This is a genomic window from Mycobacterium paraffinicum, from assembly GCF_025822865.1.
Lineage (GTDB): Bacteria > Actinomycetota > Actinomycetes > Mycobacteriales > Mycobacteriaceae > Mycobacterium > Mycobacterium paraffinicum.
Genome location: NZ_JACKUR010000014.1, coordinates 57,672 through 288,357 on the forward strand (window position 1 = coordinate 57,672; position 230,686 = coordinate 288,357).

The following is a 230,686-nucleotide window of genomic DNA, read 5'->3' on the forward strand; positions in this document are numbered from 1 at the left end:
TGAAAGAGCTCATTCCGCGCCAGCAGTTCGAGGTGCCGGTGCAGGCGGCCATAGGATCGAAAATCATTGCGCGCGAGAATATCCGGGCGATCCGCAAAGACGTGCTATCGAAGTGCTACGGCGGAGACATCACCCGCAAACGCAAGCTGCTGGAAAAGCAGAAGGAGGGCAAGAAGCGGATGAAGACCATCGGGCGGGTGGACGTGCCGCAGGAGGCTTTCGTCGCGGCGTTGTCGACCGACGCCGCGGGGGACAAGGGCAAGAAATAGTCGTGATGCTGATGCGAGCCGTTGGTGTTGTCGGACTAAGCCTGCTCGGCACGGGATGCGTCACGACAGTGGCCGGAACCCCCACGCGCACTGGCCCCCTCGGCGGAGCCGCTTTGCCCCTCGAACAGGTCTTACCGGACGCCGCCGAGGTCAGCGCCGCCGTCGGAAACGAGCTCCCGCCACACAGTCCGCCGCTGGTGGGTGGTAACGATGTGCTGCCCAACGGGATTCGTGACGCTGGTGGCGCCGCGCCCATCGAATGCCTCGGGACCGTCGACCCCGCGATGCGCCTCGTCTACGAAAAGGGCCCGGTGCGCCGCGCCGCGACGCAGGACTACTGGAACTACGACTCCGGCATACAGGTGTCCAGCGCAACAGCGGCGGCGATCGAGCTGGCGACCACGTCCGACGCGCAACGACTCTTCGCGTCGTTCGTTCAGCAATGGCAACGCTGCACGGACACCACGGTCACCATGTACACACACGACCGGAGCAACACGGAGTTGTACTCGAAGGTGACCGACGTCCGCGTCGACGGACCGATACTTTCCGCTACCGTCATCGCGTGGGACAACCATCACACGCCGCCATCCCCGAACGAGCGGGCACTCGGCACCGCGGGCGACGTCATCGCTGACGTCAAAGTCGCCGTCGAGCCGCACGCGCAGGCCGGGACCCGGTCCATCCAAGTCGTTCAGGCGATGTTGCGAAAAGTCTCGAGCACCAACTGATGTCGACGCGCCGGACCATCCTCACGGGCCTGTTGGCCGTCGTGCTCGCCACCGGCTGCACCGTCGACGGCACCGCGCGGCCCGCGCCGAATCTGAAGCCGCACCCGGTAACCGGGCAACCCGTCAAGAAAGTGCTCCTCGACGACGCTGAGCTGTCGAAGCTGCTGGGCCAGTCCTTCGGAAGCAAGAACGAACTCCCGGCGCGGTTCGGCGGTCCCGAGGTGCTGCCGCCGGCCTTCGGCGCGGTTTCGCCCGCCAACTGCGTCGGTGTCGCCTCGATGATGGTGAAGGATGCCTACCGATCCGCCGACGTCAAGAATGCGGCGCGGGAGACGTGGTGGAACCAGCACGGGCCGGCGAAGGTGATCAGTGTCGCCGAGGGCGTGGTCGCCCTGTCCAGCGCCGCCGGGGCCGCCGCGCTGTTCCAACAGTTTGCCCAGCAGTGGCGCGACTGCGAGGGCACGACCGTGACCATCGGGCGCCCCAGCATCATCACCGACCGCCCCGCGATCGTCTTCTTGGACACCATCTCCGAGGTGCGGGCCTCCGAATCCGTTCTGGCCGCCACCGTTTCGATCGACACCCAATTGCCCGGCATACCGTCGAGCGGGCCCAGGCCCGAGGCGCGTGCCATTGGCGTGCGGGGCAACTGCCTCGTCGAAGTCGAAGTGGCGTTCTTCAATTCGACGCGCTCATCGGACGAGGGGTCCGGCGATGTGCACCGCAGCGCCATCGACATCGCGCACGCGATGATGGACAAGGTCAGCGGCCTGAGCTGACCGGCACCTGCCACAAACCTGGGACTTCTCTGGTGTTGAGCTGTGCTCACGCGTGGGCGACGGCTTCGCCGTGCCGCCGAGCCTAAACTCGGTGAAGTGGGAGGTAGCCGAGAAGCGCATGGGAAATATTTGCGGTAGCGAGCTGCCCCCTGCTCCGGTCGTCGCCGCACCATCCGGTAACCGCTGCGGTCGACGACGAGGTTGGTGCGCAGCACTTTTGGTCGTGCTGCTCTCGGCCACGGGCTGTTCCAACACGGTCGGTGGCGCGGCGCGGCCACCGGCCAACCTCGCGCCGCGATTCCTCGACGGGCAGACCCTAAAGCGGGTGCTCCTCGGCAAGAGCGCGCTTTCCCGCGTCGTCAGGCAGCCCTTGGAGCTGGACCCGGGTTCCCCACCGCTTGTCGGGGGCCCCGAGACGTTCGGCGCCGCGCCGGCGGAGGGGCCCGAAAGCTGCCTCGGGGTGGCCGTGATGATGCAGGCCGGCGCCTACCGGTCCGCGAACGTCAACGCCGTTGCGTTCACCACCTGGCGGCCTACTGTCGCATCCGGCGCGGCGGTGACCCGGGTGCAAGAGGCCGCCATCAGCTTGCCCACGGCCGCCGACGCCAACGCACTGTTCGCGACGTTCTCCAGGCAGTGGCACGAATGCGACGGCAAGACGGTGCCCATCGTCGGCGGAACGTTACCGCTGGAAGTGAAAGTCAGCGACGTCCAAAGCGCCACTTCCGTTGTCGCGGCGACTATTTCGACGGAGTGGAGCGCGCCCGGCTTCGTCTCGCCATCCGTTCCCGCCGCGCGGGCTATCGGCGTGCGAGACAATTGCCTCGTCGAAGTCGAGGTCGACTTTGTCGACTCACCGGGCGTATCGCTAGAGGGATCCAGCGCGCTGGACATCGCGCAAGTCATGCGAGACAAGGTCAGCGCGCTGAGCTGAATGGCGGGCTACATCCCATGGTGGCGACCCGCTGCGCCCGGCCTGACGGCCGCGCTTGCGATCGCCACTACATCCCATGGTGGCGACCCGCTGCGCCCGGCCTGACGGCCGCGCTTGCGATCGCCACTACATTCCATGGTGGCGACCCGCTGCGCCCGGCCTGACGGCCGCGCTTGCGATCGCCACTACATCGGTGCGTTGGCGGGCTGGAACATCCCCGAGCCGTCGGCCTCCTCCTCGGCGCGGATCACGTGCACCACCGCGTTGATCAGCGCCAGGTGGGTGAACGCCTGCGGGAAGTTGCCCAGGTGCCGGCCCGTTCGGGGCTCGATCTCCTCGGCATAGAGGTGCAACGGGCTCGCGTAGGACAGCAGCCGCTCGCACAATCGCTTGGCGCGCGCCACCTCGCCGATCTCCACCAGCGCCGACACCAACCAGAACGAGCAGATCGTGAACGTGCCTTCCTCGCCGGATAGCCCGTCGTCGGTCTCCTCGACGCGGTAGCGCAGCACCAGGCCTTCCTGGGTGAGTTCGTCGGCGATGGCCAGCACCGTATTGCGCACCCGGGGGTCGTCCGGGGGCAGGAAGCGCGTGAGCACCACCAGCAGCAGCGAGGCGTCCAGCGCGTCGGTGCCGTAGCGCTGGGTGAACACCCCGCGGGAGTCCACCCCGTGTTGCAGGATGTCGTCCTTGATCTCCTCGGCGATGGCCCGCCACTGTTGGGCATAGCTCTTCTCGCCCTGCCGCTCGGCGAGCTTCGCCCCTCGGTCGAGCGCCACCCAGCACATCACCTTCGACGAGGTGAAGTGCTGCGGTTCGCCGCGGACCTCCCAGATGCCCCGGTCGGGCTCCCGCCAGTGCTTGATGGCCTCTTCCACCTGCTTCTTGAGCACCGGCCACAAGCTCTCCGGGATCTGCTCACGGGACTTGCAGTGCAGGTAGAACGAATCGAGGATGGAGCCCCAGATGTCGTGCTGGACCTGGTCGTAGGCGCCGTTGCCGATGCGCACCGGCCGGGCGTGGTCATAACCGGACAAATGGTGCAGGTCTTCTTCCACCAGGCTGCGTTCGCCGCCCACGCCGTACATCACCTGCAGCGGGTGGCGTTCGTTGCTGTTGGCTCCGGAGACGTCGGCAATGAACGCGAAGAAGTCGTCCGCCTCCCGGTCCAGCCCGAGCGTGTACAGACCCCACAACGCGAACGTGGAGTCGCGCACCCAGGCGTAGCGGTAGTCCCAGTTGCGTTCGCCCTGCGGCGTTTCCGGCAGCGAGGTGGTGGCCGCCGCCAGCAGGGCCCCGGTGGGCGAGTACGTCAGCCCCTTGAGCGTGAGGGCGCTGCGCTGCAGGTAGGCACGCCATGGGTGGTCGGGGAAGTTGCCGATGTTGATCCATTGCCGCCAGCACTCGGTGGTCTGCCACATCTTGTCGGCGGCCTCTTCGTATGTTTGCGGCGCCGGGTGCTTGGTCCAGCTCAGGGCGACGAACACATCGTCGCCCTCCTTCATGCGGGTACGGGCGCGCGCTTCGCGGCCCTCCAGCCCGATCCGCAGGTTGGTGGTGAGCCGCAGGGTCGGGTGGGCGTCGGGCTGCTTGGTGGCCCGCGCGATCGCCTCGCCGTACGCGTTGGCCGAGTATTCCCAGGTGGAGCCCACGCGGTGATAGTCGAACGCGGGTTCGCAGCTCATCATCAGCTCGACGGTGCCGCTCACGCAGCGCACCGTGCGCAGCAGGATGTGCTCGGCGTCCCAGTCCATCGGCGTGCGGCGGTGGGTCCTGGACCGGCGCTCGATGTCGTGCCACGGCCCCATCACCAGCGCGTCGCGCACGATCAGCCACCCGGTGTGGGTCTGCCACGTCGTCTCCATGATCAGGCTGCCGGGCAGGTAGCGGCGGGCCGAGGGCACGGAAACGCCGTAGGGGCCGAGCCGGAAATGGCCGGCGCTGCGGTCCAGGATGGCGCCGAAGACGCTGGGGGAGTCGGGGCGCGGCACGCACATCCATTCGACCGAGCCGGCCGGCGAGATCAGGCAGGTCGTCTCCCAGTCGGACAGGAAGGCGTAGTCCGCGATCGGCGGGAACGGGTTTCGCAGTGCCCCGCTCGAAGCCAGCGGCGCCGGCGCGCTGAAGTCGATGGGCGATGGCAAGGCCGCCGCGTCCGCTTGAAATGCCTCCTCGGGCATGGCGTCGGCGGGCTGGTCGTCGGGCTGGGCGTGCAGGACCATCCCGACATCATCATCTGTTCAGCGGCCCGGCGTCCATTCTTTCGCCGACGTGGCGCCGCTTGGGGTCATCCGCGGCGCCGGGCAAACCTCGGGGCGTGCTCCGGAAACGGGCCGATCGCGACGAGGTAGCCGAGTACTCGCCGCAGCACCGCGGAGTGGCCCACCAGCCGCACGCCCAGCGGCGCACGCTGCACGTTTCCGCCCACCGCCGCGGCGATCACGTTGGCATGGATCAACCGTTGGGCGGTCTGCAGCAGCGCGGTGGGAAACCAGCGGCGCGCCTGCACGCGGGCGAGTCGCCGGGTGGGCACCCGTCCGGCGCGCAGCGCGTCCGCCAGGATGCGGGCGGCCGCCACCGCGTCGGCCACCGCCAGGTTGATGCCGATCCCGCCGACGGGCGACATCGCGTGCGCGGAGTCACCGATGAACAGGACACCGTCGGCATACCAGCGACGAAGCCGATTCAGTTGTACGTCTAGCAGTTTCACGTCATCGAAAGACGTCAGCGTCTGCACGCGGTCACCGAGCCAGGGCACCATGCCGACCAGCGCCCGGTGCAGCGCTTCGATGCCCTCCGACCGCAGCCGGGTGTCGGTTCCCTTCGGGATGATGTAGGCGATCTGGAAGTAATCGCCGCGGTCGATCACGATGACGGCGTGTCCGGCCCGCAACACGCCGGCCAGACCCCGCGGATCGCCGGGGTAGCGGGGCAAGCGGAACCACCACACGTCCATGGGCGCGCCGAAGCTGTGCGGTAGGAGGCCGACCGAAGAACGCACCGTCGAAGAGCGGCCGTCGCAGGCCACGGTCAATTCGGCGCGCATCTCCTTGAGCTCGCCTGCCGGGTCCCGGTAGGTGACGCCGACGACGCGGTGGGCGTCCCGGATGACGCCGGTCACCTCGGTGCTGCGCAACAGCCGGAAGGTCGGTTCTGCCTCGGCGGCGGTGGCCACCAGCTCCAGGAAGTCCCATTGCGGCACCAGCGCGATGTGCTTGTGCGCCCCCGGCAAGCGGGTCAGGTCGAGGCCGAGCGGTGCGTTCTGTATCTCCATGTGGACGGTGTCGATGAGGCGGTGTGGAATTTCGGCGAATCGTGGGCCAAACCCAGTTCGTCGAGCAGTCGCAAGGTGCTCGCGTGCACGGTGTCTCCGCGAAAGTCACGCAGGAAGTCGGCGTGCTTTTCCATCACCGTGACGTCTATGCCGGCGCGTGCCAGTAGCAGGCCCAGCACCATGCCCGCCGGGCCGCCGCCGGCGATCAGGCAGGCCGTTGCCGCGGGTGGGGACGACGGGGCGGACATGGGCCGATCTTGGCACATTGGTTTTCGGCTGCAGGGCCGAATAGGGTGAGCCCCGTGACCGCTTTCCTGAATTGGTGGGACGGCAACGAGCTGTGGCTTTCCGGGCTCGCTTTCGTGCTCCAGGCCATGGTGGTGATGCCGGTCGTGCTGGTCGTGGCCGCGGTCACGGCGGGACTGCTCGATGGCCTGCTCGGCAAAAGCATCGCCCTGATGCGCCGGGCCCGCCACGCCGGTGAGGCGCCCGGGTAACGCCTATGCCTCGGTCACACGTGACGTTGATTCTGGTCTCGCTCGTGGTGCTGGTGATCGTCGCGTGGTGGCTAACGCACTGAGTGCGCGACTTCGCGCAGCGTGCCCGCACGGCGACGCGAGCGGTGGCGGGCCCGGCGATTCCTGTTAGGCTTCCCGCCATGCACGTGACATCCGGTGTCGTAGAACGCCATGTCTTCGTGCACTGTTGTCGCTGACCGCCGATCCCGTGTGCGGTCTGGTATGGGGTTCGTCAGGCCTCCCAGTCGTTTAGGCGCCTTTCCGCAGCAACGGGACCACTATCACCTAAGTCCCCGTACTGGAAGGCCCGAATGCTCCACGACATCGCTTCGCGCTGGCGGCCGGTGAGTGCGCTCGCCCTCATCGTCGCGGTCATCTCGGGGTGCAGTGGCGGCGCCAGTGACGTCGTGGGCGGGGGCGGACCGAGCAACGCGCGCACCAGTATCACGCTGGTGGCCTATTCGGTCCCAGAACCCGGCTGGAGCAAGGTCATCCCCGCCTTCAACGCCGCCGAGGAGGGCAAGGGCATCCAGGTGATCACCTCCTACGGCGCCTCCGGCGACCAGTCGCGCGGAGTCGTCGACGGCAAGCCGGCCGACATCGTGAACTTCTCGGTCGAACCCGACATCACGCGACTGGTGAAGGCCGGCAAGGTATCCAAAGATTGGAATACCGACGCCACCAAGGGAATTCCGTTCGGGTCGGTGGTAACCCTGGTGGTGCGTAAGGGCAATCCCAAAAACATCAAGGACTGGGATGACCTGCTGCGGCCGGGAGTTGAGGTCATCACGCCCAGTCCGCTGAGCTCGGGGTCGGCCAAGTGGAATTTGCTCGCACCGTACGCCGTCAAGAGCGAAGGCGGCGGCAACACCCAGGCCGGCGTCGACTTCATCAGCAAGCTGGTGCATGAACACATCAAGTTGCGGCCCGGTTCGGGGAGGGAGGCCACCGATGTTTTCGTTCAGGGCAGCGGGGATGTGTTGATCAGTTACGAGAACGAGGCGATCGCCACCGAGCGCGCTGGCAAACCGGTTGAGCACATCAACCCGCCGCAGACCTTCAAAATCGACAATCCGGTTGCGGTGGTGACCACCAGCCCGCACCTGGACGCCGCGGTCGCCTTCAAGAACTTCCAGTACACGGCCACGGCGCAGAAGGCATGGGGGCAGGCCGGCTTTCGGCCGGTCGATCCGGCCGTCGCCGCCGAATTCCGCGACCAGTTTCCGGCGCCGGCGAAACTGTGGACGATTGCCGACCTCGGCGGCTGGAGCGCGGTGGATCCGCAGCTGTTCGACAAGACCACCGGCAGCATCACCAAGATCTACACGCAGGCCACCGGATGACGGCCGCGATCACGCCCGACCCCCAGGCAATCAGGCCCGAGCTCGGTCACCCGGCAGGTGATGACGCCGGGCACCGCCAATCGAATTCGGGGCGTCGCAGGTCGGGTACCACGTCACTGCGGGTGGGAGTGGCAACGCTGTGGCTTTCGGTGATCGTGCTGCTGCCGCTGGCCGCCATCGCATGGCAGGCCGCGGGCGGTGGCCGGCACGCCTTCTGGTTGGCGGTGACGTCAAACGCCGCGTTGGAGTCGTTCCGGGTCACCCTGACCATAGCCGCCGGGGTCACCTTGGTGAACCTGGTTTTCGGCCTGGTCATCGCCTGGATGCTGGTGCGGGACGACTTCGTCGGCAAGCGGCTCGTCGATGCGATCATCGACCTGCCCTTCGCGCTGCCCACCATCGTCGCGAGCCTGGTGATGCTGGCCCTCTACGGCAACAACAGCCCGGTAGGGCTGCATCTGCAGCACACGGCGTGGGGCGTGGCCGTGGCGCTGGCCTTCGTCACGCTGCCGTTCGTGGTGCGTGCCGTGCAGCCGGTGCTGCTGGAAATCGATCGGGAAACCGAAGAGGCGGCGACGTCGTTGGGTGCCAGCGGCGCAAAGGTTTTCACTTCTGTCGTGCTGCCGTCGTTGACGCCGTCCTTGCTGTCCGGCGCGGGCCTGGCTTTCTCACGGGCGATCGGCGAGTTCGGGTCGGTGGTCCTGATCGGTGGCGCGGTACCGGGCAAAACCGAAGTGTCATCGCAGTGGATACGCACCCTGATCGAGAACGACGACCGCACCGGCGCCGCCGCGATATCCATCGTCTTGCTGTCGATTTCGTTTGTGGTGCTGTTCATTCTGCGAGTCGTCGGCGGACGCGCGGCCAAGCGTCAGGAGTTGGCGGCGTGACCTCGTCGCCCAGGGTTCGATACCTGATCCGATTCATCGGGCTCGCATACCTTTTCGTATTGCTGGCCGTACCGGTTGCCCTGATCCTGTGGCGGACGTTTCGGCCCGGCTTCGGCCAGTTCTTCGACTGGGTGAGCACGCCCGCGGCGATCTCGGCGCTGAACCTGACCTTGCTGGTGGTCGCCATCGTGGTGCCGCTGAACGTGGTTTTCGGCATTCCCACCGCTCTGGTGCTCGCCCGCAACCGGTTTCGTGGCAAGGGCGTGCTGCAGGCGGTCATCGATCTGCCGTTCGCGGTGTCGCCGGTCATCGTCGGCGTCGCCCTGATCCTGTTGTGGGGATCCGCCGGCGCATTCGGCTTCGTGGAAAGGGACCTCGGGTTAAAGATCATCTTCGGGCTGCCCGGCATCGTCCTTGCCAGCATCTTCGTCACCCTGCCCTTCGTTGTGCGCGAGGTGGAACCGGTCCTGCACGAATTGGGGACCGACCAGGAGGAGGCGGCCGCCACCCTGGGATCGGGCTGGTGGCAGACTTTTTGGCGGATCACCCTGCCCTCGATCCGGTGGGGTCTGACCTACGGCATCGTGCTGACCATCGCCCGCACCCTCGGCGAATACGGTGCGGTCATCATCGTGTCGTCGAACCTCCCGGGAAGGTCCCAAACCCTGACGTTGCTGGTCTCGGATCGGTATAACCGCGGTGCCGAGTACGGCGCCTACGCGCTGTCGACCTTGTTGATGGGCGTCGCGGTGTTGGTCCTGATCTTCCAAGTGATTCTGGACATCCGCCGGGCGAGAGCGGCCAGGTAGCCTGACATGGAGACTCGGATATGACAGACAAAGACAGCCGGTCCGTCGACCAAGCCATCGTCGTGCGCAACGCCTACAAGCGCTACGGCGACTTCGTGGCCCTGGACCACGTGGACTTCGTCGTGCCCTCCGGCTCGCTGACGGCACTGTTGGGCCCCAGTGGTTCCGGCAAGTCGACCCTGTTGCGGGCCATCGCCGGACTCGATCAACCCGACAGCGGGACGATCACCATCAACGGTCACGACGTCACGCGGGTGCCGCCGCAGCGGCGAGGCATCGGGTTCGTATTCCAGCACTACGCCGCGTTCAAGCACCTGACCGTCCGCGACAACGTCGCCTATGGCCTGAAGATCCGCAAGCGGCCCAAGGCGGAGGTCAAGGCCAAGGTCGACAACCTGTTGGAAGTGGTGGGGCTGAGCGGATTTCAGAACCGTTATCCCAATCAGCTCTCCGGCGGTCAACGACAGCGGATGGCGCTCGCGCGGGCGCTGGCGGTCGACCCGCAGGTGCTGTTGCTCGACGAGCCGTTCGGCGCGCTGGACGCCAAGGTGCGCGAGGACCTGCGCGCGTGGTTGCGTCGCCTTCATGACGAGGTGCACGTCACCACTGTTCTGGTCACCCACGACCAGGCGGAGGCATTGGACGTCGCCGACCGCATCGCCGTGCTGAACCACGGTCGTATCGAACAGGTGGGATCGCCGACCGAGGTCTACGACGCACCGGCGAGCGCCTTCGTGATGTCGTTCCTCGGCGCGGTATCCGCCCTGAACGGCAATCTGGTTCGCCCGCACGATATCCGGGTGGGCCGCAACCCCGAGATGGCCATCGCCGGCGGTGACGGCACCGCAGAGTCCATCGGGGTAGTGCGCGCCACCGTCGACCGGGTGGTAGTGCTCGGCTTCGAGGTGCGGGTGGAGTTGACCAGCGCCGCCACCGGTGGGGCGTTCACCGCCCAGATCACCCGCGGCGACGCCGAGGCCCTGGCCCTACGCGAGGGGGACACCGTCTACGTGCGCGCGACCCGAATCCCGTCCCTTGCCGCTAACTCGGCGGACAGCGGCAACGACCGTCCCACCGGCACCGGCGAGGATCAAGCCACGCTGACGTCGGCGTAACGCCCGCTCTCCGTTACGAGGCGTGCAGTCCGCACTCGGTTTTCGACAGCCCCTGCCAGCGCCCGCTGCGCGGGTCGGCACCGGCGAGCGGCTTGGCCGTGCACGGTTCGCAGCCGATCGACGGATATCCGTCGTAGACAAGCGGATTGACCAGCACACCGTGCTCGTCGATGTAGTTCTGCATGTCCTCGTCGGTCCACGTCGCCAAGGGGTTGATCTTCACCAGCTTGAAGCCCTCGTCGAAGCCGATCATCGGGGTGTTGGCACGGGTCTTCGCTTCGCTCCGGCGTAACCCGGTCACCCAGGCGGAGTATCCGCTCAGGGCCCTGCGCAGCGGCACGACCTTGCGCAACCGGCAGCACTCGCCCGGGTCACGCCCGAAGAGGTTCTTCCCCAGCAACTGGTCCTGCTCGGCCACCGTCTGCTCGGGGGTGATGTTGAGGACGTGAATGTCGTAGACCGATTCGACCGCGTCCCGGGTCCCGATGGTCTCGGCGAAGTGGTAGCCGGTGTCCAGGAACACCACCGGCACACCCGGCCGAACCTTGGAAGCCAGATCGATCAACACGGCCTCCTGCATGCTGGAGGTCAACACATAGTTGCAGGTGGCCCAGCCGCGGGGTCCGTTGATGCCGCCGAAATGCTCATCGGTCCACCGCAACACCTCCGTCGCGCTGGCGCCCTCGAGCTCCGCGGCGCCGCGCGCCGCCAGCTCCCGCAGTTCGGCTTCGGTCCGTTTCGTTGCCTGTTCACTCATCTCAAATCGTCCTCATCCGCCCGAATCGCCCACTGCGCGAACCGTTCTCCCGCACTGCGGTTTTTGATGAAGTTGCGTACCACCCGGTCGATATAGTCGCCCAACTCGTCACTGGTGACCTTGTGCTGGCGCAGCTTTCGCCCGAATCCGCTATCCAGCCCGAGGCTGCCGCCCAGGTGTACCTGAAAGCCCTCGACGGAGCCCCCGTGGCCGTCGTCGACCATTTGGCCCTTGAAACCGATGTCGGCCACCTGGATTCGCGCACACGAGTTCGGACAGCCGTTGATGTTGACCGTGACCGGTACGTCGAGCGCAGCGTTGATGTCCTCGAGCCGGCGTTCCAACTCGGGCACCAAGACCTGGGCCTTGCCCCGGGTTTCGGCGAACGACAACTTGCAGTACTCGATCCCGGTGCAGGCCATCAGGTTTCGGCGCCACTGGGACGGCTTCGTCTGCAACCCGAGCGCCTCCAGGCCCGCGAGCACATCATCGAGTTTGTCGTCGGCTATGTCGAGGATGACCAGCTTCTGGTACGGAGTGAACCGGATCCGGTCCGAGCCGGCCCGGTCCATCAGGTCGGCCACGGCCGACAGGATGGTGCCCGAGACCCGTCCGGCGATCGGAGCCGCCCCGACGGCGTTGAGCCCGTTCTTGAGCCGCTGCACCCCGATGTGGTCGATTGGATGCTTGAGCGGTTCGGGGGCGGGGCCGTCGATCAGCGGCCTCTTGAGGTACTCGGTCTCGAGAATTTCACGGAACTTGGCTATGCCCCAGTCCTTGATCAAGAACTTCAGCCGGGCCTTGGACCGCAGTCGCCGGTAGCCGTAGTCGCGGAAGATCGATGTCACGGCCTCCCACACCTCGGGCACCTCGTCCAGCGGCACCCAGGCGCCGACCCGCTGGGCCAGCATCGGGTTGGTGGACAGGCCGCCGCCGACCCACAGGTCCAGGCCGGGCCCATGGTCGGGATGGTTGACTCCGATGAAAGCGATGTCGTTGATCTCGTGCGCGACGTCCTGCAGACCCGAGATCGCGGTCTTGTACTTGCGCGGCAGGTCGGCGAAGTCCGGCTGGCCGATGTAGCGACGCACGATCTCGTCGATCGCCCAGGTCGGGTCGATCACCTCATCGAGTGACTCGCCGGCCAGCGGCGAACCCAGGATGACGCGCGGGCAGTCGCCGCACGCCTCGGCGGTCTGCAGGCCGACGTCGGCGAGCCGCCGCCAGATTTCGGGGACGTTTTCGACCTCGATCCAGTGCATCTGCACGTTCTGGCGATCGGAGATGTCGGCGGTGTCGCGGCCGAACTCGGTCGAGATCTGGCCGACCGTGCGCAGCGCGGCGGCCGAGAGCGCGCCGCCGTCGCAGCGCACCCGCATCATGAAGTACTTGGCTTCGAGCAGGTCGGCGTTCTCGTCGCCGGTGAAGGTGCCGTCGTAACCCTGTTCGCGCTGGGTGTAGAGCCCCCACCAGCGGAAGCGTCCGCGCAGGTCACTCTTGTCGATGCTGTCGAACCCGGCCTGGGCGTAGACGTTCTCGATGCGTTCGCGCACCTCGAGGGGGGCGCCGGCGTGCTTCATCTCTTCGTTGGGATTGAGTGGTTCGCGGTCTCCCAGCGCCCACTGGCCCTCGTTACGGGCCTTGGCGGGACGGGCTGTGGTCATTGGAGAGGACTCCTTCTCGACATCGCAGGCACAGAGGCGCAGCTCACCGGTGGTATCGGCGGCGCAGATCCGATGCCAGCTGGACGTACAGGTGGGCGGGTCTACGACATCAAGGGAGACAGCAACAGCTGCAAACACGCTTGAGATCAATGTGCCGCCGCGCCACGAGCGCAATGCGAAGGCTGGGCTGAGCGACGGTCACGCGTCCATTGTGCCATGCCCGCCGGGGGGGCCATACAACCAGGCCAAATATCGGCTCACGATGAGCGGAATTCGGATCAAGCTGGCCGCGCCGGTGAGAAAAGCCAGGAAAACGCTGCCGGCCGTCGTGCGCGGTCGCGGGATCGACACCGCGGCCGGGTACCGCCCACCGTGGCATCATTTGGCATGGCACTTCGCGAGGAAACGGTCGAGCTGCCCGAACTGCAGCCCATCCCCGGGCGGCCGTTCGGGGTGTACATCCACGTTCCGTTCTGCATAACGCGTTGCGGCTACTGCGATTTCAACACCTACACGCCCGCCGAGTTGGGCGGTGTGAACCCCGACGCCTGGCTGGCGGCGCTGCGGACCGAGCTGAAGCTGGCCGCCGAGCGGCTTGCCGGGCCGACCGTGAACACGGTCTTCGTCGGGGGAGGTACGCCGTCACTGCTGGGCGGCGCGCGTGTGGCGGCGCTGCTGGACATGGTGCGTGAGCATTTCGCGCTGGCGCCCGACGCCGAGATCACCACGGAGGCCAACCCCGAGTCGGCCTGGCCGGACTTCTTCGACGCCATCCGCGCGGCCGGCTACACGCGGGTGTCGCTCGGCATGCAGTCGGTGTCACCCAGGGTGCTGGGAGTCCTCGACCGCATTCACACCCCCAATCGATCGGCCGCCGCCGCACGCGAAGCCTTGGATGCGGGCTTCGAGCACGTCAGCCTCGACCTGATCTATGGGACGCCGGGGGAGTCCGACGACGACCTGGTGCGCTCGGTCGACACGGCGATCGAGACCGGCGTCGATCACGTCTCGGCATACGCGCTGGTCGTCGAGGAGGGCACCGCGCTGGCCCGACGCGTTCGGCGTGGCGAGCTGGCGGCTCCGGACGACGACGTGCTCGCGCACCGCTACGAGCTGGTCGATGCCCGGTTGTCGGAGGCCGGAATGACCTGGTACGAAGTGTCCAACTGGTCGCGGCCCGGCGGCGAATGCCGACACAACCTCGGCTATTGGGACGGTGGCCAGTGGTGGGGTGCGGGACCCGGAGCCCATGGCTACGCCGGCGCCACGCGGTGGTGGAATGTCAAGCACCCCAACGCCTATGCGGAGAGGCTGGCCGCTCCCAGGCTGCCGGTGGGAGGATTCGAGCGGCTGGACGCCGACGCGCTGCACACCGAAGACGTGTTGTTGAAAACTCGGCTGCGGCAAGGTCTTCCGCGTGACGTGCTGAGCGCCGCCGAACTCGAACGCGCCGAAGGCGCGGTCGCCGACGGGTTGCTGGTATCAGACGGCGACCGGTTCGTCCTCACGCCGCGCGGTCGGCTGCTGGCCGACGGTGTGGTGCGAACCGTCCTGGGGTAGTGCTCAGCTGCTTGGGAACCAGTGCGCGACTGCGTGATTGATTTCGATGTACAGCGGGATCCCGATGGTGACGGTGTAGGAGAATGTCAGGCCCAGCGCGGCCGCCAGCGGCAAGGTCGGGCTCGCCTCGGGGATTCCCAGCCGCTGCACGGCGGGCAGCGTGATGTAGGACGCCGAGCCGCAGAGCACGGCGAAGAGTACGTAGGTACCTGGCTGAAAGTGTGTATCGGTGAGGTTCGCGTAGCAGTAGGCGCCCAGGATGCCCAGCGTCGCAAAGGCATTGGGCGCCAACAAGCCGAAGACGATGAATCCGCTGCCGGCCAGCTTGAGATCCCGCAGCTTGCGGGACGCCGTCATGCCCATTTCGAGCAGGAACAGGCAGAGCACACCCTGAAACGCCGCGACGAACAGCTCGTTCTGGTCGTGCACAACCTTCTGGCCCTGCAGCGCACCGATGAAACCGATGGCGATGCCGCCGACGAGCAGGATCAGCCCGGGGTTGAGGAACACCTCCTGCAAAATCGCGCGCGAGAACAGCGGTGCCTTCTTGCGCTGCAGGGTGTCCCCGTCCCACTCGGGATGTTCTCGCTTTTCCAGCGAGAACTCCAGCTCCTCTTCGATCCCACGCTCGATTCGCTCGTCCACACCTTCGGCGCGCTCGCGCTGGGCGGCCGTGCCCGGCCCGACTTTGACGGGAGCCGTGTAGCCGTGTTCGTCCGGCAGGTAGCCGGAGTCGTCCATTCCCCGGTGCCGCAGTCGGGCCACCAGGTATAGCGCCACCAGGCAGCCGGGAATCTCCATGAACGCCAGCAGGACCGGCATGTAGGCGTCGAAGGCGATCCCGACGCTGGTCAGTACGGCCACGCAGGTGGCGAACGTGCCGGCGGAGTCCGATCCGTAGTAGCCCGCAACCGTCGCCCTGTCGACCCGCCGCAGCCGGGTCAGATAGCGCAGCAGAAGGTAGGTGAGTGCACCTATCACGAAATTCAGCGCGAAGCCCAGCGCCACGAACCCGGCGATGTTGTCGATCTCGGCCGGTTTGACCTTGGCGAGCTCCTCGCCACCTTGCCAGCCGATGGCCACCAGCAGGTACATGGTCAGGCCCTGGTAGATCACGTAGGGAAACTCGAACCGCACCTTCAGAATCGGGATGAGGAACCCGAAGTAGAAGAACAGCAACAGCGGCTTGAAGAGATTGTGGATGAAGTTCTGCCACAACTCGTAGAGCATGGGCGCCTCCTGGCGACGCAGACCGGCGCAGCGGGCGGCAGCAAGCGACTCGCGGCGCGCACGAACTTAACGGACACCCGGGGCTTCGGTGAGCCGACTCAACCCGTCTTTACGAACAATTAACAACCAGCTGGGTCGGGCGTCGGCTCAGGTCCGGCCCAGCCGGTCAAAGGAATTGTCGCCCAACACGATTCGCCGGCGCCGGCCTGGATCGAGCGCAACTAGAACCAGTGGCCGATCAGCCGATTGACCTCGATGTATAGCGGGATCCCGATCGTCACGTTGTAAGAGAACGTCAAACCGAGTGACGCGGCCAACGGCAGGGTGGGACTGGCCTCGGGTATCGCCAGCCGCTGGACCGCCGGGACGGCAATGTAGGACGCCGCGCCGCAGAGCACGGCAAAGAGCACATAGGTTCCCGGCTTGAAATCGACGTGGGTGAGCGAGGCGTAGATGTGGGCGACCAGGATGCCAAGTGGCGCAAAGAGGTTCGGCGCCAGCAGACCGAAGAGGATGAAACCGGGGCCCGCGGTTCGCAGATCCTTCAACTTCCGAGAAGCCGTCATGCCCATCTCGAGCAGGAACAAACAGAGCACGCCCTGGAACGCCATGACGAAGAACTTGTCGTCGTCGGCGACAACCTTCTGCCCCTGTAGCCCGCTGACCAGGCCGATGATGATGCCTCCCATCAGCAGGACGAGGCCGGGGTTGAGGAAAACCTCTTGAAAGAGCTCCCGCGAGAAGATCGGCACCCGCTTGCCCGTCGTGCGGGACAGGCTCTGGTCGGCCTCCCAGTCCGGATGGTCGAGCTTTTCCAGGGAGAATTCGAGCTCCTCCTCGATCCCGCGCTCGTGCTCGGCCTCGAGGCTCTGGCCGTGCGGGGGCTGGGCCGCGGTGCCGGGCCCGACTGAAGCCCTGACCGGCGCGATGTAGCCCGGCTCGTCGATCATGTTTCCCGCCGTGTCCATGCCGCGGTGGCGAAGCCGCGCCACGAAGTACAGCGCCACCAGGCAGCCCGGAATCTCCATGACGGCCAACATGACCGGCATGTAGGCGTTGAACGCCATGCCGATGGCCGTCAGGACGGCCACGCAGGTGGCGAACGTGCCGGCCGAGTCGGATCCGTAATACCCCGCGACCGTAGCTCGGTCGATTCTTCGTAGCGTTGTCAACCAATTCAGCAGCAGGTAGGCGAGGCCGCCGATCACGAAATTGAGCACGAACCCCAACACCATGAAGCCCACGATGACCCCGATGCTGCCGGCGCTGATCTTGGCGAGTTCTTCGCCGCCGTGCCAGCCGATGGCCAGCAGCAGGTACATGGTCAGGCCCTGGTAGATCACGTAGGGAAATTCGAAGCGCACCTTCAGGATCGGGATGAGGAATCCGAAGTAGAAGAACAGCAGGAGCGGCTTGAACAGGTTATGGGTGAAGTTCTGCCAGAACTCTTGCAGCATTCGATGCCTCCCTCGATGAGTGCGGTGATCAGGGAAAGCACCGTCCGCAAGCGGAGCCACCACGAACATCCCGACGACCGAGCAAAACCTATCCCCGCCGGTGTCAAACCGCCACTCGAATGCAAAGCGTGTAGTACGAGCGTGTCGAAGCGCTGCCGGCGGACCGGAGCGCAGAAAAACCCCTGTTCAAAGGCCTCTAGCCGGCGATCTCTCGAATGCGCGCCGGCGGTTTGGTAGGCGTGGATTTGGTGGGAAAGTGCTGTGTATTTGCTGTGGGGTCAGCGCAGAATCAACGCGCCGACGAAATGACCGACGGCCGGACCCCGACGCCCTTCTGGCGGTGTGTCACCGACAGCCACGCCATTGGTGAGTAATGGGTGGTGATTTTCTCGAAACCGTCAACGCGCGAAACCGTAAGCACGCCGGTTTCCTGGTTGATTTCGAGTTCGTCACTCTCGCCGCCCTGGACCTCTTCGCCGTTCGCAAGCCGGATCACGAACATGGTGTTGCTCTCGAATAGTCGTCCAGATAGGAGTTCAAGCGCCACTCCTTTACCTACTGCGATGGACTCACCGAGCCTCCGCGCCCAACTGAGCCCCGGTCGGCGGGTTTGCACGGATCGACTCGATCTTAGGAGAAGTCACGTCACCGTGGCCGGTCGATGTTCCGTCACGACGTAAACAGTGGGGAAACGTTCGGGGTGTCTTTGGGGTGTCGAGGTGCACGCTGGGGGTGCGGGTCCCGGCGACACCAGCTTTGCCACCTCGTTTACCTGCGGAAACTGTGAATAGCCGGGCCGCCGGGGTGTCGAGCCCAACTCCGCCTCTCAGGATCGCTGGTGCATTGACTCGAAGGGAGTTTTAGCGGGCCGGCCGGATTTGCCGGGGCTTGCGGGGAGTAGTTGCGCGCTCCTACATAGGTTAGGCTACATTTACTAACCGTGACCGAGGTCAGCGTTCAGACGAGTTCCGCCGGCTCCACGTCATCGCCGATTCCCCTTCCCGCGCACGTCGACCCGGCCGACCTGGCCGCCGAGCTTGCCGCGTTGCTTCCCGAACGAGTCGGCGAGGAATACCTGCTCTACGAGCGCGGCGGTCAATGGGTGCTGGCCAGCGGTGTGCGCGCGATGGTCGAGCTGGACAGCGACGAGGTGCGGGTCATCCGGGACGGGGTGGTTCAGCGGCAGCAGTGGTCGGGGCGGCCCGGGCCCGTGCTGGGCGAGGCCGTCGACAGGCTGTTGCTGGAAACCGACCAACTCTTCGGGTGGATCGCCTTCGAGTTCGGCGTCTACCGCTACGGGCTGCAGCAGCGGCTGGCGTCACGAACCCCGCTGGCTCGCGTGTTCTGGCCCCGCACGCGCATCGTGGTGGACCGGGAGGCGGTCCAGCTGTGGGACGCGACCGCGGCGCACCGCGACGCGGTACTCGGACTGCTGGGTGACGGTGTGCCCGAGGCGCGGCAGGCTCGCGCCGTCGACGTCATCGCCGACCCGTCTGGCTACCGCGACCGGGTGGCGTCGGCCGTCGCCGAGATTGCGGCGGGCCGCTACCACAAGGTGATCCTGTCCCGCTGTCTCGAGGTGCCTTTCCCGCTGGACTTCCCGTCCACCTACCGGCTGGGTCGTCGACACAACACCCCGGTGCGGTCGTTCTTGTTGCGGCTGGGCGGAATTCGCGCCGTCGGCTACAGCCCCGAACTTGTCGCGGCCGTCCATGACGACGGCATTGTGGTGACCGAGCCGCTGGCGGGTACGCGGGCGCTGGGTCGCGGCGTGGCCCGCGACCGGCAGGCCCGCGACGACCTGGAATCGAACTCCAAAGAGATTGTCGAGCACGCGATCTCGGTGCGAAGCTCGTTACAGGAGATGGCCGAGATCGCCGAACCCGGCAGTGCGGTGGTCGCCGACTTCATGACGGTCCGAGAACGCGGGAGCGTGCAGCACCTCGGCTCCACGGTCAGCGGGCGGCTGAGTCCGTCGCGCGACCGGATGGACGCACTGGAGGCGCTTTTCCCCGCCGTCACCGCGTCTGGCATCCCGAAGGCGGGCGGCGTGGAGGCGATCCTGCGCCTCGACGACGCACCGCGCGGACTGTATTCCGGTGCGGTCGTGATGTTCTCGGCCGACGGCGGCCTGGACGCAGCGCTGACGTTGCGGGCGGCTTACGAACGCGACGGCATGACATGGTTGCGGGCCGGGGCGGGTATCATCGAAGAGTCCACGCCGGAGCGGGAATTCGAAGAGACCTGCGAAAAGCTGTCCACCCTCGCGCCCTACCTGGTTCCGCGCCAGTAGCGCTTGCGCGACCGACTCGTGCCCCGCCGGAGCCCTCCCGGCGGGCTTGCCCCCTCCCCTGCGTAGGGACCTTTGGCCCTAGTTCGCCGGTTTCCGGCGTGTCATCTTTATGTAACCGCATGACACAGATACATTGTGCGTTACTTGACGGCACACATAACTGGAGGGCTTTGTGTCTAACGATCTGACCAACCTGCAGCTACTGCACGAACTCGAACCGGTGGTCGAGGATCTGCTGAACCGCCACCTGTCGATGTTCAAGGAATGGAATCCACACGACTATGTGCCGTGGTCGGACGGCAAGAACTTCTATGCGCTGGACGGTCAGGATTGGGAGCCCGGACACAGCAGGCTCCCCGACGTCGCGCTGGTGGCGATGGTGCAGAACCTGCTGACAGAGGACAATTTGCCGTCCTATCACCGCGAGATCGCGATGAACTTCAGCATGGACGGCCCCTGGGGGCAGTGGGTCAACAGGTGGACGGCCGAGGAGGCTCGGCACAGCACGGCGTTGCGCGACTACCTGGTGGTCACCCGAGCCGTCGACCCCGTGGAGCTGGAGAAGCTGCGGCTCGAGCAAATGACCCGCGGCTTCAGCCCGGGGCAGAATCAGCAGGGTGACCTGTTTGCCGAGAGCTTGTTCGACTCGGTCATGTACGTCTCTTTTCAGGAGCTGGCCACCCGGGTCTCCCACCGCAACACGGGTAAGGCGTCTCAAGAACCCATCGCGGAGCAGTTGATGGCGCGGGTGTCGCACGACGAGAACCTGCACATGATCTTCTACCGGGACGTCAGCGGGGCGGGTCTGGACATCGCGCCGAACCAGGCGATGAAGTCGGTGCACCGCATCCTGCGCAATTTCAAGATGCCCGGATTCACGGTGCCCGAATTCCGGCGCAAGGCGGTAATCATCGCCGTCGGCGGTGTTTACGACCCGCGCATCCATCTGGACGAGGTGGTAATGCCGGTGCTCAGGAAGTGGCGCATCTTCGAACGCGAAGACTTCACCGGGGAGGCCGCGCGGATGCGCGACGATCTCGCCGTGTTGGTCAAGGAGCTCGAGCAGGCTTCCGACAAGTTCGACGAATCCAAGCAGCGCTATCTCGAGCGCGAGGCTCGCAAGACCGAGAGGATCACCGCCAGCAAGGTGCTGAAAACCGAAGGGACACTGACCCTGAGCGGGCACTGACCGTGATTTTCCGCTGACGAGGGTCTCGCAGGCCAACATGGCTTAACAGCCATGCGGGCCCATGGGACCGAACGCCTTCGGGGTCGACGGGTCGGCTGACTTCTGAACGACCATTGGGAAGTTTGAAACGGGGCTGAGCGGGAACCCAGGCGCATCCCCCTCGGATGTTCACGTCAGGAAAGCTCATGGTTAGAGCACGTATCGACCGGCTCAAAGAAGACTGGTTTCTGGTTCTGGGCACGCTAGCCGCCTTGTCCACCCCGCAATTGGGCATTATCTACGGGTTTGCCGATCGTCCACGAGCGCAGGAACCCGTGGGGCAGGTGGCCCCCGCCTCGCCTCCAGTGGTCCGCCCCCGAAAATTCATCGCCTAGCCCGACGCCGTTTCCGCCGAAGAGCTCGACTCGAGGTAGTCGGCGAGTATGTGGCCCACCAGTGATTCGATGTTGGACTCGATCGACGATGCGAGCGTGGCGGTGACCGTCGCCACGGCTTGAGTGCGGAAGCGCACCAGCATCGTGATCAGCTCGGCGATCTCGGCATCCGGCGGCAACGGCTCGCCCGGCTTGATGCGGTCCAGCACGTGCTCGGCTCCGGCGCGCACCAGCAGGTCGCTGATCTTGTCGATTTCGGGCACGATCTGTTCGTGTAAGTCGACAAGCTTCTCCAATTTGACGCCGTAGCCACGGATTTCGTTGAACGCCTCGATCAGTTTCGGGCGGGTGACGGTGGCTTGGACTCCGTCGACCCGGATGACGTGCAGCGCAACCAGGCGTTCGAACGCGTCCGGGTCGTCGACGAGTCGCTGCGCCTCGGCCAGTGGCATGGTCTCCGGCTTCTCGGTGGTCCAGGGGCCCGCGATGGCGGTCTCCAGGCCCAGCACGTCGCCCAGGTTCTTGCCCTGCTCCCAGGCGCTGAGCATTTCGCGAACGTGCGCGATGTTGTATCCGCGATCGAGCATCGAGGTGATGAGCCGCAGCCGGGTCAGGTGGGTGTCGTTGAACAGCGCGATGCGGCCGACCCGCAACGGCGGGGGGAGCAATCCGCGGTCGCGGTAGACGCGGATGTTGCGGGTGGTGGTGCCGGCCAGCCGGGCCAGGTCATCGATCCGGTACTCACCGGACGCCGGGACGCCCTGGGGGTGGCGGACCGCCGCGTCGAAAAGCTGCGAGACCGCCGTCTCGATCAATTGCCGGTACTCCCGCGATTGGCGCCGAACGCGCTTGGGCGCGCGCCGCACGTTGTGCAGCACGCTGGCGATGGTGCCGGGTTCGGGGCTTGAAGAACGATGGAGCGGGCGGTCCGGTGCCATGCGTCAGCCCGACGCGGAGGCGAGCGCCCGGGTGCGGCGCGCCACCGCTTGGTAATCCTCGTAGCGGAAATCCCTCATCTGCCGAAGATACTGCGTCGCGAAACCCGGGTACATCGACCCGTTGTATCCGTCCTTGGTGAGGTACCAACTGCGGCAGCCGGACATCCACGTCGTTTTGGTGAGGCGGCGCTGGAGGCTGTCGTTGTGGCGGCGCTGGACCTCTTCCCGCACATCGAGATAGCGCAGGTCGTTGTCGAGGATGGCAGTGATGCCGCGCACCGCGTACTCCAGCTGGCCCTCGATGTAGACCAGCAGGGAGTTGTGGCCCGGCCCGGAGTTGGGTCCGGTCATAACGAACAGATTCGGGTACCCGTGCACGTTGATGCTCTTGTAAGCCTGTGCGCCATCGGCCCATTCGTCGGCCAGCGACCGGCCGCCGAGCCCGGTGACCGCAAAAGGCGGCCCGGTCAGATGGACGTCGTAGCCGGTGGCGAAGACGATGCAGTCGAGGTGGTGCTCGATGCCGTCGCTGGTGCGGATGCCGGCCGCGCTCATCGTGGCGATCGGCCAGTCGATGAGCTTGCAGTTGTCGCGCTGCAGGGCGGGGTAGTAGTCGCTGGAGACCAGCATGCGCTTGCACCCCGGCCGGAAGTCCGGCGTCAGTTGGCGTCGCAGCCACGGGTCCTTCACCTGGGTGCGCAGGTGCGCCCGCCCCAGGCGCGCGGCCAGCGAGGTCAGCGGTGTGTCCCACACCAGGGCCGTAGCGCTCGCCTCGTGACCCCAGAACAAGGCTTGCCGCGCAAGCTGTTGGGCGGCAGGCACTTTGGTGAACAGGGCCTGTACCGCCGTCGGGGTAGCGGCGTCCAGGCGCGGCAGCACCCAGCAGGGGGTGCGTTGGAACACCTTGACGAAGCCGGCCCGCTTCACCAGTTCGGGGATGATCTGGATCGCGCTGGCGCCGGTGCCGATGACGGCGACCCGCTTGCCCGTGAAATCGTAGTCGTGGTCCCAGCGTGCGCTGTGAATCTTGTGCCCGCGATAGCTGTCCAGACCGCGAATGTCGGGGAACCTGACGTCCGACAGTGGTCCGGATGCCAGCACGACGGTGCGCGCGCGGAATCGCTTGCGGCGTTTGGTGGTTGCGGTCCAGATCCCGCGATCCTCGTCGAATGTCAGGCCGCTGACCTCATGGCCGAATCGGATGTGGCGGCGGATGTCGAATCTGGTAGCCATGTCTTCGAGGTGGCGGCAGATTTCCGGGGCGGGGGAGTACGTACGCGACCAGGCCGGGTTCTTGACGAACGAGTACGAATACAGCAGGGATGGGACGTCGCAGCTGGCACCCGGATACGTTGTGTCGCGCCAGGTTCCGCCAACCCGGTCGCCGCGTTCCAGGATGACGATGTCGTCTACTCCGGCGTCGGCCAACCGGATCGCGGCCCCCAGCCCGGTGAAGCCGGCCCCGATGATGAGCACCGCGTGGGTGCGGTCGTCTGTCATGGTCACGCCGCCGGCTCGTGGGTGAGTTCTCCAACCCAAGTCGGTACCGACGGAAGCAGGGGCCGCGGATATCGGTCGGAAAGCCATACCATCGAATTCGCCAGCAGGTGGTACGGGTGGCGTGGATTTGTGACCACTCCCGCGTAGCGCCTCAGGAACCGATAAGTCGGTACCCGCCTGGTGCGTTCGCCGCGATCACCAAGCTCTTTAAATCTTTTCACAGCTCTGTAAAGCCGCTCCGGCTCCATACCCATGGCGGTGATCTCGTTGCGGATCCTGTTGATCAGCGGTGCGCCCATGATCGCGCCGATGATGAGACCCGGAGTGGCATTGTGACCGACGAAGTCGATCAGTAACCGTCGGATCTTCGCGTGCCCGATCATGTCGAGGACTTCGAAATCGACGACCAGGTGCCGTGATTCGTCATTGTTGATCTTCTCGAAGACCCGGTGGCAGATGGGGTCGTGCACCTCGTCGAGGAGGAATTTCAACAGGGCGCCGTCCAGTGCGACTTCGAGCATCGGAATGACCGTGCCCAGCAGAGACAGCGGCATGTCGTCGGCCCAGCGGTCCAGCCAGTCGATCGCCAGTCGGATGTTCACGTTCGGCTCGGGAATCTCACCGTCCTCGAGCATGCCCCAGCGCTTCATCAGCGCCAGTTCAGCGTTGGCGTGCCGCTGCTCCTCGGCGTGGAAGTAGCGGTAGATCTCGGCAATGGTCGGTGTGGGTGCCTTCTTCGCCAGCGCCGCGAAGCCCCTGGCGCCGATGTTCTCGATCCAGCATAGGTCGGCCATGAACGCCTTGAGCTGTGGCCGCTGTTCGTCACTGATCATTTCGGCACCGGGCGCGTCCCAATCGATGTCAGCCAGCGCCCATTGGCGATCCTTGATCTTGGCGAGCATTGCTTCCATGTCGATGGCCACCGGGAGCTCCTTTGCTTGATCAGGGCAGGTTGATTCGGGACACCAGTCCGGCCGCACGCGTATAGGCCTGCGGGGCCATGCGTTTGATGCTCCAGCCGATCTTGGCGTCGAGTTGCGGCATGCAGTACAGCTCGCCGCGGTCATGTGCGTCCAGGCAGATCCGCGCGACCTTGTCCGCGGAGAATCCGGTCCAGCGCATCAATTTGTTCGCCAGCTGGCTGGATTCCTCGCTGATGCGGCCCGACTCGACGATGTTGGTCTTGACGAAGGTCGGGCACAGCACCGTGACTTTCACCCCGGTGCCGGCCAATTCGGCGGCCAAAGTCTCCGAGAGTGACAGCACTCCGGCCTTGCTGACGTTGTAGGCGGCCATGCCCGGGGCCGCGCCGAAGGCGGCCGCCGAGGCGACGTTGATGATGCCGCGGGCAGCGTGCGACGGACCCCGCAGGACCGGGGTGAACACATGGCAGCCGTGAATGGGCCCCCACAGGTTGATGCCCAGCGTCCACACCCAATCGTCCAGCGGCGCATCGCCGATGGCCGCACCGCCGGCACCGACACCGGCGTTGTTGATGACCAGGGTTGGCGGCCCGGAAAACCAGGCCTGCGACTGGTCCGCCAGCGCCTGGACATGCTCGAAGTTCGAAACGTCACAACGGATGGCGGTGGCCCTGGCACCCAGTTCGGTGATCGTGTCGGCCGTGCTTTGGGCGGCGGCTTCGTCGATGTCGCTGCAGACGACCGCGCCGCCGCGGCGGGCGAGTTCTACCGCGAACGCCGCGCCGATGCCGCTTCCCGCGCCGGTCACCACCGCCGACGCGCCGCGGCTGGGTTTCGACCTTCCCAGCAATCTGTCCAACATCCCTCAGAGCACCTCCTGAGCCACGGCGCGCGCATCCTGCAACGCGTGGGCGATGAACCTCGCGACGTAGGCCACGGCCTTGGCGGCTTCGGGCGTCATGCGTGGCAGTGCCTGAAAGACGTGCACCTGATGCGGCCAGATCTGCAGTTCGCATCGGCCGCCCGCGGTTTGGATGTCGGCCGCAAGCTGACGGGCGTCGTCTTGCAGCATCTCGGCCCCGCCGGCCTGGATGAGGGTCGGCGGAAGCGGCGGGCCGCCGGCCACATTCAGCGTCAGCCGCTGGTGGGCGGGGTCGACTCCGGCGTGATACATGCCGACCAGGCGAGCCGCGTCGGCCGCCCGGATGGCGGGATCGCGACGCGTCCGTTCACGGGCGACGCACAGCGCGAAGGTGACGTCGTACAGCGGGGAGAACAGCGCCAGCGCGGCGGGATGATCGGCGGCGACCTCGGGTTGCAGCAACATGTCGACGGCCAGGTGTCCGCCCGCCGAATCCCCGGCGACCACAATTTGTTTCGGGGACACACCGCACGATTGCACCAGCCAGTCCCAGCCCGCCCGTGCGTCGTCGGCCGCGGTGGGAAAGCGGTGGCGGGGTGCGAGTCGGTAGTCGATGCTGAACACCGGCAAGCCGGTCATGGACGAGAGCCAGGACGTCAATCGCCGGTGGGTTTTCGGCGAACACACGGCGTAACCGCTGCCGTGCACGTAGTAGATGGCTCCCCCGGTCGTGGACGACCGCGGCGCCTCGCTCGTCGGCGTGCGCGGTCCGTACACCCATTCGCCCTTGACGCGGCGCCCGTCGGGCAGTTTCGTGTCGACGTGTTCGACGCGGGTGCCCGCCAGCGAGGGGCCAAACGTTCCCATGATCCGGGCGACGATCTGGCGCGACAGCCATAACCCCCATGTCCGCTCGGGGGGTATCAGGCCCGTGACGGGCCGCAGGGTGTACGCACTTACCGCTGCCGCGCCGCGGGACCGCAATGACCCGCGGGCCGGAACACCGTCCGCCATGCCACGAAGTCAATAACAAATGGTGACATTAGTCAATGGCAGTTTTGGGGCCGCGTTTTGCGGTGGCTCGGTTGCGGTTGGCCGTGGAGCGGTCAGAACATCCGCGGCCCGCCGAAGCCGGGGACCGTGCCCACCGGGATCAGCGCGAGCGCGATCGCAAGAAAAATGAACAGCCGCAACGTTTTCGGAGTCGGCTCCTGCCCGATCTCCGGCCTGCGCGACGCGAAGAGGGCGAACACCACTCCGATGTCGAACGCCACGATCGTCAGCCAGCGGGTCCAGTCGTAGCCGGTAAGGAAGACCGGGGAGATCAACACCGACCCGGCGACGATCCAGACCACCCGGCCCCGCAGCGCGTCGAGGAACGCACCCAGCGGCACGCCCGACACATTGCTGAGTCCCCACATCGTCGCCACCACGGCGGCGGCACCGAACACCAGGGACACGGCGAGGCCGACTATGCCGATGTGGCCGACGGTCCGGATGGCATCCGTGATTGTGTTGTCGTAATTCGGCGTCACGTTTCGGCACACCCAGTCATGGTAGTCGGTTTGCCGCGATTGCCCGTCAATGACGTAGCGCAGCAACGTGGTTGGTGACGTGACCGTCGCAAACGGGTTGGGCATCAAGCGGCGGGGGACCGACGCGCACAGTTGAGCGGCGACGTCGTGACGACCGAATGCCGCGACCACGGCCGTCGTGCAGGCGCCTGGCGTCACGGCGAGGAGCGCGCCGAGGCCCCGGGCGTCTGTCAGCGCACCGCCCAGGACGACGATCGCCAGCAGGGCGCCCAATGCGAACTGCAGCCCGACCGCCTCGTGCATGAGCGTCAACGCCGCAATCGCAAGGCCGTAGGCCGTGCACAATGCCACCGCGATCGCGCGGGAACGTGCGAGCATCAACGCGCAGGAGAACAGCGCCAGCGCCGCTGCTCCGAACAGATCCGGCCGGGCCGAGTATGCCGCAAACGGAACTCCGAAGGGCAGCAACGGAATCAGCATCGCAACCAACATGCTGCGCTCAGACCGCGGGCGACCGAAGAGCACCACACCCGCGACCGTTGCCAGGCCGCCTAGGTAGCTTGCCGTCGACAGCCACCGCAGAATCAGCGCGGCGGAGAAGTAGTGTCCCGGGGCGAGCCGCACCAATTCGCCTGCGAGACCGCGCCGCACGAAGCCATGCGTGTAGTCGGCCGCGTAGTACGACATCCAGTACACGTCGAGCGGAACGATCTTGATCGCGAACCACAGCACGGCTACCGCCCAGGCCGCAATCGCGGCGGCGACACCCGCGTACATGAGGTGGCGCCGGCTTTGAGTCGCTCTGAGGTCGACGCCCACCATCAGATCTGGCCCTCGTAGACGGTGGTGGCCCCCAGCCGCAGGTCAGCCAGCGCGCTGCACGCGAGCTCACGGGCTTGCGCTGCGGTGTTGCCTGCGCCGTCCTGGCACGCTATGACGTTGAGAAACCGGCTGCCGTTGATCGTTCCAGTGCTGCAGAACAATTGGCCATGGGTCTGCTCGATGCGGCGGCGGGTGATGCCCTGCTCGGCCAGCCGGATGGAGACCTCGGCTGCATCGGCACCATCGATGCGGCCAACGGCGGGATCGAGGCTTCCGAGGTTGGAGCAGCCGACCGGAAGTTGGCCGGTCGACATGGCGACGCCTTCGGCGTGGCGGACGAGCCAGCGTGGTGTGAACGGAACAAGCGGTAATCCCGCGAGCATTTCGTTGGGCTCTTGGGGCAGCGACGTCAGTCGCCTCTTGACATCGGCCCGCACGCGACTCAAGTCGCTGGCCACCGTCGTTCCGTCGACGGAAAGCGTGATCGAAGTCAGGGCGTTGGCCCGGTCGTCGTTGCCGGTGCGATCGCTGACGGGGAGCACGACCGTTACCGAGTTCCCGTCTGGAAGCACCCTGCCGATCCGGTGCGCCAGCCGAGCCGCGAATGCGACGAACAGTGTGTTGCTGCTTCCGTTGAGACTGCGCGCACGGGCGTCCCATGCGGCGGCGTCGGTCTGGATCGTCACCGATGGGAGTGCGGTCTGCTCGTCAGCAATCCCAGAAAGCGGGCCGGGCCGCCGCGCCCCAGCCGCAGACCGGGGGCCGGACGAGGCCGTGAGCACAATCATCAGAGTCGCGATGAGGGCGCGGATGACCATAGGCAGCGAACGCACGGCATCGGTCAGGTCCTCGGAGACGGCGCGCACCCGGCTACGTGAATTCGGCTGTGGGTAGCCGCGATTGCGTCTCTGATTATTGACCGCCTCGGTTACCGCCGTTATCGCCGCGAGCCCATCGACGACGCAGTGTGATGACACCAAGGTGACCGCCGCGCCTCCGTCGTCCAGCGGCAGGACGCCCAGGTGAAACGTCGGGCCGAACTCGGGGTCGACGGGTACCTGTGCCCGTCTTTCGATCCACGTGCCGATCGCCGACCGCGGTTGCCGCGGCTCTAGCGCGATGTCGGGAGAATGGTTGTCGAGTACCCAACGATGACGCCCGAACGGCAGCGGTGAGCGTTCGATGCGCCGTCCGAGGAGACCGGCAGCGAGATTGTCTTTGAAGGTGCGCAACTCGTCGATGTTCACGTCGCGGTCGTACACCCACGTGCATTGCACCGTGCTGCCTTGACCGGTGGCCCGCAGCCGCAGGAAAGCGGCCTGGTCCAGAAGTGCCAGCTTCGTCACTGGCGAGTTAGGAGGTGCATGGGTGGCCCGGCCGCTCACGCCGAGACCTATCGCAGGAGAACACAAATGCATCAGGCATTGTCGTGCAACCCGGCGTCGGACACCCGGGTGAACTCGGCGCGCATGGTCTCGACATAGCGCCGGACCGACGCGCGAGCGATGTCGGTGCCCGGGTAAGCGACCACCAGCTGTGTTCCGTCGTGCATGCGGTTGACCCACATGCACACGGTCTCCGACAGCCGGTTGTCACCCCAGATGCCGGCGCGCAAACCATCGAAGTAGTCGCCGAACGGCAGCTTGCGAATGTCGATGTAGGACAGCATCGGCACCGGTCGGTCCGGAACCTCGAAGTCGCCCGCCGAGCCGGCCGGTGTCTCGAGCAGGTGGTAGTAGGGCACGGCGCCGAGGGCCGCGTTCGCATCGAACGACGCCTGGGCGGCCCTCACCACTTCGTCGAATGACGCACCGGCGGTCGGAATCGCCAGCGGGACGAAACTGGCCAACCAGCCGACCGCGGTGGCATGGGCGGGATCGCGCCGGTTGTCAAAGGGGGTCAGACCGAAATATGTGGCCGCACCGGTCAACCGATGCTCGGCCAGGGCGGCGCAGGCGAACACGCCACCGCTGAAGCGTGCTCCCGCGGCACGGCACGCGGCCTCGAATCGCCGGCCCTGATCGTTGTCGATCAGGTCGAACACGTCGATGGCTCCCGGCGTATCCGCGGCGGCCTCGCCCAGTTCCAGTGGAAACCTCGGCAGCGCACCATTGTTCGCCGAGAGAAAGGCGCGCCAGCGCTGGATTTCGGGCGATTCGTCATCAAGGCTCGCTGTGTAGGCGCGCTGCTTCGCGCTGAATTCACGATGACTGGCCGCGGGCGCCAGCGCGGCCTGCCCGTTCTGCAGCGCGCTGAAGTACGCCGTCTGGATGTCCAGGAAGATCACACCGGCCGACATACCGTCGGCGCGCAGGTGATCGACCGCGATGTAGATGGTGAACCGGTCTTCGCCCTGGACAATTCCGAAGCTGAAGCAGTCCCATTGCAGCGGATCGGGGGTATCGAGGATGAGCTTGCGGATCTGAAGCGGAGCCATTTCTCCGAGATCCGTTGGCACGAGTGTGATGTTCTCCGGGTCGGCAATGACGTATCGGACGAGTTCGTCATTGTCACAGAAGGCAAACCGGTCGTGGTAGGCATCGTGTCGGCGCACGTGGCTATTCAGCGCTTCGGTCATCGCATCGATATCGCAGACGCCCCTGATCTCCCAGGCTCCGATGCACAACCGGGGGATATCGCGGCCGAGGCTGACCTGGCGCCGGTAATAGCGAAGATGCTGTGACTGCTGGTAACTGACCGGAGCTGGGTGATATTGCGCTTCTGCGGCGCGCGCATAAGTGTTCGCGGTGGGATACCACGATACGACGGTGCCCTCGGCTGTCCAGTCGTCAACCGTGCCCAGGAACATGCGCTACCTTTCCTCGTCAGTTGGCGACGCCAGTCGGATGACCATAACGCGCCTGCGCTTGAGTTGCCGTATGACGCTGAGCTTGCCGAGGGAGTTTTATTTCGCGAGGCCGGAAAGTGCCTTTCGCTAGCTGCGTGAAATGTGGCTCAGTGATTTGGCTCACTCTGGCTTGAAATGGCCCCGCGCGTGTCGTCAACCAGGGCGGATAGGCGACTCGCCGACCGTCGCGCGGCGCAAGCATAAACGTCCCCCTCGGGCCTGACAAACGCACGGGGTTGGCAGGACCCGCACGATTGCCATCGTCTTGCCGTGCAAGAGTCAACCGGCACCCGGATTCGTTGGATGCGTCGCGCGATTAACTCCGGACTACTGCTCAAACAAGCCTTTATCTCGACGCCACGGACCCAACGTGTCGAATACTCGCCGGTAGCGAGCGCTATCTCAGCAATGCCATTCGTGCAACTCCCAGGCCCACGAAACGACGCCTCGATCACCATATCCCAGGCCGGGTTACGGCGGAATAGTACCAGCCGAAGAATTTTTCTGCGCGTGATCATCCGGCGTGCGATCGCCTGTCCAGAATGCGAAAGGGGCGCGCGGGGGTCCGCCAGTATTGGCTGACGCCAACGGCTTTCGCCGCAGACGCGGCCGAGTTGCGCGAAATGACCTACTGGTCAGGGAGATTGGCCGAACTCCGGTGGCCGAGAGAGCCTCGCCTCGCCGGATGCGGAAGCCAGGGGACTGAAGCAGCGCCTTCCCAAACGTTGTAATCCGAGCGCCGAGCGTCACGCTGGCGTGACGCTCGGCGTGAAGTCGCGCTGTCGGCCGATAAACGCCGGAGGGCCGCTTGACGTCATACATACAGAGTGTATGTTCATACATACGGTATGTATGAAAGGGGATGGGTCCATGTCTGCCACGCTCGACGCGATAGCGGAGGAACGCGCAACCGTTCTGAAGGTTTGTGCGCGAATGCCTGATTCGATGTGGGCGGAGGACAGCGGGTGTCCGGGCTGGTCGGTCCAGGATCTGGTGTCGCACATGGCGTGTAGCTACTGGTTGGCAGTTGATCCGTCGACGCTGCCCGATCCCGGCGGTCTGCCAGCCGAACGCGCGGCGGACCTGTACGTCGAGTCCCGTCGTTCGATGACCCCGGCGGAGGTCGTGGCCGACTATGAGTCGGTCAGTTCGCGAGGGCTGGAGGTGCTCGCCGCTGTTGAGGGACAAGATATCGAGATACCGATCGGTGACGTCGGAACTTATCCGGCCTCCGTCGTGCCCACGACGTTTGTCTTCGAATCCTTCATCCATCTTCGGTACGACTTGTTTGCCCCGGGTGGGCCGTTGCGGTCAGATCCGCCACCCGTCGACGAGCTACGGCTCGCCCCCACGCTGGACTGGATCGAGGCTGCGCTGCCGCAGCAGAACACCCACCTGCTCAACGATTTACGCGTGGGTGCCGAGATCCGCCTCGACGGGCTGTGCGCCAGGACCCTGCGCCTCGGCGCGCCGGGCGATGTGGCCGCGCGCATCACGTCCGATTCGGAAGCGTTCGTGCGATGGATAACCCAACGCGGTCCCTGGGAAAGCCTCGGCGTTCAGGCCGAGGGCGACCCGTCCGCTATGGAGAGCATCCGTCAGCTCAGAGTGTTCTGAACGACGCTGCCTCCCGCGGTATCGCACCCCGCGACCTTCATGCGGTATGTATGACATGCATACATGGGTGTGAAAGGTGAGGCTCGCATGGCGCAGGATGGTCGCCGCACACAGGCGGAGCGCGCCGCGGATACGCGTGGCGCGTTGATCAGCGCCGCCCGGCCCCTGTTCGCATCGTCGGGATTCGCCGAGGTATCCCTGGAGACGATTGTGCGCGACGCCGGCGTGACGCGCGGCGCGTTGTACCACCACTTCGCCGACAAGACAGAGCTATTCGCGGCGGTGTTCGAGCAAGTGGAGGGCGAGATGGCGGCCCGGATGGGGGAGGCCGTCGCGGCCGCGGGGGAATCCGATCCAGTCGAGATCATGCGGCTGTGCGCGGGCCTGTGGCTGGACGCGTGTGCCGAGCCGGAGGTCCAGCGCATCGTCTTGCTCGAGGCGCTGGCGGTGCTTGGCTGGGAACGCTGGAGCGACATCGGGCACCGATACAACATCGGATTCGTGACGGCGCTGCTTACCGACGCCATCGAGTCCGGCAGTATCCCGCCCCAACCCGTCGAGGCCACGGCCCTGACCGTCATGGGGGCGTTGCGCGAGGCAACGCTCTACATTGCCCGTGCAGACGATCATCGCCAGGCGAGGGCGGATGCCGGCGCGGTGATGGACAGGCTCCTTGAAGCATTACGGGCCAAGCACATCGGCTGACGTCACCCTCGCTGGTCCGAGATCTGGGCGACGATCGCCTTTTTGTCGATCTTGCCGATCGGTGTGGTGGGCATAGTGGTCATCGGCATCAGCGCGTCGGGCCGGGCGTGGGCGGCCACCCCACGCCGGTCGAGGTAGTCGTTCAGGTCCGCTAGCGTCACCGCCGGCCCCGTGAAAACTACCGCCGCGCAAATCTTTTCGCCAAGGTACGGGTCCGGCAATGGCACCGCCGCCGCAGCGAAGATTGACGGGTGGCTGAGCATCTGCTCCTCGAGGTCCGCGGCGGAGATGGTTTCACCGCCTCGACAGATCACGTCCTTGACCCGCCCGGTGACCGTCAGATAGCCATCGTGCCGGAGCCGGACCAGGTCGCCGCTTCGGAAAAAGCCGTCGCGGTCGAAGCAGCGTTGGTTGTCGCGCTCGGCGCGGTAGTAGCCGTTGAGCGTGTACGGGCCTCGCACCAGCAGCTCGCCTTCCTCGCCGGGCGCTACCGGTTCGCCGTCGGCGTCGACGACGCGCAATTCGTCGGCCGCGCACAGCGGGCGGCCCTGGGTATGGTCGGTGAGTTCGGGCGGATCGCCCGGACGCGTGTAGTTCAGCAGCCCCTCCGCCATCCCGAATACCTGCTGCAGTCCCGGGGTCAACGCGGCGCGGATCAGGCGGGCGTCGTCGGCCTCCAGCTTGGCGCCGCCAACTTGCAAGAGCCGCAGTGACTTCGGTGTCACCGGCTCCCACTCGCAGGCTTGAGCCCACAGTTTGGCCAGGGCCGGCACCAGGGCGGTGACCGTGACGCCGTAGCGCTCGATGGTGGCGAATGCGGCCTCCGGGCTGGGGTCGGTGCCGAACACGGTGGTGGCGCCCACGGTCATCGCGCCGAGCAGCCCGGGACAGGCCAGCGGGAAGTTGTGGCCGGCCGAGAGCAACACCAGATAGACGTCGTCGGCCGTGAGCCGGCACACCTGGGCGCTGGCAATCGCGTTGAACACGTAATCGTCGTGGGTGCGGGGGATGAGTTTGGGAGTCCCGGTGGTGCCGCCCGAAATCAGCAGCAGCGCAGGCGATCCCGGATCCCGCGTCGGCGGCGGTGCGGTGGCGGCCCGATCGCAGAGCTGTGCCCACGACGTGAACGGGCCGGGTTCGCCGTCGACGATGACGTGCTCGAGCGTCGGGTGGTCGTGGATGAGTTCGCGCGCCATGGCGCGGTAGTCGAAACCGTTTGCCGCATCGGTGATCACCAATCCGGTGGCTTGGCTGACGCCGGCGAAGTGCCCCAATTCGGCGGCCCGGTGGCCGGGCAGGCACATCACCGGGATAGCGCCCGCGCGCAACAGCCCGAACAGCGCCACCGCGAACTGGCAACCGTTCGGCAGTTGCAGCAGCACCCGGTCGCCCGGCGCGATGCCCAGCCCGTGCAATCCTGTCGCGGCGCGGCCGGCGCGCGCCTCGAGCTGGGCATAGCTCAGGCCCGCACCGTCCGCAGCGTCGAGCACGGCCGTTCGGTCGGGCCAGCGCTGCGCCGCGTCGCTCAGGACGGTGTCGAGCGTGCGTCCCGCCCAGTAGCCGGCCGCCCGATAGGCGGCGACCCGATCGGCGGGGAACGGCACGAACCCTTCGAGAGCCCCGGCCAGGGACGGTGGTGTCTGCGCGGTCATGGGTCCTTAAACCGGGGGGCGTAGTAGCGGCGATCTGTGAGTAAGGATAGGGTAACCAAAAATACTTAGGGCAGCCTGTGCTAATCCAGGGAGGGTTCGTGGTGCGTGCCTCGGCGCGCTCGGAAGACGTCCGGGCGCAGGTGGCCGAACTGCTCGGCGTCGGTGTCGACGACGTTCACCCCAGCACCAACCTCATCGGCCAGGGCCTGGACTCCATCCGGATCATGACGCTGGCGGGCCGCTGGCGCCGTGCGGGCATCGCCGTGGACTTCGCCACGTTGGCCGAAACTCCGACGGTCGAGGCGTGGACCGAGCTGGTCAGCGCCGACTCGCCGGCCGATCCGGCCGAGCAGCACAACCCCGCGCAACCGGCGGGTGACGCGGGTGAGCCGTTCCCACTGGCCCCGATGCAGCACGCGATGTGGATCGGCCGCCAGGACCACCAGCAGCTCGGCGGGGTGGCCGGCCACCTCTATGTCGAGTTCGACGGCGGCGCCATCGATCCGGAACGCCTGCGCGACGCGGCCACGGCGCTGGCCCGGCGCCACCCGATGCTGCGGGTGCGGTTCCTGCCCGACGGCACGCAGCGGATCGCGGCAGCCGGTGACGACTTCCCGGTCGCCGTCGAGGATCTGCGCCGCCTGGACGGCGACACAGCGGATCGGCGACTCGCGGCCATTCGCGACGCCAAATCACACCAGCAGCTCGACGGAGCGGTGTTCGAGCTGGCATTGACGCGGCTGCCCGGCGAACGTTCGCGCCTACACGTCGATCTGGACATGCAGGCCGCCGATGCGATGAGCTACCGGACCCTGATGGCCGACCTGGCCGCCCTGTACCTCGGGCACGACCTGCCCGCGTTGACCTACACCTACCGGCAGTACCGCCACGCGATCCAGGCGGAAGAGGCGCGGCCGCAGCCGGCCCGCGACGCAGCCCGCGATTGGTGGGCGCAGCGCATCCCGCAGCTGCCGGACCCGCCTGCCCTACCCGCCACCGGCGACCGCAGTTCGCGGACGAGCACCCGGCTCTGGCACTGGTTGAACCCGCGCACCCGCGACGCCCTCTTCTCCCGCGCCCAAGCCCGCGGTGTCACCCCGGCGATGACCCTGGCCGCCTCTTTCGCCAACGCCTTGGCTCGCTGGTCAACCACCTCGCGCTTCCTGCTGAACGTGCCGCTGTTCGGGCGACAGCCGCTGCACCCCGACGTCGACTCCCTGGTCGGCGACTTCACCTCCTCGCTGCTGCTCGACGTCGACCTCACGGGCGCCCGCACCGCGGCGGCGCGGGCGCAGGCAGTGCAGGAGGCCATGCGGACCGCCGCCGCCCACTCCGCCTATCCCGGGCTGTCGGTGCTGCGGGACCTCAGCCGCCATCGCGGCACCCAGGTGCTCGCGCCGGTGGTCTTCACCAGCGCGCTGGGACTCGGCGCACTGTTCAGCCCCGAGGTCACCGATCAATTCGGGACGCCCGCGTGGATCATCTCCCAGGGTCCCCAAGTGCTGCTCGATGCTCAGGTCACCGAGTTCGACGGTGGCGTGTTGGTGAATTGGGATGTGCGCGAAAGCATCTTCGCCCCGGGTGTCGTCGACGCCATGTTCGCCTATCACATCGACGAACTGCTCAGGCTGGCTTCCGCCGAGGACAGCTGGGACGCACCGGGACCGTCGCCGCTGCCGGACGCGCAGCGCGCGGTGCGTGACGCGGTCAATGGCCGCACCGCCGAACCCAGCGGAGAAGCGTTGCACGACGGGTTCTTTCGGCAAGCCGAGCGGCGACCCGACGCGCCCGCGCTCTTCGCCAGCTCGGGTGACCTCAGCTACGGGCAGCTGCGCGACCAGGCACTGGCGGTGGCCGCCGCGTTGCGCGCGGCCGGCGTCGGTGCCGGTGACACGGTCGCGGTGATGGGCCCGAAGACCGCCGAGCAGGTGCCGGCGCTGTTGGGCATCCTGAGCGTCGGCGCGGCTTACCTGCCGATCGGCGCCGACCAGCCGCGCGACCGCGCGGAACGCATCCTGGGAACCGGCGCGGTGTGCTTGGCCCTGGTATGCGGTGGGCAACGGCTGGCACTGCCGGTGCCCGAGCTGAGCCTCGCCGACGTCCTGCGAGAGCCACCCGTTGTCACCGAAAACATCTCGGCAGGAGTCGATCCCGACGGCCTCGCCTACGTGTTGTTCACCTCCGGATCGACCGGCGAGCCCAAGGGCGTCGAGGTGACGCACGACGCCGCGATGAACACCGTGGAGTTCATCGCGAGCCACTTCGAGATCGGTCCCGCGGATCGATGCCTGGCGCTATCCACGCTCGAAGGCGACATCTCGGTGATGGACATCTTCGTCACCTTGCGCACCGGCGGGTCGATCGTGGTGGTCGACGAAGCGCAGCGCCGTGACCCCGACGCCTGGGCGCGGCTCATCGACACCCACCAAGTCACCGTGTTGCACTTCATGCCGGGCTGGCTCGAGATGCTGATCGAAGTCGGGCACGGCAGGCTGTCCTCGGTGCGGGTCATCCCCACCGGCGGGGACTGGGTGCGGCCGGAGGTGGCGCGCCGGCTGAAGGCCGAGGCGCCCGGCCTTCGGTTCGCCGGTCTGGGGGGAGCGACCGAAACCCCCGTGCACAACACCATTTTCGAGGTTGACGATCCCGACACGCTGCCGTCGGACTGGACGGCCCTGCCCTACGGGGTGCCGCTGACGAACAACGCCTGCCGCGTCGTCAACGACCTGGGTGACGACTGCCCCGACTGGGTCGCCGGCGAGCTGTGGGTCTCCGGTCGTGGCCTCGCCCGAGGCTATCGGGGGCGTCCGGACCTCACCGTGGAGCGCTTCGTCGAGCACGGGGGACACAGGTGGTACCGGACCGGCGACCTGGCCAGGTATTGGCCCGACGGCACGCTCGAGTTCGTCGGCCGCGCCGATCACCGGATCAAGATCAGCGGATATCGCGTCGAACTCGGCGAGATCGAGGCCGCGTTGCGAAGGCTGCCGGGGGTGGCGATCGCGGTCGCCGCCCTGCTCCCCGCATCGGGTGGCTCCGAGATGTTGGCCGCCGCGGTCTGTCCGGAAAGTTCCAGCGGCGCCGGGCTGACGGCCGAGCGAATTCGGGAACTGATGGGCGAACTCGTTCCGGCGCATATGGTTCCGCGTCACGTCGCGCTGGTCGGGCGCATCCCGTTCACCGACGCCGGCAAGATCGACCGTCGTGCCGTCGCCCGCGACTTGGGCGCCAAGGTTTCGCTGTCCGAGCAGCCCGGCTACCGCGCCCCGTCGACCCCGATGGAATCCGCCCTGGCCGCGCTCCTCGGTGATCTACTCGGCGCGGACCGGGTCGGTCGTGACGATGACTTCTTCGCCCTGGGCGGTGATTCCGTGCTGGCCACCCAGGCCGTGGGCCGTATCCGGACCTGGCTGGACACCCCCAACATCATGGTTGCCGACTTCTTCGCCACCAGAACCGTTGCCGCACTTGCCGACCTGCTTACCGAGCGCGAGCAGGACGGCCGGCGGCTGGATCAGGTTGCCGAACTGTACCTGGAAGTCATTTACATGGACACCGACACGGTGCTATCGGCTTCTCGCCGCACCGGCGACACTGGGACGGCGCCATGACGTCTGACCGTGTGCTGAGTGTGCCAACCGAGTTCGCATCCTGGATCAAGCGGGCGCCCAGCAGGAACCAGAGCCGGCGCACCGGCGCGACCGTCGTGTTTCCGCACGCGGGGGCCGCCGCGGCAAGCTATCGCGTGTTGGCTACCGCGCTGGCCGCGGGTGCCGACACCTACATCGTGCAGTACCCGCAGCGCGCGGACCGGCTGAGTCACCCGGCCCCCGACACGGTGCACGACCTGGCCCGGGGTTTGTTCGACGCCGGGCCGTGGAGCCGAGTGGCGCCGCTGCGGCTGTTCGGCCACAGCATGGGTGCGGTCGTGGCTTTCGAGTTCGCCAGGATCGCCGAATCCCACGATGTTGCCGTGCAGCGCCTGTGGGTCTCGGCCGGCCCGGCGCCGTCGGCCGTTGCCGCCATGCCGGAACTCCCCACCACCGACGACGGATTGCTGGCCGACATCACCGATCTCGGCGGCACCGACCCCGAACTGCTCGCCGATGAAGAGTTCGCCGAACTGCTGACGACGGCGGTGCGCGCCGACTACGAAGCGGTCAACCGGTACGAGTGCGCTCCCGGCGTAAAAATCCGCACCGACATCCGTGTCCTGGGGGCGCGCGACGACCACCGCGTCGATCCGTCCGCATTAAGGCTCTGGGAGAACCATACCAGCGGCGCCTTCGAGTTGTTCTTGTACGACGGCGGGCATTTTTATCTCGACGAGCACATCGATGCCGTGGCGCGACGGGTGAATGCCGATGTCTGACAACGGGTTCGCCGGCGCCTCCGATCCGGTCGCGATCGTCGGCATGGCCGTCGAAGCGCCCGGCGGCATCGACACCGCCGACAAGTACTGGGAAATGTTGTCCCACGGCCGTGAGGCGCTGGGGCCGTTCCCCACCGATCGGGGTTGGCAGGTCCGCGAACTGCTCGCGGGATCGCGGCGCAGCGGTTTCAAAGAGATCCACGATCGTGGTGGATTTCTCGCCAGCGCAACCACATTCGACCCGGAGTTTTTCGGCATCTCGCGGCGCGAGGCGGTCGCCATGGACCCCCAGCAGCGCGTCGTGCTCCGGGTGTCCTGGCGCGCGCTGGAAAACAGCGGCATCAACCCCGACGATTTGACCGGGCACGACGTGGGGTGCTTCGTCGGCGCCTCGGCCACCGGATACGGGCCGCAGATGGCCAACTTCTCCCAGCACAGCGGTCACCTGCTGGCCGGGACCGCGCTCAGCGTGATCTCCGGGCGGGTCGCCTACACACTCGGATTGGCCGGTCCGGCGCTGACGGTGGACTCGTCGTGCGCGTCCGCGCTGGCGGCGTTCCACCTCGCCGTGCGCTCGATCCAAAACGGCGACTGCGACCTCGCGCTGGCCGGCGGCGTGAATGTGCTGGGCTCGCCGGGGTTCTTCGTCGAATTCTCCAAGCAGCACGCCCTTTCCGACGATGGTCACTGCCGCCCCTACAGTGCGCAGGCCAGCGGGACGGTGTGGGCCGAGGGGGCGGCGATGTTTGTGCTGCAACGCAAATCGGCCGCGCTGCGCGCGGGCCGCCAGGTCGTCGCCGAAGTCCGCGCCACCGCCGTCAACCAGGATGGCCGCAGCGCCGGGCTGAGCGCCCCCAGCGGCGACGCGCAGGTCCGCCTGTTCCGGCGCGCCATGACGCAGGCCGGGATCCGGCCCGACGAGGTCGGGATGGTCGAGGGGCACGGCACGGGCACCCGCCTCGGGGACCGCACCGAATTGCGTTCGCTGGCACAAACGTACGGAGACGCGGCGCCCGGCGCCGGCGCGTTGCTCGGCTCGGTGAAATCCAATGTGGGCCACGCGCTGGCCGCCAGCGGAGCACTGGGGCTGGCGAAGGTCATCGTCGCCGCCCAGCACGGGGCCGTGCCACCCACCCTGCACGCCGCGGAGGCTAGCCCGGAAATAGATTGGGAAAGCCAGGGTTTGCGCTTGGCGAGGACACTTACCCCGTGGCCCGCGGCCGACGGGCAACGAATCGCGGCGACATCGGCGTTCGGCATCGCCGGGACCAACGCGCACGTGATCGTCGCCCTTCCCGAGGTCGCGTGATGCTGACCTCCCCACTGCCCGACGGCCGCGTGCCCATGCTGCTCTCGTCGCACGACGAAGAGTTGATCGGCGTGGACGCCCGGGCGATCCTGGACTACCTAAGCGGGACCGGCGCGGACACCGACACCGCGGCCGTGGCGTCCACGCTGCTGCGGCTTCGGCGGGTGCGGCGGCACCGCGCGGTGGTTCGGGCGGCCGGCCGCGCCGAGCTGGTCTCCGGCCTGACCGCGCTCGCTGACGGCGAGGAGCACCCGCTGGTCACCCGATCCTGCAGCAACGTTGCGCCGTGCATCGCCTTCGTGTTTCCCGGCCAGGGCAGCCAATGGCAATCGATGGGCGCCGAGGCATACCAACGACTTCCGGCTTACCGGGCCGAGGCCGACCGGTGCGCCAAGGCGTTCCGCGCCGCCGGGCTGCCTTCACCGTTGCCCTACCTGACCGGGGAACTCGACAAGAACTGGTCGCGCACCGAAATCCAGGGAGCACAGTTCACGCACGCGGTCAGCCTGGCCCACGAATGGCGATTCCACGGCGTGTTCCCCGCGATCACCGTCGGCCACAGCCTTGGCGAGGTCGCGGCGGCGTACGTGGCCGGAACGATAACGCTGCCGGACGCGGTCGCGTTGGTCGGAGCCCGCGCCACGATCGTCGGCCAATTGGCCGGTCACTACGCCATGGCGGTGCTTGGCGCCGGCGCGGACGAGGCCGAGTCCCTGATCGGCGAAACGGCGGGCTGGCTGGAAGTTTCGGCGGTCAACGGCCCCTCGTCGACCGTGGTGTCCGGAGACCACGACGCCGTGGCGGCCGCCGTGTCCCTCGCCCGCAAACGGGGCGTCTTCACCCACCGGTTGGCGGTGGACTATCCCGGCCACACCAGCGTGCTGAGGCCGCTGCGCACCCAGCTGGCCGAGCTGGTTCCCCGCTCGGCGTTCCGGGACAGTCCGGTGCGATTCGTCGGCTCGACCTTCGGCGCGGAGGTCGGCGGCGACGTGGACCTCTCCGGGTACTGGTACGACAACCTTTGCAACACCGTGCGTTTCGACCGGGCGGTGGCGGCGGCCCTAAGGCTCGGGGCCACGACGTTCGTCGAGTTGTCCGCACATCCCGCGCTGCTGTACCCGCTCGCGGACCTGGTCGACGAGCGGACGACCGTGGCCGTCGGATCGGGGCATCGCGAAGGGGCCATCACCGACACGCTGGCGGCGAACATTGCCGGCGTGGCGGCGGCCGACCCCGGCTGCCAATGGGCCAACGCCATTCCCGGTGGCGTCCGGCCGCCGCTGCGCGGATTCCCGAACGCACCGATGCGGGCGGTGCACCTGTGGGCGGCGCCCGAACCGCTGATCGAGACGAGGGAGGTCCCGGCGCTCACCGTCGCGGTTGAGGATTGGCCCCACGAGACACGACCCCGCGCGGCGGGGGCGGACATCGGCATTGTCGCCGTCGACTCCACGAACGGCGCTTTGGTCCAGCAACTGATGGATGCCGTTGCCGCGCATGGCGATTGCCGGGTGGTGCCGCCGAACGACGCGGAAATCCTCGCGATCATCGCGCCGGAGCTCGACGAGCTCGACGCCGCCGCGGCGACCGAGCGAATCGCCGAGCGGCCGGACGCAGGTCTACCCGACTACGCCGCCCTGACCGGCCCGCGATGCCGGGCCGTCTGGTTGCTGACCGCGCGCGCCGAAGCCATCGATGCGGATGATGCCGAGGCGTTCCCCGCACAGGCGGCGCTGGCCGCGATGCACCGCAGCGTCGGCTTCGAATTCACCGACCAAGCCTTCGGGCATCTCGACCTGCCCGGCCGAGACGTCGATGCCGGCACGGCCCGCGCCGCCGTCGACGTGCTGCTCGGGGAGCCGGCGGAAGTGGCGCTGCGGGGCAACGAATCGCCGCGCCGCCACGAGCGGACCTTCCGGGAATGCCGCGATTCGGCCATCAAGCGGCCGCTGGGCGCCGACGCGCTGGACAACGTGGTGATCACCGGCGGCAGCGGAGCCATCGGCCTGCAGTATGCGCGGTACTGCATCGAGCGCGGCGCGCGGACGGTCACCCTGTTGAGCCGCAACGGTATCGATGACGAGGCGCTGCGCTGGCTTACCGCGAACCACGACACCGAGGTGCGCGCCCCGCGGTGCGATATCACCGACCCGGCCGCTCTGGCGGCCGTCGCCGCCCGGCACGCGGGGAACGGCGCGTCGTTGCTGATCCATACCGCGGGCATCGCCGAGGCCCGGCGGCGTTCCGCGTTGACCGGAGCCGACGTGGCGGCGGTGTGCGCCGCAAAGGTGCGCGGCCTGGCACTGCTGGCCGACGTGTGGCCGCTGCGGCCCGATTGCCGGATCCTGGCCTGCTCGTCGGTGTTCGGCGTATGGGGCGGTTACGGCCACGCGGCTTACGCCGCCTCCAACCGGATGCTCGACGTGCTGGTCGCCCAGCTGCGCGGCCGGGGCCGCGACAGCGTGGCGATCCGGTGGGGGCTGTGGCAGGCCGCCGGCGTGGTCACGGGCGAAGAGATCACCCGCACGGAACGCTCCGGCCTGCTCGCGATGGCTCCGGAATCGGCGATCGAGGCGGGCCTGTGTCGCTACGGCGCAGATCCACTGATCTTCGACGCCGACCTCGACCGGCTCGCGGTGTTCTTCGAAAGCCAGGGCATGCCAATGCCGTTCAGTGCGCAGCGCGACGGCGACGGGAGAGCGGACGCCCTTGCCGCCAAGCCGCTCGCCGAGGTGGTGCGCACCGAACTCGCCGCGACGTTGCACCTGGACGATCCGGTGTCGATCGACCCGAGCGCACCGCTCATCGACCTGGGAGTGGACTCGTTGCTCGCACTCGATCTGCGTAAGCGGCTGCGCCGGACGGTCGGAAGTTCGGTCCCGGTCGCTCGCATGCTCGGCGGGATCACCCTCAACGAATTGATCGACGCGTTGCGCGCCGGGCCGCGGGACGGCGCAACACTCGACGATCGCGAAGCCAGAAAGGTTGGACTCCCAGCGTGACGGACACCACCGGGGCCAGCACCCGTCTCGATGACGAACGCCTGGAATTGTTGCGCCGCAAGATCGCCGAACGTGGGCTGGCCAGGCCCGCCGTCTCCGCACCCGTGGCCACCTACGACGAGCCGCGCATGTCCGTCGGCCAGCACCGGATGTGGTTCGTGCAGTCGGTGGACCCCGACAGCGCGCTGCTCAACGTCTGTGTCTCCTATCGCGTAACCGGCACGGTCGACATCGACCGATTGCGGAGCGCGGTCGAGGCCGTGGCCGCGCGGCACTCCGTACTGCACACGACGTACGACACCGGGCCGGACGGTGACCCGTATCCGGTCATCCACGACGAGTTGCGGCCCGAGTGGGCAGAACACGACTTGTCGGACCTGACCGATCAGGCCCGGCGGTTGCGGCTGGATGTGCTGGCGCAGCGCGATTTCCGCCGGCCCTTCGACCTGGCCAAGGAATCTCCCCTGCGTGTCACCGCGGCCCGCTTGTCCGCCGACGAGCTGATGCTGTTGGTCACCGCCCATCACATCGCCTGGGACGACGCGTCGTGGACACCGTTTTTCGCCGACCTGACTCGCGCCTACACCGATCCGGTCGGATTCGGCGGAGAACCCGCGATAACGGCGCCTCCGCCGGGCGAAGCCGCGGATCACGCCGCGGACTTCGAATACTGGCGGCCCCTGATGGCGAACCTGCCCGAGCCGCTTGAGCTTCCGGGTCCCAACGGTTCGGTGGTGCCAAGCACCTGGCGTGCACAACGCGCCACGAAGCGGTTGCCGGCGGCCACCGTCGGTCGGGCCGCCGCGCTGGCGCGCGAGACCGGTGCCACCCCGTACATGGTGCTGATGGCGGCCTTCGCCGCGCTGGTGCATCGCTACACTCAGTCAACGGACTTCCTGATCGCCGCGCCCGTGCTCAACCGCGGCGTCGGAACGGAATCGGCCATCGGTTACTACGGCAACACCGTGGTGATCCGGATGCGACCGGAACCGCACCAGACGTTCCGGCAGCTACTGGCCCAAACCCGGGATAACGCGGTTGGCGCCTTCGCCCATTCGCGCACCGACCTGGACTGGCTGGTGCGCGAGTCCAATCCCGATCGCCGGCATGGCGCCGACCGGATGACCCGGGTGAGCTTCGGGCAGCGAGAGCCCGATGGCGCCGGCTTCTGCCCGCCCGGGGTGCGTTGCGAGCGAGCGGAACTGCGCGGTCATTTCAACCAGCTGCCGCTCAGTTTCATGATCGAGCTGGATCGCGCGAACAGCGGGCTGGTCGAAGCCGAGTACCTGGTCGAGGTGCTGGATCACCGGCTGGTGGACCAGCTGCTGCGGCACTACGCGGTGCTGCTCGACAACGCACTGGCGGACCCCGACGCGGCGCTGTCGGCGTGCGCGCTGATGGACAGCGACGATGCCGAGTGGTTGCGCTGGGCCTCGACCGGTGCCGAGTTCGACACCCCGGCCGCCACCTTGCCCGCGCTGGTCACCCGCCGGGCGGCGCTGTCGCCCGATGCCATCGCCGTGGTCTATGAGGGTCGCGAGTACACCTACCGGGAGATCGACGAAGAGTCGAACCGCTTGGCGCACTGGCTGATCGAGCAAGGCCTCGGCACCGAGGACCGCGTCGCGGTGTTGCTGGACAAATCACCCGAACTGGTCATCACCGCGCTGGGAGTGCTGAAGGCCGGAGCGGTCTACCTGCCGGTGGATCCCACCTACCCCGAGGATCGGCTGAACTTCATTCTGGGTGATGCGGACGCCAAACTGGTACTGCGCGAGGCGGTTCCGGGACTGTCGCGATACCCGGCCACCGCGCCCGCCGAGCTGGTGCGGCCGCTGGGCCCACAAAACACCGCCTACTTGATCTACACCTCCGGTTCGACCGGCCTGCCCAAGGGCGTGCCGGTGCCCCACGCCCCGATCGCCGAATACTTCGTCTGGTTCGGTGACGAGTACCGCGTCGACGAGACCGACCGGCTGCTGCAGGTCGCGTCGCCCAGCTTCGACGTGTCCATGGGCGAGATTTTCGGCACGTTGATCATGGGCGCGCGCCTGGTGATCCCGCGGCCCGACGGGCTGCGCGACATCGGCTACCTGACGGATCTGCTGAGCGGCGAGGGCATCACCTCAATGCATTTCGTGCCGTCACTGCTCGGGCTGTTCCTGTCTCTTCCCGGGGTCAGCCAATGGCGCACCCTGCGGCGCGTGCCGATCGGCGGTGAGGCCCTGCCGGGCGAGATCGCCGACAAGTTCCACGCCACCTTCGACGCGCTGCTGTACAACTTCTACGGACCGACCGAGACCGTCGTCAACTGCACCAGCTACCCCGTCGAAGGGGCCCAGGGGACCCGGGTGGTACCCATCGGGCGTCCCAAGATCAACACCCAAGTACACCTCCTCGACAACGCGTTGCGGCCGGTTCCCGTCGGCGTGATCGGCGAGATCTACATCGGCGGAACGCATGTCGCCCACGGATACCACCGCAGGCCCGGACTGACGGCCGAACGGTTCGTCGCCGACCCGTTCACCCCGGGCGGCCGGCTGTACCGCTCCGGCGACCTGGCACGCCGCAAAGCCGACGGGGACATCGAGTTCGTCGGCCGTGCCGACGAGCAGGTGAAGATCCGCGGCTTCCGCATCGAGCTGGGCGAGATCGCCGCCGCCATCTCGGTCGACCCCAGCGTCGGGCAGGCAGTGGTGCTCGCCATGGACCTGCCCCGGTTGGGCAAAAGCCTGGTCGGATACGTCACGCCGGCCCCGGGCGGCGGCCCGGAAACCGTTGAGGTCGAACGCATCCGGGCCCGGGTGGCCGCCGCGCTGCCGGACTACATGACACCGGCCGCCTACGTGGCGCTCGACGAAATCCCGATCACGGCGCACGGTAAGATCGACCGGGCCGCGCTGCCCCAACCACAGATCGCGGCGGCCGCCGCATACCGCGACCCGACGACCCCCACCGAACGTCGCATCGCCGCAATGTTTTCCGCGCTGCTCGGCCACGACCGGGTGGGGGCCGACGACTCATTCTTCGACCTGGGCGGCCACTCGCTGGTGGCCACCAGACTGGTCACCGCGATCCGCTCGGAGTGCGGGGTGGAGCTCGGCATCCGCGACGTCTTCGAGCTCGCGACGGTGGGCTTGCTGGCGGAACGGGTCGACCGCCTGAGTTTCGGCGAACTGAGGCAGTCGCGGCCCAGGCTGATCGCGACCGCCCACGACGAGCCGATGCCATTATCGGCCTCACAGCTGCGCAGCTGGTTCGCCTACCGGGTCGACGGGCCCAGCTGGGTCAACAACATTCCCTTCGCCGCGAAGCTGACCGGGCCCTGGGACATCGACGCCCTGATCGCCGCTGTCGGCGACGTCGTCGCTCGGCACGAGATCCTGCGCACCTCCTACGTGGAGTTGGACGGGGTGCCCTACCAGGTGGTCGGGCCGGCAGGGGAGGTCGCCGTGCGCCGGTCGACCGGGCCGGACGACGCGTGGCTGCGGCGGGAACTGGATGCCGAGCGCCGGCACTGCTTCGATCTGGACCGCGAGCTGCCGGTTCGGGTTGCGGTGCTGCACACCGCCGATGACCCCGCCGAACATGTGCTGTCGCTGGTGATCCACCACATCGCCTCCGACCACTGGTCGGCGGGGGTGCTGTTCGCCGACGTGATGACCGCGTACCGGGCCCGGCGGGCCGGGGAAAGCCCGGCCTGGGCGCCGCTGCGGGTGCAGTACGCCGACTACGCGGCGTGGCAGGGGGCATTCCTGGGTGATGCGGGCGGCCAGGAATCCGCCGTCGCCGCCGAGCAACGCGAGTACTGGAGCCGGCAGTTGGCCGGGCTGCCGGAGGATACCGGGCTGCGTCCCGACTTCGCGCGCCAGCCGGTGCCCAGCGGTGCGGGCGAATCCGTCGACTTCCGCATCGACGCGGCCACCCGCGGCAAGCTCGCCGAGTTGTCGCGCGAGCTGGGGATCACGGAGTTCATGCTGCTGCAAACGGCGGTGGCGGTGGTGCTGCACAAGGCGGGTGGTGGCCGGGACATCCCGCTGGGCACCCCGGTCGCCGGGCGCACCGAGGCCGAATTGGACCAGCTGATTGGGTTTTTCGTCAACATCCTGGTGTCGCGGAACGACCTGACCGGCAACCCGACGCTGCGTGAGCTGCTGATCCGCGCCCGGGAGACGGCGCTGGCCGCCTACGCTCACCAGGATCTGCCGTTCGACCGGGTGGTCGACAGCGTCAGCCCGGTGCGTTCGCTGTCGCGCAACCCGTTGTTCCAGGTCGTGGTGCACGTCCGCGACCAGCTGCCGGCCGCACGGGTGATCGAGCAGGATCCCGGAAATGGCGGACAGGACACGGTGTGCACCTCGCTGGACCCGGTCTTCGACATGGCGCACGCCGATCTCAGTGTCAACTTCTTCGGCACCGACGGCTCGGGGGGAGTCGGGTACAACTGCAGCCTGATCTTCCGCACCGAGCTGTACAGCCGAGCCACCGTCGAGCGGTTGGCCGGCTGGCTGACCCGGGTGGTCACCGAGTTTGCCGGCAATGCTGATCAGACTTTGCGCGACCTCCAGCTGACCGACGCCGACGAGCGGCTCCGGATGCTCGAGCACTGGAGCCGGGGCGAAAGGCCGCCGCACGACCGGCCGCGCACCATTCCAGAACTCCTGCAGCCGAGCCGAAGCTGGGGCCCCGACCGGATCGCGGTTCGCTGCGCTGACGAGCAGATCGATTACGTTGCACTGCATCGTCGTTCGGACAATCTTGCGGCGCTGCTCGTCGCGCGGGGGGTGGGGCCGGGGTCGATGGTGGGGTTGTCGACGCGGCGGAGCATCGACCTGGTGGTGGCACTGGTCGCGATCATGAAGGCAGGCGGCGGCTATTTCCCCATCGATCCCGCCTACCCGCCGGCACGCAAGCAGTTCATGCTCGACGACGTGCAACCACCGGTGGTGCTCGCCACGGCCGACGCGGCCCGCGGTGTGCCCGAAGTTGCCGGCGTCACCGTCATTTCGCTGGACGACCCGCAGGTGCGCGCCGCGGTGGACAACGGGGAAGTCGATCCGCGAGAACTGCCCCTCCCGCACCCCGACGACCCGATGTTTCTGGTCTTCACGTCCGGATCCACGGGCAAGCCGAAAGGCGCGCTGGGCACGCATCGGTCCATGGCGGCCCGGCTGGACTGGCAGCTGCGGCACTACCCGCCGAGAACCGACGACATTCGACTGGCACAGGCCTCGATCACGTTTCTCGAGGGCGGCATGGAAATGCTGGCCGGCCTCGCGGCGGGGGCGACCATGATCCTCGCCGACGATGCCGAGCACCGCGACCCGGAAGCGCTCGGGGAGTTGATGGTCCGGCACGCGGTGGCCCAGGTGACCGCGGTGCCCAGCCTGGTCTCCGCCCTGGTGGACAGCAGGCCCGAGGCGGTGCGCGCGCTGTCCCGGCTGGTGTGCGGTGGAGAACCGGTGAGCGCCGCGCTGCTGCAGCGGCTGGTGTCGGCGTGCGCCGGCGCAGGCACCGAGCTGCTGAACAACATTGGTTCCACGGAGACCTCCGGTGCGGTGTCCCGCGGTCGACTGGAGCCGCCGAATCCTTTGGTGGGCAAACCGGTCCCGGGATCGGACGCCTACCTGCTCGACGAGGGCCTGCGGCCGGTGCCGGTCGGGGTGGTGGGCGAGCTGTACTACGCCGGCGACCAACTGGCCCGGGGCTACTGGAAGCGGCCCGGACTGACCGCCACCCGCTTCGTGGCCAATCCCTATGCCCTCGAACCGGGCTCGCGCCTGTACCGCAGCGGCGACCTTGCCCGCTGGACCGAGGACGGGCGACTGGAATTCGTCGGACGCTCCGACCACCAGGTACAGGTGCGCGGCTTTCGGGTGGAGTTGGCCGAGGTCGAGGCGGCGCTGGCGGAAGCCGACGGCGTCGCCGCCGCGGCGGCCCGCACCTGGGAGGTGCACGGCGGCACCTCGCTGGCCGGATACGTTGTGCCACAACAGCAGATCGACGATGACACCGACAAGGCCGCGTTCGTATCGCAGGTGCGCGCCGCGATCGGAACGACACTGCCCGGCTACATGATGCCCTCGTCGTTGACCGTTCTCGACGCGCTGCCCGAAACCGAATCGGGCAAGCTGAACCGGCCCGGGCTGCCGCCGCCGGCGGTCAGCACCCGCGGACACGTTGAACCGTCGCGCACCGACACCGAGCGGGCGCTGGCCAAGGTGTTCTCCGAACTGCTCTCGACGCCCGAGGTGGGCCGCTTCGACGACTTCTTCGCCCTGGGCGGCGACAGCATCCTGTCAGTGCAGCTGGCCTCGCGGGCGCGGGCCGCCGGCCTGGCGGTAAACCCGCGGATGATCTTCGAGAACCCGACGGTGCAACAGCTGGCCGCCGCCCTGGATGCTTTGGGGGGCAACGGCACCGAGCCCGCCGGGCCCGCCGACGCCCGGTTCGAGCCTATGAGCGCGTCCGGGCTTTCGGCCGAGGATCTCGCCGCCGTGACGCAGCTGTGGTCGTCCTCACGGGACGGTACGCCATGACGGCCACCAAAGATGTCACGCCCGACATCGAGGACGTGATGGCCCTGAGCCCTCTGCAAGAGGGCTTGTATTCGCTGACCACGCTGGCCGAGTTCACCGACGGCGAGGCCGATGACCCGTACGTGATCGGCATGGCCGCCGACATCTCCGGCGCGCTTGATGTCGCGCTGTTACGTGATTGCGCGACAAAGATGTTGGTGCGCCACCCCAACCTGCGGGCCAGCTTCTTCAGCCGGGGTATCGCGCGACCGGTGCAGATCGTCCCGTCCCGGGTAGATCTGCCGTGGCGCACCGTCGCCGCCGCTTCCGAGGATGTGCGGGCGCTGGAGGCAGGCGAGCGCTGCCGGCCGTTCGATCTGGAACACGGTCCGGCCATCCGCTTCCTGCTCGTCGAATTACCCGGCGCGCGATGGCGTTTGGTGCTCACCGCCCATCACATCGTGATTGACGGCTGGTCGTTGCCGGTGTTCGTCAACGAGATGATGATCCTGTACCGGGCCGGTGGCGATCTCTCGGCGTTGCCCGCCGGCCCGCGGCCCTACCGCGACTACATCGGCTGGCTGGCCGGCCGCGATCCCGAAGCCAGCCAGCAGGTCTGGCGCCGGCACCTGGCGGGCCTTCCCGGGCCCACCCTGCTGTCGGCCGCGCTGGGCTCGGCGGAGGGCCGGCGGACTGGGCTGCCCCGCACCACCGAACTGCGGATGCCGACCGACGCCACCACGCATTTGGTCGAGGAGACCCGGGCCCATGGCATCACGGTCAACACCCTGATGCAGATGGCGTGGGCGCTGGTGTTGTCCCGGCTGACCGACACCCACGATGTGGTTTTCGGCGTCACGGTGTCCGGGCGGCCGCCCGAACTCGCCGGCGTCGAAACCATGATCGGTCTGTTCATCAACACCGTTCCCATGCGGGTGCGGCTCGACCCCGCCGCGACGGTGGGCGAGCAATGCCGCGCGGCACAGCGCAACGCCGCACTGCTGCGTGAGCACAGCCACATCGGGCATGCCCAACTGCGGGCGCTCGGCGGCGTCGGCGAAATGTTCGACACCCTAATGGTCTACGAGAACTTCCCCTTGGACGGGCTGACCGCCGGCACCGAATTGACCGCCGCCGGTGCGACATTCCGGCCGTCCGCCCTGCAAACCTTGTCGCATTTCCCGATCACCGTCGCGGCACACATGGCGGGCGGCGAACTGGTGGTGCTGGTCGAAGTGATCGACGGGGCGCTCGGCGCCATCCCCGCCGCTACCGTCGGTCGGCGGGTGATCGCCACCGCCGAGCGGCTGCTGCGGGACTGGGAGCGCCCGCTGCGCCAGGTCAGCGTCCTCTTCGACGACGAGACGGTTCCCGCCCGCCCCGCGGGCGTGCCCGCCCCGCCGGCGGGCGGCATCCACACTCGATTCGCCGAGGTCGCCGGTCGGACCCCCGACAACCTCGCCGTCAGCTGGGCGGGCGGCCAACTCAGCTATCGCGAACTGGACGCGCTGGCCGACGGCCTGGCCGCCCGGCTCGCGGGGCGCGGGGTCCGGTCCGAAACCCCGGTAGCCATCCGGCTTTCCCGGGGGCCGCAGTACATCGTCGCGATGCTCGCGGTGCTCAAGGCCGGCGGCATCTGCGTGCCGATGGAGCCGCGGACGCCCCCGGAACGGGTGGGATCGATCCTGCGTCAATCCAATGCCTCGATCGTGCTCGACGAGGTGTCGCTGGTCGTGGGCGAACATCCCGCCACGGACTTTCGCCCGGCCGAGGTGGCGCCCGGCCAGGCCGCGTATGTCGTCTTCACGTCGGGCACCACCGGAGAACCCAAGGGCGTCATCGGAACTCACGCGGCGGTGGCTGCCTACGCCGACGATCACCTGGATAACGTGTTGCGGCCGGCGGCCGCCCGGTTGGGCCGGCCGCTGCGCATCGCGCACGCGTGGTCGTTCGCGTTCGACGCCGCCTGGCAGCCGTTGATCGCGCTGCTCGACGGCCATGGTGTGCACGTCGTGGACGAGCCCACCCAGGCCGACGCCGAGGCGTTGGTCGCGGCCATCGCCGAGCATGGCGTCGACATGATCGATACCACTCCGTCGATGTTTGCCCAACTCACGGCCTGCGGTTTGCTGACGGCGGTTCCGCTGGCCGTACTGGCGCTGGGCGGAGAAGCGCTCGGTAAGCCCGCCTGGACCCTCATCCGCGAAGAGTGCGCACGCACCCGGATGGCGGCCTATAACTGCTACGGCCCCACCGAGGCCACGGTCGAGGCGGTGGTGGCCGCCATCGCGGAGTACGACGAGCCGTCGATCGGGCGGCCGACCCTGCACACCAGCGGCTACGTGCTGGACTCGGCGCTGCGTCCGGTGCCGTTCGGGGCCACCGGCGAGCTCTATCTGGCCGGCGCCCAGCTGGCCCGCGGCTATCTCGGCCGCGCGGCGGAAACCAGCCAGCGGTTCGTCGCCGACCCATTCGCGGTCGGCGAACGCATGTACCGCACCGGCGATTTGGTGCGGCGCGGTCCCGACGGCGCGCTGCAGTATGTCGGTCGCGCCGACGCGCAGGTGAAGATCCGCGGCTACCGCGTCGAGCCCGGCGAGATCGCCGCCGCGCTCGAATCGCATCCCGCCGTCCAGCACGCGGGAGTGCTGGTGCGCCGCTCGATGGCGCGAGCGCGGCTGACCGCTTACGTCGTGATTTCCGGTGCGGCACACCGGCCGCCGTCGACGGGCGAACTGCGCGGCATGCTGGACTCCCGGCTGCCGCGCTACATGATCCCGCAGCGCATCGTCACGGTCGACGAAATTCCGCTGACGGCCAACGGCAAGCTGGACGAGGCCGCGCTGAGCGCCTTCGACACCGCCGAGGCGACGTCCGGAGCCGAACCCGAAACGGCCACGGAAGCCGCACTGGCGGAACTGCTTTCCGAACTGTTGCATCAGCCTCGAATCGACGTCACCGCGGATTTCCTGCAGCTGGGCCTGGACAGCATCATGGCCCTGTCCGTGGTACAGGCGGCGCGCGCGCGGGGGATCGCCCTGCGCGCCAGGCTCATCCTCGAGTGCGCGAACATCCGCGAGCTGGCCGACGCCATCGATTCCGAAACCGTCTCCGACACAAGCGATGGCGAGAACGACGCCGAGCCCATGCCGGTGCTGCCCAACGGCCGCTGGCTCTACGAACACGGGGAGCCGCGCCGGCTGGCGCAGACCGAAGCGATCCGGCTGCCCGACGACGTCACCCGAGAGCAATTGGACGCGGCGCTCGCCGGCATCCTGGCCGGACACGAGGTGCTGCGCGCCCGCCTGGACCGCGCGACCATGACCCTGGTCCCGGCCCAGGCCGCCGACATCCACCTCCTCGAAGTAGAGGTGGCCGCCGATCTGCGCGCCGTGATCCCCGATCACGTCGCACGCGCCGTCGACCGCCTCGACCCGGAGCGGGGGGCGCTGCTGGCCGCGGTGTGGCTTCGCCCCCCGACCGGGCGGAGTGTCCTGCTGCTGGCCGCCCACGTCTTGGCGATGGATCCCGCGTCGTGGCGAGTGGTTCTCGGCGAATTGGACGCCGCCCTACAGGCTTTGGCCACCGGTCACTCGCCGGCTCCGGTCCGGGAGCACACCAGCTACCGGCGCTGGGCCGGCGCGCTCGTCGAGCGCGCCCACCGGCTGGACACCGTGCGATTCTGGGCCGCCCAGTCCGACCGCGACGATCCCGAACTCGGCGCCCGACGGGTCGATCCGCGTCGCGACCGGGCCCGCGATCTGGACGTCCGCATGATCGCGGCCGACGCGGACACGACGCGCCGACTGCTGGACTCGGGCGTGCCGTTGCCGCACTTGCTGGTCGCCGCCACCGCGGCGACGGTGACGCGGTGGCGGCGGTCGCGCAATCAGGCCACCCCGCCGCCCCTGCTGGCGCTCGAAACACACGGCCGCGCCGATGGTCTCATCGACGGGCCGGGCGCGCACACCGTCGACACCGGCGACACCGTCGGACTGCTGAGCTCCATCTATCCGGTGCGGGTGGCTTCGGCCGATCCACGAGAAGTGGGGAAGCAGCTGGCGGCCATCCCGGGCGATGGGCTGGACTACGGGCTACTGCGCTATCTGCGTGCCGACACCGCCGAACGCCTCGCCCCGTTGCCCGACCCGCAACTGTTGCTGAACTACCTGGGTGCCGCCCACGCCGCCGGCGGGACCCGGCTGCTGACGCTGGAGCGTGAGCTCCTCGCCGGGGTCTCGCCGCAGCCGGAGCCGGAGCTGGCGGTTCGCCACGAGCTCACCATTGTGGCCGCCATGCTCACGTTCGATGGGGAGCGCGTGCTGGCCGCGCAGTGGCGCACGCTGCCGGACATTCTCGGTGACACCGAAGTGAGGCAGCTGCAACGTCTTTGGATCGAATCGCTGCGGGAGGCGGTCACATGAGCACGCTTGCGATAGTGGGCGCGGGAGCCAAGGCGGTTGCCGTCGGGGCCAAGGCGTCCGTGCTGCGCGACATGGGTGTCGACGCCCCCCAGGTGATCGCGGTCGAACGCATCGGCGTGGCGGCCAACTGGCAGGCCAGCGGAGGCTGGACCGACGGGACGCACCGGTTGGGCACCAGCCCGGAGAAGGACGTGGGGTTCCCGTACCGCTCCGCGCTGGTGCCCCGGCGCAACGCCGAACTCGACGAGCGGATGACCCGCTACAGCTGGCAGTCCTATCTGATCGCCACGGCGTCGTTCGCCGAATGGATCGACCGCGGCCGGCCCGCGCCGACCCATCGCAGGTGGAGCCAATACCTGGGTTGGGTGGCCGAGCAAACCGGTCTCGACGTGGTGCACGGTGAGGTGGAACGGCTGGCCGTCAACGGTGACCAGTGGACGCTGCACACCCACGACGACACCGTGCACGCCGACGCCTTGATGATCACCGGGCCGGGGCAGGCCGAGAAATCACTGCTGCCCGGCAATCCGCGCATGCTGTCGATCGCACAGTTCTGGAATCGCGCCGCGGGCCACGACCGGATCAGCGCCGAGCGGGTGGCGGTGATCGGGGGTGGCGAGACCGCCGCCTCGATGCTCAATGAGCTGTTCCGGCACCGGGTTTCGACCATCACCGTCATCTCCCCGCAAGTGACGCTGTTCACCCGCGGGGAGAGCTTCTTCGAGAACTCGCTGTTCTCCGACCCGACCGACTGGACCGCTCTGACACTGGCCGAACGCCGCGACGCGTTGGCCCGCACCGACCGCGGGGTGTTCTCTGCGAACGTGCAGGAGGCCCTGCTGGCCGACGACCGGATCCGCCACTTGCGGGGACGGGTGGCCCATGCGGTGGGCCGGGACGGTCAGATCCGGTTGACCCTGTCCACCAACCGGGGCAGCGAGAACCTCGAGACGGTGCACGGTTTCGACCTGGTCATCGACGGCTCCGGCGCCGACGCGCTGTGGTTCACGTCGTTGTTCGGCCCGGACGTGCTGGACCTGCTGGAGCTTGGCCTGGGCGGACCGCTGACCGCCGACAGCCTGCAGGAAGCGATCGGCTACGACCTGGCGGTCGCGGACGTCACGCCGAAGCTGTTCCTGCCCAATCTGTCCGGGTTGACGCAGGGCCCCGGATTTCCGAACCTCAGCTGCCTGGGATTGTTGTCAGACCGGGTATTGGGAACTAGTGGGGGCTTAGTGGGCCCGCCCAAGCACACGACGAGGAGACGCGATGAGCATCAACCCCTTCGATGACGACAACGGCACATTCTTCGTGCTCGTCAACGGCGAGGACCAGCACAGCCTGTGGCCGAGCTTCGCCGACACCCCGGCGGGCTGGCGCGTGGTGTTCGGCGAAGCAAGCCGCGCCGAGTGCCTCGAGTATGTCGAACAAAACTGGTCCGACATCCGGCCCAAGAGTCTTCAGGAATCGATCGAGCGTCGCTCATAACATGCGGTGGCACCGCCGCCGTAGCGTCGCCGTAACGTGACCGGCCCGAGACACAATCGCCGGTCACACAAGGCACACTTACACCAACCAAACCGTGGTGACGCGGAACCTTCTGCTGGGGGACAAGATCGCTGAGATCCCGCGACGGTTCGCGCGTATCGAAGGGGGAACCGTGAAGACCGTGAAAACCATGACAACTCTTGCCACCGGCGTGGCGGCGTTCGCCGTCGTAGGGGGAGCCGCCGGTGGCGCTTTCGTCGCAGCACCGATGGATCAGGTGCAGCTGGCCGCGGTCGGCGCGCCGCTTCCGCAGGATCCGCCCCCGCCGCCGCCGGCGCCGGGAGCCCTGCCGACCGCCGAGCAGTTGTCGAACCTGTGCAACCAGGCGACCGACCCGGGCGTTTCGTACACGACCAAGAACAACCTGGTCGAAAACGGCATCGCCCCCGACGAGGGCCACGTCGCCGATCACGATCTGCGCAAGGCCTACCGCAACGGGAACTTCCCGGAGACGTTCGCCGTGACCAACATTGCGCCGGCCGGCCCGAACATGGCCCAGGCCGACGTGGCCATCTCGGGTCCGAAGTTCGCCGGGCCGGTGCAAAAGCACCTGGTTTTCGTCAATCAGGGTGGGAACTGGGTCCTGCAACACGACGCCGCCATCGCGCTGATCCAGGCGGCGACGGCGACGAACTAGGCGGCTAGAATTCTGGGCGGCCACACAGCCTGCGCACAGGTTGTGCATGTTGTCTTCATATGGCCTGGTCGTAACGTAGCCGTGCCGAGTCGCGAAACAACAGGAGTAGCAGGCGCGCCGACACCACGCCAGATGTGTGGATCCGTCGAAATTCGTGCCCGTCGAAGGGGGAACCATGAAAACCGTTAAGTTGCTCGCCACCAGCGTGGCAGCCTTCGCCGCGATCGGGGGTGCGGCCGCCGGGGTGGCCTCCGTCGCGGCGCCAGTGGATCAGGTGCGGCTGGCCGCGGTGGGCGCGCCTCTACCGCAGGATCCGGCTCCGGCTGCGGCCGCCGACGTCCCGACCGCCGACCAGTTGACCGGTGTGCTGAACAGCCTGGCGGACCCGAGCGTCTCCTTCTCCAGCAAGAGCAACCTGGTGCAAGGCGGCATCAGCGGAATCGAGGCACACGTAGCCGACAAGAAGCTGCAGAAGGCGGCCAAGAACGGCGACCTGCCCCTGTCGTTCGACGTCACGAACATCCAGCCGGCCGCGGCCGGTTCGGCCACCGCTGATGTCGCGGTCTCCGGTCCGAAGCTGACTTCGCCGGTCACCCAGAACATCACGTTCATCAACCAGGGTGGCTGGGTGCTGTCGCGGTCGTCGGCGATGGAGTTGCTGCAGGCCGCCGGTCAGTGATCGGCGCCCAGCGCGCGCAGATCTGACTTTGCGAGGCGTGCCGGGTCGGCGAGCACATCGATCGAGGCCACCAGGCCACCGCGCACCACGAATCCCATGATGGCCGTCGCCCGCCCGGCGACGAAGATGACCGCGCCGGCGGCGCCGTTGACGGTCGCCGGGCGCACCTCGCGGTCCGGGCCCGCGTAGCCGCGGGCCAGCCTTGCCACGGCGGCGGCACCCTCGGCGCGGAAACCGGGGGTGCCGTGGCCGAAGTCGCCGCGCAGCACGACATCCGGGTGCAGCACGGCCACCAGCCGGTCGAAATCGCCGCTGCGGCCCGCCGCGAAGAACGCATCGACCGCCTCCCGCTGGGCGGCCGCATCGCCGTCGGGGGCCGGATCGGCCTCTTCGATGCGGCGGCGCGCCCGGCTGGCCAGCTTGCGGGTGGCCTCCGGCGTCCGGCCGACGATGGGTGCGATCTGGTCGAACGGCACGGCGAAGACGTCGTGCAGCACGAATGCCAGGCGCTGCTCCGGCGGCAGGGTGTCCAGCACCACGAACAACGCCAGCCCGACCGCGTCGGCCAGCATCGCGCGGTGTTCGGGGTCGAATTCGCCTTCGGCTTCCACGATCGGATCCGGCACGGCCACCGTGAGGCCGCGCGTCCGGCGGTCGCGGAGCATGTTCAAACAGATGCGGGCCACCACCGTGGTGAGCCAGGCGTCCAGGTTGGCGATGCCGTCACAGGCGGTGCCGCTCAGCCGAAGCCACGCCTCCTGCACGGCGTCCTGGGCGTCGTCTATCGAGCCCAGCATGCGGTAGGCAACGGCGCCCAGCTGTGGCTTCGCCGCCTCGAAACGCGCCGTCACCGACGCATCCACGGTCACGCACGGACCTCGGGCAGGGCGCAGACCCGGTTGCCGGAGAAGCCGGACGAGCCGATCCCGAGTGCCAGGTTGAAGCGGGCGCGCAGGTTGCCCAGCGTGATCACGTGGGTGAGCCCGACGAGTTGGGCGGTGTCGAAATGTCCACGCAGCGCATCGAAAAGCTCATCGCTCACCTCCACGGGCGTACGACTGATCACGGTCGCGTACTCGAGGATCAGCTTGTCGACCCCGGAGAAGCACGAGGCGTTGCGATAGTCCGCCAGGGCGAGCAGTTCCTCGTCGGTGATGCCCCACTGGCGGGCGATCTGTGAACCGAGGTCGATGCAGTACTCGCAGCGCACCGTCGTCGCCGACTTGAGCTCCGCGAGCGCGCGGTGGCGGGGGCTGAGGATGTCCAGCTTCGACTCGGCCTGCTCGAGCTTGCCGTACGCGTTGAGCAACCGGGGGATGTGCGCGTACATCCGCAGCGGTTCCAGCATCCCGGCCGTTTCCAGGCCGGTCATCTGTGCCAGCTTGCGCTTGGTGAAGAAGAAGGCGATCTTGGCGCCCAGGCCGGCATCGCGGTCTGAGACCCCTGGCAACCGGGACATGGCGATCCTCCTAGCGAGTTGTGAACCAACGTCCTCACTAAGTCGACACCCGGCGCGGCGCAAATGTGACTGGCCTAGCCGGGCGGCCCCGGCGCCCGGTCCATGTCGAACACCCGCGCGTGCAACACAGTGCGGTTCCGCAGCGCCGCGCGGACCGCGCGGTGCAGGCCGTCCTCGAGATAGGTGACGCCCTTCCACCGCACCGCGTGCGGGAAGAGGTCGCCGTAGAAGGTGGAGTCCTCCGACAGCAGGCGGTCCAGCGCGAGCACCGTGGTCGTGGTGACCAGTTCGTCGAGGCGGATCTGCTGCGGCGGAATCTCGGCCCAGTCGCGGTAGGACAGCCCGTGCTCGGGATACGGCTTGCCCTCGCGCACGCCCTTGAAGATCATCGCCGGATCTCTCCCGACGCCCTATGCCGCGACCGGTTCATGCTGGACAGGCTAACCGGAAGAGGTGTCGTCAGCCCGGAAGCCACCGCAATTCCGGCGGCCGCCGCGCGAGGCCCGCCGCCAGGGCCTCGGCAACCGGCCGCTGCAACGGTTAGCACGGCTTGCGACCCGTAAAATAGACCCGGGCCAGCGCGGCGCAGGGAGGTGACAACGAGTGGGAAGTGCCGACGATCGTCGCTTCGAGGTGCTGCGTGCCATCGTCGCCGATTTCGTTGCCACCAAGGAGCCCATCGGTTCCAAGAGCCTGGTGGAGCGTCATAACTTGGGCGTCTCGTCCGCGACCGTACGCAACGACATGGCGGTGCTCGAGGCCGAGGGCTACATCACGCAGCCGCACACCAGCTCCGGACGCGTGCCCACGGAGAAGGGCTACCGGGAGTTCGTCGACCGGCTCCACGACGTCAAGCCGCTGTCCTCGGCCGAGCGCAGCGCGATCCTGAGCTTTCTGGAGTCCGGTGTCGACCTCGACGACGTGTTGCGCCGGGCGGTGCGCCTGCTGGCCCAGCTCACCCGCCAGGTGGCCGTGGTCCAGTACCCGACGCTGACGTCGTCCACCGTGCGTCATCTGGAAGTGATCGCCCTGACCCCGGCCCGCCTGCTGATGGTGGTCATCACTGACACCGGTCGCGTGGATCAGCGCATCGTCGAACTCGGCGACGTCATCGACGATCACCAGCTGTCCCAGCTCCGCGAGATGCTCGGCCAGGCGTTGGTGGGCAAGAAGCTCTCGGCGGCCTCGATCGCGGTCGCGGACCTGGCCGGACAGCTCCGCGCCCCGGACGGCCTGGGCGACGCCGTCGGCCGCTCGGCGACGGTGTTGCTGGAGTCCTTGGTGGAACACACCGAAGAACGCTTGCTGATGGGCGGGACCGCCAACCTGACGCGCAACGCCGCCGATTTCGGCGGCTCGCTGCGCTCCATCCTGGAAGCGCTCGAGGAGCAGGTGGTGGTGCTGCGGTTGCTGGCCGCCCAGCAGGAAGCCGGTAAGGTGACGGTGCGCATCGGCCATGAGACGGCCGCCGAGCAAATGGCGGGCACCTCGATGGTGACCACCGCCTACGGCACCTCCGACACCGTCTTCGGCGGAATGGGTGTGCTGGGGCCCACCCGGATGGACTATCCGGGAACTATCGCCAGCGTCGCCGCGGTTGCCCTATATATCGGCGAAGTCCTGGGTGCTCGATGAACGCGCACCCGCGGTATACGCAGGCGCGGGATAAGGACCAGGTTTAGGAGAGTCAGGCGTGGCACGCGACTATTACGGGCTGCTCGGGGTGGGCAGAAACGCCAGCGATGCGGAGATCAAGCGCGCGTACCGCAAGTTGGCCCGCGAGCTGCATCCCGACGTCAACCCGGACGAGGCCGCACAGGCGAAGTTCAAGGAGATCAGCGTCGCCTACGAGGTGCTGAGCGACCCCGAGAAACGCCGCGTCGTCGACCTGGGTGGCGATCCGATGGAAGGCGCGGCCGCGGCGGGTGGCGGTTTCGGCGGCGGTTTCGGCGGCCTCGGCGACGTGTTCGAGGCCTTCTTCGGCGGCGGCTTCAGCGGTGGCGCGACCTCCCGCGGTCCCATCGGCCGGGTGCGGCCGGGCTCGGACTCGCTGCTGCGGATGCGGCTCGACCTCGAAGAGTGCGCGACCGGCGTGACCAAGCAGGTCACCGTCGACACCGCGGTGTTGTGCGACCGCTGCCAGGGTAAGGGCACCAACGGCGACTCGGTGCCCGTCCCGTGTGACACGTGCGGCGGCCGCGGCGAGGTCCAGACGGTGCAGCGGTCGCTGTTGGGCCAGGTGATGACCTCTCGGCCGTGCCCCACCTGCCGCGGCGTCGGCGTCGTCATCCCCGATCCCTGCCACCAGTGCATGGGCGACGGCCGGGTGCGGGCCCGCCGCGAGATCAGCGTCAAGATCCCCGCCGGGGTCGGCGACGGCATGCGGGTGCGGCTGGCCGCTCAGGGCGAGGTCGGGCCCGGGGGAGGCCCGGCCGGCGACCTGTACGTCGAGGTGCACGAGCAGGCCCACGACGTGTTCGTGCGCGAGGGTGACGACCTGCACTGCACGGTGTCGGTGCCCATGGTCGACGCGGCGCTGGGCGCCTCGGTCACCATCGACGCCATTCTGGACGGCATCAGCGAGGTCGCCATTCCGCCTGGTACGCAACCGAATTCGGTCATCACACTGCGTGGCCACGGGATGCCTCACCTCCGATCGGGCACCCGGGGCGATCTGCACGTCCACGTCGAGGTGGTCGTGCCCACCCGGCTGGACCACCACGACACCGAACTGCTGCGCGAGCTGAAGAACCGCCGCAGCCGTGACGTGCCCGAGGTCCGCTCCACGCACGCCGGCGGCGGCCTGTTCAGCCGGCTGCGCGAAACCTTCACCGGGCGCTAGCGCTTCGTCAGGCGCGCACATGGTCGCGACCCTGTTCTACGTCGACGCGCTTCCCGATGTCGGCTCGTTGGCGGTCCTCGAGGGTGACGAGGGGTTCCACGCCGCCACCGTGCGCCGGATCCGGCCCGGCGAGCAACTGGCCCTCGGCGACGGCGCCGGCGGCCTGGCGCACTGCGAGGTCGAGCACGCCGGCCGCGACGGGTTGCGCGCCCGGGTACTGAGGCGCTGGAGCGTCGCGGCCGCGCAGCCGCCGGTCACGGTGGTGCAGGCGCTGCCGAAGTCGGACCGTTCGGAGTTGGCCATCGAATTGGCCACCGAAGCCGGTGCTGACGCTTTCCTGGCCTGGCAGGCGGCCCGGTGTGTGGCCAGTTGGCAGGGTGCCCGCGTGGACAAGGGCCTGCGCCGGTGGCGCGCCGTCGTCCGTTCGGCGGCCCGGCAATCCCGACGGGCGTACATCCCGCCCGTGGGGGGCGTGTTGTCCACCGCGGGACTGGTCCAGCGGATCCGCGACGACGTGGCCGCCGGAGCCGTGGCGCTGGCGTTGCACGAGTCGGCCACCGACGCGCTGACCGAACTCGATATCGCCCGCGCGACTGCGTTGCTGCTCGTGGTGGGGCCCGAAGGCGGCATCGCGCCCGACGAGATCGCGGCGTTGACCGAGGCGGGGGCGGTGCCGGTGCGGCTGGGACCCCAGGTGCTGCGCACGTCGACCGCCGCGGCGGTGGCGCTGGGGGCGCTCGGCGTGCTCACCCCGCGGTGGGACCACGCATCCACCCTGTAGGGCGCCGGCGACCGCGCCGCGTCGTCGCTGGTCGCGGGCGGCCCGAGGCAGATCGGCAGCTCGCGCGGCAACCACCCGACCCCCGCCAATACGCGGCTGAAGGCTGACCAATCTGGGGCCCCGGCGTAGACTTAGGCAGCCGAGCAAACCACCGACAAGCCGAGAAAGCAGGCATCGAGAGCCACGTGACGCCCCGCGAGACCAGCGCTGTTGACGCAGCCGGAGGCCTCCAGGCCAACGCCCAAGTACGCAGCAGCATCGATGTTCCGCCCGATGTCGTCGTCGGCTTGTTGGGCTCGGCGGACGAAAACCTTCGCGCGCTGGAGCGCACCCTGAACGCCGACCTGCACGTGCGTGGCAATGCCGTGACCGTCTCGGGCGAGCCGGCCGACGTCGCGCTGGCCGAGCGTGCGATTTCCGAACTGGTCGCGATCGTCGCCAACGGTCAACCGTTGACGCCGGAGGTGGTCCGCCACAGCGTCGCCATGCTGGCCGGCACCGACAACGAGTCGCCGGCCGAAGTGCTCACCCTCGACATCCTGTCGCGGCGCGGCAAAACGATCCGGCCCAAGACGCTTAACCAGAAGCGCTACGTCGACGCGATCGACGCCAACACCATCGTCTTCGGGGTCGGCCCGGCCGGCACCGGCAAGACGTACCTGGCGATGGCCAAGGCGGTCAGCGCGTTGCAGACCAAACAGGTGAACCGCATCATCCTGACCCGGCCGGCGGTGGAAGCCGGTGAGCGCCTTGGCTTTTTGCCTGGCACACTGAGCGAGAAGATCGACCCGTATCTGCGGCCGCTGTATGACGCCCTGTACGACATGATGGATCCCGAGCTGATCCCGAAGCTGATGTCCGCCGGGGTCATCGAGGTCGCGCCACTGGCGTATATGCGTGGCCGCACACTGAATTCGGCCTTCATCGTCCTCGACGAGGCGCAGAACACCACCGCCGAGCAGATGAAGATGTTCCTCACCCGGCTCGGCTTCGGATCGAAGATGGTCGTAACCGGCGACATCACTCAGGTGGATCTTCCCGGTGGCGCCAGGTCGGGCCTGCGGTCGGCGATCGAGATCCTGGACAGCGTCGAGGACATCCACATCGCGGAGCTGACCAGTGTGGACGTGGTGCGTCACCGGCTGGTCTCCGAAATCGTCGACGCCTACGCCAAGTTCGAAGAGCCGGGCTTGGGGATGAACCGCGCGGCTCGGCGCGCGTCAGTCTCCCGCGGGCGCCGGTGATGAGGGCTGTGATTGTTTGATGGGCGTCTCATGAGCATTGAAGTGTCCAACGAGTCGGGCATTGACGTCTCCGAAACCGAGTTGATCAGCGTCGCACGGTTTGTCATCGCCAAGATGGACGTCAACCCGGCGGCGGAGCTGTCGATGGTGCTGTTGGACACCGCGGCCATGGCCGACCTCCACATGCGGTGGATGGACCTGCCCGGGCCGACGGACGTCATGAGTTTCCCGATGGACGAGCTCGAGCCGGGTGGCCGGCCCGACGCCCCGGAGCCGGGGCCGTCGATGCTGGGTGACATCGTGCTGTGCCCGGAATTCGCGGCCGGGCAGGCCGACGCGGCGGGGCACAGCCTCGGCCACGAGTTGGCGCTGTTGACCATCCACGGCGTGCTTCATCTGCTGGGCTACGACCACGGCGAGCCGGACGAGGAAAAAGAGATGTTCACCCTTCAGGACCGGTTGCTCGAAGAGTGGGTCGCCGAGCAGGTTGAGGCCTACCGCCAGGACCGCCAGCAGGAGCGGGACCGTCAATTGCTGGACAAGTCAAGGTATTTCGAGAATTGAGCCCACGCAAAGCACTCGGGATCGCGGCCGCGACCGCCATCGCCTTCGCGCCGATCTCGTTGGTGGCCACCACGATCGGTGTGGCAGAGGCTGCTCCGTGCGCCGGCGGCGGGTCGAACCCGACCAGCTGCCAGTGGTGTCAGTATCTGGTGGCGCGGTATCACACCTCCGACGTGTGCTCCCAGGACGCACCGCCCCGGCGGGCTCAGCCGTCGCCGACCCCGGTGCAGATTCCGGAGATTCCCCCGTACGTCCCGCCCGCCCCGGTGCCGGTGCAGGCCACACCGCTCACTCCGCCGAACCTGCCGCCCGCGAACACGGCCCCGACGATCAACGCGGCGGGCCCCGATGCGCCGAGAAACGTTCCGGTGGTGGCACCGCCGAGGGGGCTGGACGTTCCGCCGCAAGCGGTCGCGGCGGCCAAGGCCGCACCGGTGACGCGGGTCAACCCCGCCGACCCGCCGAAGCCGCCCACGCAGCTCGACTTCAACCAACGGGTGCAGAACGTCGTCAGCACGCACCGGGAAAACGTTGACGTCCTCAAGATCGACAATCAGCGGCTGGTGCGCCCCCGGCACTGGGACTACGTCGACTACGACGACGCCTATCGCCGCCCGGCCCTGTTCAACCCGCTCAATCAGGCGATGACGTTCCGCTACTTCTACAGCGGCGCTTATCGGGAGGCGTACGTGCCGGCCGGCGCCCGAATCGTGCTCGACGCGGCGACCGTCGGCGTGTACCCGTTCGCCGCGGTCGGCGACGGCTGGGTCGTTTCGGGCAGCTTCTATGGCGGGGGCTCGGTACCGCCGGACGGCTTCAACGGCCCGCCGCCGCCGGACTACAAGCCGCCGGAGCCCGCGAAGGTGTACAAGAACGTCTTGGTCAACGTCCCCGCCGCCAGCCAGACCGTGGAGGTCGCCCAGGTGGCGGTGGTGGGCCTCGACGACAGCCAACCGGCGGGCAGCCGCGACACCATCTTCCTGCTCGACGACTCCACCCTGGGCTGGGGTCAGGTCAACGACTCCAGCAGCGCGAGCGCCCAGATCAGGGTGACCAAGACTCAGTCGCTGCCGGGCGCGGGGCCGACCGACGACGGCAACTTCCTGGTGGTGCTTTCGGTTCGCCCGCACGAGGAGCCGGCCCAGCCCGCCCAGCCCTGGTGGCCTTCGGCGCTTGGCTACGGGGTGTTGGGCATTGTGGTGTGCCTTACCGCCTGGGCCCTCAGCCGGAAGCGGAACGACGACGACGACGTAGGGGAGCCTGTCAGCACGTCGAGGTCTTCCGGCAATTGACCGGTCTTTCTTGGCTGCTCGGCGCGATGGCGCTCATCGCTATCGGCGGGCTTTTCGCGGCGATCGACGCCGCCATCAGCACCGTGTCGCTGGCCCGGGTCCAGGAGCTGGTGCGCGAGGAGCGGCCCGGCGCGGTGTCGCTGGCCGAGGTGATGACCGAGCGCCCGCGCTACATCAACCTGGTTGTGCTGCTGCGCATCACGTGCGAAATCACGGCGACCGTGCTGTTGGTGCTTTTCCTGTACGACAACTTCGGCCTGAACTGGGCGTTGTTCGGGGCCGCCGCCACCATGGTGGTCATGAGTTTCGTCGTCATCGGGGTCGGCCCGCGCACCCTCGGTCGCCAGCATGCGTATTCCATCTCGTTGACGACGGCCGTTCCGCTGCGGCTCATCTCATGGTTGTTGATGCCGCTCAGCCGGTTGCTGGTGGTCCTGGGTAATGCGCTGACCCCCGGCCGCGGCCTGCGCAACGGGCCGTTCGCATCCGAGATCGAGCTTCGCGAAGTCGTGGACCTGGCCCAGCAGCGCGGCGTGGTCGCCGCCGACGAACGCCGGATGATCGAGTCGGTCTTCGAGCTCGGTGACACCCCGGCCCGCGAGGTGATGGTGCCGCGCACGGAGATGATCTGGATCGAAAGCGACAAGCTTGCCAGTCAAGCGTTGAACCTCGCGGTGCGCAGTGGGCATTCGCGGATTCCGGTGATCGGCGAGAATGTCGACGACATCGTCGGTGTCGTATACCTCAAAGACCTTGTGCAGCAGAGCTTTCTGTCGGGGGATGGGGGTCGGGGCATTACCGTGGCGCAGGTGATGCGTCCGGCGGTGTTCGTGCCGGACTCCAAGCCGCTGGATACCCTGCTGCGTGAAATGCAGCGCGACCGCAACCACATGGCCCTTCTCGTCGACGAGTACGGCGCCATAGCCGGCCTGGTGAGCATCGAAGACGTGCTGGAGGAGATCGTGGGCGAGATCGCCGACGAGTACGACCAGGCGGAGACGGCACCGATAGAAGACTTGGGCGACAGACGTTTCCGTGTGTCGGCGCGGTTGCCGATCGAAGACCTGGGCGAGCTCTACGACGTGGATTTCGACGATGACCTCGACGTCGATACCGTCGGCGGCCTGCTCGCCCTGGAACTGGGCCGGGTTCCGCTGCCCGGGGCCGAGGTGGTCTCGCATGGCCTGCGGCTGCAAGCCGAAGGCGGCACCGACCACCGGGGGCGGGTACGGATCGGCACGGTCCTGCTGAGCCCCGAGTCCAACGGTTCCGACGGAGAGCACCCGCAATGACGCCGAATCTGCGCCCACTTCGGAATCTCCCGCCGCGATGACCGAATTCCATTCCGGGTTCGTATGTTTGGTCGGCCGGCCGAACACCGGTAAGTCGACGCTGACCAACGCGCTCGTCGGCACCAAGGTGGCGATCACCTCGACGCGGCCGCAGACCACCCGGCACACCATCCGCGGCATCGTGCACCGGGAGAACTTCCAGATCATCCTGGTCGACACGCCGGGCCTGCATCGGCCGCGCACCCTGCTGGGCAAGCGGCTCAACGACCTGGTGCGCGACACCTACGCCGAGGTCGACGTGATCGGGTTGTGCATCCCGGCCGACGAGGGGATCGGCTCGGGCGACCGCTGGATCGTCGACCAAATCCGTTTGACCGCACCGAAGACGGCGCTGGTGGCCATCGTCACCAAGATCGACAAGGTGCCCAGGGACCGGGTGGCCGCGCAGCTGGTCGCGGTCAGCGAGCTGGTCGGCGACTCGGCGGAGATCGTCCCCGTGTCCGCGACCACCGGGGCACAGGTGGACGTGCTGATCGACGTGCTCGCCGCGGCGCTGCCCCCCGGGCCGGCGTACTACCCCGACGGCGAGCTGACCGACGAACCCGAGGAAGTGCTGATGGCGGAGCTCATCCGCGAGGCCGCCCTGGAGGGCATCCGCGACGAGCTGCCGCATTCGTTGGCCGTGGTCATCGACGAGGTCAACCCCCGGGAGGACCGCGACGACCTCATCGACGTGCACGCGCTGCTCTTCGTCGAGCGCGACAGCCAGAAGGGCATCATCATCGGCAAGGGTGGCGCACGACTGCGACAGGTGGGCACCGCGGCGCGCGGCCAGATCGAGAAGTTGCTCGGCACCAAGGTCTACCTCGACCTACGCGTCAAGGTCGCCAAGAACTGGCAGAGCGACCCCAAACAGCTTGGTCGCCTTGGCTTCTGAGGTTCGGCGGCATCGACGTTGGGCAAGGGCCCCAAGGACGATCCCGCCAAGGTCGCGCGGCAAGGGTTCGAGGCGTCGATGCGCGGTGATCAGCAGGCGGTCGCCGGGTCGGTCCTCGTCAAGGCCATGGGTGCGGTCAACCGCGTGCTGCCCGACAGCGTGAAAGCCGTTGGCAATCGGGTGATGTCGCGCCCGGGCTAGGCAAGCACGCGGATCGTTTGCAGCGACGGATCCGCCGCGTCGGGGACGTTCATCCCCGCGCGTACCCCGGAACACAGGTAGTCCAGCACCGCCTCGTTGAGGCGCTCGCCGGGTACGACGGCGGGAATTCCCGGCGGATACGGCGTGCACTGCTCGGCCGCGACGCGGCCCGCGGCCTGGTCGGTGCGTACCGTTTCGACGCGCCCGAAGAACGCGTCGCGCGGCAGGCAGACGGTTTCCAACTGCAGCTGCTCGGGCGACGGCAGGTCGATGCGTGGTGGCGGGTCGAAGTCGTCGGCGGCTTTGCGCCACGCCCAGAGTGCCTCCGTCAGGCGGCCGGCGGTGTCCTTGTCGTCGGCCATGGACAGGGTCGCCAGGATGCGGCGGTGATCGCTCATTCCCGTGTCGATGTGGGCGTGCTCGCGCAGCCAATCATGGGCCTGATAACCGGAGGTGCCCGTCGCGGACACGTCCATCAGAACTTGCATTCGGTCCAGATCGTGGGAGGCCTGCACGCCGAGCAATTCGTCGTCGAGCACCTCCACATCCGGGATGGCTTCGATGTCCTGGCGCAGCTGGCATGCGAGATCCAATGCGCCACCGAGCAATTCGTGGCCGTGCTGCACCATCTGGCGCCGCCACCCGTCCATGGCGGCATACACCAGGACGTTGGGGCTGGTGGTCATCAGCAGGTCGGCGCAGGCCGACAAGCGGGCCTGATCGATCCGGTCGCCCTGCACGTGGAACACGGAGCCCTGTTCGAAACCGGCGCCCATCTTGTGGACGCTGACCACGCAGACGTCCGCACCGGCATCCATCGCCCAGGTCGGCAAGTTCTCGTGGAACGGCAGGTGCGCCCCCCACGCCTCATCGATGATCAACGGCTTGCCGCGCGCGTGGCAAACCTCGGCGATCCCCGCGATGTCGGCGCACGTGCCGTACGGGCTGGGGCTGACGATGAGCGCACCGGAGGCGTCGGGGTGCTTTTCCCAGGTCTCTTCCACCTGCCGGGGCGACGGGGGGTGCGAGAAGTGATGCTCGGCGTCCCAGCGGGGGGTGATCCACCGAGGCTGCACGCCAGAGAAGATCAGGCCCGCGACGATCGACTTGTGGCTGTCCCGGCCTACCAGCAGGCTGCCGTCGCCGCCGGCAACGGCCATCATCGCCGCCTTCACGGACAGGGAACTGCCGCAAGTGGAGAACCAGGCGATGTCGGCGCCCACGGCTTCGGCCATCAGGTCTTCGGCGTGCTTGAGGTACTGGTGGCTGGTCCTACGGTCATCCAGTCCGCCGCTGGCCAGCACGTCGTCGTGAAACGGCTCGCGGCCCAGAACGGCCAGGACCCGGTCATCGGTGCCGCGGCCCTGCCGGTGGCCCGGCGGCGTGAACCCGTACCGGTTCTTTTCCCGGTAATCGACCAGCGCATCTAACAGTGGGGCATCAGATTGGTCCATTGTTCCGGTGTACCCGCGTTGCTGCCGGCTATGCGACGGCCTCCGTGACCTCGAGTAACCCGTGTGCGTGCACCGCAGTCATTGTCCGGTAGCCGAATTCGCCGAAGAGGACCGTGATTCGCTCGCGGTCGCCACCGATCACCGTGCCGGGACCCCATTCCCGGTGTGGGCATCGACAAACCCGAAGCCGCTCAAGCGAAGTCAACTTCGCTGCTACGCCGCTCGGGGTTTCACTTCCGCGGCGTGGCGCCGGACACCGGCGGCGTGCCCGTTTCGGCGTTCCACCACATCGTCGGTTGCTTGGTCGACCACCCGCACACGGCCTCCAGTTCGGCGGCCAGCGAGATCAGCATGCCCTCGCTGTTGGGCGGCCCCATCAACTGCACTCCGATCGGCAGCCCCTCGGAGGTGAATCCGGCCGGCACGTTGATCGACGGCCAGCCCAGCACATTCCAGGGGAAGGTCAGTGGGCAGGCGGCGATCATCGCTCGATCGGTGCCGAAGCCGCTCAACCGGTCGAAGGCGCGCGCCGGCGGCGGCGGCTGGGCGGTGGTCGGAGCCACGACGACATCGACGATGTCGAAGATCGAACCCACCCGCCGCTGGGCCTCGGTTTCGTGCCGGCGCGCGGTGCGCAGGATCGCCTGACCCAGCACGTGGCCCACCCGCAAGTTGGACACCGTGCGGGGGTCGAGGATCACCCCGTCGCCCAGCCGCTCTTCCCAGTCCCGCAGGCCGGCGGTGGACCGGGCGAGGAAATCCCACGACAACCGCAGCCCGTAGTCGGGGTTGCCCGGCACCACGGTGTGGCCGAGCAGCTCGAGCTGCCTGGCCACGGCTCGCGTCGCCGAAAGGATCTCGGGATGCAACTTGGGCCGAAAACCGGTGTACGGGAACCGGGTTGACAGTGCGATGTTCAGCGGGCCGGGCGCGATACCGACATAGTCGGAGGCGGTGATCGGGGGCGGCTTGTGCCGGTCGCCCTCGACGTTGCCCGACGCCGCGTCGAGCACCAGCGCCGCATCGGCCACCGTGCGGGCCAGCACACCGTTGACCGTGATGCCATTGAACGCCTCGGGCAGTGGCCAGGTGGAGATGCGGCCGCGCTGCGGCTTGATGCCCACCAGGTGCGTCCACGCGGCGGGGATGCGGACGCTGCCGGCCCCGTCGGAGCCGATCGCCGCGGTGACGAGTCCCGCGGCCACCGCGGCCGCGCTGCCCCCCGAGGAGCCGCCCGGGGTGTGCCGGCGCGACCACGGGTTGCGGGTATGCCCGAACCCGGGTCCGCTGGTGAACGGCCACTGGCCCAGCTCGCAGGTGTTGGTCTTTCCGACGATCACCGCGCCCGCGGCCTTCAGGCGGCGAACCACCTCGGCGTCGTGGGTGGCGGGTGGTACATATCCCTCGGTGCCGAAGGCGGTCGGCACTCCAGCAACGTCGACGTCGTCCTTGACCGCGATCGGGATGCCCAGCAACGGCGCCGTGTCTCCGGCCGCCCGCCGCCGGTCGGCCGCCGCCGCGTCGGCGAGGGCCGACTCGGTGAGCACCACGCGGAAGGCGTTCAGGGTGGGCTGGCTGGCGTGGATGGCGTGCAGGGACCGGCGCACCAATGTGACCGAAGTCACGGACCGGCTGGCAAGCTGATAGAGCAGGTCAGTCAGTGTGGGCAGGCGCTGGCCACCGGATCCGAAAATGGATCCAGGACCTGACTCGGAAGCGCCAATCACGGGGTACGAGACTAACCGGCGCGGATACCAGCATTGTCGCGGCGGGGTGCAAAACTATTGTGATGCGGCTGTATCGAGACCGGGCGGTGGTGTTGCGCCAACACAAGCTCGGCGAAGCCGACCGGATCGTCACGCTGCTCACTCGCGACCACGGATTGGTTCGGGCGGTGGCAAAGGGCGTTCGTCGTACCCGCAGCAAATTCGGCGCGCGGCTGGAGCCGTTCGCGCACATCGACGCGCAACTGCATCCCGGCCGCAACCTCGACATCGTCACCCAGGTCGTCTCGATCGACGCGTTCGCCACCGACATCGTCAGCGATTACGGCCGCTACACCTGCGGGTGCGCGATGCTGGAAACCGCCGAACGCCTCGCCGGGGAGGAGCGGGCCCCCGCCCCGGCCCTGCACCGGCTCACGGTCAGCGCCTTGCGGGCGGTGGCCGACGGCCGCCGCTCCCGGGACCTGCTGCTGGACGCCTACCTGCTGCGTGCCATGGGCATCGCCGGATGGGCGCCGGCGCTGACCGAGTGCGCCCGGTGCGCCACACCAGGGCCGCACCGCGCGTTCCATGTCGGCGCCGGAGGCAGCGTCTGCACGCACTGCCGTCCGGCCGGTTCGACGACACCGCCGCCGGGCGTGCTGGATCTGATGTCCGCGCTGCACGACGGCGATTGGGAGTTCGCCGAAGAGGCCCCGCAATCGCACCGCAGCTACGTCAGCGGCCTGGTGGCCGCGCACCTGCAATGGCATCTGGAACGCCAGCTCAAGACGTTGCCACTGGTGGAACGGCCGTATCACGTCGACCGCAGCATCGCCGAACGGCGCGCAGCGCTGATGGAGCAGTTGGACTGTGGCTAAAGCTGAGCGCAAGCTCAAGTCGACCGGCTTCCCGCAGCTGCCCCCGGCGCCCGACGATTACCCGGTTTTCCCCGACAAGTCGACATGGCCGGTGGTCTTCCCCGAGCTGCCGCCGTCTCGTGACGGTGGCCCGAGCCGGCCGCCGCAGCACACCTCGAAAGCGACCCCGCCGCGCATCCCGGCGGACCGATTGCCCAATCACGTGGCCATCGTCATGGACGGCAACGGCCGCTGGGCCACCGAACAGGGACTGACCCGCACCGATGGCCACCGGGCGGGCGAGGCGGTAGTCATTGACGTCGTCTGTGGCGCAATCGAAATCGGCATCAAGTGGCTGAGCCTTTACGCGTTCTCCACCGAGAACTGGAAGCGGTCCCCCGAGGAGGTCCGCTTCCTGATGGGCTTCAACCGGGACGTGGTCCGCATGCGCCGGGTGAACCTGAAGACCATCGGGGTCAAAATCCGGTGGGTGGGTTCGCGGCCACGGCTGTGGCGCAGCGTGATCAATGAGTTGGCGATCGCGGAGGACATGACGAGGGACAACGACGTCATCACGGTCAACTACTGCGTCAACTACGGAGGTCGTGCCGAAATTGCCGACGCCGCAAAGGAAATCGCGCGTTTAGCCGCCGCCGGCAGGCTGAACCCGGAACGCGTCACGGAGTCGACGGTGGCGCATCACCTGCAACGGCCCGACATCCCCGACGTGGACCTCTTCCTGAGGACCTCGGGGGAGCAGCGGTCCAGCAACTTCATGCTGTGGCAGGCCGCGTACGCCGAGTACATCTTCCAGGACAAGCTGTGGCCCGATTACGACCGCCGCGACCTGTGGGCGGCGTGCGAGGAATACGCTTCGCGCAATAGAAGATTCGGGAGTGCTTAATGCCATCACTGCAGGAACGTCTGGCGTCGGCACTCGGCGTGGTCCTTGCGGTCGAGGAGGAGTCCGACGGGGCGCTGACGGTGCGCCATGCCGGGACCATTGCGTCGTTGCGGGTGGTGAACATCGCCGACGACCTCGACCTGGTGTCGCTCACCCAAGTCTTGGCGTGGGACCTGCCGCTGACCAAGAAGATCAGCGATCAGGTCGCCAAGCAGGCCCGTACCAGCAACTTCGGCAGCGTCACGATGGTCGAGAAGGTCAACGAAAAGGCCGTGCAACGCAACTCGGGCAAGGGCGCGGCCAAGACCGCCGACGTGATGCTGCGCTACAACTTTCCCGGCGGCGGCCTGACCGACGACGCGCTGCGCACCCTGGTTCTGTTGGTGCTGGATAGCGGCATCGAGATACGTCGCACATTGACGGGTTAGGGCTCTAGGACACCGCCGACTCGGCCAGCGCGACGGCTGCCGATCCCCGGGCGTTTTCGGCCACGCGGGTCTGCAGCAATGAGCGTAGGAGGTCTTGGTCGTGCTGAGCCGGCAGGGTCGAGTCGACGAACCGCTCGACGACTTCGACGAAGCGATCCGGGTCGTCTTTGAACGGCATGTGCCCGGAGTTTTCGAAGATCTCTAAGCGTGACCCGGGCACCGCATCGTGGGCCATCCGGGCGTGGTCGACCGGGATCACGAAGTCGTCCTCGCCCCAGATCACTTGCACCGGAATGGGTTGCGCGAGATAGCTTCGGTCCAGCATTGTGACGAATTGGCCGCGCCTGTCCACCACCGACCGCAAGGTGCGCGCGAACGCCGACAATGCGCGCGGGTCCCGGAAGCCTTCGAGCAGATTCACCACATCGGCGACGTCGTGCCCGAGGTTGGTGGGGCCCAGTACGGTAGCCATGGCCCGCCCGAACAGTCGGATCGCCGGCATCACGCCCGGCATGCGCAGCATCGCCAGGGCCTCGCTGCCCAACGGCATCGCCGCCAATCGCAAGGCCGCGCTTACTTCCTGGGCGACGCCACCGGCGCTGACCAGCACGATGCGCTCCACCAGCTGCGGGTACTGATAGGCGAATTGCATTGCGACACCGCCACCGAACGAATGCCCGACCACGGTGACACGGTCGATGTCAAGCGCGGCAAGCAGGTCGCGCATGCCGTTCGCGAAGGCCGCCAACGAGTAGTCGGCGCGTGGTTTGTCCGATTCCCCGTGGCCCAGCAGGTCCGGTGCGATGACCGTGAACCGTCGCGCAAGTTTGGCGTGCACAGGCTCCCATGCCGTGGACTTGTCGCCGACGCCGTGGATCAGCAGCAGAGCCGGTCCCGATCCGGCGATCCGGAAGGCGCGTCGGTGGCCGTGGATGGTGCGAAATTGCAGTGAAGGAGCCTCGACGACGTCGCGTACGGGCCGCAGGTGGGGTGATGCGTGGTGCCGCATTGTGCTCTCAATTCCCTAGAGTTCTTGGTGTCTCGGCCGGTGGGCCACTCATGGGTAGGAGCACGCGGCGGGCGCGTGTTGGACACTTTTTTCAGAACTTTTTTCCGCCGGGCCGCATTCGGCCGGCTCGGGTCAACCTAGGACCCGCACTGTGAACACGTGCCGAAGATCTCGATGGTGTGGCTGACGTCGGAATAGCCGTGTTTGGAGGCGACTTGCGCCGCCCACTGTTCGACCTCGTGGTCGCCGACTTCGATGGTGGAACCGCAGCTGCGACAGACCAGATGATGATGGTGGTGTTCGGAGCACCTGCGGTAGACCGACTCGCCGGTGTCGGTGCGCAGCGTGTCGACCATTCCGGCCGCCGCCATTGATTGCAGCGTCCGGTAGACGGTGGTCAGCCCGATGTTCTCACCGCGGCGGCGCAGCTCGTCGTGCAACTCCTGCGCCGAGCGGAAGTCGTCGAGGGTGTCCATCAGCGTGGAGATCGCCGCCCGCTGACGCGTCGACCGGACACTCGCGCCTGTCATTGGCGCCATCCCCCAAAAGCGGGTGGTGCCCCCACCTCAGCATCACTTCGTTCTGCATCGTCGCCGGCGCGTGTCATTGGGTGTCCTCGCTCGCGTGGGCGACCGCGTCCACCACGATGTGTGCCAGGTGATGGTCGGCAAGCCGGTAAAGCACCTCGCGGCCGGATCGCTCCCCGGCGACGACGCCGGCGGCCTTCAGGATCTTCAGGTGCTGGCTGACCAGTGGCTGCGGCACGCCGAGCGCGTCGACCAGCTCGTGCACGCAGCGCTGGGATTCACGTAACTGCAGGACGATGGCGATCCGCACCGGGGCGGCCAGCGCGCGCAGCAGCTCACCGGCCGCGTCGAGGATCTCGCGCGGCGGCGGGACGGGGTAATCGGCCGGCGCGTGTCCACCGGATCCGGTTTCGCCGTGCTCGTGGGCAACCACGCTCATGGCCGGTCCCACGTCACCATCGGCGGTGGCCGGCAGCGAGGAAGGCGGGGATGGGGACATCGCCATGGAGAGAGTCATCACCTCGAGAAGGACCAGGTAGCGGGGAGGGCGCGCCGTGAGGCGGTTGACTTCCACTGTCACATGCATGATGACGCATGTCAAAGACCGCGGGGCCGATCGTTACGATGACGAATGCTCTGCGCACGGCGGTCGAGCGCCGCTCGTGCCCGTTCAACCCCGGAAAGGGAGTGCACCACCCCGTGGCGTCCGTCATCGACACCGTAGTGAACCTGGCCAAACGGCGCGGCTTCGTCTTTCCTTCGGGAGAGATCTACGGCGGCACCCGGTCGGCGTGGGACTACGGCCCGCTGGGAGTGGAACTCAAGGAGAACATCAAGCGGCAGTGGTGGCGATCGGTGGTCACCGGGCGCGACGACGTCGTGGGCATTGATTCGTCGATCATCCTGCCGAGGCAGGTCTGGGTGGCCTCCGGCCACGTCGAGGTCTTCCACGACCCACTGGTCGAGTGCCTGAACTGCCATCACCGGCATCGCCAGGACCACATGCAGGAGGCTTACGCGGCGAAGAAGGGGATCGACGACCCCGACTCGGTGCCGATGACGGAGATCGTCTGCCCGGATTGCGGAACCAAGGGCCAGTGGACGGAGCCGCGCGAGTTCAACATGATGCTCAAGACCCACCTCGGGCCGATCGAGACCGAGGAGGGCTTGCACTATCTGCGTCCGGAGACCGCGCAGGGCATCTTCGTCAACTTCGCCAACGTCGTCACCACCGCGCGCAAGAAGCCGCCGTTCGGTATCGGCCAGATCGGCAAGAGTTTTCGCAATGAGATCACGCCGGGCAACTTCATTTTCCGGACCCGCGAATTCGAGCAGATGGAAATGGAATTCTTCGTAGAGCCGTCGACCGCGAAGGAATGGCACCAGTATTGGATCGACACCCGGCTGCAGTGGTATCTCGAGCTGGGTATCGACCCGCAGAATCTGCGGTTATTCGAACATCCCGCCGAGAAGCTTTCGCACTACTCCGACCGGACCGTCGACATCGAGTACAAGTTCGGCTTCGCGGGCAACCCGTGGGGCGAGCTGGAGGGCGTCGCCAACCGGACCGACTTCGACTTGTCCACGCACGCAAAACATTCCGGCGCCGACCTGTCGTACTACGACCAGGGCACCGATACCCGGTACATCCCATATGTCATCGAACCGGCGGCCGGGCTGACGCGGTCGTTCATGGCGTTTCTGATCGACGCCTACACCGAGGACCAGGCACCCAACGCCAAGGGTGTGATGGAGAAGCGCACGCTGCTCCGGCTGGATCCGCGGTTGGCCCCGGTCAAGGCCGCGGTGCTGCCGCTGTCCCGGCACGCCGACTTGAGTCCAAAAGCCCGCGACCTGGCCGCCGAATTGCGCACGTGCTGGAACATCGATTTCGACGACGCCGGCGCGATCGGGCGCCGTTACCGGCGCCAGGACGAGGTGGGGACGCCGTTCTGTGTGACGGTGGATTTCGACTCCCTCGAAGACAACGCCGTCACGGTGCGCCGGCGCGATGACATGAAACAGGAGCGCGTCGCGATGAACGCCGTCGCCGACTACTTGGCGGCGCGGCTCAAGGGTTGCTGACGGCGCTGGCACCGCCGGTTCCGGAACTCACGCCTTGCCTGTTGACCGGCATGGACACGCCGCCGCCACGTAATTAAACGTTTCGTAAAAAACCGTATTTGGGTAGCCGATTGGCTTAGGCTCGATCCGAATGTTGCTCACGTGTCTAGTCGCCGGGGGTGGGTGTCGGTTCGTGTGGGTGTAGGTGTCGTTGACTCGGTAGGCGTTGGGTTGGGGATGCGATGATTCCAGCTTTTATGCTGTTCCCCCCCGAGATCAACTCTGCCCTGATGTACGGCGGCGCCGGCCCCGGCCCACTGTTGACGGCGGCCTCGGCCTGGGAAGCACTGGCGGCGGACTTGGCGGCTGCGGCGGCGTCGTTCGAGTCGGTTGTGACGGGAGTGGCTGCCGGCCCCTGGATGGGCCCGTCGTCGGTGGCGATGGTGGCGGCCGCGACGCCGTACCTACAGTGGCTGATCTCGGCCGCCGGGCAAGCCGAGTTGGCGGCGGCCCAGGCCACGGCGGCGGCGGGGGCCTACGAGGCGGCGTTCATGGCGACGGTGCCCACCCCGGAGGTGCTCGAGAATCGCCTCCGGCTGCTGATGCTGATCGCCACGAACTTCCTCGGTCAGAACACCCCGGCGATCGCGATGACCGAAATCGAGTACATGGAGATGTGGGCCCAGGACGTGGCCGCGATGGTGGGCTATCACATCGGGGCGCAGACCGTGGCGGCGACGCTGCCGGCGTTCAGCGCCCCGCCGGTAGCCCTGGGTGGACTGGCGGGACTGGTGACGGCGCCGCTGGACTTCGTGTCCCAGGCTTTCGGAGCGTTCTCGTCGCTGGGGGCCGGCTTTGTCTCGCAGCTGCAGGCGGTGCTCGGGGCGTTCTTCCCCGGGCTGTCGTCGGTGACGTCGTTACTCTCGTCGATGCCGGTCACGACGATGACCGCCCTGGCGCCGATCGGGATGTACCCCGCAACCGCGCTGATGTCCCCGATGATGGTGCTGGCCCACAACGTCGGGCCGGCGGCACCCGCGATGGCCGGTGTCACCACGGTGGCCGGGCAGGCCCCGCTCGCCACCGGCGGCCTGCAGACGCCGCAATCGCTCGGTGGGCTGGGCGTCGCCACGGCCGGGTTGGGCACCGCGCGGTTCGTGGGAGCGATTACGGTCCCACCGACCTGGCAGGGGTCGATGCCGGTTCCGGCCGTCCTGACGAGTCTCGCGGTGCCGGCGTTGGGCACCCAACTACCGACCCCGATCGCGACCGGCGGATCGTCCTCCGCGTCGGCCGCACCCGCCGGTTCCACGTCGGCCATGGCCATGGCGATGGACGATCGGGACGCCGACAAAGACAAGACCGACCGGAGGGGTCGCCGCGGCGGGGAGAACCCGCACGTGGTGCAGTCGCGGCCCAAGGTGGTGCCGCGGACCAAGGGCTGATAGCCGGGGGAGCCCGCTCGCCGACCCCGGCTTAAGAGTCGGGGATGCCTGCGGAAGCAAATCCACGTTTTTCGGGTATTTGTCTGAAGTTTGGCTTACGATGTGCCTGCTTGCTGTTATTAGGTTCGGCCACAGCATCCGAAAGTCGGCTGTGGAAGGGGGCAACATGCTTTTGCCTCTTGGTCCGCCGTTACCAGATGACTCGGTGTCGGCGGTTCGGGGTGAGTCGGGGATGCTCGGCGGCCTGTCGGTTCCACTCGTTTGGGGTGTGGTCGTGCCGCCGGACGACTACGACCATTGGGCCCCGAAGCCGGAAGTGAGCGTCGATCCCGGCGATCCGACGGCCGATGTCCCCGCCCCGGCCGCGGTCGCGGACGCCAAAGAATGGAACGAGTGGCAGCGGTGGGAAGGCGAAACCGAGCCCCACTTCGACGTACCGCGCAGCGGAGGCGTGATTCCGCATTCACCGGCCGCCGGTTGACTGCGGTGTTCTAGGGCGAGCGGCTCAGAATCGGCCGCCGCCGCCCATGAAGCCGCCGCCGGAGGACCCCCCCGAAGACCCGCCGAACGATGTGGGACTCCAGCCGCCGAAGCCGCCCCGCATGCCCCCACTGAGCAGGTCGCCGATGATGATGCCGCCCAGCATTGCCCCCATGTCGCTGCCCCCGCGACGCGTGTAGGCGCGCTGAATCGATTGCACATCGGCATTGGCCAACGACTGCGCCTGGGCGGCCAGCGTCGACGCCGCGTTGGCGTGGGAAATCGCCTCGGCCGGGTTCGCCGGCCTCTTGTCCCGCGCGGCTTGCAGGTGCCGGGCGGCTTCGGCCAGCCGGGTGCGGGCCTCTGGGCCGATGCTGCCGCGACGCGTGTCGATGTAGTCGGAGACCGCGCGCACCCGCGACTCGGCGGTGAACAACGCCTGCTCCAGTGACCGGTTGAGCTGCTCGGCGGTGGCCTGCTCCTGCGCCAGGGTGACCAGCAGCCCGTTGAGATCGGCATCCGCTTTGGCCAACTGGGCGAACGCGCCGAGCGGATCGGTGGAGCCGCCGGCACGCGCGCTGTCGAAGGCCCGCGTGGCCGCATCGCGCGCCGCGCGCAGATCGCCGGTGTGAGCGGTCGTCTCCGCTCTCTGCAGGAGATCGCCCGCCCGGGTGATGTCGGCCTGAATGTCGGCCATGGCCGACGGCAGCCGGTCGATGGCGTGCTGGATGTCGGTGGCCGCATTGTCCACCGAGTCGAGTAGCGCCCGCGCCTGCCCGAGCGCGGACTCCGCGGCGCGAAACGCGTCCACCAAGCCGGCCTGCCGGCCGCTGACGGCTTCGGCGGCCAAATCCCGGGCGGTGCCGATGTTGCGGTCGGCGAACGCCAGCCGCTCCTTGGCGGCCGAGACATTGCCGGACACGGAAGTCAGTGCGGTGGCGTCGAATTGGTCGTGCAGTTCGGCCAGCCGCTGCTCTGACGGCGCTATCCGGGTGGTGAGCTCAACGTATTGCTGCGTGAGCGCGTCGAGCCGCGACGGGGCATTGATCACCAGATCGCGTAGGTTCTCGAACGCCTCGGTCTGCGACTCCAATTCCCGATCGGCGCGCGCCGCCGACATGACGACCCGGGTGAGCAACTCGCGGCGCTGGTCGGGCGTCTCCGATGCGCTGTCGTCCAGTTGCTGTCGTACCGTGAACGCTTGGGCCAGAGCGGCTTTCGCGTTGGTCACGGCTTGGGTGAAGGGTTGGGTCCGCTCTTCACCGAACTCGGCGATCGTTAGGTCGAGTTCGTTGGAGCTGGTTCGCACGGCGTTGTCCACGTCCACTACGAGTGCACGCGAGAGGTCGTCGAGGGCCTGCAGCGGCACGGCGGCCAGCGCTTGGGAGTTCGTGGGGTCGACCCGTCGGGCCGCGGCCAATTCGGCCGCGCGCCGGCGCCGACCGCGATAGCGCATGACCAACAGCAAGGCCGCCACCGCGACGAGAATGATCGCGAGCGTGGCCAGCAGGGCCACGCGGCCGGACGAACCCGGTGACGTGTTGAGCCCGTTGGCCGCCGCGACCGCGGCACCGCTCCAGTCGCTGTTGTGCAACGCGGGCTCGATCTTGTTGTGCCGCAAGTCATCGACCTGGCGGGCGTTGACGCTCTTGACGGTGGCCGGCACCAGGAAGGCGTAGGCACGGCCGGCTGTGGCGACGGCGAGCAGGGCGTCATAGTCACCCAGATCGCTGGTACGCGCTGTGCGCTGCGCCCAGTTAACCGGGCCCTGGTCGGAGAAGTCGTCGACGTAGACCACCCACAGCCGGATGTGGCGATCCGTGTATAGCTTGCGCACCGCCGCTGTGACCGCCGCACGGCCGGATTCCGACAGGGCGCCCGCGTCGTCGGTGACGTAATCCGCCAGCCGGAACGGGGGTTGTGCGCCGGCTCCGGGTGCCACGAGCAGCCCGCCGCTGAAGGCAATTGCGAGGATGACACCTAGCAAGCGGGCAGTGCGCATGACGTCAATCTAGCCCCGCGGCGACGCGGGCAAAGAGCCGTGCGGCGGAGCGGTCCCCCGTCCCGCGTTCCCTGGCAGACTGTGCTGCGGTGACTAAGAAGGCGGACATGAATCGGCAAGACCCCTACGACGAGTTCGACCGTCAACGGCGGGTACGTGAAGCGCCGAAGACTGCCGGTCTACCGGGTACGGAAGGTCAGCACCGCACCGACTTCGCCCGGGACCGCGCCCGGGTACTGCACAGCGCCGCGCTGCGCCGGCTCGCCGACAAGACCCAGGTCGTCGGGCCCCGCGAGGGTGACACGCCACGCACCCGGCTGACCCACTCGCTGGAGGTCGCCCAGATCGGGCGGGGGATGGCGATCGGCTTGGGTTGCGACCTCGACCTGGTCGAGCTGGCCGGCCTGGCCCACGACATCGGCCACCCCCCGTACGGCCACAACGGCGAGCGCGCCCTGGAGGAGTTCGCCGCCGACTACGGCGGTTTTGAGGGGAACGCGCAAAACTTCCGCATCCTGACCAGCCTCGAGCCCAAAGTGCTTGACGGCCAAGGCAATAGCGCGGGGCTCAACCTGACCCGCGCCTCCCTGGACGCGGTCACCAAGTATCCGTGGTACCGCGGCGGACGGCTGGGTCCCGCAAGGAAGTTCGGGTTCTACGACGAGGACCGCGAGCCGGCGACCTGGGTTCGTGCCCGCGCGCCGGAGGGCCGGATGTGCCTGGAAGCGCAGGTGATGGACTGGGCTGACGATGTCGCCTATTCGGTCCACGACGTCGAGGACGGCGTCGTCTCCCAGCGCATCGACCTGCGCGTGCTCGCCGACGACGACGAGGCGGCCGCTCTGGCCAAACTGGGCGAGAGCGAATTCTCCCGGGTGAGCGCCGACGACTTCTTGGCGGCCGCCCGGCGGCTCTCCGGGCTGCCGGTGGTCGCCGCCGTCGGCAAGTACGACGCCACGCTGGCCGCGGCGGTCGCGCTCAAGCGACTCACCAGTGAATTGGTCGGCCGGTTCGCCTCGGCCGCCATTGCCACGACGCGCGCCGCGGCCGGACCCGGGCCGCTGGTCCGCTACCGGGCCGACCTGCTGGTGCCCGACCTGGTGCGCGCGGAGGTCGCCCTGCTGAAAATCCTGGCGCTGCAGTTCATCATGTCCGATCCGAGGCATCTCAATACCCAGGGCCTGCAGCGTGAACGGATCCACCGGGTCGCGCGGTGGCTCTACTCCGGGGCACCCCAGACGCTCGACCCGGTCTTCGCCGCGGCGTTCACCACCGCGGCCGACGACCGCGCCCGGCTACGGGTCATCGTCGATCAGATCGCCTCATACACCGAGGGCCGGCTGGAACGTATCGACGCGCGCCAGGCCACCGGTTAGCCGCTACTCGGCCGCAGGTCATCCCACGGCAGTCCCGACGTCCTCGCGGGCTAGGCTGCCCGACATGACCAAATTCAGCGGTATCGCCACCCTCGCGGTGGGGCTTCCCGTCGTCGCCATGACCGCCTGCAGCTCCCCCCAACAGGCGAGCACCCAGCCCGGCACCACCCCTCCGGTGAAGAGCGCCCCACCGGCGTCGTCGGGTGAGACGACGACTCCCGCGCCTAACGGCGAATCGCTCACCGCGCAACTGAAGACGCCGGACGGGCGGTCGGCCGCCACGGCGACGTTCGACTTCACCGGCGGGTACGTGACCGTCACCGTCAAGACGGTGGCCGGCGGCATCCTGTCACCCGGCCTGCATGGCCTGCACGTCCACGAAATCGGCAAATGCGAGCCCAACTCGGTCGCCCCGACCGGCGGTCCGCCCGGAAACTTCCTGTCCGCCGGCGGCCACTACCAGGCGCCCGGACACACCGGCAAGCCGGAAAGCGGCGACCTGACGTCGCTGCAGGTGCGTTCGGACGGCTCGGCCTACCTGGTCACCACCACGGATGCGTTCAACCGGGACGAGCTGCTGGGCGGCAACAAGACCGCCTTGATGCTGCACGGCGCCCAAGACACCGACACCGCGATGGAACGGGTGGCATGCGGCGTCATCGGAACCGGATAGCCGGCCGGCTCGGCGCTCTAGACTGAGCCGATGTCCAGCCCGGCAGGTTCGTGGGGGCACCACCCGCGCGCGGGGGAGGATGACGCCCGGCCAAAGGGCCGGGGCCGGATTCCCGATCGCGACATCGCCGCCATCCGCGAGCGGGTCCGCATCGAGGAAGTCGTCGGCGATTACGTCCAATTGCGGCGCGCCGGTGCAGATTCCCTCAAGGGCCTGTGCCCGTTTCACGACGAGAAGTCGCCGTCGTTCCACGTTCGCCCCAACCACGGCCACTTCCACTGCTTTGGTTGCGGGGAGGGCGGCGACGTCTACGCCTTCATCCAGAAGATCGAACACGTCACCTTCGTCGAGGCCGTCGAGCTGCTCGCCGACCGGATCGGCCACACCATCAGCTACACCGGCCCGGCGACCAGCGTGCAGCGCGACCGCGGCAGCCGCAGCCGGCTCGTCGCGGCCAACGCGGCCGCGGCCGAGTTCTACGCGGCGGCGCTGGAATCCGACGAGGCCGCACCGGCCCGCCAGTACCTGACGGAACGGAACTTCGACGCCGAGGCGGCCCGGCGATTCGGCTGCGGATTCGCGCCGTCCGGGTGGGACTCACTGACAAAACATCTGGTGCGCAAGGGTTTCGAGTTCAAGGAGCTGGAATCGGCCGGCCTGTCGCGGCAGGGGCGGCGCGGCCCGATCGACCGCTTCCACCGCCGGCTGTTGTGGCCCATCCGCAGCGCGGCCGGCGAGGTAATCGGGTTCGGCGCCCGCCGCCTCTTCGACGACGATCCGATGGAAGCCAAGTACATCAATACCCCCGAGACGCTGCTGTACAAGAAGTCGTCGGTGATGTTCGGCATCGACCTGGCCAAACGCGACATCGCCAAGGGGCACCAGGCGGTCGTCGTCGAGGGCTACACCGACGTGATGGCGATGCATCTGGCCGGCGTCACCACCGCCGTGGCCTCCTGCGGCACCGCATTCGGGGACGAGCATCTGTCGATGCTGCGCCGGCTGATGATGGACGACAGCTTCTTCCGCGGGGAGCTGATCTACGTCTTCGACGGTGATGCGGCCGGCCGCGCTGCCGCGCTCAAGGCCTTTGGCGGCGAGCAGAATCTGGCGGGGCAATCCTTTGTCGCGGTGGCCCCGGACGGCATGGATCCCTGCGACTTGCGCTTGAAGTCCGGCGACGGCGCGCTGCGCGACCTGGTGGCGCGGCGCACCCCCTTGTTCGAATTCGCGATACGCACCGCGCTGGCCGAGATGGACCTGGACAGCGCCGAGGGCAGGGTCGCGGCGCTGCGCCGCTGCGTGCCGATGGTGAGCCAGATCAAAGACCCCACGCTGCGCGACGAGTACGCCCGCCAGCTCGCCGGCTGGGTCGGCTGGGACGACGTGGCGCAGGTCATCGACCGGGTGCGCACCCAGGCCAAGAAGTCGCCGGCCCCGGCGCGGGGCGGTTCCGGCCCGAACGCCCCCCGCGGCGCAGCCCAGCAGCCCCGTGCGGGGGCCCCGGGCCGCCTCGCCGCCACGCTTCCCGACCCTCGTGACCCGACGCTCAGGCCGCAGCGTGCGGCGCTCAAGTCGGCGTTGCAGTACCCGGCGCTGGCCGGGCCGGTGTTCGACACGCTCCCCGTCGAAAGCTTCACCCATCCCGGTTACGCCGCCGTGCGCGCTGCCATCGAGGCCGCGGGCGGCACGTCGAGCGGCATCACCGGGGCACAGTGGATCGACGCGGTGCGCCAACGCGCAGGCTCAGACCTCACCGCCGGGCTGGTCAGCGAGCTCGGCGTGGAGGCCATCCAGGTGGACGACGACGAGAAGCTGGTGCGCTATATCGCCGGCGTGCTGGCCCGGCTGCAGGAAGTGTGGATGGGCCGGCAGATCGCCGAGGTGAAGTCCAAGCTGCAGCGCATGTCGCCGATCGAACAGGGCGACGACTACCACGCGTTATTCGGTGACCTGGTAGCGATGGAGGCCTACCGGCGCAGCCTGCTGGAGCAGGCTAGCGGCGACGATCTGACGATGTGAGGGCTTCCTCGGCGGCCGGTCGCTCGGCACCGCGCTCCAAGATGGCCGTTTGATCGTCGATCTGGGCAACGGTCACGAACCCGGCGTCCGGGGAGATCCGATTCGCGATCTTGCGGCGCCCGCCTTGGATCACCGACTTGGCCACCGGGCTGCTGGTCAGGGCGCGATAGGTGCCGACGATCTGCTCGTATCGGCGACGCCCGGCCTTCGAGCCCAGCACGTAACCCAGTCCCAGCACCACGACATACCGGATCAAAGCGTTCCTCCCGACTAGCGACCGTTCCCATCCTGCCTCACCGGCCCCGGTGCGTGCGCGCCCGATCCGGTCCCCGGGGCGAGACGAGGTCGGTCCCGTCCAGTTGGGTGCGGTTATGCCAGTACGCTAGAGTCGTCCCGCGATTGTGTTGATCCCCTGTAGCTCAATTGGCAGAGCGTTCGGCTGTTAACCGATAGGTTCCTGGTTCGAGTCCAGGCGGGGGAGCAAGGTTGAGGCTCAGTGTCCGGCGCTCTGGCCGCCGTCGATGTGGAGGGCTCCCCGGTCACAAGGTGGCGGCCTCCAGGTTGCCGATGAGGTGACGCCGCTGGCGCCGTACCCGAACGACCCCGGGGCGGGCCAACCCGATGCGCTAGTCGTACGCCGGGGTCCAGACGGTGTCCAGGACGGCTTGCCGTGGGTCGGCATGCGTCCGTGTGGCCACCCCGCCGGACACGGCGGCGTGATAGACGGCTTCGGCGACCGCCGTCGAGATGGCGCGCAATTCCCTGACATCGGGGAGCAGTGAATCCCCCGCCTTTGACGGGCTGGCCTGCTGCACAACGGCTTTCGCCGCCGCCTGCAGCATGGCCTTGGTCAGCAGCCTGGCCCCCGCGACGATGATGCCCAGCCCGATTCCGGGGAACACCAGCACGTTGTTGGCCTGCCCGATCGTGTAGGTGGTGCCGTCGTATTCGACCGGCGCGACGGGGGTGCCGGTGGTGATCAGCGCCTTGCCGTCGGACCACTGCAATACGTCGGCCGGCATGGCTTCCATCCGCGAGGTCGGGTTGGACAGCGGGAAGATCATCGGGCGGTCGCAGGACGCGGTCATGGCCTGCACGACCTTCTCCGTGAAGGCCCCGAAAACGGTCGACGAGCCCAGCAGAATGGTGGGGGAGGCGAGCTTGATGGCGTCCACCAGGCCCACCCGGTTCTCGGGACCCACGCCGAGCTCGGCGCGGTTCTTCGCATAGGGCACTTGGAAATCCCGCAGATCATCCATGTCGTCGAACAGCAGCCCCTGCCTGTCGATCGGCCAGATCTGAGCCGTGGCCTGTTCGACGGAGGCGCCGTCGGACACCATGGCATCGCGGATCTGGTCGGCCACCCCGATCCCGGCGGTGCCGGCCCCGAACACAATCGCCCGCTGGTCGCGCATCGGGACCCCGGTGAGATGGCAGCCGCCGTACACGGCCGCCACCACCACCGCGCCGGTTCCCTGGACGTCGTCGTTGAACACGCAGTACTTCTCGCCGTAGTCGCGCAGGATCCGCCGCGCGTTCAACGGCCCGAAGTCCTCGAAATGCAGGATCGCCCTCGGGAAGAGCCGGTGCGCGATTTCGATGTAGCGGTTGACGAGCTCGTCGTACTCCTCGCCGCGGCGTCGCGCGTGCCGATTGCCCAAATAGAACGGATCCTGCAGCAGCTGTTCGTTATTGGTGCCGACATCGAGGGAGACCGCGAGGCAGCGGCGCGGGTCGATGCCACCACCTGCGGTATACAGCGCCAACTTGCCCACCGCGATCTGGATGCCGCCCACGCCCCAGTCGCCGATGCCCAGGATGGCTTCGGCGTCCGTGCACACGATCAGGTCCACGTCGTCGGGTTCCAGCCCGAAAGTTTCGAAGGCCGGCTCGATCTCGTCGGGCTCGTCGATGCTCAGAAAAAGCCCGCGTTGTCCGCGGTACTCGTCTGAAAATCGTTGAATGGCCTCTCCGACGGTGGGCGTGTAGACCACCGGCATCAGCTCGGGCAGATGGTCTTCCAGCACCTTGTAGTAGAGCAGCTCGTGGCGGTAATGCAACTGCTCCAGTAACAGGTTGCGGCCCAGATCGGTTGCCAGGCTTTGTAATTGGCGCCACACCCGGTCGGCCTGTTCGTCAAGCGTCAACACCGCTGACGGAAGTCGTCCGGTCAGACCCAGCTGCCGCCGCTGCTCGTGTGTGAAGCCGACTCCACGGTTCAGACTGGGCGAGGACAGCGCCGCCGGGATCTTCGGCGCGTGCGGGTCGCTCATCGCAAATCTCCGTCCGTGACTTGGCCCCTTACGGCAACCGTAGCGTCGATCGCGACGATCGCATCTTGAACGGCATTCGCAGGGCCGGCGCCGCGGGTCAAGCCAACAGAGGTTGCAGCGCCTGTCGCAGATCAGCGGCCTTGGGGACGCCCGCGGTGCGGTACCGCTGGCGGCCGCCGGCGTCGAAGATGAACGTGGTTGGCAGTGACAACACCGAAAGCCGCTTGGCGACGGCAGGATTGGCGTCAATGTCGATTTCGAGATGCAGCACGTCGGGGAGATCGCTGCACACTTGCTCGACCACGCGACGCACCGAAGCGCACGGACCGCACCATGCCGCGGTGAAATGGACGACTGTCGGACCCGCCTCGGACAAACCGAGATCTGGCGCGTCCCCTGGGAGATCAAGAGTTGTCTCTCGAAGTACCCCGGACCGTCGATTGATCAGCGCTCCTGCCGCAGTGGCGGCCCCCAGCGCAGCGATCAGCGCCGTCCCTGCGATCACCAGAGTGCTCAATTGGTCCTCAGATAGAAAAATCTTCGCCGTGCCACACGCCGGCTTCCGGTGGCCGGATGACACGTCCAAATTGTTGCCCGTCGTTGGAGGCCTCCAGCTTGGCGACCCGGGTCAGGAGGGACTGGAGGCTGACGCCCACGAGGTCGGGCATCATCGAGTCGTCGGGGCTGTTTCGGCCGTGGCGACTGATGACCTGGCCGGGAACCCCGATGACTACGGCGCTCGACGGAACCTCTTTGACCACGACAGCGTTGGCTCCGATCCGGCTGTCATCGCCGATTTTGATCGCTCCGAGCACCTTGGCGCCGGCGCCGATGATCACCCGGTCACCGATGGTCGGGTGGCGTTTCCCGGTATCCCGTCCGCTGCCGCCGAGCGTGACGCCGTGGTAAATCGTCACGTCCTCGCCGACTTCCGCCGTCTCGCCGATCACCACTCCAGTGGCGTGGTCGATGAAGAGGCCCGGGCCGAGGGCGGCACCGGGGTGGATGTCGACTCCGGTCAAGATGCGGGTGACTTCGTTGAGTATTCGCGCGGCCAGCCGGGCGCCGCGGTTCCAGAGCCAGTGGCTGATCCGGTGGCCCCAGATGGCATGCACGCCCGGATAGGCGAAGATCACCTGCAGCGTGGTCGGGGCAGCCGGGTCGCGCTCCCTGGCGGCCCGGATGTCTCGGCGGATGGCATCGAGCATGGTTAACCCGCCAGGTCGGCGAACAACGGCGTGCTGAGATACCGCTCGCCGAAATCAGGCAGCACGACGACGACAAGCTTTCCGGCGTTTTCCGGGCGGCGGGCCACCTGCAGCGCGCCGACCACCGCGGCACCCGACGAGATGCCGACCAGCAAGCCTTCCTCGCGTGCCAGCCGGCGTGCCAAGTCCATGGCCTCCTCGTTGCCGACGGTGATGACCTCGTCGACGAGTTCCATGTCGAGCACCGGGGGCACGAATCCGGCACCCAGACCCTGGATGGGGTGCGGACCCTTTTGTCCGCCCGAGAGCACCGGCGACGCAGCCGGCTCCACGGCGACGAACTGCGCCGACGGCTTGCGTTCCTTGATGACCTCGGCGACCCCCGTGATCGTGCCGCCGGTGCCCACGCCGGCCACGAAGATGTCAACCTTCCCATCGGTGTCGCGCCACACCTCTTCGGCGGTGGTCTTGCGGTGGATCTCCCGGTTCACGGGGTTTTCGAACTGTTGGGGCACCCAATACCGTTGGTCGCTCTTGGCCAGCTCCTCGGCTTTGGCGATGGCGCCCGGCATGCCCTCGGCGCCCGGCGTCAGGACGATCTCGGCGCCCAATGCACGTAACAGCATCCGCCGCTCCATGCTCATCGTCTCCGGCATAACCAACACACAGCGGTAGCCGCGGGCCGCAGCCACCAGCGCCAGGGCGATACCGGTGTTTCCGCTCGTCGGTTCGAGGATGATCGTGTCGGGCTTGATCAGGCCCGCTTGCTCGGCCGCGTCGATCATCGCGACCCCGATGCGGTCCTTCACGCTGTTTCCCGGGTTGAAGAACTCCAGCTTGGCTACGACGTCGGCGGCCGCCCCGTCGGTGACCCGGTTCAGCCGGACCAGCGGAGTGTTTCCAATCAGTTGTGTGACGTTATCTGCGATGCTCATCTGTCTTCCTCAGGCGATGTTGGTTCAAGCTTCGTCGGCCTACCAGGTGATGTCGAATTCGACGGCGACGCGAGTGCGGATGGGCAATATGGTCATCGGCGGGTTGATCCTTCTTCAAGATTGACTAACGCTTAGACGCGGCCACTGGGTGCTACCTGTGCGAGCGGCCCGCAAACCTGGAGGAAACGCGAGGTTTTCTGCGGCGTCAGAGAATCAACAACAACAACGACAACAGCAGTGCACGGCGGCGCGGCACGTAAGGACAAGGCACGGCTGGGTGGCCTGTTGCATAACGCCCACTATAGGACATTCGACAATTTCGCCGGTTGAGCTCATCGTTTGCTGAGCACCCGCGGCCGTTTCACCCGCGCCGGCGGGGCCGCAATCGCGTCGAAGGCTTCTTCGGGCACAAGCGAGTCCCAGGGTCAGGTTGGCAGGCCGAGCTTCGCGGCGTCGGCCCTATACCGATCCACCCACTCATCGGAGCGCTGGTCGGCCTGACGTTCCAAGACCGGCTCGGGTGCCAGCCGCGGGTCGAGCCCCAACCCCTCCAGGATGGAGGCGACCACCTGAGTCAGGTTGCGCCACAACATCGGATACGGAATCTCCATGGGCTTGACGTCTTCCTCGGCGAACCAATTCCGCCAGCCGTCGTTCTGGGCGCGCAGCATGGTGACGACGTGCGCGATCGCGCCGGCGTGATAGGTGGCGCGCGCATCGCGAGCCGGGTCGGGTCGTCCGCGCCACACCCGCGTCTGCACCGCCCGCCAGAACGACACCGCCTGCGAAATCACGTCGGGGCGGTGCACATAGATGAACAGCGGCTCTTCACCCACCACATCGGTGATCGCGGCCAGCAGGCCGTCGCCGCTGCGATTCGGCAGATTCTTCGCGCGGTTCAACAAGAGCGGCGTCTGGTTCCACATCAGCTTGCCGCCCCATATCCCGTTCGGCGTCCTGCCGACCGTGCGGATGTAGTCGCGCCAGATCTCGGGCGCCGCTAGGTCCGGCGTCCCGGCATCGAGCGGGTCGAGCAGGTTCAGGATCGACTCGTCCTCCACGCCGGCGAACCACTCGCGGGGCTGCGGCGCCTGGCTGGTGGCCGGCAGGTACTGGAAGAATTCCTGCGGTTCACCGGCGACGCCGGTCGCGCGCAGCGACTCGACCAGCAGTGTGCTGCCGCTCCGCTGGGACGCCAGCACCAGGTAGGAGGACGGATGATCAGCCACACAGCAAGCCTATCCGGCAGCAATTGCTTTCGCAGGTAATGGTTTTACGCTCGCGTTGAACTTAATTGTTGACGTTGAGTCTCTTACGAATCCGCGATGATTACCGGAGTTAGACGCGTCCGTCGTCGGCGAAATCTTCGCAGGCGCACCACTGGCCCCTGTCCTGCCACCTTCGTCGAAGTTGCGTGCCGCGCTTGAGCATCAGGTGCTGGGTGTAGACCTTGTCGCGCTGCTGCGGCGAGAACGCCAAGTCCAAGTTGATCGGCAACCCGGCCCAATCGACCCGGTCGTCGAGCTGCTCATCCTCGGCGGCGCCGCGCCGCAGCCGGCACTGCAACGGGCAGACAGCCCGCACGGTGTCCTCGAAGGGCCTGTCAAAGTCCAGAGCCACGCCTACGTCCCTCCTCGACGCAACCAATGACTGAATGGTGCAGCGAGGTTGTTTCAGCGACAGGCGCGCGAAGTTTCCGTCGTATTACGGTCGCGCGACCCGGCAGGCTTAGTAGACGTCGCGGTGATAGCGCTTGTCGGCGCTCAGCGACCGGACATACTCCTTCGCCCCATCGGGATCGAGGTTGCCGTGTTCGGCCGCGATTTCGCAGAGCGCACGGTCGACGTCCTTAGCCATGGGGTCCGCGGTACCGCAGACGTACAGCTGGGCGCCGTCCTGCAGCCAGCGCCACAGCTCGGCCCCACGCTTGCGCATCAGATGCTGCACGTAGACCTTCTGCTGCTGGTCCCGCGAGAACGCGAGGTCCAACTCGGTGAGGAACCCGTCAGCACGCATCTTTTCGAGTTCGTCGCGGTAGTAGTAGTCGGTGGCGGCGTGCTGCTCGCCGAAGAACAGCCAGTTGGGTCCGGTGTGCCCGAGCGCGCGACGCTCCTGCAGGAACCCGCGGAAGGGTGCGATTCCGGTGCCGGGGCCGATCATGATCATCGGCGTGTGCGAATCGCCCGGTGGCCGGAAGTTGCTCGACGACTGCAGGTAGACGGCGACCCGATCACCGGGTGAGCGGTCGGCAAGGTAGGTCGAGCACACCCCACGGCGCGGGACGCCCTGAAAGTTGTAGCGCACCGGCGAGACGGTCAGGTGAACTTCCCCGGGGCACTCTTTGGGGCTCGACGAGATCGAGTACAGCCGCGGCTGAAGGCGTTTGAGCACCCGCAGCCACTCGTGGGCCGACGCCCAGACCGGGTGCTGTGCCAGCAGGTCGATGGACTGGCGCCCCCACGACCAATCCGACAGTGCGCGCTTGTTTTCCGGCTTCAGCAGCTCGGCGAGCGTCGAGTCACCGGTGCGCTCCTGCACGAACCGCACCAGGTCCCGGCTGATGTGGGCGATCTCGATGCGCTCGGTGAGCGCGGAGCGCAGCGACATCAGACCCTGCTCGCCGACCTCGACGGGTGTCTGCCCGTCCAGTCCGGTGACCGCCAGCCACTCGTCGACCAACCGGTCGCTGTTGCGGGGCCACACCCCCAGCGCGTCACCGGCCTCGTAGCTCACGGTTTCTTCAGGCAGGCTGAAAACCAAATGCCGCACGTCTTTTGTCGATTTCGGCTGACTCAACACGGTGTTGCGGACGATGCCGGTGATCAGGGGGTGTTTCTTGGTGTATCCGACCGGTCCGGAGCCGTTGGCCGGCCGAACCGGTGCGGCAGTCGAGGCGGTGGCCGCCGCACCACCATCCCGGCCCACCGGCGCGGGAGTGCGCGCGAGCGCCTGGATGACGCCGCTCACCCACTTGCCCGCGGCGTCGTCGTAGTCCGGTTCGCAGTCGACCCGGTCGACGATGCGGGTCGCCCCCAACTCGGCCAAACGCTCGTCGAGCTTGCGGCCATGGCCGCAGAAGTCGTCGTAGTTGGAGTCGCCGAGCGCGAGCACGGCGTAGCGGGTGCCGGTGAACTTCGTTGCGCCGTCGGTTGTCAACGCGCGCCAAAAGCCGGCGCCGTTGTCCGGCGGTTCACCGTCACCGGTGGTGCTGGTGATCAGCAGCAGCTCCCGAGTCGTCGCCAGTTCACCCACCGGGAAGTCGTCCATGGCGCGCAACGAGACCGGCACGTCGGCGTTGCCCAGCCGGGCGGCGATATCGGCGGCGAGCTCTTCGGCGTTCCCGGTTTGCGATGCCCACAGCACCACGACGGGTGCCCGTTTGGCGGGCTTGGCTTCGGGCGGCTGGATCGTCGGTTCCTCGACCGCCGGCGCCGGCGCCGGCCTGGGGGCGCCTGCACGCGAGAACAGGCCCGCGAGCAGGCCATCCACCCACAGCCGGGTGCCGGGATCGAAGGGGGCGCTTTGCGGCAGGGTCGGCACCCCGGCGGTGCGCCGGCCCGCATCCGAGGAAAGTGCGGTCAACATCCCGGCAAGGTAGGAGCGGCCGAGCTCGTCGAATTCCGGCGCGGGTTTGGTTGCGACGCCGAGCAAGTCGGCAAGGGCGTCGACCTGTGACGCGCTGATTTCCAGCACCTCCGTGGGAGCGGCTTCTGGTGTATCGGTGCTCGGATCCGCTGGGGCGACAGAGACTTTCGCCAACGTGACCGCGCACGCCTTGAATTCCGGTTGGTTCGAGATCGGGTCCACCGCGTCGTTGGTGACCGCGTTGATCGCCAGGTATTCGCCGAACACGTCGTTCCAGTGGAACGGGGCGAAGCAGTTACCGATGCGCACCCGGTCGCTGATCACGGCGGGCAGCACGGCGCGACCGCGGCGGGAGGCGATTTCGATCGCGTCGCCTTCGGCGATCTGCAGCCGTGCGGCGTCGTCGGGGTGGATTTCCACGAACGGCCCGGGATTGAGCTTGTTCAGCTTGGCGACCTTGCCGGTCTTGGTCATCGTGTGCCACTGGTGCGGCAGGCGACCGGTGTTCAGCAGGAACGGGTAGTCGTTGTCCGGCATTTCCTCGGGCGGGAGGTGTGGACGGGCGAAGAACACCGCACGGCCGTTCGCGGTGGGGAAGGCCAGCCGGGGAGAGCTGCCGTCCTCGCGGACCAGCCGGGCTTGGCTGACGCCGTCGTTGAGGTAACGAATGGGGTTGCGGTCGCCCGTGCTCCCGGGTGCGCACGGCCATTGCAGCGGCCCCTGACGCAGCCGTTCGTAGCTGACGCCGCGCAGGTCGTAGCCGGTCTTCGGGTTCGAGAACCGCTTGATCTCTTCGAAGACCTCTTCGGCGGAGCCGTAGCTGAAAGCGTCCGAAAAGCCCATCTCGCAGGCGATCCGGGCGATGATCTGCCAGTCGGGCATCGCGTCACCCGGCGCGGTGACGGCCGGCTGAAAAAGCGTCATGTTGCGCTCGGAATTGACCATCACACCCTCGGCCTCCGACCACAGGGCCGCCGGCAGCAGCACGTCGGCGTATTCGTTGGTCTCCGTTTCAAGGAAGGCGTCCTGGGTGATGACCAACTCGGCACGCTCCAGGCCGGCCAGCACGGTCTTCCGATTAGCAACGGAAGCAACGGGATTGGTGCACACGATCCAGCACGCTTTGATTTCACCGCTGGCCATCCGGGAGAACATGTCGATCGTGCCGGTGCCGACCTCGGTGCGCAGTGTCCCGCGGGGGATACCCCACTGGTCTTCGGTGAAGGCGCGGTCCTCCGCGGATAGGGCCGAGCGCTGGCCCGGCAGTCCCGGCCCCATGTAACCCATTTCGCGGCCGCCCATCGCGTTGGGCTGGCCGGTGAGCGAGAAGGGTCCGCTGCCGGGTTTGCAGATCGCTCCGGTGGCCAGGTGCAGGTTGCACAGGGCGTTGGTGTTCCAGGTGCCGTGCGTGCTCTGGTTGAGGCCCATGGTCCAGCAGCTCACGAAATTCTGGGCCTCGCCGATCATCCGGGCCGCCGCGCGGATGTGTTCTTCGGGAATCCCGGTGATTTCGCTGACCTTGTCCGGGGTGTACTGCTCCAGGAAGTCGGGCATCGCCTCCCACCCCTCGGTGAACTCGGCGATGAAGGCGGGATCGGTGTGCCCGTTTTCAACGATCTGCTGCAGCAACCCGTTGAGCAATGCGAGATCGGAACCGGGGGAGATCTGGAGGAACAGGTCGGCCTTGTCGGCGGTCGCGGTGCGGCGCGGATCGACGACGATGAGTTTTGCGCCCGCCTTGACGCGGTCCATCATCCGCAAGAACAGGATGGGGTGGCAGTCGGCCATGTTGGCGCCGATGACGAAGAAGACGTCGGCGTGTTCGAAGTCTTGGTATGAGCCGGGTGGTCCGTCGGCGCCCAGGGAGAGCTTGTAGCCGGAACCGGCGCTGGCCATGCACAGCCGCGAGTTCGACTCGATCTGGTTGGTGCCGATGAAGCCCTTGGTCAGCTTGTTCGCCAGGTACTGCGCCTCGATGGACATCTGGCCCGACACGTACATCGCGAAGGAATCCGGGCCATGCGTGTCGATGATCGCGCGTAACCGGTTCGCGCACTGGGCGATAGCCCGGTCCATATCGACGGGCTCGACGGGCTCACCGCGGTCGGTGCGTACGTGTGCGGATTCCATCCGGCCGGGCGCACCGAGCAAGTCGGAAGTGGTTGCCCCCTTGGTGCACAACCGGCCGAAGTTGGCTGGATGTTCTTTGTTTCCAGTCGACTTCGCGATGTGACGGCGACCGCTCTCGGGATCGGTTGTGACCTGCAACACCATCCCGCAGCCGACGCCGCAGTATGCGCACATGGTGTTCACGGCATCGTGTTGTGACGCCATGGACTCCCTGGTCACGCACTTCCTCCTTTGAGCGCAACGGGCTTACGTCGAATGGTGCGACGAGGATGTTTCGGCACCGGATATCCGGAGTTTCCCCCGCTTTACGGCTTCCTCTCACCGGCGAAAGAGCCTGCGTGATGTCTTGGAAAAGCCGCATATCCCCAGCTCAGGGTGGATCATCGTCGACCCCGCCGGCTCCGCTCAAGGCTACCGGCGGGGCCAGGCTGTTTACCTGTCGGAACTCGGTCTCCGACCAAACAAATGGGACATTCACAGCCTTCGCTAAGCTCACCGAGTGCGTCGGCTGATTGTGATCCTGCTGATCCTGCTCGCCTCCGGTTGCGGCTCGAAGCAAGCCGGTTCGCCGCCGGTGTCAACCGATAAGTGCAAGGATTCCGACGGACCGACGCCCGCCACGGTGCAGCGGGCCATCGCCTCGGTCCCGATCGCCGTCCCCGGTACGACGTGGGTGGAAATCGCTCGCGGACATGCCAAGAAGTGCCGCTTGTACTGGGTGCAGATCATCCCGACGATTGCCAGTGAAACCACCGGGCAGCAGCTGGTGTTCTTCGATCACAACACCCCGCTGGGTACACCGACCCCAAACCCCAAGCCGTACATCACCGTTCTGCCGCCATCCGATGACGCCGTCGCCGTCCAGTACCAATGGTTGAAGGGCAACGATCAGCCCTGCTGTCCCACCGGCGTTGGCACGGTGAAGTTCGAGATCGGCCCGGACGGCAAGCTGAAGGCGCTCGGCAAAATCCCGAATCAATAGCGTTGCGTTACAACGCCATCAAGGCGTCCGTCAGTTCGTGATCTCATCCGCCAAGTTTTCCGGGTGCAGCATCTCGGCGTAGCGCAGCTGCTCCGGAATCCCGAAGCCGTCGACGAGCGTTTGCGCGTGCGGGCGCAGCGCGCGGCACCGATCGTTGATACCGCGGGTGACGGCCTTGGCCCGCTCGGTGGACAGGTAGCGATGCTCGATGTACCAGGCCTTGTCGTCCTCGATCACCGATAGCGCGTACAGGTCACACACAATGCCGAGCAGTTCGCGGGTCTCGTCGTGCGGGCAGGCGTCGATGCCTGCGACGAACGCTTCGAGCACCACCCGATCGATGTGCGCGGAAGCGGCGTGCAGCACGTGATCCTGCACCGTGTTGAAGGCATCGAATTCCGACATCTCCTTGGATTTGGCCTGCAGTCGACGCGCGACGGACGCCAGCAGATATTCCTCGCGGTCCTCGAACATTTTGATCTGCGTGCCGCGGTTGAAGAGGCTACCCTCTTCCTCGCTGTCCTGTCGGGAGTCCACGATGGTTTGGATAATCGTTTCGGCCGCAGTGCGTTTGACGACACGCTCACCGACGGTGTTGGCGGCGAAACGCACCCATTCGACCGGGCTCATGCTGCGGATGTCGTCGGCGTAAGCCGTCAGCAGCTCCTTGGCCACCAACTGCGTCAGCACGTGGTTGTCGCCCTCGAACGTGGTGAAGACGTCGGTGTCGCCGCGCAGTGCGACCAACCGATTCTCGGCCATGTAGCCCGCGCCGCCGCAAGCCTCTCGCGCCTCCTGAATCGCCCGGGACGCGTGCCATGTGTTGGCCGCCTTCAGCCCGGCTGCGCGCGCCTCCAATTCGCGCTGTTCGTCGGCGTCGACGGCGTCCGCTGTCTGGATGTCGTGGCATTTACTGACCAGCTCGTTCTGGGCGAACTGCAGCGCGTATGACTTTGCGATCAAAGGGAACAACCGGCGCTGATGCACCAGGTAGTCCATGATCAGCACCTCGGATTCGTCATCGGGTGCGCTGAATTGCTTGCGCTGCAACGCGTATCGCGTGGCGATGTCCAGCGCGACGCGACCCGCGGCGCCCGCGCTGCCGCCCACCGTGATCCGTCCGCGGACCAACGTGCCCAGCATGGTGAAGAATCGGCGGTTCGGATTCTCGATCGGCGAGCTGTAGGTGCCGTCCGGCGCCACGTCGCCGTACTTGTTCAACAGGTTCACCCGCGGGACGCGTACGTGGTCGAACACGATGCGGCCGTTGTCGACGCCGGGCAGGCCGCCCTTGTATTCACAGTCCGAGGTGGTCACCCCGGGCAGGTCGTTGCCGTCGGCGTCGCGGATCGGCACCATCAGGCAGTGCACGCCGTGGTGAAGCGGTTTGCCGTCCTCGTGCGTGATCAGTTGGGCGAATACCGCTGCCATAGTCGCCGTTTCGGCGGCGCCCCCGATGTAGTCCTTGCGCGCGGTCGGCGTGGGGGAGTCGATGACGAACTCTTCGCTCTCGGGATCGTAGGTCGCAGTGGTTTCCAGCGACTGGACGTCGCTGCCGTGCCCGGTCTCGGTCATCGCAAAGCAGCCCCGCAACTCGAGGCTGATGATCTTCTTCACGTACGCCTCGTGATGACGCTCGGTGCCCAGGTTCTCCACGGCGCCGCCGAAGAGGCCCCACTGGACACCGGCCTTCACCATCAACGACAGGTCCGACATCGCGAGCATCTCGATCATCGTGATCGCCGCGCCGATGTCGCCGGTGCCGCCGTGCTCCTTGCGGAAGTTGTCGGCCGCAGCACCGAACGCGGCCATGATCCTCATCTGCTCGGCCACCTTGGTGCGCGCGATCACCGTGTTCGGGGTGTAGTGCGGCCGGAAGAGATCCTCACTCATGGTGGATCGCAGCTGATTTCTCGTGTCCCGCCAACGCCCGTCGAGGGCGTTGCGCAGCTGCTCGGCAATGGTTGCGGTGTCTGGCGCCATAACCCGACCGTATCCTGCGGTTCCCATCGCGGGAATAACGGACTGATGCCAATTGGTGTTTTCGCCGAGCGTGCATCCAGTGCGAGGTCGAGGCCCGATTCTCGCGCTGAGTGCACGCTCGGCGATACCTTCTCGGGTATGTGCCGTCTGACGGTGGCGTTCGTGTGTCTCGCCCTGTTGCTGGGGGGATGCACGCCCGCGCACCCGCCCACTCCGGCGCCGATGCTGACTTACCTCGGTCAGTCGCGGATCCCGTTCGACGCCGCCTTCGACGACACCGTCATCGGCGGGTTGTCGGCGCTCAGCTATGACGCGGGCCGTGACCTCTATTACGTCATCAGCGACGACCGCTCCGAGAAGAATCCGGCCCGCTTTTATACTGTGCAATTGTCCTTGTCGGACAAGGGAATCGACAGTGTCACCTTCACCGGCACCCGCCCGCTGCTGGACCGGTCCGGCCAGCCGTTCCCGGGGCTCAGGCCGGACGCCACGCCGCCCGCCATTCCCCCCGATCCCGAGGGCATTGCCTTCGATCCCGGCCGGCAACGGCTGTATTGGTCCTCCGAAGGCGAGCGGCGCACCGCGGGACCGTTGTTGCTCGACCCGTGGGTTCGATCGGCCGCGCTCGACGGCGCCTACCTCGGCCAGTTCACGCTGCCGGCGAACTTGGCGATGTCCGCGCAGCCCACGGGTCCGCGCAGGAACAAGGCGCTGGAGGGATTGGCGCTGACGCCCGGCGGCCGAGCGCTGTTCGCCGCGATGGAGGACCCCGGTTACAACGACGGGCCGGTCAGCGACGACGGCCGCCGCGTGCTCACCCGGGTGACCAAGTTCGACGTCGCCTCCGGGGCGCCCACCGCCCAGTACGCCTACCCGGTGGAGCCGCCCACACCGCCCGCCGACGTCAACGGCCTCTCCGACCTGGTCGCGGTGTCGGACACCACGTTTCTGGTGATCGAACGGTCCTCCGCCATGCCGCCGACCGTGCGGATCTACCGGGCCGAGATCGGCGCGGCGACCGACGTTTTGGCCACCCCCTCGATGAAGGACGCGGCCGTGACGCCGATGAGCAAGACCCTGGCGGTCGACCTGTCCGCCACGCCGGGACTGTCGCCCCTCGACAATGTCGAGGGCATCACGCTGGGGCCGAAGCTGCCCGACGGTCGTCAATCGGTGGTGCTGGTCAGCGACAACAACTTCTCACCGAGTCAGGTCACTCAGTTTCTGTTGTTCGCGATGTGACGGCTTGGGGATCTGCTGCTGGACGACCGGCCTCAGCCGATAGAGGGCGAAGCACGCGGCCGCGACGCCGAAGAGCACCAGCATCGTCATGTCGAACACCCACCAGCCGCTGTAGTGGGTCCACATCTGCGAGTTGGCGGCCAGCCCGTCGACCCTGCGCAGGTCAACGGTGGAGGCCGACGCGGCGAAGCCCCATTGGGCCGGGACGAACCAGGAGACCTGTTGGAAGCCCCATTTGCTCACCAGCTGAACGAGGCTTCCGTTGAACAGTGCGGACGCCAGGACCACCGGCAGCAGCAGCGGCAACACCTCACGCAGCGACGTCCCCAGCGCCGACAACGCGAGCCCGACCACCGCGGACACGATGGCCGTCACCGCCACGCTCACATACAGCTCGACCGTGGCGTTGTGCAGCAAGGTGGCGCCCCGCGGGGGTCCGCCCCTGTCGGCGACGACGACGACGAACACGATGGCCGTCAGGATGGCCGCGGCCAGCCCGAACACCAGGATCTTGGCGGCCAGGTAGGCCACGGTCGACAGCCCGAGGGCCTGCTCGCGCCGGAAGGTGCGCTGCTCGCGCGCCACGGCCCGGATGGTCAGCGCGGTGCCGATGATCACCGCGGCGACGTTGAGCGCAGCCAGGATCTCGATGGCCTCGTGCGGGTGAGTACTGCCTGGCCCGGGCCGGGCGAGGCCCGAATCGCCCGGTATCAACAGGGTCAGACCCGCGAGCGCGAACGGCAAGATCGCCAAGAGCACGAAATAGAGGCGGTCGGCGAAAATGAGCCGGGCGTCGCGGCGGGCCAGCAGCCGGATCTGCCGCATGATGGCGGGCTCGGCAGGGGGCGGCGACGGGGCGGTGATCTCCGGCGGCGCCGTCAACGTCGATGCCGGCGGCCGGGCGCGGAAGGCACGGTGGGTTCCGTCTGGGTCGGCGCTCACCCGCTCGAGCACCTTCGACCAGTCGGCGGTGCCCATCGCGGCCTCGAGCTGCAGTGGCGGGCCCAGAAAGGCCGGCGTCCCGGCGGAGGTGAGAACCAGCACCTGGTCGCACACGTCGAGGTTCGTCAACGACGTCTGCGACGACACGGCGGCCACGACCACGCAGCCGATGTCGGCCTGACGCCGCAGCATTGCCATCACGTGGCGTTGCTGCTCCGCGTCCAGACCGGCGCTCGGCTCGTCGACGACGAGCAGTGTCGGCCGGGTGATGAGCTCGACCGCCAGCGCGGCGCACCGGCGCACCTCGGGCGAAAGCTTGCCGATCCGCCTGGACTCGAATGGTGTCAGCTCGAGCTCCTCGAGAACCTGGCTGACCACGCGGTCGCGTTGCTCGGGTGAAATGTCGTGCGGCAGGCGAATTTCGGCGGCATATCTCAGGGCCTGGGCGACGGTGAGCTGGCGATGCAGACGGTCCTCGGACGAGACGATGCCGATGCGGGTGCGCATGGACTCCGGCTCGGCGTGCACGTCGTGGCCGTCGACGGTGACCCGCCCGGAGCTGAGTTGCCTGGTGCCTGCGAGCAGCCCGAGTAGCGCGGAGTTGCGTGCGGCCGACGGCCCGACGACCGCGGTGAATATGCCCGGGCGCGCCGCGAACGAGATGTCCGACACGATCTCGCGTCCGTCGACGCCGAGACCCAGCTGGTATGCGACCACCCCCACCGTGCGCGCGTCGGCCTTGAGTGGCAAGCGATAGGTGGCATTCGCCTCCGCGGTGCGGAAGGAGGGGCGCGCGACGCGCAGCTTCGACGTGATCATCCGCTCGATGAGGCCCGGGCCACCCTTGTCCCGGGCCTCGGCTGCGGCGGCGCGCTCGGCGGGCGGTGGCAGGTCGGGGCGGGCGGGCGGCTCGACCGCCGGCGGTTGCGGCGGCACGACGCGCATGCGCTGGGTCTCGCGCTGGGTCGGCGCGCGCAGGTTCGGATCGATCGGATGGGCGGGGGTCGGTGCGACGGGGGGAGGAGGCGGGGGCTGGCGCGGCGGGTAAGCGGGGGGCCGAGGGGCCGGACGCGGAGCTTGCCCGGGCGGGCCGGAAGGTTGACCGGTGCGGAATACCAGCCGGGGCCCCCGCTGCGGGTCGCCGATACTGATCGCCTGACCGTCGCGAATGTTCACCGTCGAGGCCCGTGCACCGTCGACGAAGATGCCGTTGTGGCTCAGGTCGATGGCCACCCAGTGGGTGCCGGCGTAACGCAATACCACCTCAGGGCGCGGCGGTGGCGGCGGCGACGCCGGATTCAGGAACCGCTCGAGGGCGATGTCGCTGCCCGGGCCGTAGCCGACGATCACGTCTCGGCCCGGGGCGAAGTCGAACCTCATCGACCCGACCCAAACGGTCAACGGAGAGGCTCTGAACGCGGAAGCCTCGGGCCGCATGGCCGCCACCTTTCCTCACGCCGGTCAGCTCGACTTAGTGTCTACCTGCCGGCCGCCGTCCATCCACCGGGGTCCTGCGATCACAGCGTGTTACGCCGGCCCGCCACCGATGCATTGTCGAGAAGCCGGCGCAATACCTTGACCGCATCCGTCAGCACTTGGCGGTCCACCGGCTCGAGCAACGCCAGTTGCGGTTCGATCGCGGCGGCACGGTCGGCGCGAGCCGCGTTGAGCGTGCGCTTCCCCTGGGGGGTGATGCGGATCCGGACTGCGCGGGCGTCGCCAGGGTCCACGGTTCGGGTGACCAGCCCGGCGTCCTCGAGCCGGCGCACCTGCGTGGTCATGGTCGGTTGCGAGCAGTGATCGACGGCGGCGAGGTCGCCGATCCGGGCCTCTCCGTGCGCTTCGATCGTGGCAAGCAGCCTGGCCTGGGCCGCAGGCAAGGGCATCTGGATCCGCTGGGTGGCCAGCCGGTTGAGCCGCGCCACCACGGCGAGCAAATCCGCGCCCAGATGTTGGGCCTCGATGTTTGCGGTCTCGACAACTCTGTCCATGTATCCATAGTTCCATAGCTTTGCTAAGTGAGACGAGGGGCGGCCGACCGAACCGGGTCGGAAGTTACTCAGTGTGATGAACCGACTCGGCGCCGCGCCCTGGCACAATCAGTGAAGTGAATGCCCGTCGCCCCGTCCGTTCGCGCCGTCGGGGTGGTCCTTTACAACCGGCCGAATTGGCACAGGCATCGGTCATGGGGGCGCTCTGCGCGGTGATCGCGATCATCGCCGGGGTGATTCCGTTCGCCCAGGGATTGGCGCTGCTGGGCACGGTGCCGATTGCACTGCTGGCCTACCGTTACCGGCTGCGAGTGCTGCTCGCCGCGACATTTGCTGCCGGAATGATCGCCTTCCTCATCTCGGGGCTGGGCAGTTTCCTGACCGTCGTCAACTGCGCATACATCGGCGGGTTGACCGGATTCGTGAAACGCAGGGGCAGGGGCACCCCAACGGTGCTCGCCTCGTCCTTCGTCGTAGGGGTCGTCGTCGCCGCCGCAACGGTCGGCATGTTGATGGTGCTGAATCGGCTGCGGCATCTGATTTTTCAGGTGATGACGGCCAACGTGGATGGTGTTGTCGCATTCCTCAGCCGGGTGGACCTGCAATGGCTCGGCGCGGACGTTAAGCGGTGCTTCGAATTCGGGCTGCATTACTGGCCGTGGCTGATGCTCGGCTATGTCACCTACGGGGTGATGTTCTCGTCGTTGATCGGTTGGTGGGCGCTTTCGCGCTTGCTGGCACGGATGGGCAACGTTCCGGACGTGCACAAACTCGACGCCCCCGACGAGGCGCCCGGCGCAGTGATCGGGCCGGTCCCGGTGCGATTGGACAAGGTCCGGTTCCGCTACCCGCACGCGAAGCAAGACGCCCTGCGTGAAATCAGCCTGGAACTCCAAGTCGGAGAACACGTTGCCGTCATCGGCGCCAACGGTTCCGGAAAGACGACGTTGACGCTGATTTTGGCGGGTCGGCAACCGACGTCGGGTACCGTTCAGCGCCCGGGCGCGGTGGGGTTGGGCATGTTGGGCGGCACGGCGCTCGTTCTGCAGCACCCGAAGAGCCAAGTCTTGGGGACCCGGGTCGCCGATGATGTGGTCTGGGGGTTGCCGCCGGGCACCGAGGTCGATGTCGACCATTTGCTCCGCGAAGTAGGTCTCGAGGGTTTTGCCGAGCGAGATACCGGCAGCCTGTCCGGCGGGGAACTGCAGCGCCTCGCCCTGGCCGCGGCGCTCGCCCGGGAACCGGCGCTACTGATCGCTGACGAGTTCACCAGCATGGTCGATCAACAGGGCCGCAACGTCCTGTTGAACGTGCTGTCAGGCCTTCCCCAACGGCATCGGACCGCGCTGGTGCACATCACGCATTTCGACAATGAGGCCGCGTCGGCGGACCGGACCATCAACCTCAGCGATTCCCCCGACAACGCCGGCATGGTCGAGACGGCCCCGCCCCCGGCGCCGGCCATCGCAGTCAAGCGGGCCTTCAGCAGGCCGGTACTCGAAATCGTCGACGTCCGACACGAATACAACAGTGGCACGCCCTGGCAGAAGACCGCGCTGCGCGGTATCAGCTTCGTAGTCGAACAGGGCGACGGGATTTTGATCCACGGCGGGAACGGGTCTGGCAAGTCGACGCTGGCGTGGATCATGGCCGGACTGACCGTTCCGACCAGCGGTGCCTGTTTGCTTGACGGTGAGCCCATCCGTGAGCACGTCGGTGCGGTGGGGTTGTCGTTTCAGACGGCGAGGCTGCAATTGATGCGCAGCCACGTTGGCCTGGAAATCGCTTCCGTGGCCGGGTTTTCGGAGCGCGACGTGAACCGCGTGGCCGCCGCTCTGGGTGCGGTCGGTCTGGAGCCCGCGATGGGCAATCGCCGCATCGACCAGCTCAGCGGAGGCGAGATGCGACGGGTGGTGCTGGCCGGACTGCTGGCGTGCTCGCCGCGCGTGTTGATCCTCGACGAGCCGTTAGCCGGGTTGGACATCGGCAGCCAGCGCGGCCTGCTGCGCCTGCTGGCCGATCTGCGCCGTCACCGAGGCCTGACCGTAGTGGTTATCTCGCATGACTTCGTCGGATTGGAAGAGGTGTGCCCGCGGGTCTTGCATCTGCAGAATGGCGCGCTGCAGTCTTTGTCGGCCACCGCCACGGCCGGGGGTGTGGCGTGACCGCAACCTCATCCTCCGCATCAGGTAGAAAACGGCGCGGTTCTCGTCCGGTGGTCCTGCTGGTTCCGGTGCCCGGAAGGTCGGCCATTCACAACTTGTGGGCAGGCACCAAACTACTGGTGGTATTCGGTGTTTCGGTGTTGCTGACCCTCTATCCAGGTTGGGTGACCATCGGGGCGGTGGCCGTGCTCGTGGTGGCGGCGGTCTGGATCGCACATATCCCGCGTGGTGCGGTTCCTTCGATTCCGCGGTGGCTGTGGGTCCTCCTGGCGTTGGGTTTTGTGACCGCGGCGTTGGCCGGCGGTAGTCCGATGATCTCGATTCACGGCGTCAACATCTGGGTCGGCGGAGCGTTGAACTTTCTGCGGATCACCGCGCTGTCGGTCGTTCTGCTCGGGCTCGGGGCCATGGTGTCCTGGACCACCAACGTCGCCGAAATCGCGCCGGCGCTGGCCATTTTGGGCCGCCCGTTCAAATGGCTGCGGATTCCGGTCGACGAGTGGGCGGTGGCCTTGGCCCTGGCGCTACGCGCCTTCCCGTTGTTGATCGAGGAATTCCAGGTGCTCTACGCCGCCCGTCGATTGCGGCCCAACCACATGCCGCAGGGTCGCAAGGCTCGGGTTCGGCAGACGACGGGCAACTCGATCGACTTGGTTGCCGCCGCCATCGTGGTGACCCTGCGGCGTGCCGATGAGATGGGCGACGCGATCACCGCCCGCGGTGGCATCGGTCAACTGTCCGCCGATCCGGCGCGGCCGAGGTTCGCTGATTGGGCGACGCTCGCGGTCACCCTGGCGATCAGCGGTGCCGCCGTGGCGATCGAGACGATATTCCACCTGACTCGCTGATCATTCGCGTAGCGTGAGCCCGTGGCCGACATCCACCAGACTCGCACGATCGCGGCTCGCATCGGTGACATCTGGGAGACGCTCGCGGACTTCGGGGCGATCAGTTCGTGGGCCGGCAATGTCGACCACTCGTGCATCTTGTCTTCCGGACCGGACGGAGCTCCCGTCGGGACCGTCCGGCGGGTGCAGGTCAACCGCGACGCGCTCGTCGAGCGCATCACCGAGTTCGACCCGCCCCGCACCCTCGGCTACGACATCGAAGGCCTGCCCAGGCGCCTGCGCAGGGTGTCCAACCGCTGGACGCTGGCAACCGGCGCCGGCGATTCCGCCGCCGCGACGGCGGTGACCCTCACCAGCACCGTCGAAATCGGGCCCCGCCCAACGCAAAAGCTGGCCGAACGGGTCCTGTGCCGCGTCCTCGCGCGGCAGTCCGAAGCAATGCTCGCCGGCCTTGCGCATCGATTGGAGCATGCTGGTGTCTGATCGCCCCGATGTCATCGTCGTCATGACGGACGAGGAGCGCGCGGTGCCGCCGTACGAGGCTCCCGACGTGCTCGCCTGGCGCGACCGGACGCTGACCGGTCGTAAGTGGTTTGACGACCACGGCGTCAGATTCACTCGGCACTACACCGGCTCGCTGGCCTGCGTGCCAAGCCGCCCAACGATTTTCACCGGGCACTATCCCGACTTGCACGGCGTCACCCAGACCGACGGCATCGGCAAGACCGCAGGCGATTCGCGCATGCGCTGGCTGCGCCAGGCCGAAGTGCCCACGCTGGGCAATTGGCTGCGGGCTGCCGGCTACGACACCCACTACGACGGCAAGTGGCACATCTCGCACGCCGACCTCACCGACCCGAGGACCGGTGGGCCGCTGGCGACCAACGATGCGGACGGTGTCGTCGACGCCGCCGCGGTGCGGCGCTACCTGGAGGCGGATCCGTTGGGGCCGTTCGGATTCTCGGGGTGGGTCGGCCCGGAGCCGCATGGGGCGGCGCTGGCCGACGCCGGTATCCGCCGCGACCCGCTGATCGCCGACCGGGTGGTCGCGTGGCTCACCGACCGCTACGCCCGTCGCCGCGACGGCGACCCCGCCGCGCTGCGCCCGTTCCTCCTGGTCGCCAGCTTCGTCAATCCCCACGACATCGTGCTGTTCCCGACCTGGTCGCGGCGAAGCCCGGTCCAGCCGTCGCCACTCGACCCGCCCGCGGTGCCCCCCGCGCCCACCGCGGATGAAGACCTGTCCGCGAAACCGGCGGCGCAGATCGCCTTTCGCGAGGCCTACTACTCCGGCTACGGCCCCGCGCCCGCCATCGAGCGGACCTATGGACGCAACGCGCAGCGCTACCGCGACCTGTACTACCGGCTGCACGCCGAGGTGGACGAACCGATCGACCGCGTCAGGCGGGCAGTCACCGAACGCGGCTCACGCAACGCTGTTTTGGTGCGCACGGCCGATCACGGCGAACTACTGGGCGCGCACGGCGGTCTACACCAAAAGTGGTTCAACCTCTACGACGAGGCCACCCGCGTCCCCTTCGTCATCGCGCGCATCGGTGAGCGCTCGACGCGGCCACGGCTCGTCACCGCACCCACCTCACACGTCGACCTGGTCCCCACGCTGCTGGCGGCGGCGGGCGTCGATGTCGCGGCGGCGACCGCCACGCTGGCCCAGTCGTTCTCGGAAGTGCATCAGCTGCCCGGGCGGAACCTGATGCCCATCGTGGACGGTGCCGCGGCCGACGAGACCCGCGCCGTCTACCTGATGACCCGCGACAACATGCTCGAAGGGGACAGCGGCGCTTCGGGATTGGCTCGCCGCCTGAAGCGAACCGTCGATCCGCCTGCACCGCTGCGCATCCGGGTCCCCGCCCACACCGCCTCCAACTTCGAGGGGCTGGTGGTCCGCGTCGACGAGGCGTCGGCTACCGGTGGCGCAGGCCATCTCTGGAAGCTGGTGCGCACTTTCGACGACCCGAGCACCTGGACGGAGCCAGGAGTGCGGCACCTGGCGGCCAACGGGCTCGGGGGAGAGGCTTACCGGACTTCCCCGCTCGACGACCAGTGGGAGCTATACGACCTCACCGCGGACCCGTTCGAAGCGATCAACCGTTGGACCGACCCGGATCTGCACAGCGTGCGTCAGCATCTGCGGACCGAGCTCAAGCAGGCCAGGGCGAGTTCCGTCCGGGAGCGAAACCGTCCGTGGCCCTATGCATCTCGCCGATCGCCGACGCCGCGGCCGTCGAGGCTGAGGCGCTTGGTTCGAAAGGCGCTGACGCCGCGAGCGTAACGGGACTGTGAACAATCGACGGGAATTTCGCAGTGTCGTTACGCTCGCGCCGGAAGCGCAACGCCGCTAAGTTCGCATCCGGTCGATGAGGTTCGACAGCACGACGATGCTTTCGCTGCGTTCGATGTCCGCGCTCGAGCGGATGCGTTCGAGGGCCGCCTCCAGATGACGCATGTCGCGGGCCAGCACATGCAGGATCGCATCCGACGTGCCGGTGACCGTTGCCGCGCTGACCACCTCGGGCATGTCCACCCACGCCGCCCGGAGCCGATCGGGCTCGATCGTGCCGTGGCAGAACACCTGCACGTAGGCCTCAGTCTTCCAGCCGAGCGAGCTGGGGTCGACGACCGTCGTGAAGCCCCTGATCACACCATCGTCGAGCATCCGGTCGACGCGACGCTTGACCGCCGGCGCCGAGAGGTTCACCGTCTGGCCGATCTCCGCGAAGGTGGCCCGTGCATTTCTGGTCAGCTCGGCGAGGATGCGCTCGTCCGTCTCATCCAGGCGGTCCATCCGTGACTCCTTAATAAATCGCCGTGACGCGCGCTATCGCGCAATAAATCAACTATAGACGCGCAAGAAACGTCGTTTGCTTGTTTAGGGTGGCGGAAATACCGTTGATCTATGACGGATTCGCACGTGGCGGCACCCGCGCCTGCAACGCTCGTGCGCACGCCGCGGGCCCGTCGGTACGCGATGACGCGGCCGGAGTTTTTCGCGGTGGAGTACGCGATCAACCCCTGGATGGACATCGCCACGCCCGTCGACGTCGGCGTCGCGGTGGCCCAATGGGACGCCCTGCGCACGACCTACGTGCGGTTGGGGCACCGGGTGGAGGTGATCGAGCCCGTGCCCGGGCTGCCGGACATGGTGTACGCCGCCAACGGGGGATTCGTCGCGCGCGACGTCGCGATCGTCGCGCGGTTTCGATTCGCCGAACGGGCGGGCGAATCACGCGCCTACGCCGAATGGATGTCCTCACTCGGGTACCGGCCGGTTTCCACCCGTCATATCAACGAGGGGCAGGGCGACTTGCTGCTGGTCGGGGAAACGGTGTTGGCGGGCTATGGCTTTCGCACCGACCGGCGTGCGCACCCGGAAATCTCCGCGGCGCTGCGGGTGCCGGTCGTCTCGCTCGAGTTGGTGGATCCGCGCTTCTATCATCTCGACACCGCGCTGGCGGTTCTCGACGACCGCACCATAGCGTTCTACCCGCCGGCGTTCAGCGCCGCCGCGCAGCACCAACTGCAGGCCCTGTTTCCCGACGCGATCGTGGTCGCAAGCGCCGACGCGTTCGTGCTCGGCCTCAACGTCGTCTCCGACGGCCTGCACGTCGTCCTCCCCGCCGCGGCAACGGGTTTCGCCGCACAGCTGCGTGCGGCCGGTTTCGAGCCGGTCGGCGTCGACCTGTCCGAGCTCCTCAAGGGCGGTGGTTCGGTCAAGTGCTGCACATTGGAGGTGTTTCCGTGACGATCCTCGACGCCCGGACTTCGACCCAAACCGAGACGGCGATCGGCCTGGTCGAACGCTATGCGGCGCACAACTATTCGCCGTTGCCCGTGGTGGCGGCCAGCGCCGAGGGTGCGTGGATCACCGACGTGGAGGGCCGGCGCTATCTGGATTGCCTGGCCGCCTATTCGGCGGTCAACTTCGGCCATCGCAACCCCGAGATCACCGCGGCGGCCCACGCCCAGCTCGACACCGTCACGTTGGTGAGCCGCGCCTTCCATTCCGACGCCCTCGGCCCATTCTGCGCCGCCCTTGCCCGGCTGTGCGGCAAAGACCTGGTGTTGCCGATGAACTCGGGCGCCGAAGCCGTGGAGAGCGGGCTCAAAGTCGCCCGTAAGTGGGGCGCCGAGGTCAAGGGCGTTGCCGATGGGCGGGCCAACATCGTCGTGGCGGACAACAACTTCCACGGCCGCACGATCAGCATCGTCAGCTTCTCCTCGGATCCCGCGGCGCGGGACGGATTCGGACCGTTCACCCCGGGATTCCGCTCCGTGCCCTTCGGGGACGCCGCCGCGCTGGCCCGCGCAATCGACGACGACACCGTCGCGGTCTTGCTCGAGCCGATCCAGGGCGAGGCGGGCATCGTCGTTCCGCCCGACGGCTACCTTCCTACCGTGCGCGCCCTGTGCAGCGAGCACGACGTGCTGATGATCGCCGACGAGATTCAGTCCGGACTGGCGCGCACGGGCTACACGTTCGCCTGCGATCACTGGGACGTGGTGCCGGATGTCTACCTGCTCGGCAAGGCGCTGGGCGGCGGCGTGGTGCCCTTATCGGCGGTGGTCGCCGACAAGGAGGTCCTGGGGGTGCTGCATCCCGGCGAACACGGCTCCACCTTCGGCGGTAACCCGTTGGCGGCCGCCATCGGCACCACCGTGGTTTCCATGCTGGGCCGCGGCGAGTTCCAAGCCCGCTCGGCGCAGTTAGGCGCGCACCTGCACGCGCGCCTGCGCGAACTGATGGGCCACGGCGTGCTGGCGGTGCGCGGCCTGGGACTGTGGGCCGGCGTCGACGTCGACCCCGCGCTCGGGAGCGGCAAGCAGCTGAGTCTTCGGCTGGCCGATCGTGGTGTGTTGGTGAAGGACACTCACGGCTCGACCTTGCGGTTCGCGCCGCCGCTGGTGATCGCCGAGCAGGAGATCGACTGGGCGATTGAGCAGTTCGCTATGGCGTTGGGGGAGGCTGGCCCATAATCAGCTGATCGAGCAAGGAGGGGCATTGCCACCCACGTCGATCAGCCTGACAGAGCAGATGCTGCGGCGCCGCCCGGTCGTCGGCACGCCCGTTGCCGAAGGGGCCGCGGACCACCTCAAGCGGACCATCGGCACCTTTCAGCTGACCATGTTCGGGGTGGGATCGACGGTCGGGACGGGCATCTTCTTCGTCATGTCTCAAGCCGTGCCGGAAGCCGGCCCCGGAGTGATTCTGTCGTTCCTCATCGCCGGACTCGCGGCCGGACTCGCGGCCATCTGCTACGCCGAATTGGCTTCCGCGGTACCCGTTTCCGGGTCTTCCTATTCCTATGCGTACACAACTCTGGGTGAGGTCGTCGCGATGGGGGTGGCGGCCTGCCTGCTGCTCGAATACGGGGTGTCAACCGCCGCGGTCGCGGTGAACTGGAGCGGGTATCTCAACAAGCTGCTCAGCAATGTCTTCGGTTTCCAGTTGCCGCATGTCTTGTCGGCCGCGCCGTGGGATGCGCGGCCCGGCTGGTTGAACCTCCCGGCGATCATCTTGATCGGGATGTGCGCACTGCTGCTCATCCGCGGCGCCAGCGAGTCAGCCAGGGTCAACACGATCATGGTGCTGATCAAGCTGGGGGTTCTGGTCATCTTCGCGATCGTCGCGTTCACCGCCTTCGACGCGAGCCATCTCCGCGGCTTCGCGCCATTCGGCGCTGCCGGCATCGGCTCCGCCGCCGGCACCATCTTCTTCTCCTATATCGGCCTTGACGCCGTGTCGACCGCCGGAGACGAGGTGAAGAATCCGCAGAAGACCATGCCGCGCGCGCTGATTGCGGCGCTGGTGACGGTCACCAGCGTCTACGTGTTGGTCGCCCTCGCCGCACTGGGCACTCAGCCCTGGCAGGACTTCGCCGGGCAGCAGGAGGCCGGCCTGGCCACCATCCTCGACAACGTCACCCGTGGCAGCTGGGCCAGCACGATTCTGGCCGCGGGCGCTGTCATCTCGATCTTCTCCGTCACCCTGGTCAGCATGTACGGGCAGACCCGCATCCTGTTCGCGATGGGACGCGATGGGCTGCTGCCAACGCGCTTCGCGCGCGTGAATACGAACACCATGACGCCCGTGGGCAACACGGTGATCGTGGCCATCGCGGCCTCCGCGCTGGCGGCCTTCATACCTTTGGAAAAGTTGGCGGACATGGTGTCCATCGGGACGCTCACCGCGTTCGTCGTGGTATCCGCAGGAGTGATCATCTTGCGAGTGCGTGAGCCCGACTTGCCGCGGGGCTTCAAGGTTCCCGGTTATCCCGTCACGCCCGTCCTTTCGGTGCTGGCCTGCGGGTACATCCTCGCCAGTTTGCACTGGTACACCTGGATCGCTTTCAGCGGCTGGGTCGCGCTCGCGTTAGCCTTCTACTTCCTGTGGGGCCGCCATCACAGCGCGCTCAACAGCGAAGCGCTCGAGCGGGACGCGCTGTGACCGTCGTCGTCGGTTACCGCGCCGGCAAGGTGGGGCTCTCGGGTTTGTACCTGGGCGTGCGCATCGCGCGGACCCGCGGCACCTCGCTCACCGTGGTGACGGTCGTGGCCAAACCGTGGCTGACGCCGTCGCTCGCCCGCGTCGACGCCGAATACGAGCTGTGGGCCGACGCCATGGCCGACGAGTCGGCGAAGGAGGCCGGCCGCGTTCTGGACCCGGTGGCCGACGGCATCGAGGTCACGTACCTGCACCGCGCGCACGGCTCGGTGTCGGGGGGACTCCTCGAGGTCATCCACGAGATTGACGCCGATGTGCTGGTGCTGGGCTCGTTGCCCAGCGGCGGGCGCGGCCAAGTGCTGATCGGCTCCACCGCCGACTGGCTGCTGCACGCGTCGCCCGTTCCGGTGGCCATCAGCCCGCGTAATTACCATGCGCATCAAGGCAAGTTGACCCGCCTCACCTGTGCCTACTCGGCCACTCCCGATGCGATCGACGTGGTGAGACGCTGCTTCGAGTTCGGTAAGCGATTCGGTGTGCCGGTGCGGGTGATCACGTTTGCGGTTCGCGGCAAGACGATGTATCCGCCGGAGGTCGGGCTCGAGGTCGAGGATGAGGTATTGCAGGCCTGGGCGTCGCAAGCGCGCGGCATCCTCGAGGAGCTGAAGACGAACGGGATCGTCAGCGAAGACGTTGCGCTGCAGGTGGTTACCGGCCGCAGCTGGAAAGATGCGCTGGCGGAGGCGGATTGGCAGGAGGGCGAGATCCTGGCATTGGGCACGCGGCCGCGCGGCGACATCCGGCGGGTCTTCCTGGGTTCCCGCAGCGCCAAGATCATCCGGGAGAGCCCCGTGCCGGTGCTGGTGCTGCCGGGCTAGCGCTGCGCCGCGGCGTTCGCGGCCGCTTGCGCCCGCTTCAGGGTTGCCGCGACATCGCCGCGGCCCAAGAACATCTCGTCGAAATAGGGCCGCAGGGCGTCATTACCGGCGGCGAAGCCGGCGCCGCCGGGGGCCGCGATGCGCGGGCCGGTGAGCACGGCGAAGAAGGGTGTGACGTCGACGCCCCTCGCGGACCAGTAATGGAAGTAAACCGGCTGAGCCGCCAGCACCGCCGGGATCGCCGCGCCCTCGCGCCCCAGGAACTCGTTGCCCTCCTTGCTGCCCATCCAGGCCAGGACCTGACGCACCGCGTCGGGATGTTTCGTCGCGGCATTGCCCGCGGCCGCAATGCCGTTCGTGACGCTCACCCGGCCGACCGGGCCCACCGGCATCATCGTCACACCCCAGTGGAAGCGGGCATCACGGGCCACCGGCGCCAGGTTGTAGGTGCCGGACTGGAACAGCGCCATCCTGCCTGCCAGGAACTGGTTGCGGGAGAAGTCGCCGTTGTCGTTGGTGTCGGACGCGGGCGGCGCGACGTGGTCGTCATTGATCAGGCCGACCAGATAGCGGAAAGCCTGCGCGGCACCGGGATTGTCGAACGCGAACGTGTCGCCGCGCTGGAAAACACCACCGGCAGAGCCGATGTAGTTGAGGTAGATACCCTGCGGGTCGTTGGCGGCGTTGTAGCCCCACTGCCGGACCCGTCCGGCGTCGAAACCGGCCGCGTTTCCGGGGCGTCCGTCGGCGTCCAGGGTGAGCCGGGCGAGCATGGGCCGCAGCGTGTCCCCGTCAGCGGCGCTCCACCGCAACCCGCTCAGCTGGGCGGGCTCGACGCCGGCCGCCGCGAGCAGGTCCGCGTTGTAGTACAGCGCGATCCCGGCATCGGTCAGCTGCGGCACACCCCACAGCGTGTCCCCGCGGGTGAACTGGTCGACGACCGCCGAATCCCACCCCGGGGCGGCCCGGTCGATCTTCATCAGCCGGCCGCTGTCGGCATAGGGGGCCAGATAGGCGTTGGAGAGCCAGAAGATATCGTCGGCACTGCCACCGGCGATATCGGTGCGCAGCGTGTCGAAGTACGTGGAATACGCGACCACACTGGTGTGCACCGCGATATCGGGATGCGCACGATTGAAGGCCTCGAACGACTGCCGATAGGCCGCGGCGATCTGCTCGGCCCAGACCCGCACCGTCACGACGACTTTGCCGCCGGGGGGCTGGCCCGAGTAGTCCAGCAGCACCGCGGTCGCAGCCAAGAGCACCGCGATCAGCGCGAGCGCCCCGGCCATCACCGTTGAAAAGCGGGGGCGGCTCATACTGCGCACCGAGATTGCCGTGGTGGTTGTGGATCGCCCGGAATCGCAGCCGTCACGGCAATCTCGGTGTGTGAACGGCTCACTTGAGCCCCGAGACGACGATCGATGCGACGATGTGGCGCTGGAAGACGACGAACAGCGCGATCAGCGGGACGATCGCGACCGTCGTCGCCGCCATGACCAACGTCCACTGAGAGTTGAACCGCGACTGCAGATCGGCCGTCGCCACCGTGAGCACCCGCCACTTGTGGCCACTGGTGATCACCAACGGCCACATGAAGTTATTCCACTGCGAGACCACGGTGATCAGCGTCAAGGCGGCCAACACCGGCCGGCTGGACGGAATCACCACATGCACGATCACGTCCAATGTGTTGGCCCCGTCCAGGTGAGCGGCGTTGACCAAGTCGTTCGGGATGATCCGAAAGTGCTCGCGCAGCAGGAAGATCGCGTACGGCGAGCCGAACATGAAGGGCAGCACCAGCGCCCAGAACGTGTTGCGCAGGCCGAGCTGGGCCATCATCAGATACAACGGCACCACGGTGACCGTGCCCGGCACCATCAACGTCGCGATGTAGACCCAGAACAGAGCGTCGCGCCCCGGAAAATGCAAGCGGGCGAACGCATATGCGGCCAGCACCGAAAAGGTCAACTGGCCCACCAGGATCACGGCGGTCATCAAGGCCGTCACCGCCGCCGCGCGGCCGAATCCGGCGCCACCGAGGTCGGCGTAGTTGGACAGGGTGAATGGCCGTGGCAGCTGCAGCGGCGTCCCGGTGGCGAACTGGTGTGCCGAGGTGAACGAGGTCAACAAACCAAGTAGAAAGGGGACCAACGTGATCAGCGCGCCGAGGATGAGCCCGCCGTAGATGGCGAGCCGGCTAAGTGAGGTCATAGCTGATCCGCCGCCGGAAGTAGAGGTGCTGCACCATCGTGGCACCGATCAGGATGACGAACAGCACCACCGCCATCACCGACGCGCGCCCGATGGCCGCCGCGCCGAAAGCCTCGGCGTAGATGCGGTAGGCCACCAGATCGGTGCTGCCCGCCGGTCCGCCGTCGGTCAGCGCGTAGACCATGTCGAAAACCTGTGCCGTGCTGACGATTCCGGTCACCAGCACGAAGAATGTGGTCGGCCGCAGCATGGGCAGGGTGATGCGCCAGAACCTTTGCCATGCGGTGGCGCCGTCGGTGCGCGCGGCGGCGTGAATGTCGTCGGGGATCGCCAGCAGGCCCGCCAGGAACGACAGGGAGACGTATCCGACGTTGGTCCACACAACGACGGCCGACACGAGCGGCAGGGCGAAGCTGGGATCCGAGAGCCATTCGATGCTGTGTCCCAGTACGGTGCTGACGGCCCCGTCGGTCGGGGCCAAGATCCAGCGCCACAGCACGGCGATCGCCAGCGGCGCGCAGATCCACGGCAGCACGTAGAGGGTGCGGAACAGGCCGGTGCCGGGAAGCCGGCGGGCCAGCATGGACGCGGCCAGCAGGCCCAGCACCGTCTGCGCCGGCACCACGATCGCCACGAAGAGAGCCGTGACGATCAGCGAGTTGGCGAAGTTGCGATCCGTGAGCACCGACCGCCAGTTGGCCACGCCCACATAGTGCAGCGGACCCAGCAGGTCCCAGCGGTAGAGGCTCAGCCAAATCACCACGAGGATGGGCAGCAGCAAGAAGGCCACGACGCCGAACAAGCTGGGCGCCAGCAGGGCATAGCCCAGCGCGGTGGAGCGAGGCTGTGTCCTCAGGGCGCCGCTGGCCATGGGGTAATTAAAGCGGGCGGGGCCGGGGTTTGGGGTGAACGGCCGTTACGGTGGATCCGTGACACCAAACGGGGGGATCGATGCCGACTTCCTGAACCTGCCGCGCCATCAGTTGGCCGAGGCTGCGCTCTCGTCGGCCGGCACGGCCGGCGCCAGTTACGCCGACCTGCGGGTTCACCGCATCGTGACCGAGATCATCCAGCTGCGCGACGGCGAGCTGGAGACGGCGGTCGTCAATCGCGAGGTCGGTCTGGCGGTGCGGGTGATCGTCGATGGCACCTGGGGATTCGCCTCGCACGCCGAGCTGGCGCCCGCGGTCGCGGCCGAGACGGCGCGTCGCGCCGTGCAGGTGGCCACCACCCTGGCGACGCTGAACAGCGAGCGCGTCGAGTTGGCGCCCGAGCCGGTGTACGCCGACGCCACCTGGGTTTCCGATTACCGGATCGACCCGTTCAGCGTCCCGGCGGCCGACAAGATCGGCGTGCTGGAGGAATACTCCGGCCGGCTGCTCAGCGCCGACGGCGTCGACCACGTGTCGGCCGTGCTTACCGCCGTCAAGGAGCAGACGTTCTACGCCGATACCTTCGGATCGTCGATCACCCAGCAGCGGGTACGGGTGCAGCCGTCGCTGGAGGCGGTGACCGTGGACCCCGAGGCGGGCAGTTTCGACTCGATGCGCACGCTGGCCCCGCCGACGGGGCGCGGCTGGGAAGTGCTCGCCGGCGACGAGGTGTGGAACTGGACCGACGAGCTGGCGCAGTTGCCGTCGCTGCTGGCCGAAAAGGTCAAGGCGCCCAGCGTGACGGCGGGGCGCACCGACCTGGTGATCGATCCCTCCAACCTGTGGTTGACCATTCACGAATCCATCGGGCACGCAACGGAATACGACCGCGCCATCGGCTACGAGGCCGCCTACGCGGGAACGTCTTTCGCCACGCCGGACAAGCTCGGCACCATGCGGTACGGCTCCCCGGTGATGAACGTGACCGCCGATCGCACCGTCCAGCACGGGTTGGCCACCATCGGTTACGACGACGAGGGCGTGGCGGCGCAGAGCTGGGATCTGGTGCGCGACGGGATGTTCGTCGGCTATCAGCTCGACCGGGTGTTCGCTCCGCGTCTGGGGCAGCCGCGGTCCAACGGGTGCTCGTACGCCGACTCGCCGCATCATGTGCCGATTCAGCGGATGGCCAATGTGTCGCTGCAGCCGGCGCGCGAGGACGTCAGCACCGCCGACCTGATCGGCCGCGTCGAGGACGGCATCTACATCATTGGCGACAAGTCATGGTCAATCGACATGCAGCGCTACAACTTTCAGTTCACCGGCCAGCGGTTCTTCCGCATCCGCGACGGTCGGCTGGACGGTCAATTGCGAGACGTCGCCTACCAGGCCACCACGACCGATTTCTGGAATTCCATGGAAGCCGTGGGCGGCCCGTCGACCTGGCGGTTGGGCGGCGCGTTCAACTGCGGCAAGGCGCAGCCCGGCCAGATCGCCCCGGTCAGCCACGGCTGCCCGTCGGCCTTGTTCCGCGGCGTCAACGTGCTCAACACCCGGACCGAGGGCGGCCGATGATCACCCCGCAGCATGTCGTCAACCTGGTTTTGGAGGAGGCCGCCAAGCTCGGCGGCGCGAGCGAGACGATGGTGCTCGTGACCGACAAGGTCGAGGCGACGTTGCGCTGGGCGGGCAATTCGATGACCACCAACGGTGTTTCGGTCAACCGCAGCATCACAGTGATCTCCGTCGTCCGCGCGGGGTCCAGCGCGCGGATCGGCACGATGGTCTCCGCCGAGGTGGATCCGCGGGCGATCCCGGAGCTGGTGGCGGCGTCAGAGGAGGCGGCCCGCTCGGCGCCCGAGGCCGGTGACGCCGCGCCGCTGTTGACCGATACCGGGGTGCCGGTCGATTGGGACGCGCCGGTGCCCGGCACCGGGCCGTTGGTGTTCGCCGAGGTCGCCGACTCCCTGAGTCGCGGGTTTCGCGGCGCCGACCGGCTGTATGGCTTTGCGCACCACAGCGTTTCGACGACGTTCCTGGCATCGTCGACCGGAGTACGCCGGCGCTACACCCAGCCCGCCGGGGCGGTGGAGATCAATGGCAAGCGTCGCGACGCGAGCGCCTGGGCCGGTATCGGCACGCCCGACTTCGTCGACGTGCCAATGGATTCGATGCTCGATGAGCTGTCGATGCGGCTCGGCTGGGCCGAGCGCCGCGTGGAACTGCCCGCGGGGCGCTACGAGACGATCATGCCGCCGTCCACGGTGGCCGACATGATGCTTTACCTCGCCTGGTCGATGGCCGGCCGAGGCGCTAGGGAGGGCCGCACCGCGTTCTCGGCGCCCGGCGGCGGGACGCGGGTGGGGGAGCGGCTCACCGAATTGCCGCTGACGCTGTTCTCCGATCCGATGGCGCCGGGGCTGGCATGCACGCCGTTCGTCGCGGTGAGCAGCTCGTCGGAGACGGCGTCGGTGTTCGACAACGGCATGGAGATCGGCCAAGTGGACTGGATCCGCAACGGGGTGATCAACGCGCTGGCGTACCCGCGCGCGACGGCGACCAAATTCGATGCCCCCGTCGCGGTGGCCGCCGACAACCTGGTGATGACCGGCGGCTCGGCCGAGCTTGCCGACATGATCGCGGCCACCGAGCGCGGCCTGCTGCTGACCACGCTGTGGTACATCCGCGAGGTCGACCCCACCACGCTGCTGCTCACCGGGTTGACCCGCGACGGTGTTTACCTCATTGAAGATGGCGAGGTGACCGCCGCCGTCAACAACTTCCGGTTCAACGAGAGCCCGCTGGACCTGCTGCGGCGGGTCACCGAGGCCGGGGCGAGCGAGAAGACCCTGCCCCGGGAGTGGGCGGACTGGGCCACCCGCGCGGCGATGCCGTCGCTGCGGATACCGGATTTCTATATGTCGTCGGTGAGCCAGGCGCAATAGGCGATTGCCGCTAGGCCGGCCGCGTTCTAGCGTGTGACGAATGGCGGCTCCGGTTTCGGTCCAAGAAGATCAGCTGACGCGGTTGGTGGCTCTGGCTCCGGGCTCGCCGGCGGACGCGCGCATTGCGGCCCTGGTCCGGCGGATGTGCGCCCAGACGCTGTCGCTGCCGCCACTGCCCAGTCCCGTCGAGGTCGGCGCGCCCGAGTCGGAGGCCGACGCCGTCGCCGCCGAGTTCGCCGAGCAGTTCAGCGCCGACGTCTCCGCGATCACCGACGGGCAGCGGTCCCGGTTGATCAAGCACCTGGGCGACAGAGCCTTCGGCGTGGTGGTCGGAATGTATATCGCCGACTTCGTGCCGCGGGTGCGGGCCGGGCTGGAAGCGCTCGGCGTCGGATCGGAGTACTTGGGCTGGGTCGACGGCACCATCGAGTGGGATAGCACCACCGACCCGTCGGGGCCGGTGTTCAACGACTTCTTGCCCGCGGTGGCCCGGATGCGTGCGCTGGACCCGGTCACCTCCGAGCTGGTCCGGCTGCGCGGGGCGGGTCAGCACAATTGCCGCTTGTGCAAGTCGCTGCGCGAGGGCACGGCACTCGATGCCGGCGGTTCGGAGACGCTCTACGACGAGATCGATCGCTTCGAGTCGTCGGCGCTGCTCGATGACCGCGCGAAAGCGGCCCTGCGCTACGCCGATGCGTTAATTTGGACCCCTGCGCACCTCGCCGCCGACGATGTCGCCGAGGTGCGCTCCCGGTTCTCCGATGCCGAGGCCGTCGAGCTCACCTTTGACATCATGCGGAATGCAAGCAACAAAGTTGCAGTCGCGTTGGGCGCCGACGCGCCCAGGGTGGAGCAGGGTACCGAGCGATACCTGCTCGGAGCCGACGGCAAGACCGTCTTCAACTGACTATCGCGGTACGGCCCGAGTGGCCTCTGACCGCTCCGTGCAAGGCGTGTAGCTGCTGGTCAAGCGCGACGCCGCCCTGGCCGACTCCGCGTGACTGCGGGGCTGCGATCGATGGGCGAAAGGCTCCCGGCCCCGGCACGAAGTAGGAAATGTTAACCATCCGTACACGACCACGCAAACAAGAGTTCGTCCCTCGGGGGACGATTCTGGCTAAATTCATATCTCGGCACCGAAACTGACACGTGACGGTGATCTCGGATGGCAGCGCCGCCTGAGTTGACGAACATCGACCGCGTGATTGCTAACCGTGGCCCCGAATCGCTATCTCGGTTAGCAGTTACCACCATGGCTTAGTTCGCGTCGGAGAGCAACACCGCTCCCACGCAGAGGGAGGACCGGAGATGACAACCACCCGTGCACGCTCACGCATGCGAGTGTCATCGGTCTGGGCTGCCGGCGTCGCGCTGGGGGCCTCGATGCTCGGCGGCGCGGTGCTGTCAGCACCGCAAGCTTCGGCGTCCTGCAACTTGAGTCCCAAGGACGACCAGTACATTCAGCTGCTCGCGCAGAACAAGATGGTGCACAACGCCGATTTCAGCGATTGCACCGAGGCCGCCGAGGGGCGGTGGTTCGCCGACCAGGTACGGAACCACCCCAATCCATTCGGGGAGGCGCAGGAGCTGGTCAACATGATCACGAACACGACCTCGATGAACCAGGCGCAGGCCGAGTGGGAGGTCGAGTCGGCGATCTACGTTTATGCGCCAGACATGATCCCCAAGATCAAGGACCAAGCCGCGCACGCAAACTGGCCGACGGCGTAACGACTCGGCTCGACCAGCTAACTCAAGTACCGCGCCGGCACGGCTGAGTGCCGGCGAGTGCACGATTGCCGACTTATGGCGGTCGTTGATCGCTCGAGTGTCACCTGCCTTTCGGATACTCAACGCGCACTGGTGTTTTGGCTAACCGCTGTTCATTCATTGTTTGACGAGCCGGCCGTTTGTCGCGCTCGTCGACGGTGGTACCCGAACGTTAGCGCGAAAGGGAAAGTAGCAAATTTCCACGATGAGGGGGTCTGGAGAAGTGACGATTACACGATCGCGCGCGCAGGTGCTGGCGGTGGGGGCCGCCGGCGTTGTGGGGGCCGCAATGTTCGGTGGTGCTGTGCTCGCAGCGCCGCACGCCTCGGCGTCGTGCAACATGAGCCCGGCTGACGACCAGTACATCAAGCTGCTGGCGCAGAACAAGATGGTGCACAACGCCGATTTCAATGACTGCAGCGAGGCCGCCGAGGGTCGCTGGTTCGCCAGCCAGGTCCGGGCCAATCCCAATCCGTTCGGCGAGGCCCAGGAGCTGGTGAACATGATCACCCGTACCACGCCGATGAACCAGGCCCAGGCCGAGTGGGAGGTCGAGTCGGCGATCTATGTTTACGCGCCGGACTTGATTCCCAAGCTCAAGGATCAGGCCGCGCGGCAAGCGCCCGGGCAGCCCGCACCCGTGTGATGCCCTGAAAGCCCGCGCCGCCCGGCGGCGGCGTACTTCACGGGCGTGAGACGTTCGGTGCCGACGAACGGGCGCTCAATGGGCTTGCGTGGAGGTGATATCGAAGGGCCGAAAGGGTTTTGGCTCTTGGCGTAGATCAGGGATGAAGTGGCGTCCGAGCCCGTCCTGGGCGGGCTTTCGAGGACGCTCGCGGGCGTCGGCGATGCACCCGCCGATACTTGTCCAGCGCGTCGACGCCCAACAGGATCGGCACCGCGGCCAGGGCGACGGCCCAGCCCCACAGGGGTGGATTCCATTGACCGAGCAACCGTGCGATGGGTGGCACCCACAGTTCGACAAGTGAAAAGGCCAGCCCGATGAACGCCGCGGGCACCAGGAGCCGGTTGGTGACCCAGCCCAACGCTCCCGGCCAGCGCGAGGAGGACCGGCACGCGAAGACGTTCGCGGTCTGGGCGAAGACGACGGTGATGAATGCCGCGCCGGATGCCATTGCCAGGTTGTGCCCGGTCGGGAACGGGTTTGCGGGACGCCAGCCGAGCGCCATCAGGGACACCACGAAGGCGGTGAGCGAGACGACGGCCTCGAGCGGCCCCAGCACCCCGAAGGCCCGGCGCAGCACCGTGCGGTTCATTAGCCGGCCGTGAACCGGGGGTCCCTCAAGCAGGTGCTTCGCGGGCGGCTCGGCGCCGAGTGCGACCGCCGACAAGGTGTCGGTGCCGATGTCGAGCGCGATGATCTGCAGAACACCGAGCGCGAGCGGGAACAGACCGCCCGAAAGCGCCCAGACCAGAAAAGGTGCCAGCTCGGCAACGTTGTCGGTCAGGTGGTACGTCAGGAACCGGCGGATGTTGACGAACGTGGCGCGCCCTTGCTCGATGCCGGCCACAATGCCGGCGAAGGAGTCGTCGAGCAGAACCAGGTCCGCCGCTTCGCGTGCGACGTCGGTGCCGGAGCGGCCCATCGCCACACCGATGTCCGACTCGTGCAGTGCCGGCGCGTCGTTGACTCCGTCGCCGGTCATCGCCACCACGTGGCCCCGGGAGCGAAGGGCACGGGCGATGCGGAGTTTGTCCTCGGGAGAGACCCGCGCGATCACCACCCCGTCGTGGTCTAGGACAGCGGCGAGATGCTGCTCGTCCTCCGGCAAATCCGCTCCCAACAGCACGGCAGAGTCGGCGGACCGTAGCCGCACCTCGTTGCCGATGGCCGTGGCGGTGGCCGGATGATCGCCGGTCACCATCGCCACCTTCACCCCTGCCTTGCGGCACGCGTCGAGGGATGTGGAGATGTCTTCACGCGGCGGATCCTCGAGCGCCACCAGGCCGAGCAGGCGCAACCCCTGATCGCATTCCTGCTGGTCCCGGGGTGTTCGACCGTTCCTCGGGCACGCGGCGACGGCGAGTACTCGAAGCCCCCGGGCGGTCAGGGTGTCCACGGCTTGATGCGCCGCCGGGTCGTCGCCGCAGAGCGGAAGCACGGCGTCCGGCGCCCCCTTGACGACGATCTCGTCGGCCAGCGCGACCGCCATGCGCCGCAGTCGGGGATCGAAGGGGAACCGCAGCTCGGCGTGGGCGGTACGACGGTCCTCGACGGTGTCGATGCCCAGTCGTCTGGCGAAGGTATCGAGGGCAGCTTCCATCGGGTCGCCGTGGGCCCGCCACTGCCCGTCGACTTCTTCGGCGTATCCGGTGGAGCAGCGTTCCCCGGCCAGGGCGAGCCGGCGAATGGACTCCTCCGCGATTGGTGAGGACCACTTGAGCTGCGCTGTGGGCCCGTAGCCGGCGCCGTCGATGGCCAACGAGCCGGCCGGCGACCAGGCTTCGACCACCGTCATCTGGTTGCGAGTGAGGGTCCCCGTCTTGTCGGTGCAGATGAACGTCGTGGACCCGAGCGTCTCGACGGCCTCGAGGTTGCGGACCAGGATCTGCCGCTTCGCCATCTGCTCCGAGCCCCAGGCGAGAGACAACGTCACGGTGGGCAGCAGCGCCTCCGGGACCAGGGCGACCGTGACTCCGATCGCGAACACGAAGGCCTGCTGGATCGGGTTGCCCACGAGCACAGAGACGAGCAGGAACAGCACACCCACGCCGATTGCGATCGCTGCGATGAGGCGGACGACGCCACGCAAACCGCGGGTGAGTGGCGTGTCCGGTTTCCTGGTGGAGGTTGTCAGTCGGGTGATGCCGGCCAGGCGGGTCTGTTGGCCGATCGCGGTGACCAGGGCACGCGAATCTCCTTCCACCACAAAAGTGCCCGCGAACAGGGGTTCGCTTGCTGCGACTGCGCCGGCCTCGCTCTCGCCGGTGAGCATGGAGGAGTCGACGAGCAACCGGTTCTGGCTGAGCACCACGGCGTCGGCGGGAACGCGGTCGCCGCTTTCGAGTAACAGCACGTCGTCGACGACTACGTCCTCGGCCTCGATCACCCGCCGAGCGCCGTCACGCAAGACCGTGACCCGCGTCGGCAACATCTCTTGGAGCCGGTCGGCGGCCCGGTCTGCCCGCGCTTGTTGGATCAAGGAGAAGACCCCGTTCAGCACGATGACCGCGATGATGGCGACGCTGAGTTGGGGCAGCTTCGCTAGGAAGGCGAGCACTGCGGCCGCCCAGAGCAGCAGGGCGAAAAAGTGCGTCAGCTCCCCGAGCAGCCGGCGAGCGATCGACGGCCGCCTCGCCGCGGGGAGCTTGTTGGCACCGCCCTGCGCCCGCCGCTCGGTCGCCTCGGCGGTCGTCAGGCCGAGCGTCATGACGTCGGCCATGGCTCTCCTCTCCGCCGAGCGCGACGTGTGATCTCACGGCGGCGATGGCAAGCGCTCTTGCGGGGACCCCGCACGATTCGTCGCCAGCAGCCGACGAAATGCTATAACCGGCGCGGCCGAATGGCCGAAGACCTGACCTGTCGGGGATCCTGCCCCACGGACATTGATGTTGGCGTTCGGCTACCGTTTCCTACGGAACATCGCTAGGGGCGGTAGCTCAGTTGGTTAGAGCCGCGGACTCATAATCCGTGCGTCCCACAATTTGCAGTTTGCGGTCGTTGACTATCGTCGCTCAGAATATGGGCCTGAACAGCGAATGCATTGACGCCTACGGTCGGTCGTAATTGGCTGTTTGTGGTGGTGCTGCGGTATTCACTGCGGTATCGTCAGGGAGATCACCGTAATGCTCGTTTGCCGAGCGGACCCCTCGTTAGGACTCCTCGTGGACATCCGTTTCCCACCCGGATATCCCGATACCCCCCGGTGCGATATGGGCTGAGCAGTGGGGCAGGGACAAGAAGCACGGCCCCGGCCGCTGGCTCAGCGTCGGTGACTGGGAAGCCACTCTGGTGGGATACCCCGACGATCTGGCGGAGCCTCGCCGCGTCACCGTTTTCGGTCTGGCGTTCCAGCGCTCCACTGGCGAGATAGTCAATCCTTACGTCCACGTGGAATCGGACCCCGATAACCCGCTGACCCTCGCTGACACCGACGAGCTGATCGCGGTGCTTGGCGAGGTCCGCGACAAGCTGCGCAACCTGTCAGATCCGTAGGGCCGCGATCGGATGATGAGCGCGGAAGCGCGGTGGCTTATATCTCATGGAATGGGCCTCGGCCCGGCATTTTCGGTTACTCGGCGTGTCTTACATGGTGTTGTCGGTGGGCGGACTTATCGTCCGAAGTGGAGCCCTCCACGGGCTCTCCCGGATGGGGAAGTCCGGGTTCCAACTATCTCGGAGGTAAGTGAGATGGCAACCGGTAAGAAAGATGCGAGCAAAGCAGGCAAGCTGCTAGGCAACCCGAAGACACCGAAGTCGGTGAAGAGCGTTGCCGCTAGCGACTTAGCCCAGACGCCCAAGAAGAGAGGTAAGTAACCTGACCGGCAGAAACGGCCCTCAGAACGAAATTGTGGGGGCCGTTTTCGTCGGTCGCGAATCGGGTTTCAGCCCGCGCTAACCTGCACCGATGTCGCCAACGCCACCACCAACTCCGATTCCGGCGCCGACGCCAAGTGCGGTTCAGTCGCCCACGCAGACCGTCATTGTGAATCTGCCGCCCGACGTGATCGACAAATTGTCTCCGCACGAGACCGGACTACCGCAATCCTGGGCCACAATCATCGCGGCATGCATCGCCGTTGCCGCTGCTGCGATTGCGCTACTCGGAGTATGGTGGCAAATCCGCTCGGCAGCCAGAGAAGCCAGAAACGACCGGGCCGCTGATGTTCGGTTAACGCGACAAACCCAGCTGGCCGAGCACATGGCTGAGGCGATCCAATTGGGGCGATCGCTTCAAGACTTGATCAGCTCGAACCGAGGTAACCTGCGCGACTGGGCCGAAGCGCCGCGCAATGCGTTCAACGAGCAAACGCAAAGAGCCCGAGCATTATCGAGCATAATATTCCTGCTCGGCGCGAAGAAGTCTGGCGCGAAGTTGCACGAACTGGTCTACAAGTGCAACGTACTCGCCAAAGACCGCAAGGAGACTTGGGGAAAGCACACTTTCGTGCTGGCCGGTGAGATGTCGAAAATCTTCGAAGAGGAGCTGTCAGCCTATGCTGACGTGCCACTGCCGACGCAGTCGGAACCGTAGGGCCGGGGGCAAAGCGAGTTCGGTGGGCTAGACGTGCCGCCTCGGCGCCATATGCACCCACGGCGCGGGTGCTTGACCGGCCTGCGAAGCTTATCCCCGTACTCATCCAACCTTTGCGGAGGTAAACGATGTCTCAAACGGATGCTTTGCGGATTATCGGCGTGGAACTGATTGAGGACAGTCTGCAGACGTACCGGGACTTACACACCCAAGATGCGCAGTCGTCAGAGACTTATCCCATCATGATCTGGCTATCGCATCCCGCCGATCCATATGAGGCTAAGTTTCTGCGTGAAAAGTGCGGCATCATCGTCGACAGCGAAGACCTGATGTGCGCGATAATTCTCGAAACCACGATCGACGATTTCAAAGCAAATATCGAGCAATGGAACGAGAGCGTTGCGCTCGCCTCGCGGGAGGCGCAGCAGGCTCGCGAGGCCGCCCTAGCGGAGGACCGGCGCCTCAAAGAGGTTGCTGAAGAAGTCGACAAGTACCTACGCACCAACCCGTGAGCGGGCCGGCCCTGCGCGTTGCGCAGGCCTTGCGGGGCCTATAGCGCTTATTCTTCGGTCTATGAATGCTGCGAGTTTTTCTCCGTGGCACCGGACCGGCAGGACGTGTCCGCGTGGCGTGGCGATTGAGGAACGCACCGTCACAATGCAGACCGACCAGGGACGAGTCCCTCTCCACACAGAGGCGCGGTGCTGTTCGTTATGCGAGCGCGAGGGTCTCCACTAGCAGTGCATCGCCCGAAGCGAGTTCGCCGGTCGGCTAGGCGTGCCGCCTCGGCGCCATGTGCACCCAAGGCTCGGGGGGCAGAAGGTCGGGGCGAAACTTGCGTTGGCGTTCCCAGCGCATCATTCGAATCTGAGTGACCGCGCATCCCTCGCAGCCGCAGTCGTCGCGTCCATCGTCGCGGAGCTGCGCCATCAGGCGAACCCGAGCTTCGCATCGCGGCCCCAGCGGGTATCGGCCGCAGCCTTCGCTTGCGGACTGCGGCGCCGGCCGATCTGCTCACCAGGCAACGGCAATGCCAGCTCGGCAACCAGGCGGCTCGCGAGCTTCTGCGTCTCGCGCAGCTCAGACAGCAGCGGGTGCGGTCTCGGCAACTGGCCGCGGCCACCGGCGACGGTCAATCCGTCGCGGGTCAGTTCAGCTTCCATGGCGTCGATGCGATCGAGAGTCTTGCACGCTTCGACAAGCAACACGGTCTCGGCAGGATCGAGCACGTAAACGCCAACAACTTTGCGAAAAAGGGCCTTTCCACGCGTTTTCAGGCCGTTTGGTGTGCGTGGCGGTTTGGAATCCGTCATGTCCCTCTGTTTCACGAATCATATTGGCTACCAGCATATTTCGGACATATAATGGTGTTGGCGCACAAGGCTTTTCAAGTCTGCGCCCGTCGCTCGAAATAGCCCCTCACCTGCGGAAACGCCTTTTTCGACCCCTTGCGCATCGCGGAGGGGGCGATTTCCTGACGGATGTCACCCCCCAGCGCGACCGCGCCGACTTTTGAGGGGCCCCCCCGGGACTGCCCATCGTTCATGCTCTCGATTCTACCGGAGATACGTTGTTACACAATGTATTTCGCATTGCAAGCAACTCCTATAGAATTCGTCTATGACGCTCACAACGCGCATCCGGTTCCTTAAGCAGATCGACCCGCAGGCCGTCGAGCAGGCTGCGCAACGTCTCATCGACGCGGCCGGTGCGGTCGGTGTCACCATGACCGCCGCCCCTGTCGTTGACACGCTCGACGAACACCCGGCCCCACCGGCCGCGTTCGTCGAACTGCGCTGCGAGATTCCCGATGATGATGACCTGGGATTGGCCGACGATCTCGAATTCGCGATTGTCAAGGCCATGGGCTCCTGGGCGGCACCGATTGCTTGGCAGGAGCAGACCTCGCGCCAATGGTTCAGTGATCCGAGGGAAGCGGCGACACCGTATTACGTGCTGATCGAGCTGCGGCGGCAGGCGCGGACGTGGGAGCACCTAGGCGTTGCCGATGAATTCAGCCGACGCTTGCTCGCCGATTCATGCCAGCAGATTCGATTAATGAGATTGGACGGCCCAGCGCAGCGGCAATGCCGCTAACGCTCGCTGTTCGGCGTCGATGTACGGCGTGACTCCGGGCTCGATCGAAAACTCTGGAATCTGTCTCAGCCACTCCTCGACGAACACCGTCATTTGCAGCCTGGCGAGTGGGGCGGCGATGCATCTATGTGCCCCAGCCCCAAACGCCCAGTGCGGTTGTCGGGTTATTCGGCCATCGGTGAGTGTTATGTGGTCCCCGTACTCCATGTTGGCTGCGCCGACATGCAGCGCAACGGCAACGCCGACGGGTAACTCCTGCCCGCCAATAACGGTCGGCTCCGTGGTGACGCGCGGGAGCGTGACCGCGGGAGCGGAAACGCGAAGGACCTCTTCAATGAACGCAGGCGTTTGGGCGGGTTCGCGCTGTAGGAGCTGGCGTAGTTCTGGGTTGCGCGCCAGTTCAAGGAGTGCGTAGGCCAGTGTCGCCGCGGGCGTGGTCATCCCGGCGAAAAGCATGAGAACGTGCACGCCCGCGAGTTCCTGATGGCCGAGCCGCACCAATTCGGCACGGCACCCGGACCGCAGGAGTCTCTTATCGACGTATTTCACCCACGCGCTGGCCGCCCGCACCTGTGAGTCCCGGGAGCCCCCTTGGACGGTCGACCGGAGGAGGTCGCACAGTTCGCGCAGGTCGGCCTGCGGCCACCCACACCACGTCAGGACTGCTCGGGCGGAAAAAAGCATGGCAATTTCGACGCCGTCGCATCGGCCCTCTGCCGCAAGCGCTCCGATGAGTTGGCGGGCGTGCTGGCGCAGGGGCGGTTCCAGTCGCGCCACTGCTTCTCGGCTAAAACTCGGTCGGAGTTTCTGCCGAACGCGTCGGTGGTGTTCCGGCGCGCCCAGTTGAAAGACGGGCACCAGGCGGGACAGCACCGCCAAAAAATGTGACCCGTAGTCGATGCGCAGCCGAGTCACGCAGCGAACCAGCTCGGCCCGCTGCGTCACGAAAAGGAGGCCGAGGAACTTCGCGATAGGGCCGGCCTCGTGCAGAGCGCGCCACTGCGCGTGGCGATCCTCGGGTGTCATCAATGTGAGCTGTTTTCCAATCGTTTAGGGCCGCCGCGCGGCTCGCCCGCATCACGGCGCCGCGTTTGAAAGCGGCTGCACGCACGTGCACTCGGGCGAGCAGGGCCGGGGAAAGGTAAGCCGACCCATACGCGGCGGCGGAGGTCCGGCGGTGCGCTACAGGCGCCGGACGCTTGTTCGCGACCGGGAGTCCCGGCCCTGGCATAGCAGGGACTCCGGTCGCGAAGTTTTTACTTGCTGGGCGTCGTTACGGCGCCGTGGAGGATCGCCGGCTCAACGAGCAGCTCGCCGGCTGCCACCGTGTACCGCAGGGCGTGCACGCGGACCAGCTCCATAACGGCGGCCTTGCTCATGTTCATTCGACGTGCGGCCTCGTCAAGATCGACAAACGCCGGTTCGTCGTTGAACCCGCGCGGGTCGTCGTAAGTCACCCAGCTGTGCCGTGGTTCGCGCTGCGTCATGCCGAAAGAGCAATGACTGCAAAGGCGCTCGGCCGCAGCAAGCCCATACCGATGCGCATCTCCGACCGCAATCGGGTTGTGTTGGTCGCGAATCCAGAGAAGGGATCGAGCATTGTCAGGATTCCGCCCCGCGTGAACAGACGAACCTTTGTCCAATCCGCCAGCAATGCTTTCCCAGCAGGAACGCGCGGGCTCACGAGCCGCGGGACGTCGCCGAAAATGTTGGCGCTGTTCGCCGGTCCGTTCTGGTATCCACCGCCGAGGACGAACAAGTCGGGGGTGCCACCTTCGCGCAGCAGGTCGAGCGCGGCAGCGTCCGTGGGGTTGAGCACCCACCCCGTCGGCTGAACACCGGAAGTCTCAAACGTCGACAGCGCGCCACGCAGGGTGGTCGGCACGTCGGTGTCGAAAGCGACTGCGGTGGTGCCGGATGCGTGCAAAATGCCCTCGAAATTCTCCCCGGTGCCGTCGCCGTTGAGGACCTGCTCCTCAAGCGCATCCAACAATCCCTGGTAAAGCTCGGTGATCAGGAATTGCCGCAGCTCGTCGTAGTCGAGCCACAACCTGTTCGGAACATCCTCGGACAGGTGCGCCAGCACCCGCAGGCGGTCCTCGACCGGCGTCACCGTGAACGTGCTCGTCGGTTTGGTGGCGAAGTCAGCGGTCATCGCGGCGTTGTTGGTGCGCGTGGTCTGCTGCCAGAATTCGAATGCGTTCGAAGGTGATTCAGCGCGATCCACCAACAGATCGATGACCCGCTTCGGGCGTTCCATCGGGACGACCTGCGGCAGCACCAGGGCGGGCAAATCGATCGAGCTGGCGGTGATCGCGCGAGTCTCCCCGTCGAAGTTGTTGGCGCGCCAGATGACATCGGCCGCCCGGGAAGCCCAGTCGCCAGCCCCGGCGCGATCACCGATTCGGGCACCCGGTTCCCCGCCGGGGCGGCCGCAGTTGGTCGCACGGGCCATCGCCCCGGCGACCGCCCGAGATGTCGGGTTGTCTAGGCCGGCGCGCACGGCCTCCTCGATCTGGTCGTTGAGGGTCTCGATTTGCTCCGTGAGGCGCCGGAACATCTCGGACTCTTTCGGGTTCGCATGGGAGGCGCCTCGTGCCTCGACCCCCGTGGTGATGGCTTTCCGCGCCGCCGCGAGCTTGGCCCGCGTTTCACGGAGTTCTGTGATGTCTCTCATTTAAAAAATCCTTGCTTTTTGGTGTGGTCGGAGATTCCGCCCAGTGCCAGGGCGTGCCGCCTCGCGGTGCCAGCGAGACAAAGCAAATGGGTTCCGCGCTTTCGCTGTGCCAGCGGGGCGGATAGTGGGCTGTGGGGCGTCGTCCGTGCCGGAAGACGCCGGTGGCTAAATCCCTCGCCAGGCGGTGACTGAGAGGCCGCCTGGCGAGGGAAGTCTTTATAGGTCAGTTGATTTCGGAATTTCCGAATTGGTCCACGCGGCCTGAGCTACGAGGTCAACAGCGGCTCGCAAGCGCGCTTCACGGGAGTGGCTGGCTCGCAAAGATCACTCTCTCGCTACGCGAGGTGATTCCCCAAGCGCGTCAGCGCGTTACTACCCAGCCCCCTCGCCTACTTCACTCCCGCTACGCGCCCTGCGGGCGCGCGCGCAAGTTGCGTCCCGGTCGGGGTGAAGTCGGAAACGGTTCGGACGCTGGCCCTGCCGGTCGGTTCGGCGTGGTATGGCGCGAATGTTCGGAATCGAAACATTGGCCCCGGCTCAACAGGCCACTTGTCACTCGCATCGGCCAATCCTTTTGGGACGCCCCAAGAGAGAATCAAGACCGCGAGTCAAAAGCCCAGGTCAGAGACTTGGACCGTCCGGCTCAGCCGGACGGACCGTACGGTTTAACCGGACACTTTTATATGTAACCACGTCGCATACATATGTGCTGTCAAGTGCTTTGATACCGGAAAGTATATGTAACGTACCTGCTAAAAGGAACGTCCGGTCAAACCGGACGTTTACGACGAGGCGACGAGTGTCAGGGCGCACTTACGGGCGCGTGCGGTGCGGGCCTCGTGAACCGGGCACGGTGCGTCGGCCTGACCTTGCGGGCCTTGGATCGCGTGCCCCGGCACTACGAGGCATTCCATGCACGACCCCTCCGCAAGCCAGCCGTGCTGGACTGCAGTGTTGATGGCGTCGTGGACGGTCTGGCGCGGCGCCCGCCTGAATGGCTTGTCGCCTTCGGGCGGTTTCCCGAGCAATACCGTCAACTGGCCGCGCTGGAACACGGCATGGCCGTTGGCCTCGTGACGCCCGTAGGCATAGCAGACCAGCCGCGCCCACATCGGGAGGTTGTGGTTAGCGGCGCGGTTTTCCCACGCCGCTTGGTAATGGCGTGTCCACGGGTTGAATACGGCCAAAATTGTTCCCCTTATCGAGCGACGCAATCCAACAGGCTACGGCCCAACCGTGCAGCCAACAGAGCCGGCATTGCGAAAATGTGTCCGTCATCGAACCGCAGCCCGATATTGTCACCATTTGCATCAAACATCACGTCCGCAATTTCGACGTCATGGCAATTGTTCATCTTGTTCCTGGTTCTCTGCCTCGATGGCGAGCATTCGCGTGCTGAGCGTCCATCTGCGCGGGGGTACGTCGTTATGCGTCATCGCCCATTGAATATGCGCCAACTCGTGACGGCGCGCTGACGCGAACCTCGGCGCATACTTCAAATTCCCGCGGCTGAAATCCGTGCGATCACCATTAAGGTGCACAACGGAATACGGCAGACCCGCAGCGATAACCTTACCGTCGCGACGCTCGTCGCATATCACGCAATGGTGCCGATCTGGCAGGCCGCAATATTCCAACGCGAGGACATCGCGACGGGGGGTCCTAACTTTCCGATTGGTGTCATACAACCGGAGCGTTATGGGGTACTGCGGCCCCATGCCGATCGCGAGCACATTTCTGTGCCGATCGCGCACGTCGCCGTTGTCGGTGAATTCGTACCCCGGAGCCCATTTAATCGTGGCAAATGGTTGCCAAATTCGTGGCCGTCCTGCCACCATTCCTCTATCTTAATTCTATCGAATTTGGTCCGTTGATTTACGATAAATTGGCTAGTCGAACTGCGCATCAATCCACGCTTCGACTTCGGACCTTCGCGCCATCACGCGCCGGCCGATCCTGGCGAACCGCGGCCCTTGGCCCATCGCCCGCCAATACCGCACAGTGTTCAGCGGCGCATTCGTGATCTCCGCAACCTGCTCCAGGGTGATCAGGTCTGATTGCTCCATGTCGTATTTCCTTCCCGCATGCAGGCGCCAACCATCGCCGTTGGCACTCTAAAATTGGCCTGCCTCAATGGGATTGCGGGAGCATCCGAAATGTTTGTTATTGCCCGCTGTCTTCTGGCCTACTTGAAATTCTACTGCTGAGGTCGGCCCAGCCCGCAGCTCTAGAGAAAGTATTTTTCAGCGGTACCCAGCGGACTCTTATGTGCGGATTCCTGCGGTATCCTTCCCCTGTGGCGATTACCAGGCACCAGCGCGCCGGGATCGATGATCGCTGGCACAAGCGGGTAAAGGGGCCAGACGGTAAGACGCACACCGAGCGCTCGCCGCTGTACGGCGAGGTCACCCGGTGGCGCGTGCGGTGGGTGGACGATCAGGGTCGGGAGCACTCCAAGGTGTTCTCGCGCAAACCCCTTGCGCAAGCGTTCCTGAACAAGCTGACGGCCGACGTTCAACGCGGCGAGTACGTTGACCCGCGCAAGGGGTCGGAGTCTTTCCGCGACGTGGCAGAGCAGTGGTTCACGACCAAAAGCCACCGCAAGCCGAAAACCATTGTGGGATACCGCTCATTGCTGGATACGGTCGTGCTGCCCAAGTGGGGAGACGTGCCGCTGAAGAAAATCGACTACGAGGGTTACACGACTTGGTTGGGCAGTCTTTCGGTGGACGGCTCACAGAAAGACAAGCCGTTGTCGGCCAGTCGGATTACACAAGCCCACCAGCTGGTCGGCGCGGTGCTCAAGTACGCGGTGAGAACAGGCCGGATTGCGAAGAACGTCACAGCTGACATCAAACGGAGCGAGGACTTACCCACGCCAGCGGAGCGCGAACGGCGATACCTCACCCATACCGAACTGTTGAGGCTCGCCAGGGCAACGGGGCAATACGAGACGCTGACGCTAACCCTCGGTTACTGCGGCTTGAGATTCGGTGAAGCTGCGGCGCTGCGGCGCCGGCACGTGGGAGATAGGGAGCTAACCATTCGTGCATCCGCCAGCGGCGTCGCGGGTAGGGGGATCGTGGAGACGAGCACCAAGACGTACCGCGCTCGCCACGTCCCCGTCCCTGAGCCTGTCTGGGAGCGGCTCAGCGCGGAGCTGCCCGACGACCCAAACGCACTCGTGTTCCCGTCGCGGGTCAACGGTGGCGGGTACCTATCGGTTGACGAATACCGCTGGCGATTTGATAAGGCTTGCGCCGATGCGGAGATAGAGGGGCTGACTCCGCACGGACTGCGACACACCTGCGCGTCACTTGCGATCAGTGCGGGCGCTAACGTGAAGGTCGTGCAGCGGCTACTAGGGCATGCCACCGCGGCAATGACGTTGGACCTGTACGGCCATTTAATGGATGACGACCTGGCCGGGGTTGCCGCCGCGCTGGGTAAGGCCATCGATGCAACTGCGGTATCACTGCGGCATGAGGGCCAAAGCGGCCACAAGCATGATTAGCTATGTCGAGCGAATACACTGGTAGCAGTTCAAGGGGCGGTAGCTCAGTTGGTTAGAGCCGCGGACTCATAATCCGTTGGTCGCGGGTTCGAGCCCCGCCCGCCCCACCTCAAAAATCCTGTTCAGCTCCAGTGAGGTGGCGGGGAGGTCTATCGATTCGGGTGAACGGTGGTCACTGCGTGGAATTGACTTTGGTCAACACCAGTGCCGCTTCGTTGTACGGAAACAGGCGGTAGAACACACCGGATGGCCCTTGAACGAGCGGTGCGGCCTCAGCCTTACTCAGGAGGCGGGGATTGGCTAGCGCGATACACTTGCCGCGCTTGTGCAGCACCGCCTGTCCACCGGCTAATACATTCTTCAACCAGTCCGATTCGAGCCCGTACCCGATGAGAACGACGAAGCCGTCGCGGATGGGGAAAACCAACAGCGGCGTTCGATAACGCTTGCCTGATTTGCGTCCGACATGTTCGAGTGTCCCTTGGACTGGAAGCCATGGCGTGATCGACCGAGCCGCTGGGTTGGTGACTCGGCGATTGAAGTTTGCGACGGCCCTTGGCGCCCGCATGGCCCCCCCGTTCAAGAAGCTCGAAATGACCAGTATTGGTGGGAACGCTACGGCACGTGGCGGATCGCTGTTACCAGGGAGCTAGCTGGCGCAATGTCGCGGAGGTCCGGCGGGATTGGCCTGCTGAGGCGCGACATCCGTTCGCGGCTGTCCAGGGAATCCACCTTCCATCCGTGCTGGGACAGCCATGATGCCGTATCGCTGGCATCGTGGTCTTTGATGAAGGCCGTCACATCCGCGTCTACGCCCAGCGCGTCGTCTATCTCGGCTGCTCCGTCGCGCCATGCGCTCAGCCGCTCGTCGCCGAAGTGCATTGTCGAGTGGTGATAGACCTCGGCGGCCAGCCGGCTACCCGGCGCGCTTAGCGCAGTGACCGCGTCGAAGAGCGCATTGTGCTCGGTTGACGATAGGTAGGGCAGTAGTCCCTCGACGAGCCAGGCCGTCGGCAGCGACCTTTCCCATCCCGCGTCCATCAACCTGACCGGCCAACGCTCGTCGCGCAGATCAACAGGAACCGCGCACAGGTCGGCTAGCGGGGTGGCGCCATGCGCTGTCAGGTCGGTGTCCTTGAACGCCTGGACTGCGGGCTGGTCGATTTCGTACACACGCTTGCCGGTGAGCGGGACTAAGCGATAGGCACGGGCGTCGAGCCCGGCAGCGAGGATGACGAATTGGCTGACTCCGAAACTCGCTGCGTCAGCGCAGAACTCGTCGAAGAAGACCGTCCGGGTGGCGACGTACTCCCGGCCCGCCCGCGCAACCCGCCGCCCCACATCATCCTCCGCGCCCATCCACGAAAGATCCCCACCAGCCATCCGTTGCCAGCCCGGGTCATTGGCCGCCGCCACCAACACCGCCGCAAACTCGTCGTGGATCAACGGGTCATCTTGTGCTGTTTCTGCTGCCCGTTGCGCAGCGACAGCAAGCGCCGTTGATCCCAGATCGGTGGTGATGTCCCAACTCATGCCGTTGCGGGCACCAGGGGGCTGATGTCCTCGCCTTGCAGGAGTTTGATCGTCAGGTTCAGGTCGAAATAGTCGGTCCAGCGAGTGATTCTCCCATCGTCATCGACGACGAAGGTCCCCATCACCGGGATGGCCGGCTTGCTTCCGTCCGGAGCCTGGATGTAGTCCAGGCGTTCGGTGAGCACCACGGAACCCTCGCTGGCGAGGTTGACGATTTCGAAGGCGTAGGCGTCCGGGAACATCGAGAACTGGGCGGCCATGTTTTCCACGATGGCGTCTGGCCCGGTGAAGGCGGGCATTCCCACGTTCTGATAGACGGCCCCTTCGGCGAGGAGCGGGCGCAACGCTTCGGCGTCCCGCTGCTCCATCAAGGCGCAGAACTGGCGGACGATATCGGCTGGCGATGACATGAGTGGAATCCCTTCAGGACGGTTGGTAAATCGACTGCGCGGGCCAAAAACGACACGGACCGCCTTCCCCCAAAGACTCAGTGCTCGTGGATAATCACCCCTCGAATGTTGCGGCCGGCGAGCATGTCGTCGTAGGCCTCATTGATGTCGTCGAGTTTGTACTCGGCGGTAACGGTTTCGTCGAGCAACAGCTTGCCGCTTCGATACAGGCTGATAAGTCGAGGGATGTCGGCCCGCGGGTTGGCTTCGCCGTACAGGCTGCCCAAGAGCCGCTTCTGGAACAGTGTGAACAAAGTCAGCGGCAGCGTCGGCGTCACGTCGGACATCGAGGCCAGCGCGGTGACCACCACGGCACCGCCCTTCCGCACAGCATTGAGCGCGTCGTTGATCATCGCCCCTTCGAGCACGCCTGGCGTGAGGATGGCCGAGTCGGCCATCACTCCACGCGTGAGCTCGCCAACCAACTGGGTTGCTTCCTCCATCGAGGTGGCAAAGTGCGTGGCGCCGAACTGAAAAGCTTTGTCGTGCTTGGTCTCCTCGATATCAACCACCACGATCTGCTCCGCCCCTGCTAGGCGCGCGCCCTGAATGGCGCCGCTGCCGATCCCGCCGCAGCCAACCACGACGACGACGTCGCCGGGACTGACGTTGGCGGTGTTGACGGCCGAACCCCAGCCGGTGGTCACGCCGCAGCCGAGAAGACATGCGCGCGATAGCGGCACATCGTCATCGATCTTGACCACTGAGGCCTCTGACAACACGCCCCATTGAGCGAAACTGCCGACGCCCGAGAGGGCCCCGATGCCCCGTCCTCGGGCTCGGCGCCGGAAGGTGCCGTCGGCCTGGACTCCCGCGAGGATAGTCGCGCCGTAATCACAGAGGTTCTGATGACCCGTTGCGCACCAGCGGCAGCGACCGCACGCAGGCAGAAAAGAAGTCACCACGTGGTCTCCCACGGCAAACTCGCGCACTCCCGGGCCGACCTCCCGAACGATGCCTGCCCCTTCGTGTCCGCCTATCAACGGGAAGCTCACGCCGAACATGTCGCCGGTGCGGATGTGGTGGTCGGAATGGCATAGACCGGTGGCTTCGAACTCGACGAGCAGCTCGCCTTCCAGCGGCGGATCGAGTTCGATCTCTTCCACCGACCACTTCTCGTTCAGCCCCCACAGAACCGCTCCCTTGGCCTTCATGGCACCTCCTTGACGATATGTATCGCACGCTCGGGGCAGTTCGCGATTGCGTTGTGCGCCTGGTCTTCCCATTCGGAGGGAACGTGCTCCACGGTGACGAAGGCGGTCCCTTCGTCGTCGATGTCGAACAATTCGGGATACGTCGCGTAACAGCGGCTGTGCCCTTGGCACATCTCCCGGTCGACATGAAGCTTCACCGTCTAGTCCAATCCGCCTGGTCTGGTTCCGATGACGCCATTTTCTGTGAGCGCCGCAATCGATGCGGCGTCGAGGCCGAGTAGGTCGCCGAGGATGGTCGCGTTGTGCTGCCCTAGCGTCGGCGCCGATGACCGATACCATCTGTCAACGCTGCGGTACTTGAAGGGAATCGCCGGCACGTGATGCCTACCCACGATGGGATGGTCGAGGCTTTCGAAGAACCCTCGTGCGGCCAGTTGGGGATGCTGCGAACCGATCCTGGCGTCTCCCAAATCCGCGGCCGGAACACCGTATCTGACGAGCAACTCGGCAGCGGCCGCGGAATCGTGTTGTCCGGCCCATTGCTCGAGATGCTTGTCGATCAGGTCATGTGCCTGCATACGCCCTTGCTGGGTGTCCAATGCGGGATCATTCGCCCAATCCGGTTCCCCCAGAGCCGACTTCAAGAGCCGCCACTGCTCGTCGGTGGCGATTGAAATCGCCAGCCACCGCTCGGTGCCCGCGCACGGATAGAGGCCTTGTGGGGCGGCGTCACGGCTGCGGTTCCCTAGTCGCGATATCAGGTTCCCGTAGGCGGTGAATTCGACGACCTGCTCGGCGGCTGCGTTGAGCGCGGACTCGACCATCGATACTTCGATGAAGGCGCCTTGGCCGGTCTCGTCGCGTTGCCGGAGGCCGGTGAGCATCGCGAAAGCGGAATGCATTCCTGCCAGTGGGTCACACGGGCCGCGGGGGATTCGCGGCTGGTCGTACTCGTGACCGGTCACCCAGGCCATCCCGGTCATCTGTTCCATCGTTTGCGCGAAACCGACGTTGTTGCGCCATGGTCCGTCGAGCCCGAACGCCGGCATCCGGACCATCACGATCCGCGGGTTGTGCTCCCTGACGGCCTCCCACGTGATGGCGAAATTGTCGAAGACGCGAGGCGAGAAGTTCTCGACCAGAATGTCCGAGCATTTGACGAGTCCGAAGAACAGCTCCCGCCCTTCGGGACAGGACAGGTCGAGGGTGAGCCCGCGCTTATTGGTGTTGGTCGCCAGGTACATCCCCGATCGCTCCCACCACTGCGGCTGACTGGCGAATGCCGCGGCCGCCATCCGCGCGCCGTCAGGGTGTTTCGTCGACTCGAGGTGAATGACCTCGGCGCCTAGGGCGGCGAGAATGTGGGTGGAGGAGGGGCCCGCCCACCATGCCGTCGCGTCGAGAATTCGGACGCCTTCCATCGGGAGTTCCGGTGCCCGGTCGGTCGCGCTGGCAATCCTGCTGTGGGCGGGTACTTTTGTCATTTCGCCGAGCGGGGGAGCGCCGGCCGTTGGGGCGGGTCGTCGGCCATCGATCCGATAGGGCGCCAACGGGTGGGTGAAGCTGCCGTCGGCATACCTGCCCCACACCCCGCGCGCGGCGAACTGGGGGTGGTCCAGCACGGTCTGGCCATTGTTGACTGGTGAGACCGGGATCCGCAGATCGGAGGCGAGCGCGACGATCTCGTCCGTGGAATGGGTCGTCGTCCATTCCCGCACAAGCTGATTCCACTCCTCCCGGCGTTCCCAGCGAGTCGTTGCGAGTGCCCACGCCGGGTCTTCGTCGAGTAGGTCGAGTCGGCCGATCATCGCGAGGAACGACTCGAATTGTTGGCGGGTGTTGGTGTTGAAGCCCACCCATCCGTCCGCGGTCGGTTCGATGGAAGGGATCTCCACCTGTCGGGCGGGGTAGGTCAACGCCGGGCGTCCGGCCAGCTCGTAGTAGAGATCGGCGAATCCGCCGGCGCTGAGGTGACAGGCTTCCAACAACGAGCAGTCAACGATCTCACCCGCGCCGCCGAGTTGAACCCGCCGCAACGCGGCAAGCGCCGCGACGGCGGCATAACTGGCCATCACCCATTCGAAGACTCGACCACCCGCTTGAATGGGCGGTTGGTCCGGACGGCCCCGCAATGCCAGGGTCCCGCTCTCGGCCTGGATCGTGAACTCCGTGGCGGGCCGGTCCCGGCACGGCCCGGTCAATCCGTATGGAGACAACGCCACGATCACCAGGTGTGGCGCACGCCGTAAGAGCGCTTCGCGGTCGAGGGACCCGGGGCCGAGAGAATCGAGGAACACGTCGGCAGAAGCGATCAACGGTTCCAGGTCGCGCAGGGAACTACCGACGATCGATCGCTTGCCGGCGTTCAAGAAGTTGAACAGGGCGCCACCATCGCCTCGATCGCCAAATGCCCTGCCGCGGAGCGGGTCTCCGTCGGGTGATTCGATCTTTATGACCTCGGCTCCGAGGTCGGCGAACAACTTGGTGCAGTAGGGTCCGGCGATTTCCGTCGCCCACTCGACGACACGAACCCCCCGTAGAGCGCTCAACGCCATCACTAGCTTTGGGAATGTGTTACGCGCGCCGATGAGTGCACAACCGCCACCCTTCTGTCCTCACGCTCGTGCCGATCGAGCAGAGTGCTCCGCATCCGCATGGCTCCGGCCCGGCTGGCAACGACGCTAACGACGCGAAAGCCCGGATGTCAAGTGTGACTCGATAAGGTGGCGGCGTTGAGCTCTGGTGGCGGCTCAGTCGGTTGCGCGTGCCTTGCGGGGCCGTTGGACCCGCTCGCCTCGGTTGGTGGGCGCCTTCCCGTTCGATGTGCTGACGCCTTTGGCGAGGATGTGCGAACCCAGTTCGATCTGTGCGCGAATGTCGGGTTCGCCGGTGTCGAACCAGCGCGGTCCGAGGCTGGTCGTGAAAATGATGAAGTTAGCCAGCAGCTCGGCGAACAAGTCGGCGTCGACGTCGGCGCTGATCTGCCCGGCGGCTTGGTAGTGGCGAACGCCCTCAGCGATCACGGCCGTACGGCGCGCGTGGTTGGGTTGCAGAACGCGCAGCGAGAAGTCCGGATCGGATAACGCCCGACCGGATATATCCCAGCCGGGAACGCCGCTGCGCCGGTCGTCGATTCGTAGCCGGGCCAGAAAAAGTTCCCGGATATAGTCTTCGAAGCGCGCAGGCAGGGCAGCCACGACCTGTTCCTCCGCCTCGGTGACCAGGTCGGCGATCTGTCGAGAAACGACCTGCTCGAAGATGCCCCGCTTGTCTCCGAAGTAGTGGAACAGCATTGCTTCCGAGCAGTTGGCACGACGGGCGATCTCCTTTGTCGCCGCAGCCGCATATCCCGCTTCGGCAAAGACTTCAGCAGCCGCTTCAAGGAGGGCCCGCTGTTTGCCATCCTTGTCCCGAACTCGCCGCGCGCCTGTAGTCATCACACATACCTTAGCGAGCGGGCGTCGGCTGGGAAGGAGCTTGCTCGCACGCCCCGCGCCATCGACCGGTTTTTTGGGTTCCGTCCTATCTTTCACTTTTTTGCGTGGAATGCGGCGCGCGGATCATGAGCGACCAGACACGTTATCGAGTGCGACTTGACTCTAGCTGGGCGACGACTTACTGTGCTGCGAAAGTACCTTTCGACGTGTGCGAGAAATCCGAGGCCCGGCGCAGATGACACATGGACGGTGGCGTGACGACGGTGTCGGCGGCATCCTGACGCGCCCTCGTCGCCGGATATCTGCCCCGGCCGGCATGCCGACTTTCGGTGTCGAAAAGGACCGCACATGGTGAGCAAGTCGCCGCACGAACACGCCCGAAACCTCGATCTCCGTCACGAGGATTTCAACGACCAAGAATTCCTCTACGAGGTCTACGAAGTGATGCGAGAGGCGGGACCGTTCAGTCACCAGGATGTGCCATTCCTGGGTGCCACGCCGGGGGGCGCGTGGGTCGCCACCCGCTATGACGAGTGCTACGAGATCTTGCGGGATTGGCGCAGCTTCTCCAGCAAACCCGTTGGGATGGAGGGTAACCCGATGTCGTTCGGTGACATCGTCATCACCCTGGATCCGCCACGGCAGCAACAGCTTCGCAAAGTTCTCAACCCGTATTTTTCTCCTGGTCGCATGAAGGACTTGGAGCCTCAGGTGCGCGCGGTCACCGACGGGTTGATCGACAACTTCATCGAAGCGGGCCGCGGCGATCTCGCAGACGTCGCGTGGCAGCAGCCTGGGATCGTGTTCTTCCGGTATCTGCTCGGTATGCCCGTTGAGGACGTTCCGCTCTACATAGAGACGGCCGACCTTGCGATCAACGGCGAAAGCGAAGTCATCCGAAACGAATCGATGACCAATCTCTACCTTCGCGTGCGGGAGGAGATCGACAAGCGTCGCCATGAACCGCCGCGCGACGACCTGATCGACGTCTTACTCGCCGCGGAAATCGACGGCGAGAAACTCAGCTTCGACGACGTCGTCGCCAATGTGATGCTCCTGGTCCAGGCTGGCCTCGAAACTACCTCTAGCGCCATGTCATTCGCCCTTTTCTATCTGGGGACTCACCGATTGGAGTGCGACCGGCTCGTCCAGGACGCCCGTCTGATGCCCACGGCGATAGAGGAATTCATCCGCTTCGCGGGATCGGTCCATGGACTGCATCGTTCCGTCGCCGAAGAGGTCGAACTAAGCGGACACAAATTCTGTCCGGGTGAGACGGTCGTCGTGAATTACGCGGCTGCGAACCGAGACGAGCGCGAGTTCGAGCAGCCCGACAAGTGCATCCTCGACCGACAGACCAACCGGCACCTCGGATTTGGCGCCGGCGTCCATCGCTGTCTGGGCTCCAACCTCGCCCGGCTCGAGTTTCGGGTCGGTGTCGAGCAGACGCTGAACCGAATCCCCGACTACTCCATCCCCCCTGGGGCGAAAGTTGATTTCCACGGGAACTCGGTCACTCGTGGCTATCGGTCTCTGCCCGTCGTCTTCACGCCGGGTACCCGCGTCGCCCAATGACGGACTGCCGCCGCGAAGTTATCAAGTGCCACTTGACAGTGTGCTGAGGCCGCTTCTAGCATCGGACCAGCCGGTAATTCACTAGTCGTCTTGCGCGAAACCACCTCAATCGCGGCCGCCGTGCACGGTCGCCCAGTACAGGTGCCGGTTCGGTGAAATCAGGGAGCAACTCGTGGACAAGCAAGATCTGCAATGGATGATCTCCGTCGATGACCACATCATCGAGCCGCCGAACCTCTGGGTCGACCGCGCGTCGGCCGCCGACCGTGATCGGGTCCCACGCGTCGAGCGGATCGACGGCGTAGACACGTGGATCTACGACCAAGCGCGCGCCTCGGTGATGGGCATCTTGGTCGCAGCTCACCAACGGCCACCCGAATACTCGCCGCTGCCAGTGAATTACGACGAGATGCCGCGTGCGTACTACGACCCGGCGGCCCGCATCGCAGACATGGACGAGGATCATGTGATTGCGGGACTGAATTTTCCGTTCTTCCCCCGGTTCTGCGGTCAGATGTTCGCCCACCTCAGTGACCGCGACCTTGGGCTCAAGTGTGTGCGGGCCTACAACGATTTCGTCATCGACGAGTGGTGCGCGGCTGCGCCCGGTCGCTACATCCCGATGGTCATAGTTCCATTGTGGGATGCCCAACTGGCCGTCGAGGAGACGCTACGGTGCGCCGGCAAGGGCGCCAAAGCCATTGCCTTCTCGGAGAACCTGCACCCGCTAGGGTTCCCGTCCATCCACTCGGGTGTTTGGGACGATTTCTTCGCGGTGGTGAACGAGACGAAGATGCCGCTCTGCACGCACATCGGCTCGTCGTCGGTCAGTCCCACCACGTCGCCCGACGCACCCTTCGGGGTTCAGGCGGTCAACATCAACCTCAACCTGGCCAACTCCACCACGGACTGGCTCTTCTCGGGCAAGCTGCAGAAGTACCCCGACCTGAAAATCGTGCTGGCCGAAGGCGGAATCGGCTGGATTCCCTACCTCATCGAGCGTGCCGAACACGTCGCCGCCGACTACCACTACCTGCGAGCCAATAACTGGGCGGTGGACCCGGCCACGATGCGCTTGACCGCTGTACCCACCGACCCGGAAATTTTCCCGGAGTCTCCGCGACAGCTCTTCCGCGACCACATGTACGGCTGCTTCATCGAAGACGACTTCGGCGCCGCCAATCTCGACTTCATCGGCGTCGACAACGTGATGATCGAAACGGACTATCCGCACACCGACAGCCTCTGGCCCAACTCTCTTCAGGCCGCTCACAAGGCACTCGACGGCCGGTCCGACCTCGACAAGTACAAGATCCTGCAAGGCAATGCCCGCAGGGTGTTCAACTTTGAGCCCGCACCGTATCCGACGTCGAAGTAGTCGACGGCTGACGGAATTCGTGCGATGCGGGAGTACCAGAGCTTCATCGGCGGTCAGTGGCTGAGCGACGACGCCGTCGGCACCATCGACGTCATCGATCCGTCCAATGAGGAGTTGATCGGCCGGGTCGTCGACGGTGGGCCGAAGCAGGCGGTCATGGCTATCGAGGCTGCTCGCCGGGCATTCGACGAAGGTCCGTGGCCGTGGATGTCGGTCCGGGAGCGGGCGAAGGTCATCAAGCGGTTCGCTGAGATCCTCGATGAGCGCAAAGCGGAACTTCGAGAGCTGATCGTCGCCGAGATCGGCTCGACCGGGTTCATCACCGACCTGATTCAGGTCGGCGGCGCCATCGAGGCCGCCCACTACTACGGCGAGTACGTCGAACACGACGTCACGTGGGTGGAAACGCCGGGCGGGCCCAGGGTTTCGGCGACCGGCCTGGGCGGCGTCACCGTCGTTCGGGAACCGGTCGGGGTGGTCGGAGTCATCACGCCGTTCAACTTTCCATTCTCGATCAACATTCAAAATGCCTGGCCGCGTTGGCCGTCGGTTGCACGGTGGTGCTCAAGCCCCACCCGTGGACCCCGATGAACGCCTTTGAGCTGGCGAAGGTGGGTGAGGAAGCCGGCCTGCCCCCGGGCGTGTTCAACGTCGTCGTGGGCGGCGCCGAAGTGGGAGAGGAACTGTGCACCCATCCAGGCGTCGACATGATCGGTTTCACCGGTTCGACGGCGACCGGTCGACGCATCCGCGAAATATCGGCAGCAACGATGAAACGCGCGCAACTGGAACTCGGCGGCAAGAGCGCGCACATCGTTCTCGACGACATCACCGAAGATGACGTTGGGGGAATAGGATTCGGTCAGGTTCTGATGCATGCCGGACAGGCGTGCACGGTCACATCGCGGCTGATCTTGCCCGAACACTTGCTCGATGCGTATGTCGAGGGTGTGAAGGCCACGGCTCCGCTGATCACGGTCGGTGATCCGCGTGATCCCGCCATTGTCGTCGGGCCGCTGATCAGGGATCAACAACGCCAACGAGTGGAAAGCTTCGTCGAGTCCGCGCAACAGGAAGGCGCGCGCCTGGTGGTCGGCGGCAAACGTCCCGACCATCTCGACCACGGCTTCTACTATGAACCGACCGCATTTGTCGACTGCCGCAACGACATGCGCGTGTGCCAAGAAGAGGTGTTCGGACCCGTGCTGTCTGTGTTGACCTACCGCTCCGAAGACGAAGCCATCCGCATCGCAAACGACTCGATCTACGGTCTGGCGGGTATGGTGATGACCCGCAATGCCGCAAGGGGGTTCAACGTCGCCCGGCAGATCCGCACCGGCACCATCATGGTGCAGACTCTCGCGCCCGGTGCAGACCTTGGCGAGAATCCAGGCGATGGGCAGGGGCCGGGCTGGTCACTACCGGCGCGCGGCATGTTCAACGGCGGCGGGCCATTGGGAGGCTTCAAACAAAGTGGACTCGGCCGCGAGCAGGGGCGCTGGGGTTTCGAGGAATACACCGAGCTGAAATCAATCACCATGATGTAGCGGGGCACTGCGCCTTCGACGACGCGGCGCGGGTCCGCGTCGGGACTTGGGGTTGGAAGGGTCGGCTTGATGGAACTTCTCAGGGACGTCCGGGTCCTCGAAGTGTCACTGTTCTCCACGGATGCACTGGGCGGCCACCTCGCAGACCTGGGCGCAGACGTAATCAAGGTCGAACCACCCGGCGGCGGGGGGTTTCGCGGTTCGGCGGTTTCGGGCGGCGAGTTGCAGGACTCGCACTGGAACCGCGGCAAGAAGAGCGTGGCGATAAACCTGAAAACGCCCGAGGGCCAAGATGCGTTTCGTCGCCTGGCCGCGACGTCGGCGGTAGTGATCGACGGTCTGCGCTACGGAACCGCCCACCGACTCGGCTTCAGTTATGACGAGATCGTCGCAGTCAACCCGGCCGTGGTCTATTGCGTGCTCAATGGCATGGGCAGCTACGGGCCCTACACCCGATTACCCACCCACGGGCTGTCCTTCGACTGTTTCGCCGGCTTGAGTCCGCCGATCATCGAAGCGGATGGAACACCACGCCTTTCGGGGGCGGCTACTGGGACGACAGGTGTCCTGGCGGGACCGCTGTACGCGGCGATGGGCGTCCTCGCCGCGCTGCACGCCGCCAGGCGCGACGGCAAGCCGCAGTACGTCGAAGTCGCGCAGGTCGATGCGGCGATCAACTGGAACTTCCAACACCTCACGGCGCTGGCGAACGGTAAACCGGGCTACGGCGAGGGGATCCGCGCTTCGCTTCGCTACCAGTACTACGCAACGCGCGACGGCAACTACGTGGTGTTTAACGCCCTGGAGGACAAGTTCTGGCTGAGATTCTGCCAGTCGCTCGACAGAATGGATCTCTACGAACCGGGGCGCCAGAGGCCCGGAGAGGATGCAGCGGCAGAGGCGCGGCTGCGCGAGGAGTTGACGGCAATATTCAAGTCCCGCACACGCAGGGAATGGACCGACTTCTTCATTGCGACCGATATCGCCGGGGCGCCAGCATTTTTGGGGTCAGACCTGTTCGAGGACGACCACACGAAGGCTCGTCGGCTCGTCTATGAACAGGCTCAGCCGGATGGAACCGCGCAGCGACTGATAGGAACGTGCATCAAGACCAAACCCGACGAAGGATTCGCACCGTCGGCAGCGCCGCACGTTGGGGAACATACGGAACAGTTGCTCACCGCCCTGGCGGGCTACGACGCGGCCGGAATCGAGCGCCTTCGTTCGACCGGCGCTATCTGAACACCGGCGCATGCCCCACTCAAGGTTCAACTGAAACGCCCTGGTTCTCCCGGAGGCTCGATCTATTGGATTTCGACCAGGGTTTGGTCGGTCCGTGATGCATCGTAGAACGCGGCTTCGAACTCAGCCGGCGGAACGTCGTTGAGGTAGCTTGAAACGCCCTGGTTCTCCCGGAGGCTCGATCTATTGGATTTCGACCAGGGTTTGGTCGGTCCGTGATGCATCGTAGAACGCGGCTTCGAACTCAGCCGGCGGAACGTCGTTGAGGTAGCCGTGCAGGCGGCTGTTGTTGTGCCAGTGCACCCAGCTCAGGGTGGCGAGCTCGACGTCCTCCACGGTCTTCCACGGTCCGGTGCGGGCGGGTCCGTAGATGAGCTCGGNNTTGTANTANCCGTTCACCGTCTCCGCGAGGGCGTTGTCGAAGCTGTCCCCGATAGTGCCAATTGAGGGGGTCGCACCGATTTCAGCGAGACGTTCGCCGTAGCGGATGGAGGTGAACTGCGATCCGGCATCGGAGTGACATATCAAGTCCGGCAACAGCTTTCCCCGCGACCAGCGGGCCATTTCGATCGTATCGAGGACCATCGTGGTGCGCATGTGCGAGGCCACCCGCCACCCGCCGATCATCCGGCTGAACGCGTCGATGAGGAAGCACACGTACGCCACCCCAGCCCAGGTCGGCACGAACGTCAGATCTGTCACCCACAGCTGGTTCGGCGCGGTCGCAGTGAACTTCCGCCCGACCAGATCGGGGTGTCGCGCCGCGGCCGGATTCGGCGTGGTGGTGCGCACTCGTTTGCCGCGCCGCGCCCCTGCGATGCCGGCGGCCCGCATCAGGCGGGCGACCTGATCGCGGCCCACGTCGTGACCGGCCCGACGTGCCGCTTTCCATAGCTTGCGGACCCCGTAGACGCGGTAGTTGTCCTCCCAGAGCTTGACCAGGACCGGCCCAAGCTCTGCGTCGCGTTGGGCGCGCGCTGACGGGGCACGAGTCTTGGTGTCGTAGTAGGTGCTCGGGGCCATCGACACTCCCGCGCCTCGCAGGATGGTGCAGATGGGCTCGACCCCGAACTCCTCGCGGTGGGCGTCGATGAAGTCGACTATTTCTTGTGTTGGCGGTCGAGCTCCGCCCCGAAGAAACTGGCCGCTCGCTTCAGAATCTCGTTGGCGCGCTTGAGTTCTCGGTTCTCCTGTTCGAGCTCCTTGATCCGGGCAGACTCCACGCTGGACACCCCGGGCGCGTACCCGTCGTCGATGTCGGCTTGGCGCACCCAGGAGCGCACCGATTCCACGCCGTACCCCAACTGGCGAGCCACTCGCGACACCGTGCCCTGTTCGGTGCCCAACTCAGCGCGCAGGGCTCGGACCATCCGCACCGCAGCGGCTTTCTCCTCCGGGCTGTAACGACGCGCCGTGGGCTTCCCAGACGACTGTTCCTTCGGCATACCTGCATCCTCGTTTCCAAGGTCAGGAGCCTCCGGGATTTCCAGGGCGATTCAGCCAAGCCCACAACGATGTTTGAGGTGGGCTTGCGGGGACCGGCTGAACGACTGAGCCATTAGACAGTCCGGCTCATAACTGCGGTTACCCGCAAACCTGACCGATCTGTCCGTGATGTGGGCTGGCCTCGCACTGGCTAAGTTCGCGTCTGTAGATCTCACGCATGTAATTGTCGAGGCACACTTGGTGGGCGGCGGGATCGGTGACGTCGGCACAGGGATCGCCGGCGCCTGCTGGTGCCAAGGGAACACTGAGGGGTACCAGTGCTATGACTGCTGCCGCCGATACGCCCAATATTGCTTTCTTCATCAATATCCCCAAGCACAGCGTGGTGGAGTTACGTCATCCCAGTTAATCGCATACGGGTGCTATCGGGCTAGCGGCGAAAGTCCCATAAGAAGGGTCATTGGTTTCGACATCCGCGGCCGGCCAGTCCACATCTGCACGCATACGGACGCACCTGTAATGCTCGCTCGGCTGCGAGAAGCCGGCCGCCCCTCAATCGAAAATCGAGGCCGAAGTTCGGGCCGGTGACCGATCGTGTGGTGCGTTTGGCGGTCATGGGTACCCGTTACCAACGAGCACTAGGAGCACGAACCCGACAGGTAGGTGGGTGAGGATGACGGACACGACGAAGACCGCCGAAATCGAAGCGGTCATGCACGCGTGGGAGACCGCTCTCTCGAATCATGACGCCGAGGCGTTGCTGGCCTGCTATGCGATCGATGCGACGCTCGAAAGTCCGGTAGCCGCTCACATTCTCGGCGGCAACGGCGTCGTCCATGGCCACGACCAGTTACGTCCATTCCTGACCGAGGTCGTATCGCGCACGCCCGACGAGCGGCAGTATCACCGTGAAGGATTCTTCACCGATGGCCATCGTGCGACGTGGGAATATCCGCGTCAGACGCCCGACGGGCAACAAATGGACTTCGTCGAGGTGATGGAGGTCGACAACGGGTTGATTCAAGCCCACCGGGTCTACTGGGGGTGGCGAGGCGTAGAGATACTGGCCAAGGATCAGTATCACCGCGAGTGACGCGGCCCGACCGCCTCAACCCTCGACCGCGAACAACTGCCACTCGCCCGCCACACCCTTGAGGGTGTGCTCACCGCGAGCAGCAAAGCCGAGGCCAGACCCGGCGACCAGGTCGACGACGGTGCGCGAGACGAGCACCTCGCCCGCCGCGGCCGCCGCCGCCACCCGCGCCGCGATGTGGACGGCGATGCCGCTGATGTCGTCGTCCCGCAGCTCGACCTCGCCCGTATGTACGCCCACCCGCACTTCGATGCCAAGACTCCGCAGGGCGTCACGGATTGCCATGGCACATCGGATGGCTCGGGCGGGTCCGTCGAATTGGGCGAGGAAGCCGTCGCCCGTCGTGTTGACCTCACGGCCGCGGAAGCGCTCGAGCTGTCGGCGGACCTGGGCGTCGTGCCTGCCGAGCAGCTCCTTCCAGCGCTGGTCGCCGAGTTTGACCGCTTGCTGGGTGGAATCGACGATGTCGGTGAACAGCACGGTGGCCAGGACGCGCTCGACCGCGGGTAGCGGCCGGACGCCGGTGAGAAACTCCTCGATCTCGTCGAGCAAGGTGTCGGCGTCGTCTGTGAAGAACAGGTGGTCGGTTCCGTCCAGCTCGACAAACTTGGCCCCGCGGATGCGGTCGGCCAGGTAGCGCCCCATCTCGACACGCACCATCCGGTCATCGCGCCGGTGGAGCACGAGCGTCGGCACCTGGATTGCGGACAAGACGTCGCGGATGTCCAGCTGCGGATAGAGCGCGAAGATGTTTCGAACCATCCCCGGGCTGGCGGCCATGCGCTGCACCCGTGCCCACCACCGCCGCAGGCCGGCGTCGCCTCGCCGGCTCGGAGCCCATCCGCCCAGTCCCACCCCCTCGCCCCAGCCGCTGGCGCTGAGCTTGACCAACTTCGACAGCTGCTCCTCGGTGACCCCGAGCGGGTAGTCGGGCGCTCGGAGCAGCCGGGTGAACGTGCCATATAAAACCAGCGCATTAACGCGGTCGGGATGACTGGCCGTCATCAGCATCGCCATCGTGCCACCTTCGGAAATGCCTACCACGTCGGCACTTTCGCATCCGGCGGCATCCATGACGGCGCGCAGGTCGTCGACGGACTCTTCCAAGGTGGGCGCATGCGTCGCCGGATCCGAGAGTCCCGTGCCTCGCTTGTCGAATGTGATGACGCGCCGAAAAGAAGCGAGCCGCGAATAGAAGTGCGCGACCGACGGCTCCTCCCACATGATTTCGAGGTGCGAGATGAACCCGGGCGCGACAACGAGGTCGGGCCCCTCTCCGGTCACGAAGTAGGCGATGTTCAGGTCACCGCTCTTGGCATAGTGAATGTCCGGTGGACGTCAACACGCTGTTGGCGAAAAGGCATGAGGTTTCCGGCGTCCCACGTCCGGCGTGGGTGCCGAAGCCGGAGGCCGTCGGCACGTATTGGGCTGAATACGGCAACGCCAGCCCGCTACCACGCGCCGTCTCGGCGCCGGGCGCCGTCGACTGCAAGACCGTGCCCGGTGCGCTGTGCACCGGCTCGAACTTTCTCATGCATTGTCAGCAGCACCCCGCAGAAAGCTGGATCACCTGTGTCGGGGGCAGCAGCGCGCGCGTGTACCTGTGGTAACGGCGCGGGCCGGCACCCAGAATGGGTTTGAAGCACCGCCGAGCTGAAGGGATTGCTACCGGGATGGCCCAGAACGCTCTCCGGTTTGGGGTGTTGGGACCGTTGCAGATGACTGCCGACGGCGATGACCTGCCGTTGGGACCGGCGAAGCAGCCGGCGGTGCTGGCCATGCTGTTGATCAACCGAAATCGCCCGGTCTCGATTGACTCGCTGATCGACGCAGCGTGGCAGGAGCGCCCGCCGCCCGAGGCCCGGGGGAGCCTGCACGCGCACGTGTCCAGGCTCCGCCGATTGGTTGGCAGTGCCGGCGTGGATCCCGCCGCCGTTCTGGCCAGCGCACAGCCGGGCTATCGGCTCAACGTCCCCGACGAGGCTTGCGACGTCGGCCGATTCGCCATCGCGCAGAAAGCGGGAATTGATGCCGCTGCCGCCGGCAGGTTCGAACAGGCCAGCCGCCACCTATCGGCCGCCCTGGCCGAGTGGCGCGGCCCCGTGCTCGCGGATCTGCGCGACTTTGACTTCGTCGATGCCTTCGCCGCCGCACTGGCGGAGGACAAGTTGATGACCCTGACCGTTCGCGCTGAAGCGGAAATATCTTGTGGGCGAACTCATTCCATCATCGGTGAACTGGAAGCGCTGGTCGCCGAACACCCCTACCGAGAACCGTTGTGGGCGCAGCTGATAACCGGCTACTACTTGGCGGAGCGCCAATACGATGCACTGGACGCATACGGTCGACTGAAGACGGTGCTCGCCGACGATCTGGGCATCGACCCTGGGCCTTCGTTGCGGAGTCTTCACCAGAAGGTCCTCAGCCAAGAGCCGCTTGACGTCAAACAGGCGGCCCGCGCAACCGCTAAGCGCGCCGCCAGCACCCTGCAATGGCGTACCGAACAGCCCCGGGAGGCTGCCGTTGCACATCTGCTCGACGCCGCCGGAAGTCGTTACCCACTGCGAGGCGCAGTCACCAGGATCGGGCCCTCCCCGAGAATGACATCGTCCTGGACGACGACACTGTTAGCCGCTTCCACGCGGTGATCGTCGACACCGGGAACAGCTTTGTCATCACCGATCTCCGGTCAGCCAACGGCGTCGATGTAGCGGACCAGCGGATTCGCACCAGCGCGACGCTGGCCGATGGTGACCGCATATGCATCTGCGGCCATGAATTCACTTTCGAAATCGGTGCGAGAGCTGAAGACTCGACCAGCAGAACTAGTGGGCTGTTGCCCGGTGCGGGGGAGTCACCGTAACGGTCTGTCAGGCTTTTGAGATGGACGAACCGTGCCCGTGCGGCAGTGACAGAAGCTATAGCGCCTGTTGCGGGCCGTTCCACCATGGCCAGTCGCGGGCCCGGTCGGCAGAGGAATTGATGCGATCGCGGTATTCGGCCTTCGCCCACGGAGACGCCGACTACCTGTACCGCACATGGCACCCGCGCACGCGCCCGGTCGACGTGACGATTGACCCGGGCATCACCTGGATCGGCCTGAACGTGATCGACACGGTCGCGGGTGGTCCGGACGACGATCACGGGGAGGTGGAATTCACCGCCCAGTTCGAGTCCGCGGGCCGCGTCGGCAGCCTGCACGAGCGCAGTCGCTTCGAGCGCCGCGCCGGCCGATGGTTATACCTCGACGCCATCGCGGAAGATTCGTAGCCGGGTTGTCTATTGACCCGGCTTTCTCAGAGCGAGTGACGGGACTCGAACCCGTGTATACGGCTTTGCAGGCCGCTGCCTAGCCACTCAGCCACACCCGCACGAAACGCCACCATGCCAGCGCGGGCCCATACAGCCTAGTGTTTTCCTCGGCCCGATCATTTCGTGAGCTGCAGTTGTCCGCCTTTCCGCGAATGACGGCTAAATTACCCGTATGCGGGTTGTTCGCCTGGCGGGTGTGATCCTGACAATCCTCACAGCGGGGCTGCTGTCGGCAAGCCCCGCCGGCGCACAACCGCCGTCTAAACTCACCGATCACATCACTGACAGCACTGGGGTGTTGACGGATTCCGGTCGGGCAGCGGTCAGCTCGGCAATCGAGCGGCTTTACCGCGATCAGCACATCCAACTGTGGGTGGTCTACGTCGACAACTTTTCCAGGTTCAAACCCGAAAACTGGGCTGACCGCACCCGGGAAGCCAGCGCGATGGGCGACCACGACGCGCTGCTGGCCGTGGCCACGAACACCAAGCTCTACGCGTTCACGGTGCCGCCGCCGGTTCAGGGTCTCACAGCAGCCGAGTTGATCAGTCTTCGTAGCAAACGAATTGAACCGGCGATTGCCGCCAAAGACTGGAGCGGCGCTGCGGTCGCCGCGGCTGACGGGTTGGACAGATCGGCAAGCTCGTCAAAGCCTGGAAAGCCGATCTGGGTGCCGATCGCGATCGGCGTCATCGTCCTCGTGGTCGTCGTCGTGATGGTCTTCATGCTCTACCGCGCGCGCCGCCGCCGGCGGGTCAACCCTACCGATGGGCACGTTGGAGGGCATGACTATTCATTGGAGCAGGCGTTGTCAGTGGCGGACGGCAGATTGCGGCAGATCTCCGACTACGTCGCCAGACATCGCGCGAGCGTCGGCACGGAGGCCCAAACCAGGGTCGAAGAAGCGAATCGGCATTTGGCGGCGGCGCACGGCAAGCGACCAACAAACGGCGCCGAAGCGGTCGCCCATGCCAACAGGGCGTCCACCCTGGCCGCTGAGGCCCAATCGTTGGCAAATGCTGACGTGTTAGCGGCGCACCGCACGCGGCGAGGTCGAGGCACAGCGTCCAAGCGGTGAACGGTATAGCAGCCGCTGTTTCAGAAGCATCCGCTTACATGAACTCGCCGGCCGGCTCCGACGCAAACATTCACCGGGGGCGGCGGCGGTGGGGGCGGAAAGTCTTGCGGCAGTGGTGCATACGCGTCCGGTGGCGGGACATTGGCGTTGATAGTATCGGCAACGTTGGTGCACCCGCTCACGGAGACACGCCTGCCGACGCTTGCGCAGACGTCGGCGTTGGCCACACCGGAAGGCTCTACGACGGCATACATCTCAGGAATCGCGGTAAGGGTCAATACAGCTATCGCCCCTGCAGTCCAAGGCCGCACCCACCCGTTCATCAGGATCTCCTCACTCTGACCGGTGGCAAGTTTTGGGCGTGCTTGTTTTGATCGCTCAAGGGGTCGCGCCGCCCTGCCCCAGCAGCGGTGTCCACTGGCAACGCTGCCTGATATCAGCCAGGGGCTGACGGATGTTCTCAAGATCGGCTTGCTCCTCCGGGTTGGCGTTGAAGTACTGCTGGACGTCATCGCGGATCTGATCTTTGGGACGATCCTGGAGGCCGGTGTAGAACTCGTTCAGGTCCGGATGAGTGAACAGGTAGCCCGAGAGCGCTGCCGCGACACCAGACGCGACGCCGGCTACGTCCGCTGCTGTGCAGCCGGGGGGCCGCGCCGACGGATCAGCCGCGGCGGTCGCCGCGGTGGCACATAGAAGCGTGCCGGTAACCGCCCCAGCGCCGATTGCCCCGACTAGTAGGCGACGCGGGATCAGATCTGCAAAGAACATAACTGGCTCCTTTATGCGGCAATTACCTGCAATTGGCGTGGTGTTAACTCTGGACACCGACCGGGTTCGATACTCGGGCCGAAAGTCACTATTACAACGGCCAACCGTCACAACGCGACGGCGATGTTGCCGTCCCGAACTTCTTTGCGGTGCGAGAAATCAGCCGCCAGCTACGGCGCGTAACAGCGAGTGCGTGACCCGACCGCCCTCGAAACGGAACTCATGGGCGGGATGACGGAGGGGCTCGATAGTGCCGTCTGCGTGCACCATGACTCCGGCACCTGAGGGGATTCCGAGGCCGCCCGTCGATCCCGTTAGCTGTTCGACGATCCGCGATAGCCGCGCCCACCCGCCTCGCTCGTCATGCGTGTCAACCACCATGGGTACGAGGTCGAACACATCGAGCAGCCCGGACACCGAAGGCTCCGGCGCCTCGACGATTCCATAACGTCCGAGCTGGACCGCGCCCGCCGAGATGCCCACCAGGATCGCCCCTTGGGCGTGTCTGCGCAGGATCACGTCCTTCATGCCGGCTTTCTCGAACGTGTCCCAGCCGAGTCGCACATCGCCACCCGCGAGGACGATCAACCGGGCACGCTCGAGGAAGGCCCGGTCGTCGGGGCCGAAGGACGAAAGAATCATGCGACGGTCGGTGATTCCAATCGCATCCATTGCCGCCTCGAAGATCCCGTAGAACTCCGGACGATCTCCGTTCGACGCACCGATATAGGCTGCGCTCAGCGGGTTGGCCCGGGCTAAGCCATCGACGGCCGCCTCGAGGAGCAGCCGGTCCCGCTGTTTCCAGAAGAGCAGCTGACTGTCCGCCAGCAGATAAAGCGGTTGTTGTTGCGGCACCGTCTCATTCACCGCAGACGAGTTGATTGAACGTGGCGAGCGCGGCGTCGAGATCCGTTTCGTCGAAAATTTCGCAACGGTCGATCAGGTGACCGTCGACGGTCTGAACTTCGATCCCTCGCCACTCGGCGTCGAAGCCGTCCTGCGAAACGCCATGCGCCACATGCGAGCAGACGGCTCCAAGGTCAGTCAACCGATGCACGGCCTCGATGCGGAAGGTTAGGTCCGTCGTCAGTTGCCACAAGGAGAGGAGGGATGCGTTGAGACCTCCTTCCTCGATGATGCCCGCCCGGCGGTGATCGATGTTCACCCAATCCGGCGCCGTTGGAAAAAGCTCGCGCCGGTTCATCGCGGCATAGGAACCGGCGATGACCGACCACGTCCGCGCGTGGGCGGCCGCCTCACCGGCGACATAGCGAGCATCGAGCTCATCAAAAGCGCTATCGGCGTCGTCGACGTCGAAAAAGACATGAGCCGCAATCCGCCCATCGGCGTCGGTCTCGACGATTCCCAGCATCTCGATGACGAATTCCCCGCGCTCTGAGTCGGCATTGAACGAGCGGATGAGAATCAGGGCGAGGCGCTCCCCACGGGTCGCGATGACGGTCAGCGTTACCCGCGCGAGGCCCTCGGCCAGGGCTCGCATGTTTGCCATCACGGCATCGCGACCGTCCCAGACGCCGACGTTCACCACCCGACGGCGATCCTCGACAAAACTGTCGCCGGCCAGGATTTCGGCGATCGCCGCCCAATCGCCGGCCGCCGAACGCGCAAAGAGTCGGTCTTCCGCTCGGCTCGCTGCGTTCTCCAGCCGCCGCGTGGGACGGCTCAGTTCGTCGAATCGGGCAAGGGCGGCTTCCAGGTCGGCCTCGTCGAATATTTCGCAGCGGTTGATCAGGTCGCCCTTGACGGTTAGCAGCAGGATCATTGGCCACTCGGCGTCCACGCCTTCTGGCGAGGTCCCAGACGCTACATAGCTGGATACCGCCCCCGAACTGCTGAGCCGATGCACCGTTTCAATGCGCATGCTGAGGTTAGGTGTGACTTGCCAGATGTCGCGCATGGCCGCTTGCCCTTCGCGCGCGTCGATCACAGCGAGCCGCCGGTGGTCGATCGTGACCCAGTCCACCGCGGGATGTTCGTGCCGGTTGAAGGCGGCGCACTCCCGCGCGATGACCGACCACACGGGCGCGTGGGCGGCCGCTTCACCGGCGAGGTACCGGGCGTCGAGTTCGTTGAAGGCGGCGTCGGTGTCTTCGGGGTCGAATGAGATCTGCGCCGTGATCCGCCCGTTGGTGTCGATCTCGGCGACGATGACCATCTCGATGCTGAATTCCCCGTGCTCCAAGTCGCGGCTCGGGGAATAGATACGAGTGACAGCGAGGCGCTCGCCGCGGATCGCGATTGTGGTCCACGTGACGGGCGCCGCCTCGGCGAGGGCTTGTAGGTTTGTGATCACCGCCTCCCGACCGTCCCAGAACCCGGCATTCACCGCGTCATGGCGATCGTCGATGAAACCATCATCGGCCAGGGTCTCGGCGATCAGCGCCCAGTTGCGGGCCCGGAACTGCGTGAAGAAGCGGTCGTGTGCCCGGCTGGCCGCGTTTTCCAACTGCGGTGCCGGCTGGCCCAATTCGTTGAAGCGTGCGAGCGCGGCATCGAGCTCCGCCTCGTCGAAAACTTCGTATCGGCTCAGCCGGTCACCTTCGAAGGTGAAGATAGTGATCGTCTGCCACTCGGCATCGAAGCCCTCTTGTGAAGTCCCTTTCACCACTTGAGTGGCGACGGCTCCAAGTTCGGTCAGCCGATGCACATTCTCGACGTAGACGTGCACCTGCGGGAGAAGGTCCCACACGGCGCGAACAGTCGTGGCCAGGTCGGCACCCTCGATTGTCACGCTCCGTCGATGGTCGATGTAGACCACGTCCGGCATCATCGTGGGAAGTTCGTGCCGATTGAACTGGGCGTGGCCCTTCGTGACCAGCGACCACATGCGCCCGTGCGTGGCCGCTTCGCCGGCGATGTACCGTGCTTCGAGTTCGGCAAAGGCGGCGTCGAAGTCGTCGGCGTCGAATATAGAGTTGGCAATCATCCGGTTGTCCTTGTCGATCTCCACGACGCCGATCATGTCCGCGCTGATCTCCCCGGGCTCAAATCCCTGGGCCGAGGACCAAATACGCGCGAGGGCAAGAAGTTGCCCGCGAATCGCGAGGACCGTCGAGACCAGGCCTTCGAATCCGACCTCAGCGACGGCCCGCACGTTTGCCATATTCGTATCGCGCCCGCGTAGTACACCGGAGTTGACAACCCGACGGTTGTCATGCGACACAACGTTCTCGGCGAGTACCTCGGCCATCGTTGCCCAATCTCGCGTCGCGAGGCAGGTCCAAAACCGTTCGCTCACTTGGCTTGCCGCATTGTCTAGGCGGTGCGGCCGGGCATGCAATTCGTCAAAGCGGGCCAGGGCGGCGCCGAGGTCTGCATCGTCAAACACCTCGCAACGCTTGAGCATGTCGCCATCAACGATCAGAAGGAGGACCTCTCGCCACTCGGCATCGAAGCCGTCTGGCGAGGTCCCGCTCGCAGCGTGGCTGACGACGGCGCCCCACCGATTCAACCGGTGCACCGCGGCGATTCGGATGGTCAGATTCGACGCCTGATCCAAAGCGCTACGGAGGAATTCGACCAGTTCGCCGGGTGCCCACGCCGCCCCTCGCCGATGGTCGATATCCGCGAAGTCAGTTGTCATCAGAGGGAGTTGGCGCCGGTTGATCGCGGCGTAAGCTCCTGCTATCGCAGACCATGTGCGCGCGTGGGCGGCCGCTTCGCCGGCCAGGTATCGTCCGTCGAGTTCCTCGAAGGCGGCGTCGATGTCGTCAGGGTCGAACACAACGGTCGCCGCGAATCGGTTGTCGGCGTTGACCTCGATGACGGCGAGCGCCGCAGCTTGGAACGCCTCGGGCAGCGAATCTTGGGTTGCGAAGGTGAAACGAGAAAGCATGAGGCGCTGTCCGCGGGTCGCAACAACGGTCGCGCGCACATCAGTCTTCCAGACCTCGCCGGTGGCACGCCAATTCGCCATCTCGGCTTCTCGACCGCGTCGAATCCCGGCGTTGATGACGGACCGGCGGTCGTCTGAGCAGAAATCGCCGGCGAGGTGTTCTGCCATAGCGTCCCAGTCGCGGCGCGCAAAGTGAGCGAGGAACTGCTCGAGCACGCGGCTTGCCGCATTGGCTAGCTGGGGCGCCGGACGGCTGAGCTGATCGAATCGGGTGAGCGCAGCGTCGAGGTCTGCCTCGTCGAATAACTCGCAACGGCTGATTCGGTCGCCTTCAACGATGAGGACTTGAATCATGCGCCATTCGACGTCCAAGCCGTCAGCCGAGAACCCATGGGAATCGTGCGTGATGACAGCCCCGAAATCATTGAGCCGGTGCACCGTTTCGATGCTGATCTCAAACTCCGGTGTCAGATCGAAGAAGGTACGAAGAGCGGGCGCCAGGTCGCTGGAGCCGAATGGTGTGCCCCGCCGATGGTCGACGAGAGCCCAGTCCACCGCGGGAAGTTCGTGCCGGTTGAACAAGGCGTAGATGCCTGAGATGACCGACCACGTGTGCGCGTACGCGGCCGCTTCGCCGGCGAGATACCGGGCTTCGAGCTCTTGGAAGGCGGCGTCGAAGTCGTCGGGACCGAAAACAACGCCAGCAGTGAGTTGCTCGTCGGCATCGATTTCGTTGACAATGAGTACTTCCGTGACGAACGCCTCGCGCTCCTGATCGCGGCTTGAGAGACCGAGGCGCATGAGGGCGAGGCGTTCACCGCGGATGGCCATGACGGTCGACGTCCGGCTGGTGAGCCAAAGCTCGGAGCGCGCCCGCATGTCTGCGAGGTGGGCGTCTCGACCATGTCGGACTCCGGAGCCGACCACCCGTCGGCGGTCGTCACTGGAATAGTTGTCGGCTACCACCTCGGCCAAGGCCCGCCAGTCGTCTGCCGCGTAGCACGCCGAGAAGCGGTCGGCTACTCTGCTTGCCGCGTTTTCCAGCTGGGGTACTGGCTGGCTGAGTTCCTCGAATCTCGCTACCGCGGCATCAATGTCTGCTTCATCGAAGACTTCGGAGCGGCTGACGAGATCGCCGTCGACCGTCACCAGGCTGATCCCTCGCCATTCGGCTTCGAAACCCTCGCGCGAAGTCCCCTGCGCGACGTGCGTGTAGACGGCTCCCATGTCGGTCAGCCGATGCACCGCCTCAGGGTAGGTTCGAATTCTCTGGTCGAGTTCCCACCCGGCACGGACGTAGTCAATCAGCTCACCCGGGGCGTGAGCCGTCCCTCGGCGGTGGTCGACGTTTGCGAAAGTCGGTGTAGTCGGCGGTAGCTCATGCCGGTTCAGTGCGGCATAGCCATCCACGATGACTGACCAAGCCCGCGAGTGCGTCGCCGCTTCGCCTTTGAGATAACGGGAATCAAGTTCTTCGAACGCGACGCCGGCGTCGTCGAGGTCGAAGAACACAACCGCGACAATCCGTTCGTCGGCGTTGATTTCGAGCACGCCGAACACGTCTGTGAGAAAGGCATCGGGCCCTTGATCGCGGTCAGCGAAGCGCAGGCGCATGAGGGCAATGCGCTTGCCGCGAGTCGCCACGACCGTTGTATCCACGGTTGCGGTCCACAGATCGGCGACGGTCCGCATGTCGGCGTTCTGGGCGTCTCGACCATGTCGTGGGCCGGCGCCCACTACGCGGCGGCGATCGTCATTCACGAAGTTGGCATCCAGCATCTCTGCCATGGCGTCCCAGTCGCTGGCGGCAAAACGCGCTAGATACCGCCTACCCACTTGGCTTGCCGCGTTCTCCAGCCGCGGTGCCGGGGGGACGAGTTGGTCGAACGCTGTGATCGCCGAATCCAGGTCTGCCTCATCGAAGACCTCGCAGCGGTTGAACATGTCGCCCTCGACCGTCAAGAGGTCGATTCCCCGCCACTCGGCGTCGAATCCCTCGCGCGAAACACCGCCTCCTACATGGGTGCAGACCGCACCGAGGTCGGTCAGCCGATGCACGACCTCGACGTAGGTCCGGATGTGTTGGTCGAGGTCCCACCCGGCGCGGAAGTATTCAATCAAGTCACCGGGGGCGAAGGTCGCACCCCGGCGGTGGTCGATACTCACGCAATTTGGTGCCATCGGCGGGATCTCGCGCCGGTTGAGCGCTGCATGGCCCGTTGCGATGACGGACCACGTGCGCGCATGGGCGGCTGCTTCACCTGCGAGGTACCGCGCATCGAGTTCGGCGATGGCGGATTCGAAGTCGTTGTCATTGAACACGATGCGCGCCACGAACCGCCCGTCCGGCCCGAGTTCGAGGACATCGAGATCGACTGACTGGAATCCACCGGCACCCTGATCTCGGCCAAAAGTGCGAATACAACTGAGTACCAGATGCTCGCCACGGGTTGCGATGACCTCCGTCGTGAGTTCGATGCCGACCTCGGCCAGCGCCGATATCTCGGCGATCAGGGCATCTGGCCCGCGCCGGACACCGGAGTTAATCGGGTGGCGACGGTCGTCGCTCAAAACGGTGTCAGCCAATAGTTCCCTTATCGCGGACCAATCGCGCGCCGCGTAGCACACCTTGAATCGCTCGTATAGCCGGCTTGCGGCATTATCCCGCCGCCGCGCCTGGCCGCGCAGCTCCTCAAAGCGGGTGAGCGCCGTGTCCAAGTCAGCCTCGTCGAACAGCTCACCACGGTTGACCAGGTCTCCTTCGAGAGTAACGAGAATGACTTCCCGCCATTCTGCGTCGAAGCCCTCACGCGATGTCCCATGAACCACGTGGGTGACGATGGCACCAAGGTTGCTCAGCCGATGCACGGCCTCGACGTAGCCCTTCACGTTGGGCGCGAGGGCCCACGTTGCGTACATGTATGCGGTCAGGTCCCCGTCCGCGAAGGCTCTCGCGCGTCTGTGATCGACATTCACGCACTCCGGTGCCAATTGGAGTTCTTGCCTGTTTGTTGCCGCGTAAGTTCGTGTCACAACCGACCATGACTGTGAATAAGCGGCCGCTTCGCCGGCTAGGTATCGAGCATCGAGTTCGGCCATTGCGGTGTCAAAGTCGTCGAGGTCGAGTGCGACATGGGCTGCCAAGCGCTCCTGAGCGTCACTCTCGAGAACGCTGAGGAATTCGATGCGGAATGGCCCAGATTGCTTGTTACGCCCGATGATCGACGAACGACAGAGCGCCAGGCGCTCGCCGCGGGTGGCGATGACGGTTGACTCGATCGTTTCGGCGCCGATCTCCGCCGTGGCTTTGCTGTTCGCAACTTCGACATCCCGGCCACGTCGGATCCCGGCGTTCACCATGCGTCGACGATCGTCGTCGACCATGTTTTGCGCCATGGCGTTTGCCATCGCGTTCCAGTCCCGGGCCGCGAAGTACGCGGCCACGCGGTCGTACGCCCGGCTCGCCCCGTTTTCCAGCCGCCGCGCCTGGCCGCGCAGCTCCTCAAAGCGGGCGAGCGCCGTGTCCAAGTCAGCCTCGTCGAAAACTTCTAAGCGGTCGATCAACTCACCTTTGATCGTGAGGATGCAGTTATTGCGCCACTCGACTTCGAAGCCTTCTCGCGAGGTTTCGTTCGTCACAGAGGTGACCACACCCCCGCGGTCATCAAGGTTGTGCACCGCCGCGATGTAGTTGTTTAGGTCAGGGGTGGTGAGCCAGTTAGTGAGTAATGCAGACACATGGCCCGGCGCAAATGAAATGCCGCGCCGGTGGTCGATATTGACCCAATCTGGTGTCGTCGCTGGATGCTCGCGCCGATTGAGCGCTGCGTAGGCTCCGGTCATTACTGTCAACGTGGGCGCGTAAGGCGCCGCTTCGCCGGCGAGGTAGCGTGCGTCGAGCTCCGCCATCGCGGCGTCAAAGTCGTCGAGGTCGAACACGACCCGTGCCGACACCTTACCGTCGGCGTTGAGTTCGAAAACGTCGAAAACATCGGTGTGGAACGCCTCGGGCCCCGTGTCGCGACCCCAGGTTTGACTACGGCAGAGCGCCAAGCGTTCGCCTCTGGTGGCGACGACATCAGACGTCATGCTCTTGACGCCGATCTGGACCGTTGCCGACATCTCTTCTAGAGTGGCCTGACGGCCTTCTCGCATACCGGAATTCACCGTCCGACGACGATCGTCGTTGGAGATGTCGTCGGCCAGGACGCCGGATATGCCATCCCAGTCGCGTGCCGCAAAGTACGTTTCCAGGAGCTTGTGGGTTCGGCTTGCCGCGTTTTCCAGACGGACTGTCGGTTGGCTCAGCTGGTGGAAACGCGCGACCGCGCGATCCAGGTCTTCCTCGTCGAATAACTCGCAGCGGCTGATCACGTCACCTTCGACAGTCAGAAGGAAGAGTTCCCGCCACTCGGCTTCGAATCCTTGTTGCGACGTTCCACGCGTTACATGGGTGACGATCGCTCCGAGGTCGGTCACTCGATGCACAGTCTCGATGTGGGTCGCGCCGTCTTCTGCGAGATTCCAAGCGGCACGGACATAGGCGATCAGGTCGCCGGGTGCGAATGCTGCCCCTCGCCGATGGTCGATGCTCACGAAGCCCCTCGTGATCGCCGGCATCTCGTATCTGTTGAGCGCGGCGTAGGCCCGAGTGACCACCGTCCAGGTGTGCGCGTGGGCGGCGCCTTCGCCGGCGAGGTAACGCCTGTCGAGTTCTTCAAAGGCAGCGTCCAGGTCGTCGAGATCAAACGAGACGGCGGCGACGATGCGTTCGTCGGCGTTGATCTCGCTGATGCCAAGCATCTCTCCGACAAATGCCTCGGGCCCTCTATCGCGGAACGAGAAGCCGACTTGCATAAGGACGAGGCGCTCCCCGCGGGTCGCTATGACTGTCGACGTCACATTGACGATCCCCAGGTGGGAGATAGCCTGCAAGTCTGTGATCTCGGCGTCTCGACCGTGTCGCGTTCCCGCGCCCACCACACGCCGACGATCGTTTTGGGAGAAGTCTTCGGCCAACGTCTCCGCTACTGCATTCCAGTCGTCCGCCGCGAAGTTGGCCAGGAAGCGCTCGGTCACTTGACTGGCCGCATTTTCGAGACGCGATGCCGGGCGGCTCAACTGGTCGAGTTTGGCTATCGCGGTTTGCAAGTCCGCCTCATTGAATAACTCGCAGCGGTTGACCAAGCTCCCTTCGACCGTGACCAGGGCGACTTCGTGCCACTCACCGCCGAAGCCTTCGTGCGAATTTCCGTACGCCACGTAGGAGACGACCGCACCTAGGTCATTCAATCGATGTACGCCAGTGACGTACGTGGCGATGTTTTGGCCGATCTCCCACCCGGCGCGAATGTAAGCGGCCAGCTCGCCGGGCGCGAACGCTGCCACGTGGCGATGGTCTATCGTCGCGCAGTCGGGGGCCAGAGCGGGGAACTCGTGTCGGCCCATCGAGGCGAAGGCTTCCGCGACGACCTGCAATGTGGCGGCATACGGCGCGCCTTCGCCCGCGAGGTAACGGGCATCGAGCTGGCCGAAGGCGGCGCCGATGTCTTCGACGTCGTACGTGAAGACGTCGGCGATCCGGCCGTTGCCGTCGATCTCGACGACGTTGAGCGCGTCGTTTTGAATCGCCTCGGGGTCCCGGCCGGCGGCACGAACACGTGCCAGGACGAGACGCTCCCCGCGGATCGCCACGGCGCTGACCATCGAGATCGTGAAGCCGACGTCGGCCGCCGCCTGCAAGTCTCTGACCACATCGTCGCGACTACGTTGTGTCTCGGCACTCACGACCCGCCGGTGATCGATGCCGACATAGTCATCGGCCACGGTATCGGCCAATGCGTCCCAGTCGCGCGCCGCGAAGTGTGACCACTCCTCCTCGAATACGCGCGCCGCCGTGTTTTCCAATCGCCGCTGAATCGGGTGTTCCGCCTCGAATCGGACGTCGAGCTCGGCCATAGCGGCGTCGATGTCGTCGATGTCGAACCACATCTGCAGCGCGATTCGGCCGTCCTCATCAATGCCGTAGATACAGAAGAATTCGTCCTTCGGCGCCCCGGGGCTCGCGTCCGCAGTGCCCACCGCTAATCGAGCGAGTGCCAGCCGCTCGCCCCGCACGGCGGTAACGACTGAAGTGATACGCACGCCGCCCGCCTCAAGAACCCGCCTATTCTCACCTGCCCAGTCGGCCGATGGCAGGTCAGCCTGGGTGAAGCCGACGATCTTCCGGCGGCTCTCGACGAGGACTCCGGGCGCAAAGAGCTGCTCGAACTCATCCCATTCCCCGCTATTCATAGCGGCCACCACGCGTTGCCCCGCTCGTACGCAAGCATTTTCGGGTTCAAGAACCGGCGCTTCGGGCGGAGCGGAAGCGGGCGGTCGTTCCGCACCGAGAACGCCGCGCGCCTTTTCGGCGAGCGCGACAGCGCCTTTCCGCTCGTACAACTCGAAAGCTCGTTCTCCGGCGACCCGCGCGTCCGCGACGTCGCCGGCTGCACCCAAAACCGTCGCCAGGGTCAGGCACGCATCGCCGTGATCCACCAGCGCGTCGGTGCGCTCAGCGAGCCCGACGGCTTCCTCGGCGACCCGCCGAGCCTCGTCGTGATCACCGCGCCGCGACAACAGCCGCGCCCGAAGCGTGCGCCAGGCGATCGACGCCTTCAGCGCGTGACCGGCGAGCCGCTCACTCTCGGCACACAATTCATCCGCCTCGGCGTCCCGGTCGAGCGCGAGGCAGGCGCGGCCCAGCAACGCCGCGGTTTCGGCGGTATCGGCGTCGAGGCCCATACGGCGAAAGCCGTTGTAGGCCTTACGCAAGTGCGGCTCGGCCGCCGCGGGTTCGTCGACCACCAGCTCGACGATCCCGGCGAATTGCTCGACCTCCATAAGCGAATGGCGCAGGCCGAGCTCGATGGCCGTGCGCCGGGCCGCGTCGATCATCCGTCGCGCCGCCGCCGCCCGACCGCGGAAAGCCTCCAACACCGCTTGGCACCGCGTCGATGTCGCTTCGACCGCCGGTGAGTCCGTAGTGATTCGGAGCAGCCGCACCACGTCCAGGCATCGCCCGCCCGCGCGCGGAACGGGGTTCGGGCCCCACAGCGCCGCAAGCGGTGCGTTCGCCAGAACCGCGTTCACCCGGCGGTGTTCACGCGCGCGCCGCGCCGCGGAAAGAGCGTCGTCCAGAGCGATTTCGCCGGCGCCGATTCTTCCCAGCCGTGCGAGGCAGCCGGCACGAACGGTGTGTGCCATGGCTTCTCCGGCGGGGTCGCCGAGTTGGGCCAGCTCTTCGGCGGCCGCGCCGACCGCGGTCGCGACGTCGTCCAGTCGCTCCGGGTGGGTCAGCATCGAGAGTTGGCCGTCGAAGCAGGTGGCCCACGCGGCTAGTTGCGCCGAATCGGCGGTGGCGCTCTGCAATTGGGCCACCGCGCTCGCCGCCGAGGCCACGTCTCCCGCGGCCAGCAGGGCCTCGCAACGCGCCATCAACAACGCAGCCGTCTGGTCGTCGCGATCGGGCAACTCCTCGTCGATCTCCTCGAGTGCGTGCAGGGCCCGGTCGTACAGGTCGGCCGCGCCTTCGTAGGCGAGCCGTGCCATCGCCTGATCCGCGGCGCGCCGGCAGTATTCGACCGCCTTCGCCGCGTTCCCCGCCCACGCGCATTCGAAGTAGTGGTACGCCAGTTCGGCGAGCAGTTCGTCGTCGGCGCCGGGCTCGCTTTCCAACGTTGTGGCGATGCGCTGATGCAGCCGCATGCGCCGCACCGACGGCAACTCGGCCAGCAGCGACTGCCGGACGATCGCATGGTTGAACCGGTAGCGACCGCCGGGCTCTTCGATGACGATGCCGGCCTTGCACGCCCCGTCGAACGCGTCGACCAGGTCGTCCTCGACCACGCGTTCCACCAGATCCACGGCGAACCTGCTGCCGACGACGGCGGCTGCGGCAAGCGCCTTGTTCGCCTCCGCTGGAAGCCGCGAAAGTCGGCGACTCACCGCCTCGCGCACCCCTTGTGGCAGCGTGCTCTGGTCCCAGCGTCCACCGCTTTCATCCACGTGCCGCAGGGCCTCGATGAGGAAGAACGGATTGCCACCCGTGACCGACGCCAATGCCCGGGCGAGCTCTTCGTCGTTGTATCCCGCCTCGGCGACGTAGGCGGTCACGTCGTCCTCGTCGAGGCCGCTCAAGCTGAGCCGATTGGCCGTGCCGTCGCGGTGGAGGTCGGCGAGCATCGCCGCCAAGGGGTGGGAGCGGTCGAGGTCCGTGCTGCGATAGGTGCCGATGATCTGCATGCGGGCGTGTTCGCCGAAACGCAGGAGATGCCGCAACAACAGCAGCGTGGGCTTGGCCGCCCAGTGCAGGTCGTCGAGGATCAGGACGACCGGCGCGCTCGCCGAGGCCATGGCCAACAGCGCGACGACGGCGTCGAAAAGTGCGTAGCGTTCGGTGTCCGGGTCGGCACGGGTCGGCGCAGCCAGGTCGGGAAGCAGGTCGGCCAGTCCGGGCACGAGTGTGAGGAGCGCCTCCACGCCGCGCAGCCCACGGAGCCCACCCGCACCCAGGCACGGCACCAGCGAACGCAGGGCTTCCGCGAACGGCTGGTATGGCGCGCCGAGGTCCTCGTCGCATCGGCCGTAGATGACCAGAGCGCCTTGGTCATAAGCCTGTCGCGACCATTCGCCGGCGAGACGCGTCTTACCGACGCCTGGTTCGCCCGCGATCAGCATCGCGTTGGTGCCGCCGGCGAGTGCGGTCTGCCACGCCGACGACAGTCGCTCGAGCTCGTGGCCGCGCCCTACGAACGGCCCTGGGCCGGCAAGCACGGGGGGCAAGCTCGGGCGTTCCAGAGGCACGTCGGTCGAATCCGCGGAATGGTCGAGCAGGGTGGTCTGCAGTTGGAGTTCGAAAACGTGTTCCGGGCGCGCAAGATTGCGCAGCTGGCGCGTGCCCAGGTCGGCGAGCACGACGTCATCGGGCAGAGAGTCGATGACGAGTTCCGCCGTCGCACCCGAGCACAGGATCTGGCCACCGATAGCCAGCGACCGGAGGCGGGCGGCGCGGTTGACCGCGCGGCCGAAGTAGTCGCCGTCGCGAAGCTCGACCTCCCCGGTGTGCAAAGCCACGCGAATACGCATGGGCTCCCGCAGCGCCCAAGGCTCTTGGACGATCGCATCTTGAAGCTCGATAGCCGCGGCGGCGGCCGCCGACGGCCGATCGAAAACCGAGAATGTGGCGTCGCCCTCGCCGCGCGTCTTGATCAGCCGACCGCCGCGGGACGTCACGACCTGTTCGACGAGCTCGTCGTGTCGCGCCAGCGCCACCGCCATGGCCCCGGCGTCTGCCTCCCATGCGACCGTCGACCCTTCGATGTCGGTCAACAGAAACGTCACGGCGCGAGTCACGGACGGGAGCTGCTGTGCGGCAGGCGTTTCCAGCGCAGAGTCCTGCGCGACGATCGCGGCCTCCAGCCGGCGAAGGTCCGGTCCCGGGTCAACTCCCAATTCATCGGCGAGCAGCGCACGCGCACGCTGGTACGCGCCAAGCGCCTCGCCCTGCCTGCCGGCGCGATACAGCGCGAGCATCAGCTGGCCCCAGCGCCGCTCGCGCAGCGGCGCATCGGCCACTGCGGCCTCGAGCTCGCCGATGATCTCCGCGGCCCGGCCCGTCGCGAGCAGCGCATCGGCCCGATCCTCCACCAGCGCGGCGTGGCCCTCGATCCATCGCGTTTTTTCGGAGGTTCCCCGCCTACCGTCGGGCAGCTCGGGGATTCCGCGCCAGAGGGCGAGCGCCTCCTCGAAGCGCGCCACCGCCTGGCTGGTGTCGCCGGCCGCCGCGGCGTCGCGTCCCAGTCGGGCGGCCGATTTGTAGCGCGCCGCGTCAACCTGGGTCTCGGCCAAAGTCCAGCCGGCGCCCGTCGTCAGAACGAAGCCGTCACCCAGAGTGCGGCGTAACGAGGAGATGTGGGTTTGCAGGGCCTTGGCCGCGGTGCGTGGCGGATCCTCGCCCCAGAGCAGCTCGACGAGCGTGTCGGCCGCCACGACCGAGCCGCCGTGCAGCCCGAGCATGGAAAGGATCGCGCGCGGTTTGGCGCCCGGGATAGCGACGGGCGCCCCGTCTAGCCGGACCTGGAGAGGTCCCAAAACCCCCAGTTCCACCGATGGAAGCGTACTCACATCAGCCATCGTCGGTGGGGGGATTCAATGCATGGTCAAGATCGAGTAAAGCCGTCGCGTACCTGCGCGAAGACACCGCCACTGGAATGCTCACGACCGTGAGCAGTTAGGTTTGTATCCATGGGCAACGAAGGGGGTGGATCGGCGTTCACCTGGCAGGGCCGGCGTGAGCTGGTCAGCCAGATTCATGAGCAGCTCGACGAGCTGGTCGAGGCCCGCGACCAGATGGAACAACTGGTGCGGGTCATCAGCGAAATCGGTTCTGACCTGGACCTGGACGTGACGTTGCGCCGGATCGTGACGGGGGCGATGGAGCTGACCGGCTCCCGCTACGCTGCCCTGGGTATCCGCGGTGCCGACGGCGCCCTGGCCACTTTCGTCCGCGCGGGAATCGATGACGACACGGCCCGGCGGCTCGGCGATCTGCCGGTCGGTGAGGGCCTCCGCCTCGAAGATGTGAGCGCTCATCCGCAGGCCGCCAAGCTGCAGGCCCAAGATCCGCCCTTGCGGGCCCTCCTCGGATTACCGATCACCGTGCGGGGCGCGGACTTTGGGAGCCTCTACCTCGCCGACGACCGGACCGGCCGAGTTTTCTCCGACTCCCAGGCGGCCGCGGTGCGGGCCTTGGCGACGGCCGCGGCGGCCGCCATCGACAACGCGCGCCTGTTCGAGCGAGAACGGGAGACGGCGAGATGGACTAAGGCCAGCCGCGAGATCACCACCGCGCTGCTGTCGGGTGACCCCCAAACCGGGCCGTTGCAGCTCATCGTCAACCGGGCGCTGGAGTTGGCCGGCGCCGAACAGGCGATTTTGCTGGTTCCGAAGGAGCCCGATCTGCCTGCCGACGAGGTTGACACCCTGGTGGTGGCCGCGACGGCGGGGCGGTACTCCTCGGAGGTGATCGGTCGCCAGGTGCCGATGGACGGCTCGACCACGGGCGGTGTCGCGCGACGCGGTCAACCGCTGATCACCGAATCGTTTCAATATCCGATCGAGGGGTTCACCGACGTCGGTGAACGCTCGGCGATCGTCATGCCGCTGATCGCGGACGGCGCGGTGCTCGGCGTCATCGCGGTCGCCCGCGACCCTCAGCAGTCGCCATTCGGCGACAACTATCTCGAGCTGGTCAGCGACTTCGCCCGGCACGCGGCTATCGCCCTGGCGTTGGCGGCGGGTCGTGAACACGCGCTCAACCAGGAACTCGCCCAGGCCGACACCGTCGATGCCGCGGTGAACGCCGCCGCCGAGGAATTGCGCCGACTGTGGCGGGCCCGCCGCGTCCTGGCCGTCACCTTTCCGACCCACAGTTCCGCCACGGGAACCGCCTTTGGCGCGCCGCAGGTCGTGTCGGTCGGCGAGCCCGCGCAGTGGGGCGACCTGCCGTCCCCCACCCAAAAGATGCTCAGCGCGTTGCGCGATGGTGACTTGCTCACCACCAGCACAGGGGAAGCCGGAACGGCGGGCATCGCGTTGCAGCACCCCGAGGGCGTGCTCGTCGTCTGGATCGATCTGGCCGAGCGACGCGCGTTCACCCTCGAGGACCAGACCTTGCTCACGGTGTTGGCAGGCCGGCTCGGGCAGGGCCTGCAGCGGGTCCATCAGGTCGATCAGCAGCGCGAGACCGCCCTGGCGCTACAACATGCGATCCTCGGCCCGGCCGATCTGCCGCACGGTTTCACGGTCCGCTATCAGGCCGCCAGCCGGCCCCTGCAGGTGGGCGGTGATTGGTACGACATCGTCGACCTGGAGGACGGGCGCATCGCGATGGTCGTCGGCGACTGTGTGGGGCATGGCCTCGCCGCCGCCACCGTCATGGGTCAGGTACGCAGCGCCTGCCGCGCTTTGCTGTTCGAGAACCCGAGCCCCGGCGCCGCTCTTGCCGGGATGGATCGCTTCGCCGCGCGGCTGCCCGGTGCCCAGTGCACCACCGCCGTCTGCGCGGTGCTCAACCCCGAGACCGGTGAGCTGGTTTATTCGAGCGCCGGGCACCCGCCGCCCATCCTGGTCCATGCGGACGGCACCACGCAGATCCTCGACGACGGCCACACCATCGCGCTGGGCGTACGAGCCGGCTGGTCCCGCCCGGAGGCCCGGGTGACCTTGCCGGCGCGCGCGACCCTGTTGTTCTACACGGACGGGCTGGTCGAACGCCGCCGCACCGCACTCGGACAGGGGATCTCCCGCGCAGCGGGGCTGGTGCAGGACGGCCGCGCGTCCACGCTCGACGACCTGGCGAACGACATCATGTCCGGCCTGGCCCCCGATGGCGGCTACCAGGATGATGTCGTCCTAATGCTCTATCGCCATCCCGCGCCGTTGGAGCTGACGTTCCCCGCCGACGTCAGCCACCTCGCCCCGGCGCGAACCGCGTTGCGCACCTGGTTGACGCGGACCCGGTTGGACCCGGAGCAGGCGATGAACGTGCTCGTCGCTGCCGGGGAGGCTGTCGCCAATGCCATCGAGCATGGTCACCGCGACAAGCCGGAAGGCACGATCAGCCTGGGCGCAACCGCACTGGTCGACCAGGTGCAGCTGACCATCACCGACACCGGCTCGTGGAAGGTTCCGCAACCGGCCAGCTATCCCCATCGGGGCCGGGGCATCGCTCTCATGCGAGGGCTCATGCACGACGTCACCATCAGCCCCGACGCCGCCGGGACCACGGTTCACCTATCCGCGAGGATCACATGATGCCCACGTTGCTCACCCTCGACACCGAGCGCCGCGACGACGGGAGACTGATGCTGGTCGCCGCGGGGGAGATCGATTTGAGCAACATCGACGTCTTCGTCCAGGCCCTTACCAGCGCGAGCGGGGAGTCCCCCGGCGGCGGCCCGCTCACTGTCGATCTCAGTGGCGTCGAATACCTCGACAGCGCCGCCATCAACGCGCTGTTCACCCACGCCAACCACATCCACTTGATCGCCCATCCGATCTTGATGCCGATCCTCACCATCAGCGGCCTCACCGAACTGGTTGCCGTCGAGCCCGCGTCGCCGACATCGGAAAACTGACGAACTTCCGGCGCTGCGTCAGGGGTTTTCGGCGATCCAAGTGCTGGTGAAGTGCTGTAACGCGGGGATGCTCTTGGTCAGGTCGGCTTCCATCGATTTCTCGAATCTGCGGCCCACCAACGGAATTTTGACCGCCACCTCCAAGGCGAAGCGCAGCCGCGCGCCGTTGCCCGCGGGCGCCATCCACGCTTCCGCACGGCCCGATCCGATGCCGCCGGAGCTGACGACGCTGATTTGCCCGCGGACCTCGCCGTCGCCGGCCGGTCGCCATGTCTCACTGTGGACGATCTTCAGCTCGCCGGGGACGGCTTTGGCGATGAGCGTGGGCATGACCTGGCGGGCCACGTGCTGGGTGGCGCGGACTGTCACGGTGCCGTCGGGCTCAACGACCAGCGAATCGAGCGTCGTGGGAGCGTTGCTGGCCTTCAGCCGGGCCAGCCAGTAGTCCTCGCGGCCGAACGTCGTATGGATCTGTTCGACGCTGGCGGGCGATTCGATCAGGATGTCGAAGGAACGCGACATGGCAACGATTCTTCCAAAGCCCCATGTTTCGAACGTACGTGCGATGGTTATCCCTCGTCGCGGAGGTGAAGAACATGACAGACAGCCGGCAGGCGCCGAGCGAAAATCCCGAGAAGGAGACGTCCGAATGGGTGACCGGCGACGAACCGATGACCGGTCCGCAGCGCAGCTACGCGCACACCTTGGCTCAGGAAGCAGGGCGCGACGTTCCCGAAGATTTGACGAAGGCGCAAGCGTCGGAGCTCATCGACGAACTGCAGCAACAAACCGGACGTGGTAGCTGACTACCCGGTAGGCCGGCTGGGGATGGTCGGCGTCGGGGGAGCGGTCGCGTTGCGGCGGAGGTCGCCGAACCTGACGCTCACGCGTTGAAAGCCCTTGACGCGCTCGGCTTTTGCCTTCTTGGTGTAGGTCTTGCGGTCAGCCGGTGTGAGTTCCGCGTCATCAGTGAAGGGAGTGAGCAGGGCTCGCGGGTAAAGCCCTTCCACCAGAACGACATTGATCTCGGCGCACACGACCAGTGTGGACGAGATCAGGAAAAGAAAGGCCAGCAATCCCAGCACCAATGCGAAGACGCTGTTGGTAGCGCTGGCCGTCTTCACCGTGTGGCGAATGTATCCGGCACCGCCCCACTGCAATATCTGCCAGATCACGGCTGCCGCAAGCGCTCCCGGCAAGACTTGACGATAGGTGAGGTCTCGCGCGGTCGTCACGCGAAATGCCACCAGGCAGATCAACGCGTTGATCACCACGGCGACCAGTGCGACGCCGATCTTTCCGAATACGCCCAGCGCCCCGGTGGCCTGGCCGGCGGCGGACAGGGCGGTCGCGGCGAGCGCCGCCGAGCCGAGGACCAACAACAGCATCAAGCTGCGCAGGCGTGAGCGAATCGGGTCAGGACGCTTGTTCCTCGGGACGGCCCACACCGAGTCCATCGCGTTCTGCACCGCCTGCCCGACGCCCAGACCGCCGTAAAGCGCGCCGAGGACGCCGACGACCACGGCGACGGTTCCTCCGCTGAGCCCGGCGGGCTCATGTAGCTGACTGCCGATGACCGGGAATTGGCTCAAGGTGCTGTGCAGCACTTGTCCCTGCAGGTCGGGGCGTCCGGCCAGGATGACCCCGAGGCCGGTCGTCAACAGCAGCAGCAGCGGGAACAGCGACACGAACCCGTAGTAGGTGATCAGGGCGGACAGGTAGCCGCCTTGATCGTCGAGGTATTTGTAAATGACGCCGATCACCACACCCGCGACGCGGTTTCGGCGTTGCAGCCTGTCCAGCCAGCCGACCATCTCGTGCTCACTTCGTTGCTACGGAAGCGGATACCCCCCCGATGGGATGTCCCACTTGATACCCGGATTCCGCGGCGATCAATCGTGGGTCGCTCGGTGTCCGGATGCCCATGCCAGGATGGGGTGATGGTCGATGATGCGATGGAGTCGGAGCGCGATTTCAACGAGCGCAATATCGAGGAATTCCGCCGCAACGGGGGCAAGGTGGGTGGACAGTTCGAGGGCTTCCCGTTGCTGCTGTTGACGTCGACCGGTGCGCGTAGCGGTGCGCAGCGGGTGAACCCCGTCGCCTATTTCGACGTCGACGGCAAAATCTATGTCGTCGGATCCGCCGCCGGCCGGGACAACAACCCCGCATGGGTGCATAACATCCGCGCCCACCCGCGGGTGACTGTGGAGATCGGCTCGCAGGCCCCCAAGCGCGCGACTGTGCGCGAATTACCCCGCGGCGAGCGCGATTCCGTTTATCGGATCGTCGTCGAACGGGCGCCCGGGTTTGGCGAATATCAGGAGCGCACCGACCGGGTCATCCCGGTCTTCGAATTGGTTACCGAATAACAGCACCGCCGATGGGTTGCGTGCCGCAAAATGAGTGTCGGGCTCGGGAGGAGACCGGTATGACCATCAAGCAGTTGGTACGGGTCTGGGCGTTCGGCGCATTCGCCCTCGCACTGGCGATGTTGGCGGCAGTCACGGCGCCGGCGATCGGGCGGGCCGACCCCAATTGTGCTGCGGGGTTTGTGTGGAGCGTGGATTTGCATCAATGCGTGCCCTGGGTCCCCGCCGTGAACGGGCCGGGCGGTCCCGGTGGTCCTGGCGGCCCGGGTGGTCCCGGCGGACCGGGCGGGCCCGGTGGTCCCGGTGGTCCCGGTGGTCCCGGCGGCCCGGGTGGTCCCGGTCCGGGTTAGGGCTCGGTAGCCGGACGCTGAGCCGTGCGGCAACCTGCCGCAAATGCTCGGGAACTTATCCCCCCTCGCGGTCGTTATACTGGCTAAGTATCGCTTAGACCGAGGGGACCAAACGCATGCCACGCACGGACAACGACACTTGGGATTTGGCCACCAGTGTGGGCGCGACGGCCACGATGGTGGCTGCGGCCCGCGCGATCGCGACCAAGGCCGACAAGCCGCTGATCGAGGACCGGTTCGCCGAACCATTGGTTCGCGCCGTGGGCGTGGACTTCTTCACGCGATGGGTCGACGGCGACCTTGTCGCGGCCGACGTCGACGATCACGAATCCGGTTGGAAACTCGAGCACATGCCCGTGGCGATGGCCGCCCGGACCCGGTTCTTCGACACCTTCTTTCAGGAGGCGGCGCAAGCCGGGATCCGTCAGGCGGTGATCCTGGCGTCCGGTCTCGCCTACCGGCTGGACTGGCCCGTCGACATGACGGTGTTCGAAATCGACCAGCCGGAGGTGATCGAGTTCAAGACCACCACCTTGGCGAAGCTGGGCGCCGCCCCCAGGCGGACCTGCACACGGTCGCCATCGACTTGCGACGTGACTGGCCGAAAGCGTTGGTGGACAACGGTTTTGACAAGGGCCGCCCGACCGCATGGATCGCGGAAGGGCTCTTCGGATACCTGCCGCCAGAGGCTCAGGACCGCTTGCTGGACAACATCTCCGCGCTGAGCGCCGAGGGCAGCAGGCTAGCCGTCGAAGCCATTCCGGACCGGCCGCAGCAGGACGTCGAAAAAGCGCGGGAAATGATGCGCAGGGCCACCGCCAAATGGCGTGACCACGGCTTCGAGCTGGATTGGGAGGAGCTGGGTTTCGAGGGTGAGCGCAACGACGTCGCCGACTACCTGAAGAAATTGGGGTGGCAGACGGTCGGCACCCAGATGAGTGAGCTGCTGGCGGACAGTGGGCTGACGGCGATTCCGCAGACGAACGACTCGGTGTCCGTCGCCGACACCGTCTATTACAGCTCGGTGCTGAGCGAATGACGGCACCGAGCCGGCGCGGACTCAACGATGCGGTCACTCGGCTCTGGAGCTTTCTCGCTCCGGCCTACGATCTGCCGGTCCTGCAGCAGTGGGTTTACCGTCCGCCGCACGACGAGGTGATTGCGCAGCTACGCGCCCACCATGCCCGCAAGATCGCCGATATCGCCTGCGGCACCGGCATTCTCAGCGATCGGATCGCCCGCGAGCTGCAGCCCGACGAGATCTACGGTATCGACATGTCGGATGGCATGCTCGCCCAGGCGCGTGCCAGAACCGACCGGGTGCAGTGGTTGCGCGGCCCGGCTGAGCAGCTGCCCTTCGACGACGGCGCGCTCGACGCCGTGGTGACCACGTCGGCGTTCCACTTCTTCGACCAGCCGGCGGCGTTGCGCGAATTCCACCGCGTGCTGGCGCCCGGCGGGTTGGTGGCCGTCGCGGCCCTGAGCACGCGGCAACCGCGGCTGCAGGCGCCCTCGGCGAATAGGTGGAAGCCACAACACAATGCGTCGCCGGCGGAGATGAAGGCTTTGTTCGAAGGCGCCGGGTTCGTCATCAGCGATCAGCACCGCATCCCGCGTCCGGCCTGGACGCGGATCATCTCCGACCTGATCACCGTCGGCACTAAGAGCTGAGCGATCGTCAGGCGGCTAGCCTGTTCAGAACGCGTGGAGCCGGTCGCGAGAGATGCTCGCAGTCAACGCCGTAGACGACGCGGGAGGGCCGATAGCCGGGGACCGGCCTTGCGACGACGCATTGCCGGGCGAAACGCTCCTGCCCGCGCTCAGCCGTCCGTTCAATGAAGTCGGTCGCGATCCACCCGGCGCCGAATACCGCCGCCGTGACACCGAACTGGAGTGGCGAGCCGGCTGCGAGGGCCGCCAATGCGAGGATGCCCGACACCACGGCGACGACGAGTGTGGCGGCGTAGAGGAGGGTTACGCGCGGATCTTGCGCTTGCCGCCGGACAGCGGGCTTGAAGTCAGGCGTGGTCATCGCGCCTCCTCTTTCAGTCGATCGCTCAGGCCTGGGACGTGCTGAAACACAGCCGTGACCTCAATGTTTCGTTACCGAGACCCGTCAAACGAGGGCCATACGGCATCTGTGGCATGGCGTACGGCCCCCACCAAAAGGCCGAAAGTCCCACCCAAGCGAGGGCGGCGACTGTCGGTTGTTCGTGGTTCGCGGATAAACGGTTGGGCCGCAAAATGATCCGCCGATGTCCTGACCGGGCGGAGCTGTCATGTGACAGCACAACGCCCGCCTCGCCGAATGGCGAAGCGGGCGTTGTGTTCAACGCTGTTTACAGCGGAATCCAGACTCCAAAGAACCAGAAGCCCCACTGATTGAATCCGGGATCCCACACGGGAGTCTCCTGGTAGCCCCAGTAGTTGATCGGGCCATACCCCCACTGCGCGCCGGGCGGGGGGAGCGGCCGATCCCACGCGGGCCGCGGCGGCTCGCCGGGCCCCCAAGGTGCCGGCCCGTCACCCCACGGAGCACCGCGGAAGTAGCCGCGCTGGGCATCTCCGTGCCAGGGCCCGCCCGGATGATCGGGTCCACCGGGGCCACCAGGGCCACCAGGGCCACCAGGTCCACCAGGTCCACCCGGACCGCCCGGACCGCCCGGATGATCGGGCCCGCCGGGTCCACCCGGAGGTCCGCCCGGGTGACCGGGTCCGCCTGGTCCACCCGGCCCACCGGGAGGTCCGCCCGGGCCGCCGGGACCACCGGGAGGTCCGCCCGGGCCGCCGGGACCACCGGGTCCGCCCGGGCCGCCGGGCCCGCCAGGGTCACCGGGTGCGTTCGGCGGATGGATACCGCCCGGAGCTGGCCCACCATGGTTGCCGGCCGGACCCGGCGGTGCTCCCGGCGCGGCGTTCGCGACACCGGCACCCATACCGAATGCGGCGGCGCTCAGGGCACCGGCGACGGTTATCCCCCCCAAGTATTGCTTAAATTTCATAGTCCTTCACCTGTCTAACTACTAGTGAATTCCTCGGAATCCCCCCTTACACAAACCGACCATAGATAGCCTCCCTATGCATCGGCTGTGCGTGGCCCAAGCAGAACTTCTGGGGCGTGCCGACCTGCGTGTTGACATAGCGGAAGATGGACGGCCCGCGCGGGGAACCGCGAAACATAAACCACTGCGACCCGCGACGGCGTGTCGCCGCAGACGTCTATGTGTCGCGGATCGACGCCGGCCTGGCACGGCCGCCTTCAGGAGACCCGACGAGGCCGAGAGCCCCTAGCCGCTTTGGAAAGGCTATGTTTCCTAGTCGAGCGGGGTATTGATGTATATCGTTGCGGCCGTGTCGAGTCCGTCGCATCCCCATCCTTCCGAACCGCATTCGGGTTCGGTGTCATCGAAATTGAATTGGTTGCGCGCCGGAGTCCTGGGCGCCAACGACGGAATCGTCTCGACGGCGGGCATCGTGGTGGGAGTCGCGGCGGCGACGGTGGAACGCGCTCCGGTATTGACCGCCGGCACCGCCGGACTGGTCGCCGGGGCCGTGTCGATGGCGCTGGGCGAATACGTGTCGGTGAGCACCCAGCGGGACACCGAGAAGGCGCTGTTGCACAAGGAGCGCCAGGAGCTGCGTGACGATCCGGCCGCCGAGCTGGACGAGCTTGCCGCCCTGTACGAAGCCAAAGGCCTGAACGCCGCGACCGCGCGCACCGTGGCCGAGGAACTCACCGACCACAATCCGCTCCTCGCCCATGCCGAAGTCGAACTCGGTATCAATCCCGAAGAGCTGACCAACCCGTGGCAGGCCGCGTCGTCCTCGGCGCTGTCGTTCGCAGTCGGCGCGCTCCTGCCGTTGGTCGCGATCTTGGCGCCGCCCGCGACGTGGAGAATCCCGGTCACCGTGGTCGCGGTACTCGCCGCGCTGGTGCTCACCGGGGCGGTATCGGCCGGTTTGGGTGGGGCGCCCAAGAGCCGGGCGGTCCTCCGCAATGTCATCGGAGGCGGTCTCGCATTGTCGATCACCTACCTGATCGGCCACTTGGTCGGTGCGGCGATCGCCTGAGGGTGCCAACACCCTTGCTCGGTTAGGGGATTGACCTGAGACAGGTCGGCCCCGGGGGACTGGAACTCAAACAGTAATATCAACTGTTGCCATCCCCACACGGGGGACCCCAACTCTGGGCGGAGCGTCGCGCATTGATCGAAGCGAATTTCGGGCCGGATGACGTTGATTCAGCGGCGCAGACGCCGTACTTCCTGCGCGACGAAAGTCGTTTCGTGCCAAATCCGATCGCGCGCGGCGGGTGGGGACCCTCGCTCAGCGGACACGTGGTCGGCGGACTGCTGGGCTGGGCCGTTGAACGCGCGGTCGACGACCCGCAACTACAACCCGCCCGGCTGACCGTCGACCTTCCCGCACCGGCGGCGCTGGAACCCATCGAGGTGCAGACCACCGTGCACCACGATCGTCGGCGGCTGCGCCTCGTCGAGGCTGTCCTCACCCAGCGTGGTGTCCCCGTCGCGCGGGGGAGCGCCTTGTTTCTGCGGCGCGGCCCTCAGCCAGAGGGGCAGGTGTGGTCGCCGAATCCGCAAATGCCGCCGCTGCCCATCGAGGACGGCGCGCAACCCACGCTTTTCATGCGCACCTACGGCTGGGGCACCGAATTGCAGAATCGCGATCCCGAATGGGTCGACACCTCCGGCCCGAAATACACGTGGCTCCATGAAACACGCTCGCTCATCGACGGCGAACCGCTCACTGCCTTCACCCGCGCCGCCATGGCGGCCGATATCACGGCTTCCCTTGCCAATTGGGGCACGAACGGTCTGCAATTCATCAACGCCGACTACACCCTCACGTTGAGCCGGCTGCCCGAAGGGCCCCACATCGGTATGGGCTCGCTGACTCATTACAGCCATGAGGGTGTGGCCACCGGCTCGGCCGTGCTCGTCGACCGCAAGGGGCCGATCGGCAGTGGTGTGTCGGTAGCGATAGCCCACTCCGGATTCCGCCCGACCCTGGTCAATCCGACGAACGAATGAGCATCGGAAGCGACGCCACCTACTGGACGTTGATCGCCGACGCGGCGCAGGCCTCGCCGCGGCCGCTGCTCGCCGACGACAAGGGGCGCAGCCTGAGCACCCGTGGGTTCCACGATGCCGCCTGCGCGACCGCCGCCGCATTCACCGAACGGGGGATACGCGCGGGAACCGTCGTGTCCTGGCAGCTGCCGACCACGCTCGAGACCATGGTCGTCATGGCGGCGCTGGCCCGGATCGGCGCGGTGCAAAATCCCATCATCCCGATATTGCGAGAGCACGAGGTCGGTTTCATCACAGAGCAGCTGTCCTCGGAATACCTTGTCGTGCCCGAACTTTGGCGCGGATTCGAGCACGGGGCGCTGGCACGGAACCTGGCCGCGACGCGGGGCTTCGAAGTCATCACCGTTGACTTGGCGACGCCGCCGGACGACGGCAAGCTTCGGCTGCCAAGCGCGGCCACCGACGCGCTCGGGCCGCCGCCGGCGTCCGCCCGCGACGCCCGCTGGGTCTACTACTCGTCGGGAACGACCGCGGCGCCCAAAGGAATCCGCCATACCGACGCATCGGTGATCGCCGGCGCAACCGGACTGGTCAGCGCGATCGGCATCACCAGCAGCGACGTCGATCCCATCGCCTTTCCGGTCGCGCACATCGGCGGGGCGGTGATGCTGGCCGCCGCGCTGCGAACCGGCATGCGGCTGGCGCTCTTTGAGGTTTTCGACCCGGCGACGACGCCGTTTTCCATCGCGGCGCACAACCCCACCTTCCTCGGCACGGCAACCCCGTTCTTCGTCGGCTTCCTTGAGGCCCAACGAGCCCATGGCGACCAGCCGCTATTCCCGTTCCTGCGCGGCTGCCTGGCCGGCGGCGCGCCGATCACGGCCGAACTGGGTCGCCAAATCCGCGAGGTCTTCGGCCTGCCCGGCATCGCCAACGCGTGGGGACTCACCGAATTCCCCGTGGCGGCCTCACCATCGCTCAGCGACGCGCCCGAGTCGCTCGACCACACCGTCGGCGCGCCGACGGCAGGAGTCAGCGTCCGGGTGGTCGGCGGCGACGAAGCCGAACTGCACGTCGGACAGGAGGGTGAGCTGCGGCTCAAGGGGCCCCAGTGCTTTCTCGGGTACGCGGACGCCACGCTCGACGCCGACGCGTTCGACGAGGACGGCTGGCTCCGCACCGGCGATCTCGGGCTGGTCGACGAGGACGGCAACGTGCGCGTCACCGGCCGCATCAAGGATGCGATCATCCGCAACGCGGAGAACGTGTCGGCCCTCGAAGTCGAGAATGTGCTGGCCACTCATCCCGCGGTCGCCGACGTGGCGGTCATCGGCATCCCCGACCCGCGCACCGGTGAGCGGGTATGCGCGGTGGTGGTGCCGGCGTCGGCCGAGGGCCCGTCGTTGGAATCGCTGTTGCGGCACTGCCGTTCACGCGGGCTGAGCCGCTACAAACATCCCGAGCGCCTCGTGATCGTCGATGTGCTGCCGCGCAATCAATTCGGCAAGGTGATCAAGAAAGAGCTCCGCGAAGCCTTCGGATGAAGCCGGGCTACAGCCTTTTGGGCGCATCCCGGACGGCCTGTACCGCCGATGCGTCGCCGTCGAAGTCGACTCGCGCGGCGCGCCCGACCGCGAACAGCAGCAGCTCCTCGGGCGCACCGGTCACCGTGACCGCCGGGCCGCGGCCCGCGGTCAGCAACGTCTTGCCCTCCGGGGTACGCAACGCCACCCGGCCCGGCGCCTTGGCGAGCGTTACCCGGGCCATCAGGGGCAGGGTGCGGCGGAGCCTGGCGGCCAGGGCAGGGTCGAGCTCGCGCGGGTTCCAGCCCGGCTGGGCGCGGCGCACGTCCTCGTGGTGGATGAACATCTCGGCGACGTTGGCCACCGCGTCGAGCAGCTTGAACGGTGAGTACACCGGTGGGCCGGACGCGACCTTGTCCACCAGCTCGCCCCACTCGGTCTCGGCCGTCTGGTCCTGCACCTTCTCGGTGTGCGGGGCGAAGAACGGGATGACGATGCCCGGAGCGGCGTCGGGCCGGTACTCCCGGATGACGAGGTGGGCGGCGAGGTCGCGCGTCTTCCACCCTTCGCAGAGGGTGGGCGCATCGGGTCCCACGCCGCGCAGGGTGTCGACAAGGGCCGCTCGTTCGCGTTGGGCAACAGACATCTGTTCAGCGTAGGCCCGGCGTGATCGCTACGGGCGAACCCCCGGACACGAGCGCTTCGCACCTCGGTAAATTTGAAACGTCATGTCTTGGGAGAAATGTAGGGAATGTCGATGAACGCGCGTGTCGAGCAGTTGGAGTTTCAGGCAGAGGCCCGACAGTTGCTGGACCTGATGGTCCACTCCGTCTACTCCAATAAGGATTCGTTTCTGCGGGAGTTGATCTCGAACGCCTCCGACGCATTGGACAAACTCCGGCTGGAAGCCTTCCGGAACAAGGACCTCGACTTGGACACCTCCGACCTGCACATCGAGGTCGAGGTCGATAAGGACGCACGCACGCTGACCATCCGTGACAACGGCATCGGTATGACGCGGGACGAAGTCGTCGGTCTGATCGGCACCCTGGCCAAGTCGGGGACCGCCGAACTGCGCCAGCAGTTAAGAGAGGCAAAGGACGCCAAGAACGCGGCCGCCTCGGAGGAACTGATCGGTCAGTTCGGCATCGGTTTCTATTCGAGCTTCATGGTCGCCGACAAGGTCGAACTGCTCACCCGCAAGGCCGGCGAGAGCGAAGCGACCCGGTGGGAGTCGAGCGGCGAGGGCACCTACACAATCGAAGCCGTCGAGAGCGCTCCGCAGGGAACATCGGTCACGCTGCACCTCAAGCCCGAAGACGCCGAGGATGAGCTGCACGACTACACCTCGGAGTGGAAGATCCGGGGCCTGGTGAAGAAGTACTCCGACTTCATCGCCTGGCCGATCCGCATGGAGATCGAACGGCGGATCCAGGTTCCTGTGGAGGAAGGCTCCGAAGAGACCCGCGAAGAGGTCGTCATCGATACCGAGACCCTCAACTCGATGAAGGCGCTTTGGGCGCGACCCAAGGAAGAGGTCTCCGAGGAGGAGTACAAGGAGTTCTACAAGCACATCGCGCATGCCTGGGATGACCCGCTCGAAGTCATCGCGATGAAGGCCGAGGGCACCTTCGAATACCAGGCGTTGCTCTTCATCCCGTCCCACGCGCCGTTCGACCTGTTCAACCGCGATGCCCAGACCGGGATTCAGCTGTACGTCAAGCGGGTGTTCATCATGGGCGACTGCGACCAGCTCATGCCCGAATACCTGCGCTTCGTCAAGGGCGTCGTCGATGCACAGGACATGTCGCTCAACGTGTCGCGCGAAATCCTGCAGCAGGACCGCCAGATCAAGGCGATTCGCCGGCGCCTCACCAAGAAGGTCCTCTCCACCATCAAGGAACTGCAGTCCGAGCGGCCGGACGACTACCGCAGCTTCTGGACCCAGTTCGGCAGAGTCGTCAAAGAGGGGCTGCTATCGGACTTCGACAACCGGGACACCCTGCTGCAGATATCCTCGTTCGCCTCGACGCACAGCGAGGAGGAGGCCACCACTCTCGCCGAGTATGTGGAGCGCATGAAGGACGGCCAGGAGCAGATCTTCTTCGCCACGGGGGAGACGCGGCAACAGATCCTGAAATCGCCGCACCTGGAGGCGTTCAAAGCCAAGGGTTACGAGGTCCTACTGCTCACCGACCCGGTCGACGAAGTCTGGGTGGGCACCGTGACCGAGTTCGACGGCAAACCGCTGCAGTCGGTCGCCAAGGGCGAGGTGGACCTGAGCTCCGAAGGCGACGAGAGCGAGGCCGAGCGCGAGGAGCAGCAGAAGGAATTCGCCGACCTGCTGACCTGGATGAAGGAGACGTTGAGCGAACACGTCAAGGAGGTACGGCTGTCCAGCCGCCTGACGGACTCGCCGGCCTGCCTGATCACCGACGCCTTCGGAATCACCCCCGCGCTCGCCCGGCTCTACCGTGCGTCCGGGCAGGACATCCCGGTCGGTAAGCGGATCCTCGAACTCAACCCCAACCATCCGCTGGTCACCGGGCTGCGCGAGGCGCAGAAGAAGGCGGATGGCGACGCCGCGCTTGCTGAGGTCGCCGAGACCGCCGAATTGCTATATGGCACAGCGCTCCTCGCCGAGGGTGGCGCGCTCGACGATCCGGCCAGGTTCGCCGAGCTGCTCGCCGACCGCTTGACCCGCACCGTGTAGTCCGGGATTTGCCAGATCCGCGAGAACACCGTTCGCTGTCGGCTTTGTCGTCAAATGGGCGATTTAGCTCGATTGAAAAGCAGCTGGCAGGGATAATCACATCCCATGGCTGAGTTTCGCGTCATCGACCCACGTGGTCGGGTCGTCGCGACGAAGGATTTTGCCAGCGCGGAGTCCGCGCACGCCTGGTTCACCCATTCGATCGGCGGCAGTACCGAGCTGGGTTGGCGCATGGAGGTCAACGACGACGGGCAGTGGGCCCACTTCGACGACACCCAAGGCTTCACCGCTCCGGTGAGCCACCGTCCCCCTCGACGCTGAGCACGCGGGCGTCAGCCGCCGATGACGAAGCAGCGTCCGCTGACGCTGGTGAGCAAGACTTCTTGCACCGCTGACGGCGCGACGCTGGGGAATCCGAACCGGTGCACTTGTTGGTCGGCGGCGATGTCGGCGTCCTGGGATTCGTTGGTCCCATCCTTCTTGCGCACCAGCGCCGTGATTTTGGCCGGCTGGGACGGGTTCTGGGGGTCACGGAAGTACCACACCTCGATCCCGGCGCCTGAGGAATCGGCGCGCCACCCGTCGGCGTAGTAGCACGCCGGATTTCCTTCGGCATCCGGCGGCGGTGGCGGGCATATCGACAAACCGACGCAAGCCGGCGTGCTGGTGGTGGCGGGCGAGGCGACTGAGCTAGGTGCGCTCGAGCTCGGACGCGTCGTCGACTTCGTCGCGCTCGAACTGGAGGCGTTGGGCGGTGCGACGTGCTGCGACCCGCACGCGATGAGACCGGCACAGGCCATCGAGATGACGGCGAGCCTTCGCACCATGGGCACGGACATCGAGCGCCCCGGCGTCAATGGCAGACTTCGCACGCGATGCCGTCGCCATCGCGATCGAGCGGTGCCCGGTATCCCGGCTGCCCTGCGTATATCGGGGCGGCGCCGGCGGCGCACGCCGCCTTGCAGTTCGGGTAGTAAACGCTGCCACCCGCCGTCGGTGAGGTCGTCGTTGTCGTGGTCGTCGTCGTCGACGGCGCGGCCGGGGCCGGGGCCGGGGGAGCCAGGGCAATTCCCAATGCCATTGCTCCGGCGATGACCAATCCACGAAGCATGTTCGAAATCCTCCCATTAGCGAAATGGCTGTGGTTGCTGCTGTCTACAGAGCTAACACTGTGCACCGGCCGCCGAGCAAGAGGCGGATATCGTCGGCGCGGTTGTCCCGCGGCCGAACGGCGCTCGGCCCCACGTAGGCTCCGAGGAATGCACGTCGACGCGATGACGGTCCCTCAGCCGCTACGCCGGATAGGCGACCTGGCCCGGCGAACGCAATCCGCCGGTTTCTCCGGCCTGTTGTTCACCGAGACTGGCCGGACGGCCTACCTCAATGCCGCCGTGGCGTCGCAGGCCGCTCCGGGCCTTGAGCTGTCCACGGGCGTGGCGGTGGCGTTCCCGCGCAGCCCCTTCGTCACGGCAGCCACGGCGTGGGAGCTTCAGGAAGCGACCGGCGGAAACTTCCGGCTCGGCTTGGGCACCCAGGTGCGCACCCACGTCGTCCGGCGCTACGGCGTGGCGTTCGAGCGGCCCGGCCCCCGGTTGCGCGATTACCTGTTCGCAGTCAAGGCCTGCTTCGCGGCGTTTAGATCCGGGACGCTCGAGCACCACGGCGACTTCTACGACCTCGACTTCATCACTCCGCAGTGGAGCCCGGGTCCGATCGAGGCGCCCGATCCGAAAGTCGATATCGCAGCGGTCAATCCGTGGATGCTGCGGATGGCGGGCGAAGTGGCCGACGGGGTGCATGTGCATCCGATCGGCGAGCCGGGTTACATCGCCCGTCACGTCCTGCCGAACATCGCCGACGGAGCGGCGAAGGCGGGACGCTCACCGTCGGACCTCGCAGTGATCGTACCGGTGATGACGATCGTCGGCGACAGCGACGAAGAGCTCCACAAGCAGCGCGAAGTGGTGCGGGCCAGCATGGCCTTCTACGGCAGCACACCGAATTACGCGTTCATCTGGGACCAGGCCGGGTTCGAGGGCACGACCGCCCGGATTCGGGAGAAGCAGAAGGCCGGGGACTTCGCGGGAATGGCGGCCCAGGTCAGCGACGACCACATCGCGGTCTTTGCCACCGAGTCGACGTGGGACGGGTTGGCCGGCGCGCTGACGGACAAATATGCCGGAATGGCCACGCGGCTCGTGCTTTACAACGCCGTGGGTGATCCGGAGCGTTTCGAGCGGTACGGCGAGGTAGCCCGTCGGATGCGACAAACTATCAGTGACTGAGCTGTATTGCTTTGACCACCAAAAGCAATGCGCCGAGGATCAGGTAGCCGCGCAGCGCGATCATGCCGAGACGGGTGCCCGGTGACCAGGTGACCGGCTCCAGCAGGGTCAGGGGTGGCATGCGCCAGCTATTGCGGTCCACTCCGCGTGCGGGGAGGGGTGCCGGGGGCGCTGCGGGTTGCCGGCGGGCCATCCAGCGCAGCGCGGGTGCGGCCGCAGCCGCGAGGACGATCAGGACCAGGGCCAGATAGCCGGCCACCGCGACGACATCGAGTTTGGGGAACAGGGTGGTGGCCATCAGGATTCCGGACAGCAGGAGCAGCGTGCCGACGATCAGCCCGGCGACCCCGTTGAGCCAGGGGCGATTGACCCACGGCCCCAACACTTCCCGGTCGTTGCACAGCAGCAGCAGAAAGACGCTTGCGCTGGGCAGCAGTAGGCCGGCAAGGGCCTGAACGGCGGTGGTGATCAGACCGAGCGGAGCGCCCGGTATGAGGACGATGGCCGCGGCCAACACCACCATGGCGGTGTAGGAGAGGTAAAACTGTTTGGCATCGGCGAACCCGCGGTGCAGCGAGTGCTTCAGGCCGAACACGTCACCGAAGGCGTAACTGGTGGCCAGGGTCACCGCGGCGGCGCCGATGATCGAGGCGTCCATCAGGACGATCGCAAAGATCCAGCCGAGCGTCCCCCGATGTTCCCCGAGCAGGTGTGCGGTGGCGCCGGCGTCGGTGAAACCGCCGATGGTGTTGGTGGAACGTGCCGCCCATTCGCCGGTCATCACCAGCGCCGCCGCGCCGATGACGACGACGAAGGCGCCCAGCACGGTATCGGCGCGTTCATAGCCGATGAAGCGCGGGGTGATGCGCTTGTCGACGACGTTGGACTGCTGGAAAAACAACTGCCAGGGCGCCACGGTGGTGCCGACGATGGCGATGATGAGCAGCACCGCATCCGAGCTCACGCCACCCGAAATGCGCGGTATCACGAGGGATTTCGCCGCCTGACCCCACTGCGGGTGGGACATCAGCAGCATCGGGATCTGCAGCAGGGTGACGGCGATGAAGACGAACATGGCGCGCTCCCAGCGCCGGAAGCTTCCGCTCGCCATGATCGCGACCAGTGCCACCGCCGAGACCGGCACCACCACGTATTTGGAGACGCCGATGTATTCGGCGGCCAGGCTGATACCGATGAACTCGGTGACGATCGTCAAGAAGTTCAGCAAGAACAGGTCGCCCACCGAGAACCAGCCCCAGCCGCGGCCGAAGCGTTCGTTGATCAACCTCGCGTGTCCGACGCCCGTTACCGCCCCGAGCCGTACCACCATTTCCTGGTTGACGATCAGCACGGGGATCAACAGCAGTAGCACCCATAGCAGGGAGTAGCCGTAGTTCTGCCCGGCCTGGGCGTAGGTGGCCACGCCGCCGGCATCGTTGTCGCCGACCATCACGATGATTCCCGGACCCACGATCGCCAGCAGGGTCAGCAACCGCGTCTTCCACGTGCGTGCGTGCTCGGTTTCGCCGACGCTGATCCGTCCGAAGGCGCCTTCGATATCGCCGAGGTGCGCGGTGTCGAGCACCGCGCTGTGGGCCGTCTCTTCGCGACCGGCCGTCACGGCGCGTTACCTCCCGGCACGCGTGCGTTGGGGTCACCGGGTTGGGCGAGCTCGCGGACGGGACGCGGCGCGGGCTCACGCCGACGCCAGTCTTCGGGGATGGTCGCCTCGAGCACGTCGTCGACGGTGACCACGCCGAGCACGCGGTCTTGTTCGTCCACCACCGGGATGGAGTAGAGGTTGAAGTCGGCCATCAACAGCGCGACGTCAGTCAGGTCGGCGTCGGCGGTGACCCGCACCGGATCCGAATCCATGAGCCGCTCAAGGGTTTCGCCGGCCGGGGCCTGTAGCAGCGTGATCACCGAGACCACGCCGTCGAGCCGTCCGTCCCCGTCGAGAACATGCACTTTGATGAGCGCCTCCGGCTGTATGGTGCCGGCGGTGGTGATCAGGCCCAACGCGTCGGCCGCCGTCGTGGTGGCGGCGGCCGATACGAAGTCGACGTTCATCAGCCCTCCGGCGCTTTCGGGATTGAAGCCCATCAGGGTGATGACCTTGGTGCGCTGCGGGCCCGGCATCAGGTCCAGCACCCGCCGGCGGCGCGACTGGCGCAGGTCGGCGATCGCGTCGGCGGCATCGTCGGCGCGCATCCGGCCCAGCAGCGCGGCAACCTCGGTATCGGGCATGCCATCGAGGAGTCGGCTGGCCTTTTCCGGCTCCAGTTCTTCGAACACGTCGGCTTCGAGTTCGGGATCGCTGCGCACGCGGTCGAGGATCTCGCCGCCCTCGGCCTTGTCCGCCTCCTCGAGAAGGTCGGCGATCTCGGCGGCTTTGAACTCGCCGAACCGGTCCGACAGGCGCCGCACCGCGTCGGAGCGAGCGTCGCCGATCAGCGGTTCGAACGCCTTCCAGTCCCGAGCGGCGTGCCCACCGGACTGCTTGATCAGCCCGAACAATCGTGGTGGCCGTCGGGTGTCCACGCGCGTCAGCATCCATCCGCCGCCGATATCTTCCAGCTCCACGTCGTAGGCGCGTATCAGCTCCACGTTGGCCACGTCGATCAACCGGTGGCCCAACACGTCGGCGCGCAACAGCACCTCGCCGTTGCGGCGCTCGAAGCCGCGAAGGTCAACCTTGTTCTTGGTCAACAGGACTCGGTCCGCGTTGTACTCGTCGATGGACTTGTCGCCGATGAACACGCGCCGACCGCCGACCCCCGCAACGATCCCGGTCACCAGTGGATACTCGTCGGCACCCCGCAGCCGGACGATCACGTCCTCGACCCGGCCGACGGTTTCTCCGGCGCGGGCGAGTACCGGCGCGCGCAGCAACTGCGAAAGGTGAATCACCGGCCGCTCCCCGCTGCGTTCGGCCGCCGTCTCCGATGCGCTCATTCGTTCCTCCTCGACACCCCGCGACCGACCCTTCGAGCAGACTGCACGAAACCGGACCGCGACATCGTGTGCAGCTACGGCTTACCGGCAGGATCGGTGGTGGCGCAAGTGGCGTCGGTTGACCGGCCGCAAGATCGTACGCCGGGGTCCGGGCGAGTAGCGACCACCAAGAGGTAAACGACAGGCGGCCATTGAGTCTTATTGTTTGCCGACTTTCCCGGCGATCTGATTGGCGATGCCGACGCCAAGGTCTCCCGCGTCCTTACGGCACGCGTCGACGTCGATGACGACGTTGTTGCGGACGGTCAGCGCCCGCTGGCAGGGCATGGTTACGTTCACGCCGTTTCGGTTGACGGTCAGGGTCACGGTTGCGCTCAGAACCCCGTTGGCGTTGGCGACCGGTCCCACCTTCCACTGAAGTTCGGGGTGGGTGTCATCGGCGGGTACGGTGTCCACCCGGTTGGCGCAGGCGGGCCATTGCTGCGACGAGGTGGTGAAAAACGCGTTCGCTTGGTCGGGCGACGGGAACAACACGACAAACTGATACACGTCAGGGCTTTCCAGGTCATTTGCGCCCGGGGGAGCGGGTGCAAGATCGTGGTAGCCGTAAACCGCCGTGTAACCGCTGTTCGCATAAACGGGTTCCAGTGCCGCGTGGATGGCGTACTTGCATTCGGCGGGAAGGGTGTAATTGGTGCGCTTGACGCTGTCTTCTTCCAGCGCGGTTTTCGGTGGGTCACTCGACGTTCCGGTGACGCCCAGCGCGGTATCGATTTCGCTCGGGCTGAGCATCAGGTCGGGCAGCTGGGCCTTCGTCAGGGCGGCATTGGACGACAACGCCATGGTGCTGGTGGTGGTGGATGACGAGGCCGCGCCGCCTCCGTCATTGTTGCCGCAACCCGCGACCAGCATTCCGATGGCCGCGGTAGCAAAAGCCGTTGTCAGCCGGCGCATATCGAGTGCCTTCCTACTTGATTCGGCTATCAAGCATTCGCGCACCCCCCGCGCGTCGTCCTATTCAGAAATTATTTCGCGAATGAAGCGTACGACAGCGGCCGGTTGTCTTGGGCAAGTTCGGTGCCGAACGATATGTTTCGCGGTATGGCCGCAGTCGACTTCACATCGGTAGCGCCGATCGTCCCGGTCCTGAATCTGGACGCCGCCCTGGATCGCTATCGGCGACTCGGCTTCGATGCGCGCCGATACGAGGGACCGGGTCGTTACGGCTTCGTCGAACGGGGACCCGTGTCGATCCACCTCACCGAATGGGACGAGCACGACCCGCTGCGCACCGCCGCCAGCGTGTACCTCTACGTCAGCGACGACGATGCCCTCTACGCGGAGTGGGCGGCACTGGAAGGCCTCGATGGCCGCCTGATCCCACCACAGGACACGCCCTATGGTCTGCGTGAATTCGCCTACGTCGATCCGGACGGCACGGCGCACCGAGTCGGCTCGCGCAGCCGATCAGGCGGACACCGCGGGCTTTTCGCCGGCCGGCCGGGCGCCGGTGGCCTGGCTGTGGGCCAGCGCGATCACCGCTGCGGCCATGACGGTGACCGATACCCCGAGCGCGACTAGGCCGACGTCGTTGGTTCGCAGCGTCTCGCCCAGCACGGTGACACCGAGCACCGATCCGACGACGGGCTCGGCGACGGTGACCGCAGGAAGCGATGCGGTGAGCGGGCCGGCCCGAAACGCCGATTGTTCCCATGCCGTGGCCGCGATCGCCACCACCACCCACACGTATAGCTCGGGTATGCGCAGCAACGCCGGGATGCCGTGGTCGAGTTGGTCGACCACGCCCTTTGTCAACACCGAAAACAACCCCCACAGCGAGCCGGACATCAGGCCCAGCAACAGGGCGCCGACCCCGCCCGGGAACATGCGCGCGCCGACCACGCACAGGATCAGCGCCGGGCCCATGACCAACGCCACGATGGTCCACGTCTGCACCGACCCTCGCGGCGTTCCCTCCTGCGGGTCACCGACGGTCACCACCACCGCAACCGCGGCTGCCAGCAATACGGCCCAAATCCCTTGCTGCACGGTGATTCTCCGGTGGTTCGCCCGCGCGCTGATGAGCAGCGCGAACAGCAGCGAGGTTACCAACAGGGCCTGCACGAGCACCACCGAACCCAGGCCCAGCGCGGCGGCCTGAAACCCGAACCCCGCGCCGGCCACCAGGCTGCCCGTCCACCATTGGCGATCGCGCAGCAATCGGCGAAACAGCGCGAGGGTGCCAACCGGTTTGTCGGTGACCTGCTGGGCGGATCGCTGCTGGATGACGTCTCCGATACCAACCATCAGGGCGGCCGCGACCGCGAGAACCGCTGCGATATCTGTCTTGCCCAAGCGGCCCTCCTGTGCGATTGGCCGACGTCAAGTCTTGCGCCTGCCGGTCCAAGGACTTGCGACCCTAGACTTCTGGACGGTACGCGGCCGACGGTAGCGGAAGTTGTCCTCTAGAACTTTAGGAGGCTGCCGCATGACCAGCCGAAGCCTGAGGCGTGGGCTCGTGGTGCTGCCCGCCAAGCGGGGGAATCCCTATCTGCGCGCCGTCGCCGGGACCCGGCTGGGAATGTTCTACTTCAACCTGAGCGCACTGCGGCACGTCGGCCGGCGCAGTGGCCGAACGTATGTGACGCCGCTGAGCGCTTATCCGCTCGGCGATGGTTTCGTGCTGGCGGCGGCGTACCCCATGTTGACTGGCTGGAGAATGTGCTGGACGCCGGCAAATGCGGGTTGGCATGGAATGGCAACGAGTACGCGCTCGAAAGGCCCGAATTGATCCCCCGCGCGGAAGCGATGAGGGCCTACCCGCGCCTGGTGCGGCCTTTCCTGGCGGGCGCCGCGGGACAGAACAAGTTTGTGTGGCTGCATCGCGCTGAGTCGCCGCGGTCGCAAAGTGATCCGCCGAAGCTGCCTTCTGGGAAGGAGATACAAGGAATGGACAACACGACCTCCGGGATCGGCGTGATGGCTGCCGAGGCGCTCGATCTGCTCATCGATGCCGTCGACCGCATTTCACCCGACAGCTGGGACCGGCCATCCAACCTCGAGGGGTGGAGTCTGCGCGAGCTGGTGGGTCACGTCACCGGCAGCGCAGCGAAAGTCGTGACGCTCGTGGAGGACGGCGAGATCTGGGGAGGTCCCTCGCAGCCTTCCGAGTGGATATGCGACAACCCGGCGGCGCGCCTTCGTGAGCTGGCGACGCGGCTACGAGACGCCTTGCCGGGCGCCGAGTTCGACGGGATGCGGACATCGCCGGAAGGCGAGGTTGCGTTGCATCGGGCCCTGGCCTATCCCGTCTCGGACTTGGCCATGCACGCCTGGGACATCCATCGCTCACAAGGGCGAATGATCGAGCTGCCCGAGGACCTGCTGGCGCTGGGCCGTGGGCTGGTGGAATCGGCGCCGGAACAGATGTTGCGGCGCCCGGGTGGCTTCGGTCCGGCCCAAGCCGCGCCGGCGGATGCGACGCCGACTGCCCGGCTGATGGCGTTCCTCGGGCGCTCAGTCGACGTCGGGACGTGACTGCGCTTGCGGCACAACAAGTCTCCAATGCGGACTGTGCGCACCCGTCGCAGCGGCCACACCAGTCCCCGCACCGGGAGACGCACGAGTTGCCCGCCTCCCAGCGACAAAGCCGGGTGACGGAATTTGGAGCTGGCCCACCCGCCGCATTGTCGCTGAGAGGCCGGCACTCTGGGCATCCCCTCCGGCAGGGACGGCTCTGGCAGGTGTGACCGCTGTGGGCGTCAGCTGTTGCGGCTGATCTTGAGCGCGGTGGTGATCATGGGGATCTGCAGGGGCAGCCGGGCCAGCGCGGCGATCCGCATCGGCCAGGGCTTGTTCCACCACAACCGGCACATGTTGACGTTGGCCGGGAACACCCCGATGAACAACACGGCCGCCGCAAGCGCGGCCAATCGCCGGGTGCGTCGCGGCAGTAACGCAGCCCCGACCCCCACCTCCGCCGCACCCGACGCGTAGGTGTAGAACCGGGGACTTCCGGGCAGCTCGGCGGGAACGATGGTGTCGAACGGTTTGGGCGCGACGAAGTGAAGCGTCCCCACGCCGAGGAGCATCGCCGCGACTCGGTAAGCGGCCGTCCGGGTGGTGTCACGCTCGGCGGCTGATCTGGTTGTCATGGGCCCATTGTGTCCTGTGCCCGAAGACCGGCGGGTCACGACCGGTCGGCTATCTTCGCCCACCCGGCCCAGGTGAACTTAGGCCGTTTACTATTGGCCATACGGTATTTGTTACGATTCGCGTATCTGCTGACATCCGCGCTGCCCATCGCAGCCAGACCCTTCGAGGTTGAGAACATGGCTACACCCGTCATTGTCGGAGCGGTTCGGACGGCGATCGGCCGCTCCTTCAAGGGCACGCTCGTGAACACACCGCCCGAGACGCTGATCACCGCGGTGCTTCCCGAGGTGGTGCGCAGGTCCGGCGTCGACCCCTCCGCGATCGACGACATCATTTTCGCCGAATCGCATTATGGCGGTGGCGATCTGGCACGGTATGCGGCTACCGCGACCGGCATGGAGGACATTCCCGGCCAGTCGGTGAACCGGCACTGCGCGGGCAGCCTGACCGCCATCGGCAACGCCGCGGCCCAGATCGGCTCCGGGATGGAACGCGTGCTCATCGCCGGCGGGGTGCAGTCGTTGTCGATGACGCCGCTGACGAACTGGCGCATCCCCGGCCCCGAGCTGAAGTTCGAGGAGCGCTGGATGCCGCCGACCCACGTCGAGACCCCCGATGCGCCGGCCAAAGACATGTCGATCACGGTCGGCTGGAACACCGCACAGGCGGTAGGCATCAGTCGCGAAGAGATGGACGCCTGGGCCGCGCGTTCCCATCAGCGCGCCATTGCGGCCATGGACGCCGGAAAGTTCCTCGACGAGATCCTTCCGCTGAAGATCACGCAGTTCGACGGTTCGGTCACCGACTTCTCCGTTGACGAGCATCCGCGCCGGGACACCACCGTCGAGAAGCTCGCCTCGCTGAAAGTGCTGCACCCCGAGATCGAGGGATTCTCGATCACGGCGGGTAACAGCAGCGGCACCAACGACGCCGCCGCGGCGGTGGCCCTCGTCGACCGCGACTACGCGGCCGCCGAAAACCTGAACGTCATGGGCACGGTCCGGGCGTGGGCGGCCGCGGGTGTCGCCCCCAGGGACACCGGCCTGGGGGCCGTCAAGGTCATCGGCAAAGTGCTGCAGCGGGCCGGTCTGTCGGTCGACGACGTGGCGCTGTGGGAGATCAACGAGGCGTTCGCCTCGGTGCCGATCGCGGCGTGCCGGGAGTACGGCATCGACGAGGAGAAGGTCAACTTCTCCGGCAGCGGCTGCAGCCTCGGCCATCCCATCGCGGCGTCGGGTGCGCGCATGGTGACCACGCTGGCCTACGAGCTGGCCCGCCGGGGCGGCGGCATCGGCGTCGCGGCCATGTGCGCGGGCGGCGGCCAGGGCGGCGCCGTGGTGATCGAGGTCTAGCGGCGTCGCGAGTTCCGGCGGCGGGTCGCCGCCATCAGGCCTAGCGGCTAGTTGCAGTACGTATAGCCGATGAACTGGGTGCCTCGCGTGTCGCCGCTCGAGTAGTTGGCGAAGTGCACCGCCGGCTGCCCGTTGAACTGGGTGTTCATCTTCTGCACGTTCGGCGGGGGGACGCCTTTGGGGAAGGACAGGATCATGTCGGCGAAGATGTCCAAGCCGACCTGGCAGATGGCCTCGCGCCGCGGCGGTTGCGGATTCCACGCGTGCACGACGACCGGCTCCGTCAGCTGATACCCCGCTGCGCAATTCGGGTCGCAGACCTTGAACACGGCCGTGCCGGTCCCGTCGGCGCCCTGCGGCCCCCACGAACTCCACGACATGTCTTGCAGCGCAATGGCTACGCTGGCGCAGCCCAGCACGTTGAGCCGCTTCGGGCGCTCGAGCGGCGGGGCGGACAGGTTGTAGCAGCCCGGGATGGCGAAACTCTGCGGTGGTGGTGGCTGGGCGGTCGGTGGCCCGGCACCGTGGCTGTCCTCGGTCAGCTTCGCCCCCACGAAGGCGAGGACACCTCCCAGCGCAACCACCGAGACGATGCCGACCACGATCAGACGCCCCCGTGGAATGCGTCGCAATCGGCTCAATAAAGGAACGTTGCCCCCGCTCACATTCACCAGATTACGGCCGAAACTTGCCTCCTGGGGTGGCGCCCGGCAGTTCGTCCTCGCAGGGTAAAGTTGGTCAACGCTACCAAGTTAAGGATTGTGATGGCCCTGCAACTGACGGACGACCACGAACTGGCCGCACGGTTGGCCACCGAGGCCGGGCGGCTGTTGCTCACGGTCCGGGAAGAGTTCGCCGACGCCGAAGCGAGCGAGCGGAAAGCCGCGGGAGACAAGCGATCCCACGACTTTCTGATGGCGGCTCTCGCCGACGAACGGCCCCACGACGCGGTGCTGTCCGAGGAGGGCATCGACAACCCGGTCCGACTGCGCTCGCAGCGCGTGTGGATCGTGGATCCGCTGGACGGCACGCGGGAATTCTCCGAGCTCGGACGCGACGACTGGGCCGTGCACGTCGCGCTGTGGGAGGCCGGGGAGCTGGTTGCCGGTGCGGTGGCACTGCCGGCGCAGGGCATCACCCTGGCCACGCCCGAGGTCGATTCACCTCCCGCGGCGCCGGGCAAGCCGCGCATTGTGGTGTCGCGCACCCGGCCGCCCGCCATCGCCCTCGCCGTGCGCGACGCGCTGGACGGGGTGCTGGTCGAAATGGGTTCCGCCGGCGCCAAGGTGGCTTCGCTCGTCCAGGGGCTGTCCGACGTGTACGTGCATGCGGGCGGTCAATTCGAATGGGACTCGGCCGCACCGGTGGCGGTGGCCCGCGCCGCCGGTCTGCATACCTCGCGCATCGACGGGTCCGCCCTGACCTACAACCGATCGGACCCGAAGTTGCCGGATCTGGTGGTCTGCCGGCCCGAGCTGGCGGAAGCCGTACTGGCCGTTACGCGCTGAGGCTCCTCAACGCGCGCGAACGCACGGATCTCGCATTCAATGAGCGCCGGTGAGGTCGAGGGCGATGTCGACGAGCATGTCCTCTTGGCCGCCCACCATCCCGCGCCGGCCGGCCTCTTCGAGCAGCGTGCGGGCGTCGATGCCGAACCGGCCAGCGGCCGCCTCAGCGTGCCGTAGAAAGCTGGAATACACGCCCGCGTAGCCGAGGGTCAAAGTCTCGCGGTCCACCCGCACGGGCCGGTCTTGCAGCGGCCGGACCACGTCGTCGGCCGCGTCCTGCAACCGATGGAGATCGCAGCCATGTTGCCAGCCAAGGCGGGAGGCCGCGGCGATGAAAACCTCCAGCGGCGCGTTTCCGGCACCCGCTCCCATGCCCGCCAGGGAGGCGTCGACGCGGTAAGCGCCGTGCTCGACGGCGGTGATCGAGTTGGCGACGCCCAGCGACAGGTTGTGGTGGGCGTGGATGCCGATTTCCGTTGTCGGTAAGAGGGTTTGGCGCAAGGCGTGGACTCGGGCGCCGACGTCACGCATCGTCATCGCGCCGCCCGAGTCCACGACGTAGACGCAGGTTGCACCGTATCCCTCCATCAGCTTGGCTTGGTCGGCCAGGCCGGCGGGACTGGTCATGTGGCTCATCATCAAGAAGCCGACGGCGTCTATGCCCAGGCCGCGGGCGGCGGCGAGATAAGGCGCGGCGATGTCCGCCTCGGTGCAGTGGGTGCCGACGCGCACGACGGTTGCGCCCGCGCGGTGCGCCTCCCTGAGGTCTCGCAGAGTGCCCACGCCCGGCAGGAGTAGCGTCGCGATCTTCGCGTGGTCGACGGCCGCGGCGACGGCCTCGATCCATTCGGCGTCCGTGTGCGCGCCGAACCCGTACACGCAGCTCGAACCCGACAACCCGTCACCGTGAGCGACTTCTATCGAGTCGACCCCCGCGTCGTCGAGTGCCCGCGCGATGATGGTGGCCTGCTCGATGCTGTACTGGTGGCGCACCGCGTGCATGCCGTCGCGCAGGGTCACGTCGCTGACATAAATGTGTTGGGTCACGTTGTGGCACCGACAGTTTCGGCGGGGTGCAGGCCATGGAGGGCCAAGCGCTCTGCGGTGGCCTTGGCGGCAGAGGTCATGATGTCGAGGTTCCCGGCGTAGGCGGGCAGGTAGTCGCCCGCGCCGGCCACCTCGAGCAGCACCGTGACGCGGGTGCCCGTGAACTTGCCGGTTTCAGGAATGTAGAGCGGATCGTCGTGGCCGAAGACCTCGAATTGCACGTCTTGCTTCAGCCGATAGCCGGGCACGTACGCGGCGACCTGACCGACCATGTCGAGGATTTCGTTCTCGATCGAGCGGTGGTCGACGTCCCCGTCGACAAGGCAGTACACGGTGTTGCGCATAAGCACCGGGGGGTCCGCGGGGTTGACGATCATGACGGCCTTGCCGCGCCGCGCGCCGCCCACCACTTGGATTGCGGCTGAGGTGGTTTCGATGAATTCGTCAATGTTGGCCCGGGTGCCCGGGCCGGCGGACTTCGCGGAGATCGACGAGACGATCTCGGCGTAGGAGACGATTCCCGTCTTGGCGATGGCCGCAACGATCGGCACCGTTGCCTGCCCGCCGCAGGTCACCATGTTGAGATTGGGTGCGTCGAGGTGGCCGTTGAGGTTGACCACGGGCACGCACATCGGGCCGACCGACGCGGGCGTGAGGTCGAGCATTCGTATTCCGCTGTCACGCAAAGCCGCCCAGTTGGCGCGGTGCGTGTCGGCGGAGGTGGCGTCGAAGGCGAGCTTGATGTCGGCAAAGTCCGGCATGCTCAGCAACCCGCCGGCCCCGTCGGCGGTGACGGGCACGCCCATTCGCCGCGCCCGGGCCAGTCCGTCCGAGTGTGGGTCGACACCCACCATGGCGGCCACCGTGAGCGGACCGTCGCTGCCCACGATTTTGAGCAGCAGATCGGTGCCGATGTTGCCCGAGCCGATGATGGCCACCGGCCACTTTTGGTTCGAGGTCACTTTGCGTTCTCGGCGGCCATGCGCAGGGCGCTGTCGTACAGGGTGTTCGCGTGCAGCTCGAACAGCGCCAGCAGGTCGACGGAATCACCGCCGATCTCCTTGGCGACGAACAGGCCGTCGCCACCGGCGAGGGCGTAGGTGGCCAACTGGTGGACCTGCGCGTCGGTCAGCCCCGGGACGAGGTCCCGGATGGCTAGCGTGAGCGTCTCGAACGCCCGGTCGCGAACGGCGAGGAACATGGAACGCGCCCGCGGCTCAACCGGCCGGCGCTCCAGCGCGAGCATCAGACCGAGGCGCAGGAAGTCGGGGGAGTCGAGCAGCGCCTTGGCGATCTGCATAACCATCGAGACGAGCCGCTCGCGCGCGGTGCCTTCGGCGGGCATTTCCCATGCCGAAAGCCAGTGCGCGAAGCTGCGTTCGATGACCGCGGCGATGAGGTCGTCCTTGTCCTTGAAGTGCCAGTAGATGGAACTGGCCGGCAGGCCGCACTTGGCGCTGACCAGGCCGATGCTGGTGCCCTCGTAACCGCGCTCGCTGGCGATCTCGGTGGCCGCATCGAGGATGCGCGCCCGGGATGCCTCGCCGTCGAGGCGCCGCCGCCGCTGCGGCTTGTCCTTGGTGACCATTGGACCTCCTTGCCGGCAGGCGCTTGACTCTTTAGTGATCGCTACATTACCGTAACGATCACTACAGAACAAGCCCGACACGAAGGCGAGAGGGCAATGAACGAGCACCCGACCTATGACGTAGCGGTGATCGGCTATGGGCCCACCGGCGCCACCGCCGCGAATCTCCTTGGCCGCATGGGGCTTAACGTCGTCGTCATCGAGCGCGACCCCGATGTGTACGGTCGCGCGCGGGCCATTTCGACCGACGAGGAGGTGATGCGGATCTGGCAGTCCGTCGGCCTGGCGGACCGGTTGCAACGGGACATGCTGCCCGACCGGCCGTTGGCGTGGGTCGACGCCGACGGGGTGCCGTTCGTCGAGACCACCATGACGTCCCGGGGCTGCGGGCATCCCCCGCAGCAGTTCCTGTACCAGCCCGCGGTCGACCACGTGCTGCGGGAGGGCGTCGCCCGGTATCCCAACGTCGAGGTGTTGCTCCAACACGAATGCCTGCGCGTGGCCAACGGCGGCTCGACCGTCGAACTTATGCTCGCCGACCTGCGCACCGACGCCTTCAAACGCGTGAAGGCCTCGTACGTGATCGCCGCCGACGGCGGAGCCTCGCCGACCCGCGCCCAACTCGGAGTCGGATACGAAGGACGCACGTATGCCGAACGCTGGGTTGTCATCGACACCAAGGTGATCCGCGAGTGGGACGGTCACGACCGGTTGCGCTTTCACTGCAATCCCGCCCGTCCGACGGTGGACTGCCCGACCCCGCTGGGGCATCACCGCTGGGAGTACCCGGCCCGAGCCGCAGAGGACGAGAAGCGACTCATCACCCATGAGGCCGTGTGGGAGGTCTTGCACGAGCAGGGCATCACCGAGGAGCAGGTGAAGATCCTGCGTGCCGTGATCTACAGCCACCACGTGCGCGTCGCGGACCGCTGGCGCGTGGGGCGGGTCTTCCTGGCAGGTGACGCGGCGCATGCCATGCCGCCCTGGATCGGCCAGGGGATGTCGGCCGGGGTGCGCGACGTGGCCAACCTGTGCTGGAAGCTCGCCGCGGTGGCGCGTGGGCAGGCGCCCGATGCACTGCTCGACAGCTACCAGGTCGAGCGCAAACCCCACGTCACGGAGGTCACCCGCCGGGCGGTGCGCAACGGACGCCTCATCACCGAGCGCCGAAAGTCGTTGGCATTCCTGAGAAACCATTTGCTGCGCGCGCTGACGCGGCTGCCCGGCGTGCTCAAGGCGGGGCAGAGCATGATCTGGATTCCGCCGGCCCACTACCCCGACGGATGTTTCACGTCCGAGGCGCATGCCGCCGCCGGTTGGCAGCTGCCCCAACCCTGGGTCACCGACCCGAGCGGAAAGAGGTCACGCCTGGACGACGTCCTCGGCGGGGGCTGGGCCGTCCTGCACCTCGGAGCGGCGCCACCGGACGCCGATCGGTGGGAGCGGCTGGGCGCCCGCACCCTGGCCATCCAGGCCGGCGCGCCGCAGGCCGGTGCGATCCGCGACGATGACGGCGCGCTGACCCGGTGGCTTCGGAGCAAGAAGGCGGCGGCGGTGGTGCTGCGCCCCGACGGATTCGTGTTCGCCGCGGCCGGCGAGGGCCGTCCGCTGCCGGCGCCGCCGAAGGACTTCACCGACCTGACGCCACCCATCCCGGCCACCCCGATCGGAGTCACCGCATGATCACCACGCAATTGAACGAGCGCACGGTCAGCGTCGCCGGGAAACCGATCTTCGTCGCCGAAACCGGGACCGGGCCGCCGGTGGTCATGCTGCACGGCGGTGGCCCCGGTGCGTCGGGCGTGTCGAACTATTCGCGCAATATCGACGCGCTCGCAACGCATTTCCGTCTCATCGTTCCCGACATGCCCGGCTACGGCAGGTCGGTCAAGGGCGTCGACCAAGACGACCCGTTCGGTTACCTCGCCGACATGATGCGCGGCCTGCTCGACGAGCTCGGCATCGATACCGCCCATCTCGTCGGCAACTCGTACGGCGGCGCGGCGGCCCTGCGGCTGGCCCTGGGCACCCCGCACCGGGTCGGCAAGCTGGTGCTGATGGGTCCGGGCGGGATTGGCACGACGAGGGGCCTGCCCACGCCCGGATTGCGGAGCCTGCTGTCCTACTACGGCGGCGAAGGCCCGAGCCGCGACAAGCTCGCGACGTTCATCCGCAGCTACCTGGTGTACGACGGCGCCTCGGTGCCCGAGGACTTGATAGATCTGCGCTACCGCGCGTCGATCGACCCGGCGGTGGTCGCGGATCCGCCGCTGCGCCGGCCCTCCGGCCCAACGGCCCTGCGCACGCTGTGGCGAATGGACCTCACCCGCGACAGCCGGCTACGGACCCTGACGACACCGACCCTCGTCTTGTGGGGACGCGACGACAAGGTGAACCGGCCATCGGGCGGCCCCCTGCTGCTCAACGCGCTGCCGAATGCGGATCTGGTGATGACCTCGCACACCGGGCACTGGATGCAATGGGAACGCGCCGATCTGTTCAACCGGCTGGTCATCGATTTCTTGGAGAACGAGCGATGAGCCCGTCGGTTTTCGGCCGCGTCCACCTCGGTTACGTGGTGATCGAGACGCAAAAGTTCGGCGACTGGCGACGATTCAGCCGCGATGCCATCGGCATGCACTGCGACGACGGGACGACCGACGCCATGCGGTTCCGCCTCGACGACAACGAGTGCCGGTTTTTGCTGCAACGCGGCCCTGCCGAAGACGTCACCGCGATCGGCTGGCAGCTCGACGACCACGACGCCTTCGACACCGTGCTCGCGCGCGTGACGCAGCATGGTGTGCCCGTGGCCGAGGGCACCGACGAGGAGGCGGCGCTGCGCGGCGTGGAGCGGCTCGTCCGGTTTCCCGGACCGAACGGCCTGACCCAGGAGGTGTTCACCCGCGCACGGTCCGGCATCGCGCCGTTGCGCATGGTGACGAGCGGGTTCGTCACGGGCGCAGCGGGTTTGGGCCACGTGGCCGTCGCCACCACGAAGCCTCATCAGCTGCGTGGCTACTACGACACGGTGTTGGATGCGCGGTTGTCCGACTACATCGACGAGACGATCAGCGGCCTCAGGTTCAAGATCCGGTTCCTGCGGTTCAACGAGCGGCACCACACCGTGGCGATCGCTTCGGTCAACCGGCTGCGGCTGAACCCGATCCGCACCCGGGTCCAGCACGTCAATGTCCAGGTCGCCGAACTCGACGACATGACCGCCGCCTACCAGCGCGTCAAGCAGCTGGGTTTCCGGATGGCGCTCGGGGTGGGTCAGCACACCAACGACAAGGAGCTGTCCTTCTACGCCGTCACGCCGTCGGGGTTCGAATGGGAAGTCGGCTGGAATCCGATCGTCGTCGACGAGGCCACCTGGGAACCCACGACCCACGAGGGCATCAGCATCTGGGGCCACACTCCAGAGGGACAGACGATCATCGACAAACTCGCCCAGTTCAAGGCCGGCGCCGCGTCGTTGCTGCACGATGAGGATGCGGTGCCGGCACTGGCAGGGGTGGGCATCCCAGACCATTGATCGACAGGGGAGGGTCAACACCCGCTGACGCGGTCAGCGCACCGCCTGCTGCCAGGACAGAATGCGTTCGGCCAGTTCGGGTCCGGCGTCTTCCTGGATGAAGTGACTGGCGCGGATGCGGGCGTGCGGCTGACCGGCGGCGCCGGGGATGTGCTTGATCAGCGGACGGTCCGCCTGGCCGAGGATGGGATCCCGGGCCCCGAAGATGGCGAGGAAGGGCTTGTCCCATTGGCCCAGCGCTTTCCAGGCGGCCCTATTGGCGGGGACCGCCGGATCGTCCGGGGAGGTGGGCACCAATTGCGGGAAGGCGCGGGCCCCGGCCTGATACGTCTTGTCGGGAAACGGCGCGTCGTACCCGGCCCGCACCCTTGCGGGAACGCGGCGAACGGTCCCCACGGAGACGATGCGGCCGGCGGGCAGCACGGGGGAGTAGCGCGCGAACGCCCGCCAGACGTGGAAGGCGGGTGGAGTGGGTCGGTCCGCGGTGGGCAGGAAACCATTGGCCACCACGAGTCGGGCGATGCGGTCGCCCTGCTCGGCGGCGATGCGCAGCCCGATCAGCGATCCCCAGTCCTGCACGAACAGTGTCACGTCCTTGAGATTCAGGCGGTCGAACCAGGCGGTCACCCATTCGACGTGCCGCTGGTAGGTGTAATCCTCCATCCGGCTGGGTTTGTCCGAGCGGCCAAAACCGATCAGGTCGGGCGCGAGCACACGGTTTCCGGCGTCGGCCAGCGGCTGGATCATCGTCCGGTAGAGGTAGCTCCAGGTGGGTTCCCCATGCAGCAGCACGATCGGCGGTCCATCGCCCGGGCCCTCATCGAGGAAGTGCATGCGCAGCGGCTGGGTGTCGCTCGCCGCCACGTCGAGGTAGTTCGCTACGAACGGATAGCCCTCCAGGTTTTCGAATCGGGAGTCCGGGGTTCGTAGCACATGCATATTCAGCTCCTCCGGTGGGCGGGCGCCTCTGCTAGCCTCCCGCGACAACGCGAGTTCGTCTAGTGGGAGATTTGATTGGGCTAAGCGTTGGGCGGACAGTAAACTGGCTTGTTCATGGCGATTCGGCGCGCGGTCCTGATCATTGCCGACATCAGCGGCTATACCCGCTACATGCAGTGGAACCGCACCCACCTGGCCCATGCGCAATTGACGGTGGCGGGTCTGCTGGAGTCGGTGATCGACGCCGGCAGAGGCCTGAAGCTGGCGAAGCTGGAGGGTGACGCCGCCTTCTTCTGGGCGCCCGACGGCGACGCCAAAGTGCTGGTGTGCGACCGGCTATCCCGGATGCGCGAGGCGTTCATCGCGCGGCGTGAGCGCTTTCAAAAGGATCTCGCCTGCGAGTGTGCGAGCTGTGCGCAGTTGGACAACCTCTCGGTGAAGTTCGTCGTCCACCAGGGTGAGGTGGCCGAGCAGCGGGTGAAGCGCCACACAGAGCTCGCGGGCTTCGACGTCATCCTGGTGCATCGCATGCTGAAAAACCTGGTGCCCGTGGTCGAATACGTGCTGATGACCGATCCCGTCGCGGCGTGCCTCGACGAATCGGTGCGCTCGCAGTGCAAACCGCTGATCCACGTCTTCGACGACATCGGGGAGACGTCGACGTATTACCTCGACCTCGCGACGTCGCAGGTTTCCCTGGCCCCGGCCGAGTCCAGCTTCCTGCGCCGGCTCGGGGCCACGGCCAAGCTGGAGTTGAACTCGCTGCCGTTCGTGCTCGGCTTCAAGCGGCCCGCCGAGGGCTTCCGCAACTTGGGCCGCGGCGCCGAGGAGATTCCGGCCTAGCCCGCGTGGGCGAGGGCGCGGCCCATCCGGGACACGGCCTCGGTGAGGATGGCCCACGAGGTCGCGAAGTTCAGCCGGACGTGCCCCGCGCCGCCGGTGCCGAAGACGTGGCCGGAACTCAGCGCCACCCGGGCGTGGTCGAGGAACCACCGGGCGGGCCCGGACAAGTCGGCCACCACCGCAAGCCCGTCGACGGCGTCTTCGGTGAAGCCGAGTTCCCTGCAATCGAGCCACGCGAGGTAAGTCCCTTGTGGCCATTGGTATTTCACCTTCGGCAGGTGCTCGGCGACCAGATCGCCGAGCAGCGTCCGGTTCCGATCCAGGCCGCGCAGCAGGTCGTCGAGCCAGTCGCCACCGGTGCGGAAGGCTTCGGCGTGGGCGATGACGCCGAGGTGGCTTGGCCCGTGGCTGACCTCTTCCGGCATCCGGTGCAGGTCCGCGACCGCCTCCGGTCCGGCGATGGCCAGTGCCGCCTTGAGTCCGGACAGGTTCCAGGCCTTGGACGCGGACGTCAGGGCGAAGGCGTTCTCCGCGCCGGGCACGGTCAGGTACGGGGTGAACCGCGAGCCCGACAATACGACGGGCGCGTGAATCTCGTCCGACACCACCCGGACGCCGAACCGGCGGGCGAGTTCGGCGATGGCCCCGAGCTCGTCGGCCGTATGCACCGTTCCGGTGGGATTGTGCGGGTTGCACAACAGGTACGCGACGTTTCCACCCCGGGCTCGGGCGCGCGCAAAGGCGTCCGCCAACGCGTCCAGATCGACTCGGCCTGCGGCGTCGAGCGGCGCTTCGACGACCTGGCGGCCGTCGTGCGTGACGAACGCGTAGAACGGGGCGTACACCGGCGGGTTGACGATGACGGCGTCGCCGCGGTCGGTGACCAGACGTAACAGCTCCACGGCGCCGAGCATGACGTCCGGGACGATCGCCGTGCGACCGATGTCCAGGTCGTGCCACTGCCAGCGCTCAGACGCGAATTGACTGACCGCTTCGGCCAGCGCCATGCCGCACGGATATCCGGTGTCGCCGTTGTCGATGGCCGCCCGCAGCGCGCCGGCCACGGTGGGTGCCAGCATGACGTCCATCTCGGCGACCCACAGCGGCAGGACATCGGCCGGATGCGCGCGCCATTTCATGCTCGTGCGGAGCTGCAGTTGCTGCAGCGTGAGCTCCTCGAGCGGGTTAAACGTCACGCCCGCAGAGTAACCGGCGCAACCTAGCCGCCGACAAACGCGTGTTGCGGGATCGTCAACGGCAGGTCCACCGAACTGATCAATCCCGGTTCTGCCGCAACGACATACGGCACGGCGTTCACGACCCGCATCGCGGTGGCGACCATAGCGCCGGCCCCCGAAGTCATTCCTCCGACTCCGGCCTTGCGTGGGTCCTTGAGCGTCGCGGCCAGCGTGCAATCGATGTCGGGGTCGCCGCTGATCATGACGCGGTAGGACAGGTCGCCGATCCCGGTCGGCCACTCCGGCGCGACGTCGTGCGCGAGCCGGGTGACGTGCTCGATGACGATGGCCTCCCGGCCGTCGACGACGCCGATCGCCCGCATCCGCAGCGCGCCGCACGTTCCGGCCTCGACGGTGCCCATGGCGACCTCCAGCGCCCGGTTGGTGACCGCGCGGTCGAAATATTCACGGACTTCCTGGACTTCGACGCCGAGCGCGTCGGCGACCAATCGGATCTGCCCCTGCCATTCGCCGGCGATCGCGCCGGGGAAACCGATCCAGGGTTGGTAGTCGAGCGGCCTGCCGAAACCGAGCGCGTCGCTCATGATGTCGGGCACGCCGTAGTCGTCGTACAGGCCGATCTCGAACGCGTGAATCTTGTCGATGGACGACGACTGGGTCGACAGCACCAGCGGCAGGTAGTCGGCGGCGAAGCCGGGTTCGATTCCCGACGCGTACAGCGACACCTGGCCCTGCTTGGCCGCGGCGACCAGTTGGTCGCGCCACTCGGCGGGTTCGTAGGCGTGCGGGTTGACCAGTCGGGTGGTGCTGGTCGTGACGACGTTGATGCCGGACTCGAGCAGCCTGACGTAATCCGGGATGGCCAGCGCGTCGCGTTCCGGACCGCTGGCCGCGTAGATGACGCAATCGGGCTTCAACGCAATCAGCGCGTCGGCATCGGTGGTGGCCGCCAGGCCGATCGGCTCGCCGTTGGCGAGTTCGCCGGCGTCCTTGCCGTCCTTCTCCGGCGAGTGCACCCAGACCCCGACCAAGTCCAGATTGGGGCGATGCTGGATGGTGCGGATCGCGATCGATCCGATGCCGCCGGTCGCCCACACCGCCACGCGATGAGTCGTCATCCTGTTCCTCCTCAGGTGCGTGCGCGATGAAAACTGAGGCGGCCGTTGCCCTTTACGCCGACCGTTACCCAACGTTCGCTTCGGAAGCTAGCAGCCGCGCGTCAGCGGGGTCAAGGGTTAAGAAAGCGCGCACTATCTTAAAGAACAAATCTTAGGTTAGTCTGCAGCTGTGCGGGCATTGCGGCCGATCCTCAGAGGCGACGCGGGCGCGCGCTGATGTTCACCCTCCGGTTCGATATGCGGGCGCCGAATTGGGCCGGGCCCGCCGCCGATCTCTATGCCGCCGCCATCGACATGTGCGCGTGGGCGGAAACCCGCGGCGGTGTGTTGGCCGTGCTCTCCGAGCATCACGGCACTGACGACGGCCACCTGCCCGCACCGCTGACGTTGGCCGCGGCGATCGCGGCCAGGACACGCGTGTTGGCGATCCTGCTTGCCGCCGTGCCGATTCCGTTGTGGGACCCCGTCCGGCTCGCCGAAGAGATGTGCGTGCTCGACCTGATCAGCCGGGGACGGGTGTCGTATGCGTTCGGCGTCGGGCATCGACGCGAGGAGTACGACCACTTCGGCATCGACATGGCCACCCGCGGCCGCGCGGCCGACGAGATGTTGGCGGTGCTCGGACCGCTGGTGCGCGGGGAGCCCGCCGAATATCGCGGCCGCACAATTCGTGTCACGCCGGCGTGCGGTTCACCCGGTGGTCCGATGATGCTGATCGCCGGCGGCAGCGAGGCGGCCGCGCGACGGGCCGGGCGCTACGGCCTCGGTTTCGTCTCCCAGACGGCGTGGCCGGGCCTGAAGGAGTTCTACGAAGCCCAGTGCCGCGCGCACGGACATGAACCGGGGATCGTCCAGTTCCCCGTCCCGGGCACGCCCACCGCGGTTTTCGTCGCCGATGACGTGGATGAGGCGTGGGATGTGCTGGGACCCCACCTGCTGCACGACGCCGTGACGGCGGCCTCATACCGGCCCCGGGACGATTCCGTTGCGAGTATCACCCGCGCCGACAGCGTCGCGGCGCTGCGCGAAGAGCGCGGCCCGTACCGCATATTGACCTCCGACGAGGCGACCGACTACGTGCGCGGCGGCCGGCCGTTGCCACTGCACCCGCTGTGCGGTGGCGTCGCGCCCGACGTGGCGTGGCCGTACCTAGAGCGCGCGGCGGCCGCCGCCGCGCGGGCACACGTCCAGTAAGGAGAATGCTGATGCGTGTTGTCGTGTGGTCCACTGGGGGCGTCGGCTCGATCGCCATCGATGCCATCAGGCGTCGACCGGACTTGGAACTCGTTGGCGTGTGGGTACATTCGAGCGACAAGGTAGGCAGGGACGCGGGCGAATTGGCCGGAGGCGGGCCGCTGGGCGTGGCGGCCACCAACGACGCCGATGCGCTGATGGCTTTGTCGCCCGACTGCGTGGTCTACGCGGCGAGCGGTCCCGAACGCGACGGCGCGGCCGTGCCGGACTACCTGCGGCTGCTGGGCGCCGGCATCAACGTCGTGTCGACGTCCTCGACGAGCCTGGTGCATCCGCCGTCGTATTTCGCCCCCGACTGGCGTGACCAGCTCGAGGCGGCGGCCAAGGCCGGCGGCGCCTCGTTCTACGTTTCAGGCATCTTTCCCGGGTTCGCCTCCGACCAGCTCGCCCTGCTGATGACGACGCAGTCCAAGAACATCCGCACCATCACGGCCAGCGAGGTCGCGCTCAACGATCACTACCCGGTGGCCGACGTCATGATGGACGGGATGGGCTTCGGCCGGCCGCTGGATTTCGAGCCGATGCTGAAGACTCCCGGCTTCATCGAGATGGCATGGCAGGCACCGATATACCTGATCGCCCAGGGTCTTCGCGTCGAGGTGGAGCAGGTGCGCGGTTCGCTCGACCGCCGGTTGACCGAGCGCGACATCGAGGTGGCGTTCGGCACCATCGAGGCGGGCACCTGCGGTGCCGTGCGGACCCGGGCCGCCGGGGTGGTCAACGGCCGGGAGGCGATCGTGATCGAACACGTGATCCGAATGGCCCGCGACGTCGCGCCCGACTGGCCCGCCTCGGAGTTCGACGCGACCTATCGGGTCGACATCGAAGGCGATCCCGACATCCACTGCGTGATGACTCTCGGCGATGCCGAAGGCCACGGCGCCGGGCACGCCGCGATGGCGTCGACGGCCATGCGGGTGGTCAATGCCATTCCCTACGTCGTCGACGCGCCCCCGGGCCTGGTGAGCTCATTGGACATTCCCACGACGCTGCCGCTTTACGCCTTCGACTGAGCGTGTAACGTGCATCACCAAGATTAGGCCACCTAGGAGTTTGCCGTGTACACACTGCGCTTCGACATGCGCGATCCCGAATGGGCCGCGCCCCCAACCGATCTGTACGCCGCGGCACCCGAAATGTGCGCCTGGGCCGAGGAACACGGCGGTCTGGCCGCCGTGTTGTGCGAGCATCACGGGTCGGAGGATGGCTATCTGCCGTCGCCGCTTCTGCTGGCCTCGGCGGTGGCCGGGCGGACACAGCGTCTGGCGCTGAGCCTGATCCTGATTCTTCCGTTCTACGAGACCGTGCGTCTTGCCGAGGACATGGCGGTCCTCGACATCATCAGCAACGGGCGGGCGTCCTACATCCTGGCGTTGGGCTATCGGCCCGAGGAGTTCGAGCAGTTCGGCGTGCCGATCAAGACGCGTGGCCGCCTCTGTGACGAGAAGCTCGGGTTGTTACGGCGGCTGCTTGCCGGTGAAACCGTCGTCGAGGACGGAAGGCGGATCACCGTGACGCCGCGCCCGTTGACTCCCGGCGGGCCGGGACTGATGTGGGGCGGCGGAACGCTGGCAGCGGCCCGCCGGGCCGGCAGGTATGGCCTGGGCATGCTGGGCAACGCCAACGCACCAGGCATGCAGGAGGCCTACGAAGAGGCCTGCCGGGAGCACGGCCATCAGCCGGGGCCCACGTTCTTCCCCGACCGCGACACGCCCTCGGTCGTCTTCGTCGCCGACGACGTGGATCGAGCGTGGAAAGAGATCGGCGAGCATCTGCTGCACGATGTGCGCACCTATGCCGCGTGGAACCCCGGGGACGAGACGACGGCGGGATTCAGCCACGTCAACACCGTGGACGAGCTGCGTGCGACGGGGACATCGCACGTGATCATCTCTGTCCCCGAGGCGATCTCGCGGGTCCGCGCCGGCCAGGTGCTCAACCTGTCGCCGCTGTGCGGCGGGCTGCCGCCGGACGTCGCGTGGTCGTATCTCAAGCGCGTGGGCGAGGTTGTGCTGCCCGAGGCTCTTGGGTGACCGCCGGGACTCGTAGTTACTTGGGTTGGTTCGGCACGCCCGGGAACAACTGCTCCGTCGGTCCCGCGGTCACCCAGCCGCCCAGCTTCGTGACGAGGTGGGGCGCGAAAACCGCGCCATAGAGCACGTTTCCGACGACGATCACGGCGACGACGGACAGCAGCGACGAGCCCAGGCGGCTCTTCGCCCTGTTCTCGGCCCACATCTCGATGACGTTTCGTCCCTGCGGGTCGGTGCGGCCGAGCAGGTAGGTGAAGGCCATCATCTGGATGGCCATCGCGAGGGAGTCGTACAGCGGGTACTGATGCACGGTGCCCTCGCGGATCGCCAGCCCGGGAATGACCCGGCCGTAGTAGAACACGCCGAGTTTGGCGCCCAGGAACCCATTGAAGAACAGCGCCCAGCAGAATCCGACGACAAGGCCGACCACCAAGAGCGTTGGGGGCCTTCGCCATCCGAACCGAGCGCTCAACCATCGCCCGATCGCCGTGCCCGTCACGGCCGGCAGCACGAAGTAGGAGATGTAACCGACGGGAACGAACAACGGCAGTCCACCCCACGTCACGTTCAGCGGCCACCACGAGGGCATGCGGGGGATGGCCGGCGGGAACTGCGCGTACATCGCCCAGTCGTAGGGGGCCTCGATCCACGAAAACGACATCGCCGAGATGCACAGCAGCAGGAGGGGGTGCAGGCGGCGCCCCCGAACGCTGAGGTAGACGCCGAGGGCGGTGAACCCGATGCCCCCGACGAGCGCGAAGTCACTCGCCGCCTGCATCACGGGCGTCATCTGGGAGCTCACCGATCGTGTCCTTGAGCCCGGCGTGCCTGCGGGTCGAAGCGCAACACCAGCCCGAATATGAGGACGATCAGCCCGAACAGCGTGCCCAGCATGATGACGGCGCCCACGGTCGCACCCCTTCCTACCCTCGACTCATTAGATAGTGCACACTATCCTAAAGGCAGTCAACCATCGGGCGAGGAGCGAACTGTGCCCCAGCGGCCACCCAGCACGAAACCCGGCGCGGCGGAAGCGCCCGCCCCGGCGAACCGCCGACCGCGTGGCGCTCCGCGCAAGCTGCTGCTCGACAGCGCCCGGGCGCGCTTCGCCCGCCAGGACTACCGCAGCACGACCACGCGTGAAATCGCCCAGGCCGCAGGCGTTACCGAGCATCTGTTGTTCCGGCACTTCGGTTCGAAGGCGGCGCTGTTCCGCGAGGCGCTCGTCCAGCCGTTTACCGACTTCGTCGCCGAGTTCGGCCGGACCTGGCAATCGGTGGTCCCCGAGGAGACCGACGAGCAAGAGTTGGCCCGGCACTTCGTCGGACAGCTCTACGACGTCTTCGTCGAACACCAGGGTCTGCTGCTGACGCTGATGGCGTCGGAGGCACTCAGCGAGGAGGAGAAGGCCGACGCCGGCATCGCCGATATCAGGCGGGCGATCACGGCGCTCGGGGAGATCAGCGCGGAGGGCATGCATCTGCGGGGACTGCGGTCGGACCATCCCGACCTGCCCGCTCACTCGACGGTGGCAATGATCGCCGGCATGGCCGCGTTGCGCTCCACGTACTTCGGCGCCAAGCCGCCATCTCGAGAGGTCATCGTCGAAGAACTCACCCAGGCGATCCTGCATGGCTTCCTACACCGAAACGACTGAGCGAGGGGACTGACTGACCATGGACAAGGCGGGCACCAACGCGATCGACTTGTACTACGACCCGTTCGACTCCGACATCGACGACAACCCGTACCCGGTGTGGAAGCGCATGCGCGCCGAAGCGCCGCTGTACTACAACGAGAAGTACAACTTCTTCGCGCTGAGCCGGTACGACGACGTGGCGCGCGAGCTCCCGAACTGGCAGACCTACCGATCCGGCCGCGGGACCACGGCCGACATCTTGTTCGCCAATATCGAAGTGCCGCCGGGCATTCTGTTGTTCGAAGACCCACCGCTGCACGACCTGCACCGCCGCCTGCTGTCCCGTGTCTTCACGCCGCGGCGCATGCTGGCCGTGGAGAACCTGGTGCGCGACTTCTGCGTCCGGGAGCTGGATCCGCTGATCGGTGCCGGCGGCTTCGACTTCATCGCCGACCTCGGGGCGATGATGCCGATGCGGACCATCGGCTACCTCTTGGGCATTCCCGAGCAGGATCAGGCCAAGATTCGCGATCGCGGCGGGGCCTACATCGAGTTGTCCGACGAGCGCGACCCCGCCGCGGTCAACGCGAAGCTGTTCGAGGAGAGCATCGTGGTGTTCGCCGAGTACATCGAATGGCGGGCCGATCACCCCTCCGATGACCTGATGACCGACCTGCTGCGGGCCGAGATCGAGGAGCCGGACGGTACCCGGCGGCCGTTGTCGCGGACCGAGGTGCTGGCCTACACCGCCATGATCGCCGGCGCCGGGAACGAGACCACGGCCCGCTTGATCGGCTTCATGGGGCAGCTGTTGTCCGATCATCCGGATCAGCGCCGCGAGCTGGCCGCCGACCCGTCCCTGATTCCCGGCGCGGTCGAGGAGACGCTGCGCTACGAGCCGCCCTCGCCGGTGCAGGCCCGCTACGTGGCGCAGGACGCCGAGCTCTACGGTCGGGTCGTGCCCGAGGGCTCATACATGTTGCTGCTCAACGGTTCTGCCAACCGCGATGAGCGCCACTTCACGGATCCGGACCGTTATGACATCCACCGCGCTGGCAGCCACCTGAGTTTCGGGCAGGGCTTGCACTTCTGCCTGGGCTCCGCGCTGGCCCGGATGGAAGGTCGCGTGGCCCTCGAAGAGGTCCTCAAGCGCTGGCCCGACTGGGAAGTCGACTACGCCAACGCCCAGCGCGCGCACACCGCGAGCGTGCGGGGGTGGGCGCGCCTGCCCGTCGTCACCGGCTGACGCTGCTGGCCCTGGGCCGCGTCGAGCTCGAGTGCCCGGCCAGCCGGGCACTCGAGCTCGAACGTGCGGCCAGCCGGGCACTCGGCGAGGTGAACACCAGTGTGACGCGCCCTCGGCGAAAGGCTAGGAGGCGCTTTGGTCTACGAGTACCGCGCCGTCGGGCTGGTTGCCGAGTGTCTGCAGCGGAATGTCGCCGCCCTGGGCCGTGAGCCGAACGATCTCGGCCAGTTGGCCGGGCGCGTCGCATTGCAGGTAGTGGTCGGCGCCGGGCACCACCCAATAGCGGTTGCGGCCGGGCTTGTTCTTCAGATACGTCTGCCAGACGTGATTGGGGACGCGTAGCGGCGCGACGTTGTCATGCAGCCCCCACACCACGGTGGTGTTGACCGGGCTCTTGGAAAGTGCCTCCAGCCAACCTGTTTCGTCCGCGGCACGCTCGTGCAGGTATTGGATGGTGTCGGGCAGCACGCGGATTCCGTCGTTGTGGGCGAAGCACTTGGCCAGCGCGACGATCTCCGGGTCGTCGGTTGTGCGCCGTGGCATGAAGGTGCTGGCTCCCAGGCCCGCCGCCAGCAACTCCGGCGTCGTCGCCTCCGCGGTGGGCCTGCCGGTCGCGGGGTCGAGCAACGCGGTCTGGAAAGCGGTGAGGTTGGACAGCGGTAGGTAGATGTTGGCGTTCGTCACGATGAGGTCGACGGGCGCGGCCGGCGGATCCAGGGCGGCCAGCATCTCCAGTGCGATCATGCCGACGCTGCTGCCGCGGTCGTGGGTGAGCATGCGATATTCGGTCAGATTCCACACCTGGGTGATCGCGTAGACGAGCAGACGCGCGTCGTCGTAGAGCGAATACACGTACGGCTCGGCCGGCTTGTCGGACAGGCCGTAACCCGGGAAGTCCAGCAGGTAGATGTCGAATTCGGAACCCAATTCAGCGCCCAGGGCGAAATAGTCGATGCTCGACGTCGGGAAGCCGTGCACGAGGACCAGGGCGGGGGCGCCGGGTGTGCCGCAGCGGCGACTGAACACCGCGACTTCGTGCGCATCGTTGGCGGCGGTCGTTGACCGCCAACGCAGTTCAGTGCCGCCGGTTTGCCACTCCGCGAAGATGTCCAAGCTGCCAGCATCGCAGAGGCGACGACGGTAGACAACCACTTCCGCGCCACCGCAGTTACGGGCAGGTGATGTGCACCCCGAAAGTCACCGGGCGCGTGCCGCTTTGGCCGGGCGTCGTCGCCTCGCCGGTTCCGGTGACCGTGTAGCTCTTGCCCTCCTTGGTTGCCTGGACCTGGGTGGCCGACTTGGTCGACTGGTAGGGCAGTTGGTACCGACCGTTGGCCAGCGTCAGGGAAATCGCGAATCCGTCCACCATGGGCGGCTTCTCGTCGGACAGGGCCAGCGACACAGACGCCGTGTCGTCGTGCACGGTGATGCGGGTGGTCAAGTCCCCGGATTCCGGTGGCGACGCGTTCGGTTGCGCCGCCGAACTGGCGCAGCTGACCGCCGAGGTCATGGTGTGTTTGTTCCCGTCGATCATGACGGTCGTGGTCACAGCAACCCGGCTCGAACTCGGGGCGGACGCCGGCTGGCCGCCCTCGCCGGAACAGCCGGACAAACCGGCCGCCAGCACGATCGCGGCGGCCGCGAGGACACACCGATTGGTCATCTCACCTCCGTTGTCAGCGAGGACGATAGGTTCCCTTCGTTTCGGGAAGGTCTCATTTCTCTGGCGACCAGTCAACCGGGGGGTTTACCGCCAGGCTTCCCAACTGACCATGCTGCGCAGCGGTCCGGCGAAGATGGGCCGTACCGCGCCCGATCGCCACCGCTCTTCGATGACGGGGGCCAGGGCATCGGTCGTGGTCAGCGGGTCGTCGTCGAGGTAGACGACGGTGATGTATTGGTGCTCAGTTCGCCAGCCCCTCGGTAAGTGGCTCCAGCCGGCGCTGGAACCGAATGTCCAGGCGCCGGCGGTGCCCGGCACGCCGAGCAGTACCGGGTGGTGCTCGGCATGCAACCACTGCAGCCACCCGTCCGGGCGGCGTCCGTCAACGGGTTCTTCGACGATCAGCACGATGCCGCGGTGCGGCCGGAACGGCACCACCTCGGCGGAGACGAGCGCGTGCGGGGCGCTGTGCCATTGCAGCAAGCGTAGGCCGGCAACTTGCAGGGACGGCCTGACGACGGGAAAGCGGCCGTTCTCGCGCAGCGCGCGGCCGAGTGCGACGAAGTCGTCGAAGGTCTCCTCGACGGGGTCGCTCACCAGATAGTGCACCGCGTTGCCGATCTCGCCCAGCGGGCCGCGGGCCGCCAGTCGGTGCTGGGGATAGTCGCCGTCGGCGATCCAGCGCAGCCCGTGCACGATGCCGGGAAGTTGATACTGCTCCGGCATGTGATCCAGCAGGTGCCAACGCAGGTAGCTGCCGTCGTCGTCGGCCGGTGGGGCGGCGGTGAGGCTGAATATGCCTGCCCTGACGCGGATCACGCGGCGCCGCCGGGGAAGTGCAACTCGGCGAGCGCCTGCAGGTTGTCCAGGTAGTGCTGCAGCGAGGTGTGGCGGAAGGCGGCGGGCACGATGGTGGCGCCGTGCGCGGCGGCCTCGCCGATGGCGTCGCGGGTTTGTTCCGGCTCGTTGATCGGGTCCAGTGCCGTCGATGGTGGCAGGACTACCTCGAAATCGGATCGAAGATCGAAGCGGCTCAACCAGTCTCGTGCCTGGGGCAGGGTCACGTTGAAGGGTGCCCAGCCGTCGGCCAGGTTCGCGGCGCGGCGCAGCGACCGCAGCGTGCGGCCGCCGATCCAGATCGGGATACGGTCCTGCACCGCGCACGGATCGACGACCATGCCGTCGAACGAGTAAAACTCGCCGTGGTAGGCGGGTTCGGGCACGGACAGCGAGGCGCGTAGCGCCTTGAGGGCGTCGTCACCCCGCGGTCCGCGGTCGTCGAGAGGTGCGCCGATGAGCTCGAACTCCTCTTTGAGGCTGCCGACTCCGACGCCGAGGATGAGCCGGCCGCCGCTCACCTTGTCCAGCGTGCCGTAGCGCTTGGCGATCTCGAGCGGATGGTGGTATCCGAGCACCAGCACGTTGGTGGCCAACCGGATTCGTTGGGTGCGTGCTGCCAGGTAGCCGAAGGTGGCCAGCGGATCCCAATAGCGGGTACCGCGGCGGTGCGTCTCGGCCGCGGGCAGCGCGATGTGCTCGCTGCAGGTCAGGTGGTGGTAGCCGAGCCGATCCGCAGCCTCGGCGATCCGCGCCAGATCGTCGATGGAGGCGTGTCTCTCCCAGTCGCCGCTGGTCTTCGGAAACATCGTCACCACGGGTGTAGCCACCGAGAGTCGTGGGGCGCTCATCCCTGCATGTACCCTCCGGCGTCGACGGGGATGGATTGGCCGGTGATGGTGCGGCTTTCGTCGCTGGCCAGAAACAACGCCAGGTTGGCGACGTCTTCGGGCGTGGAGATATCCTGCAGGGCAACGCCTTTGAGGGCCCTGGCCCGCTGGGTGGCGAAATCGGTCTCCCGCTCGTCGGCCGTGCGTTGCACCCATCGCCGCCACAGCTCGGTATCGATGGCGCCGGGCACGATGCAATTGCACCGGATTCCGTAGGGCCCGACCTCCAGCGCGACGGTCTTGGTGAACGCCCGAAGGGATGCCTTGGCGGTGACGTAGTGGGTCTTGCGGACGATCCCGGAATAGCCTGCCGTGGATGAGAAGTTGAGGATGACGCCGCGACGGCGCGCCAGCATCGACTGGTTGAGCACTTCCCGGGTGCACAGCATCGCCGCGGTGACGTCGATGGCGATCGTGGCGTTCCAGTTGTCCAGGGTTTGCTCCCAGATCCAGCGGTCCTGTCCGGGCGCGGCGGCGTTGTTGCACAGAATGTCGACCTGGCCGAATTCGGCGACGGCCCGCGCCACCATGGCCGCGACGTCAGCCTCGTCGGTGACATCCGCGCGCATCGCGATGGCTCCGGGCCCCGCGGCGTGGGCGGCCTCGCGCACCAGCTCCTCGCGTCGCGCGGCCAGCAGCACCTTGGCGCCCTCCCGGACGAACAGCGCGCCCAACACGGGCCCCAGGCCGGTGCTGGCCCCGGTGACGATCGCGACCCTGCCGTCAAGCCGGCCGCTCATTGCGCAGTCAACTTGCGGGCACGCATGTTTCGAGCCAGGCGTGGATTCTCTCGGCGACGGCACGCCACCCGGGGTCGAGCATCATGTCGTGGCTCATCTTAGGGAAGATTTCCGCGTCGGTGTGATAGGCGGCCGCGGTCGCCCGGACTTCCCGTTGGGTGAAACACACGTCGTCTTCGGCCCCCAACACCAACAGCGGGGTGCTGACGAGGTGTGGCCTGGGTCGGTCGAGCCACAACATGTCGATCGCGATCTTCAGCGCGTACTCCTCGCAGAGTTCGGCGGCATAGCGCGCTACGTCGGCTTCGGAGTTCGACTGCGATAGGAACGTCTCGCGGGCCAATTCCGGTGTGGCGCCGACACCACACAACGACCTGGTCCTGGCCAGGCCGCTGGCGGTGTACCACGGGTGTCGCTTGAACCTGCGCGCCAAGAATCCGCGGATTCCGTTCGGGGGTACCGACGCCAGCAGCACGGCGGCCGCAGCGTCGTGTGACTCCAGGTACTTCTGGACGACGAAGCCGCCCATGGAGTGGCCGACTATCAGGGGTCGTTGGGGCAACCCGTCGGCGACCGTGGCGACGTCGGCAACGAAGTCCGCGATCGAACACAACCGCATCGACTTGAGAGCCGGGCTCTTTCCGTGACCGCGAAGGCTCAGCGCCACCGCTCGGTGGCCCTTGTCCGCGAAGAAGTCCAGGAAATGCTCGTCCCAGCACCAGGCGCCATGCCACGCGCCGTGGACGAATAGCACCGGCGGCTTGTGGGATTCGCGGCGCGGCGTTCTGTCGATCACTTCGAGCATGAACGTGCTCCTCTGTGGCGCGCCCGGGTTGCCTGCAACGCCGCTGAGACTAACCGGTGGCCCGCCCGCGAAGGGCCGGAATCAGTAAAGCCGCGGCCGAAGTCGGCCCCGTCCGCGCCTGTGGTGGCGTTTACTGGGTCGATGCGTGCTGGTGCGGATCGCGGTGAACGGCGCACGCTGGTGCTGTCCGCCTTTCCGGCCGAAGCCGACGCGGTGCGGTCCCACACCACGCTTGAACCCGACCCGGTGGTCGTGGCCGACCGGCGGCACTTCTATCTGGGCGCGATCGCCGGCAAGAAGGTGATCGTGGCGATGACCGGCATCGGTTTGGTGAACGCCGTCGACACCACCGAGGCCGCGTTGGCCCGCTTCGCTCGCGGATCGTCCAACGAGATTGGGGCGGTTGTGTTTTCGGGGGTCGCCGGTGGGGCGTCGCGCACCAGCATCGCGGACGTGGCGGTACCGGCGCGCTGGACATTGGACCACGGCACGACGTTTCACCCGGTCGATCCCGCCATGCTGGCCACGGCCGAGAAGCTCTCCGCCGCACTGGAAAGCGTCGCCGGCAGGATCGATCTGCGACGCCGGCCGCGCATCGTCGTCGGCGGCGACGGTTGCAGTTGGGACAACAACAACGGCGTGGCGTTTCCCTGCATCCCGAACGGCGGCGACGTTTTCGGCTGCCAGCCCCGCCGCGCGCCCGATCGGTCGCTGAAGTACACGGGCAATTTCCGGCAGGCGGCCGGCCGCTGGCTCAGAAGCGCGCTCATCAGCAACCTGAACATCGTCTCGACGGCGGACCCGGCCTACGATGCGACGGACATGGAGACCGCGGCGGCGCAGGCCGTCGCCGATGCGCACGGCGTCCCCTTCCTGGGCATCCGGGCCATTACGGACGGGCCGGGCGATCCGCTCCACCTGCCGGGCTTTCCGTTCCAGTTCTTTTGCTACAAGCGGATCGCGGCGAATAACGCCGCCCGGGTGACCGCCGCCTTCCTGCAGAGCTGGGGCGGGTTGTGACCGTTACTCGGGACCGCGGGCGACGGCGCGGGCGGGGTCCGAACACCATTCGGACCACGACCCGGGAAACAGCGCCGCTTTCCGGCCCAGCGCGGCGAGCGCGGCGATCGTGACGCTGGCAGTCACGCCCGAGCCGCAGTAGGCGCCCAACGGGCTGCCGCGATCGACGCCGTGTTCGGCCAGAATTTGACCGAGCGCGTCGCCGCCGACGAACGTGCCGTCGGCCGCCAGGACCGCGGTGCTGGGCAGGTTCGTGGCGCCGGGGATGTGCCCGGCGGCGGGGTCGAGCGGTTCGATTTCGCCGCGGAAGCGCTCGGGCGCCCGCGCGTCGAGCAGCGTCACGGCGCCGTTGCCTGCTTGCTCGGCGGTCAGGGTGGGCCGACCACCGGCGTACAGATCATCGTGCGGCACAGTCACATTCCCGGGCTGCGGTATCACCTGACCCGTTTCGAGGCTCCGCTCGGCCGATCGCCAGGCGGCCAGGCCGCCGTCGAGGATGCGGACGTCGCGCAGGCCGGCCGCCGTCAACACCCACCAGGCGCGCGCCGAGCCGGCGCGATTCCAGTCGTCGTAGACCACGACCGGCACGTCCTCCCGGATTCCCCACCGGCGGGCGGCGACCTGCAGATCGTGTCCCGACGGCAGCGGGTGGCGGCCGCGTCCGGCGACCGTGTGATCGCTGAGTTCGTCTTCGAGGGATGCGTACACCGCGCCCGGCAGGTGGCCGTCCAGATAGGCCGGCCGCCCGTCGGGCTCGTCGAGGCGCCACCGCACGTCGAGGATGGTTACCGGATCGCCGGCCTCCAGGAGGCCTGCCAACTCTGCGACGGTGATCAACACCTGGTCTCGTGCTCCCACCGATTCGCCTCCCTGATCGTCAGCAATGAGCCTAGCGGCCGCGCGAAAAGTCGCGGCGTTCTCCCAAGGGGTGGCGTAGCGTCCTGGTAGCGGTAGAGCGGATGGAGCAAATCGTGGCGCGCATCAGCTATGGACTCAGCGGTTGTATCGCGGCCGCGTCGGCTCTGGTGACGGCGGTCCCCGCCGAAGCGATGCCAAACACCCAGTGCGCGTTGACGACACCCGTGCGGGAAGTGCAGCACTTGTCCCAGCTGCCGCCGGAGCTGACCAAGCTGCTGCCGCCCATCGCCGACATCGGCGCGCGGTTCAACGCGACCGACTCGGTCAGCGATCCGACGTTGCCGTTCCGCCGGCTGATTCGTGCCGGCAATCGCGACACCGACTGGTTCGTCTGGTACGAACACGGCGGCGTCGGCTACTTCTGGCAGGCGGTGGTTGTGCGTGTCGCACCGGGCAGCGACGCGAAGGTATTGGCCAACGCCGGAACGATTTCCGACACCCTGTGCAGGCTCACCGATGGCGCCTTCGCCGGCGTCGTTCCGCCGTATCCGCCCGGATCGTGGGCAGCCTCCGACTTTTAAGGAGTTTCAGCGGTAATGAGCACCCCCGAGCAATCGCAGACCCGTACCCGCATGTTCGCCCGCGTGCTGGGCCCCTACCTCACGATCGTGCCGATCACGGTCGCGGTGCGCGGCTCGTACATGCGGGAGCTGTTCACCGAGTTCAAGGCAAATCCCATGTGGCCCTGGCTTTATGGCGCGATCCTGTTGATGAGCGGGATCTTCATCATCGCGTTTCACCAGTATTGGCGCAGTCTGGCGGCCGTCATGGTGTCGGCTGTGGGCTGGTTTTTCCTGATACGCGGGGTGCTGTTGTTGACGGTGCCCCGGGCCTACGATGCGGCCGGTGATGCGATCTACACCTCGGGCATGTCCGTGGCGATCTGGGTGTTGTTCGGGTGCATCGCCGCCGCCGGGCTGTATCTGACGTACGTCGGCTGGAAGCCGGAGCGTTCCGGGAGCGACTAAGCCGTGTGCTCGGCGTCGCCGGGGTCCTCGTCCAGTACGGGTGCCCCCAACGTGGCCAGCATGCCCGTTGCCGCCCGGTGCCAGGTGAAGTCCTCGGCACGGCGCCGCGCGGAGACGCGGCGGTGGTGCTCGGGACGGCTGGTGACGGCGCTGACCGCCCGCGCGATGGCGGCCGGGTGGTTGTCGGCCGAGGCACCGCTGTCCGCGGTGATGATTTCGGTCAGCGCCGAGGTGCGCGAGACCACGGCCGGCGTCCCGCAGGCCAGCGACTCCAGGGCCGCGAGCCCGAAAGTCTCGTGCGGCCCGGGTGCCAGGGTCACGTCGGCCGAGGCCAGCAGCCCGGCCACCGTGTGGCGATCGGAGACGAAGCCGGTGAAGTCCACCGGTAGGCGGGCGGCCTGCCGCTCCAGCCTGGCCCGCAACGGCCCCTCGCCCACGACGACGAGCCGGGCATCGACCCCGGCGTGGCGCAACTCGCCGATCGCGTCGATGCTGCGGTCGACCCGCTTTTCCACCGACAGCCGGCCGCAATGGACCACCAGCAGCTGGGTCGGGGTGGCCCAGCGCCGCCGTACCAGGTACGAGTGCCGGCGCGGGTGGAAGGTCTGCAGATCCACGCCCAGCGGGACGGTGACGGTGTTCGTCGCGCCGATGCGGTCGAATTCCTCGCGCGCGAAACCGGTGGTGCACACCACCGTGTCGTAATCGGCCGCGGTGCGCGCGTTGGCCAGATCGGCGAATTTCACCGCGGCACGGCGCGGAAGGATCTGTCCCACAAGCCGATCCAGCCGCTCATGGGAAATCATGACCGTCGTGGCGCCATGGTCGCGCCCCCACCGGCCCAGTGATCGCAGGGTCAGCCGGTCGGAGACCTCCAGGGCGTCGGGCCGCAACGCCTCCAACAGCGCCTTGACCGGTCCGGGCAGCACGGCGCGGTAGCCGCCGGTGAGGGGAATCAGCCGGGCGGGCAGGGTGATTCGCACAACCCCGGTGTGCAGCCGACTGCGCTCGGCACGCTGCCCGGGCACGATCAGGAACACCTCATGGCCGCCGGCGCAATATTCGGCGCCCAGCCGGTCCACCGCGGTGCGAAGGCCGCCGGAGCGAGGGCCATAGAAGTTGGCGACCTGTACAACGCGCATAACGTGAGGACACGCGGTGCGCGTGTGCATTCAACAATGTGGACCTGGCGCTGGTCTGAACAGTCCATGAATTCCGCCGAGCGGTCTAAGCGCAGTCGCGGTTGCGACCACCGACACTTGACCATCCACAGGTGCTCCAGTGTATGGTCCGAGCTGTGACGATCGAAAGCGTGCGGCCGCTTGAGCTCAACGAGGATTTGACGCGACGAGCCTTGCGGCTGGTATTGGACAAGACGACCGACCTGGCCGATGACGTTCTGCGGGTGCCGCTGCACTACTACCGGGATGCCAAAGTCGCCGACATCGAGGAGTCGCAGATTCTGCGGCGGACCCCGCTGGCGATCCTGCCGAGTGTGCAGCTCCCAAATCCGAACGACTTCGAAGTCCGCTCGGTGTTGGGCAGTTCGCTGCTGATGACCCGGGACCGCTCTGGAGCCAGCCACGTCTTCCTCAACTATTGCCGCCACCGCGGCGCGATGCCGGCATGCGGGGCGGGCAACGCGTCCCGCTTCACCTGCCCGTATCACGCGTGGACGTACAAGAACACCGGCGAATTGTTCAGCGTCCCAGGTAAATCCGGATTCACGGGCGTGGACACCGACGATTACGGGCTTGTCGAGTTGCCCAGCCAGGAAGCGTACGGCTTCATCTGGGCGGTGCTCAGCGCCGACGGTTCCATCGACGTCGACGGGCATCTGGGTCCGCTGCGTTCACAGCTGGCCGAACTCGACTACGAATCCTTCGGGTATCACGCGCACCGCGAGTTCACCTCCGAGGTGTCGTGGAAGGGCGCGCTGGAGGCGTTCGCGGAGGGATACCACTTCCCGTTTGTGCACGGCGAGAGCCTGATTGGCCAGAACGCCCTGCCCAACGTGGCGATCTACGACGAGTACGGCAAGCATCACCGGCTCGGCTTTCCGTTCAACTGGATCGTCAACCTCGACACCGATGCCAGCGGATCATGGGACGTACGGGACAACATGGGTCTGATCTATTGGATCTACCCGAACCTGATTCTGGCCAATAGCAACGTGGGCGTGGAGGTCATCGACATCCTGCCCGCCGGCGCCCCCACGCGCTGCACCGTGCGGCACAGCTGGTTGGCGCGCATCCCGGCGACCAGCGACGACCAACGAACCGGCTACGACATGATCTACGACGCCGTACATGCGGCGGTGCGGGACGAGGATTTCGCGATGCTGCCGCAGTGCGGCGAAGGTGTGCGCCAGGCCCAACACGACCATATGGTGATCGGCCGCAACGAGATCGGCGTGCAACACATGGTCAAGGTATTCGCCGAGGAAATAGGCGTCGCGTTGAGTTGACTGCTCGTGCGACCATACTCACCGTGAGGGCACGGTAAATGCGCAGACATGGCTGGGCAGGCGCGCTGCCATCGAGCGACGACGAAGCCATCGCGCGAATCATTTCCGCGGCGAGCCGCGCGATAGATCAATCAGGCCCGGACATCAAGATCAGCGACGTCGCGCGCGATCTGGGGGTCACCCGCCAAACCGTGTACCGCTACTTCCCGAGTACCGACGCGTTACTGGTCGCGACGGCATTGTCCGAAGTGGGCCCCGCCCTCGACCGGTTGGCGGCCCACCTGGAGCCCATTCACGACCCTGCCGAGGCGGTGGTCGAGGGCATCGCCCACACGTTGGAATTGCTTCCTCAGGACAAGTACCTCGGGCTGCTTCTGACCTCAGAGAAGGCCGCGTCGTACTCGGCGAGCGTGACCTCCGATGTCGCGCTTGCGCTGGGGCGCTCAATCATCGACCGGTTCAACGTGGATTGGGACAGCGCCGGCATCACCGACGACAGGCGTGACGGGCTGGTCGAGTTCATGCTCCGGATTCTGCAATCCTTCATCGTCGATCCCGGACGACCGCCGCGGTCGGGCCCGGAGCTGCGAGAGTACCTGCGCCAGTGGGTCGCTCCCGCCATCACCCATTTCCGGCCGGTCGGAGACGTTCGGCTTTCACCCTAACCGCTGGACTCGGGCCCAAACCAGCGCCGCAGCGCCGCGTGCAGGCCGGCTTCGTCGGCCGGCCCGAATTCGCCCGCCGCCCAGGCGACGTACCCGTCGGGCCGGATCAACAATGCCGCGGCGGACGGACCGTCGAGCGTCGCCGTGACGATGTCGGCCCGATCGGCCCAGGCCGACGCCGCGGCCCCGGCGCCGCCGTCGAAGTCGAGCAGCACCGGGCGCGCGTCGTGGAGCAGCTCGGTGACCCGTCGGCCGTCCGCGAGGGTCAACTCGGGCACGGGCCAACCCGACAACGGGTGCTCGTCACCCACGTCGTACCGCACGTCGGTGCCGGCGAGCAGCGCGGCCATGTGCTGGGCGACGTCGCGGAGGGTGAAAAGTTCGCCCAGCAGTGTGCGCAGCGCGGCGACTTCGGGACCCGGCAACATGAGCGCGGTCTGCGCCTGCGAATGCATCATGACGCGCTCGCCGACGGGATGTCGCTCGGATTCATAGGTGTCGAGCAGCCTGTCCGGCGCCCAGCCGTTGAGGTGGGCGGCCAGCTTCCAGCCCAGGTTCATGGCGTCTTGCAGGCCCAGGTTCAGGCCGGGCCCGCCCATCGCGCTGTGCACGTGGGCGGCGTCGCCGAGCAACAGGACCCGCCCGTCGCGATAGTGCTCGGCGTGGCGGGTGTTCTGGCCGTTGATCCGCCGAAGAGCATGCGGTGCAGGGCCTTTCGGCTCTTCGAACGGGACGTCGACGCCCAGGACGCGGCGGGCGCTTGCGAGCAGTTCGGCCACGCTCATCGGTTTGTCCTCGACCGGCGGCCCGAATTCGAAGGTCCCGAACAGCGATCGACCGGGTTCGAACTCGGCGTAAATCAGTCCGCCCCGGTCCAACCGCGTGTGCCCGAAGGCGAGCCGGCCGAACCCGGGAATGTCGAGGCCGCCGTCGGCGCGGCGGTACTCGTCCGGGACGTGCACGTGGGCAAGCCGGCCCACGATGTCCAGGGTGGTGCCGGGGAAGTCGATGCCCACCGTCTTGCGCACCAGGCTGCGTCCGCCATCGGCACCCACCAGGTAGTCGGCGTCGATGCGATATTCACGCTCGGGCGAAGACACCTGCACCCCAACGGATTCCGGCTCCTGATCCAAATCCGTCAGTTCGTGCCCCCAGCGCAGATCCACGCCAAGGTCGCGGGCCCGCTTCTCCAGTAGCCGCACCACTCGGGGCTGTTGAATGGGCAGCGCGTACATACATGGGGCTGTCGGGCAGGCCGGAAAAGTCCAAGGTCATGGCTGCGAAGATCCACCCGTAGACCGGCTGCGGTGGGTTGGGGTCGCCGGTGAACTCCCGATACAGGCCCCGCATGTCGAGTGTCCGAACCACCTGTCCCACAAGGCCGTTCGCCTTTGGCTCGGAGCTGGGCCCGGGCAGGGCATCCAGCACGACGGGCCGGATGCCGGCCAGCGCGAGCTCGCACGCCAGCAGGAGCCCGTTCGGGCCTGCGCCGGAGATGACGATGTCGGCGTGTTCGTCAGTCATGGGTCTCCTCGGTGCGCTCGACGGGTTCGGGCAGGCCGGCGCTCACGGCGGCGAAGCCCTCGCGAATCAGGTCGGTGATCGGGACGGGCGGGTCGGCTCGCACGTAGGCATCGGCCGCGGCGTCGCCGACGGCACGCACGATCGCCACCACCAGTTGCGGGTACAGGTCATGCTCGGGGTCCGTGCCGGTGCGTTCGGCGATCACCGCGAGCCACTCATCGAATAGGTCCTGCGGCAATGCATTACGCACCTGAGGGTTCATCAGCATTTTGCGCACCTCGACGAGCTCCTGGCGGCTCGGCACCAGGTTTTCCTCTCCGTACACGTCGCCGAAGTCGGCCTCCAAGGCTTCGAGCACGACATGCGTGATCGACCCCCACAGCGGCTCGCCCGCCGGGCGTTGCCGCAGCGCGACCACGCTGCGGCGCATGCGCTCGGTCTGCCGGTAGGCGAGTGCCTCGTACTTACCGCCGAAGTAGTTGTTGAAGGTGCGCAACGAAACTCCGGCCACGTTGGCGATGTCCTCGCGCGTTACGTTGTCCAGCCCGCGTTCGACGGCCAGGTTGAGCGCGGCGTCGCTGAGGGCGCGGCGGGTGTCGGCCTTCTTGCGCTCCCGCAATCCGCGCGGCTGCTCGGTCATGGCCCCAAGGTACGCAAAACTTGCCCGGCGAGCAAGATTGCCTACCGGGCAATATCTGAGGGCTGCGCTCTAGCCTGGAGTGTGGGTACCGGATGCCACGATCGGTGGGTCAGCCGAATTCGCGTTGGAAGGCGAAGCCATGGATGTGCAATTCATCACGAGCATTGCAGTAATCACTCCCGCTCCGGCGGTCAGCCGAAGCCTGTACGTGGACGCGCTTGGCCTGCCCCTGACCGCGGAAGCCGACGGCTATCTCCACAGTGAAGGCATCGACGGATGCAAGTCCTTCGGCGTCTGGCCGCTGACTCAGGCTGCGCAAGCTTGCTTTGGTGCGCCCGACTGGCCACCTGAGCGGCGGGTGCCGCAGGCCAGCGTCGAGTTCGAGGTCGCGGACGCCGACGCCGTCCAGGTCGCAGCAGACGAGTTGACGCAGAAGGGCTTCACGCTGCTGCACGACGCGCATACCGAGCCGTGGGGCCAAACCGTCGCTCGACTGCAGTCCATCGAGGGCACGATCATCGGCATCTCTTACGCGCCCGCGATGCATTCGTAGAAAAGAGCGCGCCCCGCAAAAACTAGCGCTTGCCCCAGTCCCACGGCGGCGTCGTCAGCAGATCCTGCCCGGCGATGCGTGTCTCGCCCCACTCCTTATAGAGCTCGATCTCGACGGCGTCGTCGCCGGTGGCTTCGAGCAGCGCACGGGAATGGGTGACCACCAGGACCTGCGTCCTCGCGGCGGCGGTGCGGATCAGGCCCGCGAGCGGACGCACCAGGTCGGGGTGCAGCGAGGTCTCCGGTTCGTTGAGCACCATCAGCGACGGCGCCTGCGGGCTCAACAAGGCGGCGGCCCACAGCAGAAATCGCAGTGTGCCATCGGATAATTCGGCCGAACGGAGCGGCCGCAGCATGCCGCGCTGCCGCAGCTGCAGGTCGAAAAGGCCGTCATGAACGGCGACCGACACCGTGGCGCCGTCGAAGGCGTCGGCGACGGCGCGGCTCAGGTCGTCGAAACCCGCCTCGATGATCGTCTGGATGGCGGCGGCCAAATCGCTGCCGTCATCGGAGAGCACCGGGGTGCGGGTACCCACCTGCGGGTGCCGGGCCGGTGCCCCCGCGTCGACGCGGAAGCCGTCGTAGAACCGCCACCCGCGCAGCCGCTCGCGCACGGCCGCAAGCTCGGGCAGCGCGTGCGGGTGGGCGTACTCGGCCAGCACGCTGCGGTACGTCGGCAACGAACGGGACAACTCGTCGAACCCGCGGCCCGAATCCGCGCTCACCTCGGCGAATTCGCGCGTCCTGCGCACGAGCGTCGCGCTGGCCCGCAGCACCGGCCCGGCGAACAACGCTTCCCGCTTGATCTCGGGATCGCGGCCGAAGGCCGATTTCGGCCCGGCCATCTGCGGCATGCCGAGGTCGACCAGATAGCTGAAATCGTCCGAGGCAAAACCCAATTCGAGGGATACCGGCCGGGTGCGCACGGTGCCCTCGACCTTGCCGGTCCGGCGGGCGCCCTTGAGCTCCTCGGGTCCGGCCCATAGCGCGGACTGCAGCCCGCCCTCGCGGGCGAGCGAGGCGATCACCTCGCCGCGTCCGCAATCGGCCAGCAACCGCAACGCGCGGTACAGCGAGGACTTGCCGGCGCCGTTGGCGCCGGTGACCACCGACAGCCGACTCAACGGCATTATCACCTCACGCAGCGAGCGATAGCCGCGAATCGCCACCGTCTGCAACATGGAGCCGACTGTACGGTCGACGACCGACGGGCCCTACTCGTTGTCGGCGGCGTCGAGCAGTTGCACTTCCTCGAGGTCCATCTCGTTCTGCAGCTCGCGCAGGACGATGTCGTCGATGAGGTTTTGATTGCGCAGCGCGGTGATTTCCTGGCGCTTGCGCTCGAGCATGCCCAGCCGCACCCGACGGACGAGCTCCTTCTTCTTGACGAGGTGGCTGTTGGTCGAGTCGTTTTCGGTGGCGAGGGCCAGCGCGGCCTTTTCTTCGTATTCCTTCTGCAGCCGCCGGCGGAGGTCGTCGCCGATGCCGACCTCGTCGGCAACCGTCGGCAACGCGTCGAGGGCGGCTCGAGCGCCACGCGTGCGAGCCAACTGCAATTCCTCGGCATGGGCCACGTCTTCGGGCATCTTCGCCCAGCGCACCACCGCGGGCAGCGTGGTGCCCTGGACGAGGACCGTCACGAGGATGACGACGACCACGATGAAGATGAGCAGGCTGCGGTCCGGGAAGGGCGCGCCGCTCAGTGTGGTCAGCGGGACGGCCAGCGCCGCGGCAAGTGACACCGCCCCGCGGAATCCCGCCCACGCGGTGACAAAACGCTGACGCCAGTTGACGCGACGTTCCCGCTGCGCTTCTCGGCGGTCGATCAGCCGGATCAACAGCACGGTGATTTCGCCCCAGAAGATGCGCGACAGGATTACGACGGCGGTGACGGCGAGCGCGATGAACAGGGCGTGGCGAATCCCGCCGTCCACGCCGGCAATGCCGCGCAGCGCCCCCGGTATCTGGACACCGACGAACACCCACAACGAGCCGTTGAGCAAGAAGGTTGCGCTGTCCCAGAACGCGTAGGCCTGCAGGCGGGATCGCGCGCGGATCACCACCGGCCCGGCGTAGGCGAGCATCAATGCCGCGACCATGACCGCGACCACCCCGCTGCAATCCATGCTCTGCGCCAGCAAGAACGCCGCAAACGGCGTCAGCAGGCTCAGCGCCCCTTCCTCCTGCGGCGCGTCAAGTCTTTTGCGCAACAGCGTGACCGCTCCACCGACCAGAAGTCCGGCGGCGATGCCGCCGAGGTACGAACCGACGAAACGACCAACCAGGTCGATCGGGGTGATCTGGGCTCCGCCGATCGCGACGTGGACCGTGACGGCAAAGAGGACCAGCGCCGTGCCGTCGTTGATGAGACTCTCGGCCTTGAGCACGGTGACCGAGCGCCGTGGCAACTTCTTGGCCAGGCCGGCCACGGCGGCGGCGTCGGTGGGGGACAGCACGGCGCCCAACACGGCCGCCGCGTGAGAGTCCATGCCCAGCGCCCGTGCCGTCCACGACACGGCCACCGCCGTCGCGATCACCAGCGCGACGCTGAGGAACACGATGATGCGCGCGTTCGCTCGGATCTCCCGGAAGCTGGTGTTCAGGCCCTCCCAGTAGAGAATCGCCGGCAGGAAGAGCAACAGCACGATCTCCCCGTTGACGTGCACGTGAGCCAGGCTGGGGATCAGGCCCAGCAGCGTGCCGAGCACGATGAGCAGCACCGGGGGGCCAACGCGGTAGCGCCGGCCGAGGACCGTCCCGACGATAACGGTGGAGACGAGCGCAACGATCAGGACGAGGCCAAACACCAGCCCATCCTGCCGGACCTGCGGGCTTCGCGCCGATCGGGGCTTAGACGGAGGGCGCCGTCACAGATGCCACTTCAGCCCCGAGTCCCGGGCATCGTGCGACCCTCAAACTCGATAGGGCCCGCGCTATCAGAATCGAGAGTCGTGAAATGCCTGAGCGTTCGGGCCCCTCAAGAGCAGTCGCAGCAGCAGTCGTCGCAATCGCAGCAGCAATCGCAGCCATCGCAGCAGCACCACCATCCGGTGTCGCCGCCGCGCTTCTTGCGTCCGGGAGCGGGGGTTTCACCTTCGGGTCCGAGTTGTTCGGGCTGGTCGCCGAAGTTGATGGGCTCCTGCTGGCCGCGCGGCGTTCCGCTTTGTGCGCTGAAACCGGCCTGGGCGTAGCCCAGGGTGTGACCGGTGTCGGTGCCCTGACGCACCCAGCGTTCGGCGATGCGGCGCGCCGCCGGCCGGACGCCGGCCACGCCGACCACGCCATCGCGGTCGTCGACGTGGTCACGCACCCGCGCCGCGGCGAGCGCCAACGACACGACGGCCGCCAGCCGCACGCAGTCACCGGCGGCGACGTCGGCGCGGCGCATCCCGCGCAACGGGCAGCGGCCGGCCGTGCGGCGGGCCGGCCGCCCCACCGACTGCGCCTCGACCAGCAACGAAACCACCAACCCGTCGTAGTTGGTGGCGATGCGCGCGGTCTGGCCGTAGTCGTCCCGAAGCGCCAGACACAATCCGCACAACTGGGCTGTCCAGGCCGCCGCCAACTCGCCGCCGAGCCGATGACGACAGGGCCGGATGATGCCAAACATGCACAGAAGCTACCGGACCCGCAGCAAACGCGCGCCCGAAACGTGGCAGTGTTGGTGGCGTGAGCGACGTCGCGGAGGCGTTCGAGTCGCAGCGGCCGCGCCTGTTCTGGTTGGCGTATCGGCTGCTGGGTTCGGCGAGCGAGGCCGAAGACGCGGTCCAGGATGCTTACCTGCGACTGCACACCGCGGATGCGGAGGCGATCGAGTCGCTGCCGGCGTGGCTCACCACGGCCGTCACAAACCTGTGTCTCAACCGGCTCACTTCGGCGCGCGCCCGCCGGGAGGTCTATCCGGGGCCGTGGCTCCCGGAACCGGTCCTCACCGACGACCGCGCACTCGGCCCCTTGGATACCGCCGAACAACGCGAGTCGATTTCGATCGCGCTGCTGAGCCTGATGGAGCGCCTCAGCCCGACGGAGCGCGCGGCGTTCGTACTCCGAGAAGCATTCGCCTACAGCCATTCCGAGATTGCCGAGATCCTGCAGACCTCGGAGGCCAACGCCCGCCAGCTGTACCGGCGAGCGCGGCAGCGCTTGGGTGAACCGCGGCAGCGTTTCCAGCCCGATCGCGCGCAGTGGCGACGCCTGGTCGACCGCTTCTTCAGCGCCGCCCGCGCCGGCGACGTCGCCGGGCTCGTCGAGATCCTGACCGACAACGTGACCTCGACGGCCGACGGGGGCGGGAAGGTGGCGGCCGCCCGGCGCCCGATCTCGGGCCGCGACCGCGTGGCCTCCTATATGGCCCGCGCGTTCGGCAGGAACATCCCGCGGCTGGGGCTGCGCCTCGATGTCGCCGAGGTCAACGGCGAGCCGGCGATCCTGGCATTCGACGGCGAAACGCTGACCGGCGTGCTGTCTTTCGAGATCATCGGCGACCAAATCGCAGCCCTGCGGGCGATGGCCAATCCCGACAAATTGCGGTTCCTCGCCGAGCAGTTGTCACATCCGGCGGGTCTGCCCGGTTCATAAGGGTATGACCAATCGAATACTGATCACAGGCGGCACCGGCACCGTGGGTCGCGTCGTCGTCGACCAGCTGACGGCCGCCGGCAAGGACGTCCGCGTTCTGAGCCGCGGACGTCGGCGGCACCAGCGCACGGACGTCGAGCATGTGGTGGGCGACGTGCGAACCGGCGACGGGCTCGATGCGGCCGTTGACGGCGTCGACACGATCGTGCACTGCGTCTATCCCTGCGAGCATTTGGTCGCTGCGGCGAAACGGGCGGGCTCACCGCATCTGGTGTACGTCTCCATCGTCGGAATCGACCGCGTCCCATTCGCTCTGTACCGCATGATGCTCGCCAACGAACGCATGATCGCTGAGTCGGGCCTGCCGTGGACGGTGCAGCGGGCGACCCAGTTTCACGATCTGATCGCCGTCATTCTGCGCATGCTCGCGAAACCGCCGGTCATGGTCCTGCCGTCGGGCCTGAAGTTCCAACCGGTCGACGTGCGCGACCTGGGCGAGCGGTTGGCTCGGTTGGCGCTCGGCGAGCCGATCGGACGTGCGCCGGATTTCGGCGGCCCGCAGGCGCGCGCACTCGAAGACCTCGCCCGCAGCTACCTGGCGATTGTGGGTAAGCGTCGACGAGTCGTCCCGATCAGGTTGCCCGGCAAGGTGTTTCGCGGATTGCGCGCCGGCGCCCTGCTAACCCCGGAGCACGCCGCCGGTGCGATCAGCTTCGAGCAGTACCTCCAGGAGCAGGTCGACGCGGGCCAACTGCCCTACCACGACGCGATCCGCGCTTACCTTCCGCGCCTTCCGCGCAAAGCGTCGCGATGACTGCCCGGCTGACCAGCCCCGCCCTTCGGGCCGGGCTGTGGTTTCTGACGTTCGTGGAGGCAGTGGTCGGACTCCTCGCGACGTTCTTTCCTCGGACCTTCTACGACTGCGTGCCCTGGGTCGACCTCGTACCGCCGTACTCGGAACATCTCATGCGCGACTACGGGGCGATGAACCTCGGGCTTGCGCTCGTCTTCGTCGCCGCCGCCACCACGATGGATCGGCGCCTCGTCCGGGTTGCCTTGGGCGCCTACCTTCTGTTCGCGGTGCCGCATTGGA

Annotated in this window: 197 protein-coding genes, 3 tRNA genes, 8 pseudogenes and 1 other annotated feature (2 of these 209 only partly in view); of the genes and pseudogenes, 109 read left to right on the top strand and 99 right to left on the bottom strand. The window is 66.8% G+C overall.

What is annotated here, in order from left to right:
• The 4 genes from lepA to H7J89_RS03925 form a co-directional block, all read left to right on the top strand.
• Positions 1–269: the final stretch of a translation elongation factor 4 gene (lepA, locus tag H7J89_RS03910; RefSeq protein WP_372513713.1), read on the top strand. Its footprint begins 1,594 nt before the window's first position; 269 of the gene's 1,863 nt are visible here — the last part of the coding sequence; its start codon lies off the left edge, out of view; it ends in the stop codon at positions 267–269.
• Between the two features lie 113 nt (positions 270–382).
• The gene (locus H7J89_RS03915) at positions 383–1,000 is read left to right on the top strand and encodes a sensor domain-containing protein (protein WP_264036662.1); all 618 of its coding nucleotides are present in this window, start codon (positions 383–385) and stop codon (positions 998–1,000) included.
• The gene (locus H7J89_RS03920; RefSeq protein ID WP_264036664.1) at positions 1,000–1,779 is read left to right on the top strand and encodes a sensor domain-containing protein; all 780 of its coding nucleotides are present in this window, start codon (positions 1,000–1,002) and stop codon (positions 1,777–1,779) included. Before H7J89_RS03915 ends, H7J89_RS03920 begins: the two co-directional genes overlap by 1 nt.
• 52 nt (positions 1,780–1,831) lie before the next feature.
• Positions 1,832–2,713, top strand: a complete 882-nt coding sequence (locus H7J89_RS03925) for a sensor domain-containing protein (RefSeq protein WP_264036666.1) — start codon at positions 1,832–1,834, stop codon at positions 2,711–2,713.
• A 185-nt stretch (positions 2,714–2,898) separates the two neighbouring features.
• On the opposite strand, the gene H7J89_RS03930 is transcribed toward H7J89_RS03925, so the two are convergent.
• Both H7J89_RS03930 and H7J89_RS03935 read right to left on the bottom strand, forming a co-directional pair.
• The gene (locus tag H7J89_RS03930) at positions 2,899–4,935 is read right to left on the bottom strand and encodes a glycoside hydrolase family 15 protein (protein ID WP_372513705.1); all 2,037 of its coding nucleotides are present in this window, start codon (positions 4,933–4,935) and stop codon (positions 2,899–2,901) included.
• A 65-nt stretch (positions 4,936–5,000) separates the two neighbouring features.
• Positions 5,001–6,235: pseudogene (locus H7J89_RS03935) on the bottom strand (FAD-dependent oxidoreductase).
• Between the two features lie 54 nt (positions 6,236–6,289).
• On the opposite strand from H7J89_RS03935, the gene H7J89_RS03940 reads away from it, so the two are divergent.
• From H7J89_RS03940 to H7J89_RS03960, 5 genes are all read left to right on the top strand, one after another.
• Positions 6,290–6,484, top strand: a complete 195-nt coding sequence (locus H7J89_RS03940) for a hypothetical protein (RefSeq protein WP_066952819.1) — start codon at positions 6,290–6,292, stop codon at positions 6,482–6,484.
• A 332-nt stretch (positions 6,485–6,816) separates the two neighbouring features.
• Positions 6,817–7,848 carry a sulfate ABC transporter substrate-binding protein gene (locus tag H7J89_RS03945; protein ID WP_264036672.1) on the top strand — a complete coding sequence of 344 codons (1,032 nt, stop codon included), beginning with the start codon at positions 6,817–6,819 and terminating at the stop codon, positions 7,846–7,848.
• Positions 7,845–8,738, top strand: coding sequence for a sulfate ABC transporter permease subunit CysT (cysT, locus tag H7J89_RS03950; protein ID WP_264036674.1), 894 nt, complete (start codon positions 7,845–7,847; stop codon positions 8,736–8,738). Before H7J89_RS03945 ends, cysT begins: the two co-directional genes overlap by 4 nt.
• Complete coding sequence (gene cysW, locus H7J89_RS03955; RefSeq protein WP_264036676.1) at positions 8,735–9,547, top strand: sulfate ABC transporter permease subunit CysW; 813 nt, start codon at positions 8,735–8,737, stop codon at positions 9,545–9,547. Before cysT ends, cysW begins: the two co-directional genes overlap by 4 nt.
• A gap of 20 nt (positions 9,548–9,567) precedes the next feature.
• Positions 9,568–10,662, top strand: a complete 1,095-nt coding sequence (locus H7J89_RS03960; RefSeq protein ID WP_264036678.1) for a sulfate/molybdate ABC transporter ATP-binding protein — start codon at positions 9,568–9,570, stop codon at positions 10,660–10,662.
• A 13-nt stretch (positions 10,663–10,675) separates the two neighbouring features.
• Here the strand turns inward: H7J89_RS03960 and H7J89_RS03965 are convergent, their stop codons facing one another.
• The 3 genes from H7J89_RS03965 to H7J89_RS25865 all read right to left on the bottom strand — a co-directional run bounded on the left by H7J89_RS03965 (position 10,676) and on the right by H7J89_RS25865 (position 13,465).
• Complete coding sequence (locus H7J89_RS03965; protein WP_264036680.1) at positions 10,676–11,419, bottom strand: phosphoadenylyl-sulfate reductase; 744 nt, start codon at positions 11,417–11,419, stop codon at positions 10,676–10,678.
• Positions 11,416–13,083, bottom strand: a complete 1,668-nt coding sequence (locus H7J89_RS03970; protein ID WP_264036682.1) for a nitrite/sulfite reductase — start codon at positions 13,081–13,083, stop codon at positions 11,416–11,418. Before H7J89_RS03970 ends, H7J89_RS03965 begins: the two co-directional genes overlap by 4 nt.
• Positions 13,084–13,192: 109 nt before the next feature.
• Positions 13,193–13,465, bottom strand: coding sequence for an Ms4527A family Cys-rich leader peptide (locus H7J89_RS25865; protein ID WP_372513706.1), 273 nt, complete (start codon positions 13,463–13,465; stop codon positions 13,193–13,195).
• 5 nt (positions 13,466–13,470) lie between these two features.
• On the opposite strand from H7J89_RS25865, the gene hemW reads away from it, so the two are divergent.
• On the top strand, positions 13,471–14,643 hold the full coding sequence (gene hemW / locus H7J89_RS03975; RefSeq protein ID WP_264036684.1) for a radical SAM family heme chaperone HemW: 1,173 nt from the start codon (positions 13,471–13,473) through the stop codon (positions 14,641–14,643).
• A gap of 3 nt (positions 14,644–14,646) precedes the next feature.
• On the opposite strand, the gene H7J89_RS03980 is transcribed toward hemW, so the two are convergent.
• From H7J89_RS03980 to H7J89_RS03990, 3 genes are all read right to left on the bottom strand, one after another.
• Complete coding sequence (locus H7J89_RS03980) at positions 14,647–15,873, bottom strand: sodium-dependent bicarbonate transport family permease (RefSeq protein WP_264036686.1); 1,227 nt, start codon at positions 15,871–15,873, stop codon at positions 14,647–14,649.
• Between the two features lie 221 nt (positions 15,874–16,094).
• Positions 16,095–17,330: a sodium-dependent bicarbonate transport family permease gene (locus H7J89_RS03985; RefSeq protein WP_264036688.1), complete on the bottom strand. Its 1,236-nt coding sequence runs from the start codon at positions 17,328–17,330 to the stop codon at positions 16,095–16,097.
• A gap of 289 nt (positions 17,331–17,619) precedes the next feature.
• Positions 17,620–17,832: a hypothetical protein gene (locus H7J89_RS03990; protein ID WP_067203288.1), complete on the bottom strand. Its 213-nt coding sequence runs from the start codon at positions 17,830–17,832 to the stop codon at positions 17,620–17,622.
• A gap of 438 nt (positions 17,833–18,270) precedes the next feature.
• Here H7J89_RS03990 and H7J89_RS03995 point away from each other — a divergent pair, with 438 nt between their 5' ends.
• A complete protein-coding gene (locus tag H7J89_RS03995) occupies positions 18,271–19,623 on the top strand; it encodes a salicylate synthase (RefSeq protein WP_264036690.1) in 1,353 nt (450 codons plus the stop codon).
• Positions 19,624–19,795: 172 nt separating this feature from the next.
• Positions 19,796–20,812, top strand: a complete 1,017-nt coding sequence (locus H7J89_RS04000; RefSeq protein ID WP_264036694.1) for an acyl-ACP desaturase — start codon at positions 19,796–19,798, stop codon at positions 20,810–20,812.
• A gap of 370 nt (positions 20,813–21,182) precedes the next feature.
• Here H7J89_RS04000 and H7J89_RS04005 read toward each other — a convergent pair whose 3' ends face one another.
• The 8 genes from H7J89_RS04005 to H7J89_RS04040 form a co-directional block, all read right to left on the bottom strand.
• A complete protein-coding gene (locus H7J89_RS04005; RefSeq protein WP_264036696.1) occupies positions 21,183–22,124 on the bottom strand; it encodes a MerR family transcriptional regulator in 942 nt (313 codons plus the stop codon).
• A gap of 3 nt (positions 22,125–22,127) precedes the next feature.
• Positions 22,128–23,624 (bottom strand): flavin-containing monooxygenase, encoded by a 1,497-nt coding sequence (locus H7J89_RS04010; protein ID WP_276041699.1) that lies wholly within the window; start codon positions 23,622–23,624, stop codon positions 22,128–22,130.
• 2 nt (positions 23,625–23,626) lie between these two features.
• Complete coding sequence (locus H7J89_RS04015) at positions 23,627–24,547, bottom strand: ferritin-like domain-containing protein (protein WP_264036701.1); 921 nt, start codon at positions 24,545–24,547, stop codon at positions 23,627–23,629.
• A gap of 19 nt (positions 24,548–24,566) precedes the next feature.
• Positions 24,567–25,409, bottom strand: coding sequence for an SDR family NAD(P)-dependent oxidoreductase (locus H7J89_RS04020; RefSeq protein ID WP_264036703.1), 843 nt, complete (start codon positions 25,407–25,409; stop codon positions 24,567–24,569).
• 3 nt (positions 25,410–25,412) lie between these two features.
• Positions 25,413–26,423 carry an alpha/beta hydrolase gene (locus H7J89_RS04025; protein WP_264036705.1) on the bottom strand — a complete coding sequence of 337 codons (1,011 nt, stop codon included), beginning with the start codon at positions 26,421–26,423 and terminating at the stop codon, positions 25,413–25,415.
• A gap of 92 nt (positions 26,424–26,515) precedes the next feature.
• A complete protein-coding gene (locus tag H7J89_RS04030) occupies positions 26,516–27,766 on the bottom strand; it encodes an Rv1490 family membrane protein (protein WP_264036707.1) in 1,251 nt (416 codons plus the stop codon).
• Entirely contained in the window at positions 27,766–29,112 is a 1,347-nt protein-coding gene (locus tag H7J89_RS04035) for a condensation domain-containing protein (RefSeq protein WP_264036709.1), read from the bottom strand. Before H7J89_RS04035 ends, H7J89_RS04030 begins: the two co-directional genes overlap by 1 nt.
• Positions 29,113–29,183: 71 nt before the next feature.
• Complete coding sequence (locus H7J89_RS04040; protein WP_264036711.1) at positions 29,184–30,575, bottom strand: condensation domain-containing protein; 1,392 nt, start codon at positions 30,573–30,575, stop codon at positions 29,184–29,186.
• Positions 30,576–31,484: 909 nt separating this feature from the next.
• On the opposite strand from H7J89_RS04040, the gene H7J89_RS04045 reads away from it, so the two are divergent.
• On the top strand, positions 31,485–32,231 hold the full coding sequence (locus H7J89_RS04045; RefSeq protein WP_264036712.1) for a maleylpyruvate isomerase family mycothiol-dependent enzyme: 747 nt from the start codon (positions 31,485–31,487) through the stop codon (positions 32,229–32,231).
• Positions 32,232–32,318: 87 nt separating this feature from the next.
• Complete coding sequence (locus H7J89_RS04050) at positions 32,319–32,936, top strand: TetR/AcrR family transcriptional regulator (RefSeq protein ID WP_264036714.1); 618 nt, start codon at positions 32,319–32,321, stop codon at positions 32,934–32,936.
• A gap of 2 nt (positions 32,937–32,938) precedes the next feature.
• Here H7J89_RS04050 and H7J89_RS04055 read toward each other — a convergent pair whose 3' ends face one another.
• On the bottom strand, positions 32,939–34,588 hold the full coding sequence (locus H7J89_RS04055; RefSeq protein ID WP_264036716.1) for a (2,3-dihydroxybenzoyl)adenylate synthase: 1,650 nt from the start codon (positions 34,586–34,588) through the stop codon (positions 32,939–32,941).
• Positions 34,589–34,686: 98 nt separating this feature from the next.
• On the opposite strand from H7J89_RS04055, the gene H7J89_RS04060 reads away from it, so the two are divergent.
• The 10 genes from H7J89_RS04060 (at position 34,687) to H7J89_RS04105 (ending at position 57,077) form a co-directional block, all read left to right on the top strand.
• The gene (locus tag H7J89_RS04060; RefSeq protein WP_264036718.1) at positions 34,687–38,199 is read left to right on the top strand and encodes a non-ribosomal peptide synthetase; all 3,513 of its coding nucleotides are present in this window, start codon (positions 34,687–34,689) and stop codon (positions 38,197–38,199) included.
• Positions 38,196–38,960, top strand: coding sequence for a thioesterase II family protein (locus H7J89_RS04065; protein ID WP_264036719.1), 765 nt, complete (start codon positions 38,196–38,198; stop codon positions 38,958–38,960). Before H7J89_RS04060 ends, H7J89_RS04065 begins: the two co-directional genes overlap by 4 nt.
• Positions 38,953–40,269, top strand: a complete 1,317-nt coding sequence (locus H7J89_RS04070) for a beta-ketoacyl [acyl carrier protein] synthase domain-containing protein (protein WP_264036721.1) — start codon at positions 38,953–38,955, stop codon at positions 40,267–40,269. Before H7J89_RS04065 ends, H7J89_RS04070 begins: the two co-directional genes overlap by 8 nt.
• Positions 40,266–43,271 carry a mycobactin polyketide synthase MbtD gene (gene mbtD / locus H7J89_RS04075; RefSeq protein ID WP_372513707.1) on the top strand — a complete coding sequence of 1,002 codons (3,006 nt, stop codon included), beginning with the start codon at positions 40,266–40,268 and terminating at the stop codon, positions 43,269–43,271. The genes H7J89_RS04070 and mbtD overlap by 4 nt, the downstream gene beginning before the upstream one ends.
• Complete coding sequence (locus tag H7J89_RS04080) at positions 43,268–49,810, top strand: non-ribosomal peptide synthetase (RefSeq protein WP_264036723.1); 6,543 nt, start codon at positions 43,268–43,270, stop codon at positions 49,808–49,810. Before mbtD ends, H7J89_RS04080 begins: the two co-directional genes overlap by 4 nt.
• Positions 49,807–54,213: a non-ribosomal peptide synthetase gene (locus H7J89_RS04085; protein WP_264036724.1), complete on the top strand. Its 4,407-nt coding sequence runs from the start codon at positions 49,807–49,809 to the stop codon at positions 54,211–54,213. Before H7J89_RS04080 ends, H7J89_RS04085 begins: the two co-directional genes overlap by 4 nt.
• Entirely contained in the window at positions 54,210–55,505 is a 1,296-nt protein-coding gene (gene mbtG / locus H7J89_RS04090; RefSeq protein ID WP_264036725.1) for an NADPH-dependent L-lysine N(6)-monooxygenase MbtG, read from the top strand. Before H7J89_RS04085 ends, mbtG begins: the two co-directional genes overlap by 4 nt.
• Positions 55,483–55,701 (top strand): MbtH family protein, encoded by a 219-nt coding sequence (locus H7J89_RS04095; RefSeq protein WP_066954047.1) that lies wholly within the window; start codon positions 55,483–55,485, stop codon positions 55,699–55,701. The genes mbtG and H7J89_RS04095 overlap by 23 nt, the downstream gene beginning before the upstream one ends.
• A 190-nt stretch (positions 55,702–55,891) precedes the next feature.
• A complete protein-coding gene (locus H7J89_RS04100) occupies positions 55,892–56,398 on the top strand; it encodes an MTB12 family secreted protein (RefSeq protein WP_276041715.1) in 507 nt (168 codons plus the stop codon).
• A 175-nt stretch (positions 56,399–56,573) separates the two neighbouring features.
• Entirely contained in the window at positions 56,574–57,077 is a 504-nt protein-coding gene (locus tag H7J89_RS04105) for an MTB12 family secreted protein (RefSeq protein WP_264036726.1), read from the top strand.
• Here the strand turns inward: H7J89_RS04105 and H7J89_RS04110 are convergent.
• From H7J89_RS04110 to H7J89_RS04120, 3 genes are all read right to left on the bottom strand, one after another.
• Positions 57,071–57,946, bottom strand: coding sequence for a sigma-70 family RNA polymerase sigma factor (locus H7J89_RS04110; RefSeq protein ID WP_264036727.1), 876 nt, complete (start codon positions 57,944–57,946; stop codon positions 57,071–57,073). The genes H7J89_RS04105 and H7J89_RS04110 overlap by 7 nt on opposite strands.
• The gene (locus H7J89_RS04115; protein WP_264036728.1) at positions 57,943–58,536 is read right to left on the bottom strand and encodes a carboxymuconolactone decarboxylase family protein; all 594 of its coding nucleotides are present in this window, start codon (positions 58,534–58,536) and stop codon (positions 57,943–57,945) included. Before H7J89_RS04115 ends, H7J89_RS04110 begins: the two co-directional genes overlap by 4 nt.
• Before the next feature lie 74 nt (positions 58,537–58,610).
• Positions 58,611–58,925, bottom strand: a complete 315-nt coding sequence (locus tag H7J89_RS04120; RefSeq protein ID WP_264036729.1) for a type II toxin-antitoxin system VapB family antitoxin — start codon at positions 58,923–58,925, stop codon at positions 58,611–58,613.
• Between the two features lie 214 nt (positions 58,926–59,139).
• On the opposite strand from H7J89_RS04120, the gene hrcA reads away from it, so the two are divergent.
• From hrcA to H7J89_RS04165, 9 genes are all read left to right on the top strand, one after another.
• Positions 59,140–60,171 carry a heat-inducible transcriptional repressor HrcA gene (gene hrcA, locus H7J89_RS04125; protein ID WP_067203209.1) on the top strand — a complete coding sequence of 344 codons (1,032 nt, stop codon included), beginning with the start codon at positions 59,140–59,142 and terminating at the stop codon, positions 60,169–60,171.
• A 58-nt stretch (positions 60,172–60,229) separates the two neighbouring features.
• Positions 60,230–61,378: a molecular chaperone DnaJ gene (gene dnaJ, locus H7J89_RS04130; RefSeq protein WP_264036730.1), complete on the top strand. Its 1,149-nt coding sequence runs from the start codon at positions 60,230–60,232 to the stop codon at positions 61,376–61,378.
• Between the two features lie 19 nt (positions 61,379–61,397).
• Positions 61,398–62,159, top strand: coding sequence for a 16S rRNA (uracil(1498)-N(3))-methyltransferase (locus H7J89_RS04135; protein WP_264036732.1), 762 nt, complete (start codon positions 61,398–61,400; stop codon positions 62,157–62,159).
• A 185-nt stretch (positions 62,160–62,344) separates the two neighbouring features.
• Positions 62,345–63,403, top strand: coding sequence for a PhoH family protein (locus H7J89_RS04140; RefSeq protein ID WP_264036733.1), 1,059 nt, complete (start codon positions 62,345–62,347; stop codon positions 63,401–63,403).
• A gap of 30 nt (positions 63,404–63,433) precedes the next feature.
• Positions 63,434–63,967, top strand: coding sequence for an rRNA maturation RNase YbeY (gene ybeY / locus H7J89_RS04145; RefSeq protein ID WP_067203198.1), 534 nt, complete (start codon positions 63,434–63,436; stop codon positions 63,965–63,967).
• Positions 63,964–65,259 carry a hypothetical protein gene (locus tag H7J89_RS04150; protein WP_264036734.1) on the top strand — a complete coding sequence of 432 codons (1,296 nt, stop codon included), beginning with the start codon at positions 63,964–63,966 and terminating at the stop codon, positions 65,257–65,259. The genes ybeY and H7J89_RS04150 overlap by 4 nt, the downstream gene beginning before the upstream one ends.
• Positions 65,256–66,551, top strand: coding sequence for a hemolysin family protein (locus H7J89_RS04155; RefSeq protein WP_264036736.1), 1,296 nt, complete (start codon positions 65,256–65,258; stop codon positions 66,549–66,551). Before H7J89_RS04150 ends, H7J89_RS04155 begins: the two co-directional genes overlap by 4 nt.
• Positions 66,552–66,588: 37 nt before the next feature.
• The gene (era, locus tag H7J89_RS04160; RefSeq protein WP_264036738.1) at positions 66,589–67,488 is read left to right on the top strand and encodes a GTPase Era; all 900 of its coding nucleotides are present in this window, start codon (positions 66,589–66,591) and stop codon (positions 67,486–67,488) included.
• A gap of 18 nt (positions 67,489–67,506) precedes the next feature.
• Positions 67,507–67,689: a hypothetical protein gene (locus H7J89_RS04165; protein ID WP_264036740.1), complete on the top strand. Its 183-nt coding sequence runs from the start codon at positions 67,507–67,509 to the stop codon at positions 67,687–67,689.
• Here H7J89_RS04165 and H7J89_RS04170 read toward each other — a convergent pair.
• Both H7J89_RS04170 and H7J89_RS04175 read right to left on the bottom strand, forming a co-directional pair.
• Positions 67,686–69,143 carry an aminotransferase class I/II-fold pyridoxal phosphate-dependent enzyme gene (locus tag H7J89_RS04170; protein WP_264036742.1) on the bottom strand — a complete coding sequence of 486 codons (1,458 nt, stop codon included), beginning with the start codon at positions 69,141–69,143 and terminating at the stop codon, positions 67,686–67,688. The two genes, H7J89_RS04165 and H7J89_RS04170, sit on opposite strands and share 4 nt — an antisense overlap.
• 230 nt (positions 69,144–69,373) lie before the next feature.
• Positions 69,374–70,870 (bottom strand): amidase, encoded by a 1,497-nt coding sequence (locus H7J89_RS04175; protein WP_264036744.1) that lies wholly within the window; start codon positions 70,868–70,870, stop codon positions 69,374–69,376.
• Positions 70,871–70,932: 62 nt separating this feature from the next.
• On the opposite strand from H7J89_RS04175, the gene recO reads away from it, so the two are divergent.
• Genes recO through H7J89_RS04190 form a run of 3 tightly spaced genes read left to right on the top strand, consistent with a single transcriptional unit; the run spans position 70,933 to position 73,038 of the window.
• On the top strand, positions 70,933–71,727 hold the full coding sequence (gene recO, locus H7J89_RS04180; RefSeq protein ID WP_264036746.1) for a DNA repair protein RecO: 795 nt from the start codon (positions 70,933–70,935) through the stop codon (positions 71,725–71,727).
• Positions 71,720–72,610, top strand: a complete 891-nt coding sequence (locus H7J89_RS04185; protein ID WP_264036748.1) for a decaprenyl diphosphate synthase — start codon at positions 71,720–71,722, stop codon at positions 72,608–72,610. Before recO ends, H7J89_RS04185 begins: the two co-directional genes overlap by 8 nt.
• Positions 72,610–73,038: a hypothetical protein gene (locus H7J89_RS04190; RefSeq protein WP_067212549.1), complete on the top strand. Its 429-nt coding sequence runs from the start codon at positions 72,610–72,612 to the stop codon at positions 73,036–73,038. The genes H7J89_RS04185 and H7J89_RS04190 overlap by 1 nt, the downstream gene beginning before the upstream one ends.
• Positions 73,039–73,042: 4 nt before the next feature.
• Here the strand turns inward: H7J89_RS04190 and H7J89_RS04195 are convergent, their stop codons facing one another.
• The 3 genes from H7J89_RS04195 to H7J89_RS04205 all read right to left on the bottom strand — a co-directional run bounded on the left by H7J89_RS04195 (position 73,043) and on the right by H7J89_RS04205 (position 75,079).
• The gene (locus tag H7J89_RS04195; protein ID WP_308205069.1) at positions 73,043–74,047 is read right to left on the bottom strand and encodes an alpha/beta fold hydrolase; all 1,005 of its coding nucleotides are present in this window, start codon (positions 74,045–74,047) and stop codon (positions 73,043–73,045) included.
• Between the two features lie 137 nt (positions 74,048–74,184).
• Positions 74,185–74,577: a Fur family transcriptional regulator gene (locus tag H7J89_RS04200; RefSeq protein ID WP_067212556.1), complete on the bottom strand. Its 393-nt coding sequence runs from the start codon at positions 74,575–74,577 to the stop codon at positions 74,185–74,187.
• A gap of 73 nt (positions 74,578–74,650) precedes the next feature.
• Positions 74,651–75,079 (bottom strand): ArsR/SmtB family transcription factor, encoded by a 429-nt coding sequence (locus H7J89_RS04205; RefSeq protein ID WP_372513714.1) that lies wholly within the window; start codon positions 75,077–75,079, stop codon positions 74,651–74,653.
• A gap of 182 nt (positions 75,080–75,261) precedes the next feature.
• Between H7J89_RS04205 and H7J89_RS04210 the strand changes: the two genes are divergently transcribed.
• The 3 genes from H7J89_RS04210 to H7J89_RS04220 all read left to right on the top strand — a co-directional run bounded on the left by H7J89_RS04210 (position 75,262) and on the right by H7J89_RS04220 (position 78,564).
• A complete protein-coding gene (locus H7J89_RS04210; RefSeq protein ID WP_264037097.1) occupies positions 75,262–76,659 on the top strand; it encodes a glycine--tRNA ligase in 1,398 nt (465 codons plus the stop codon).
• 221 nt (positions 76,660–76,880) lie between these two features.
• A complete protein-coding gene (locus H7J89_RS04215; RefSeq protein ID WP_264036752.1) occupies positions 76,881–78,083 on the top strand; it encodes a PPE family protein in 1,203 nt (400 codons plus the stop codon).
• Between the two features lie 166 nt (positions 78,084–78,249).
• A complete protein-coding gene (locus H7J89_RS04220) occupies positions 78,250–78,564 on the top strand; it encodes a hypothetical protein (RefSeq protein WP_264036754.1) in 315 nt (104 codons plus the stop codon).
• Between the two features lie 24 nt (positions 78,565–78,588).
• On the opposite strand, the gene H7J89_RS04225 is transcribed toward H7J89_RS04220, so the two are convergent.
• Positions 78,589–80,565 carry a TPM domain-containing protein gene (locus H7J89_RS04225; RefSeq protein ID WP_264036756.1) on the bottom strand — a complete coding sequence of 659 codons (1,977 nt, stop codon included), beginning with the start codon at positions 80,563–80,565 and terminating at the stop codon, positions 78,589–78,591.
• Between the two features lie 107 nt (positions 80,566–80,672).
• Between H7J89_RS04225 and H7J89_RS04230 the strand changes: the two genes are divergently transcribed.
• From H7J89_RS04230 to dnaG, 3 genes are all read left to right on the top strand, one after another.
• Positions 80,673–81,941 (top strand): deoxyguanosinetriphosphate triphosphohydrolase, encoded by a 1,269-nt coding sequence (locus tag H7J89_RS04230; protein WP_264036758.1) that lies wholly within the window; start codon positions 80,673–80,675, stop codon positions 81,939–81,941.
• Between the two features lie 64 nt (positions 81,942–82,005).
• On the top strand, positions 82,006–82,614 hold the full coding sequence (gene sodC, locus H7J89_RS04235) for a superoxide dismutase[Cu-Zn] (protein ID WP_264036760.1): 609 nt from the start codon (positions 82,006–82,008) through the stop codon (positions 82,612–82,614).
• A 30-nt stretch (positions 82,615–82,644) separates the two neighbouring features.
• Complete coding sequence (gene dnaG, locus H7J89_RS04240; RefSeq protein WP_264036762.1) at positions 82,645–84,636, top strand: DNA primase; 1,992 nt, start codon at positions 82,645–82,647, stop codon at positions 84,634–84,636.
• Here dnaG and H7J89_RS04245 read toward each other — a convergent pair.
• On the bottom strand, positions 84,611–84,892 hold the full coding sequence (locus H7J89_RS04245; RefSeq protein WP_264036764.1) for a hypothetical protein: 282 nt from the start codon (positions 84,890–84,892) through the stop codon (positions 84,611–84,613). The two genes, dnaG and H7J89_RS04245, sit on opposite strands and share 26 nt — an antisense overlap.
• Before the next feature lie 152 nt (positions 84,893–85,044).
• On the opposite strand from H7J89_RS04245, the gene H7J89_RS04250 reads away from it, so the two are divergent.
• Positions 85,045–85,117 (top strand) — tRNA-Asn (locus H7J89_RS04250).
• Positions 85,118–85,262: 145 nt separating this feature from the next.
• Here H7J89_RS04250 and H7J89_RS04255 read toward each other — a convergent pair.
• From H7J89_RS04255 to H7J89_RS25875, 9 genes and pseudogenes are all read right to left on the bottom strand, one after another.
• Positions 85,263–86,909 carry an NAD-dependent malic enzyme gene (locus H7J89_RS04255; protein ID WP_264036766.1) on the bottom strand — a complete coding sequence of 549 codons (1,647 nt, stop codon included), beginning with the start codon at positions 86,907–86,909 and terminating at the stop codon, positions 85,263–85,265.
• A 97-nt stretch (positions 86,910–87,006) separates the two neighbouring features.
• On the bottom strand, positions 87,007–87,426 hold the full coding sequence (locus H7J89_RS04260) for a thioredoxin family protein (RefSeq protein ID WP_264036768.1): 420 nt from the start codon (positions 87,424–87,426) through the stop codon (positions 87,007–87,009).
• Between the two features lie 7 nt (positions 87,427–87,433).
• The gene (gene cysE, locus H7J89_RS04265) at positions 87,434–88,117 is read right to left on the bottom strand and encodes a serine O-acetyltransferase (RefSeq protein WP_264036770.1); all 684 of its coding nucleotides are present in this window, start codon (positions 88,115–88,117) and stop codon (positions 87,434–87,436) included.
• A gap of 2 nt (positions 88,118–88,119) precedes the next feature.
• The gene (gene cysK, locus H7J89_RS04270; RefSeq protein ID WP_264036772.1) at positions 88,120–89,052 is read right to left on the bottom strand and encodes a cysteine synthase A; all 933 of its coding nucleotides are present in this window, start codon (positions 89,050–89,052) and stop codon (positions 88,120–88,122) included.
• A gap of 425 nt (positions 89,053–89,477) precedes the next feature.
• On the bottom strand, positions 89,478–90,281 hold the full coding sequence (gene stf0, locus H7J89_RS04275) for a trehalose 2-sulfotransferase (protein WP_264036774.1): 804 nt from the start codon (positions 90,279–90,281) through the stop codon (positions 89,478–89,480).
• Between the two features lie 109 nt (positions 90,282–90,390).
• Positions 90,391–90,672: a hypothetical protein gene (locus tag H7J89_RS04280; protein WP_264036776.1), complete on the bottom strand. Its 282-nt coding sequence runs from the start codon at positions 90,670–90,672 to the stop codon at positions 90,391–90,393.
• A 108-nt stretch (positions 90,673–90,780) separates the two neighbouring features.
• Complete coding sequence (locus H7J89_RS04285) at positions 90,781–93,561, bottom strand: bifunctional nitrate reductase/sulfite reductase flavoprotein subunit alpha (RefSeq protein WP_372513715.1); 2,781 nt, start codon at positions 93,559–93,561, stop codon at positions 90,781–90,783.
• Positions 93,547–94,767: pseudogene (locus tag H7J89_RS25870) on the bottom strand (molybdopterin-dependent oxidoreductase); the annotation flags it as partial. The pseudogene H7J89_RS25870 and the gene H7J89_RS04285, both read right to left, overlap by 15 nt.
• An 84-nt stretch (positions 94,768–94,851) precedes the next feature.
• Positions 94,852–94,971 (bottom strand): annotated as a pseudogene (locus tag H7J89_RS25875) (hypothetical protein); the annotation flags it as partial.
• A gap of 310 nt (positions 94,972–95,281) precedes the next feature.
• Here H7J89_RS25875 and H7J89_RS04290 point away from each other — a divergent pair.
• On the top strand, positions 95,282–95,749 hold the full coding sequence (locus H7J89_RS04290; protein WP_264036778.1) for an LppP/LprE family lipoprotein: 468 nt from the start codon (positions 95,282–95,284) through the stop codon (positions 95,747–95,749).
• A gap of 30 nt (positions 95,750–95,779) precedes the next feature.
• On the opposite strand, the gene H7J89_RS04295 is transcribed toward H7J89_RS04290, so the two are convergent.
• On the bottom strand, positions 95,780–97,732 hold the full coding sequence (locus H7J89_RS04295) for an acyl-CoA dehydrogenase family protein (protein WP_264036781.1): 1,953 nt from the start codon (positions 97,730–97,732) through the stop codon (positions 95,780–95,782).
• A gap of 138 nt (positions 97,733–97,870) precedes the next feature.
• Between H7J89_RS04295 and H7J89_RS04300 the strand changes: the two genes are divergently transcribed.
• Positions 97,871–98,974 carry an esterase-like activity of phytase family protein gene (locus H7J89_RS04300; RefSeq protein WP_372513708.1) on the top strand — a complete coding sequence of 368 codons (1,104 nt, stop codon included), beginning with the start codon at positions 97,871–97,873 and terminating at the stop codon, positions 98,972–98,974.
• Here H7J89_RS04300 and H7J89_RS04305 read toward each other — a convergent pair.
• Together H7J89_RS04305 and H7J89_RS04310 are read right to left on the bottom strand one after the other, a co-directional pair.
• Positions 98,933–101,353, bottom strand: coding sequence for an ATP-binding cassette domain-containing protein (locus H7J89_RS04305; RefSeq protein ID WP_264036783.1), 2,421 nt, complete (start codon positions 101,351–101,353; stop codon positions 98,933–98,935). The genes H7J89_RS04300 and H7J89_RS04305 overlap by 42 nt on opposite strands.
• An 80-nt stretch (positions 101,354–101,433) precedes the next feature.
• Positions 101,434–101,907: a MarR family winged helix-turn-helix transcriptional regulator gene (locus tag H7J89_RS04310; protein WP_264036785.1), complete on the bottom strand. Its 474-nt coding sequence runs from the start codon at positions 101,905–101,907 to the stop codon at positions 101,434–101,436.
• Between the two features lie 116 nt (positions 101,908–102,023).
• Between H7J89_RS04310 and H7J89_RS04315 the strand changes: the two genes are divergently transcribed.
• From H7J89_RS04315 to H7J89_RS04330, 4 genes are read left to right on the top strand one after another with little or no spacing between them, the layout of a single operon-like run.
• Positions 102,024–104,072, top strand: a complete 2,049-nt coding sequence (locus tag H7J89_RS04315) for an ATP-binding cassette domain-containing protein (RefSeq protein ID WP_372513709.1) — start codon at positions 102,024–102,026, stop codon at positions 104,070–104,072.
• The gene (locus H7J89_RS04320; protein ID WP_264036787.1) at positions 104,069–104,920 is read left to right on the top strand and encodes a CbiQ family ECF transporter T component; all 852 of its coding nucleotides are present in this window, start codon (positions 104,069–104,071) and stop codon (positions 104,918–104,920) included. The genes H7J89_RS04315 and H7J89_RS04320 overlap by 4 nt, the downstream gene beginning before the upstream one ends.
• Positions 104,921–104,941: 21 nt before the next feature.
• Complete coding sequence (locus tag H7J89_RS04325; protein ID WP_264036789.1) at positions 104,942–105,403, top strand: SRPBCC family protein; 462 nt, start codon at positions 104,942–104,944, stop codon at positions 105,401–105,403.
• Positions 105,396–107,213, top strand: a complete 1,818-nt coding sequence (locus tag H7J89_RS04330; protein ID WP_264036792.1) for a sulfatase-like hydrolase/transferase — start codon at positions 105,396–105,398, stop codon at positions 107,211–107,213. The genes H7J89_RS04325 and H7J89_RS04330 overlap by 8 nt, the downstream gene beginning before the upstream one ends.
• 66 nt (positions 107,214–107,279) lie before the next feature.
• On the opposite strand, the gene H7J89_RS04335 is transcribed toward H7J89_RS04330, so the two are convergent.
• Entirely contained in the window at positions 107,280–107,726 is a 447-nt protein-coding gene (locus tag H7J89_RS04335; RefSeq protein WP_067206810.1) for an Rv2324 family transcriptional regulator, read from the bottom strand.
• 111 nt (positions 107,727–107,837) lie between these two features.
• Between H7J89_RS04335 and ddaH the strand changes: the two genes are divergently transcribed.
• Genes ddaH through H7J89_RS04355 form a run of 4 tightly spaced genes read left to right on the top strand, consistent with a single transcriptional unit; the run spans position 107,838 to position 112,261 of the window.
• Positions 107,838–108,683 (top strand): dimethylargininase, encoded by an 846-nt coding sequence (gene ddaH / locus H7J89_RS04340; RefSeq protein WP_264036795.1) that lies wholly within the window; start codon positions 107,838–107,840, stop codon positions 108,681–108,683.
• Entirely contained in the window at positions 108,680–109,915 is a 1,236-nt protein-coding gene (gene rocD / locus H7J89_RS04345) for an ornithine--oxo-acid transaminase (protein ID WP_264036798.1), read from the top strand. Before ddaH ends, rocD begins: the two co-directional genes overlap by 4 nt.
• A 25-nt stretch (positions 109,916–109,940) precedes the next feature.
• On the top strand, positions 109,941–111,386 hold the full coding sequence (locus H7J89_RS04350) for an amino acid permease (protein WP_264036800.1): 1,446 nt from the start codon (positions 109,941–109,943) through the stop codon (positions 111,384–111,386).
• Complete coding sequence (locus tag H7J89_RS04355; RefSeq protein WP_264036802.1) at positions 111,383–112,261, top strand: universal stress protein; 879 nt, start codon at positions 111,383–111,385, stop codon at positions 112,259–112,261. Before H7J89_RS04350 ends, H7J89_RS04355 begins: the two co-directional genes overlap by 4 nt.
• Here H7J89_RS04355 and H7J89_RS04360 read toward each other — a convergent pair.
• The 3 genes from H7J89_RS04360 to H7J89_RS04370 all read right to left on the bottom strand — a co-directional run bounded on the left by H7J89_RS04360 (position 112,258) and on the right by H7J89_RS04370 (position 115,331).
• Positions 112,258–113,580: an extracellular solute-binding protein gene (locus tag H7J89_RS04360; protein ID WP_264036803.1), complete on the bottom strand. Its 1,323-nt coding sequence runs from the start codon at positions 113,578–113,580 to the stop codon at positions 112,258–112,260. The genes H7J89_RS04355 and H7J89_RS04360 overlap by 4 nt on opposite strands.
• Before the next feature lie 79 nt (positions 113,581–113,659).
• Positions 113,660–114,475, bottom strand: coding sequence for a carbohydrate ABC transporter permease (locus H7J89_RS04365; RefSeq protein WP_067206794.1), 816 nt, complete (start codon positions 114,473–114,475; stop codon positions 113,660–113,662).
• The gene (locus tag H7J89_RS04370; protein ID WP_264037104.1) at positions 114,462–115,331 is read right to left on the bottom strand and encodes a carbohydrate ABC transporter permease; all 870 of its coding nucleotides are present in this window, start codon (positions 115,329–115,331) and stop codon (positions 114,462–114,464) included. The genes H7J89_RS04365 and H7J89_RS04370 overlap by 14 nt, the downstream gene beginning before the upstream one ends.
• A 73-nt stretch (positions 115,332–115,404) precedes the next feature.
• On the opposite strand from H7J89_RS04370, the gene H7J89_RS04375 reads away from it, so the two are divergent.
• From H7J89_RS04375 to H7J89_RS04395, 5 genes are all read left to right on the top strand, one after another.
• Positions 115,405–116,922, top strand: coding sequence for a TldD/PmbA family protein (locus H7J89_RS04375; protein ID WP_264036804.1), 1,518 nt, complete (start codon positions 115,405–115,407; stop codon positions 116,920–116,922).
• Positions 116,919–118,292 (top strand): TldD/PmbA family protein, encoded by a 1,374-nt coding sequence (locus tag H7J89_RS04380; RefSeq protein ID WP_264036806.1) that lies wholly within the window; start codon positions 116,919–116,921, stop codon positions 118,290–118,292. The genes H7J89_RS04375 and H7J89_RS04380 overlap by 4 nt, the downstream gene beginning before the upstream one ends.
• Positions 118,293–118,332: 40 nt before the next feature.
• Positions 118,333–119,199 carry a carboxymuconolactone decarboxylase family protein gene (locus H7J89_RS04385; RefSeq protein ID WP_264036808.1) on the top strand — a complete coding sequence of 289 codons (867 nt, stop codon included), beginning with the start codon at positions 118,333–118,335 and terminating at the stop codon, positions 119,197–119,199.
• Between the two features lie 401 nt (positions 119,200–119,600).
• Positions 119,601–120,023, top strand: a complete 423-nt coding sequence (locus H7J89_RS04390; protein ID WP_264036810.1) for a hypothetical protein — start codon at positions 119,601–119,603, stop codon at positions 120,021–120,023.
• Between the two features lie 244 nt (positions 120,024–120,267).
• A complete protein-coding gene (locus tag H7J89_RS04395) occupies positions 120,268–120,708 on the top strand; it encodes a hypothetical protein (protein WP_264036811.1) in 441 nt (146 codons plus the stop codon).
• Positions 120,709–120,844: 136 nt separating this feature from the next.
• On the opposite strand, the gene H7J89_RS04400 is transcribed toward H7J89_RS04395, so the two are convergent.
• Positions 120,845–123,466: a cation-translocating P-type ATPase gene (locus H7J89_RS04400; protein WP_264036812.1), complete on the bottom strand. Its 2,622-nt coding sequence runs from the start codon at positions 123,464–123,466 to the stop codon at positions 120,845–120,847.
• 569 nt (positions 123,467–124,035) lie between these two features.
• Between H7J89_RS04400 and H7J89_RS04405 the strand changes: the two genes are divergently transcribed.
• The 3 genes from H7J89_RS04405 (at position 124,036) to H7J89_RS04415 (ending at position 125,790) form a co-directional block, all read left to right on the top strand.
• Positions 124,036–124,239: a hypothetical protein gene (locus tag H7J89_RS04405; protein WP_264036813.1), complete on the top strand. Its 204-nt coding sequence runs from the start codon at positions 124,036–124,038 to the stop codon at positions 124,237–124,239.
• 412 nt (positions 124,240–124,651) lie between these two features.
• A complete protein-coding gene (locus H7J89_RS04410; RefSeq protein ID WP_264036815.1) occupies positions 124,652–125,278 on the top strand; it encodes a hypothetical protein in 627 nt (208 codons plus the stop codon).
• Between the two features lie 128 nt (positions 125,279–125,406).
• Positions 125,407–125,790, top strand: coding sequence for a hypothetical protein (locus H7J89_RS04415; RefSeq protein ID WP_264036817.1), 384 nt, complete (start codon positions 125,407–125,409; stop codon positions 125,788–125,790).
• A 417-nt stretch (positions 125,791–126,207) separates the two neighbouring features.
• Here the strand turns inward: H7J89_RS04415 and H7J89_RS04420 are convergent, their stop codons facing one another.
• Positions 126,208–126,591, bottom strand: coding sequence for a P27 family phage terminase small subunit (locus H7J89_RS04420; protein ID WP_264036818.1), 384 nt, complete (start codon positions 126,589–126,591; stop codon positions 126,208–126,210).
• Between the two features lie 74 nt (positions 126,592–126,665).
• Positions 126,666–126,824 (bottom strand): hypothetical protein, encoded by a 159-nt coding sequence (locus H7J89_RS04425; RefSeq protein ID WP_264036819.1) that lies wholly within the window; start codon positions 126,822–126,824, stop codon positions 126,666–126,668.
• 74 nt (positions 126,825–126,898) lie between these two features.
• Here H7J89_RS04425 and H7J89_RS04430 point away from each other — a divergent pair, with 74 nt between their 5' ends.
• Positions 126,899–127,375 carry a hypothetical protein gene (locus H7J89_RS04430; RefSeq protein ID WP_264036820.1) on the top strand — a complete coding sequence of 159 codons (477 nt, stop codon included), beginning with the start codon at positions 126,899–126,901 and terminating at the stop codon, positions 127,373–127,375.
• On the opposite strand, the gene H7J89_RS04435 is transcribed toward H7J89_RS04430, so the two are convergent.
• The 6 genes from H7J89_RS04435 to H7J89_RS04460 all read right to left on the bottom strand — a co-directional run bounded on the left by H7J89_RS04435 (position 127,334) and on the right by H7J89_RS04460 (position 132,118).
• On the bottom strand, positions 127,334–128,401 hold the full coding sequence (locus H7J89_RS04435) for a cytochrome P450 (protein WP_264036821.1): 1,068 nt from the start codon (positions 128,399–128,401) through the stop codon (positions 127,334–127,336). The two genes, H7J89_RS04430 and H7J89_RS04435, sit on opposite strands and share 42 nt — an antisense overlap.
• Positions 128,402–128,631: 230 nt before the next feature.
• Positions 128,632–128,862 carry a hypothetical protein gene (locus H7J89_RS04440; protein WP_264036822.1) on the bottom strand — a complete coding sequence of 77 codons (231 nt, stop codon included), beginning with the start codon at positions 128,860–128,862 and terminating at the stop codon, positions 128,632–128,634.
• Positions 128,859–130,052, bottom strand: coding sequence for a phage major capsid protein (locus H7J89_RS04445; protein WP_264036823.1), 1,194 nt, complete (start codon positions 130,050–130,052; stop codon positions 128,859–128,861). The genes H7J89_RS04440 and H7J89_RS04445 overlap by 4 nt, the downstream gene beginning before the upstream one ends.
• A 782-nt stretch (positions 130,053–130,834) precedes the next feature.
• On the bottom strand, positions 130,835–131,239 hold the full coding sequence (locus tag H7J89_RS04450) for a hypothetical protein (RefSeq protein ID WP_264036824.1): 405 nt from the start codon (positions 131,237–131,239) through the stop codon (positions 130,835–130,837).
• A gap of 150 nt (positions 131,240–131,389) precedes the next feature.
• Positions 131,390–131,890, bottom strand: coding sequence for a hypothetical protein (locus H7J89_RS04455; protein WP_264036825.1), 501 nt, complete (start codon positions 131,888–131,890; stop codon positions 131,390–131,392).
• A gap of 51 nt (positions 131,891–131,941) precedes the next feature.
• Positions 131,942–132,118 carry a helix-turn-helix transcriptional regulator gene (locus H7J89_RS04460; protein WP_264036826.1) on the bottom strand — a complete coding sequence of 59 codons (177 nt, stop codon included), beginning with the start codon at positions 132,116–132,118 and terminating at the stop codon, positions 131,942–131,944.
• A gap of 200 nt (positions 132,119–132,318) precedes the next feature.
• Here H7J89_RS04460 and H7J89_RS04465 point away from each other — a divergent pair, with 200 nt between their 5' ends.
• Positions 132,319–133,566, top strand: a complete 1,248-nt coding sequence (locus H7J89_RS04465) for a tyrosine-type recombinase/integrase (protein WP_486348267.1) — start codon at positions 132,319–132,321, stop codon at positions 133,564–133,566.
• A 33-nt stretch (positions 133,567–133,599) separates the two neighbouring features.
• A tRNA-Ile gene (locus tag H7J89_RS04470) sits at positions 133,600–133,673 on the top strand.
• A gap of 65 nt (positions 133,674–133,738) precedes the next feature.
• Here H7J89_RS04470 and H7J89_RS04475 read toward each other — a convergent pair.
• From H7J89_RS04475 to H7J89_RS04505, 7 genes are all read right to left on the bottom strand, one after another.
• The gene (locus H7J89_RS04475; protein ID WP_264036831.1) at positions 133,739–134,134 is read right to left on the bottom strand and encodes a nitroreductase family deazaflavin-dependent oxidoreductase; all 396 of its coding nucleotides are present in this window, start codon (positions 134,132–134,134) and stop codon (positions 133,739–133,741) included.
• A 47-nt stretch (positions 134,135–134,181) separates the two neighbouring features.
• Positions 134,182–135,099: an SAM-dependent methyltransferase gene (locus H7J89_RS04480; RefSeq protein ID WP_264036833.1), complete on the bottom strand. Its 918-nt coding sequence runs from the start codon at positions 135,097–135,099 to the stop codon at positions 134,182–134,184.
• Positions 135,096–135,509 carry a limonene-1,2-epoxide hydrolase family protein gene (locus tag H7J89_RS04485; RefSeq protein WP_264036835.1) on the bottom strand — a complete coding sequence of 138 codons (414 nt, stop codon included), beginning with the start codon at positions 135,507–135,509 and terminating at the stop codon, positions 135,096–135,098. Before H7J89_RS04485 ends, H7J89_RS04480 begins: the two co-directional genes overlap by 4 nt.
• 77 nt (positions 135,510–135,586) lie before the next feature.
• A complete protein-coding gene (locus H7J89_RS04490; protein WP_264036837.1) occupies positions 135,587–136,702 on the bottom strand; it encodes an NDMA-dependent alcohol dehydrogenase in 1,116 nt (371 codons plus the stop codon).
• Positions 136,699–136,899 carry a ferredoxin gene (locus H7J89_RS04495; RefSeq protein ID WP_264036839.1) on the bottom strand — a complete coding sequence of 67 codons (201 nt, stop codon included), beginning with the start codon at positions 136,897–136,899 and terminating at the stop codon, positions 136,699–136,701. The genes H7J89_RS04490 and H7J89_RS04495 overlap by 4 nt, the downstream gene beginning before the upstream one ends.
• Positions 136,900–136,902: 3 nt before the next feature.
• Complete coding sequence (locus tag H7J89_RS04500) at positions 136,903–139,251, bottom strand: CaiB/BaiF CoA transferase family protein (protein WP_264036841.1); 2,349 nt, start codon at positions 139,249–139,251, stop codon at positions 136,903–136,905.
• Between the two features lie 201 nt (positions 139,252–139,452).
• A complete protein-coding gene (locus H7J89_RS04505; protein ID WP_264036843.1) occupies positions 139,453–140,139 on the bottom strand; it encodes a TetR/AcrR family transcriptional regulator in 687 nt (228 codons plus the stop codon).
• Positions 140,140–140,487: 348 nt separating this feature from the next.
• On the opposite strand from H7J89_RS04505, the gene H7J89_RS04510 reads away from it, so the two are divergent.
• The 4 genes and pseudogenes from H7J89_RS04510 (at position 140,488) to H7J89_RS04525 (ending at position 145,881) form a co-directional block, all read left to right on the top strand.
• Positions 140,488–141,714, top strand: a complete 1,227-nt coding sequence (locus H7J89_RS04510; protein WP_264036845.1) for a cytochrome P450 — start codon at positions 140,488–140,490, stop codon at positions 141,712–141,714.
• Between the two features lie 172 nt (positions 141,715–141,886).
• On the top strand, positions 141,887–143,092 hold the full coding sequence (locus tag H7J89_RS04515; RefSeq protein ID WP_264036847.1) for an amidohydrolase family protein: 1,206 nt from the start codon (positions 141,887–141,889) through the stop codon (positions 143,090–143,092).
• A gap of 24 nt (positions 143,093–143,116) precedes the next feature.
• Positions 143,117–144,639 (top strand): annotated as a pseudogene (locus H7J89_RS04520) (aldehyde dehydrogenase family protein).
• A 69-nt stretch (positions 144,640–144,708) separates the two neighbouring features.
• The gene (locus tag H7J89_RS04525; RefSeq protein WP_264036849.1) at positions 144,709–145,881 is read left to right on the top strand and encodes a CaiB/BaiF CoA transferase family protein; all 1,173 of its coding nucleotides are present in this window, start codon (positions 144,709–144,711) and stop codon (positions 145,879–145,881) included.
• A gap of 183 nt (positions 145,882–146,064) precedes the next feature.
• Here the strand turns inward: H7J89_RS04525 and H7J89_RS04530 are convergent.
• Positions 146,065–147,326 (bottom strand): IS3 family transposase gene (locus H7J89_RS04530; protein ID WP_264036851.1). Its coding sequence is split into 2 segments (ribosomal slippage): positions 146,065–147,023 and positions 147,023–147,326, totalling 1,263 coding nucleotides; the frame shifts between segments, so codons are not numbered across the junction.
• Positions 146,896–147,027 (bottom strand) — a sequence feature (AL1L pseudoknot). Its footprint overlaps the gene before it by 132 nt.
• Before the next feature lie 674 nt (positions 147,327–148,000).
• On the opposite strand from H7J89_RS04530, the gene H7J89_RS04535 reads away from it, so the two are divergent.
• The gene (locus tag H7J89_RS04535) at positions 148,001–148,420 is read left to right on the top strand and encodes a nuclear transport factor 2 family protein (RefSeq protein ID WP_264036853.1); all 420 of its coding nucleotides are present in this window, start codon (positions 148,001–148,003) and stop codon (positions 148,418–148,420) included.
• A 15-nt stretch (positions 148,421–148,435) separates the two neighbouring features.
• Here the strand turns inward: H7J89_RS04535 and H7J89_RS04540 are convergent, their stop codons facing one another.
• Positions 148,436–149,704 carry an adenylate/guanylate cyclase domain-containing protein gene (locus H7J89_RS04540; RefSeq protein WP_264036856.1) on the bottom strand — a complete coding sequence of 423 codons (1,269 nt, stop codon included), beginning with the start codon at positions 149,702–149,704 and terminating at the stop codon, positions 148,436–148,438.
• 47 nt (positions 149,705–149,751) lie between these two features.
• Between H7J89_RS04540 and H7J89_RS04545 the strand changes: the two genes are divergently transcribed.
• The 3 genes and pseudogenes from H7J89_RS04545 to H7J89_RS04555 all read left to right on the top strand — a co-directional run bounded on the left by H7J89_RS04545 (position 149,752) and on the right by H7J89_RS04555 (position 151,690).
• On the top strand, positions 149,752–150,030 hold the full coding sequence (locus H7J89_RS04545) for a hypothetical protein (RefSeq protein WP_264036858.1): 279 nt from the start codon (positions 149,752–149,754) through the stop codon (positions 150,028–150,030).
• Between the two features lie 63 nt (positions 150,031–150,093).
• Positions 150,094–151,283: pseudogene (locus tag H7J89_RS04550) on the top strand (BTAD domain-containing putative transcriptional regulator).
• A 20-nt stretch (positions 151,284–151,303) separates the two neighbouring features.
• A complete protein-coding gene (locus H7J89_RS04555) occupies positions 151,304–151,690 on the top strand; it encodes a YchJ family protein (protein ID WP_264036860.1) in 387 nt (128 codons plus the stop codon).
• A gap of 30 nt (positions 151,691–151,720) precedes the next feature.
• Here H7J89_RS04555 and H7J89_RS04560 read toward each other — a convergent pair.
• Positions 151,721–151,791: transfer RNA gene (locus tag H7J89_RS04560), tRNA-Cys, on the bottom strand.
• Positions 151,792–151,904: 113 nt separating this feature from the next.
• On the opposite strand from H7J89_RS04560, the gene H7J89_RS04565 reads away from it, so the two are divergent.
• Entirely contained in the window at positions 151,905–152,810 is a 906-nt protein-coding gene (locus H7J89_RS04565; protein WP_264036861.1) for a TPM domain-containing protein, read from the top strand.
• A gap of 20 nt (positions 152,811–152,830) precedes the next feature.
• Here the strand turns inward: H7J89_RS04565 and H7J89_RS04570 are convergent, their stop codons facing one another.
• The 4 genes from H7J89_RS04570 to H7J89_RS04585 all read right to left on the bottom strand — a co-directional run bounded on the left by H7J89_RS04570 (position 152,831) and on the right by H7J89_RS04585 (position 167,586).
• Positions 152,831–153,121 carry a hypothetical protein gene (locus H7J89_RS04570; protein ID WP_372513716.1) on the bottom strand — a complete coding sequence of 97 codons (291 nt, stop codon included), beginning with the start codon at positions 153,119–153,121 and terminating at the stop codon, positions 152,831–152,833.
• Positions 153,122–153,188: 67 nt separating this feature from the next.
• Positions 153,189–153,581 carry a heme-binding protein gene (locus H7J89_RS04575; RefSeq protein ID WP_264036863.1) on the bottom strand — a complete coding sequence of 131 codons (393 nt, stop codon included), beginning with the start codon at positions 153,579–153,581 and terminating at the stop codon, positions 153,189–153,191.
• A 159-nt stretch (positions 153,582–153,740) separates the two neighbouring features.
• Entirely contained in the window at positions 153,741–154,448 is a 708-nt protein-coding gene (locus tag H7J89_RS04580; protein ID WP_264036865.1) for a Type 1 glutamine amidotransferase-like domain-containing protein, read from the bottom strand.
• Positions 154,441–167,586 (bottom strand): BTAD domain-containing putative transcriptional regulator, encoded by a 13,146-nt coding sequence (locus H7J89_RS04585; protein WP_264036867.1) that lies wholly within the window; start codon positions 167,584–167,586, stop codon positions 154,441–154,443. The genes H7J89_RS04580 and H7J89_RS04585 overlap by 8 nt, the downstream gene beginning before the upstream one ends.
• A gap of 138 nt (positions 167,587–167,724) precedes the next feature.
• On the opposite strand from H7J89_RS04585, the gene H7J89_RS04590 reads away from it, so the two are divergent.
• On the top strand, positions 167,725–170,295 hold the full coding sequence (locus H7J89_RS04590) for a SpoIIE family protein phosphatase (protein ID WP_264036869.1): 2,571 nt from the start codon (positions 167,725–167,727) through the stop codon (positions 170,293–170,295).
• Positions 170,295–170,618: an STAS domain-containing protein gene (locus H7J89_RS04595; protein WP_264036871.1), complete on the top strand. Its 324-nt coding sequence runs from the start codon at positions 170,295–170,297 to the stop codon at positions 170,616–170,618. Before H7J89_RS04590 ends, H7J89_RS04595 begins: the two co-directional genes overlap by 1 nt.
• An 18-nt stretch (positions 170,619–170,636) precedes the next feature.
• On the opposite strand, the gene H7J89_RS04600 is transcribed toward H7J89_RS04595, so the two are convergent.
• A complete protein-coding gene (locus tag H7J89_RS04600; RefSeq protein WP_264036873.1) occupies positions 170,637–171,140 on the bottom strand; it encodes a DUF2505 domain-containing protein in 504 nt (167 codons plus the stop codon).
• A 74-nt stretch (positions 171,141–171,214) separates the two neighbouring features.
• Between H7J89_RS04600 and H7J89_RS04605 the strand changes: the two genes are divergently transcribed.
• Positions 171,215–171,424, top strand: coding sequence for a DUF3072 domain-containing protein (locus H7J89_RS04605; protein WP_264036875.1), 210 nt, complete (start codon positions 171,215–171,217; stop codon positions 171,422–171,424).
• On the opposite strand, the gene H7J89_RS04610 is transcribed toward H7J89_RS04605, so the two are convergent.
• A complete protein-coding gene (locus tag H7J89_RS04610; protein WP_264036877.1) occupies positions 171,425–172,432 on the bottom strand; it encodes a YihY/virulence factor BrkB family protein in 1,008 nt (335 codons plus the stop codon).
• 126 nt (positions 172,433–172,558) lie between these two features.
• Between H7J89_RS04610 and H7J89_RS04615 the strand changes: the two genes are divergently transcribed.
• The 4 genes and pseudogenes from H7J89_RS04615 (at position 172,559) to H7J89_RS04630 (ending at position 175,011) form a co-directional block, all read left to right on the top strand.
• Entirely contained in the window at positions 172,559–172,990 is a 432-nt protein-coding gene (locus H7J89_RS04615) for a nitroreductase/quinone reductase family protein (protein ID WP_264036879.1), read from the top strand.
• 59 nt (positions 172,991–173,049) lie between these two features.
• Complete coding sequence (locus tag H7J89_RS04620) at positions 173,050–173,340, top strand: hypothetical protein (RefSeq protein WP_264036882.1); 291 nt, start codon at positions 173,050–173,052, stop codon at positions 173,338–173,340.
• A 176-nt stretch (positions 173,341–173,516) separates the two neighbouring features.
• Positions 173,517–174,379 (top strand): annotated as a pseudogene (locus H7J89_RS04625) (class I SAM-dependent methyltransferase).
• Complete coding sequence (locus H7J89_RS04630) at positions 174,376–175,011, top strand: class I SAM-dependent methyltransferase (protein WP_264036884.1); 636 nt, start codon at positions 174,376–174,378, stop codon at positions 175,009–175,011. Before H7J89_RS04625 ends, H7J89_RS04630 begins: the two are co-directional and overlap by 4 nt.
• Positions 175,012–175,018: 7 nt before the next feature.
• Here H7J89_RS04630 and H7J89_RS04635 read toward each other — a convergent pair whose 3' ends face one another.
• Together H7J89_RS04635 and H7J89_RS04640 are read right to left on the bottom strand one after the other, a co-directional pair.
• Positions 175,019–175,372 (bottom strand): hypothetical protein, encoded by a 354-nt coding sequence (locus H7J89_RS04635; RefSeq protein ID WP_264036886.1) that lies wholly within the window; start codon positions 175,370–175,372, stop codon positions 175,019–175,021.
• 307 nt (positions 175,373–175,679) lie between these two features.
• Positions 175,680–176,342 carry a chitin-binding protein gene (locus tag H7J89_RS04640; RefSeq protein ID WP_264036888.1) on the bottom strand — a complete coding sequence of 221 codons (663 nt, stop codon included), beginning with the start codon at positions 176,340–176,342 and terminating at the stop codon, positions 175,680–175,682.
• 331 nt (positions 176,343–176,673) lie between these two features.
• Here H7J89_RS04640 and H7J89_RS04645 point away from each other — a divergent pair, with 331 nt between their 5' ends.
• The 3 genes from H7J89_RS04645 to H7J89_RS04655 all read left to right on the top strand — a co-directional run bounded on the left by H7J89_RS04645 (position 176,674) and on the right by H7J89_RS04655 (position 179,935).
• Positions 176,674–177,411, top strand: a complete 738-nt coding sequence (locus H7J89_RS04645) for a VIT1/CCC1 transporter family protein (protein ID WP_264036890.1) — start codon at positions 176,674–176,676, stop codon at positions 177,409–177,411.
• A 134-nt stretch (positions 177,412–177,545) separates the two neighbouring features.
• Positions 177,546–178,391, top strand: coding sequence for an acyl-CoA thioesterase domain-containing protein (locus H7J89_RS04650; RefSeq protein WP_372513717.1), 846 nt, complete (start codon positions 177,546–177,548; stop codon positions 178,389–178,391).
• Positions 178,388–179,935 carry a class I adenylate-forming enzyme family protein gene (locus H7J89_RS04655; RefSeq protein ID WP_264036893.1) on the top strand — a complete coding sequence of 516 codons (1,548 nt, stop codon included), beginning with the start codon at positions 178,388–178,390 and terminating at the stop codon, positions 179,933–179,935. Before H7J89_RS04650 ends, H7J89_RS04655 begins: the two co-directional genes overlap by 4 nt.
• A 7-nt stretch (positions 179,936–179,942) precedes the next feature.
• Here the strand turns inward: H7J89_RS04655 and H7J89_RS04660 are convergent, their stop codons facing one another.
• On the bottom strand, positions 179,943–180,560 hold the full coding sequence (locus H7J89_RS04660; protein ID WP_264036895.1) for a TIGR03085 family metal-binding protein: 618 nt from the start codon (positions 180,558–180,560) through the stop codon (positions 179,943–179,945).
• Between the two features lie 111 nt (positions 180,561–180,671).
• On the opposite strand from H7J89_RS04660, the gene htpG reads away from it, so the two are divergent.
• The gene (gene htpG, locus H7J89_RS04665) at positions 180,672–182,627 is read left to right on the top strand and encodes a molecular chaperone HtpG (RefSeq protein ID WP_264036897.1); all 1,956 of its coding nucleotides are present in this window, start codon (positions 180,672–180,674) and stop codon (positions 182,625–182,627) included.
• Between the two features lie 105 nt (positions 182,628–182,732).
• A complete protein-coding gene (locus H7J89_RS04670; protein ID WP_264036899.1) occupies positions 182,733–182,948 on the top strand; it encodes a hypothetical protein in 216 nt (71 codons plus the stop codon).
• A gap of 11 nt (positions 182,949–182,959) precedes the next feature.
• Here the strand turns inward: H7J89_RS04670 and H7J89_RS04675 are convergent, their stop codons facing one another.
• Together H7J89_RS04675 and H7J89_RS25880 are read right to left on the bottom strand one after the other, a co-directional pair.
• Positions 182,960–183,466, bottom strand: a complete 507-nt coding sequence (locus H7J89_RS04675; RefSeq protein WP_264036901.1) for a hypothetical protein — start codon at positions 183,464–183,466, stop codon at positions 182,960–182,962.
• 14 nt (positions 183,467–183,480) lie between these two features.
• The gene (locus H7J89_RS25880; protein ID WP_372513710.1) at positions 183,481–183,738 is read right to left on the bottom strand and encodes an excalibur calcium-binding domain-containing protein; all 258 of its coding nucleotides are present in this window, start codon (positions 183,736–183,738) and stop codon (positions 183,481–183,483) included.
• Between the two features lie 148 nt (positions 183,739–183,886).
• Between H7J89_RS25880 and H7J89_RS04685 the strand changes: the two genes are divergently transcribed.
• Complete coding sequence (locus H7J89_RS04685; protein WP_264036904.1) at positions 183,887–184,912, top strand: TIGR03617 family F420-dependent LLM class oxidoreductase; 1,026 nt, start codon at positions 183,887–183,889, stop codon at positions 184,910–184,912.
• On the opposite strand, the gene H7J89_RS04690 is transcribed toward H7J89_RS04685, so the two are convergent.
• From H7J89_RS04690 to H7J89_RS04700, 3 genes are all read right to left on the bottom strand, one after another.
• Positions 184,902–186,533 (bottom strand): Nramp family divalent metal transporter, encoded by a 1,632-nt coding sequence (locus tag H7J89_RS04690; protein WP_264036905.1) that lies wholly within the window; start codon positions 186,531–186,533, stop codon positions 184,902–184,904. The genes H7J89_RS04685 and H7J89_RS04690 overlap by 11 nt on opposite strands.
• Positions 186,530–187,867 carry a magnesium transporter MgtE N-terminal domain-containing protein gene (locus H7J89_RS04695; RefSeq protein ID WP_264036908.1) on the bottom strand — a complete coding sequence of 446 codons (1,338 nt, stop codon included), beginning with the start codon at positions 187,865–187,867 and terminating at the stop codon, positions 186,530–186,532. The genes H7J89_RS04690 and H7J89_RS04695 overlap by 4 nt, the downstream gene beginning before the upstream one ends.
• A gap of 198 nt (positions 187,868–188,065) precedes the next feature.
• On the bottom strand, positions 188,066–188,821 hold the full coding sequence (locus tag H7J89_RS04700; protein ID WP_264036912.1) for a sensor domain-containing protein: 756 nt from the start codon (positions 188,819–188,821) through the stop codon (positions 188,066–188,068).
• Between the two features lie 147 nt (positions 188,822–188,968).
• On the opposite strand from H7J89_RS04700, the pseudogene H7J89_RS04705 reads away from it, so the two are divergent.
• Positions 188,969–189,325, top strand: a pseudogene (locus H7J89_RS04705) (bleomycin resistance protein); the annotation flags it as partial.
• Between the two features lie 9 nt (positions 189,326–189,334).
• On the opposite strand, the gene H7J89_RS04710 reads toward H7J89_RS04705, so the two are convergent.
• Positions 189,335–190,222 (bottom strand): DMT family transporter, encoded by an 888-nt coding sequence (locus H7J89_RS04710; RefSeq protein WP_264036914.1) that lies wholly within the window; start codon positions 190,220–190,222, stop codon positions 189,335–189,337.
• A 133-nt stretch (positions 190,223–190,355) separates the two neighbouring features.
• Between H7J89_RS04710 and H7J89_RS04715 the strand changes: the two genes are divergently transcribed.
• The gene (locus tag H7J89_RS04715; protein WP_264036917.1) at positions 190,356–190,658 is read left to right on the top strand and encodes a hypothetical protein; all 303 of its coding nucleotides are present in this window, start codon (positions 190,356–190,358) and stop codon (positions 190,656–190,658) included.
• A 158-nt stretch (positions 190,659–190,816) separates the two neighbouring features.
• Positions 190,817–191,404 (top strand): TIGR03086 family metal-binding protein, encoded by a 588-nt coding sequence (locus H7J89_RS04720; RefSeq protein WP_264036919.1) that lies wholly within the window; start codon positions 190,817–190,819, stop codon positions 191,402–191,404.
• A 224-nt stretch (positions 191,405–191,628) separates the two neighbouring features.
• On the opposite strand, the gene H7J89_RS04725 is transcribed toward H7J89_RS04720, so the two are convergent.
• Entirely contained in the window at positions 191,629–192,021 is a 393-nt protein-coding gene (locus H7J89_RS04725) for a DoxX family protein (protein ID WP_264036921.1), read from the bottom strand.
• A gap of 177 nt (positions 192,022–192,198) precedes the next feature.
• Between H7J89_RS04725 and H7J89_RS04730 the strand changes: the two genes are divergently transcribed.
• Positions 192,199–193,374 carry a thiolase family protein gene (locus H7J89_RS04730; protein WP_264036923.1) on the top strand — a complete coding sequence of 392 codons (1,176 nt, stop codon included), beginning with the start codon at positions 192,199–192,201 and terminating at the stop codon, positions 193,372–193,374.
• A 47-nt stretch (positions 193,375–193,421) separates the two neighbouring features.
• On the opposite strand, the gene H7J89_RS04735 is transcribed toward H7J89_RS04730, so the two are convergent.
• Complete coding sequence (locus H7J89_RS04735; protein WP_264036925.1) at positions 193,422–193,976, bottom strand: hypothetical protein; 555 nt, start codon at positions 193,974–193,976, stop codon at positions 193,422–193,424.
• Positions 193,977–194,138: 162 nt separating this feature from the next.
• Between H7J89_RS04735 and H7J89_RS04740 the strand changes: the two genes are divergently transcribed.
• A complete protein-coding gene (locus H7J89_RS04740; protein WP_264036926.1) occupies positions 194,139–194,882 on the top strand; it encodes a 3'(2'),5'-bisphosphate nucleotidase CysQ in 744 nt (247 codons plus the stop codon).
• Positions 194,883–194,918: 36 nt separating this feature from the next.
• Here H7J89_RS04740 and dmpG read toward each other — a convergent pair whose 3' ends face one another.
• Genes dmpG through H7J89_RS04755 form a run of 3 tightly spaced genes read right to left on the bottom strand, consistent with a single transcriptional unit; the run spans position 194,919 to position 197,517 of the window.
• The gene (gene dmpG, locus H7J89_RS04745; RefSeq protein WP_264036928.1) at positions 194,919–195,929 is read right to left on the bottom strand and encodes a 4-hydroxy-2-oxovalerate aldolase; all 1,011 of its coding nucleotides are present in this window, start codon (positions 195,927–195,929) and stop codon (positions 194,919–194,921) included.
• Positions 195,926–196,891 (bottom strand): acetaldehyde dehydrogenase (acetylating), encoded by a 966-nt coding sequence (locus H7J89_RS04750; protein WP_264036930.1) that lies wholly within the window; start codon positions 196,889–196,891, stop codon positions 195,926–195,928. Before H7J89_RS04750 ends, dmpG begins: the two co-directional genes overlap by 4 nt.
• Positions 196,888–197,517: a TetR/AcrR family transcriptional regulator gene (locus H7J89_RS04755; RefSeq protein ID WP_264036933.1), complete on the bottom strand. Its 630-nt coding sequence runs from the start codon at positions 197,515–197,517 to the stop codon at positions 196,888–196,890. The genes H7J89_RS04750 and H7J89_RS04755 overlap by 4 nt, the downstream gene beginning before the upstream one ends.
• A gap of 96 nt (positions 197,518–197,613) precedes the next feature.
• Between H7J89_RS04755 and H7J89_RS04760 the strand changes: the two genes are divergently transcribed.
• From H7J89_RS04760 to H7J89_RS04770, 3 genes are read left to right on the top strand one after another with little or no spacing between them, the layout of a single operon-like run.
• Positions 197,614–199,200, top strand: coding sequence for a bifunctional 3-(3-hydroxy-phenyl)propionate/3-hydroxycinnamic acid hydroxylase (locus tag H7J89_RS04760; protein ID WP_264036935.1), 1,587 nt, complete (start codon positions 197,614–197,616; stop codon positions 199,198–199,200).
• Positions 199,197–200,057, top strand: a complete 861-nt coding sequence (locus H7J89_RS04765; RefSeq protein WP_264036937.1) for an alpha/beta fold hydrolase — start codon at positions 199,197–199,199, stop codon at positions 200,055–200,057. Before H7J89_RS04760 ends, H7J89_RS04765 begins: the two co-directional genes overlap by 4 nt.
• Complete coding sequence (locus H7J89_RS04770; RefSeq protein WP_264036940.1) at positions 200,054–201,055, top strand: VOC family protein; 1,002 nt, start codon at positions 200,054–200,056, stop codon at positions 201,053–201,055. Before H7J89_RS04765 ends, H7J89_RS04770 begins: the two co-directional genes overlap by 4 nt.
• A gap of 33 nt (positions 201,056–201,088) precedes the next feature.
• Here H7J89_RS04770 and H7J89_RS04775 read toward each other — a convergent pair whose 3' ends face one another.
• Positions 201,089–201,994: a haloalkane dehalogenase gene (locus H7J89_RS04775; RefSeq protein ID WP_264036942.1), complete on the bottom strand. Its 906-nt coding sequence runs from the start codon at positions 201,992–201,994 to the stop codon at positions 201,089–201,091.
• Between the two features lie 114 nt (positions 201,995–202,108).
• Here H7J89_RS04775 and H7J89_RS04780 point away from each other — a divergent pair, with 114 nt between their 5' ends.
• Complete coding sequence (locus H7J89_RS04780; RefSeq protein ID WP_264036944.1) at positions 202,109–202,837, top strand: DUF2652 domain-containing protein; 729 nt, start codon at positions 202,109–202,111, stop codon at positions 202,835–202,837.
• Here the strand turns inward: H7J89_RS04780 and H7J89_RS04785 are convergent.
• Both H7J89_RS04785 and H7J89_RS04790 read right to left on the bottom strand, forming a co-directional pair.
• Positions 202,834–203,976: a MalY/PatB family protein gene (locus tag H7J89_RS04785; protein ID WP_276041731.1), complete on the bottom strand. Its 1,143-nt coding sequence runs from the start codon at positions 203,974–203,976 to the stop codon at positions 202,834–202,836. The two genes, H7J89_RS04780 and H7J89_RS04785, sit on opposite strands and share 4 nt — an antisense overlap.
• Before the next feature lie 80 nt (positions 203,977–204,056).
• A complete protein-coding gene (locus H7J89_RS04790) occupies positions 204,057–205,154 on the bottom strand; it encodes an NAD(P)H-dependent amine dehydrogenase family protein (protein ID WP_264036949.1) in 1,098 nt (365 codons plus the stop codon).
• 216 nt (positions 205,155–205,370) lie between these two features.
• On the opposite strand from H7J89_RS04790, the gene H7J89_RS04795 reads away from it, so the two are divergent.
• From H7J89_RS04795 to H7J89_RS04805, 3 genes are read left to right on the top strand one after another with little or no spacing between them, the layout of a single operon-like run.
• On the top strand, positions 205,371–206,348 hold the full coding sequence (locus H7J89_RS04795; RefSeq protein ID WP_264036951.1) for an LLM class flavin-dependent oxidoreductase: 978 nt from the start codon (positions 205,371–205,373) through the stop codon (positions 206,346–206,348).
• A gap of 11 nt (positions 206,349–206,359) precedes the next feature.
• Positions 206,360–207,421 carry an NAD(P)H-dependent amine dehydrogenase family protein gene (locus tag H7J89_RS04800; protein WP_264036954.1) on the top strand — a complete coding sequence of 354 codons (1,062 nt, stop codon included), beginning with the start codon at positions 206,360–206,362 and terminating at the stop codon, positions 207,419–207,421.
• 45 nt (positions 207,422–207,466) lie between these two features.
• Complete coding sequence (locus H7J89_RS04805) at positions 207,467–208,441, top strand: LLM class flavin-dependent oxidoreductase (RefSeq protein WP_264036956.1); 975 nt, start codon at positions 207,467–207,469, stop codon at positions 208,439–208,441.
• Positions 208,442–208,457: 16 nt separating this feature from the next.
• Here the strand turns inward: H7J89_RS04805 and H7J89_RS04810 are convergent, their stop codons facing one another.
• Complete coding sequence (locus H7J89_RS04810) at positions 208,458–209,243, bottom strand: spirocyclase AveC family protein (protein ID WP_264036958.1); 786 nt, start codon at positions 209,241–209,243, stop codon at positions 208,458–208,460.
• Between the two features lie 189 nt (positions 209,244–209,432).
• Here H7J89_RS04810 and H7J89_RS04815 point away from each other — a divergent pair, with 189 nt between their 5' ends.
• Both H7J89_RS04815 and H7J89_RS04820 read left to right on the top strand, forming a co-directional pair.
• On the top strand, positions 209,433–210,098 hold the full coding sequence (locus H7J89_RS04815) for a TetR/AcrR family transcriptional regulator (protein WP_264036960.1): 666 nt from the start codon (positions 209,433–209,435) through the stop codon (positions 210,096–210,098).
• A 19-nt stretch (positions 210,099–210,117) separates the two neighbouring features.
• A complete protein-coding gene (locus H7J89_RS04820) occupies positions 210,118–211,326 on the top strand; it encodes a cytochrome P450 (RefSeq protein ID WP_264036962.1) in 1,209 nt (402 codons plus the stop codon).
• Positions 211,327–211,449: 123 nt separating this feature from the next.
• Here H7J89_RS04820 and H7J89_RS04825 read toward each other — a convergent pair whose 3' ends face one another.
• From H7J89_RS04825 to H7J89_RS04850, 6 genes are all read right to left on the bottom strand, one after another.
• On the bottom strand, positions 211,450–212,439 hold the full coding sequence (locus H7J89_RS04825) for an alpha/beta fold hydrolase (protein ID WP_264036964.1): 990 nt from the start codon (positions 212,437–212,439) through the stop codon (positions 211,450–211,452).
• 55 nt (positions 212,440–212,494) lie between these two features.
• Positions 212,495–212,989, bottom strand: coding sequence for a lipoprotein LpqH (locus H7J89_RS04830; protein WP_264036967.1), 495 nt, complete (start codon positions 212,987–212,989; stop codon positions 212,495–212,497).
• A gap of 84 nt (positions 212,990–213,073) precedes the next feature.
• Entirely contained in the window at positions 213,074–213,805 is a 732-nt protein-coding gene (locus H7J89_RS04835) for a hypothetical protein (protein ID WP_308205078.1), read from the bottom strand.
• Complete coding sequence (locus H7J89_RS04840; RefSeq protein ID WP_264036972.1) at positions 213,805–214,677, bottom strand: LLM class F420-dependent oxidoreductase; 873 nt, start codon at positions 214,675–214,677, stop codon at positions 213,805–213,807. The genes H7J89_RS04835 and H7J89_RS04840 overlap by 1 nt, the downstream gene beginning before the upstream one ends.
• Positions 214,674–215,456, bottom strand: a complete 783-nt coding sequence (locus H7J89_RS04845) for an SDR family NAD(P)-dependent oxidoreductase (protein ID WP_264036974.1) — start codon at positions 215,454–215,456, stop codon at positions 214,674–214,676. Before H7J89_RS04845 ends, H7J89_RS04840 begins: the two co-directional genes overlap by 4 nt.
• Positions 215,457–215,463: 7 nt before the next feature.
• On the bottom strand, positions 215,464–216,261 hold the full coding sequence (locus H7J89_RS04850; RefSeq protein WP_264036976.1) for an alpha/beta hydrolase: 798 nt from the start codon (positions 216,259–216,261) through the stop codon (positions 215,464–215,466).
• Between the two features lie 141 nt (positions 216,262–216,402).
• Between H7J89_RS04850 and H7J89_RS04855 the strand changes: the two genes are divergently transcribed.
• Positions 216,403–217,281 (top strand): 5'-methylthioadenosine/S-adenosylhomocysteine nucleosidase family protein, encoded by an 879-nt coding sequence (locus tag H7J89_RS04855; RefSeq protein ID WP_264037108.1) that lies wholly within the window; start codon positions 216,403–216,405, stop codon positions 217,279–217,281.
• A 3-nt stretch (positions 217,282–217,284) separates the two neighbouring features.
• On the opposite strand, the gene H7J89_RS04860 is transcribed toward H7J89_RS04855, so the two are convergent.
• A complete protein-coding gene (locus tag H7J89_RS04860) occupies positions 217,285–218,139 on the bottom strand; it encodes a sulfurtransferase (protein WP_264036978.1) in 855 nt (284 codons plus the stop codon).
• A gap of 113 nt (positions 218,140–218,252) precedes the next feature.
• Here H7J89_RS04860 and H7J89_RS04865 point away from each other — a divergent pair, with 113 nt between their 5' ends.
• Together H7J89_RS04865 and H7J89_RS04870 are read left to right on the top strand one after the other, a co-directional pair.
• Positions 218,253–218,720, top strand: coding sequence for a hypothetical protein (locus H7J89_RS04865; RefSeq protein WP_264036980.1), 468 nt, complete (start codon positions 218,253–218,255; stop codon positions 218,718–218,720).
• Between the two features lie 15 nt (positions 218,721–218,735).
• A complete protein-coding gene (locus H7J89_RS04870; RefSeq protein ID WP_264036982.1) occupies positions 218,736–219,167 on the top strand; it encodes a hypothetical protein in 432 nt (143 codons plus the stop codon).
• Here the strand turns inward: H7J89_RS04870 and H7J89_RS04875 are convergent.
• A complete protein-coding gene (locus tag H7J89_RS04875) occupies positions 219,164–220,309 on the bottom strand; it encodes a glycosyltransferase (protein WP_264036984.1) in 1,146 nt (381 codons plus the stop codon). The two genes, H7J89_RS04870 and H7J89_RS04875, sit on opposite strands and share 4 nt — an antisense overlap.
• Before the next feature lie 155 nt (positions 220,310–220,464).
• Between H7J89_RS04875 and H7J89_RS04880 the strand changes: the two genes are divergently transcribed.
• Together H7J89_RS04880 and H7J89_RS04885 are read left to right on the top strand one after the other, a co-directional pair.
• Positions 220,465–221,634, top strand: a complete 1,170-nt coding sequence (locus H7J89_RS04880) for an aromatic ring-hydroxylating oxygenase subunit alpha (protein ID WP_264036986.1) — start codon at positions 220,465–220,467, stop codon at positions 221,632–221,634.
• Positions 221,635–221,672: 38 nt separating this feature from the next.
• The gene (locus tag H7J89_RS04885) at positions 221,673–222,299 is read left to right on the top strand and encodes a TetR/AcrR family transcriptional regulator (protein ID WP_264036988.1); all 627 of its coding nucleotides are present in this window, start codon (positions 221,673–221,675) and stop codon (positions 222,297–222,299) included.
• Here H7J89_RS04885 and H7J89_RS04890 read toward each other — a convergent pair.
• Together H7J89_RS04890 and H7J89_RS04895 are read right to left on the bottom strand one after the other, a co-directional pair.
• Positions 222,296–223,823: pseudogene (locus H7J89_RS04890) on the bottom strand (FAD-dependent monooxygenase). The gene H7J89_RS04885 and the pseudogene H7J89_RS04890 sit on opposite strands and share 4 nt — an antisense overlap.
• Positions 223,816–224,463, bottom strand: coding sequence for a TetR/AcrR family transcriptional regulator (locus H7J89_RS04895; RefSeq protein WP_264036991.1), 648 nt, complete (start codon positions 224,461–224,463; stop codon positions 223,816–223,818). The pseudogene H7J89_RS04890 and the gene H7J89_RS04895 overlap by 8 nt, the downstream one beginning before the upstream one ends.
• Before the next feature lie 139 nt (positions 224,464–224,602).
• Between H7J89_RS04895 and H7J89_RS04900 the strand changes: the two genes are divergently transcribed.
• On the top strand, positions 224,603–225,016 hold the full coding sequence (locus H7J89_RS04900; RefSeq protein WP_264036993.1) for a VOC family protein: 414 nt from the start codon (positions 224,603–224,605) through the stop codon (positions 225,014–225,016).
• A gap of 22 nt (positions 225,017–225,038) precedes the next feature.
• Here the strand turns inward: H7J89_RS04900 and H7J89_RS04905 are convergent, their stop codons facing one another.
• The 3 genes from H7J89_RS04905 to H7J89_RS04915 all read right to left on the bottom strand — a co-directional run bounded on the left by H7J89_RS04905 (position 225,039) and on the right by H7J89_RS04915 (position 228,625).
• Entirely contained in the window at positions 225,039–226,196 is a 1,158-nt protein-coding gene (locus tag H7J89_RS04905) for an AAA family ATPase (protein WP_264036994.1), read from the bottom strand.
• A 33-nt stretch (positions 226,197–226,229) separates the two neighbouring features.
• On the bottom strand, positions 226,230–227,822 hold the full coding sequence (locus H7J89_RS04910; RefSeq protein ID WP_264036996.1) for a Na+/H+ antiporter: 1,593 nt from the start codon (positions 227,820–227,822) through the stop codon (positions 226,230–226,232).
• A gap of 170 nt (positions 227,823–227,992) precedes the next feature.
• Positions 227,993–228,625, bottom strand: coding sequence for a DUF5685 family protein (locus H7J89_RS04915; protein ID WP_264036998.1), 633 nt, complete (start codon positions 228,623–228,625; stop codon positions 227,993–227,995).
• Between the two features lie 59 nt (positions 228,626–228,684).
• Here H7J89_RS04915 and H7J89_RS04920 point away from each other — a divergent pair, with 59 nt between their 5' ends.
• The 3 genes in view from H7J89_RS04920 to H7J89_RS04930 are tightly spaced (at most 4 nt apart) and all read left to right on the top strand, a layout consistent with a single transcriptional unit that may run on beyond the window.
• Positions 228,685–229,593 (top strand): RNA polymerase sigma-70 factor, encoded by a 909-nt coding sequence (locus H7J89_RS04920; RefSeq protein WP_264037001.1) that lies wholly within the window; start codon positions 228,685–228,687, stop codon positions 229,591–229,593.
• A gap of 4 nt (positions 229,594–229,597) precedes the next feature.
• Positions 229,598–230,407, top strand: a complete 810-nt coding sequence (locus H7J89_RS04925; protein ID WP_264037003.1) for an SDR family oxidoreductase — start codon at positions 229,598–229,600, stop codon at positions 230,405–230,407.
• Positions 230,404–230,686 carry the 5' portion of a hypothetical protein gene (locus H7J89_RS04930; protein WP_264037005.1) on the top strand. 131 nt of this gene lie beyond the right edge of the window, so the window shows 283 of its 414 coding nt (coding positions 1–283); its start codon is at positions 230,404–230,406; its stop codon lies off the right edge, out of view. The genes H7J89_RS04925 and H7J89_RS04930 overlap by 4 nt, the downstream gene beginning before the upstream one ends.

Bases quoted from the DNA above. Each gene is read 5' to 3' on its own strand.
- H7J89_RS03920 (WP_264036664.1), top strand. From the start codon at position 1,000: ATGTCGACGCGCCGGACCATCCTCACGGGCCTGTTGGCCGTCGTGCTC.
- H7J89_RS03930 (WP_372513705.1), bottom strand. From the start codon at position 4,935: ATGGTCCTGCACGCCCAGCCCGACGACCAGCCCGCCGACGCCATGCCC.
- H7J89_RS03945 (WP_264036672.1), top strand. From the start codon at position 6,817: ATGCTCCACGACATCGCTTCGCGCTGGCGGCCGGTGAGTGCGCTCGCC.
- cysT (WP_264036674.1), top strand. From the start codon at position 7,845: ATGACGGCCGCGATCACGCCCGACCCCCAGGCAATCAGGCCCGAGCTC.
- H7J89_RS03960 (WP_264036678.1), top strand. From the start codon at position 9,568: ATGACAGACAAAGACAGCCGGTCCGTCGACCAAGCCATCGTCGTGCGC.
- H7J89_RS03965 (WP_264036680.1), bottom strand. From the start codon at position 11,419: ATGAGTGAACAGGCAACGAAACGGACCGAAGCCGAACTGCGGGAGCTG.
- H7J89_RS03970 (WP_264036682.1), bottom strand. From the start codon at position 13,083: ATGACCACAGCCCGTCCCGCCAAGGCCCGTAACGAGGGCCAGTGGGCG.
- H7J89_RS25865 (WP_372513706.1), bottom strand. From the start codon at position 13,465: ATGATGCCACGGTGGGCGGTACCCGGCCGCGGTGTCGATCCCGCGACC.
- hemW (WP_264036684.1), top strand. From the start codon at position 13,471: ATGGCACTTCGCGAGGAAACGGTCGAGCTGCCCGAACTGCAGCCCATC.
- H7J89_RS03980 (WP_264036686.1), bottom strand. From the start codon at position 15,873: ATGCTCTACGAGTTGTGGCAGAACTTCATCCACAATCTCTTCAAGCCG.
- H7J89_RS03985 (WP_264036688.1), bottom strand. From the start codon at position 17,330: ATGCTGCAAGAGTTCTGGCAGAACTTCACCCATAACCTGTTCAAGCCG.
- H7J89_RS03990 (WP_067203288.1), bottom strand. From the start codon at position 17,832: ATGTTCGTGATCCGGCTTGCGAACGGCGAAGAGGTCCAGGGCGGCGAG.
- H7J89_RS04005 (WP_264036696.1), bottom strand. From the start codon at position 22,124: ATGGCACCGGACCGCCCGCTCCATCGTTCTTCAAGCCCCGAACCCGGC.
- H7J89_RS04010 (WP_276041699.1), bottom strand. From the start codon at position 23,624: ATGACAGACGACCGCACCCACGCGGTGCTCATCATCGGGGCCGGCTTC.
- H7J89_RS04020 (WP_264036703.1), bottom strand. From the start codon at position 25,409: ATGTTGGACAGATTGCTGGGAAGGTCGAAACCCAGCCGCGGCGCGTCG.
- H7J89_RS04025 (WP_264036705.1), bottom strand. From the start codon at position 26,423: ATGGCGGACGGTGTTCCGGCCCGCGGGTCATTGCGGTCCCGCGGCGCG.
- H7J89_RS04030 (WP_264036707.1), bottom strand. From the start codon at position 27,766: ATGGTGGGCGTCGACCTCAGAGCGACTCAAAGCCGGCGCCACCTCATG.
- H7J89_RS04040 (WP_264036711.1), bottom strand. From the start codon at position 30,575: ATGTTCCTGGGCACGGTTGACGACTGGACAGCCGAGGGCACCGTCGTA.
- H7J89_RS04045 (WP_264036712.1), top strand. From the start codon at position 31,485: ATGTCTGCCACGCTCGACGCGATAGCGGAGGAACGCGCAACCGTTCTG.
- H7J89_RS04050 (WP_264036714.1), top strand. From the start codon at position 32,319: ATGGCGCAGGATGGTCGCCGCACACAGGCGGAGCGCGCCGCGGATACG.
- H7J89_RS04055 (WP_264036716.1), bottom strand. From the start codon at position 34,588: ATGACCGCGCAGACACCACCGTCCCTGGCCGGGGCTCTCGAAGGGTTC.
- H7J89_RS04065 (WP_264036719.1), top strand. From the start codon at position 38,196: ATGACGTCTGACCGTGTGCTGAGTGTGCCAACCGAGTTCGCATCCTGG.
- H7J89_RS04070 (WP_264036721.1), top strand. From the start codon at position 38,953: ATGTCTGACAACGGGTTCGCCGGCGCCTCCGATCCGGTCGCGATCGTC.
- H7J89_RS04085 (WP_264036724.1), top strand. From the start codon at position 49,807: ATGACGGCCACCAAAGATGTCACGCCCGACATCGAGGACGTGATGGCC.
- mbtG (WP_264036725.1), top strand. From the start codon at position 54,210: ATGAGCACGCTTGCGATAGTGGGCGCGGGAGCCAAGGCGGTTGCCGTC.
- H7J89_RS04095 (WP_066954047.1), top strand. From the start codon at position 55,483: ATGAGCATCAACCCCTTCGATGACGACAACGGCACATTCTTCGTGCTC.
- H7J89_RS04100 (WP_276041715.1), top strand. From the start codon at position 55,892: ATGACAACTCTTGCCACCGGCGTGGCGGCGTTCGCCGTCGTAGGGGGA.
- H7J89_RS04105 (WP_264036726.1), top strand. From the start codon at position 56,574: ATGAAAACCGTTAAGTTGCTCGCCACCAGCGTGGCAGCCTTCGCCGCG.
- H7J89_RS04115 (WP_264036728.1), bottom strand. From the start codon at position 58,536: ATGTCCCGGTTGCCAGGGGTCTCAGACCGCGATGCCGGCCTGGGCGCC.
- H7J89_RS04120 (WP_264036729.1), bottom strand. From the start codon at position 58,925: ATGATCTTCAAGGGCGTGCGCGAGGGCAAGCCGTATCCCGAGCACGGG.
- H7J89_RS04135 (WP_264036732.1), top strand. From the start codon at position 61,398: ATGGTCGCGACCCTGTTCTACGTCGACGCGCTTCCCGATGTCGGCTCG.
- ybeY (WP_067203198.1), top strand. From the start codon at position 63,434: ATGAGCATTGAAGTGTCCAACGAGTCGGGCATTGACGTCTCCGAAACC.
- era (WP_264036738.1), top strand. From the start codon at position 66,589: ATGACCGAATTCCATTCCGGGTTCGTATGTTTGGTCGGCCGGCCGAAC.
- H7J89_RS04170 (WP_264036742.1), bottom strand. From the start codon at position 69,143: ATGGACCAATCTGATGCCCCACTGTTAGATGCGCTGGTCGATTACCGG.
- recO (WP_264036746.1), top strand. From the start codon at position 70,933: ATGCGGCTGTATCGAGACCGGGCGGTGGTGTTGCGCCAACACAAGCTC.
- H7J89_RS04190 (WP_067212549.1), top strand. From the start codon at position 72,610: ATGCCATCACTGCAGGAACGTCTGGCGTCGGCACTCGGCGTGGTCCTT.
- H7J89_RS04195 (WP_308205069.1), bottom strand. From the start codon at position 74,047: ATGCGGCACCACGCATCACCCCACCTGCGGCCCGTACGCGACGTCGTC.
- H7J89_RS04200 (WP_067212556.1), bottom strand. From the start codon at position 74,577: ATGACAGGCGCGAGTGTCCGGTCGACGCGTCAGCGGGCGGCGATCTCC.
- H7J89_RS04205 (WP_372513714.1), bottom strand. From the start codon at position 75,079: ATGGCGATGTCCCCATCCCCGCCTTCCTCGCTGCCGGCCACCGCCGAT.
- H7J89_RS04215 (WP_264036752.1), top strand. From the start codon at position 76,881: ATGATTCCAGCTTTTATGCTGTTCCCCCCCGAGATCAACTCTGCCCTG.
- H7J89_RS04220 (WP_264036754.1), top strand. From the start codon at position 78,250: ATGCTTTTGCCTCTTGGTCCGCCGTTACCAGATGACTCGGTGTCGGCG.
- H7J89_RS04225 (WP_264036756.1), bottom strand. From the start codon at position 80,565: ATGCGCACTGCCCGCTTGCTAGGTGTCATCCTCGCAATTGCCTTCAGC.
- H7J89_RS04230 (WP_264036758.1), top strand. From the start codon at position 80,673: ATGAATCGGCAAGACCCCTACGACGAGTTCGACCGTCAACGGCGGGTA.
- sodC (WP_264036760.1), top strand. From the start codon at position 82,006: ATGACCAAATTCAGCGGTATCGCCACCCTCGCGGTGGGGCTTCCCGTC.
- dnaG (WP_264036762.1), top strand. From the start codon at position 82,645: ATGTCCAGCCCGGCAGGTTCGTGGGGGCACCACCCGCGCGCGGGGGAG.
- H7J89_RS04255 (WP_264036766.1), bottom strand. From the start codon at position 86,909: ATGAGCGACCCGCACGCGCCGAAGATCCCGGCGGCGCTGTCCTCGCCC.
- cysE (WP_264036770.1), bottom strand. From the start codon at position 88,117: ATGCTCGATGCCATCCGCCGAGACATCCGGGCCGCCAGGGAGCGCGAC.
- cysK (WP_264036772.1), bottom strand. From the start codon at position 89,052: ATGAGCATCGCAGATAACGTCACACAACTGATTGGAAACACTCCGCTG.
- H7J89_RS04285 (WP_372513715.1), bottom strand. From the start codon at position 93,561: ATGACGCTTTTTCAGCCGGCCGTCACCGCGCCGGGTGACGCGATGCCC.
- H7J89_RS04295 (WP_264036781.1), bottom strand. From the start codon at position 97,732: ATGGCGCCAGACACCGCAACCATTGCCGAGCAGCTGCGCAACGCCCTC.
- H7J89_RS04300 (WP_372513708.1), top strand. From the start codon at position 97,871: ATGTGCCGTCTGACGGTGGCGTTCGTGTGTCTCGCCCTGTTGCTGGGG.
- H7J89_RS04305 (WP_264036783.1), bottom strand. From the start codon at position 101,353: ATGCGGCCCGAGGCTTCCGCGTTCAGAGCCTCTCCGTTGACCGTTTGG.
- H7J89_RS04310 (WP_264036785.1), bottom strand. From the start codon at position 101,907: ATGGACAGAGTTGTCGAGACCGCAAACATCGAGGCCCAACATCTGGGC.
- H7J89_RS04335 (WP_067206810.1), bottom strand. From the start codon at position 107,726: ATGGACCGCCTGGATGAGACGGACGAGCGCATCCTCGCCGAGCTGACC.
- ddaH (WP_264036795.1), top strand. From the start codon at position 107,838: ATGACGGATTCGCACGTGGCGGCACCCGCGCCTGCAACGCTCGTGCGC.
- H7J89_RS04360 (WP_264036803.1), bottom strand. From the start codon at position 113,580: ATGAGCCGCCCCCGCTTTTCAACGGTGATGGCCGGGGCGCTCGCGCTG.
- H7J89_RS04365 (WP_067206794.1), bottom strand. From the start codon at position 114,475: ATGACCTCACTTAGCCGGCTCGCCATCTACGGCGGGCTCATCCTCGGC.
- H7J89_RS04380 (WP_264036806.1), top strand. From the start codon at position 116,919: ATGATCACCCCGCAGCATGTCGTCAACCTGGTTTTGGAGGAGGCCGCC.
- H7J89_RS04385 (WP_264036808.1), top strand. From the start codon at position 118,333: ATGGCGGCTCCGGTTTCGGTCCAAGAAGATCAGCTGACGCGGTTGGTG.
- H7J89_RS04390 (WP_264036810.1), top strand. From the start codon at position 119,601: ATGACAACCACCCGTGCACGCTCACGCATGCGAGTGTCATCGGTCTGG.
- H7J89_RS04395 (WP_264036811.1), top strand. From the start codon at position 120,268: ATGAGGGGGTCTGGAGAAGTGACGATTACACGATCGCGCGCGCAGGTG.
- H7J89_RS04400 (WP_264036812.1), bottom strand. From the start codon at position 123,466: ATGGCCGACGTCATGACGCTCGGCCTGACGACCGCCGAGGCGACCGAG.
- H7J89_RS04410 (WP_264036815.1), top strand. From the start codon at position 124,652: ATGTCGCCAACGCCACCACCAACTCCGATTCCGGCGCCGACGCCAAGT.
- H7J89_RS04415 (WP_264036817.1), top strand. From the start codon at position 125,407: ATGTCTCAAACGGATGCTTTGCGGATTATCGGCGTGGAACTGATTGAG.
- H7J89_RS04420 (WP_264036818.1), bottom strand. From the start codon at position 126,591: ATGACGGATTCCAAACCGCCACGCACACCAAACGGCCTGAAAACGCGT.
- H7J89_RS04425 (WP_264036819.1), bottom strand. From the start codon at position 126,824: ATGAACGATGGGCAGTCCCGGGGGGGCCCCTCAAAAGTCGGCGCGGTC.
- H7J89_RS04430 (WP_264036820.1), top strand. From the start codon at position 126,899: ATGACGCTCACAACGCGCATCCGGTTCCTTAAGCAGATCGACCCGCAG.
- H7J89_RS04435 (WP_264036821.1), bottom strand. From the start codon at position 128,401: ATGACACCCGAGGATCGCCACGCGCAGTGGCGCGCTCTGCACGAGGCC.
- H7J89_RS04440 (WP_264036822.1), bottom strand. From the start codon at position 128,862: ATGACGCAGCGCGAACCACGGCACAGCTGGGTGACTTACGACGACCCG.
- H7J89_RS04445 (WP_264036823.1), bottom strand. From the start codon at position 130,052: ATGAGAGACATCACAGAACTCCGTGAAACGCGGGCCAAGCTCGCGGCG.
- H7J89_RS04455 (WP_264036825.1), bottom strand. From the start codon at position 131,890: ATGGTGGCAGGACGGCCACGAATTTGGCAACCATTTGCCACGATTAAA.
- H7J89_RS04460 (WP_264036826.1), bottom strand. From the start codon at position 132,118: ATGGAGCAATCAGACCTGATCACCCTGGAGCAGGTTGCGGAGATCACG.
- H7J89_RS04465 (WP_486348267.1), top strand. From the start codon at position 132,319: ATGTGCGGATTCCTGCGGTATCCTTCCCCTGTGGCGATTACCAGGCAC.
- H7J89_RS04475 (WP_264036831.1), bottom strand. From the start codon at position 134,134: ATGCGGGCGCCAAGGGCCGTCGCAAACTTCAATCGCCGAGTCACCAAC.
- H7J89_RS04480 (WP_264036833.1), bottom strand. From the start codon at position 135,099: ATGAGTTGGGACATCACCACCGATCTGGGATCAACGGCGCTTGCTGTC.
- H7J89_RS04485 (WP_264036835.1), bottom strand. From the start codon at position 135,509: ATGTCATCGCCAGCCGATATCGTCCGCCAGTTCTGCGCCTTGATGGAG.
- H7J89_RS04490 (WP_264036837.1), bottom strand. From the start codon at position 136,702: ATGAAGGCCAAGGGAGCGGTTCTGTGGGGGCTGAACGAGAAGTGGTCG.
- H7J89_RS04505 (WP_264036843.1), bottom strand. From the start codon at position 140,139: ATGACTACAGGCGCGCGGCGAGTTCGGGACAAGGATGGCAAACAGCGG.
- H7J89_RS04510 (WP_264036845.1), top strand. From the start codon at position 140,488: ATGGTGAGCAAGTCGCCGCACGAACACGCCCGAAACCTCGATCTCCGT.
- H7J89_RS04525 (WP_264036849.1), top strand. From the start codon at position 144,709: ATGGAACTTCTCAGGGACGTCCGGGTCCTCGAAGTGTCACTGTTCTCC.
- H7J89_RS04535 (WP_264036853.1), top strand. From the start codon at position 148,001: ATGACGGACACGACGAAGACCGCCGAAATCGAAGCGGTCATGCACGCG.
- H7J89_RS04555 (WP_264036860.1), top strand. From the start codon at position 151,304: ATGGACGAACCGTGCCCGTGCGGCAGTGACAGAAGCTATAGCGCCTGT.
- H7J89_RS04565 (WP_264036861.1), top strand. From the start codon at position 151,905: ATGCGGGTTGTTCGCCTGGCGGGTGTGATCCTGACAATCCTCACAGCG.
- H7J89_RS04575 (WP_264036863.1), bottom strand. From the start codon at position 153,581: ATGTTCTTTGCAGATCTGATCCCGCGTCGCCTACTAGTCGGGGCAATC.
- H7J89_RS04590 (WP_264036869.1), top strand. From the start codon at position 167,725: ATGGGCAACGAAGGGGGTGGATCGGCGTTCACCTGGCAGGGCCGGCGT.
- H7J89_RS04595 (WP_264036871.1), top strand. From the start codon at position 170,295: ATGCCCACGTTGCTCACCCTCGACACCGAGCGCCGCGACGACGGGAGA.
- H7J89_RS04600 (WP_264036873.1), bottom strand. From the start codon at position 171,140: ATGTCGCGTTCCTTCGACATCCTGATCGAATCGCCCGCCAGCGTCGAA.
- H7J89_RS04605 (WP_264036875.1), top strand. From the start codon at position 171,215: ATGACAGACAGCCGGCAGGCGCCGAGCGAAAATCCCGAGAAGGAGACG.
- H7J89_RS04610 (WP_264036877.1), bottom strand. From the start codon at position 172,432: ATGGTCGGCTGGCTGGACAGGCTGCAACGCCGAAACCGCGTCGCGGGT.
- H7J89_RS04615 (WP_264036879.1), top strand. From the start codon at position 172,559: ATGGTCGATGATGCGATGGAGTCGGAGCGCGATTTCAACGAGCGCAAT.
- H7J89_RS04620 (WP_264036882.1), top strand. From the start codon at position 173,050: ATGACCATCAAGCAGTTGGTACGGGTCTGGGCGTTCGGCGCATTCGCC.
- H7J89_RS04630 (WP_264036884.1), top strand. From the start codon at position 174,376: ATGACGGCACCGAGCCGGCGCGGACTCAACGATGCGGTCACTCGGCTC.
- H7J89_RS04635 (WP_264036886.1), bottom strand. From the start codon at position 175,372: ATGACCACGCCTGACTTCAAGCCCGCTGTCCGGCGGCAAGCGCAAGAT.
- H7J89_RS04640 (WP_264036888.1), bottom strand. From the start codon at position 176,342: ATGAAATTTAAGCAATACTTGGGGGGGATAACCGTCGCCGGTGCCCTG.
- H7J89_RS04645 (WP_264036890.1), top strand. From the start codon at position 176,674: ATGTATATCGTTGCGGCCGTGTCGAGTCCGTCGCATCCCCATCCTTCC.
- H7J89_RS04655 (WP_264036893.1), top strand. From the start codon at position 178,388: ATGAGCATCGGAAGCGACGCCACCTACTGGACGTTGATCGCCGACGCG.
- H7J89_RS04660 (WP_264036895.1), bottom strand. From the start codon at position 180,560: ATGTCTGTTGCCCAACGCGAACGAGCGGCCCTTGTCGACACCCTGCGC.
- htpG (WP_264036897.1), top strand. From the start codon at position 180,672: ATGAACGCGCGTGTCGAGCAGTTGGAGTTTCAGGCAGAGGCCCGACAG.
- H7J89_RS04670 (WP_264036899.1), top strand. From the start codon at position 182,733: ATGGCTGAGTTTCGCGTCATCGACCCACGTGGTCGGGTCGTCGCGACG.
- H7J89_RS04675 (WP_264036901.1), bottom strand. From the start codon at position 183,466: ATGTCCGTGCCCATGGTGCGAAGGCTCGCCGTCATCTCGATGGCCTGT.
- H7J89_RS25880 (WP_372513710.1), bottom strand. From the start codon at position 183,738: ATGCTTCGTGGATTGGTCATCGCCGGAGCAATGGCATTGGGAATTGCC.
- H7J89_RS04685 (WP_264036904.1), top strand. From the start codon at position 183,887: ATGCACGTCGACGCGATGACGGTCCCTCAGCCGCTACGCCGGATAGGC.
- H7J89_RS04695 (WP_264036908.1), bottom strand. From the start codon at position 187,867: ATGAGCGCATCGGAGACGGCGGCCGAACGCAGCGGGGAGCGGCCGGTG.
- H7J89_RS04700 (WP_264036912.1), bottom strand. From the start codon at position 188,821: ATGCGCCGGCTGACAACGGCTTTTGCTACCGCGGCCATCGGAATGCTG.
- H7J89_RS04715 (WP_264036917.1), top strand. From the start codon at position 190,356: ATGACCAGCCGAAGCCTGAGGCGTGGGCTCGTGGTGCTGCCCGCCAAG.
- H7J89_RS04720 (WP_264036919.1), top strand. From the start codon at position 190,817: ATGGACAACACGACCTCCGGGATCGGCGTGATGGCTGCCGAGGCGCTC.
- H7J89_RS04725 (WP_264036921.1), bottom strand. From the start codon at position 192,021: ATGACAACCAGATCAGCCGCCGAGCGTGACACCACCCGGACGGCCGCT.
- H7J89_RS04730 (WP_264036923.1), top strand. From the start codon at position 192,199: ATGGCTACACCCGTCATTGTCGGAGCGGTTCGGACGGCGATCGGCCGC.
- H7J89_RS04740 (WP_264036926.1), top strand. From the start codon at position 194,139: ATGGCCCTGCAACTGACGGACGACCACGAACTGGCCGCACGGTTGGCC.
- H7J89_RS04755 (WP_264036933.1), bottom strand. From the start codon at position 197,517: ATGGTCACCAAGGACAAGCCGCAGCGGCGGCGGCGCCTCGACGGCGAG.
- H7J89_RS04760 (WP_264036935.1), top strand. From the start codon at position 197,614: ATGAACGAGCACCCGACCTATGACGTAGCGGTGATCGGCTATGGGCCC.
- H7J89_RS04765 (WP_264036937.1), top strand. From the start codon at position 199,197: ATGATCACCACGCAATTGAACGAGCGCACGGTCAGCGTCGCCGGGAAA.
- H7J89_RS04770 (WP_264036940.1), top strand. From the start codon at position 200,054: ATGAGCCCGTCGGTTTTCGGCCGCGTCCACCTCGGTTACGTGGTGATC.
- H7J89_RS04775 (WP_264036942.1), bottom strand. From the start codon at position 201,994: ATGCATGTGCTACGAACCCCGGACTCCCGATTCGAAAACCTGGAGGGC.
- H7J89_RS04780 (WP_264036944.1), top strand. From the start codon at position 202,109: ATGGCGATTCGGCGCGCGGTCCTGATCATTGCCGACATCAGCGGCTAT.
- H7J89_RS04785 (WP_276041731.1), bottom strand. From the start codon at position 203,976: ATGAAATGGCGCGCGCATCCGGCCGATGTCCTGCCGCTGTGGGTCGCC.
- H7J89_RS04790 (WP_264036949.1), bottom strand. From the start codon at position 205,154: ATGACGACTCATCGCGTGGCGGTGTGGGCGACCGGCGGCATCGGATCG.
- H7J89_RS04795 (WP_264036951.1), top strand. From the start codon at position 205,371: ATGTTCACCCTCCGGTTCGATATGCGGGCGCCGAATTGGGCCGGGCCC.
- H7J89_RS04800 (WP_264036954.1), top strand. From the start codon at position 206,360: ATGCGTGTTGTCGTGTGGTCCACTGGGGGCGTCGGCTCGATCGCCATC.
- H7J89_RS04820 (WP_264036962.1), top strand. From the start codon at position 210,118: ATGGACAAGGCGGGCACCAACGCGATCGACTTGTACTACGACCCGTTC.
- H7J89_RS04830 (WP_264036967.1), bottom strand. From the start codon at position 212,989: ATGACCAATCGGTGTGTCCTCGCGGCCGCCGCGATCGTGCTGGCGGCC.
- H7J89_RS04840 (WP_264036972.1), bottom strand. From the start codon at position 214,677: ATGAGCGCCCCACGACTCTCGGTGGCTACACCCGTGGTGACGATGTTT.
- H7J89_RS04845 (WP_264036974.1), bottom strand. From the start codon at position 215,456: ATGAGCGGCCGGCTTGACGGCAGGGTCGCGATCGTCACCGGGGCCAGC.
- H7J89_RS04850 (WP_264036976.1), bottom strand. From the start codon at position 216,261: ATGCTCGAAGTGATCGACAGAACGCCGCGCCGCGAATCCCACAAGCCG.
- H7J89_RS04855 (WP_264037108.1), top strand. From the start codon at position 216,403: ATGCGTGCTGGTGCGGATCGCGGTGAACGGCGCACGCTGGTGCTGTCC.
- H7J89_RS04870 (WP_264036982.1), top strand. From the start codon at position 218,736: ATGAGCACCCCCGAGCAATCGCAGACCCGTACCCGCATGTTCGCCCGC.
- H7J89_RS04875 (WP_264036984.1), bottom strand. From the start codon at position 220,309: ATGCGCGTTGTACAGGTCGCCAACTTCTATGGCCCTCGCTCCGGCGGC.
- H7J89_RS04885 (WP_264036988.1), top strand. From the start codon at position 221,673: ATGCGCAGACATGGCTGGGCAGGCGCGCTGCCATCGAGCGACGACGAA.
- H7J89_RS04895 (WP_264036991.1), bottom strand. From the start codon at position 224,463: ATGACCGAGCAGCCGCGCGGATTGCGGGAGCGCAAGAAGGCCGACACC.
- H7J89_RS04900 (WP_264036993.1), top strand. From the start codon at position 224,603: ATGGATGTGCAATTCATCACGAGCATTGCAGTAATCACTCCCGCTCCG.
- H7J89_RS04905 (WP_264036994.1), bottom strand. From the start codon at position 226,196: ATGTTGCAGACGGTGGCGATTCGCGGCTATCGCTCGCTGCGTGAGGTG.
- H7J89_RS04915 (WP_264036998.1), bottom strand. From the start codon at position 228,625: ATGTTTGGCATCATCCGGCCCTGTCGTCATCGGCTCGGCGGCGAGTTG.
- H7J89_RS04925 (WP_264037003.1), top strand. From the start codon at position 229,598: ATGACCAATCGAATACTGATCACAGGCGGCACCGGCACCGTGGGTCGC.